This is a genomic window from Pseudomonas sp. TH08 (assembly GCF_016651275.1).
GTDB lineage: Bacteria > Pseudomonadota > Gammaproteobacteria > Pseudomonadales > Pseudomonadaceae > Aquipseudomonas.
Genome location: NZ_JAEKEE010000002.1, coordinates 235,896 through 463,285 on the forward strand (window position 1 = coordinate 235,896; position 227,390 = coordinate 463,285).

Sequence of the window (227,390 nt, forward strand, 5' to 3'; positions counted from 1 at the left end):
AGATCGCTGACCGAGACGCCGAGGGCCTTGCCCTTGATGTCCCACAGCGCCTGGTCGATACCGGCCAACGCGCTCATGTGAATCGCGCCGCCACGGTAGAAACCGCCGCGATAGAGCACGGTCCAGATGTCTTCGATGTTGCGTGGGTCTTTGCCGATCAGGTAGTCGGACAATTCTTCTACGGCAGCTGCAACAGTATGTGCGCGACCTTCAACCACGGGCTCGCCCCAACCGGTCACGCCCTCGTCGGTTTCGACCTTGAGGAAGCACCAGCGCGGCGGAACGATAAAGGTCGTGAGTTTGGTGATTTTCATCTCTGCTCTCTTTTGTAAATGCAGCTCTTATTAGATGCAGCGCACGCAGCGCCAAAAGTCTTAGCGAAGGGCCTTCCACGCGGCCACGTAGGCCTTGGCATTCACCGCCACTTGCTCCGGCGTCATGCCCGGTTTGAACAGACCGGAACCGAGGCCGAAACCTTTCACGCCGGCATCGATAAATGCCTGCATGTTGTCCGGCGTGATACCGCCGACCGGCGCCAGCACCGTCCCCGCCGGCAACACCGCAAGCCAGGCTTTGACGACCGCGGGCCCCATCTGCTCGGCCGGGAACAGCTTGAGAATGTCCGCGCCCTCCTCCAGCGCCGCGAACGCTTCGGTCGGCGTCGCGACACCCGGCGACAGAAACAGCCCCGCAGCTTTGGCTGCGCGCAACACCTTGGCATCGCTGTGCGGCATGACAATCACTTGGCCGCCGGCCTCTTTCACCAACTCGACCTGCTCTGGCGTCAGCACTGTGCCGGCACCGATCAGGCAATCGGCGGGCAAGGTCTTGCGCAGGATGCGGATACTTTCGTACGGCGAAGGGGAATTAAGCGGTACTTCAATGACACGAAATCCGGCGGCATACAGGACTTCTCCGACAGCGGCGGCTTCCTGCGGGTGCAGGCCACGCAGGATTGCTATCAGACCGTTTTGCGCCAGTGCTTGCTTGAGCATGTCAGGCCTCCAGTCAGGGTTAACGGGATGAGGAATCGATCAGTCCGGCGGCCAGCGCCAATTGCCACAGCCCACGCTCGGTGGCCTGCTCGGCCAGCGTCACGTTGGCGAAACCACAGGCGTCGAGGGCGCGGCTGTAGCGCGCGCAGAGTTGCGCGTTGCCGATGAGGATGATCGAAGGAAGATTCGGATTGTTGCGGCGACGCCGCTGAACCGTGGCGAGCGCCGCCAGTTCATGGCCGATCATCAGGCCGGACAGATAATCCGCCTGCGCGGTCGGGCTCAATTCACCGGTCAGCCCCAGCGTGCGAGCACTGAACAAGGTCGACAGCACGCCGAGTTCGCCATCTGTCGACTGCGCAACCTGCACGCCGCGGTCAAACGCCTGACCGTCGAATGTCGCACTGTGTTTTTGGGTGCGACCGAGGATGCTGTGTTCACTGAGCACGGCGAATACTTCGCCGGTCATGAACGTATCGAAATGGGTGATGCAGCCATCGACAACGTCGACCCATTTCGAGTGACTGCCCGGCAGACCGATCAACAGATCGGCACCTGCCTCAATCGGCAGATTCTGCAGCACGCCAAGGACCTGGGTTTCTTCGCCACGCATCACATTCGGCAGGCGCGAACGCTGAATCACGCCCGGCACGATATGCACCACGGTGCCGCGAATGCTGATAACTGTTTGTAGGGAGTTTCCGAGATTGGCGACGTTCGCCGGCGTCTCGCAGTACGCCGCTTCACGCCAGCCCTGTGCGCTGCCGACCATGCCGCAGGCAATCACTGGCAGATTCGGCTGCGCATCGAGCCAGTCGCCGCACGCATCGTCGAAGGCCAATTCAAAACCATCGGTGCATTCGCGACCGTTGATGATTCGCGGGGTCTTGGGCAACTGCATGATCCCGAACGACAGCGCGCGCTGCTCCAGCACCACACCATCCGCCGCGAGTTTGTAAGCACGTAAGGAGGTCGTCCCCCAGTCGAGCGCGATCAATTGCGCCTGCATCGCTTCACCTGTTTTGTTTTTGGCAGTGAGTGCGACGGACTATAGACCTCTCAAGCTGGAAATCTCAATATGTAATTTTACATCCCATATTATGGGATGGAATTAGTCCATGGATTCCAACGTTCAACGACGTCAAGATTCTTGTTGATGATCACCCTCAATGTTTCGTGCTCAGTGGATCCGACCTCATGCGTACGGCCTTTCTCGTCAGTTATTCCGGGTTCCAGACGTCCGTCACCGCGAATGATGGTGTACGCCGCAAAGGGTGCCGGGGTTTCCTCTGAACCTGAAATAATCCGCAACTTCGTCTTGCTCGGTGCGAACGAGGCCAGCATGCCGGCGTAGGGCACATCACTGCAGAGCCCGAGACTGTCGATCTGGTCATATCCCAGCGCCAGTTCATAGCGCCAGCGCACGATGCACACCGACGCAAGTGGCAGCAATGAACGCGGTTGGTCAGAGGGTTTAAGCGAGACACGCGACGGTGCCACACGAGGGTTTTCCAACTGGGCAATGAATCGCGACGTGGGGATGTACATGACTCTCGAATAATAGGCGACATACGGAAACGCGGTGATCACCACCGTGCATGGAATGTATTCCTTCGGTTTGAGGATCTGCACCAACTCAACGGGCCTGACCCACTCCCGGCCGTCGTTGAGGGCGTGATTCTTCAGGTTGATCCTTGCAAACATCTCATACCGGCGGTCGCCTTCGATCAAACGCATGCCGCTGACGATTCCCGACGCTTCCAAAACGATTTTGTGCTCAACGGAAAAATCCGTATCACCATTCAACGAGCAATGAATCCAGGTGCCGATCTGCCCTCGTCGGCCATGATCCTCATACAAATCAATCAGGTTTCGGTCTGAGGTGAAACGCAGGTCATAGTAGGAATAATTTTCGTGATTGATCGAGACAAACTCGAGCCTGGCGGGGGGACATTGAGGTGCAGGCATGATGAACACAATAAAAAACCCGCAACCAATAAAACCTTGTAGATACTTCGCTTCATTCGTTGTTCATCCTGAATCACGCACACGGTTCAAACTGCTGAAATGACTCTTCAAGATCACTCGCTAAATACACAGTCCGATCGCGACTCACTCAAATTCGACTTGTTTATCCAGAGAGCAAACAAGTCAGCTTTGTCACTCTGATCGAACGAGTTCTTTTAGAAAGTCTTTGGAAGGGATACGCATAAACTCCGAAAAGTAGGTTTTATATTTTGTTGTATTCACTCTGAAGGTACATACGACAAAATCGTTCGCCATTAAAGCTCCGCGCAGAGCATCACCATCAAGAATACGCTCCTTACCCTGCACTTCTCCGGTCTCTCGAAAAATAACCCGAGCGATATACTTTCCTTTCGAAGCGCTTTCACTCGTCTCAACGATACCGTTACCGTAGAGCTTCTGATAATGCCCAATGGAAAAATCCAGATCATCGCCCAAGGCACAAACCAGTCCCTCGCCAATTTTAGACTGAAACAACCCCAACAGATCCGTATTACTTGAGAAGCTTATGAAAAAAGAACTTCTGCTTGGGCTAATTGAAACACTCTTATAATCAAGCGCAGCAATTGGCCTGCCATGATTCGAGGAACATGAGCAACACAGTAATACGGCAAGCGCTAAAAAAATCTGTTCACAGTTTATTTTTCCCTGAGATAGCCGAGTATCGACTCTGCCAATAGTTGACGAGCGGACTTTCCTCCATCCAGTTTTTGATCGAACATGATATCCGCATCGGCGTGGTTGACATCAACACGACCACTGACATTGGGACCTGAAGTTATCTCCCATTGCTCACCAAAGTCCGCGACAGTATCAGATATGTCTCGATTGTTGATTTTCGCCGCACGGATATTTATCCAGAACTCTGCCTTTGGTTCCGGTTTTCGCCTGTAAATGGTTGAAATTCCGTAAACGATTTTTCCCTGCCCCACGGGGTCTATGGTGATCAGCATTTTTACTTTGTAACCCTTATCGGTCAAAACACTGGAGAGGTGTGCACCGTTCCAACCGCCCAAACTATGCCCGATGATATAAACAGGCGTAGTTTTATCAGGAACCTCAACCAATACGTTTTTAGCCAGATCTTCATCCGTCAAGAACTTATTATAGGCCAATGCTTTCATATCGCATTTCGACAAATAACATAACGCGTCAGCATCAGCCTCTACTTTGGTGCGAACATGACTCACGTTCCAGTTTGGCCCGCTGACGTAGTAACGCTCCTGATCTCCCGCACCACCGACAAACAAGATAAAGACTTTCTTCATGCTGATAGCAATGACTTTGGCGCACTTATCTTCTGGCTTGGTTAACTCAACGTTTCCCACGTCTCTTTTAGCCAAAGGCTCAACGCCTGGCGCATTTTCTCCTGCCATATCAATCACTCAACAAATAATTTAATAGTTTCAGGTAAATGCGAACTGACGGTATGCGTAAATCCCGAAGCATCCGTAACGCCATGTTCTTCACTGCCGTCACCTCGCTGGATCGCATAAGGATGATCGGGGATAGGTTCTCCCGTGGCTTCATTGATCACCTGCATCCGATCATTGAAATGCACCGGCATCGGCAGCAATCCGCTAAACGCCGCCCCGCCGCCACTCTGGCCAATAATCACCGTCCCTGAACCACCGACCACGACATTGCCGTGCCCGCCGGTGCTGTCGAGCATCGCGGCGTTCAGGCCGTTGATGAATACCGTGCCGGAAACAGCTCCGGTAATCGGACTGCCACACGCCGATTTATCGGTCATGCGCGCGGCGGCGAGGCCGTCGAAGAACACGTCGGGCGAGCCGGAAACAATCGGGTTGTTGCCGTGGCCTGGCAATGGGCAGTCGGTCGGGTCGGTGACGCGTGCAGCGGGTTTACCACTCAATTCAAAGCTCCTTGCTTTAGGGGTTCCGGGTGCGGCTGGTGGAGATCGACGTCGGTCGCGGCAAAGCGCCAGCGGTTGTCGACAGAATCAAACAGCGCGTGACAATGCTCGCGGCTGTTCGGGGGTGTGAGGGTTTGCAGTTGTTGCCAGGCTTCGTCGGCATGCCAGTTCAATTCGGCAGTTGTGGTGTCGTCGAGTTGGTTGAGCCAGGTGTTGTAACCGGTCAGTCGATGTTGGTCGTAGGTGGTTTGCAGCAGTTCGGCCATTTGCGGGCCGAAATCCAGATAGCGCTCGGCTGTCCAGCGGCCAGTTTCCGAGTAGACATACCAGCCCATCGGCGACAGCACGCCCTGGTGAAAAATCGATTGCCCGGCGGGTGCGATAAATCCGCAGCACACGTGCAGGGTCAGCCAACCTTGATGCGCATCGATGAATCCGTTGGGATCGAACGTACGCAGCGGTATCACGCGGTAGTCATCGTAGCCCGCACTGCGCGCCATCAACTCGGCATCGAGACGCGAGACAAACGCACGGATGGCCTTGCCGCCCAAGCGATTGACGGTGCAGAGAATATCCACTGGCTGACGGGTCGGGTTGTCGCTGGAGCCGAGGTTTTTGACCAGACCGTAGAGGCGGATCGACGCCCGTAGTCCGCTCATCGCCGGTCACTCGTTGACGCAGCGAAGACTCCACGGGCGTGGAGAAAGTTTGCCAGAGGCATTGCAGGTGTCATCCATGAGCGCGCAAAAATGGCGCGTAGAATGCCGGACTAGAGCGCTGGCGACAATCGAATTAGCACTAGATCGCCATCATTGTTGTTCAGCCTTCGGCAAACTCGCGCAAGACCTTGCCATCCATGCGATAACGCACCCACTCTTCCTGCGGCTGTGCACCGAGGGATTTGTAGAAATCGATGGCCGGGGTGTTCCAGTCGAGCACGCTCCATTCGAAGCGCCCGCAATCGTTGGCGCAGGCAATTTTCGCCAAGTGCCGCAGCAAGGTTTTGCCGGCGCCGCCGCCACGTTGTTCGGGGGTGATGTAGAGGTCTTCGAGGTACAGGCAGTTGCTGCCCAGCCAGGTTGAATAGCTGAAGAAGAACACCGCGAAGCCGATCGGCAAGCCGTCGCGCAGGCAGATCAGGCCGTGGGCGGTGGCGCCTTCGCTGAACAGGCTGCGTTCGATGTCAGCGACGCTGGCGATGACTTCGTGGCGGGCTTTTTCGAAATCGGCCAGTTCGGTGATGAAGGCGAGGATTTGCGGGGCATCGCTGGGGGTCGCCGGGCGGATTTCGATCGTCATGGACGGGCCTTGTCGGAAAAGGAAAACGCCATACTAAGGCCGCATTGCTTTTGTGGCGAGGGAGCTTGCTCCCGCTTGGCTGCGAAGCAGGCATAATCCAGGAAATGCGATCTGCCTGATCCTCTACATCGATGGGATTCGGGGCTGCTACGCAACCCAGCGGGAGCAAGCTCCCTCGCCACAGGGTTTCACTCAGACCATAAACAGGATGTCTATGTCAGCTACAGCTTTTGCGCCTTTGATCGATCTCGCCGCCAAGTTGCTGCCCCACGCTCTGGAGCCGTCAGACGACGGTGCGCATGACCTCGCGCACTTACAGCGTGTCTGGCACAACGTTCTTACGCTTCAGGCCGAAGAAGGTGGCGACCTGGAAGTTCTAGTCGCCGCCGTGCTGCTCCACGATGGCGTGGCCGTGGAAAAAAACTCGCCGCTGCGCTCACAAGCTTCGCGTCTGGCGGCGGAAAAAGCTTCGGCGGTATTGGCAGAAATGAACTGGCCGGAAGAAAAAATCGCCGCCGTGGCCCACGCCATCGAAGCGCACAGTTTCTCCGCCAACATCACCCCGCTCACTCTCGAAGCGAAAATCGTCCAGGACGCCGATCGTCTCGACTCGCTAGGCATGCTCGGCGTCGCACGCACCTTCTACGTCGCCGGGCGTATGGGCTCAGCGCTGTATGACCCGCAGGATCCCGAAGCGAAACATCGCGACTACGACGACAAACATTTTTGCCTCGATCATTTCCAGACCAAACTGCTGCACCTCGCCGACGGTTTCCAGACCGCCGCCGGCCAGCGTCTGGCGCAGATTCGCCATCAGCGCCTGAAAGGTTTCATGGAACAGTTCAAGGAAGAGATCGGCATCGCCTGAGCCCAATACTCCGGCCTGCAACGATGCTGAGTTCGCCAACCTCAGACGTAATCCGCAGGCACTGCGTGTTAAACAGATGACGCTCACTTTTCCGGTCAAGGAACCGCGTCATGTCTCACGCAACACCCGCAGTGTCAGGCAAGTTGTTCGGCCTGTTTTGCCTCGCCAGTTATCTGTTGTCGCTGTCGTATGGCTCGACGTTTTTGCTGTCGCTGTTGATCGGTTCGCGCGGCGGTAATGAACACGATGCAGGCAGTGTGATTTCGGCGGCGATGGTCAGCACGTTTGTCGCGGTGCTGGTGTCCGGGCATCTGTCGGATCTGCTCGGCGCGGCGCGTTCGATTGCCTTGTTCGGCCTGCTGTTGGTTGCCGCGAGTCTGGGTTTTGCGATGACGCCGGGGTTTGGTCATCTGCTGTTGTTTTTCGGTTTGTTGCTGGGATTGGGTTGGGGTGTTTTTTACACCCTCGGGCCGATCATCGTCGCCAGTCTGGTGACCCCGGCGCAGCGGGCGAAGTACTTTGCCCTACTCTCCGGCAGCATGATGACCGGAATCGGCAGCGGCCCCTTGCTCGGGCGTGCGGCGAGTGCGCTGGGCTGGCCGGTGACTTCGGCGTTTTATCTGGCGGCGTTGGCGAGCCTGATCGGTGTGCTGCTGTTCTGGCGTCTCGGCGCGCGATTGCAAAGCACGCAAGCCACGTCCGCCGCGAGAATCAGCTGGCAGGCGACCACCCAAGTGCTCGGCTCGCGCGCGGTGTTTGCGATCATCATGGTCGGCCTCGGTGGTTGCGTATTTGGCGGCCTGTCGAGTTTCCAGACCAGTTACGCCGCTGCGCGATCGCTGGACTACTCGTTGTTCTTTCTGGGCTTCATGAGTGCGGCGATCAGCAGTCGGATGTTGATTGCAGGCTATGTGGTCAAGCGCGATCCGCTGTGGGCGTCGTGCCTGCTGTCGGGGTTGATGCTGGGTTCGATTGTGATGTTCGCGTTTGGTGTGCACAGCGGATTCAGTTATCTGTTGGCGGCGATCATGCTCGGGGTCGGTTATGGCCTGACTTACTCGGTGATCAACGGACTGGCGGCTAATGAAGCACCGTCTGGCACCACCTCGCAGGCGCTGTTGCTGTTCAGTCTTTCTTACTTCATCGGCGTGTTCGGCTTTCCGTTGCTGGCCGGGAAAATCATCGTTGAACAGGGCATGGCGACGTTGCTGCTCACGGTATTGGCAGTCGCGCTTTTTAACTGGCTGATCACCGTGGGTCGTCTGCTCTGGCGTCGATTCAACGTCAAAACGGCGACGGCGATCTAGACCGTTCGTCGTTCCTCAGGCACCAATCCGATCATAGGGCAGACCAACGACAGGTAAGGATTCCAATCACTGGAGACGCCCTATGATCCCGTCAAGGTTGACTGCCCTCATCTTCACCGCCCTGCTCTGCCCCGCGGCGTTCGCCGCCACCGCTGCAGGAACCGGCCCGACCGACCCGGTCGAACGCCCCAAAGCCCCCGCCATCCAGAGTGCCCCCGGTATGAACACCGATGGCTCCGGCGTGGAAAACGCTCTGCCGCCGGCCACCGGCACCGACCCGCGCACCCAGGGCAGCGATCCCGGTCGCCAGGGCGGCATGAACACCCCTGACTCCCCTGCAGCGCCAGATAATGCCGGCCCCGGCATTGGCTCGAAAACCACCACCGGTGGCTCGGGCTCCGAAGGCTCCGGCCAGTAGTTCGCCGACGCGAGCGTCCTATTCACACCCATGAAGAGGTAACCATGAACGTCGATAAAAACCTGGAAAAAGAAGTCCTCACCCGCCTGCTGCACGCTCATCCAAGTGGACTGGGCAAGGAGGTGCTGGACAATTACCGGGGCGAGAAAGTCGTGGCCAGCGCACTCGCCGCCCTGCAGGATCGCGGACTGATTCACCACGGCCATGTGACCTGTAACGAGGCCGGCGAGCATTCGCTGAACCTGCCGATCAAGCTCAGCGCGGCCGGTGTCGAGGCTGCACGCAAGCTCGATAGCTGAGCAAAGTGATCGTGTGATCGTTAATCATGTAGGGGCTGCCGCAGGCTGCGATCTGTTGATTTTGAAGATCAACAGATCGCAGCCTGCGGCGGCTCCTACATTGAAAATCATCTGCTGATGCAAGGAGAAATCCCATGCCTCGTGGAAGCAAAGACAAATACACCGCCGAACAGAAGCGCAAGGCAGAACACATCGAAGACAGCTACGAGAAAAACGGTTTGTCGAAGGATGAAGCCGAGGCGCGGGCCTGGGCGACGGTGAACAAACAATCGGGCGGCGGCGAAAAGGCCGGTGGTTCCGGACGCAAGAAACCGGCGAGCGCCAAGTCCCAGGATCGCGAGGAGTCATCGCGGCGCGCAGTGGCCAGTCGTGAGGGGCATTCGCGAGACAGCAAGGCTTCCCGCGATACGCAAACGGTGGACAGTTTGATGAAGGAAGCCCGGGCGAAAAAGATTCCCGGGCGGTCTTCCATGCGCAAACAAGAGTTGATCAAAGCGTTGCGCGAGGCCGGCTGAGTTTTGTTGCGGGGCTGTTCGCCCCTTCGCGAGCAAGCTTTGCTCCCACAAGTCACCGCGTTCCTTGTAGGAGCAGAGCTTGCTCGCGAAGGCGGTAGATCAATCGCCGCCGGACTTACAGATAAACGCATCCACCTCATCCGTCCCCGGCGAAGTCGCCGGCCCCCAACGGGTCACTGCCAAAGCCGCCGCCGCATTCGCCCGTCGTGCCGCTTCATGGGCGGACAAGCCGCCAGCCAATCCGGCGACAAACACCCCCGCATGCGCATCACCTGCGCCATTGCTGTCCACAGCGGTCACGGCAAACCCCGGCACATGCCGACGCTCATCACCCTGATGAATCCAGCATCCTTGCGGGCCGTCACGCACGACCATCAGCACGTCTTCAGGCAGATGCTTAGCCAGACGATCCAGCGCCACAGCAATCTCTTCAGCGCCGGTAAACCGCAATGCTTCAACACTGTTGCTGGTCCACACATCGATGCGCGGCAACAGCGCCTGCATCAACGGCGAATCCGGTGATTCCACCAACGGCCCCGGATCGAACACCACATGGATTGTCTTCGGCAACGCCAGCGTCCAGTCGAGCAACGCCTGCGCCTTACCCTCGTGGAGCAGGCTGTAACCGCTGAGATACACGTAATCGCCGGGCTCGGCGGCGACGCTGTTCAAGTCCGCTTCAGTCACCTCACCTTCAGCGCCGATGTAGGAAATGAAACTGCGCTCCGCCGAAGCGTCAGTCAGCGCCACGCACAAGCCGGTGTCGCGCTGCGCAGGCTGGCGGATACCGATCTGAATGCCTTCAGCCGTCATCGCCTGTCGCGCCAGATCGCCGAAACGTCCGGTGCCGTGGCGACCGAGATAAACCACCGGCAGGCCATTACGCACCGCCGCCGCCATCACGTTGAAACCGCCGCCCGCCTCGAAACCCGCCGACTGCGCGAGGACGTCACCGCCAATTTGCGGCAGCTTATCCACTGCCATGACCAGGTCGATGATGACCTGGCCGGTGTGCAACATCTTAGGCATGAGCATTCTCGGTTTGCGCGGCGCGGCGATCTTTCGCCCCGCCGAGTACGAAGTAAATGCCACCGGCGACCACGAAGGTCACGATCCAGCCGAGGCCGTTGTGGCCCAGCCACGAGTCGGACAGGAAGCCCTTGAACCAGATGTTTTCCGCCGTGGTGCCAATGGTGGTGAAACTGAACCCGAGGACGATGGCAACGGCCCACGCGCCGAACGCGCGCCACTCGATGCCCCCGCGATACCAGTAAGCGCTACTCGGGCTGACGTCGAGCAGGTCTTGCGGGCTGTAGTAGTGACGGTGAATCAGGTCGACGATGAAAATCCCGACCCACGCGGTGATCGGCACCGCCAGCAGGGAAATGAAGGTGATGAACGGGCCGTAGAAGCTGTCCGCGATCAGCATGAAGTAGATCGAACCGGCGAAGATCGCAACGATATCGACCACCACCGCGTAAACGCGTTTGACCTTAAGGCCGAGGGTCAGCGTGGTCAAACCGGCGGAGTACACCGACAGGTTATTCGACAGCAGCAGGCCACCGAATGCGGTGATCAGGTACGGCACGGCCATCCACGTCGGCAGCATGTCGCGGATCGCCACGATCGGGTCAGTCGCCGAAGCGAGGTCATTGTTGCCTACCGAGAGTAGGCCGCCGAGGGTGATCAGCAGCACCAGCGGAATGCCCGCGCCGAATGCAGCGGACGCGACCAGACGCACGGCTTTGACGCTGCGATGCTGATAGCGCGACATGTCGGCGCCCGCATTGGCCCAACCGATCCCGGTGCCGGCGGCCATGGTGCCGATGCCGATGATCATCGCGCTCATCGGCGCAGGCGTTGCGTTGAACACCGCGCTCCAGTCGATGGTGGCGCAGAGGAAGCCGCCGACCAGCAGGTTCAGGGCACCGAACACGTAGGTCGCCCACTTCTGGATCACCAGCAAAGTGGCGTGGCCGAGGCCGGACACCGACAGGGTCAGCAAGACAAAAATCGCGATGAAGATCAGTGTCAGTACCGGCGCACTTTTCGCTTCGACCGGCGAGCCGAACAGGATCGAGCACAGCGACAGCAGCACGAATGCAGCGGTGGTGGTGTTGACGGTTTCCCAACCGAGACGCGACATCAGCGAGACCAGCGTCGGGCCGATATTGCCGCGCACGCCGAAGATCGCTCGCGACAAGGTCAGGCTTGGTGCGCGGCCACGACGACCGGCAATCGAGATGATCCCGACCACGGCAAACGAACCGGCGGCGCCGATGATCGCAACGATGATCGCCTGCCAGATCGCCAGCCCGCGAAAGGCGACCAGCGTGGCACCCAGCGGTAGGCCGAGGATAGAAATGTTGGCGGCGAACCAGACCCAGAACAGTTGCAGCGGATGACCGTTGCACTCGGCTTCCGGCACCGGTTCGATGCCGCGGGTTTCCAGTTGCCCGGCGCTTTGCCCGGCGTTTGATGAACTCATGAAGGTGCTCCTGTTTGCCTTTTTTGTGGTTGTGGCAATGACGCAAAACAACTTGCTTTTGTGGCGAGGGAGCTTGCTCCCGCTCGGCTGCGCAGCAGTCGTAAATCCAGACAATGCGGTTTTTCTGACACAGTGTGTCGGCAGGGTTTGGGGCCGCTTCGCAGCCCAGCGGGAGCAAGCTCCCTCGCCACAGTCATGTGGTCAGCGCAGGGTGAGGAGTCCTTCCACAAGGGGTTCCAGCTCCAGATGATTGACCGCTTTCACCGTTTCAATCATCGGCACCGGCCAACTCTCAAGACCCAGGCAGGCCCCGAGCATCGCGCCGAGAATCGCGGCGATGGTGTCAGTGTCGCCCCCCAGACTCGCCGCCATGCACAGCGCATCGAACGCGCTCATCTCACCGACGGCGACTTGCTGCGCCAGCGCAAACGAGACCACCACCGATTCCTGCGACGCCACCGACGTACCGATCACGTCGTAGAGCAAATCGGCGAGTAAGGCCTTGTCGCTGTCGACGCTGATAGTGCGTGCCCAACTGATGCGCGAGGCAATGCGTCCACCGGCCACCCAGTGACCGTGTGCTTCCGCCTGCTGAGCAATTTGCTGGCCGAGGTTCAACGCCTCACCGAGATCCATACCGTTGATCCCGGCGGAGACCACTGCCGCCACCGCTGCTGCGCTGGAAATACCCAGCGTGGTGTTGTGGGTCACCTGACAGGCCTGCACTACCGCCGCAATAAAGCGCTTGGGATCGGCCACATCGGCCGCGATGCCCACCGGGGTGATGCGCATTGCCGCGCCGTTGGTGGTGCCGTAGCGCCCGGCCTCCTCTGGCGAATGGCCGGCGAGGATCATCTCGATAGCGCGTTTGGTCGATGGCCCGAGCAAGTCCTGCGAGCCCTTGGCCTGCATCGCCGCTTCCCACTCGATCAGCCGTTGCGCAAGGATGGCAGGTTCGATGTGGCCCTTGCCTTCGACCAGCAATTCGCCGACCAGAATCGCCTGTTCGGTGTCATCGGTGATTGAGCCTTTGGGCATGTTCGCGGCGATCGGTTGCAGCGGGCCGGCGTCCTGCAGGTCAGTGATCTGGCCGAAGCGGGTTTTGATCGTTTCGCGGTTCAGCGATTGTGTCGGCATGCCCAGCGCATCACCGAGGGCCAGGCCATAAAACGCACCGAGGGCACGGTTGAGCGCAGTCATTTCGATTCTCCAAATTGCAGGTGCAGACGGAAATGCACCGGGTCGAGCAGGCTTTCGACCAATTCCATGAAACGGTTCTGCCGGTCGTAGGTGGTGCGCAGGGCTTTGAGGAACACCGTGCCTTCCGCGCGGCCCAGCAGTTCGGCGTCTTCGGCGTTCAATGGCTCCGCGCCGATCCACTGATCGCCGCGCTCGCCGACATAGCCGTAGGCAGCCAGCGTAATGGTCAGGGAATTGTCGATCAGACCGACGCGCGGCAAGCTTTCCAGGCCGCCGGTGGCCGGCATCAAAGAGCGTTCAAGGGACACCAGCGTGCCTTCGGTGGAACGGCGACGGCGGTCGAGGGTGATGAATTGGTCGGTGCCAAACCGCGACAGCAGGTCTGGCCGAGTCACGGCTTCAAGACGCAGCACTTCGGTGTTGATCAGCGCGCCGCTGTCGGCCAGCGCCTGCGCCCAGCCGCTGCGCTGATCGAGTGCAACACCGTCGAACGTGACGATGGAGCCAACCCCGCTTTGCGTGGCGATGTACTTGCGCCGCTTCAGTTCGGCCAGCGCTTCACGCAGCGTGCCACGGCTGACCTTGAATTCTTGAGCCAACTGATGCTCGCCGGGCAACAGAAAGCCGTCCTCCATGAGGCCGCTTTCGATGCGCCGGACGAGTTCGTCGACCACCCGTTGTTTCTTGTCAAATCGTACCTGTCTAATCATGTACAAAGTGATAACCGAAACGGGTTCGGGCGAGCAAGGGAAATTTAGGGGAAGTGACGGAAGGTGGGGAAACCGACGCGATCTAATGTAGGAGTGAGCCTGCTCGCGATGACGTCGGCACATTCAGCATCGATGTGACCGAAAGAACGCTATCGCGAGCAGGCTCACTCCTACAGGGGAATGCGGTTTACCTTTGTTTGAGGCGGTCGATGACCACGGCCAGCAGCAGAATCGACCCGCGAATCACGTACTGGTAGAAGGTATCAATATTCTTCAAGTTCATCGCATTCTCAATGATCGCCAAAATCAACACCCCGGCAATCACATGTCGAATCATGCCGATCCCGCCGCTCAACGACACCCCGCCCAACACGCAAGCCGAGATCACCGTCAGCTCGAAACCCTGGCCGATCATCGGCTGCCCCGACGTCATCCGCGACGCCAGGATCACCCCAGCGAGCGCACCGATCACACCGTGCACGGCGAAGATGATGATCTTGGTCCGATCAACGTTCACACCCGCCAGCAAAGCCGCTTCCTGGTTGCCGCCAATCGCCATGGTGTTGCGCCCGTAGGTGGTGTAATTCAGCAGCCAGCCGAAGAACAGGAAGCAAACAATCGTGATCAGGATCGGCACCGGCACGCCGAACAACTGGCCGTTACCAAACACGAAGAACGATTCCTGCGACACGCCCACCGCTTTGCCGTTGGCAAAAATGTAAGCCAGGCCACGGACGATCTGCATGGTCGCCAACGTGGTGATCAACGCATTGACCCGTAACTTGGCAATCACGATGCCGTTGATCAACCCGACTATCAGGCCCATCACCAGCGCCGCGCAAACACCGAGGAAGACGCTGTTGGTGTCACGCATGACCACCGCGGCCACCACACCGGCGCAGGCAATCACCGAACCCACCGACAGGTCGAAATGCCCCGACGCCAGGCAATACAACATCGTGCACGCCGCGATCCCGGTGGTGGAGATCGCCAGGCCCAGGCCGCGCATGTTCAGCGGCGAAAGGAAGTTATCGATCAACAGCGTGCAGGCGATAAAGATGCCGATCGCCGCCAGTAACATGACCCAATCATCGAGGAAGCGGCGCATGTCCAACGGTTTGCGCTCGGTCGGCAGGGTTTCTTTCTGGGTTGTCATCATAGTCACCTCTCAGTTCGCCACGCCGTCAGCGCGGTGGCGCGGCAAAGCCAGTTGCAGCAGGTTGGATTCATTGGCCTGGTCACGGCTGATTTCGCCGCGCAGGGCGCCTTCGCAGAGCACCAGAATGCGGTCGGAAATGCCCATCACTTCCATCAGATCGCTGGACACCACGATCACCGAAATACCCTCGGCGGCGAGGTTATGGATGATCTGGTAGATCTCCGCTTTGGCACCAATGTCGATGCCGCGAGTCGGTTCGTCGAGCAGCAAGACCTTCATCGGCATCGACAACCAGCGGCCGAGAATGGCCTTCTGCTGATTGCCGCCGGAGAGGAATTTGATCTGCTGGCCGGCATGCGGGGTTTTGACTTTCAGCGCCTTGATTTGCTTGTCGGCGTTGCCCTTTTCCCACAGCCCGCGAATCAGGCAGCCGAGGCCGGAGTTGGCGCCACGCGCACTGATGTTGATGTTCTCGGCAACGCTGGCCAGCGGGATGATGCCTTCCTTCTTGCGATCCTCCGGGCACAGCAGAATGCCGGCGGCAATCGCGTCGCGCGGTGAACGTAATTTCAGTTCATGGCCGCGCAGCTCAAGGCGTCCGGCAGTGTTGCGCTCCAGACCACTGAGCAGGCGAAACAGCTCGGTGCGCCCTGCCCCGACCAACCCGAACAAGCCAAGAATCTCGCCTTTGTGCGCTTCGAAACTGATCGGTTCGCGCAGGCCCGGGCCGAGCAGGCCATCGACTTTCAACGCCACGGCGCCACGCGGGCGATGGCGGTAATCGTAGATGTCCTGAATGTCACGACCGACCATGCAGGTCACCAGTTGATCGTGGGTCAGCTGGCTCATGTCGTCGAAGGTGCGCACGTAGCGACCGTCCTTGAACACGGTCACGGCGTCGCAGATGCGGAACACTTCTTCCATGCGATGGGACACGTAAAGCACGACTTTGCCCTCATCGCGCAAGCGGCCGATGATCGCCATCAAGCGGTCGATTTCACGGGCCGAAAGGCTGCTGGTCGGTTCGTCGAAGGCGATGACATGGGCACCACGCGACAGCGCTTTGGCGATTTCCACCAGTTGCCGCTGGCCGAGCGACAAGCGCCCGACCTTGGTCTGCGGATCGATTTCGTCGGCCAGGCCTTTGAGGCAATTCAACGCTTGCTGGCGCAATGTGCTGCGATTGATCAAACCGAAACTGGCCGGCAGATGACCGAGAAACAGGTTCTCGGCGACGGTCATTTCCGGCACCAGATGCAGTTCCTGGTGAATCACCGCGACGCCGCTGCCGATGCTGTCAGCCGTCGACTTGAACGCCATCGTCTGCTCGCCGATCTGCAACTCGCCACTGCTCGGAATGTAAGCGCCGCCGAGGATTTTCAGCAAAGTCGATTTGCCAGCCCCGTTCTCGCCCATCAAGGCGTGAACCTGGCCGGGATGGGCGACGAAGCTGATGCCGTCCAGCGCTTTCACGCCGGGAAAGGTTTTGCCGATCCCGTTGAAGCGCAGGCTGCCGCCGGAGCTGTGTTGTTGTGTCTGTACTTGCGCGTGCATAAAGCCACCTCTATCACACCGATCAAACGGCCCGGCTGACCGGGCCGCTGCTGCGTCAGTTCCACAAGCCGATTTTTTCCAGCTCTTGCTTGAAGTTCTCGCGAGTGATCAGGGTGACGTCGTCCATGGCGGTGTACTTCGGCGGTTCTTTGCCGGTGGTGACCCACTCGTACATCATTTCAGCAGTCTTGTAGCCCTCGATGTGCGGGCTTGGCAGCATCGAGCCGAAAAAGCCGCTGTTGGGCTTTTTCAGTTCGCCGATGGCGTCAGTGCCGTTGATGCCAATGCCGATCACATTGGCCGCGGCAAACCCGGCGGCTTCCGTGGCGCGCACGCCGCCGAGCACGGTGTTGTCGTTCATGCCGCCGATGATCAGGTTCTTCGCCGCACTCGGCAGTTTCACCAGCGCCGAGTTGGTAGCGTCCATGCTGCCGGGCACGTCGAGGGTTTTCAGCGCGGCAAAGAGGATGTGGTCTTTCGGCATACCGGCGTCTTCGAGTGACTTCACCGAGCCGTCGGTGCGTTTCTTGCCGGTGTCGAGTTCGTTGTAGGTGTTGACCACCGCGTAGGTGTCTTTCCAGTCCCAGTTACGCTTCTTCGCTTCGGCGGCCATGGCGGCGCCCTGCTTCTGACCGACTTCGAACGCAGCCATGCCGAGGTACGGCACGTCTTCCATGAATTTGCCATTGGCGTCGACGAAACGGTCGTCGACGGCAATTACTTTCAGGTCATTGAGTTTGGCTTTGGCCATGATTGCCGGGCCGAGCGAGACGTCCGGCGGGCAGATCACAAAGCCCTTGGCGCCGTTGGCAGCGAGGCTGTCGATGGCAGAGAGGGTTTTCTCGCCATCGGGCACGGCGATTTTGATCAGTTCAAAACCCTTGTCCTTGGCGGCCTTCTCGGCGAAGGCCCACTCGGTCTGGAACCACGGCTCTTCAGCCTGCTTGACCAGAAAACCGATTTTCACGGTGTCGGCAGCGAACAGCGAACTGCTCAGGCTGAACGCGGTGACCGCCAGGGCGGTACTGCACAGGGTACGAATCCCGAAACGACGTTTCATAAGCTGACTCCTTGTTATTTTTTTGAGCAAATTTTGAAAAGCGTTAAATCAAGGTCCTGCAAAGCCTGTTGAACATAGTCATATCGTATGATGATTGGATTTCAAGCGGATTTATCCGCATGAAAGCCGCAGTGCTCAGTCGTGGTACATCACCGAGCGACCACCATCGATGGTGATGCATGAAGCATTGATGAACGGCGCTTCATCACTGGCCAGCAACACTGCCGTCATCGCCACTTCCAGCGGCTGACCGATGCGTTTCGGCGGGTGCAGATCGAAGGCGCGTTGACGTTCGGCGTGCGGGTCGGCGAAACCGTTCCAGTAATCGACGTTCAGCTGGGTTTCAATGTAGCCCGGGGCGATGGCGTTGACGCGAATGCCTTTCGCCGCATATTCGATACCGAGCGCGCGGGTCAGGCCGAGCAAACCGTGTTTGGCCACCGGGTACGGGAAGCAGCCGGGAATGATGTGGCTGGAATGGGTCGAGGCAATGTTGATGATGCTGCCGACGCCCTGCTCGATCATCTGCGGCAACACCGCTTTGCAACCGAACCAGGCGCCATCGAGGTCGATGGCGAAGCAGCGATGCCAATCTTCGTCGGTCATTTCCAGCGGATCACGGAACACGTTGACCCCGGCGCAGTTGACCAGCACATCGATGCGCCCGTGCAGTTCAACGGCGCGTTTGGCCATGGCGTGCAGATCATGCTGGCGCGAGACATCCGCCTTGATCGCCTGTACATCAAAGCCCTGTTCACGCCAGTGCGCGGCAACCTGCTCGACCTTCTCGGCCTGGATATCGCTGATCAGCAGTTTCGCTTGCTGCGAGGCAAATGCCGCAACGATCGCTTCACCGATGCCCTGAGCGGCGCCGGTCAGCAACACGACCTTGTTTTTCAGACGCTCGCCCTTCGGCGGCGCGGGCACTGGCGGCAGGGAAAGAGGTTCAGCCATGGATCAGAACTCCTGTTTCGCAGCCCCAAAAAAACCGGGCATCTGGCGATGTCCGGTCTGGAAGGCGTGTTGAATGAAACAGGCAGGCGCGGCCGACGGCTGCGGGCCGTTGCCAGACGCGGACTCCACGTGGGAGTGCGATAGAGATTCGCTGCATCACTTCACCTGTTTTGTTCTTTTTAAGTGTGAGTGCGTGTTACTGCTGCAGCCGACTATAAACCCGACCGCCAAATAATCTCAATATATAATTTTGCATCCCATATTCTGGGATTAACCAGCAAAGCGCGTGCAGAGTTTTCCGGGTACGTCGACGCGCATCGACAGCACCGCGCCATCCAGTGGATGGTTGACCGGACTCTTGGCACTGGTGATGTACAGGGTTTTCAAATCGTCGCCGCCGAACACGCAACTGGTCGGACGGCTGACGGGCAGATCAATCTTGCGGTCAACGTAGCCATCGGGCGTCAGGCGCAACAGGCAACTGCCGTCCCAACGGGCATTCCACACATAGCCTTCGGCGTCCATCGCCGAACCGTCCGGGCCGCCCTGTTGATCGGGGCCGTACCAGACGTGGGCGATGTCGAGGTTACCGTCGGTGTGGATGAAATAGCGGTACAGCGTGCTGTCGAGGCTGTCGCCGAACAGCAGGGTGGTGCCGTCATCGCTCCACAGCAGCGTGTTGGGAATCCCCAGACCGCGCAGCAACGGTGTCACGCGTTTATCGGGATCGATGCGGAACAGGCCTCCGGAACGGCGGATCACCGGCAGATCCTCGCCTTGCTCGCCGATGTTGTTCTGCATGGTGCCGAGCCACAAGCGACCCTGGGCATCGCAGCGCGCTTCGTTGGGGCGATTGCCGGGTTGCGGGTCGGCGACGCAAAACAGGCTCAGGCGCGGTTCGAGGCCAGGAGAATCGAGATCGAGGCGGTAGACGCCGCTGCTCAGGGTCACCAGCGCATCGCCGCTGTTGCAGGGGATGAACGCCGAAATGTGTTCAGGCATCTGCCAGATCTGTACGTTCTGGCCGATCAGGCGCAGGGCCTGTTTGCCAGCGATATCGACCCAGTACAACGCCTGGGTCGGCGCATCCCAGAACGGGCCTTCACCGAGTTGGGCGCGGTGTTGGGTCAGGGCGGTCCACGGCATATAACGGTCTCCATTGTTGTTTTTACTGTAGGAGTGAGCCTGCTCGCGATCGCGGTGGATCAGTCGAAGCTGTTTTGCCTGATACGACGCTATCGCGAGCAGGCTCACTCCTACAGGGGGAATTCGTCTTAACCGGCTTTTTTGTCGGCCATGACTTTTGGATAAAAGCGTTTGATCGCCAGGTCGGCGTTGTCGATCAGGGTCATGCAGGCCCACACGCCGCGCGCCGAATCGCGGGCGGCGATGGCGTCGGCCATGTCTTTGTGGATCGGTAATGTGCGGCGCAGTTCATCGGGGTCGGCAGCAGACACTTCAAACGACACCGCCAGCAGCGCGCCAAGGGCCGGGACCATTTGTTCGATGAACTGATTGTGGCTCGCGGCCAGAATGCATTCGTGAAAGGCCTGATCGGCGCGGTTGTAATCAACGCCGCTGTCGACCGCGCGCTCAAGGGCGTTGTAGGCCAGTTGCACCGCATCAATCTGTGCCAGCGTCGCCCGCTCGCAAGCCCAGCGCACGGCCATCGGTTCGATGGTGCGGCGCAGGTCGAGCAGGTCATCGACGAAGTTTTCCGGCAAGCCATTGCGCGACAGCCAGCCGACCACTTGCGGATCGAATAGATTCCAGCGCCGCACCGGCAACACGCGGGTGCCGACTTTCGGCCCGACTTCGAGCATGCCTTTGGCGACAAGGGTTTTGATTGCTTCGCGGATGACGGTACGGCTGACCCCGAGCTGCTCGCCGAGATCGGCCTCGACCTTGATGGTCTGCCCCGGTTTGACCTGGCCGGCGGCTATCCAGCTGCCGAGCCAGTCGACCGTCGACGCGTGAAAGCTGCTGGACATGAACACCTCAAAGCGGGACGCGATGGATGCTCAAGCTAATGATCATATGATTGTCTGTCAATTCGATATTTCTGCCCATCTCCATCTGCTCGAGTCTATTTGAGTAAAGCCATTCCATGACCTACGGTTAAGGCGCGACAGATCAAGCAGTCAATAGCATCTGTTTCACTCAACTTCGCTATCGACAGGTATGAGCATGAACAAGGATGCGTCTACGCAATACCCAATTGTTTTGATCCACGGCCTCTTCGGCTTCGACAAAATCGCCGGTTATCCCTACTTCTTCGAAATCAAGGAAGCACTGGAGCGAGAGGGTGCCACCGTGTTTGCCGTGAATATTCCAGCAGTAAACGGCAATGAGGAACGCGGGGAAAAGCTGCTGGAACACGTTAATCGCATATTGCGCGAGACGGGCGCAGCCAAGGTCAACCTTATCGGCCACAGCCAGGGCCCGCTGGCGGCGCGCTATGTCGCCGCGCTGCACCCGGAAAAGGTCGCCTCGGTCACCTCGGTCAGTTGCCCCAACCATGGTTCCGAAATTGCCGATCAGCTGCATAAGGCATTAACCCCCGGCGAACTACCGGAAGCGCTGGTACTGGCGCTACTAGGCGCGGTCGGCACCTTTATCTCGCTGCTCAGCGGACATCCGCAAAACCCACAGGACCCTCAGGCTGCTTTCGAATCGCTGACCAGCGCCGGACTGGCGACGTTTAACAAAAAATACCCACAAGGGGTACCCAAACAATGGGGCGGTGAAGGTAACGAAGTCGAAAACGGCGTGTATTACTATTCCTGGAGCGGCATCGTGCAGAACTTCCAGAGCCTGCAACCCCTCGATCCGTCACATTTGAACTGCATCGTGCTGTCGAAGCTGTTTTACAAGGAAAAGAACGCCAACGATGGCTTGGTCGGGCAGTACAGCTCGCATCTGGGCAAGGTCATTCGTTCGGATTACCCGATGGACCACTTCGACGCCGTCAACCAGCTCGCCGGAATCACCAGTTGGAACGTCAGCCCGGTTCGTCTCTATCTTGAACACGCTGCACGGCTCAAGGACAAAGGCTTGTAAGGCGCAAAAAAATGGCCCGCTGCAATAGCGGGCCATTTGCAAAACATGCAGCGTGACTTATGGCTCAAGACCAATGCGGAAGAATTCGCCGCCGCTCCATACGCCTAGCCAGCGCTGACCGTCGATTTCACGGCTGACCGCCAACTCGACCAATTGATAGAACACGTTGCGGTGGATCAACGCTTCGAGATTAGTGCGCACATGCACATAAGGCGCTGGCTCTTGCGTCGCCGGATCGATCTCGACCCGGATCGGATGCTCAGTCCCCGCCTCGGCAGTCTCATCGACGTTGGTGGTGAAGCGCAAAACCTGCGCCTCCCCTTCCCCTTCAACCTCGACCGCAATCGCCACGAACGGCGCGTCGTCGACCTTGATCCCGACCTTCTCGACCGGGGTGATCAGAAAGTAATCGTCGCCGTCGCGGCGCATGATCGTCGAGAACAGCTTGACCATCGGCTTGCGCCCGATCGGCGTACCCAGGTAGTACCAGGTGCCGTCACGGGCAATGCGCATGTCGATGTCGCCGCAGAAGTCCGGGTTCCACAAGTGCACCGGCGGCAAGCCTTTGGTTTTGGGGATCTGTCCCAACAGGTCATTGGCTTTTTGCGGGCCACTCATGGCGTACTCCTTGAATTACTGGTCGCTGACACCTAACAGGCTGCGTGCGTATTGGGCAAGCGGCGGGCCGATCAGGTCTTCGGGTTTGTTGTCGTGGAACGTCAGTAAACCGCCACGACTCTTGATCCGTGCAGTATCAATCAAATACTGGGTGCTGGTCTCGATCAACATGATCTGAATCACGCCGCCGTCGATGCCGAGGCGATCCACAGCTTCCTGGTCAAGCCATTCATCGGAGTTGCCGATGCGGTCGTCAGCCTTGGCAAACCGCGTGTACAGCAGATAGTGCGCACCGGCATCACGGGCTTCGCCCATTGCCTGATCGAGGCCTTCCGGCGCACGGGCGCGGCGAACCATGGGGAAGTATTCGACAAAGCTCTTGAACGCTTCTTCGGCGACCACGTTCGGCCGTGGGTAGGAACCGCCCGGCGGCGCAAACGCCCCCTGAGCGATATAGACAAACGAATCCGGCTGAATGCGGAAGTTATTCACCCGACGGCTATCGCTGTGATCCAGCAAGCCAGCATCGCTCATCTGGTAGCGAGTGCCTTCGGCCATATCGCTGACAGTCATACAGCCGCCAAGCGCCAAAACGGCCAGCAGCAAAACCAGGCTACGCATCCTATTCCTCCAGAGGCCGGTGACGGAAAACCGGCGAATGGCCGTTGGATGCAGCTTTTGCGCCAGTCCTTGAAAATGTGCAGGTATCGAATTTGAAATGACGCCCCAAAGGCCAGAAATGAAGCCTTTGTGGCGAGGGAGCTTGCTCCCGCTCGGCGGCGCAGCCGTCGTAATTTCGGTATCTATGGTGAGCCAGGCAGAATCAGGAGGATGGTTTTGGGGTCGCTGCGCAACCCATCGGGATAAATCCCCTCACCACAATCAGCCGCCGATGATTTTCATGACTGTCGCGCCGCCGGAGAACGCCACCTCCTGCTTGTCGCCCAAGGCTTTCACCAAGAGACGTTGCAACGCAGGCAGCGCCTGGTGGCGCGGCTTGTCGAGCAGATCGCCGACATAGTGGCGGTTGCTCGACGACAGGCAACCATGCAGCCAACCGGTCGACGACAGGCGCAAGCGTGAGCAAGTCCTACAGAACGGTACGCTTTCGTTGGCAATCACGCCGAAGTTGCCCAGACCGGGGATCGCGTAGCGCACGGCCGTAGCGTCTACGGGTGCATCGGTTTGCGCGTACTCGTAGCGCTCGCCGATCAGCTCAAGCAATTGTTGCAGGCTGACAAACTGTTGCAGGAACGCATTGGAGTCTTTGGCCAGATGCCCCATGCGCATCAGCTCGATGAACCGCAATTCGAATCCGCGCGCGAGGCAGTAATCGAGCAACGGCATCACCTGATCGAGGTTCTGCCCGCGCAACGGCACCATGTTGACCTTGATCTTCATCCCCGCCGCCGCGGCCTTATCCATGCCGTCGAGGACGGTGGCCAGGTCGCCACCACGGGCGATGCTTCGGAATGCCGCAGCGTCGAGGGTATCGAGGGACACGTTGATCCGACGCAGACCGGCATCCACCAGCAGCGGGAGTTTTTTTGCGAGGAGTTGGCCGTTGGTGGTCAGACTGATGTCTTCGAGGCCCATCTTGCCGACGGCGGTCATGAACGATTCGAGTTTGGGGCTGACCAGCGGCTCACCGCCAGTGATGCGCAAACGCTCGATGCCGGCAGCTTCGATCAGATATTCGACGCCGCGCGCCATGGCTTCGGCCGACAGTTCATCCTGCGCAGCCACCAGCCGCTTGCCGTTGGGCACGCAGTAGGTACAAGCATAATTGCAGGCTGAGGTCAGGCTGATCCGCAAATTGCGAAAACGCCTGCCTTGACGGTCAACGATCATGATCACTCCGGCGAAAGAATTTCGAGCCGCTAAAACTTGACTCACAAATCAAGTTTTAGCAAGCCCTATGCCTGAGTATATTCCTGCGGTACTGCGTCATGTAGCGAAATAATGGCGCAATAAGGCAGCTGAATGGCTCAGCTGCTAGGCGTTTCCGGGTCGCGCTTGCGCTTGTTGCCCATCCGCACGCCAATGTCCATCAGGAATTGGAAGAAACCTTCCTGATCTTCCAGCACATTGCTCCAGAACGGCGAGTGATACAGCGCAACAGCGCCGTGCACCAGCGCCCAGGACGCGCAGTAATGGAAGTACGGCGGCACGTCTTCGAGCTTGCCTTCACTGATACGGCCCTTGATCAGCAGGGTCAGGCGTTCAAAGTTCGAGGCACGGATCTTGTGCAGCTCCTCGACCATTTCCGGCACCTGATTGCCCTTGACCACCTTCTCTTCGAGACGATCAAACAGGCGATAGCGCTGAGGGTCACGCATGCGGAATTCGAAGTAGGCGCGGGACAGCGCTTCCTTGTCCTTGTCGACATCGGCCGAATGCAGCAGCTCGTTCAAATCGCGCTCGTAATCGAGCATCAGCCGCAGGTAGATCTCGGCCTTGGACTTGAAGTGCTTGTAGATCGTGCCTTTGCCGATACCGACGGCATCAGCAATCATCTCGACGGTGACACTGTCTTCACCTTGGTCGAGGAACAGCTTGAGCGCGGTATCGAGAATTTCTTGCTCGCGGCGACGAAATTCACGGACCTTACGAGGTTCTTTGTGCATAAGAAAAGGTCTGAAGGGTCAAAATTCGAAGCCGCGTATTATGCCTAACTTGCGCAAAAATGCACGGATCATCCGACCATATCTGTGTTTCTTGCTCGTTTTGAGAACGTTTTGGGCGCAATGAGAACTCAACTGAAGCAAACGTATTCCAAATTTGTTTAAAAACCCCGACCGGCCAACTGGACTGCACGCCAGACTGATCAATACTTGAACTGTCGGTCGACATCTCCCCCAAGTGTCGCGCCGATAAAGGTACCAAAGGACCGCGTGCCTTTGTTTTACTCCTAATGGTCTTAACCCGGATTCACCCCCCAGAACCCGGGTTTTTTTTGCCTGCGATTTGGCCGCCCGTTACACGGCAGATTTAACACTGGCCAACGGAAACAGGCGCTTGAAGTTTTCGGTGGTCTGCTCGGCGAAGCGCTCGTAGCTTTCACCGCGCAACATCGCCAAAAATTCCGCCACTTCGCGCACGTACTGCGGCAGGTTGGGTTTGCCGCGATAAGGGATAGGCGCCAGATACGGCGAGTCGGTCTCTACCAACAGGCGATCAGCCGGGACCTTGCTCGCGACATCGCGCAGGGCATCGGCGTTGCGGAACGTGACAATCCCCGACAGAGAAATGTAATAACCCATGTCCAAAGCGGCTTTGGCCATGTCCCAGTCTTCGGTGAAGCAATGCAGCACACCGGCCTGGGGCAGCGCCGCTTCGCGCAGCAGTTCAAGGGTATCGGCACGCGCGCCGCGGGTATGGATGATCACCGGCTTACCGGTTTGCTGCGCCGCTTGCAGGTGCAGGCGGAATGACTCCTGCTGCAACTCGGCGGCTTCCGGTTCGTAGTGATAATCCAGACCGGTTTCACCGATCGCCACCACTTTCGGATGATTGAGTTCGTGCAGCAGCCAGTCCAGTGCCGGGGCTGCACCCGGTTGCACATCCAGTGGATGCACGCCAACCGAGCAATCGACGTCGTCATAACGCTCAGCCAGGGCTTTGACGTCGGCGGCGTTGTCGGCACTCACGCCGATGCACAGAAAGTGCCCTACGCCGCGCTGCCGGGCCGCATCGAGTGCAGCATCCAGCGAGCCGTCATGGGCGGCAAGGTCGAGGCGATCAAGGTGACAATGGGAATCTACGAGCATAAAAATACGGCTACTTACATCGTATGAGTAGGACGGTCGGACTTGAGGGCTCCGGCCAGATGGGTTTCGATGCGACTGCGAGCGGTGTTGTCGCCATCGTTGAACTGCACGCCGACACCGGCGGCGCGGTTGCCTTGCGCACCTTTGGGGGTGATCCAGGTGACCTTGCCGGCCACTGGAATCTTCTCCGCCTCGTCCATCAGGTTGAGCAGCATGAACACCTCATCGCCCAACTTGTAGCTCTTGTTGGTCGGGATGAACAGACCACCATTCCTGATGAACGGCATGTAGGCGGCGTATAGCACCGACTTGTCCTTGATGGTCAGGGACAAAATGCCGTTACGCGGCCCGGGGCTGACGGGTTCATTCATGATGACCTCCACTGCTGATGCTCAGAGTCTAGGTACACATTGTTATCTTTGGCCAGGCAATCCCGCCCATTGCACCAACAACGCTTCCAGCAACAAGGCCGGGTTGAGGTTGGCCTTGCTCATGACTTTCTGCCGCTGGGCGAGAATCCAGTCCTGAATCTCGAGGACTTTGCCCTGTGCCGTTTTCTGCGCGAGGTACTGCACGACCTTGCGCATATCAGTCAGCCCCAGGCCTGCCTCATCCTGAGTCAATTGATAGCGCAGGATCAGGCTCGACCAGTCGCAGAACCAGTCAAACAGACGCAGCATCGGGATGGTTTTCCATTCCTCGGCCAGTTGCGTCGGCGACTGCTGTTGCTTGAGCAACTTCTTCACACCCTCGACCACCTGCGCACGCTGTTCACGCACGCCTTGCGCTTGCAGACTGACCGCCATCAACGGCGAACCGGCGGCCAGCGTCAGCAACTCGACGCGCTCCTCAGCCGAACAGTCCGGCAGCGCCTGAGCCAGCCACTGCAGGCTCATCGCTTCACTCGGCAGCGGACAGGCCTGTTGCACGCAACGGCTCTTGATGGTCGGCAGCAAACGACTGGTCTGATGGCTGACCAGCAGCAAAACGGTATCGCCGGATGGCTCTTCAAGGCTTTTCAGCAAGGCGTTGGCGGCGTTGATGTTCATCGACTCGACCGGCTCGATCAACACCACTTTGCGCCCGCCCAATTGTGCGGTCTGCACCACGAAGCTGACGAGATCGCGCACCTGGTCGACCTTGATCGCCTTGTCGGCTTCCTCTGGTTCGAGGATGTAATTGTCCGGATGGCTGCCGGCCTTGAGCAGCAGACAGGATTTGCACTCGCCGCAGGCTTGCGGCGTCGGACGCTGACACAACAGGCTTGCCATCAAGCGCTCGGCCAGCGCCCGCTTGCCGATCCCGGCGGGGCCATGCAGCAGGTAGGCGTGCGCGTGCTGACTACGCCCGGCCAGTTGCTGCCAGAGGCTGTCCTGCCATGGATAGGCCTCAGCCACGGGCCAGCTCCAGCAAGTTCGGGAGCAAGGTATCCAGCGATTGTTGAACCTTGGCCAGTGGTTGACCGGCATCGATGCGCACATAGCGCGCAGGATCGGCTTCGGCACGCTTCAGGAACGCACTGCGCACAGCTTCGAAAAACGCCCGTCCTTCCAGTTCAAACCGATCCAGACGGCCACGGGCACTGGCGCGGGCCAGGCCGATTTCCACCGGCAGATCGAAAATCAGCGTCAGGTCCGGACGCAGGTCGCCCTGCACGAAGGTTTCCAGCGTGGCGATACGCTCCAGCGACAAACCACGACCGCCACCCTGATAGGCATAAGTCGAATCGGTGAAACGATCGCACAGCACCACCGCGCCACGGGCCAGCGCCGGGCGGATCACTTGCGCCAAGTGCTGAGCGCGGGCGGCGAAGACCAACAGCAGTTCAGTGTCCGGGTTCATCACTTCGTCGGCCGGAGCCAGCAGCACGTCGCGAATTCGCTCGGCCAGCGGCGTACCGCCGGGCTCACGGGTCAACAGCACTTCGATACCGGCGCTACGCAGACGCTCGGCGAGGTATTCACGATTGGTGCTCTTGCCGGCGCCTTCCGGGCCTTCCAGGGTAATAAACAAGCCAGTCACAGGCAGTCCTTAATCAAAGTCATTGCGTGTTTTGTGGGGCGGCGGTTTCCGGAGCGGCTGCAGGCTCCTGAGGCGCAACCTGTGGCAGCGATTCCGGCGCGGTGTCCGGGGATGCCGCAGGAATCGCTTGATCAGTCGCCGGAGCCGCTTCGGGCGTCGTGACCGGTGCCGGGCTGGAGCGATAATCAGCTCGCCGCTTGAGTTGGTACTCACGCACCGCACTGTTATGCGCATCGAGATCGTCGGAGAACACATGGCTGCCGTCGCCACGCGCGACGAAATACAGGCTGGTGCCTTCCACCGGATTCAGCGCCGCATGAATCGCTTCACGCCCGACCATTGCGATCGGCGTTGGCGGCAAGCCAGGAATCACGTAAGTGTTATACGCCGTTGGCTCTTTCAAATGCGCCCGGGTCAATTTGCCGGTGTAACGGTCACCCAAACCGTAGATCACTGTCGGATCGGTCTGCAACTGCATGCCCAAGGCCATCCGCCGCACGAAAACACCGGCAATCTGCCCACGCTCCTGGGGCACGCCGGTTTCCTTCTCGACCAGCGAGGCCATGATCAGCGCTTGATACGGCTCGCTGTAAGGCACATCAGCCGAACGTTTTTCCCATTCACTGGCCAGCACTTCATCGAGCCGATCGAAAGACTTTTTCAGTAATTCGGCATCGGACATGCCACGCACAAAGCGGTAGGTGTCGGGGAAGAAACGCCCTTCCGGAAACAGGCCCTTATGGCCAATCTTTGCCATGACATCGCTGTCGCTCAAACCTGTGAGGGTCTGCTCGATCTTTTCGTCCTTGGCCAACGCGGCGCGCACTTGATGGAAATTCCAGCCTTCGACCAGGGTCAGGCTGTACTGAACCACTTCGCCGCGTTTCCACAAGTCGATCAGACTGTTGACGGTCATGCCTGGCTGCATGCGGTATTCACCGCTGTGGATCGGCGTGCCGGCGAGGTTGAAACGCCAATAGACCCGAAGCCAGAACGCGTCCTTGATGACGCCATCGGTTTCCAGTCCAAGGAGAGTACGGGTTGGGGTCGAGCCTTTCGGCACATCCAGCAGTTCTTCCTGCGTGATGTTCAGGGGCTGTTCCAGCGCAGAATTAATCTTCCAGGCGCTGGCGCCCAGCAGCAGCCCTGCCAGAACCAATCCGGTTTCCAGCAGCAGCAAGAGTTTACGTCTCACGAATCAGGCATCCAGTAGGGCGCGGGAAATGGTTTGCAGTTTACGGGTGAGCGGGCCAACCGACCAGCTCAGTGCAGCGTAGGCGCGTACCGGCCAGACGCCATACACGCTGTTGCAGAGAAAGACTTCATCAGCCCATTGCAGTTGTTCGAGGTTGATGTCGGCAATTTGCGAGGGGATCGCCAATGACTCGGCCTGAAACAAAATTTCGGCGCGCATCACACCCGCGACACCGCAGCGTTTCAGATCCGGGGTGATCAACACACCGTCACGCACCAGGAACAGATTGCTGAACACCCCCTCAATGACGCGACCGGCCTGGTCGAGCATCAAGCCTTCGGCATGCTCGCTGTCCTGCCATTCGGCGCGGGCGAGGACCTGTTCCAGTCGGTTGAGGTGTTTCAGTCCGGCGAGCAAAGGCTGATGGCTCAAACGTGTGCTGCACGGAAACAGGCGTACACCTTGTTCGCCGTGAACGGCGGGATAGGCCGCAGGAGGATTGCTTTGCAGAATACGTCGCCCCGGCGCCGCAGGATCGGGCGCGTAACCACGCAAACCGTCGCCACGGCTGAGGATGAGCTTGAGCACGCCCTCGCCCATCGCTGCCGCGTAGCTCAGCAGCTCCTGGCGAATCAGTTCGATATCCGCCGCGATGGCCAGACGCAAACAGCCGTCGGCCAAACGCGCCAGATGGCGATCCAGCAACAGCGGCTGGCCGCCGCGCACGGCGATGGTCTCGAACAGACCATCGCCATAAGCCAGGCCGCGATCTTTCAGCGACAGAGCGTCAGCCGGTTGACCGTCGACCCAGCTGTCCATCAGCCGGCGAACCGACGGAACGCCAAGGTGCCGTTCGTGCCGCCAAAACCGAAGGAGTTGGACAGCACGACATCGATGTCCATGTTGCGCGCAGTGTGCGGCACGAAATCGAGATCGCAGCCTTCGTCCGGCTCTTCGAGGTTGATGGTTGGCGGTGCCACCTGGCTGTTGATTGCCAGCACACTGAAAATCGCCTCTACCGCGCCCGCCGCACCCAACAGGTGACCGGTCATGGACTTGGTGGAGCTGACCGCCAGTTTGTACGCGTGGTCGCCGAATACACTCTTCAGCGCATTGGCTTCAGCAAGGTCACCGGCTGGCGTCGAAGTACCGTGGGCGTTGATGTATTGCACTTGATCGGCGTTGATCTTCGCATCGCGTAGCGCATTGGTGATGCAGCGCGCTGCACCGGCGCCGTCGGCAGGTGGCGAGGTCATGTGGAACGCGTCGCCGCTGGTACCGAAACCGATCAACTCGGCGTAGATGGTCGCACCGCGAGCCTTGGCGTGTTCCAGCTCTTCGAGCACCAGAGCACCGGCACCGTCGGACAGCACAAAACCATCACGGCCCTTGTCCCACGGACGACTGGCACGGGTCGGCTCATCATTGCGAGTCGACAGTGCACGGGATGCGCCGAAGCCGCCCATACCGAGACCGCACGCGGCCATTTCGGCACCGCCGGCGATCATCACGTCGGCTTCGTCGTACATGATGTTGCGCGCCGCCATGCCAATACAGTGCGTACCGGTGGTACATGCAGTGGCGATAGCGTAGTTAGGCCCCTGTGCACCCAGATGGATGGACAGGAAGCCGGAAATCATATTGATGATCGAGCCTGGCACGAAGAATGGCGAAATTCGACGCGGACCCGTCTCATGCAGAGTACGGCTGGTTTCTTCGATGTTGGTCAGACCGCCGATACCCGAACCCATGGCCACGCCAATGCGCTCACGGTTGGCGTCGGTGACTTCCAGACCCGAGTTGCGAACCGCCTGAAAACCCGCTGCGAGACCGTACTGAATAAACAGGTCGAGCTTGCGTGCTTCCTTGACCGACAGGTATTCCTCGACATTGAAGCCCTTCACCGAGCCGCCAAAGCGGGTGGAATAGGCAGAAAGGTCGGTGTGTTCGATCAGACCAATGCCACTGCGGCCAGCCAGAATGCCCTGCCAACTGCTCGGCACATCCGTGCCCAGTGGCGACAACATACCCATACCGGTGACTACGACGCGTCTACGCGACACAGCACTCTCCTTTTTTCAAATGACGACGACTTTGCATCAGGCCTAAAGAAAAAACCGCACGCCATGATGGCAGTGCGGTTTTTCCATGACAGCAAACAACGATTACAAACTATTACGCCTGGTGGCTAGTAACGTAGTCGATTGCAGCTTGTACAGTAGTGATCTTTTCAGCTTCTTCGTCAGGGATTTCGGTCTCGAATTCCTCTTCCAGAGCCATCACCAGCTCAACGGTGTCAAGGGAGTCGGCACCCAGGTCTTCAACGAAGGAAGCAGTGTTAACCACTTCTTCTTCTTTAACGCCCAGTTGCTCGGCAACGATTTTCTTGACGCGCTCTTCGATGGTGCTCATACCTTGTTTTCACTCCTAATGGACAAATTCAGGCAGCTGGCCAGTGGGTAAGTGTATAGAAAGACTTTTCAGCTTTTCAACTGAAAGCTTCACTCCTCAAACCCTGCGGCCCTCTGCCTATAAATAGATTGCAGCTTTATAACGGATTTTAGACAGCTCGTATGACATTTTTTTGAAGCAATCCGTCACATTTTACTTACATGTACATCCCACCGTTCACCGGGATTGTAGCCCCAGTGACGTATGCCGCACCGTCGGATGCAAGAAAAGCGACCACAGAGGCGATCTCTTGAGCTTGTCCCAGACGACCCAGCGGAATCTGCGTCTGCAAGGCTTCACGCTGTGCTTCCGGCAGCTCGCGGGTCATATCGGTGTCGATGAACCCTGGGGTTACCGAGTTGACCGTAATCGAACGCGAACCGACTTCACGCGCCATTGCACGGCTGAAACCTTCCAGACCGGCCTTGGCGGCTGCATAGTTTACTTGGCCAGCGTTGCCCATTGCACCCACCACCGAGCCAATACTGATAATTCGGCCCCAACGCGCCTTGGTCATGCCGCGCAGAACGCCCTTGGACAGGCGGAATAGACTGTTCAGGTTGGTATCGATCACGTCGTACCACTCATCGTCTTTCATGCGCATCATCAGGTTATCGCGGGTGATACCGGCATTATTGACCAGGATCGCCACTGGCGCACCGAACTGTTCCTGAATGCTCGCCAACACCGCGCTGACCGATTCGTCGCTGGTGACATTGAGTTCCAGGCCAGTGCCTTGAATACCGTTTTCCTTCAGGGTCGCGGCAATGCGCTCAGCGCCCGAAGCGGAGGTCGCGGTGCCCACTACGATGGCGCCCTGACGACCCAGTTCCAATGCGATGGCCTGGCCGATACCGCGGCTTGCACCGGTGACCAGTGCAACCTTACCTTGCAGACTCATGCAAGTTTCTCCTGATTCAGGCTTGCGCTGCACGAGCGGCAGCGAAAGCGTCTGGGGTATTGAGGTTGGAAGTCGCAACGCCTTCGGCGCAACGTTTGTTCAGACCGGCCAGCACTTTGCCCGGGCCGCATTCGACCAGATTGGTCGCGCCCTTGGCGGCCAGCGTCTGTACCGACTCGACCCAGCGTACTGGCTTGTAGAGTTGCTCGAGCAGATCACGCTTGAGGGTTTCCAGATCGGCCGGCACTTGCGCGCTGACGTTCTGCACCAGCGGAATCTGCGGCGCCTGCCAGTCGATGGCGGCGATGGACTCGGCAAAACGCTCGGCGGCCGGGCGCATCAGCTCGCAGTGCGATGGCACGCTGACCGGCAGTGGCATGGCACGCTTGGCGCCACGCGCCTTGCAGCCTTCGATGGCGCGCTCTACAGCAGCCTTGGCACCTGCGATAACCACTTGGCCTGGAGAGTTGAAGTTCACCGCGCTGACCACTTCGCCTTGCGCTGCTTCAGCGCAGGCTGCCAGCACGTCTGCGTCTTCCAGACCGAGGATGGCAGCCATGCCGCCCTGCCCGGCCGGAACAGCTTCCTGCATTAACTGACCACGGCGCTCAACGAGCTTTACCGCATCAGCCAGCGTCAGGCTACCGGCAGCAACCAGTGCACTGTATTCACCCAGGCTGTGACCGGCAACGAATGCCGGACGCGCGCCACCTTCAGCCAGCCACAGACGCCACAGAGCGATCGAAGCGGTCAGAATGGCCGGTTGGGTTTTATCGGTTTGATTGAGCAGCTCTTCCGGGCCCTGCTGGGTCAACGCCCACAGGTCATAGCCCAGAGCATTGGATGCTTCTTTGAAAGTTTCGAGGATCAGCGGATGTTGCGCGCCCAACTCGGCCAGCATGCCGAGGGACTGCGAACCCTGTCCTGGAAAGACGAATGCGAGGGAAGCAGACATGTAACAAGCCCCTAATGATCTTGTCGCCGGAAAATGACGCCCCGCTTGGGGACGCAAGAAACTGACAGTTGGATGGCCCTTTGAACCGGGCGGTCACATTTAAGCATTGTCCGACGAAAACGCCTAAGACAACAAATCCCCCAGACGACCGTGGAGGCGCTCGGGCAAGTTCTCCTGAATCTCGATCAGCGCACGCTGAATCGCACTCTGAAAGCCCTGAACCCCGGCCGAACCGTGACTTTTCACCACAATGCCCTGCAGACCGAGGAAGCTTGCGCCGTTATGTCGCGCCGGTGCCAGATCAGCCTGCAAACGCTTCATCAATGGCAACGCCAAAGCGCCAACAACACGGGAGGCGAAGTTCTTTTTGAACAGCGCCTCAATGCGCGCAGCGATCATCGTCGCCAGCCCTTCGCTGGACTTGAGCAGGATGTTGCCGACGAAACCGTCACAAACCACCACGTCAGCCTCACCGCGATACAACCCATCACCTTCAATGAAGCCGATGTAGTTGATGCCTCGGGCGGCCTGCAGCAGCGTCGCCGCCAGCTTGACCTGCTGATTGCCTTTGATGTCTTCGGTGCCGATATTCAGCAGCGCTACACGCGGACGGGCGATACCCAGCGTCTGCGCCGCCACAGAGCCCATCACCGCGAACTGCAACAGATGTTCGGCACTGCAATCGACGTTGGCGCCCAGGTCGAGCAACTGGCAATAACCCTTCTGCGTCGGAATCGCCGCAACCATTGCCGGCCGGTCAATGCCTGGCAAGGTTTTCAGCACAAACCGCGACAGGGCCATCAACGCACCGGTATTGCCAGCGCTGACACAGGCCTGAGCTTTGCCATCACGCACCAGCTCAAGGGCGACACGCATTGACGAGTCCGGCTTGCCACGCAAGGCCTGGGTCGGTTTTTCGTCCATGGTGATGACTTCGCTTGCCGCAACAATCGTCAGGCGCGCGCGATCGGCAGCCGATTGGCCGTTGATCAGTTCTTCGAGAAGGGAGGGTTGACCGACGAGGGTCAGGTGCAGCGAGGGCGTAGCAGACAGGCAAGCGAGGCTGGCCTGAACAATGCTGCGGGGACCGAAGTCCCCGCCCATTGCGTCAATCGCGATGACTTGAGCAGACAAGTGATTACTCGTCAGCGCCCTTGTCGATCACTTTACGGCCACGGTATACGCCTTCTGGCGATACGTGGTGACGCAGGTGAATTTCACCGGTGGTTTTTTCTACAGACAGAGTGCTTGCCGTCAGGGCGTCGTGCGAACGACGCATGTCACGGGCAGAGCGGGATTTTTTGTTCTGCTGAACAGCCATAATTGATTAACTCCTAAACGTTTGGGTCACGCTTTAACTGCGCCAATACACTGAACGGGTTGGACCGCGTTGACTCGTCCTCGCTCGGTTCGGGCTCATCGAGACCCGCCGGCTGCTGGCATTCTTCCGGATGATGAGCAGGCACGATAGGCAAGGCGAGCAAAAGCTCCTCCTCGACCAGTGACTGCAGATCCAATGGATCTTCGCCCAGTTCCAGCACGTCATAACCTTTCGGTAACGACTGGGTATTCGCACCCTCCTTCACCACAGCGTAACTGCATTCGCTATGGATCGGCAGGGTGACCAGCTCAAGACAACGCTGGCAAACCATTTTGACCTCGGTGTCGATAAAGCTGTGGATTACCACAGATTTACGTTCATCTCGTTCAAAAACGAATTTCGCCTGCACCGTACCGACATTGTCGGAAAGCGGGTCGCAGAGTCTCTCCAAATCGGCCAGCAGCATTTCACCTTGAAGGGTGGTGCCACGGTCAGCCAATTTGCGCGGGTCAACGTGAGGTGGAATCGGGTCATTCAACATAGGCGCAGCATTATAGGGATGCACCCACCCATGTCAAAGGAAATTGTGCCCTGTCCGTCACTTGCGTGCCTCCGCTAGAATTCATACCTGCCTCAGGAGACGCGAATGTTGCCTTTATTACTCGCTTCAAGCTCGACCTATCGTCGCGAATTACTCGCCCGCCTGCACCTGCCGTTCGTCTGCAGCTCGCCGGACATCGATGAAAGCCACCGCCCGGGCGAGTCCGCCACCGAACTGGTCAAACGCCTCGCCGAACAAAAAGCTCGAGCCTTGGCTGCCAGCCACCCCGCTCATCTGATTATCGGCTCCGATCAGGTTGCCGTACTCGGCGAGCAGATCATCGGCAAGCCACACACCTTCGAGAAGGCCCGCGAGCAACTGCTGGCCGCCAGTGGCGCCAGCGTGACCTTCCTGACCGGCCTGGCACTGCTCAACAGCCACACCGGCCAATGCCAGGTCGACTGCGTGCCGTTTACCGTAAACATGCGCCAGCTCGATCAGGCGAGCATCGAACGTTATCTGCGCATCGAGCAGCCGTACGACTGCGCCGGCAGCTTCAAGGCTGAAGGGTTGGGGGTGAGTCTGTTCCAGTCCACCGAAGGCCCGGATGCCACCAGCCTGATCGGCCTGCCACTGATTCGCCTGATCGACATGCTGCTGGCTGAAGGCGTGCAGATTCCATAAAGCAAAAGATCGCAGCCTGCGGCGTTTCCTACGGGTTTTTACATTCCCATGTCGGAGCTGCCGCAGGCTGCGATCTTTTGATCTTTACAACGAATCAGCGCAACGAAGGCCCGTGGAAACCCATCCACATCGCCAACTGCTCAGCCACGCTGGCACCGAGCTTTTTCGAGAAGCGGTCGAACGGCGATTCCTGAACAGTGAAGTCCACCAGTTCTTTCTCGCCAATCACATCACGCGCTACCGAACTGGCGTTACCCAGGCCATCGATCAAACCCAGCGGCAGCGCCTGCTCACCCGACCAGACCAACCCGGAAAACAGCTCCGGATGCTCTTTGTCCTTCAGGCGATCGCCACGTCCCTGCTTGACGCTGTTGATGAACTGCTTGTGCGTGGTGTCGAGCACGCTCTGCCAGAACGCGGTTTCTTCAGGCTTCTGCGGCTGGAACGGATCGAGAAACGACTTGTGCTCGCCCGAAGTGTACGTACGACGTTCAACACCAAGCTTCTCCATGGTGCCGACAAAACCATAACCAGCCGCCGTCACACCGATGGAGCCGACCAGACTGGCCTTGTCGGCGTAGATCTGATCCGCCGCGCTGGCGATATAATAGGCACCGGACGCACCCAGATCGGAAATCACCGCATACACCTTGATATCCGGGTGCAGGCCGCGCAGACGTTTGATCTCGTCATAGACATAACCCGATTGCACCGGGCTGCCACCCGGGCTGTTGATCCGCAGGATCACACCCTTGACCTTCTTGTCCTCGAACGCCGCGCGCAGGCTGCCGACGATATTGTCGGCACTGGCCGACTCCTTGTCGGCAATCACACCAGTGACGTCGATCAGCGCGGTGTAGTTAGAACTACGAGTGGCGCTTTTCTCCATATCCATCAACGGCGTGAACAGGATCAGCGCAACAAACAGATAAACAAACGTCAGCAGCTTGAAAAAAATCCCCCAACGCCGCGAACGACGCTGCTCCTGCACACCGGCAAGCAGAGTTTTCTCCAACAGCTTCCAGCTCTTCTCGTCACCGCCGTCGGCACTTGCCTTGGCCGGTGCTTTCCATTCGTCGGTCATGCCATCCACCCCAGCAAAAACGTATTAAGCCTGCTGCGCCAGCCAGGCATGCAATTCAGAAAAACGGTCGATCGACAGGCGCGGTTCGAACTGCTGCAGCGACTCGATCGATTGCGCGCCATAACTGACCGCCACCGAATCCATCCCGGCATTACGCGCCATCAGCAGATCGAACGACGAGTCACCGACCATCAGCGCCTGCTCCGCACGCACACCACAATGCGCAAGGATCTGCTCCAGCATCAGAGGGTGCGGCTTGCTCGCAGTTTCATCGGCAGCACGGGTGATATCGAAATACTCTTCCCAGCCATTGGCCTTGAGCACGCGATCCAGCCCGCGACGATTCTTGCCGGTCGCCACAGCCAGGTGATAACCCTGCTCGCGAAAGGACGCCATCGACTCGACGACGCCCTCGAACAACGGCGAAGGCACGGCTTCGGCGGCGATGTAGTGATCGGCGTAATACTCGCGGAACAAGGTCATTTCGGCGTCGCTGATTTCCGGATACAAGGTGCGGATTGCCTCAGGCAGACCCAGACCGATGATGCCTTTGACAGCAAAATCATCGCGCAACTCGAAACCGGAGCGCCCGGATGCAGAATGCATCGCCTCGACGATCCGATGGATGGAATCGGCCAGCGTGCCGTCCCAATCGAAAATCAGCAGTTTGTAATCAGATGGGCGCACTCAATCGCTCCACGGTCTTGGCCCACATTTCATCGACCGGCGCCTGCAAGGTCAGCTTGCCGCCATCGGGCAGCGGCACGGTCAGCATGTAGGCGTGCAGGAACAGACGCTTGCCACCCAGATCGCGGATTTCCTTGGTGAAACCCTCGTCGCCATACTTGCTGTCGCCGGCAATGCAATGGCCGGCATGCAGAGTGTGGACGCGAATCTGGTGGGTACGACCGGTGACCGGCTTGGCCTCGACCATGGTGGCGAAATCACCGAAGCGGCGCAGCACCTTGAACATTGTCAGGGCTTCCTTGCCTTCTTCGTTGACCTCAACCATGCGCTCACCGGAACGCAAATTGCTCTTGAGCAATGGCGCACTGACCTTCTTGATCGAGGTCGCCCAGTTGCCGCGCACCAGCGCCATGTAGCGCTTGTCGATACCATCGCCGCGCAACTGCTCGTGCAAGTGGCGCAACATGCTGCGCTTCTTGGCGATCATCAGCAGACCGGAGGTGTCACGGTCGAGACGGTGCACCAGCTCCAGCTCTTTGGCGTCGGGACGCAACTGACGAAAGGCTTCGATCACGCCAAAATTCAAGCCGCTGCCGCCGTGAACCGCAATGCCGGCGGGCTTGTTGATCACGATCAGGGCTTTGTCTTCGAAGACGATCGAGGCTTCCAGGCGCTGCAACAGCCCCTGAGCCAATGGCACTGGTTCGTCGCGCTCAGGCACGCGAACCGGCGGCACGCGCACGATGTCACCTGCCTGCAGCTTGTATTCGGGCTTGATCCGACCCTTGTTCACACGCACTTCGCCTTTGCGCAAAATGCGGTAAATCAAAGTCTTGGGCACGCCTTTGAGCCGGGCGAGGAGAAAATTGTCGATTCGTTGGCCGGCATACTCCGGCGAGACTTCAAGCAGTTGAACGCCTGGAGTCGAAGGGGCAGTAGTTGTCATGCCGCGGATGATAACAATTTTTATGGAATTGAAGCACTTAATCATTGCTGCTATAGTCGCGAACGCCGCCAAAAGCGGCCTGGACAGCGGCACTACGGTCAAAAACCGGCCCTGACCAACGCAATTCACCAGGACGCGAGGCCGTCCTACGGGGCTTTCGCTACGTAACGGTGGAGTTTGCAGTTGTAACGAGCGCAGGTGACATGAGGCCTGAATTACACCGCCGAGCAGAGTTTTTACTCGCCTGGCAGGCAGATATTCACGGCCAGTTCACAAAGTGCAGTCAGCTGCAAATGACCCCGAGCGAAGGTTTCGGAAACACCGCCTGAATTAGCCATGATGCGTGACCTCCCCTTTCGGAGCTCACGGTAAATGCCAACCCGCTGCGGATTCTGCGCGCGGCAGCACCCGAATTATCAGGGATACGTGTAGGGTGGAGATGCACAACCGCCGGACTGTGTAGCAATAGGCTTTATCAAGACGCTTCATCTCGTCCACAGCCGCTGGTTGATTCCTCCTCCTGACTGAGTGCTTAAGTAGCCACAGCAAGCAGGACGCGTACGTCGCGACATCGGCCCAATTGGCCGCATATCGCTGGACACGGGAATGGCCAACCACTCCCGACGCACCTGACACCGACCGTGAGAAGTCGTGTGTGCCGAACGCCGTTTCCGGCAGCCCGGAAACCGACGGTACTACATGAAAAGAATGCTGATTAACGCAACTCAACCCGAAGAGTTGCGTGTTGCACTGGTAGATGGCCAACGCCTCTACGACCTGGATATCGAATCCGGTGCACGCGAGCAGAAAAAGGCCAACATCTATAAAGGCCGTATCACTCGCATCGAACCAAGCCTTGAGGCTGCCTTTGTCGATTTCGGCTCTGAGCGCCATGGCTTCCTGCCCCTCAAAGAAATCTCTCGCGAATACTTCAAGAAAGCCCCTGAAGGCCGCGTCAACATCAAGGACGTCCTGAGCGAAGGCCAGGAAGTCATCGTTCAGGTCGAAAAAGAAGAACGTGGCAACAAGGGCGCAGCCCTGACCACCTTCATCAGCCTGGCCGGTCGTTACCTCGTGCTGATGCCGAACAACCCACGTGCCGGCGGTATCTCCCGTCGCATCGAAGGCGAAGAGCGCAACGAACTGCGTGAAGCGCTGAACGGCCTGGTTGCACCAGCCGACATGGGTCTGATCGTGCGCACTGCCGGCCTGGGCCGCAGCAGCGAAGAAATGCAGTGGGACCTCGACTACCTGCTGCAACTGTGGACCGCTATCAAAGAAGCGTCGCTGGATCGTTCCGCGCCTTTCCTGATCTACCAGGAAAGCAACGTGATCATCCGCGCCATCCGCGATTACCTGCGCCAGGACATCGGCGAAGTGCTGATCGACAGCGTTGAAGCCCAGGACGAAGCCCTGACCTTCATCCGCCAGGTGATGCCGCAGTACGCCAGCAAGATCAAGCTGTACGAAGACAGCGTGCCGCTGTTCAACCGTTTTCAGATCGAAAGCCAGATCGAGACCGCTTTCCAGCGCGTCGTTGAACTGCCTTCCGGTGGTTCCATCGTCATCGATCCGACCGAAGCCCTGGTGTCCATCGACATCAACTCGGCGCGCGCCACCAAAGGCAGCGACATCGAAGAAACCGCTCTGCAGACCAACCTTGAAGCCGCCGAAGAAATCGCCCGTCAGTTGCGCCTGCGCGACATCGGCGGCCTGATCGTCATCGACTTCATCGACATGACTCCTGCCAAGAACCAGCGCGCCGTGGAAGAGAAAGTCCGCGAATGCCTGGAAGCCGACCGCGCTCGCGTGCAGATCGGCCGCATCTCGCGCTTCGGCCTGCTGGAAATGTCGCGTCAGCGCCTGCGTCCATCGCTGGGCGAAAGCAGCGGCATCGTCTGCCCGCGTTGCAACGGCACCGGCATCATCCGTGACGTTGAATCGCTGTCGCTGGCCATTCTGCGCCTGATCGAAGAAGAAGCCCTGAAAGACCGCACCGCCGAAGTCCGCGCTCAAGTGCCGATTCCGGTTGCCGCGTTCCTGCTCAACGAAAAACGCAACTCGATCACCAAGATCGAACTGCGTACCCGTGCGCGCATCGTCATTCTGCCGAACGATCACCTCGAAACCCCGCATTTCGAAGTTCAGCGTCTGCGTGACGACAGCCCGGAAGCCGCGACCAACCAGTCCAGCTACGAAATCGCTGCTGCCGCTGCCGAAGTCGAAGAAGTTCAGCCTGCCGCTGCGACCCGCACCCTGGTTCGCCAGGAAGCCGCGGTCAAGACTGCCCCGGCCCGTGCCAACGCTCCGGTTCCGACTGAAGCTGCCGCCCCTGCTGCACCGGCGCCTGCGCCAGTTGCCGCGCCAGAACCAAGCCTGTTCAAAGGTCTGGTGAAGTCGCTGGTCAGCCTGTTCGCTACCAAAGAAGAGCCAGTGGCTCCGGCCGTGGTTGAAAAACCGGCTGCCGAGCGTCCGGCCCGTAACGAAGAGCGTCGCAACGGTCGTCAGCAGAGCCGCAACCGTAATGGTCGCCGCGATGAAGAACGCAAACCGCGCGAAGAGCGTGCGCCACGTGAAGAACGCGCCCCACGCGAGCCGCGTGAAGAGCGTCAGCCACGCGAAGCCCGCGAAGTTCGCGAGCCGCGTGAAGCCCGTACCGAAGCTGCACCGGCCGCTCGTGAAGAACGCGCGCCACGTGCACCGCGTGAAGAACGTGCACCACGTGCTCCGCGTGAAGATCGCAAGCCACGTGGCGAGCGTGAAGAACGTGTACGTGAACTGCGCGAGCCTCTGGACGCCGCTCCTGCCGTGACCACCGAGGTGGCTGCTGAAGAGCGTCCGGTTCGTCAGCCACGCGAAGAGCGCGCTCCGCGTCCGCCGCGTGAAGAGCGTCAACCGCGCGCCGAACAGGCCGCTGCTGCCGTCGCTGAAGAAGAAGTGAACACCAACGAAGAGCAACTGCCGGAAGACGGTTCGGAGAGCGCCGAAGGCGATCGCCCACGTCGTCGTTCGCGCGGTCAGCGTCGTCGCAGCAACCGTCGTGAGCGTCAGCGTGATGCCAACGGCAACGTGATCGAAGGCTCGGAAGAATCCGAAGCCGGCGAAAACGCTGAAGCGCCAAGCGCCGCCGATCTGGCTGCTGGCCTGGCCGTAACCGCTGCTGTTGCCAGCACCGTGATCAGCGCTCCGGCCGAAGCACAAGCCTTTGAGCAAGCCGAACGCGCCACCGCCGCCACTCTGGAAACCGCTCCAGTTGAAGCGCCGGTTGTTGAAGCAACGACGCCAGTAGACGTAGTGGCTGCTCCGGAAGTCGAAGTGGCACCGGTTCGCGAAGCTCAGCCTCAGGTTGAAGTCGCTGCCGAGCCTGCCTTCGTCGCCCCGGCGCCAGTTGTGGTCGCCGAGCCGGCGGTTGAAACCGTCGCTGAAACCGTCACCGAGACCGTGCGTGAAGTTCGCGAAGAACAGACCGCTTTCAACTGGGTTGCCGAGCCGACTGTCGCTGAAACTCCAGCGCCTGCATTCGAAGCGCCAGTGGTTGAAGAAGCCAAGGTTGCCGAACCTGCTCCAGCGCCAGTCGCTGAAACACCGGTTGTCGAGGCACCCGTGGTTGCCGAAGCACCTGCCCCAGTGGTTGACGCCGCTCCGGTCAGCGCGCTGACGCCAAGCGGTCGTGCGCCAAACGATCCACGTGAAGTGCGTCGTCGCAAGCGTGAAGAAGAGCGTCTGCAGAAAGAAGCCGAACTGGCTGCCGCTGCTGCTCCGGTTGTTGCCGAACCAGCCGCTGCTGAAGTAATCGAGGCAACCCCTGCCCCGATCGCTGAAGAAGCCGTGGTTGAATCGGTGATCGCTGAAGCGCCACGCTCCGTTCAGGACGCGGCAGAGCATCACCAAGAAGCCCAGGAAAAAGAACACGAGCCTAAACCTCTCGTCTGATTCCAAAAGCTGTTAAAAAGCCCCGCCCGGTGAAAGCCTGGCGGGGCTTTTTTATCCATCCAATTCGAGCGTCACCGAAACCATTGTGGTAGCGAGCCTGCTCGCGAATACGGTGTTTCAGACAGTAATCATGTAACTGAACCACCGTATTCGCGAGCAGGCTCGCTCCCACAGGGGATTTCAGCAAGGCTCAGGATTGGGGGAATACCAGAGATTCAGGCACGTCGATATCCCACAAAACGCCTGGATCATCGACGGCAACCTCCACCACCCTGCCCTGCGCGAACAACGGTCTGGCCCCACGATCACCGCTCAACCCCTGCAACCCCGAACCGAACGACCGGCCAAACCCAACCGGATGGCCATACTCGCCATCCTGCACCGGCACACTCACCGCATCATCAGCAATGGCCGCGACCACCCGTTCAATACTCGACGGCAAGATAAACGGCATGTCCCCCAGCACAATCAGCCAGCCATCGACGTCCGGGCACGCCGCAATACCGGCGGCAATGCTGTCCCCCATTCCGGTCGATTGAATAGAAACGATATCGCAGCCATAAGCCTGCGCCATGCGCATCGCCTGCGGTCGTGCTTCAGTCGTCACCAGCACACGCTTGTCGAGACTCGTCGGCAGGTTCACCAGCACTTGCTCAATGACCGAGCGCAACGCACCGTCGCGACCAGTGCAGTCGGCCAGCAACTTATCCTTGTCGGCACCCGCCACTTCGCGAAAACGGCTGCCCTCGCCCGCCGCCAACACGATCACTGCGATGGATCGACTCATACGCTCTCCGCTGTTTTTTTCTGTTTCAGCTCGACGCCATTCTTGATCGCGACGATTTCCGCCAGCAGCGACAAAGCGATTTCGGCCGGCGAATGGCTGCCGATGTGCAAACCAATCGGGCCGTGCAATCGATCGATCGCTTGTACCGACAAGCCTAGCTGAGCCAGATTCTCTCGGCGCTTCTGGCTGTTAACCCGCGAACCGAGCGCGCCGACATAGAACGCAGGCGAATCGAGCGCCGTCAGCAACGCCATGTCATCGAGCCGTGGATCGTGGGTCAACGCGACAATCGCGGTACGTTCGTCGGTCTGGATGCTCAGTACCGCCTCATCCGGCATCCCGGCAACGAAACGCCCGTGATGCTCTTCCCATCCATAGACGAACTCGGTGCGCGGGTCGCAGATCAGCACTTCGAAATCCAGCAAGTGCGCCATATCCGCCACGTAGCGCGAAAGCTGCCCGGCACCGATCAACAACAGGCGCCAGCGTGGGCCATAAATCGCGCGCAGGGTTTTCCCGTCGAATGTCAGCGAATCCGACTTGCTGGCGCTCGATAACAGCACTTCGCCGGTTTCGATATTCATCTCACGGGCGACAATTTCATGGGCTTCGCAACGCGCCAACAACTCGGCAACCCACGATGGATCGCCAACACGCTCCTCGGTCAGACGCAGCGTGCCACCGCAAGGCAAACCAAAACGCGCGGCTTCCTCGCGCGTGACGCCGTAGGTGATCAATTGCACCGGTGGCCCGTCGGTGGCGATCCGGCCATCGTGCAGGCGCGCGATCAAGTCATCCTCGACGCAGCCGCCCGACACCGAGCCAATCACCACGCCGTCCTCGCGCAACGCCAGCATGGCACCGGGGGCCCGGGGCGCGGTGCCCCAGGTTTGCACGACACTGAACAGCACCACCCGCTGCCCGGCGCGGCGCCACTCAAGGACACTGCGCAGAACGTTGAGGTCGACGCTGTCCATTACGTTTGTGCCTTCTGCCAGCCCTGCAACTGATAACGCACCGGCAAGTTGCGAATGCGCTGACCGGTCGCGGCGAAAATCGCATTGCACAGCGCCGGCGCAATGGGCGGTACGCCCGGCTCACCGACACCACCCAACGGCACGTCGCCCGGCGGCGTCACCAGGTGCACGGCGACTTCCTTAGGTGCCAGCGACATGCGCGCCACTTCGTACATATGGAAGTTATCCTGTTGCACCTTGCCGTCCTTGAAGCTGATTTCACCCAGCACCGCGTTGCCCAGGCCCATCACGCAAGCGCCCTCGAACTGCGAGCGAATGCGCTCAGGATTGATCTGCGGCCCGCAATCGACGGCGATGTCGGCCTTGTGCACGATCAACGTGCCATCATCCTTGACCTCGACCTCGATCACCGCGGCCACGTAAGTCACGAAGCTGTAATGCACCGCCAGGCCCAGCCCACGACCCTTGGGCAGTTTGCGTCCCCAACCGGCGGCTTTCGCAGCGGTTTCCAGCACCGTTCGCATGCGCGCGGTGTCGATCGGATAACGCTCGGGGGATTCGCCATAGTTCCATTCTTCGCTCAAGGTGCGCGGATCGATCTGCCGATCCGCGCCGAGCAATTTGATCTGATACTTGAGCGGATCTTCACCGGCCTTGTGCGCCAGTTCATCGACAAAACTCTGGATCGCGAAACCGTGAGGAATGTTCGACACCGAGCGATACCAGCCGACTCGCGTATGCACGGTAGCCTCAGGGTTCTCCAGGCGTACATTGGGAATCGCGTAAGCCATGTTGGTGAAACCCATGCCCAACTCGAACGCCGCCTCGTGATTCATGCCCGGCGCAAACAACGCGGTGATGCTCGGCGCAACGGTGCGATGCAGCCAACCGGACGGCATGCCGTCCTTGCCGACACCGGCCTTGAGGTATTCAGCGGACACCGTATGGAAATACGAGTTATGGATGTCGTCTTCGCGCGTCCACTGCACGCGCACGGCTTTGCCCGGAAACTCCTTGGCGAGGATTGCCGCTTCGACGACAAAGTCGGGTTTCGACTTACGACCAAAACCGCCGCCGAGCAAAGTGACATTAAAGGTGACGTTGTCGAACGGCAGCCCCAGACGCTCGGCGATCCGCTCACGAGTCACCTGCGGCGCCTGACTCGGCGCCCAGGCCTCGCAAACGCCGTTGTTGTAACGGGCGATGGCGACCATCGGCTCCATCGGCGCCTGCGCCAGATGCGGCAAATAGTAAGACGCTTCGAGCGTGCTGGCAGCGCCATTCAAGGCTTTGTCGATATCGCCGGTATTGCGCACCACTTTGCCGGGTTTCAGCGAGGCGGCTTCCAATTCCTTGCGATAGGCGATCGAGTCGTAACTGGCGTTCGGGCCATCGTCCCATTCGATCTTCAGCGCCTCGCGCCCCTTGATCGCCGCCCAGGTATTGCTGGCCACTACGGCCACGCCACCCAAGGGCTGAAACTCCGAAGGCAGAGGGCGGCCTTCGATCTGCATGACTTTTAGCACACCGGGGACTTTCAGCGCGGCGCTGTCGTCCAGGGATTTGACCTTGCCACCGTACACCGCCGGACGCGCAATGGTCGCGTACAACATGCCGTCAAAATGCACGTCGGCGCCGTACACCGCGCGACCGTTGACGATGTCCTCACCGTCGATGGCCTTGGTGCCTTCCTTGCCGATGTAGCGAAATTCCGACGGCTGCTTGAGGCGCAGGCTGTCGCGAGCGGGCACCGCCAACGCACTGGCCGCGGCGGCGAGTTCGCCATAGCCCAGCTCACGGCCGGAGGTTTTGTGAATGACTTTGTGCAACTGCGCGTGGCACTCGGCCACTGGCACATTCCATTGCGCGGCCGCAGCCTGTTCAAGCATGGTGCGGGCCGCTGCGCCGCAACGGCGCATCGGTTCGTACCAATGACGCATGCTGCGCGAACCGTCGGTGTCCTGGTTGCCGAAACGCACTTCATCACCCGGCGCCTGCTGGACTTTGACGTGAGCCCAATCAGCGTCCAGTTCATCGGCAACGACCAGGGTCAGACTGGTGCGCACTCCCTGGCCCATCTCGGAACGGTTGCACACCACGGTGACAATGCCGTCAGCGGCGATGCTGATGTAAACCTTCGGATCGTCGATCCAGCCATTGGGCATGCCATCGGCGCCGAATTTCGTTGCTTTCTCGTCGGCCAATGCATCCTGCCAGCCCCAACTCGCGGCCAGCACCAACGCGCCAGTGGCACCGACGCCCTTGAGGAACCCACGGCGACTGAGGTTGCTCAGGGCGAAATCATTTGGAAGGCGGCTCATGCTTTCGCCTCCTTCAGATGGGTGGAGGCTTGGCGAATCGCGGTTTTGATCCGGTTGTAGGTGCCGCAACGGCAAATGTTGCCGACCATCGCTTCTTCGATCTGCTCGTCGCTCGGGTTCGGATGGGTCTTGAGCAATGCCGTGGCCGACATGATCTGCCCGCCCTGACAGAAACCGCATTGAGCCACCGCCGTGTCGAGCCAGGCTTGCTGAACCACTTGCCCGACCGGGTCGGCGTGCAGGTTGTCGATGGTGGTGACGTTCTGGCCGATTACCGAGCCGATCGGCGTGATGCAACTGCGCGCCGGCAAGCCGTCGATGTGAATGGTGCACGCGCCACACAGGCCCATGCCGCAACCGAATTTGGTGCCGTTGTAACCGGCGACATCACGGATCGCCCAGAGCAGCGGCATGTCTTCAGTGACGTCGAGGGAATAATCCTGGCCATTGAGTTTCAGGGTAATCATGGGCACGCCCGCATATTTTTTGGAGGTTATGGGGTCGAGCAATCTGCCGCCGAGGAGTGGCGGTGGTTCACGCAGATCGACTCAGGCTAATGAGGCTCTCTTGTGTCGACGCGAACGTCTGCACCGGGCCTTTGGTGGAGCAAATGACGGTTATCGTTAGCTCGCCAAGTTAACCCAGCGTTAACAAAAAAGCCCTGCACTTTTTCATCAGTGCAGGGCTCTGGATGGCGCTTTGAAAGCGTAGCCTCAATAGCGGTTGGGCTCCATTTCCAGTTCGACATTGAAACGTTCGGCAATATCTTTCTGGATGCGTTGCGCCAGTTCGAGCAGTTGCAGCCCGGTCGCCGTGCCGTAGTTGACCAGCACCAGCGCCTGCAATTTGTGCACGCCGGCATCAGCCTCACGGAAACCTTTCCAGCCTGCGCGCTCGATCAGCCAACCGGCGGCGAGTTTCATCTGCCCGTCCGGTTGCGCGTAAGCCACCAGATCCGGGTGCTGCTCTTTGATCTGCGCCACTAGCGCAGCCGATACCAGCGGATTCTTGAAGAAACTGCCGGCATTACCCAGCACTGCCGGATCCGGCAGCTTTTCACTGCGGATGCTGCAGATCGCGCGGCTGACGTCGGTGGGCGTCGGTTGCTCGATGCCCTGTTCGGTCAGGCGCTGACGCACCGGGCCGTATTCCAGATGCAGGTGCGCAATGCGGTCGAGCGTGAAGCGCACCCGCAAAATCAGCCAACGCCCCGGTTGCTGTTTGAACAGGCTGTCGCGGTAGGCGAAATTGCATTCTTCCAGAGAGAAGTCGCGCAGCTCGCCGGTCTGGCGATCCATTGCGGTAAGCCCGGCGAACACGTCCTTGATCTCGACACCGTAAGCGCCAATGTTCTGCATCGGTGCCGCGCCGACAGTGCCGGGGATCAGGCTGAGGTTCTCCAGCCCGGAAAAACCCAGCGCCAGCGTGTGCTGAACAAACGCGTGCCACGGCTCGCCCGCCTCGGCCTCGATCACCACACGGCTGCCATCATCGCTGATCACGCGGATCCCGCGCGTCGCCATGCGCAGTACCAGCGCCGGGATGTCTGCGGTCAGCAGCAGATTGCTGCCGCCGCCGATCACCAGCAGTGGCACATGGTGAGACACTGCATAGGCCAGCGCTTCACACACATCGGCATCGCTATGGGCCTCGGCAAACAGCTGCGCGCGAACGTCCACACCAAAACTGTTAAACGGTTTCAGGGAAACCCGCGATTGCACCTGCAAACTCATAACCGGCCCTTCACTTCGATCAACAATTGGTCACAGGCCGCTTCGATCAGATCCAGCACCTGCTCGAAACCCTGGTCGCCGTCGTAATACGGATCCGGCACTTCATCGACCAGCCCGGCATAACGACGCAGAAACAGATCCAGCTCGGCTTTGCCGGTGGACGGTTGCATCGCCTTGAGATTGCGCAGGTTGCTGTTGTCCATGGCCAGGATCAGGTCGTAACTGGCGAAGTCGGCGCGGCTGACCTGCTGCGCGCGTTGCGCCGAGAGGTCATAACCGCGCACTTTCGCCGCGGCCTGGCTGCGCTTGTCCGGCGGGTTGCCGACATGCCAGTCACCGGTGCCCGCGGAGGCTACTTCGACTTGATCAGCCAGCCCGGCTTCGCGCAGTTTGTAGCGCAACACGCCTTCAGCGGTGGGCGAACGGCAAATGTTGCCCAGGCACACAAACAGAACGCGCATCAGGCCTCCAGCAGGCGACGAACGCGCTCGAGGTCTTCGACGGTGTCGACACCGGTTGGCGGCGCGATCAGCGCATCAGCCACATGAATCCGCACGCCGTGCCACAGAGCACGCAGTTGCTCGAGCGATTCAGTGTTTTCCAGCCAGCACGGGCCCCAACTCACGAAGTCCTGGAGGAAACCGGCGCGATACGCATAAATGCCAATGTGGCGGCGGTAAGGCACGCCTTCTGGCAATTGCTCGCGGCTGTTGGCGAAGGCATCGCGCGCCCACGGCAAAGTGGCACGGCTAAACGTCAGCGCCAGACCGTTCATATCGCTGACGACCTTGACCACGTTCGGGTTGAACAGGGTTTCGACATCTTCGATCGGCTCGGCCAGAGTGGCCATGCGCGCTTCGGTATGTGCGGCCAGGTTAGCCGCCACCTGATCGATCACGCTCGGCGGAATCAACGGCTCGTCGCCTTGCACGTTGACCACGATCGCGTCGGGTTCAAGACCCAGTTTCTCCGCCACTTCAGCCAGACGATCAGTGCCGGAGTTGTGATCTTCACGGGTCAGCACCACTTCGGCGCCGAAACCCTTGCAGGCCTCGACAATGCGCGCATCGTCAGTCGCAACCACCACGCGGGTCGCACTGCTTTTGCTCGCCTGTTCCCATACGTGCTGGATCATCGGCTTGCCGGCGATCAACAGCAGCGGTTTGCCCGGCAGGCGGGTCGAGGCGTAACGCGACGGGATGACAACGGTGAAGGCGGTGGTCATTTATCCAGACGCTCGTCAGTGGTCAGGGTGCGGGCTTCGCTTTCGAGCATCACCGGGATGCCATCGCGAATCGGGTAAGCCAGGCCAGCACCCTTGCTGATCAGTTCGGTCTTGTCGGCGCTGAGCTTGAGCGGGCCTTTGCAGATCGGGCACGCGAGGATATCGAGCAGTTTGGTGTCCATGAACATTCCCTGGATAAAGAGTTAAGGCAAAAGGCGATCTGGCAACAGGCGCATCAGTTGTGTGTCAAACCACGCCACGAAGGCCGGCGACGGCACAGCATCGACCGCCAGATACCACCAGTCGGCAGCAGCGAAGGCACGGCACTTCACCGCGTCCTTTTCGGTCATCACCAGCGGCAATGACGGTGTGAAATTCAAGGCCTGCACGCTGTACTCGGCGTGGTCGGCAAACGCATGCGGGACGGGCTGCCAGTCTAGCGCTTCAAGGGTGTTGAAGAAACGCTGCGGATTGCCGATCCCGGCAACCGCGTGCACGCTCTGACCGGCCGGAAAATGATCGAGCGGCATGCGCTCGCCACTGCGCAGATTGACCAGCGCGGTGGGTTGCAGGCGAAACGCAAATCCGTCCTCGCGATCTTCGGTGGCGCCATTGAACAGCACACCGTCGACGCTTTGCAGACGCTCGATCGGCTCGCGCAACGGCCCTGCCGGCAGGCAACGTTTATTGCCCAGACCACGCGCAGCATCGATCAGTACCAGCTCCAGGTCACGGGCCAGACGGTAGTGCTGCATACCATCATCGGAAAGGATCAGATCCAGCGGTTCGCTGGCAATCAAGGCTTTGACCGCAGCGCTGCGATCAGGGTCGATCATCAGCGGCACACCCGTACGCTGCACAATCAGCAGCGGTTCGTCGCCGGCAATCTCTGCGCTTTGCTCGGCTTCAACACGCCAGGGCAGTTGCGGCGGCTTGGCGCCGTAACCACGGCTCACCACGCCGACGCGCAAACCGCTGCGTCGGCAGTGCTCGATCAGCCAGAGAATCATCGGGGTCTTGCCGGTGCCGCCAACGGTGATGTTACCCACCACGATCAATGGCACGGGCGGCTGATAGATCTCGCCCTCACCGTCGAGAAAACGCTGACGTTTTTTCACCACCACGCGGCGGTACACACTTTCCAGCGGCCGCAGCAGCGCCAGGGCCGGATGCCCCTGATACCACGCGGCGAGCAAACGATCGGACAGGCTCATCAGGACTTGGGCGCCGCCTCGACCGTGGTCATGCGCAAATGACTGAAACCGAGCTTGCCGGCCGCATCCATGGCGGTGATCACGGATTGGTGCTGCGTCTTGCCGTCCGCGCTGATCGACAACGGCATGTTCGTGTCGCCGTTGGACTCTTTCTGCATGGCTTCCATCAGGGTCGCCAGATCGTTCTTCGGCAAAATCCTGTTGTTCACCGAAAACACGCCTTCAGCGCTGATGGCCACGTCGATCTGCTTGAGTTGCTGATCTTCGGCCGGTGAACCGCTGACGGCTTCCGGTAAATCAACGCGCAACTGGGTTTCGCGGGTAAACGTGGTGGTCACGACGAAAAACAGCAACAGGATGAACACCACGTCGATCAGCGACGCGAGGTTGATATCGATGGTTTCCCGAGGCTTGCGACGGAATTTCACGCGCGGCCCTCGGCCAGATCGACGTCACGGTCGCCCTGCACCACTTCAACCAGTTTGATCGCTTCCTGCTCCATCCCGACCACCAGCTCATCGATACGACGTTGCAGGAAACGGTGGAAGAATACCGACGGAATACCGACCATCAGGCCCGCAGCAGTGGTAATCAGCGCTTTGGAAATACCACCGGCGAGCACCGAAGCATTAGTCGTCATGCCGGAACCCGTGAACGCACTGAAAATATCGATCATGCCCAGCACGGTGCCCAACAGACCAAGCAACGGCGACATGGCGGCGATGGTGCCCAGCGCATTGACGTAGCGTTCGAGCTCATGAATGACCCGGGCAGCGGCCTCTTCGATGCACTCTTTCATGATCTCGCGACCATGCTTGGAGTTGGCCAGACCGGCAGCGAGGATTTCCCCCAGCGGCGAATTGGCGCGCAATTCCTTGAGCTTTTCTTTATTGAGCTGTTTGTCTTTGATCCAGACCCAGACCTGGCCCAGCAGATGCTCGGGGGTGACGCGACTGGCGCGCAGGGTCCACAGGCGCTCGGCGACAATCGCCATGGCCGCGATGGAACTCAGAATGATCGGCAACATCATCCAGCCGCCGGATTTGACCAATTCCCACACAGTGACAGTCCCCTCGAAAAAGTGCGCCACTTTACCATACCGATCCGCGATCAGGACCCGCTGCCCCGACGACCGTGAAGGCGCATTCGCCCTTGCCCCGATCAGCGGCCCACAGCCGGCGGCTCACGCCAGAAACGCCGTTGTTGACGCATCGTCTGCGGCGCCTTGAAGGCGCCCAATTGCAGACGAATGGCGCCCTGTTCGGCGCTGTCGTAAATGCGCAGGCCTTGTTTGCGATAGCGGGCGAGCACCGTCGGGTGCGGATGACCGAAGGAATTGCCGCGGCCACGGGAAATCAGTACGGACTCGGGTTGCAATGCTTTGAGCAACGCCGTGGAAGATGAACTGCGACTGCCATGATGCGGTGATTGCAACCATTGCGTTGGCACCGCCAAAGGACTGTCGAGCAGAGCGCGCTCGGCCGACGTATCGATATCGCCGGTCAGCAACAGGCGCTCGCCGTTGGCCTCGATCTGCAATACGCAGGAGCGTTGATTGCTGTCTTGGGCATCCGACCATTGCCACAGTGTGAAATTGACACCGTCCCACTGCCATTGCCGACCGCTTGCGCAGGGTTCGGCGTTCAACTCGTCCGCCAGGCCCAATGGGTCGCCGCTGATGACTTGAACGACGGGCAAACCGCGCGTCACCGCCAGTGCGCCACCCGCGTGATCGGCGTCCGCATGGCTGAGCAGCAGCAAATCCAGTTTTTCCACATTCAGTTTGCGCAAGGCCGGCAGCACCACGCGCTCACCCAGATCGAAATCGCCGAAACGCGGTCCGGCGTCGTACAGCACCGTGTGATGGCGGGTGCGGATGAGGATCGCCAGCCCCTGGCCGACATCCACTTGCCAGATGTCCGCCAGCCCGTCGGCCACTCGCTCCCGGGGCGGCAGGAACAGTATCAGCAACAACGGCCAACCCAGCGCACGCATGGGTACGCCGCGCGGCAACAGTAACAACAGCACACCGAGACTGCCGAGCCACCAGACCCATCCAGCAATTGATGGCGCAATCCATGCCGGCCATTGCCGCGCAATCACTGCCAGAGCGCGAAACAGCCCATCGATCAAACCACCCGCCAGCCACAACAGCGCTTCACCGACGTACGGCACCGGCAACAGCAGGGTGCCGAGCAATGCCGGCGGCAGCACCACGAGGCTGACCCATGGCACCGCCAGCAGATTTGCCAAGGGTCCGCTCAGACTGATCGGCAGGTTCAACGCCAGCAGCACCGGACACAGACCGATTGCGATCAGCCACTGCGCCCGAGTCCAGGCCTGCCACCAACGCCAGGCGCCGAGGCGACCGCCAAAGGTGAAAATCAATACCGCCACTGCCGCGAACGACAACCAGAATCCGGGGCGCAAACTGGCCAGAGGGTCGAACAACAGCACACCATTGAACGCCAGCAACAACGGCCACCATGCACCGAGATGGCGAAAACGCAGACGCCACAACAGCACCAGGCCAACCATCACACAGGCGCGCTGCACCGGCACATCAAAACCGGCGAGCAACCCATAACCGAGGGCTGCCGCGAAGGCCAGACCACAGGCCCAAGGTAGCCACGGCCAGCGTAGCGGCCAAACGCCAAACCGGGCGAGTCCGGCGACCAACAGGTACATCACCGCCGCCAGCAACCCGATGTGCTGACCGGAAATCACCAGCAGATGCACGGTGCCGGTGTCTTGCAGAACCTGCCAGTCTTCACGACTGAGTCCCGAACCATCACCCAGCACCAGCGCCGCCAGTGCGCCTTCGCGACCTTGCGCGTCAACAGCCAGCAAACGCTGACGAATGCTGTCGCGCCACGCCCGCTGCGCTTCACCGAGACGTTGACCGTCCTTGATCGTGCCGGTTGCGCCGATACGCTGCGCCAGCAGCCACGCTTCGTAGTCGAAGGCGTCGGGATTGAGCAAACCGGCGGGGCGTTTCAATTTCACCGCCAGGCGCCAGCGCTCGCCGCTGCTGACCGCTGGCCCGGCGTACCACGCCAGACGCATCAGTGGCGGCAGTTGCTCGTGCCGCGAGCGCGCATCAGCCAACTCGAAACGCACCACACCGTCACTGTTTTGCGGCAAGCCGACGACCCGCCCTTCAAGCCAACGGGTTTCGCCGTCCAGATGATTTGAAAGTCGATCGTTCAACGCCCATTGCGCACTGATACAGGCCCAAGTGAAACCAAACAGCAACATTGCCAATGGATAAGTGCGAAACGGCAGCAGCATCAAAGCGACTACCGGCAGCAGCACCATCAACCCGACCGGTGGTAAAACCGGCAAAACAACCGGGGCCAGCAGACCGACCGCCAGCGCCATCATCCCTGTGCGCATACGCCCGTCCTTGAGAGTTCCCCCCTAGGCATAGCGGGTCTCAGGCACGACTGTCGTCAACAATTGTCACAAAGTCTGAATGGGCGACTCGTAGAATCCAGACATACTTGCCGCCTTAACCGACCGAGAAGCCTTATGCCCCGGCGCTTATTCAAACGCTACATGCCCGACCCGACGAGCATCAGGGAACACAAATCCTTACGCTTTCTCGGCAAGTTGCTGCATGACCCGAACCTCTGGCACCTCAATCGTCACTCGGTCGCGCGGGCAATGGCGGTTGGCCTGTTTGCCGCTTTCCTGCCCATTCCGGCGCAAATGCTGGTGGCTGCAGCGTTGGCCATCACCGTGCGCGGCAACATGCCGATCGCCGTGAGCCTGGTCTGGCTGACCAACCCGATCACCATGCCGGCGGTTTTTTTCTGCACCTATCAGGCCGGCGCATGGTTGATGGATGTGCCTGCGCGGCATCTGCCGGATGAACTGACGTGGGAATGGATCAGCGGCGAACTGTCGACGTTGTGGCAACCGTTTTTGCTGGGTTCGGTGGTATGCGGGCTGGTGCTCGGCGCCCTCGCCTACTTCGTGGTGATGATGTACTGGCGCTGGTGGGTCGCGCGGCAATGGGCGCGGCGCAAGAAGAAACGAATGCCTTGAATGCAAAACGGCCTCCGCAATGGGAGGCCGTTTTATTGTGTGGTGTCTGCATTCGCGAGCAGGCTCGCTCCCACATTGGATCTATGGTGTGCCGAAGATCCCCTGTGGGAGCGAGCCTGCTCGCGAACGAGTCGACGCGGTCTCGGATCAGGTCCGCATCCCGCGGCCACTCACCAGCAACCGCGCACAACCGAAATACAGCACCACGGTGGCAACGAGCATAAAGGTGATCGCGATGCCGATCTTGATATCCGACACACCCAAAATGCCGTAACGGAAGGCGTTGACCATGTGCAGCACCGGGTTGGCCAGCGAAACGGTTTGCCAGAACGGCGGCAGCAAGGTGATCGAATAGAACACGCCACCCAGGTAGGTCAGCGGCGTCAGCACGAACGTCGGGATGATGGAAATGTCATCAAAGTTGCGCGCAAACACGGCGTTGATGAAACCCAGCAGCGAGAAGATCGTCGCCGTCAGGACCACCACCAGAATCGTCACCCCCAGGTGATGCACCTGCAAATGGGTGAAGAACATCGACAGGATGGTCACGATGACACCAACCATCAGGCCGCGCAGCACACCACCGCAGGTGTAGCCGATCAGGATCGTGTGTGGCGACACCGGCGAGACCATCAGCTCTTCAATGGAACGCTGGAATTTACTGCCGAAGAAACTCGAGACCACGTTGCCGTAAGAGTTGGTGATCACCGACATCATGATCAACCCCGGCACGATGTACTCCATGTAGGTGAAGCCACCCATGTCGCCGATTTGCCGGCCGATCAGGTTACCGAAGATCACGAAGTACAGGACCATGGTGATCGCTGGTGGCAGCAGCGTCTGCGGCCAGATCCGCGTGAAGCGTTTGACCTCGCGATAAACGATGGTTTGGAGCGCGACGAGGTTGGGACCGAACTCGGAACTCATACCGCCACCTTCGACAGATTTTTCTCCACCAGGGACACGAACAGCTCCTCAAGGCGATTGGTTTTGTTGCGCAGGCTCAACACTTCAATGTTCTGCTGCGCCAACTGGGTGAACAACGCCGTGATGCCCATGGATTTGTCGACCTGGACCTCCAGGGTATGGCTATCGATCAACCGGGCCGGGTAGCCAAGCAATTGCGGTGCGGCGTTCAAGTCGTTTTTCAGGTCCAGGAGGAAGGTTTCCACATGCAACTGGCCCAGCAATTGTTTCATGCTGGTGTTCTCGACGATGGTGCCATGGTCGATGATGCCGATATTGCGGCACAGCTGCTCAGCCTCTTCCAGATAGTGCGTCGTGAGGATGATCGTGATGCCTTTCTGGTTCAGCTCGGTAAGGAACGTCCACATCGAGCGACGCAGTTCGATGTCGACCCCGGCGGTCGGTTCGTCGAGGATCAACAGGCGTGGTTCGTGCACCAACGCACGGGCGATCATCAGACGCCGCTTCATGCCGCCGGACAGCGAACGCGATGGCACATCGCGCTTGTCCCACAGGCCAAGCTGGGTCAGGTACTGTTCGGCGCGTTCCTTGGCGATCTTCGCCGGAATGCCGTAATAACCGGCCTGGGTCACGACGATGTCGAAAGTCTTCTCGAACTGGTTGAAGTTGAATTCCTGGGGCACCACGCCGATCGAACGCTTCAGCGCCGCGGGGTTCTTGTCCAGGTCATTGCCAAAGATGTTCACCGTGCCGCTGGTCTTGTTCACCAGGGTCGAAAGAATGCCAATGGTCGTGGATTTGCCGGCGCCGTTAGGGCCGAGCAAGGCGAAAAAGTCACCTTCGGCGACGTCCAGATCGATACCACTCAAGGCCTGGAACCCGTTGCCGTAGGTTTTGGTTAGCTGCCGGATGGACAGAGCGGAACTCATATCGGATTTACGCACCAAGAAGGGAAGAAAGGAATAAACAAGGGCGGGCGGCGAGGGATACAACCGCGGCGCATGAGCGCAATGGTGCTTGCCGCCGCCGCACAAGTACAGTCAAGTGTGTCGATAGTTATTATCAAGTCAACGCGGTCATGACCGCTTTCTGGTAGGCCGGGCGTTGTTTCAGGCGCTCATACCAGGCTTGCAGATGCACGTGCGGCGCGCGCTCGATGGGCATTTCAAACCAGGCGTAAATAAAGCTGCCGAGGGGAATATCGCCCATGCCGATGTCGCTTCCGGAGAGGTACGGCTGGCTGGCCAACGCATGATCGGCCATGCTCAGCAGCTCATTGCATTCCTTGATCGCTGCGTTGATCGCCGACCAGTCCTGCTTGTCGGCCGGCGTGCGCAAAACGCCCCAGAACACGGTGCGGAAGGGCCCGGCAAAACTCGAGGTGGTCCAGTCCATCCACTTGTCGGCGACGGCCCGTGCTTGCGGGTCTGCCGAATACCAAGCGCTGTCGGGCGCATGTCTGGCCAGCAGATAGCGCACGATGGCGTTGGATTCCCAGAGCACGAAACCGTCGTCTTCGATCACCGGCACCCGACCGTTCGGGTTCATCGCCCGGTACTCCGGCGTGTCGACCACACCGAACGCGCCACCGGCATCAATCGCTTCGTAGGCCAGGCCGAGCTCTTCGGCGGCCCACAATGGCTTCCTGACATTCGATGAGTTTTTCCGTCCCCAGATCTTCAGCATGACCGCCTCTTTTCCAATGCATGGACAGGCAGCATACGCCGGATCAGGCGCGGCTGACATCACGCGACAGGTCGCTCTGCATATCCCCCAGCAACAACGGCAGCTGATCGCCGAACAGGTGCGGGTAGCATTTCTCCAGGTGCTCGAAAAAGAATATTTCCGGCACATCGGTGAACTGGCCGTGATCGACCACATACTCCATCAGCTTCGCGCCGTCGCGGTTGAACGGGTGGAAAACACTGTCATTGATGCCGTCGAACTCCAACGGTGCGACGTTGAATACTTCGCAGAGTTTCTGGTTGAACGCCGGCGTCGCTTTGACCCAACGGCCATTGAGAAACAGCTCCGTGTAACCGTGCATGGCGAACACGTCGCTTTTCAACAATTCAAGCAAGCGCGGGGTCGACAGGTGATTGCGCACATCCGCCAGACCAATGCGCGCCGGGATCGCGCAATGCCGCGCGCATCCGGCGAGCAGCGTGGCTTTGGGCACGCAATAACTCTCCCCGGTTGCCAATGCATAGCTGCCGCGCAAGGTCTGCGGATCACGACTGAAGGTGTAGGGGTTGTAGCGCACCGTTTCGCGCACGGCGTAATAAAGATTGATCGCCTGCTCGAGCGGATCGCGGCTGGCACCTCGATGTTGTTCGGCGAACTCCACCACCGCCGGGTGGTCACTATCGATGAAGCGGCCGGGACTCAGATACTCGTGCATGACGACAATCTCCTGGATGAGTCTGGAGTCTAGCGACAGCTCAAGCACAGAGATAACGACGTTTCGGCCAAACTTGGACGCAAAGCTGCGGGGTGACCGAACGATTTCCCACACGTGTTGCCCACCGAACCTACGAAAACCATCCGGGGTTTCCCACGATTTCAATCACCTTGGTCTGACCGCCCGGTTTTGCAGATGCCGTCTAAGCTCTGGAGGGTCGATTTGCCTTGGTTCACGGAGGACTGAATATGCTGTTGTTGTGGATACTGGTTTTGATTGTCGGCGTGGCCTATCTCGCCCACCGACGTATCGCCCCGCTGCCTGCGTTGGGCATCGTTGCCGTCTACTTGCTGGCGATGGGGATTTTCAGTCACGCATCCGGGTGGCTGTTGCTGGTGTTCTGGGTCGTACTGGCTGCGGTGGCCGCGCCATTGCTGCTGCCTGACCTGCGTCGCAAGCATTTCACTGCGCCGCTGTTCAACTGGTTCCAGAAAACCCTGCCACCGATGTCGCAGACCGAACGCGACGCCATTGACGCCGGCACGGTCTGGTGGGACGGCGAGCTGTTCAGCGGCCGCCCGGACTGGGACAAATTGCTGTCCTACCCGAAGGCTCAATTGAGCGAAGAGGAACAAGCGTTCATTGATGGTCCGACTGAAGAACTCTGCGCGATGGTCACTGACTGGCAGATCGGCCAGTCGATGGACCTGCCGCCGGAAGCGTGGGCACACATCAAGGAACACGGCTTTTTTGCCCTGATCATTCCGAAAGAGTTTGGCGGTAAAGGCTTTTCGGCTTATGCCCACTCCCAAGTGGCAATGAAACTCGCCACCCGCAGCGGCGACCTCGCTTCAACCGTGATGGTGCCCAACTCCCTCGGCCCGGCCGAACTGCTGCTGCACTACGGCACCGACGAACAACGCAATCACTATCTGCCGCGACTGGCCCGTGGCGATGACATTCCCTGCTTCGCTCTCACCGGCCCACTCGCCGGTTCCGATGCAGGCGCGATGCCCGACACCGGGATCATCTGCAAAGGTCAGTGGGAAGGCGAAGAAGTCATCGGCCTGCGCCTGAACTGGGAGAAGCGTTACATCACCCTCGGCCCGGTCGCCACCCTGCTCGGCCTCGCCTTCAAGGCCTATGACCCCGAGCATCTGCTCGGCGACAAGGAAGACCTCGGCATCAGCCTGGCGCTGATCCCGACCGATACCGACGGCGTGGAAATCGGTCGTCGCCACCTGCCGCTGGGCGCGGCGTTCATGAACGGTCCCAACTCGGGCAAAGACGTGTTCATCCCGCTGGACTTCCTCATTGGCGGTCAGGAGATGCTCGGCAAAGGCTGGATGATGCTGATGAACTGCCTGTCGGTCGGCCGTTCGATCTCGCTGCCTGCCGTCGGTACCGGCGCGGCCAAGTTCACCAGCCTGGTGACCGGCCAATACGCGCAGATTCGTGAGCAGTTCAATGTGCCGCTGTCGGCCTTCGAAGGCATTCAGGAAGCCATGGCACGCATCGGCGGCAACGCGTGGATGATGGACGCGGCGCGGATGCTCACCGCCAACGCGGTGGATCTGGGCGAGAAACCGTCTGTGCTGTCGGCGATCCTCAAATACCACCTCACCGAACGTGGCCGCGAATGCATCAGCCACGCCATGGACGTGCATGGCGGCAAGGCAATCATCATGGGCCCGAACAACTATCTGGGCCGCAGCTGGAACGGTGCGCCGATCTTCATCACCGTGGAAGGCGCGAACATTCTCTCGCGCAACCTGATGATCTTCGGCCAGGGTGCGATTCGTTGCCATCCATTCGTACTCAAGGAAATGGCCCTGGCCGGTCGCGAGGACAAGGATCAGGCGCTGAAAGAGTTCGACGGCCTGCTGCTCAAACACATTGGCTTCGCCGTGAGCAACGCTGCCAGCACCCTGGTGCTGAACCTTGGTTTCGGTCACTTCGAGCACGCCCCGGGCGACAAGATCAGCCAAGGCTACTTCCGCGCCCTTAACCGTCAGGCAGCGGCCTTCGCAATGCTCGCCGACTTCAGCATGATGTTGCTGGGTGGCGAACTGAAACGTCGCGAGCGTCTGTCGGCGCGACTGGGCGATGTGTTGAGCAACCTGTATCTGGCCTCCGCCGCGCTCAAGCGTTATCACGATCTGGATTCGCCAGCGTACATGGAGCCATTGTTCCGCTGGGCGATGGAAGAAAGCCTTGGGCAATCGGAACGCGCGCTGGATGAGTTGCTGCGCAACTTCCCGAACAGAGTGTTCGGCTGCCTGCTGCGAGTCATCGTGTTCCCGTTCGGTCGTCGCCACAAAGGCCCGTCGGACAAACTCGGCGCCGAAGTCGCCGGTGTGATTGGCCGGGCCAAGGGCGATCCGGCGCTGGAAGAACTGCTTGCCGGTTGCTATCGCCCACAATCGACGGACGATGCGGTCGGTGCACTGCAACATGCCAGCGATCTGCTGAATGCCGCGCAGCCACTGCACAAAAAGCTGCATGCAGCATTGAAAAGCGGTCAGGTCAAACCCGTCGCGGGCGAACACGCCATCGATGCCGCGCTGGAGGCAGGCGTGCTGCAAGCGGTGGAAGCGCAGAGCTTGCGTGATGCCGAAGCGGCGCGACGCAAGGTGATCGATGTCGATGACTTCGACAAAGAGCAACTGACGTTGGCCGAGGGCAAAGTCCGCTGATCCTTTCTGCCGTATAGCTGTTTATTTATGAAAAACGGGCGCGGGAGCTTTATACTCCCGCGCCCGTTTTGCTGTTGAGGACTTATCTCGTGTCCAACGTCGTTGCCGATCATCTTGTTTTGCTCGACCACCTGCGCAGTATCCTGGTCGCCGTAGGTGAGGCCGAACAGGTTCCCGAAGAAAGCCATGCCCTGTTCCTGGAGCGCTTCGACGAACTGCTGGCATCGCTGCCCATCGATCCGATCGAAAGCCAATACCTGGGCCAGGACATCCTGACGCAAGTGATCAGTCGTTATCCGCAAATTGCCCACCTGATCCCGCGGGATCTGCTGTGGTTCTTCGCTGGCGACTGCCTGCATTACCTGTCCGATGAAGAAATCGACCTGTATCAGGCGCTGGAAGAACGTCGCTTCGAAGCAGAACAGAACGACGAACCGTTCGACTGGAACCAGGAAAAGCAGTTGCTGGCGATGTCCGCACAGGACAGCAAGCACTGATTTTTCAGGTTTGAAGATCAAAAGATCGCAGCCTTCGGCAGTTCCCACAGGTTTTGTATTCCCTGTAGGCGCTGCCGAAGGCTGCGATCTTTTGCTTTAAAGAAGTCCCTCACTTTCAGGCAACTCATACGCCAGCGCGGCGTTACTCGCGCTGCCCGACCTTCCCGGCTTGCTCAAGGTCGGCTCTCTCTCCAGACACTCCACCAGAAAATCGATAAACACCCGCAATTTCGGCGGCAAATACCGCGTCGGCGAATGCAGCAACCACAGCCCGCCATGGTAGGAAGCCAGGAACGTCCAGTCCGGCAGCACCTGCACAATCAACTTCTGCTCCAGGGCGTAGCGCGCCGTGAAGTACGGCAAACTGCCAATACCGATGTGCTGCAACACCGCGCCCAGCCTGACGCCGGTGTGGTTGGCGGCATAGCGACCGCGCACGCCGACGGTGACTGACTTACTGCCTTTTTTGAATTTCCAGCGCGCATCACTCGGGGTTTCACCCAGGTAAATACAGCTGTGATTGAGCAAGTCATGCGGGTGCGTGGGGGTGCCGTGTTCGGCGAGGTATTGCGGGGTGGCGCAAAGCAAATGATCGATGGTCAGCAATTGCCGCCCGACCAACCCGGCCGGGGGCCGATCGGTGATACGAATCGCCAGATCAACATGATCGTCAATCAGATCCACCTGGCGGTCTTCCAGTAGCAACTCGATGTCGACCTTGGGATAACGCCGCAAAAACTCCGGCATGTGCGGATGTATGACAAAGCGCCCAACCGCTTTCGGCACGCTGACCCGCACCAGGCCCTCGGCTTCGTGGGTGAACTGACCGCTGATCTCCATCACCGACTTGGCAGCGCTGACCATTTCCTGACAGCGCTTGAACACCTCTTCTCCTCCGTCGCTCAAGCGCAGCTTGCGTGTGGTGCGTTGCAACAGGCGTGTGGCCAGCGCCTTTTCCAGACGGGAAATGCTGCGACTGACCGCAGACGGTGACGAGCCCAGTTGACGGGCCGCTTCGGAAAAGCTTCCGGTCTCCACGACTTTGACAAAAATCGCCATTTCACCGAGAAGTGGCAGCGGGAGATTTATGCTCACAGCGCACAAGTCCTTTGATGTTTGAACGGATTATCACGTTATTACACGATTCATATAATAAAAACAGAAACTTTAATAAGGGCATGGAATATGACGCTTCGCCTCTTTTTCCATAGTGATGACCTCAAGGCCAATGTGGAAGTCCTCGACTGCACGCCCCACGAGAACGAATTCGCCGTGGTGCTGCGCGCCACACTGTTTCATCCGCAAGGTGGCGGTCAGCCTTGTGATACCGGCTGGATTGGCGACGCTCAGGTGTTGCGCGTAGTCCAGGAGCCGGAGCGGATCATCCACTTCGTTGACCGCGCCGTGCCTCTGGGCATGACCTGCATTCGAATCGACCCGGAGCGCCGCTGCTTCAACACGCGCATGCATTCGGCCGGGCATCTGATCGGTCATTGCGTGCAGGCCATGGGTTGGACGCCGATCAAGGCGCACCACTGGCCCGACGAAGGCCGGGTGCAATTCAAACCGGGCGACGTCGCTCAGGAAGTCGACGCGCAAACCGTTCAACAGGCTATCGGCCAGTGGATCGAAGACGATTTGCCGCGTTTGACCTCGTTGCGTGAAGGCGCGCGGGAAATCGGTTTTGGAGAACTGCCGGCCTATGGCTGCGGCGGCACCCACGTACGCAGCCTGAAGGATCTGGGCACAGTCACGATCGCGTCCCTTTCGCAGAAGAAAGGCACGCTGTCCGTCCACTACAGCGTGGATTGAGCATTTCGGACGCTGCCCTTGCGCAGCGTCCGACGCCGGGGAACCGCATTCGCAGGTTCCGTTGACTATCGATAGATGGACCTAAAAAAATGATGCTAGACGTCGAGCGTCTCGATGAGACGTGCATAAAAAAACTGGCCAACGAAGAAGTCCTCGCCATCCGCGTCAGAGGCTTTTTGCCGGTGCCGCTGGCGATCGAAATTGGCGACAAGATTCTCGCTCCAGGCTTTGAGGGCTACATCAACGCACCCAGCATCGGCCGGATCGGCATGGCGTTTTACGAGGCAGAAAACCAGCCCCTGCTGATCGAGGATTACTTCGAACGCGCCACCAGCAACATCGCCGAACTGCGCAATCGCTGCGCGCCCTACTCCTCCCCGATCGACACCCTGCGCTGCATGCTCGACGAATCCTGGCCGGCCGGCGCACACCTGGAAAACCTTTACGGCCGCAAGATGTATGTCGGCCTGTCACGGGTGGTCAAACCCGGTGTGTGCTTCCTCGCCCATCACGACATTTTCGCCAAGGACGCGCCGGACAGTTTCCAGGCCCGCAGCCTCGAAGCGCAGTTTGCCTGCAACGTCTATCTGAACATGCCGACCGAGGGTGGCGCGTTGCAGATGTGGGATGACGACATTACTCCTGATCAGTTCGACGAAATGCGTGGCGACAGTTACGGCATCGAACCGGCATTGCTCGGCCCGCCAGCCCTCGAGGTGAGGCCGGAACCGGGAGACTTCATCATGTTCAATTCGCGCTGCATGCACTCGGTGACCCCGGGCGTGGCTGATCCGCGCTTGAGCCTTTCCTTCTTTGTCGGCTATCGCGGCAATGCTTCACCCCTGACCTTCTGGAGCTGAGATGTATTCGAATTACCTGGGCGAGTTTCTGGCACTGGCAACTATTCACTTTCTCGCCGTGGTCGCACCCGGCCCGGACTTCGCCGTGACCATCCGCCAAAGCGTGCGCTTCGGCCGACTGGTGGGAATCTGCACGGCGCTGGGGATCGGCGCGGGGATTTCCGTGCACGTTTTGTACACGTTGCTCGGTGTCGGCGCGCTGATGCACACCACGCCGTGGCTGCTGACCGTGGCCAAAGTGGTGGGCGGTGCTTACATTCTGTACCTGGGTGTCAGCCTGATCCGCAGTAAACCGAAAACCACCCTTGAAGGCGAAAAAGCTGCGGAGGAGCCGCTGGTTGAGCAATCGTTGTTCAAGGCCTTCAGCACCGGCTTTCTGACCAATGCCACCAACCCCAAGGCGACGCTGTTTTTCCTGGCGATCTTCACCACGATCATCAGCGCCAGCACGCCGCTGCAAATCCAGGCGTTCTATGGCTTGTGGATGTGCTTTGTAAATGCATTGTGGTTCGTGATCGTTGCGTTGTTCTTCTCCAGCAACAAAGTACGCCTGCTGTTCATGCGCATGGGCCACTGGTTCGAGCGCTGCATGGGGGTAATCCTGATTCTCTTCGCCGGGCGCCTGATGCTGTCCTGGTAATTTGAGCCGCAACGCAAAAGGCCCGCCGACTTTCATCGGCGGGCCTTTTTCGTTTCAACTGCCGGTCGCCAGCCTGACTCGACTGCTATGGATAAACCGCGCGCCCATCAATACGGTTGCCAGCGTCAGCGCAGTGATCAGACCCGACCAGATGCCTTGCGGCCCCCATTCCAGGCCAAACGCCAATCCGACACCCAGGGGTACGCCCACTCCCCAATAGCAAAAGACCGCGATCCACATGGGGATGCGAGTGTCCTGCAAACCGCGCAACGCGCCGGCGGACAACATCTGCAAGCCATCGGGAAACTGCAACGCTGCGGCATACAACAACAGCGTCGAGGCCAATGCGGTCACGGCAAGGTCCGAACTGTACAAACCGGCGATCGCTTCATTGCCCAACAACAGAATCAGCACCGATGCACTTTGGGCCGCGAGGACGATGACACACCCCGCCCATGCGGCCTGCCGGACACCCTTGAAATCGCCGCGCCCCAGCGCATGTCCGACGCGTACGGTCGTCGCCTCCGCCACGGCCACCGGGATCATGAAACACAACTGAGCCAGGTTCACCGCAATCTGATGTGCCGCAAGAAAAGTCGATCCCAGCCGCCCAATCAACAACGAAGTAACAATAAACAGACTGCCCTGCATCAGAATGGCAATGCCAATCGGCATGCCAGTCCTCAACAAATCAGCGATTGCCGCACGACATGGCGGATCGAAGCGGGCAAACAGCTGCAAATGCGCGAGACGCTTGCCGTACCAGAGATACCCGGCAAACAGCAGTGCCTGAAGCCACATCATCACCGCTGATGCGATGCCCAAGCCTTGCGCGCCCAACTCGGGAAACCCCAGCTTGCCGTTGGTCAGCACATACCCCAGAGGCGCCAGAATCAACAGCCCGCCGAAGCTGAAAATCATCGTCGGGCGCATCCAGTGCATCCCTTCGCATAAATAGCGCATGCAGAAAAACAACGTCAGCGCCGGACTCCCCCAACGCACCGCGTGCAAAAGGCCTGCGCCCCGGGAATCATCTCCTCGGCGATCCCGGCGGGCGCCAGCAGCACGGGTGCGATACTCAAGAAGACAAACATCAGCAGGCCCATCAACAACGCCAGCCACAAAGCCTGGCGAAAAATCGGTCCAACCTCGGACAGACGATCAGCGCCAGACAAGCGCGCCACCGATGCAGTCAGGGCGATCAACGTACCGATCGGCACCAGCATCGGCAGCCACAACAGCGCTGTGCCCAGCGTCACCGCGGCCAAAGTGTCTGTGCCGTGATTGCCGGCGATGAGATTGTCGACGAAGGCAATCAATCCGGCACATACGTGCCCCACGACCAACGGCAGCGCCAGAAGCGCCGTTGCACGAACCTCGGGCAGCGCACCACGAGATGTAGATATCAATGACATTAAGAGGAGATCCTGAAAGGCGATAGACAGGGTCGACCAAGGGAGCCGACGACGGGATCGTTATCCCAGAATCAACCTTGCGCTGGCTGTCGGACGTTTCCGGATTTTTCGGTTTCGCTGTAGGAGATTTGTAACAGCGGGCAGAAACACAAAAAACGCACAAACAAAAACGCCGATCATCACTGATCGGCGTTTTTGTGAAAATGGAGCGGGAAACGAGACTCGAACTCGCGACCCCGACCTTGGCAAGGTCGTGCTCTACCAACTGAGCTATTCCCGCAATGGCGTCCCCTAGGGGACTCGAACCCCTGTTACCGCCGTGAAAGGGCGGTGTCCTAGGCCACTAGACGAAGGGGACACAGGCTACAACTTTCACTAATAAAAACGCCGCTCACTGAGCGGCGCTTTTAGAATTTGGAGCGGGAAACGAGACTCGAACTCGCGACCCCGACCTTGGCAAGGTCGTGCTCTACCAACTGAGCTATTCCCGCAAATGGCGTCCCCTAGGGGACTCGAACCCCTGTTACCGCCGTGAAAGGGCGGTGTCCTAGGCCACTAGACGAAGGGGACACGCTACCCGGAACACATGGTGTGTGTTTCGGTGTCCAGATCCTCATCCGAAGACTTGGTTCTGGTTTCACTCAGCACCGCCCGAAAGCGCTGCTGTTTAAAATTGGAGCGGGAAACGAGACTCGAACTCGCGACCCCGACCTTGGCAAGGTCGTGCTCTACCAACTGAGCTATTCCCGCAATGGCGTCCCCTAGGGGACTCGAACCCCTGTTACCGCCGTGAAAGGGCGGTGTCCTAGGCCACTAGACGAAGGGGACACGCTACAACATTCACTCCCTGCCGCGCTTCGCTGTGTGCTTTACGCTGCAAGTGGCGCGCATTCTATGGATGGATTGATAGGTCGTCAACCCCCAGATATAAATATATTTAAATCAATGACTTCGACCTGCTTTACGTGGCCAGGCAGGCTTTTCCGTCGCCCGACGATTGACGCCTATATTCCGGCAGTCGCCAAGGCGTTATAGTCGCGCGCAGTGATGGCATTCTGCACATCAAGCGCCAGCATTCATATAAGCAGCGCGTGGCCGATACAGATTGAACCAGCCGATCCAACTCGTCGAGCGGCGCTAGGCGCACAAATGCCCAGCCACTACACTCGCATGCGAACCCTATAAAGAGGTCTTACCGGTGACACCACTCATGATCACCCTGCTAGTCATAGCCGGGATCGCAATTCTGATCGCCATTGGCTACATGAACCATGTGGTGGAAAACAACAAGGTAGAGAAGATCCGTACCAAGGTCGAACTCAACGACCGCCTGCGCCGCTGCGGCGAATTGACCGAAACCTTCCCCGGCCAGTTCATGACACCGGGCCTGAAATTGTTGCTGACCCGCCTGGAACTGAACGTCTGCCAGCGCCTGCTGAACCTGGAAAAAACCAGCGCGACCACCAAAGCACGCATCAGCGAACTGAGCGCATTGGTCGCCCAGGGCGAATCGATCCCGGTCAACAATCCGCCGGCGCCGATCCTGACCGAAGCCAAAGCCAAAGACGTGCGCTTCCTCCTCGAAGCCCTGCACGGCCAGATCACCCGCGCCGCCCACGACGGCTTCCTGCCGCCGAACGAAGCCAAACAGTGGATCCGCGAAGTCCGCCACATTCTGGTCCTGCTGCACATCGAATTCTTCAACAACCTCGGTCAACAGTCCCTGCAACAAAACCAGCCCGGCCAGGCCCGCCTCGCCTTCGAACGCGGCGTGCAATACCTGCGTAAACAGCAGGATCCGCAGATCTACGCCGAACAACTGCAATACCTGGAGAAACTCCTGGCCCGCGCCAACGCCCAGGTCATGGACAAAATCGCCCCGGTTGAAGGCGAAGAAAACCAACTGACCGCCGGCCTCAAAGATGCAGAGACCGATGCAGACTGGAAAAAGAAAGTCATCTACGACTGATCGCAGATGCTAAGAGAGAAGCCACCGAGAGGTGGCTTTTTTGTATGCCGCGTCTTGCCAATCAAAAGTCAAAAGATCGCAGCCTTCGGCAGCTCCTGCTTGGGATGGGTACATCCGCCAAAGACTGGTCAGCTGTCAGGCTGCCATCGCTGGCAAACCAGCTCCCACAAAAAAAGCCCCCCCAAACGCGGCGCATGCCGCCCCACTCAACACAATGAGCGTTAGCTCGAGTACCGCTTTTGATCTAAAAGGCCCGTCGGCAGGCTGAGTGAAGGGATTGATCCGGGGGTGGGAGCGCAGCGACCGTTTGGCGCAGCCAAATGCATCGAGAGGAGGTGCAGCGAAGCAAACCGTAGGCGATGCGCCCGGATCAATCCCGGAACGAAGGAACCCGAGCCTAAGCGAGGGCCGTACGTCAGGGTAAAGCCCTTTTGGTTACTTTTGGGGCGTCTGCCAAAAGTGACCCGCCGTAAGGGCGGAACCCTAAGCCGCCATCACCCAAAAACGGATATACACCCCAACCCCCAAGAACATGGTCGGCCCAAAGGCCGCCAAGTCAAAAGCGTCAAAGCCGAAAATGCCCCACCATCCCGCGCAACTCACTGCCCAACTGCGCCAGCTCAATACTGGAGGCCGCATTCCCGCGCATCGCCAGCGACGACTGATCCGCACTGGCGCGGATACTGGTGACGCTGCGATTAATCTCCTCAGCCACCGAACTCTGCTCCTCGGCCGCCGCCGCAATCTGCTGATTCATCTGCTGAATCAACGATACCGCCGCCGCGATACTCCCCAACGCACTCTCGGTCTGCAACGCATCACTGACCGCAAGCTTCACCAACTCACCACTGCTCTGAATCTGCTGCACCGACGAATGCGCTGCCGCACGCAACGCACTGACCAGCCGCTCGATCTCCTCGGTCGATTGCTGCGTACGCCGAGCCAATGCGCGAACCTCATCGGCAACCACCGCAAAGCCCCTGCCCTGCTCCCCGGCCCGCGCTGCCTCGATTGCCGCGTTAAGTGCCAACAGATTGGTCTGTTCCGCCACGCTTTTGATCACCTCAAGCACCGTGCCGATGTTCTGAATTTCTGCACTCAGGCTTTCGATGCTGGAACTCGCCGACGTCGCCGATTCCGCCAACTGCTCGATCCGCGCCATGCTCTGGCGCACCACCTGCTGGCCATTCTCGACCTTGCCATCCGCGGTCTGCGCGGCCAACGCCGCCTCTTCGGCATTGCGTGCCACATCGTGCACGGTCGCAGTCATCTGATTCATGGCCGTGGCGACCTGCTCGGTTTCCTCTTTTTGACTGCTGACCTCAAGGTTGGTCTGCTCCGTCACCGTCGACAATGACTGCGCCGAGCTGGCCAGTTGCTCGATACCCGCCTGCAATCCGCTGACAATAGTGCTCAGCCCAGCGCCCATCTGCTGCATCGCCAGCATCAACTGGCCAATCTCGTCGCGGCGATTCACTTGCACCGTCGCACTCAGATCGCCGGCAGCAATCTGCTGCGCAACCACAATCACACTTCGCAGCGGCGCCACGATCAAACGCGTGATGACCCACGCTGCGATCAACCCGACCAACAGCGCCAAGGCTGAAGAGCCAAGAATCAACAGCGAGTTTTTCTTCAGTTCCACCTGCATTGCGCCGTCTTCGGCAACATAAGCCTGGTTCACCCGCTCGACCACTTGTGCCGCACGCTGGTGCAATTGCTCGTAGACGGTTTTTTCCTGCGCCAGCAAACCGGTGTATTCGGCCAGTTTGTCGTTGAAACCGGCGATGTGCCCGGACACCTCATTAAGAACTGTCAGATAGCCTTCGTCCTTGACCGTGGATTTCAACGCCTCGGCTTGCGCCTGAGCCTGTGCGGCCTGTTCGATATTGCCCTTGCCAGCGCTGTCGGCATCGCCCTTGCGGCTTTGATCCAGACGAATCCGTGCTTCGTTCATCGCTTGCAGCATCAACCGGGAAACCTGACTGACCTGGCTGGCCTGCTCGATAAACTGCGCACCGTCCTTGCCCTCGGTGTCTTTCAACGTATACGCGCCATCATCGGCCAACCCGGCCTGCAACACATCGAGATTATTGGCCACGCTGGAGACTGACCAACTGGCCATTTCCAGCGCCAGCTCCTTGGCTTGTGTCAGCGACACAAACTCATCGAACGCCTTGCGATAGGCGCCCAGCGACTGCTCTACATCACTCATCACCGGTATGTTGGCCGGCGATTGCGCCTTGAGTTCGTTGGCTTGGGCAACCAGCCGATCGACGCCTTCGCGCAAGGCATCGGCGGTTTTCGGATTACCGCGCAAGGCGTACTCCTGCTCGAGCAGGCGTACGTCGAGCAAGCCACTGTGGAGCGCAGACATCTGCTTGAGCCCGTCAAAGCGCTGACTGATGGTCTGCAGCGACCAGACACCAATGGCCGCGACCAATGCGGTCAACAGCAAAACCAGGACAAACCCGACGCCCAGTTTTTTCGCCATACCGAGGTTGGCAAAACGTCCTTGCACGGCCGAAATCATTGCGCGTAGTCCTGTGCCATAGTCTGTGCACGCAGATTCGCAACGGCCACCAACCAGCACAAGTCTCTGGACTTCAAATAATGGCAAAAAGCTACGCCTGCGTCGTTTTCAGAACACTCGAGGTCGATCCGCACAAGTACTGCGAAAAAACTGTCGAGCTCGCGGGTCGCAGGCATAGGCCACGTTGATCCGATGCCATTCGCTGGTTTCACCGCTGGGACTGAAGGCACCTGGCGATGACAACAACACATCGCTGTGCTGAGCGTACCTGCGCAAACGCGCATGATCGGTCATCGATGAACGCGCCCAGATGAACAAGCCGCCAGTCGGCTTGCCAAAAACTTCCCAGTCAGCATCTTCCAGCGCCTGCAACGCGGCCGTGCGATCGGTATTCAACCGTTGACACTGGCGCTGCACGAGTTTGCGATAAGCGCCACTGGCGATCAGACTCGCCAGTACCGCCTCATTGAAACCCGAAGCGCCCAGGCAACTGATCATCTTGACCTGCGCCAGCCGTGCAATCAGCTCAGTGTCAGCCAGGATGAAGCCGACCCGCAGCGAACTGCTCAGGGTTTTCGAAAAACTGCCCACATAAATTACCTGTTCATCGAGCGCAGCCAGTCGCGTGCCATTGCCACTGTGCAGATCGGCGTAGACATCGTCTTCGATCAGGCGCACCTGATGCAGCCTGCACAGTTGCAGGAGCTGCTGCGCCACCGCCGGCGTCAGGCTCGTGCCGGTCGGATTGTGGTGGTGACTGTTGATAAACATCGCGCTCGGCTGAAATTCGCGCAGCAGCGTTTCGAGCGCACCGATGTCCGGCCCTATCGGTGTGCGACGCACCTCGATCATGTGCACGCCATGCAAGCGCAACAGGTTGAACAGCGGTGCATAACCGGGGGTTTCAACCACCACGCAGTCCCCGGCCCGCAACAGGGTTCGCACGATCAGATCGAGTGCGTGGCTGGCCCCCGCCGTGGTCACCAGTTGGCTCTCGTGGGCCTCGATGCTGAGTATTTTCAGGCGTTTGACGATCTGTTCGCGCAGCGCAGGGAGGCCCAATGCCGAGCTGTAGCCAAACAGACTGGCCATGTCTGTCCGGGCAACCTGTCGAATCGCATAACTCAGGTCATCGGACTCACGCCAACTCTCGGGCAACCCACCGCTGCCCAGTTTCAATCCGCTGACCGCCGCACACGAGACACCGCAGCCAGCCTTACAAGCGGCCGATCTGTTGAGTGTTTTGGGTGACGCCGCGACCATGAACCCAGCCCCTTGGCGTGAGGCCAGAACGCCCTGCGCGACCAACCGCTCGCAGGCCTCGGCCACACTGGACTGACTGAGCAGATTGCCCCGGGCAATTTGTCGAACCGAGGGCAATCGCGTGGCAGGTGGCGCGCCACTTTGCATGATCCAGTCGATGAGTCCGTCAACAATCTGCTGTACAACAGGCACCAATGCCTGTCGGTCAATTCTCAATTCCATGAGCTCGCAAACTCCTGTCCGTTTTGCTGGCGGCAGTAAATCACAGCCGTGCCGGACAGGCTGTGCGACAACGCCGCCAAAAGCGACCGTTCTAACGCCTTGATACACATTGTTTAGCGGATACACAGCGCTGATCGCCGGCGAAAAAAAACCCGCGCGACGGCGGGTTGTTTTCCTGTGGCGCGGCTTTAGAACGCCGTTACACCACCGTCCACGGCCAACGAATGACCGGTGGTGAAGGCTGCGCCATCGCTGCACAGATACAGCACGGCGCTGGCGATTTCCTCGACCTTGCCGATACGACCGACAGGGTGCATGGCGTTGGCGAACTCGCCCTTCTTCGGATCGGCCTCATAGGCGCGACGAAACATGTCGGTATCGATCACCGCCGGGCACACCGCATTGACGCGAATTTTCTTCTTCGCGTATTCGATGGCCGCCGATTTGGTCAGACCGATCACCGCGTGTTTCGACGCCGCATAAATGCTCATCTTCGGTGCTGCACCGAGCCCGGCCACCGACGCGGTATTAACGATCGCCCCGCCGCCCTGGGCCAGTAACAGTGGCAACTGATACTTCATGCACAGCCAGACGCCTTTGACGTTGACCCCCATGATCGCATCGAACTCTTCCATCGAGCCCTCGGCCAGTTTGCCCTTCTCGATTTCGATACCGGCATTGTTGAAGGCATAGTCGAGACGGCCGTAAGTATTGATGACCTCGTCCATCAGATCTTTCACATCGCTTTCGACGGTAACGTTACAACGCACGAAGGTCGCTTCGCCGCCGCCTGTACGAATCAGCGCCACCGTCCCCTCGCCCCCAGCCGTGTCCAGATCAGCCACCACCACCTTCAGACCTTCGGCGGCGAAGGCCTGGGCGGTTGCGCGGCCGATGCCGTTGGCCGCTCCCGTGACTACGGCAACCTGGCCGGAAAACGTCATGCTCATGGTTATGTCCTCGAACGAAAATGCAGGGGGATTCTTCGAGTTGCAGCATAGCCACAGCACGTTACCGGGCGTCAGCACTATCAAAAGGCTGTTTAGGCAACCATGCGTTGCAGTGATAAAACCTGCAGGGTGACTATCACTGTTCTGGATCGGCATGCATTCGCCGCATCAGCCAACCTTGCGACATTGCCAGTGAGGGGCTATCAACAAGGCTTCAATCAGCCCGAGTGCCTGCCATGACCTCCCAGACCAATCGCCAATTCCTGCTCGCCAAACGCCCGGTGGGCGCCGCGACCCGCGAGACCTTTACCTATCAGGAAGTACCGGTCGGCGAACCGGCGGCGGGACAGATTCTGGTGAAGAATGAATTCCTCTCGCTCGACCCGGCCATGCGCGGCTGGATGAACGAAGGCAAATCCTACATCCCGCCGGTCGGCATCGGCGAAGTCATGCGAGCTCTCGGCGTAGGCAAAGTCATCGCCTCGAACAATCCGGGTTTTGCCGTCGGGGACTACGTCAACGGCGCCATTGGCGTGCAGGATTATTTCCTCGGCGAGCCACGAGGTTTCTACAAAGTCGATCCGAAACTGGCGCCGTTGCCGGTCTACTTGTCCGCGCTGGGCATGACCGGCATGACCGCTTACTTTGCCCTGCTTGATGTCGGCGCACCGAAGGCCGGCGACACCGTGGTGCTGTCCGGTGCGGCCGGCGCGGTGGGCAGCATTGCCGGGCAGATTGCCAAAATCAAAGGCTGCCGCGTGGTCGGGATTGCCGGCGGTGCCGACAAGTGCAAATTCCTCATTGAAGAATTGGGTTTTGACGGCGCCATCGACTACAAACACGAAGACGTGATCACCGGACTCAAGCGCGAATGCCCGAAAGGCGTCGACGTGTATTTCGACAACGTCGGCGGTGACATCCTCGACGCGGTGCTCAGCCGTCTGAACATGAAGGCACGGGTAGTGATTTGCGGCGCGATCAGTCAGTACAACAATAAGGAAGCGGTCAAAGGCCCGGCCAACTACTTGTCGCTGCTGGTCAATCGTGCGCGCATGGAAGGCTTTGTGGTGATGGACTATGCGGCGCAGTACGCCAGCGCTGCGCAGGAAATGGCCGGCTGGATGGCCAAAGGGCAACTCAAGAGCAAGGAAGACATCGTCGAAGGCCTGGAGACCTTCCCGGAGACACTGATGAAATTGTTCAACGGCGGGAATTTCGGCAAGTTGGTGCTCAAAGTCTGAAGGCACTGCAAAACAAATGTGGGAGCGAGCCTGCTCGCGAAGTGGGCGTGTCAGTCGATATCAATGTTGACTGATACACCCCATTCGCGAGCAGGCTCGCTCCCACATTTTGGATCTTCGCTGGCTGGTTAAGCGATTTCGGCGACTACGGAGGCCAGTGCCTTGGCTGGATCAGCCGCCTGGCTGATCGGGCGACCAATCACCAGGTAATCGGAACCGGCATCCAGCGCCTGACGCGGGGTCAGAATGCGGCGCTGATCGTCTTGTGCGCTGCCCGCCGGACGAATACCCGGAGTGACCAATTGCAGCGACGGGTGTGCAGTTTTCAGTGCGGTGGCTTCCAGCGCCGAACACACCAAGCCGTCCATGCCAGCCTTCTCGGCCAGTGCTGCCAGACGCAGAACCTGCTCTTGTGGCTCGATGTCCAGACCGATACCGGCCAGATCTTCGCGCTCCATGCTGGTCAGCACGGTCACGCCGATCAGCAGTGGCTGCGGGCCGCTGCGCTTGTCCAGCACTTCACGGCAAGCAGCCATCATGCGCAGACCGCCGGAGCAATGAACGTTGACCATCCACACGCCCATCTCGGCAGCAGCTTTTACAGCCATCGCGGTGGTGTTGGGAATGTCGTGGAATTTCAGGTCGAGGAATACTTCAAAACCCTTGTCACGCAGGGTGCCGACGATTTCCGCGGCGCAACTGGTGAACAGTTCCTTGCCCACTTTGACCCGGCACAGCTTCGGGTCCAACTGGTCGGCCAGCTTCAGTGCGGCGTCACGGGTGGGGAAATCCAGGGCGACGATGATAGGAGTCTGGCAGGCGGACATGAATGGGCTCTCAGGCAGGTCGAAATCGGCGCGCATTGTAGCGGAACCGGCGGCGGCGCGGCACCCGATGATCGGTAATTCGTCACACCAACGTGTGATCAGCATAGCGCTCGCTGCTATTGTGTCGACTCCGATACACAACCGACACGCCAGCAACAAGCACCGACGCTAGCCTCGCCAGCCGCAACACGTCCTTACATCAGCACTTCCCGCCTCACGGCCGGACGCCTATGCTGAAACCACAACCTCGCAGCCCATCTTTGTGGTTGGCGGCCTACTGGCAGATGAACAGCCCCATGCACAGCAACCAAACGACCGTGACTGATGAGCCCAAAGACGACAAGCGCTGGAGCATTCGCGCGCTGATCGTCGACGATGACGTGCCGATCCGCGAGCTGATGATCGATTACCTCGCCCGCTTCAATATCCACGCCAGCGGCGTCACCGACGGCGCGGCGATGCGCCTGGCGATGCAGGCCGAACATTTCGACGTGGTAGTACTCGACCTGATGCTGCCTGGCGAAGACGGTCTGTCGCTGTGCCGCTGGCTGCGCGCCGAATCGGACATCCCGATCCTGATGCTCACCGCCCGTTGCGAACCCACCGACCGCATCATCGGTCTGGAACTGGGCGCCGACGACTATATGGCCAAGCCGTTCGAACCGCGTGAACTGGTCGCACGCATCCAGACCATTCTGCGTCGCGTGCGCGATGACCGTACCGAACAACGGGCGAATATTCGCTTCGACAACTGGCGCTTGAACAGCGTCCTGCGCCAACTGATCGCCGACGACGGCCTCGTGGTGCCGCTGTCCAACGCCGAATTCCGCCTGCTCTGGGTCTTCATCGAACGCCCGCGCCGAGTCCTGAGCCGCGAACAATTGCTCGACGCTGCACGGGGGCGTTCGATCGAAGCGTTCGACCGCAGCATCGACTTGCTGGTCTCGCGCCTGCGGCAGAAACTCGGTGATGACCCAAAAGCGCCACAGCTGATCAAAACCGTACGCGGTGAGGGTTATCTGTTCGACGCCAGGGACATCGGCTGATGCGGTTGCGCTTCGATACGCTGTTCGGCCGTCTGTTTGGCGTGCTGTTTGTAGCGATTGTCCTGGCGCACCTGCTGGCTTTTGCCTGGTTTCATCACTACGGCCCGCCTCCGCCGCCCCCACCAGGCTTTTCCGCAATGTCCGACAGCCAACGGCCAGGGCAAAGTCCGCGCTTCCGCCCCGTCCGCCGCGCCCCTGGTTCGGCGGGCCGATTGTGCCGCTGACGTTTCAGTTCGTCTCGCTGATGATCGCTGCGTGGTACGGCGCCAAATTACTCAGCCGCCCGATCCAGCGCTTGAGTGACGCCGCGGAACGCCTCAGCGAAAATCTCGACAGCCCGCCCCTCGACGAGTCCGGCCCTCGCGAAGCGCGGCAAGCGGCGTACACCTTCAATCTGATGCAGCAACGCATTCGTGAACAGGTTCAGCAGCGCGCACGCATGCTCGGCGCCGTATCCCACGACCTGCGCACCCCGCTATCGCGACTGAAACTGCGCCTGGAAAACATCAGCGACGACAAGTTGCAGAACCAGATGCGTCAAGACCTGAACGACATGATCGGCATGCTCGACGCCACCCTCACCTACCTGCACGAACAGCGCACCAGCGAAGCGTTGCAATTGATGGACGTGCAGGCACTGGTCGAATCGCTGTGCGAGAACGCACAGGACCAAGGCGCGGACGTGCAGGTCAGCGGCCATTGCGCACCGTTGCCGGTGCAGCCGATGGCGCTGCGTTCATGCATCAACAATCTGCTCGACAACGCCTTGCGCTATGCCGGACAGGCGCGCATCGAACTGCATGATCAGCGCGAACAACTGCTGATCCGCGTGATCGATCACGGTCCGGGGATTGCCGAAGACAAGCGTGAAGCGGTGTTCGAACCGTTTTATCGCCTGGAAGGTTCGCGAAATCGCAATTCCGGTGGCGTGGGCCTGGGCATGACCATTGCTCGCGAGGCGGCTCAGCGATTGGGCGGCCAACTCAATCTGGAAGAAACCCCGGGCGGCGGCCTCACGGCCATCATTCGCCTGCCGCGCAGCTGAAAACACCACTCGGTGAATTCCGGTCTGTGTACCACTCGGTACAAACCTCACATACCGCCGACAACTTGCCCCCCGAGGCTGCATAAGCCGGTGCACCCACCGGTTTTCCATTCCAGGGAGTGAGTCCGATGATCGGTAGCGTCAGCAATTACACGAGCTATACAAGCACCAGCACCAGCAGCACCACCACACCAAACGCGCGCAACCAGCAACTGCAGAAAGAACTGTTCGCCAAACTCGACAGCAACGGCGACGGTGCGGTGGATCAGGATGAACTGAAAAGCGCCCTGTCGCAAAAGTCCGACGACGGCCTGCTGGTCAGCCTGAGCAAACAATTCGGTGACCTGGACAGCGACGGCAGCGGCGGCCTCAGCGCTGAAGAAATGACCGCCATGGCGCCCCCACCGCCACCGCATGGCGATCAAACGCCGAACACCGACCTCGCCGACGCTCTGATCAGCGCCCTCGACTCCGATGGCGACGGCGCCATCAGCAGCGATGAACTGAGCAGCGGCCTAACCAGCGCCGGCAGCACCGCCGACAGCCACGAAATCTTCTCGGCCCTGGACAAAAACAAGGACGGCACCGTCAGCCAGGACGAACTCACCGCCAGCCTGACGCCGCCACCGCCGCCTCCACCACAAGTCAACAGTGACGAGCTGTTCAGCCAGCTTGATGCCGACGGTGACGGTAGCGTCACTGCCACCGAATTGAGCAGTGCGTTGCAGGCGAGCGACAGCACCTCGGCGACCAGCACCGACACCAGTGCGGCGCTGCTCAAGGTTCTGGACAGCGATAGTAGTGGTGGCGTGAGCAGTGATGAATTGAAGGCCGCTTTGCAGGCTGGCCGTGAGCGTCCGTCGGATGAGGAGACGGCCAGCGCGCAGTCAACTGGTGAAGCGCTGAACCGCATGATTGCCAATCTGAGCAAACAATATTCGCTCACCAGCGCCGCGCCGGTGGGCAAATATCTCAACGTCGCGACATAAACGAACCTCGTGCAGGAGCTGCCGAAGGCTGCTCCTGCATGGGAATTGGTATGCATTTTGGTTTGGGGGCATATCCGTTGCTGCGGTTATGGCTGCTTAGGGTTTCGCTCTTACAGCGAGTCACCTTTTCCAGACGCCGAAAAGGTAACCCAAAGGCTTGGCCCCGGCGTACGGCACTTCGCTGAGGCTCAGTGTTCCCTCGCTACGGTGTCCATCCGGGGGCATCGCCTACGGTTGGCTGCGCTGCACCTCCTCTCGATGTGTTTGGCTTCGCCAAACGGCGCTGCGCGCCTAACCCCCGGATGAACACCTTCGCTCGGCCTGCCGAAGGGGCGGAAGGGCAAAAGCAAAGCAAGAGCCAGAGCCAGAGCCAGCGCCAGAGCAGATCAAAAGATCGCAGCCTTCGGCAGCTCCTACAGGGGATGCGTACATCCGCCAAAGACTGGTCAGCTGTCAGGCTGCCATCGCTGGCAAACCAGCTCCCACAAAAAAAGCCCCCCGCACACGGCGCATGCCGCCCCACTCAACACAATGAGCGTTAGCTCGAGTACCGCTTTTGATCTAAAAGGCCCGTCGGCAGGCTGAGTGAAGGGATTGATCCGGGGGTGGGAGCGCAGCGACCGTTTGGCGCAGCCAAATGCATCGAGAGGAGGTGCAGCGAAGCAAACCGTAGGCGATGCGCCCGGATCAATCCCGGAACGAAGGAACCCGAGCCTAAGCGAGGGCCGTACGTCAGGGTAAAGCCCTTTTGGTTACTTTTGGGGCGTCTGCCAAAAGTGACCCGCCGTAAGGGCGGAACCCTAAGCCGCCATCACCCAAAAAACGGATATACACCCCAAACCAAAACCCCAAAACCCCAAAACCCCAACCTAAACCCGAGCCTGACTCTTACTCCAATCCGTCAACAAACTGTAAGCCACCGCCAACAGGGTAGGCCCGATAAACAACCCGATGAACCCAAACGCAATCAACCCGCCAAACACCCCAAGCAACACAATCACCAACGGCAAATTGCCCCCGCGGCTGATCAGATACGGCTTGAGCACGTTGTCTACGCCACTGATGATGAACGTCCCCCATATCCCGAGAAACACCGCCATCCCATACTCGCCCTTCCAGGCCAGCCAGGCCGTGGCCGGTACCCACACCAACGGTGGCCCCATCGGAATCAGACTGAGCAGGAACGTCACAATCCCCAGCACCAGCGCCCCCGGCACCCCGGCAATAAGGAATCCGATCAACGCCAGAATCGCCTGCGCCGCCGCGGTACCAATCACCCCGTTGACCACCCGTTGTACCGTGCCGGCCACCAGTTCGATGTAATAACCCGCACGCTCCCCGATCAACCGCTCCAACAGGCTGTGCACGAACGCCGCCAGTCGTGGCCCGTCACGGTAGAAAAAGAACACAAAGACAATGCTCAGCGTCAGCTCGAGAATCCCGCCGCCGATCTGCGCGCTGCGCGCCAACAGCCAGTTACCGACCTGCCCCAGATAAGGCTTGATCGACACCATCAACGCTGCGCCCTGCTCATCGATGCTGTTCCAGAGCCCCACTAAGCGCTCACCGACAACCGGCAAAGTGCCCAGCCAGGCCGGTGCTTCCGGCAGACCATCAACCTGCACATCCTTGATAAACGCTGTGGCATCGCGCACATGATCGGCGAGATTGAATCCCAGCCAGACCAGCGGCGCCGCCACCAGCAGCATCCAGCCGAGGGTCAGAATGGCCGCCGCCAGCGATTCTCGGCCATTGAGCCAACGGGTCAGCAGGCGCATCAGTGGCCAACTGGCAAACGCCAGCACCGCGCCCCAGAACAGCGCCGACCAGAACGGCGCCATTACCCACAGGCTGGCGCCAAACAACACCAGCAGCAGGATCTGCACCAGCAGTCGATCGTTATTGAGCATGTAAGGTCTCGAAAAAGTCAGTCAGGCAAAGAGTAGGCGAACACGCCACGCGTGCTCGCCCGATAGAGCTTATCGCAACAGATCGATGCGCAAGCCTGCGCCGTCGACACTGCCGGTTTCCATCCGCGCGGCGCGTACGCCCTGATTGATCAGTGCCTGACGCCAGGCCTCGGCCTTCGGCCCGGATACCGTCACCCGCTGCGTGGTGTCGAGGTTCAGGCCACGGGAAATCAGGCGCAGCCAGGTGTCATCCGGGTCGTTCACCAGTTTGGGGAAGTCCAGTTCGCCGGTACTTTTGAGTTGACGCAAGAGGGTTGCCGAAGTCGGCAGCAGCTCGCCCAACGGCGCAACTGCCTCGAACTGCTCGACATGCAGGTAGGCTTTGCGATTGCCGCGAGTGATGCTGTAGAGCGCCACCAGCGTGTTGTCCCGTGGCGCGGCCAGCCTCAACAGCAAGTACGCCTGCTGCTCATCCGCGCCGTACAGTTTGGAATTGCCGAACACTTCGTTGGCCCACAGGCTGCTTTCGCCGCAATCGCGGGCCTGACACCAGAACAACAATTCGGCGTCCTGCTTTTGCAGGGCTTCGCGTGCAGCGGTGAAGGCTTCGGTGGCGGAGTGTTCGGGCGGTAACTCGTAAGTCACCGAAGTGGTTTGGCCACGGGCCGTGACCTGGCCGTCGAAGCGCAATTGGCCGCTGATCTTGCGGATCGAACCCAACGGATAGATCCGTTCAAGTTCCACCGGAGGGCGGAAATCGACGATTTGCGCATCGGCCAGTCGCGGCACGATCTGCAGATCCTGACTGCCCGGCACGTCGGCGGCAAAAGAAACGGAACTGAAACAGCTCAGCGCCAACAGACTGAGTGACCGCATAGTCAGGCTCATCGGATCGGCATGACTGTGTGATTCGGGGTCGCAGCGGTATAGAAATCCATCGTGGTTGTCTCCCATTTCAACCCGCCCAGCCTCGACAGTTGCCTGCGGCAAGTCAAGGAATGGCGAAGAAGCGATTGAAACAGTCTGCGACAAGATCCGCCCCGGCCTCGTCGTTCAGGTGCAAATGATGCCCACCTGGCAGCTGTTCCCGGCTAAAGGGTAGACGCTCCAGCAGCTCCGGATGTTTAGCCAGCATACCGTCGGCCGCGACTACCAGCTGCGCAGGACAGCCGATGCGCTGGACGAAAGCCATCGCCTGCTCCTGGGTCAGGCGCAGCGGCGATGGCAGAGTCAGTCGATTATCGGTGCGCCAGGTGTAACCGCCGGGCACCGGCATCAACCCGCGCTGAGCCAACAGCTCCGCCGCTTCACGACTGACCGCCACCAGACCTTTCATCCGCGCTTCGATGGCACGGTCGAGGGTGTGGTAGACCGGTTTGCGCTTCTCGCGCAGATCGAGTTGCGCTTGCAGGGCCATGCCCATGCGCTCGGCCGCATTTTCGCCTTTGTCTGTAGGAGGAATCACGCCGTCGATCAACGCCAGATGGCTGATGCGCTCTGGCATCGACCCCGCCAGCACCAGCGACACAATCGCGCCCATTGAATGCCCGAGCAGGCCGAATCGTTTCCAGCCCAATTGCTCGGCGACTTGCAACACGTCATGGGCGTAATCCCACAACGCGTAACCGGCACCATTGGGCCGATGCCCGGAATGACCGTGGCCGGCCATGTCCAGCGCAATGATGCGCAAGCCTTTGAGCTTCGGCGCCAGACGGGCAAAGCTGTTGGCGTTGTCGAGCCAACCGTGCAAGGCGATCACCGGCAAACCGTCTTCCGGGCCGAACAAATGCGCGGCCAACTCGATATGCGGCAGGCTCAGGCGCACTTCTTCGAAAGTCGGGCTCATGCGCAATCCCTGTCCTGGCGAGATTCCCAACGGGTGAAGAGGTTCTTCAGCAGCCGCGCGGTGTCTTGCGGGCGTTCAAGAGGGAACATGTGCCCGCCGGGCATGCTCAGCGCTTCGCCTTGCGGCAGGCGCGAGACGAAACGAGTGTGATGGCGCATCACCACGCGGCTGGTGTGCCCACGCACCACCGCCAGCGGCACCTGCAGTTGCCGAGTGCGGCCAGGGCTGGTGTGCGGCACGCCGCGATAAATGCTGATTTCAGTGGCAGGGTCGAAGCGTAAACGCAATTTATCGTCGACCCGATGCAGGCCGTGTTGCAGGTAGGCGTCGAAGCATTCCGGGTCGAAACCGCGAAACAGCGTCTTGCCGGCAAAATAGCGACGGGCGCTATCGAGGTCGGCGAACTCTTCGCGTCGGCCTAACGTACGCCCGGCTGGCGTCAGTCTGTCGATAAAACCAAAACGTTTGGCTGCACGAATCACCCATTGATCGGTACGCGTCAGCACTGGCGAATCGAGCATGACCACGCCGCGATACAACTCAGGACACCGCAGCGCCGCGTGCAGGTGCAGCACGCCGCCAAATGAATGTCCGACGCCCCACACGGGTTGATCCTGCTGTTGCAGGTGATGGATCAATTCATCGACCAGGTTGTACCAGTTGTCGTCGGCAGGGAAACGCGGGTCATGGGCATGCTGCTCCAGATGCGCAACCCGGTACTCGGGCGCCAGCGCCGCGAACAACTTGCCATAGGTGCCCGAGGGAAACCCGTTGGCGTGGGCGAAAAAGATTGGTTGCGACATGCAGGCTTAATCCATGAACGGGAAACGTGACGTTGATTGTCCGTAAGACCAGGATCCGCAGCAATGACCATAACTGCCAGAAATGATGACAGTCAGGTCAAAGCTATGGGCAAATCGACAATTACCGTGCCGGCGGCTGCTCACCCAGTGGCACCACCGCCATGGTCAACCGTGACACGCAACTGGCCTTGCCCTCATCACTGGTCAGACGGATGTCCCAGACGTGCGTGGTACGGCCGATATGAATCGGCTTGGCCACTGCCGTCACGCGTCCACTGCGCAACCCACGCAAATGGTTGGCGTTGATCTCAAGCCCGACGCAGTAAAACTTGCTGGCATCGATACACAGATAGCTGGCCATCGAACCGACGGTTTCCGCCAGCACCACCGAAGCGCCGCCATGCAGCAAGCCGTAAGGTTGGTGTGTGCGATGGTCGATGACCATGCTCGCGGTCAGCGACTCTTCGTCGAACGCTTCGAAGCGGATGTCCAGCACTTCGCCAATGGTGTTTTTCTGGATTGCGTTCAACTGCTCGATATTGGGAGTGGTACGCCACAAGCTCATCGCAGACTTCCTTGGTTGTTTTGGTTGTCGCTCAATCCTGCCACAGCACCGACTCGCTGCGCTCGCTCCATTCTTCGAAGCGGGCGCCGTAGGTGTCTTCGATGACGTTGCGCTTGATCTTCAGCGTCGGGGTGAGAAAGCCGTTTTCGACGCCCCAACTGTCCTTGACCACCACCAACCGACGCAGGCGTTCGTGCTTGTCGAGCGCGGCGTTGACCTCTTCCAGGAGTTTTTCCAGGCTCGAGTGCAGACTGGCGCGACCTTCTTCCTGACTGACGATGGAGAGCACACACAAACCCAACGGCGCGCTCAATCCATCGCCGACGACACAGACCTGCTCGATCCGTGAATGCACCGCCAGACGATTCTCGATCGGTGCCGGGGCGACGTATTTGCCTTTGCTGGTCTTGAAGATTTCCTTGAGCCGCCCGGTCAGGCACAGGCGTCCTTCGGCATCCTGCTCGCCCTTGTCGCCGGTGCGCAGGAAGCCGTCTTCGGTGATCGTTTCGGCGGTTTTCTGCGGTTCCTTGAAATAGCCGAGCATATTGGCCTGACTGCGCACCTGCACTTCGCCCGACTCATCGATGCGCACCTCGACATCCGGGCACGGTTTGCCGATCCAGCCCTGTTTATATTGTCCCGGCAGGCAGATGTGCGAGTAGCCACAGCTCTCGGTCATGCCATAGACCTCCAGCACGTCGAGGCCGAGTTTCCGATACCAGTTGAGCAAGGTCTGCGGCACCGGCGCCGCGCCGGACAGCGCCACACGCAAGGCGTCCAGCCCCAGCCCGGCGAGCACTTTGTGCCCGACCCGTTTACCCATAAACGGCAGACCGAGGAGCCAATCCAGACGCTTCGCCGGGACCTTGCTGTACACGCCCATCTGGAATTTGGTCCAGATCCGTGGCACGCCGAACATTGCGGTCGGCCGCGCACGCTTGAGATCGGTGATGAAGGTGTCGAGGCTTTCGGCAAAGAACACGGTTTGCCCGGTATAGATCGACGCCAGTTCAACGAACATCCGCTCGGCAACGTGACACAGCGGCAGATATGACAGCAGTCGATCGCTCTCGTTGAGCCCGAACAATTGCGTACCGCGCGTGGTGGCAAAGCCGAGATTGGCAAAGCTGTGCATCACGCCTTTGGGCAGGCCAGTGGTGCCGGAGGTGTAGATGATCGTTGCCAGTTGCTCGGCAGGCGGGCGCGGATCGTCCTGAATCGGCGAATAGCGCTGCAGGTCTGCCCAACTGAAATCGAATTTTCCGGGCGGATGCAGCGGCAAGCTGATGGTCGGCAGATCTGCCGGCACGCCTTGCGACATATTCGGCCAATCATCCAGCTTGCCAATAAACGCCAGCACACTTTCCGAGTGCTTGAGCACCTGGGCCACGGAATCCGCGGTGAGATTGGGATAGAGCGGTACCGAAACATGCCCGGCCATCCAGATCGCGAGATCGGCGATGATCCAGTGCGCGCAATTTTTCGAGATCAGGGCGATATGGCTGCCTTGCGGCAACTCGCGGGCGCGCAGCCAGTGCGCAGCGCAGCGGGCCTGATGGCCGACGTCGGCCCAACTGAGCGTCTCTACCTGCCCGCCGCCGGTGGGCTGTACCAGGAAGCGCTGGCGCGGGTGCCGGGCTTCACGTTCGTAGAACACGTCCAGCGGCAACCGGAAGGCGGCAGACATGCGACTCGCTCCTGTTTTTTTGGTCTGGAGCAAGCGTAGTCAACCAAGCAAGTGCTTGGTTGAAAAATTCAAACAAATAATTTCCGGTACACAGAGAACCTGTAGGAGTGAGCCTGCTCGCGATAGCGGGTGTATCAGCCTAAATTGATATTGACTGATATGGCCTCATCGCGAGCAGGCTCACTCCTACAGGGAGCGGTGTTAGGGATGCTTGAGGCTGTTAAGGGTCATCGAGCCAATCAACAGCTCAGGGCTTTCCAGCTCGGCCAACCCGGCGGTGCTGACCCGCTCCGGCGGATACCCGGCGCCGTGCTGCAGATAGCTGAGCAGATTGCCCACCAACGGGTTGTGGCTGACCAGCAGTACATTGCTCACAGAAACCAACTGATCGGCGACCCTGTCCGGATCGACTTCCGGCGTCAGCCATTCGACCGTGCGAATCTCCGGCTCGAACCCCAGCGCCTCGCGAACAATCTGCGCGGTCTGTTGCGCACGCAGATAAGGGCTGGCGTAGATCGCGGTCAGCGGCTGGCCGATCAAATGGGCCGCGCTGCTCAAGGCCTCTTTGCGACCGTGCTCGGTCAGTTCCCGCTCGGAGTCAGGGCACGAGCCATATGGTACGGCCTCGCCGTGACGCAACACCCAGAGTTTCATAGCTTGGGCTCCTCATCTCGGGCCGGGTGTGGGGCCGGCGGCACGGCATGCGGCGCTTCACCCTCCGACGCACGCGGGGTTGGCCAGTCGGCGAACGGCCAGGGTTTCTGGTCGCTGTGGAAACTGCCGAAACGGCCGATCTGCGCCAGAAACTGGCTCAGGCTGTCGCCGAAATTCATCAGGCTGGCGCTTGGCGCGCCATAGATCAAACGGTAGATCAGTTGCACCAGCACCACTGCGCCGAGGATGAACTGCGCCACTTGCCAGACCAGCACGTAGACGATCATCCACAACACGCGCAAGAGGATGGACTCGTACTTGGCTTCGATTTTCGGATCGTTCATGGCTTGCTCCCCTGTCCGTAGATAAACGCTGAATCAGTTGAAACCGCTGGTGGAAATAAAGTCGACGTCGGTTTTCGGTTCGGCACGCATCAGTAGACCGATCACCTGTTCCAGCGTGCGTCCTTCAAACAGGATTGCGTGCAGGCCGGCGACCAACGGCATGTACACGCCGACTTCCTGGGATTTGGCCTTGAGCACTTTCAGAGTGTTGACCCCTTCGGCGACCTCACCGAGGCGCGACACGGCTTCGTCGAGACTCAAACCTTGGCCGAGGGCGAAACCGACCTGATAGTTGCGGCTCTTCGGTGAGGAACACGTGACGATCAAATCGCCAACACCGGCAAGACCGAGGAAGGTCATCGGGTTCGCTCCTTGATTCACCGCAAATCGGGTCATTTCCGCCAAGGCGCGAGTGATCAGCATGCTCTTGGTGTTCTCACCCATTTCCAGCGCCACGGCCATGCCGGCGATGATCGCGTAAACGTTTTTCAGCGCCCCGCCGAGTTCGACGCCAAAACGGTCGGCACTGGCATAAACGCGGAAAGTGCGGCCATGCAGCGCGGCTTGCACTTGCTTGCAAAGTTCTTCGTCTTCACTGGCGACCACCGTGGCAGTCAGCGCATGCTCGGCGATTTCCCGCGCCAGGTTCGGCCCCGACAGCACGCCGATGCGCGCTTGCGGAGCGATCTCTTCGAGGATCTGGCTCATCAGTTTAAAGGTCTGGGCTTCGATGCCTTTGGTCAAGCTGACCAGCATCTTGCCGCTCAAGCGCTCGGCGTGCGCGGCGAGCACCGTGCGCAGTGCGCTCGACGGCAGCGCGACGAAGCACAAATCACAGGCGTCGAGAGTGGCTTGCAGGTCGGTGACAGCGGTCACGCCTGGCAGAATCTTGATGCCTTTGAGGTAACGCGGGTTTTCGCGATTGACCCGGATGGCCTCGGCCTGTTCGGGGTCACGCATCCACTGCAAGACTTGATGGCCGTTCTCGGCCAATAGATTGGCCACGGCGGTACCAAAACTTCCGCCTCCCAGGACCGCAATCGGGCGCTGTTCAGTCATATGCAATCCATTAATCCATACCAGTGGCGATGTCGGCATTATACGGGGCGACCCGATGGCGGCCAGCCCCCACGTCAATTACCGATACTTGTAGGAAGAAGACCAATAAAACCTAGGAAAATGCCTGCAACGTGACTGGAAAAGTCGCTGCCCTCGGTTAACATGCGCGCCAATTCTTTGCTTTCAAGGCTGCGTCGTGTCTGTCGGTTCTCCTCCCCCGCGTTCGTCCCTGTTACTGGCGCTGTTGTTCAGCCCGGTGTTGCAGGCGGACGACCTGTTCATGGACGGCGAAGCATTGCCGCAGGTGCTGACGGCCACGCGCCTGAAACAGACGCCGGCGGAAGTGCCGGGGAGCATGACCGTACTCGACAGCGAACTGATCAACGCCAGCGGCGCCCGCGACATCAGCGAACTGCTGCGCCTGGTGCCGGGAATGATGGTCGGCAACATCAGCGGCAACCAAGCGGCGGTCAATTACCACGGCACCAACGCCACCGAGGCGCGCCGCATGCAAGTGTTGATCGATGGTCGCTCGGTGTACCGCGCCGGACTGGCCACGGTCGACTGGAGCGATATTCCGGTGGCCATGGAAGACATCGAGCGCATCGAAGTCTTTCGCGGCCCGAACACTGTCAGCTATGGCGCCAACGCGCTGATGGCAGTGGTCAATATCATCACCCGTAACCCGGCGGACAGCCACGGTACTCGGCTGAAATACACCCGCGGTCAACGCGGCATCAATGACTTCTATGCCAGTCAGGGCACCGGCTGGAATGGCGGCGATCTGCGCCTGTCGTTGTCCGGGCAGGAGGACGACGGTTTCGACACCGACCGCACGGGTGCCGATTACCGCGACAGCCGCCGTTTGAACCGCTTCAGCCTCGCCGTCAGCCAAACCCTCAGCGACAACCAGAGCCTCGACTGGCAGGTCAACGCGAAAGATGGCACCAACCAGCGGCCGTACACCTACCATCCGGTGTTCTCGGGGATTACCGCCGCCGGCAACAATTCCGACGTGGTGGCTAAAGATTACGCCGGCTCGGTGCGCTGGAACCTCGACATCAATCCTGAGCACAGTCTTTATATCCAAGGCTCGGCGCAGCACTGGGATCGTCAGCAAACCTGGCGCGCGTGCGACGCCGAAGTGTCGTTCAGCCCCGAGCTGGCGCAACTGTGGCAGCTCGACCCGAACTACACCGAACGGCTGGCGCGCAACATCACCCGTTTCACCGGCCCTGGCGCTGCGCCCGGCACGCCGCAGGAAATGGCGCTGGCCAACCGGGCGCTCGATCAATGGCGCAACGGTGCCAGCCAGACTTTATGCGGCGACATCGATCAGAGCGCCCGCGAATCGCGCTACGATCTCGAATTGCAGGACACCCTCAGCCTGTCCGACAGCCTGCGTCTGGTCAGTGGCATGAACTATCGTTACGACCGCGCCGATTCCGAAACCTACTTCAACGGCACGCTGGACGACACCACCTGGCGCGCGTTCGGCCAACTGGAGTGGCGCGCCACTGAACACTGGCTGTTGCAAGGCGGGGCGATGTTCGAAGACACGCAACTGATCGGCAGTTCGCTGACCCCACGCTTCGCGATCAATTACCTGATCAACCCGCGCCATGGTCTGCGCGCGGTGTACTCGGAGGCCATCCGCTCGCCGGACATGTTCGAGAACAACGTCAACTGGAGCTATCAGGTCAGCAACCTGCGGCCCTCGGCGTACGGTCAGTCGTCGGCGCGCTACTTCGTCAAGACGCGCGGCCCCGGCGATCTCGATCAGGAGCACATGCGCTCGCGGGAGCTGGGCTACAACGGCTACTTCGCCGAGCTCGGCCTGGCGCTCGACATCAAGCTGTTCTACGACGAAATCACCGGGATGATCAGCGAGCCATTGCGCAACAATCAGTACATCGCCAGCAACGCCAACAGCTCACGGTTTCGCGGCACCGAAACGCAGCTCGACTGGCGGGTCAGCCGGGCCGACCGCTTGCGCTTCACTTACGCGTTCGTCGACGCCGAGGCGAGTAATCCTCTGGATCAGCAATTCACCTCACGCAACAGCGGTTCCGCCGGTTGGCTGCGTGACTGGGGCCACGGCTGGAACAGCGCCCTCTTCTATTACGGCGACAACGCACTCAATGGTTACCGTTTTGAACGGGTCGACACGCGCATCGCCAAACGCATCCCGCTGGGTAAAGCCCAACTGCAACTTGCGGGTGTGCTGCAACAGCGTCTCGATCATGAGCCGACCACCTTCGTCGATAACAACTACGACGAACGCCGGGTGATGTATTTCAGCGCCGAGCTGGAGTTCTAGGGTGCGCCTGGGCACGTCACGGAAGACGCCAACCCTTGGCCACTGGCTGGCCGGGCTCTGTCTGTTTTTGGTCGCCTGGCTGCACGGAGTGGCCGTGCAGGCCGCAGACATTCTGTTGACCGGCGCCGAGGAAAGCCCCGGTGTACAGGCGTTCGTGCAGGCGCTGAGCGAACTGCGCCCGACTGACACGGTGCGTTTCCAGCCACTGGCCAGCCTGCCGACGCCCGGCAAGTTGCCGTCGAGCCTGCGTCTGATTCTGCTCGATCTGCCGAGCCTCGACTGGCGCTTGCAGGAGCCTCAGGGCCCGGCGACGCTGGTGTTGCGCATCAGCCGTTTGCAAGCCCGGCAACGGCTGGGCACAGCGCAACCGCCACGTCTCAGCCTGCTGTGGAGCGATCCACCGCTGAGCCGACAATTGCAATTGATCCGGCGGATTCTGCCGCAGGCGCGGCGCGTCGGTGTGCTGTTCGATCAGCACAGCGAATTCCTGCTCAAGGAGCTGAACCTGGCGGCCCAACCCTTGAATCTGCAAATCGTCAGCCAGCGCTGGGACAACACTCACGACAGCCGCCCCTTGCAAGCCGTGTTGAAAAACAGCGACGTACTGCTCGGCCTCGACGACCCCGACCTGTACAACCCGAAAACCGCAAAAAATCTGCTGCTCAGCAGCTACTCGCGGCAAGTCGCGCTGGTCGGTCCCAATGTTGCTTTCGTGCGTGCCGGCAGCCTGGCCAGCAGCTACAGCGACCAGAACGATTGGCTGAGCCTGCTCGATCAATTACTCGACCAGCCACCGGCTGCTTGGCCACGAACGCTCTATCCCCGACATTTCAAAGTCTCAAGTAATGCGCAGGTCGCTCGTTCATTAGGCATCGAACCGCCTGATGACGCCGCCGTCGCCAGAGCATTGGCTGAAGGAGAACGCCGCCCATGAGTTTCCGTCGCCGTTGGGATATCAATACCCGCACCCAGTTGATCAGCCTCGGCCCGGCGCTGTTGTTGACCTTGTTGCTGATCAGCTTCTTCACCTTCGTGCGCATTCAGGATTTGCGTCAGGAGCTTACTCACACCGGCCAACTGATCGCCAACCAACTGGCGCCCGCCACCGAATACGGGGTGATTTCCGGTAACAACGAAGTGCTGGAAAGCCTGCTCAAAGCCACGCTCGCCACGCCCAACGTACGTTTTCTGGAAGTGCAGGACAGCGCCAACCGGATTCTGGTGTATGTCGAACAACCCGCGGCGGCCCACAGTCGCCCGCATCAGGTCGAGGTATTTCAGGCACCGGTGCGGCTGCAACGGATTGCCCTGCACAATGATTTTTTCCAGGATGGCAAAGTCAATAACGGCGCTGCCGGCGAGGATTACCTGGGACGGGTGATCGTCGGCCTGTCCAACGATGCCTTCAGTCAGCGCCAGCAGGAAATCCTGTTCAAGGCCGCGATCCTCGCGCTGTTCGCGCTGCTGTTCACTTTTGTCCTCGCGCGACGCCTGGCCGGCAGCCTGTCGCAGCCGATCCGCAATATCGGCAATGCGGTCAAGGCGATTCAGGACGGCGACTATAAAACCCCGCTACCGATTGTCGACGACACCGAGCTTGGCGCGCTGTCGCAACACATCAATAACCTTGCCCAGGCGCTGGAGCAGGCCAGCCGCGAACAGCATCAGGCGATGGCGCAACTGATCCAGACGCGCGAGGAGGCAGAAAAGGCCAATAACGCCAAATCCGATTTTCTGGCGATGATGAGCCATGAACTGCGCACACCGATGAATGGCGTGCTGGGCATGCTGCAACTGCTCGAAACCACCGAGATGACCGAGGAGCAGGTCGAATACGCTGCGCTCGCATCAGAGTCCACCGAGCATCTGCTGAAAGTCATCAACGACATTCTCGACTTCTCGCGGATCGAGCGCTCGGAACTGGAGCTGGAGCACATTCCGTTCAATCTGGCCGAACTGATCGGCGCCTGCGCCCAGTCGTTTCAGCACAGCGCCGTGCAACGGGGCCTGGCGCTGAACCTGCGGATCCCCGAGGACATGCGCGGCTTGCAAGTGCAGGGCGATCCGACGCGGATCCGGCAGATTCTGGTCAATCTGGTCGGCAATGCGCTGAAGTTCACCGAACAAGGGCGGGTCAGCATCGAAGCGCAATGGCAGTCGCTGGATCATGAACTGCTGTGGTTTACCTGCTCGGTGCGCGACAGCGGCATCGGTATTTCCACCGAGAGCCTGGAGTTGATGTTCAACGCCTTCCAGCAGGCCGACAGTTCGATTTCACGGCGCTACGGTGGCACGGGCCTGGGCCTGCCGATCGCCCGGACACTCGCCGAACGCATGGGCGGTACTCTGCGGGCGCAGAGTGAAGAAGGCCTCGGCTCGGTGTTCACCCTGGAAATCCCGCTGGCCCTCTATAAACAGGCGTTGCCGCCACTGCCAGCACCGCGCGCGCCGAATGGCGACGGCCAGGGTGAGGGGCGCAACGTGCTGCTGGTGGAAGACAATCCGGTCAATCAGACCGTGATCGAAGCGATGCTGCGTAGCCTCGGCTTTACGGTCAGCGTCGCCACCGACGGTGCGCAGGCGGTGCGCAGCGCCGAAGGCAATGATTACGAAGTGATTCTGATGGATTGCCGCTTGCCGATCATCGATGGCTACGAAGCCACCCGACAGATCCGTCGCCTGCCCGGACGCAGCGAGGTGCCGATCATCGCGCTGACCGCCAATGCCTTGCAGGGCGACCGCGAGACCTGCCTGTCGGCGGGCATGAACGATTATCTGGCGAAGCCGTTCAAACGTAATGATCTGCAGCAGATTCTGCAGCGCTGGGTGTCGTAGTGTGGGCCTTTCGACCATCTGCGACTGGCGTGAAAAGCGAAAGTGCGGCAGTCTTAGGCACCCGAACGAGCCTCAAAAGAGGCTTGATTAAAAATTTCAGTGCACAAGTGTACATTCATGTCCTTGGTGCTGTGACTTTCACCACAACGCAATAGTCTATGAGTAGGCTGCCGGTTCGAGGCATGAACGCTTCGAACGGTCGGGAAGATTTGCCCCACCTGCCGCATGGGATTATTGAGGAGCTCGCATGACCAAACAAAACGCCTTTACTCGGGAAGATCTGCTGCGCTGCAGTCGCGGTGAGCTGTTCGGCCCAGGTAACGCGCAACTGCCCGCCCCGAACATGCTGATGGTGGATCGCATCACCCTGATCAGCGAAGAAGGTGGCAAGTACGGCAAAGGTGAATTGGTCGCCGAACTGGATATCAACCCTGACCTGTGGTTCTTCGCGTGCCACTTCGAAGGCGATCCGGTAATGCCGGGCTGCCTGGGTCTGGACGCCATGTGGCAACTGGTCGGCTTCTTCCTGGGCTGGCAAGGCCTGCCGGGCCGCGGCCGTGCGCTGGGTTCGGGCGAAGTGAAATTCTTCGGTCAGGTACTGCCGACTGCCAAGAAAGTCACCTACAACATTCAAATCAAGCGCGTCCTCAAGGGCAAGCTGAACCTGGCCATTGCCGACGGTTCGGTGTCTGTTGACGGTCGCGAAATCTACACCGCCGAAGGCCTTCGCGTCGGCGTGTTCACCTCCACTGACAACTTCTAAGGGTTATTCGCATGCGCCGCGTCGTTATCACTGGTCTGGGCATTGTTTCGTGCCTGGGCAATGACAAAGAGACCGTCTCCGCTAACCTGCGTGCAAGCCGCCCTGGCATCCGGTTCAACCCGGAATATGCCGAAATGGGTCTGCGTAGCCAGGTTTCCGGCTCCATCGACCTCAACCTTGAAGAGCTGATCGATCGCAAGATCTATCGCTTCGTCGGCCACGCAGCGGCTTACGCCTACCTGGCCATGAAAGACGCGATCACTGACTCCGGTCTGACCGAAGAGCAAGTGTCCAACCCGCGTACCGGCCTGATTGCTGGTTCCGGCGGTGCTTCCACGCTGAACCAGATGGAAGCGCTGGACATCCTGCGCGAGAAAGGCGTGAAGCGTGTTGGCCCATACCGCGTAACGCGGACCATGAGCAGCACCGTTTCCGCTTGCCTGGCCACGCCGTTCAAGATCAAGGGCCTGAACTACTCCATCGCTTCTGCCTGCGCCACCAGTGCTCACTGCATCGGTACCGCCATGGAACAGATCCAGATGGGCAAGCAGGACATCGTCTTCGCCGGTGGCGGTGAAGAAGAGCACTGGAGCCAGTCGTTCCTGTTCGACGCGATGGGCGCTCTGTCCAGCAAGCGTAACGACACCCCGGAACAAGCTTCCCGTGCCTACGACAAAGACCGTGACGGTTTCGTTATCGCGGGTGGTGGCGGCATGGTTGTGGTTGAAGAGCTGGAGCACGCTCTGGCCCGTGGCGCGAAAATCTACGCCGAAATCGTTGGCTACGGTGCAACGTCCGACGGCTACGACATGGTTGCCCCAAGTGGCGAAGGCGCGATCCGTTGCATGCAGATGGCAATGTCCACCGTTGATACCCCGATCGACTACCTGAACACCCACGGCACTTCGACTCCGGTCGGCGACGTCGCGGAAATGAAAGGTGTGCGTGAAGTGTTCGGCGACAAGGCTCCAGCGATCAGCTCGACCAAGAGCCTGTCCGGTCACTCCCTGGGCGCAGCCGGCGTTCACGAAGCGATCTACTGCATGCTGATGATGGAAGGCAACTTCATTGCCGGTTCCGCCAACATCGACGAGCTGGACCCTGAAGTGGCTGATCTGCCGGTGCTGACCAAGACCCGCGAGAACGCCACCCTCAACACCGTGATGAGCAACAGCTTCGGCTTCGGCGGCACCAACGCCACGCTGGTACTGAAGCGCTGGGAAGGCAAGTAATTCCCCGAGCTTGAGCCACACATAAAAACGCCCCGACTGGTTCGGGGCGTTTTTTTGCCTGTAGTAAATGGCAGTTACACTGCAAAAACCTGTGGGAGCGAGCCTGCTCGCGAATGCGATATTGCAGTCACCCTATCATCGTCTGACCCACCGGATTCGCGAGCAGGCTCGCTCCCACAATGGTCTGGCGGTGCGTTTGAAAATGAAACTTCTGTCATGAAACTTTGCGTCCTGCGACCGAATGTCGCGGATTTAGCGGGCTGCAGCACTGTTGCGTTTTACGCAAGAATACGTTGCACGAATCAAGCGTTTACTTAGCAAGCTAACAAATCATATAAAAGAGTCCTGCACACGCCTTGCTGCAGATAACTTGAGATTTGGAGCTAGCAGATGACTGTAAAAGTAACTGAACGCGACGATTCACACATGTCCCACGAAGGCGTAGCCGCCGGTATCCGGATCTGGGACGTGCATCAACAAGACTTGCTGGTCGGCATGTTCCACAACGAGATCGATGCCCACAATTACAAGGCCGAACTGGAAGTGGAAGAACAGCAACGTGACTTACAATCCGCCTGATTCAACCACAGCATTGAAAACGAAAAACCCCGCCATCAGCGGGGTTTTTCGTTGTTACAGCTTTATCGATTTACCACATCAGATCATCAGGAATCTGATACGCCGCGTACGGATCATCCTCAGTACTGACCTCCTCGGTCTGTACGTTGAGCTGCACGATACGTTGCGGGTCGCGCTCCTGGATCTTCAGGGCGGCTTCACGCGGGATCACTTCGTAACCGCCGGCGTGGTGGACGATCGCCAGTGAGCCGCTGCTGAGCTTGTTGCGCATCAGCGTGTTGACCGAGAGGCGCTTGACCTTCTTGTCGTCGACGAAGTTGTAGTAATCCTCGGTGGTCAGCTTCGGCAGACGCGAGACTTCGATCAGTTGCTTGACCTGCGCCGCACGTGCCTTGGCTTCGACTTTTTCCTGCTGCTGACGATTCAGCTCCTGGTCGCGCTTGACCTTCTCGGCCATCGCATCCTGAGCGGCGCGCTGCTGCGAGTCGTCCAGTTCGATCTGACCTTTGTGGGCCAGACGCTGCTGCTTCTGTTTGTCTTTGCTGACCTGCTTGGCCTGCTTTTGGTTAACCAGACCTGCTTTGAGCAACTGGTCGCGAAGGGAAATACTCATGGGGCTTACTCACTTGGGCAGTTGCTCAGCCGCAGCTGGGCGCATTCTTTTCCTGACGTTTGGCTTCACCCCACAGGGCGTCCAACTCTTCGAGGGTGCAATCTTCTATGGGACGGTGGGTGTCGCGCAATGCCTGTTCGATAAAACGGAAACGTCTTTCGAACTTGCCGTTGGCGCCACGCAAGGCAGTTTCCGGGTCGACCTTCAGATGCCGGGCCAGATTGACCACGGAAAACAGCAGATCGCCGATCTCGTCAGCCACGGCGACGGGATCGTTTTCAGACATGGCTTCGAGGACTTCATCAAGCTCCTCACGAACCTTGTCCAGCACCGGCAAGGCATCTGGCCAGTCGAAACCGACCTGCCCTGCGCGCTTCTGCAACTTGGCTGAACGTGACAGGGCCGGGAGCGTGGCCGGCACGTCGTCGAGCAATGACAGCTGCTCTGGCGCGGCAGATTTCTCGGCACGTTCTTCGGCCTTGATCTCTTCCCAGCGCTGCTTGACCTGTTCTTCCGTCAAACGAGGAACATCCAGCGGCGCGTACAAATCCCCGGTCGGGAACACGTGGGGATGACGACGGATCAACTTGCGGCTGATGCTGTCGATGACACCTGCAAACTCGAAGCGCCCTTCTTCCCGGGCCAGTTGGCTGTAATAGACGACCTGAAACAACAGATCACCGAGCTCACCCTGTAAATGATCGAAATCGCCACGCTCGATGGCGTCGGCCACTTCGTAGGCTTCTTCGAGGGTGTGCGGAACGATGGTCGCGTAGGTTTGCTTGATGTCCCACGGGCAACCGTACTGCGGATCACGCAGACGGTTCATCAGATGGAGCAGGTCTTCAAGGCTGTACATCATTTATCTCTCACCACAAAACCTTGTGGGAGCGAGCCTGCTCGCGAAAGCGGTGTGTCTGCAACAATGATGTCGACTGACACTCCCTCTTCGCGAGCAGGCTCGCTCCCACAGTTGATCGGCGTCGTTCTTCACGGGGTACGGTTGCGCCGTGTTTCGATGATGTTCGGCAACTGGGATATGCGCCCCAGCAACCGCCCCAGCGCATCCAGCCCCGGAATCTCGATGGTCAGGGACATCAGCGCGGTGTTGTCCTCCTTGTTCGAGCGGGTGTTGACTGCCAGCACGTTGATGCGCTCGTTGAGCAACACCTGCGAGACGTCCCGCAACAGACCGGAACGGTCGTAGGCGCGGATGATGATGTCCACCGGATAGGTGAGCACCGGCACCGGCCCCCAGCTGACCTGAATGATCCGCTCTGGCTCGCGCCCCGACAGTTGCAGCACCGACGCACAGTCCTGACGGTGAATGCTCACGCCACGGCCCTGGGTGATGTAACCGACAATTGCATCGCCCGGCAGCGGCTGGCAGCAGCCAGCCATCTGCGTCATCAGGTTGCCGACGCCCTGAATCTGAATGTCGCCGCGCTTGCCCGGTTTGTAGCCGGTGGCTTTGCGCGGGATCAGTTCCAGCTGTTCGTTGCCGCGTTCCGGCTCGACCAGTTGTTGCGCCAGGTTGACCAACTGCGCGAGGCGCAAGTCGCCAGCACCGAGGGCGGCGAACATGTCTTCGGCGGTTTTCATGTTGGCCTTGTCGGCCAGCTTGTCGAAATCCACCGCCGGCAGACCGAGACGCGTGAGTTCGCGCTCGATCAGGGTTTTGCCGGCCGCGACGTTCTGATCACGCGCCTGCAATTTGAACCAGTGAACGATCTTCGCCCGCGCCCGCGAGGTGGTGACGTAACCGAGGTTGGAGTTCAGCCAGTCGCGGCTCGGCGTGCCGTGCTTGCTGGTGATGATCTCGACCTGCTCACCGGTCTGCAGGCTGTAGTTGAGCGGCACGATACGCCCGTTGATCTTCGCGCCACGGCAGTTGTGGCCGATTTCGGTGTGTACGCGGTAGGCGAAGTCCAGCGGTGTCGCGCCTTTGGGCAAGTCGATGGCGTGACCGTCGGGGGTGAAGATGTAGACCCGATCCGGCTCGATATCGACACGCAGCTGTTCGGCCAGACCGCCGATGTCGCCCAGTTCCTCGTGCCACTCGAGCACCTGACGCAGCCAGGAGATCTTCTCTTCGTAGTGGTTCGAACCGGATTTGACGTCGGTGCCTTTGTAGCGCCAATGCGCACAGACGCCGAGTTCGGCTTCTTCGTGCATCGAGTGCGTACGGATCTGCACCTCAAGCACTTTACCCTCAGGCCCGATCACTGCCGTGTGCAGCGAGCGGTAGCCGTTCTCTTTCGGGTTGGCGATGTAGTCGTCGAACTCTTTCGGGATATGCCGCCACAAGGTGTGGACGATACCGAGCGCGGTGTAGCAGTCGCGCATTTCCGGCACCAGCACACGCACGGCACGCACGTCGTAGATCTGGCTGAACTCCAGACCCTTGCGCTGCATTTTGCGCCAGATCGAATAGATGTGTTTGGCCCGGCCGCTGATGTCGGCGTCGACGCCGGTGGCCTGCAATTCGTCCTTGAGCTGGGTCATCACGTCAGCGATGAAACGCTCACGGTCGAGCCGCCGCTCATGGAGCAACTTGGCGATCTGTTTGTATTGATCAGGTTCCAGGTAACGGAAGGACAAGTCCTCCAGTTCCCATTTGATATGCCCGATGCCGAGCCGGTGCGCGAGCGGCGCATAGATGTCGAAGACTTCCCGGGCGACACGGTTACGCTTTTCGTCGTCGGCGGTTTTTACCGCGCGAATGGCGCAGGTACGCTCAGCCAGTTTGATCAGCGCGACGCGGACATCGTCGACCATGGCCACGAGCATCTTGCGCAGGTTTTCCACCTGCCCTTGCGTGCCCATCACCATCGACTGGCGCGGACTCAGGCTGGCACTGATGGCGGCCATGCGCTGCACGCCGTCGATCAGTTTGGTGACCACCGGGCCGAAGCGCTGGCTAACCGCCGCAAGCTCGATCTGGCCTTCACGGACGCCGCGGTACAGGACCGCGGCGACCAGCGAATCCTGATCGAGCTTGAGGTCGGCGAGAATCTCGGCGATCTCAAGGCCGGTACTGAAACTGCCGGAGCCTTCGGACCACAGATTTTTCTTGGCGTTGGACTGTTGTTCGGCCTCGCGAGCAAACTCGCAGGCTTCTTTCAAGGCTTCGCGATCCAGTGCCAGATCGACACTGACCGCGTGATCGAGCCAAGCCTCGAGATTGATACTGCCGTCAGTGTTGATCGGCTGGTGTGCTCTCACCTGTACCATGTTGCTTTACCTTCCCTACGACGCAGATTCAATGCGTCAAATCGCTGACCCTTGTTGCCCGTTTGCGCTCGCGGGGCTGGTGCGAGCGCTGACCGGACAGGTCAGACGGATTCAGACGAGCCATCCTGGCTCGCTTCAAATAACGCCATGGCCTCGACATGTGCCGTCTGAGGAAACATATCGAGAATCCCGGCACGTTTTAACCGGTAGCCCTGCTTGATCAATTCAACCGTATCGCGCGCCAGAGTTGCAGGGTTGCACGACACATACACCAACCGTTTGGCACCCAGGGTCGCGAGCTTGCGAACCACCTCGAAAGCACCGTCACGCGGTGGGTCCAAGAGTACCGCAGAAAAGCCCTTTCCGATCCACTGGGCATCGCTCAAAGGCTGGGATAAATCGGCTTGAAAAAACTTTGTGTTATGCAAATTGTTACTGGCGGCATTCGCTGCCGCACGCTCGACCATGGTCTGCACGCCTTCCACTGCCACCACTTCGCGCACGGCTTTGGCCAGCGGCAAGGCGAAGTTGCCCAGACCGCAGAACAGATCCAGCACGCGCTCGTCGCGCCCCGGTTTCAGCCAGTCCAGCGCCTGCGCCACCATTGCCTCGTTGACGCCGGCATTGACCTGGATAAAGTCGCCGGGCCGGTACGCCAAATTCAGATCCCACTGCTCCAGACGATAGCCCAGAGACTGGGTCGCATCGACCGGTTGCGGCTCGCCTTCGCCATGCAGCCACAGCTGCGCATCATGGAATAGGCAGAAGTCCTTGAGGATGCTCAGATCCGCTTCGGACAACGGCGCCATGTGCCGCAACAGCAGCGCCAATGACGAACCGCTGAACAGTTCGACATGGCCCAGAGCCTGCGGTTTGCTCAAACGACGGAGCATCTCCGGCAATCGGGTCATGATCGGTTGCAAGGGCTGTACCAGCACCGGGCATTCGCTGATCGCGACGATGTCCTGACTGCCGGCCGCGCGGAAACCCACTTCGAGTTTCTTTGCCTTCATGTCCCAGCGCACCGCAATCCGGGCGCGACGGCGATAGCCGAATTCGGGGCCGGTCAGCGGAGCTGCCCACTCTTCAGGTTCGACACCAGCAACGCGCGACAATTGCTCGGCGAGCATGCGCTGTTTCAGGGCAAGCTGTTCGCCGTGGGGCAAATGCTGAACGCTGCAACCGCCGCAACGCCCGGCATGCGGACACGGTGCCGGGCGCCGCAACTCACTGGCCTTGAACACGCGCTCGGTGCGCGCTTCGACCACTTTGCCGTGGGCGCCGATCACCCGTGCTTCGACTTCTTCACCGGCGAGGGCGCCGAGGACGAACCAGGTTTTGCCTTCGAAAAACGCGATGCCGCGACCGTCATTGGCCAGACGCTCGATGCTCAAGCGCTGCTTTTTGCCGGTCGGAATTTGCGCGGCCTTGCTGCCGCCGGTGGGCTGAAAGCGCAGGCCTCTCTCGTGCTTGGCCATCAGTTGGCCGCGTCGAAAATGCCGGTCGACAAGTAACGGTCGCCACGGTCGCAGATGATCGCGACGATCACCGCGTTTTCAACTTCTTTGGACAGGCGCAGCATCGCTGCCACCGCACCGCCCGAGGACACACCACAGAAAATGCCTTCTTCGCGGGCCAGACGACGGGTGACGTCCTCGGCCTCGCTTTGCGCCATGTCGACGATACGGTCGACGCGGTCGGCCTGATAGATCTTCGGCAGGTATTCCTGCGGCCAGCGGCGGATGCCCGGAATGGCCGAACCTTCCATCGGTTGCAGACCGACGATCTGCACGCTGTCGCTCTGCTCTTTCAAGTAGCGCGAGACGCCCATGATGGTACCGGTGGTGCCCATGGAGCTGACGAAATGGGTGATGCTGCCCTGGGTCTGACGCCAGATCTCCGGGCCAGTGGTGGTGTAGTGCGCTTCAGGGTTATCGCCATTGGCGAACTGATCGAGCACCTTGCCCCGACCTTCGGCTTCCATGCGTTGAGCGAGATCGCGAGCGCCTTCCATGCCCTCTTCCTGGCTGACCAGAATCAATTCCGCGCCGTAAGCGGTCATGGCCGCCTTACGTTCGGCGCTGGAGTTGTCCGGCATGATCAGGATCATTTTGTAACCCTTGATCGCGGCGGCCATGGCCAGCGCAATGCCGGTGTTGCCCGAAGTCGCTTCGATCAGCGTATCGCCGGCGTGAATCTGCCCGCGCAACTCGGCGCGAGTGATCATCGACAACGCCGGACGGTCCTTGACCGAACCCGCCGGGTTATTCCCTTCGAGCTTGAGCAACAGGGTATTGCTGGTGGCACCGGGCAGGCGCTGCAAACGCACCAGCGGAGTGTTGCCGACGCAATCGGCGATGGTTGGGTACTGCAGGGTCATGGCGTATTCGCAATCCAGACGTGCGGGGGCGCCTATCATACCGGCAAACCCGCGCAGGCCATATCACGCAAAGTGCGGTGCTTATGGTTTATGGGAATAAGCGGCTGGCTCGGTGCTTTCCGCTTGCGAAACATTCAAGGCGTAGAACTCATGCAACTTGGCTTGCAGGAGTTGCTTGTCTGGCAGTCGGGTCTGGTACTCAGCTATTAATGCAGGCGAAAGGCTGCGATTCAGGGAGTACTCGACGACCTCGTCTTCTTTGCTTGCGCACAGCAATACGCCGATGGCCGGATTTTCGTGGGGTTTGCGCTCACTGCGATCCAGAGCTTCCAGATAAAAGTCCAGCTTGCCCATGTACTCTGGCTCAAAACGTCCGACCTTGAGCTCAATGGCCACAAGACAGTTGAGCCCACGGTGAAAGAAGAGCAAATCGAGCGCGAAATCCCGACTGCCAACTTGCAGTGGATATTGAGAGCCGACAAAGCAGAAGTCGCGACCGAGCTCGATCAAAAACTCCTTGAGTCGACCAAGCAATCCTTGGTGCAGATCGGTTTCGGCATGGTCGCCAGGCAAGTCGAGAAACTCGACCATGTAGGAATCGCGGAATATCCCCAGTGCTGCAGGGTGAACCTGCTTTAAAGCAGCCGATGCCTTTGCCGGATCGGCGACACTTCGTTCGAACAGGGCAGCCTTGAATTGGCGTTCCAGTTCACGCTTCGACCATTTTTCCTGAACAGCCATTTTCAGGTAGAACTCCCGCTCTTCCGGGCGCTTGCTTTGTCCGAAAATGATCACGTTATGCGACCAGGATAATTGTCGCGCCAGTGGAGCGACTTTCTCCTCGCAGCGATAAATTTCATAAAACTGGCGCATGCGAAATAGATTCGACCGGGTAAAACCACGCAACCCAGGGTTTGTCTGAGCCAAATGATCAGCCAATTGACCAACCACTGAATCCCCCCACTCCGCCCGCTCAATCTTGCGACTGATATGCGCGCCTACCTGCCAATAAAGCTCAATCAGCTGTGTATTGACCGCTTGCATGGCCTTATGTCTGGAACTATGAATCAGTGCGAGCACTTCGTTGAAGCGTTCGCCATCCGGGCTGCCAGTAAGGCTGGATACAGTCATGTGCAATTCCTTGAGGATCAGGTGAGGCACGAGCCTAAACCGTTCAGAACACTAAAAATGACCGCTGATGCAGCTTGGGAAATGTCGTACAAAAGAAAGCGTGCGCTCCTGCATACTCGCAGGATTGGCCTCCACCAACGGACTACATCGCGAGCAAGCTCGCTCTTACAGGGTGCCGCAGTTCCTACACAGGTTGAGATTGAACGAGGGCTTGGGAAACGACGCTGGAATCTGTAGGAGTGAGCCTGCTCGCGATCGGTCCTGTCGGTGCAACGCCATCATCAGCCACCAACCGCAAATTCAGTCGCAACCCGGCCCCGCTGTTCTGCGCCCAAAGACGTCCACCCTGGCGCTGCACCGCATTCCTCGCAATGCTCAAGCCCAACCCGAACCCGCCATCCCCCGGTCGCGAACCGTCGAGTCGGGTAAACGGTGAAAAGATCCGCTCCAGATCCCCGTCAGCCACTCCGCCGCCCTGATCTTCGAGCCACAAATGCCAGTAATCGCCCTCGCGTCGTCCATCGAGCCGCACAATCCCGCCCGCCGGCGAATGCCGAATCGCATTACGCAAAATGTTCTCCAGCGCCTGCGCCAATGTATTCAGATTGCCGCGCACCCAGCACGAAGCCTCTACCGAACATTGCAATTGCAGACTCGGCCAGCCGCTTTCATAACATGCGTTATCCGTGAGCATTTCCCACAGTGCCTGAATCTGAATCGCCTCCTCCGGCAATGGCGTGCGGTCCGTGTCCAGCCAAGCCAATTGCAGGGTGTCTTCAACCAATCGCTGCATGCCATCGACCTCACGACCGATGCGTTCGCGCAACTGCGGCAGGCCTTGTTCACTTTCGCTGGCCACGCGCAGGCGGCTCAGCGGCGTACGCAATTCGTGGGAAAGATCTCGCAGCAGTTGCTGTTGCAGGCCGACCGTGGATTGCAGGCGCTCGGACATGGAATCAAACGCTCTGGCCAATTCACCCAGTTCATCCGGGCGCTGGGTCATGCCGCTCGACAGACGCACATTCAATTGATCGGCGCGCCAGGCATTGGCCTGCTCACGCAGGTTATTCAGTGGCACCACCAGCAAGCGATACAGCCCGACACACAGCAACAAGGTGAACAGCCCCGGAATCACGCCATTGGTGACCACTCGCCAGAACAGCCTGTATTTGCCCGGCAAAAAACGCTCGGGCAGCTCGATCACCAGACTGCCGGCGGATGGATCGTTGGGGAAAGGAATGCGCAGCCACGGCCGCCCTTGCTTGTGAATCGGCCAGTCGAGGCCGCGCAGAAAAGTCATGTGCTGAACTTCCTCCTCGTTCAACGGCGCACTGCTCAGCGACTGCAAATTACCGCTGATCACGCCGACCCAACCAGCCTCGCGCAACTCCATGCTCTGCAACCAGCTGTCGACCCCGTCACGCTCGGCGCGCTGCCAGGCGCGCTCGGCTTCGCTGGCATAACGGCTCAGCGTGCCGCGCGCCTCGTCGGAGAGAAACTGATTGCGCTCCTCCATATAGCGGCCCCACGACCAGCTCAGCCAGATCATCAGCAGACAGAATGCGACCAGCAGGCAGGCCAGTTTCCAGAACAGCGAATGCCGACCCGGCAGCTCAGACAGCTTCATCGGCGGCGCTCAATACATAACCCTTGCCCCACACCGTGCGCACTTCGCGCTCGGTATAACCGACGGCTTTGAGTTTGCGACGGATCTGGCTGATGTGCATGTCGAGGCTGCGATCGTGGGCGGCGTAGCCACGCTGCAACACGTGCTGATAAAGGAAGGCCTTGCTCAAGACTTCTTCATCATTGCGGTTGAGGGTTTCCAGCAGGCGGTATTCGCTGCGGGTCAGACCGGCCGCTTGCTCGCGGTAGAACACATCGCAGTGTTCTTCGTCGAAACGCAGCGCGCCCACCGGCACCGATGGCGCGAGCGCGGCCGGGCGACGATCAAGGGCGACCCGACGCAGGATGGCTTCGATGCGCACATGCAGCTCGGCCATGCTGAAGGGTTTGGGCAGATAATCATCGGCGCCCAAGCGGAAACCACTGATGCGGTCGGCTTCGGCGCCAAGGGCCGACATCAGCAGCACCGGCGTCGAATGGCTCTGGCGCAACTGGGTCAGCACGTTCAAGCCGTCCATACCCGGCAACAGAATATCCATCAGCACCACGTCGAACGGCTGGCGCCTGGCGATACTCAGACCTTCCTGACCGTTCTGGCACCAGGTCACCTGAAAGCCGCTGCGGCCCAGATGCTCGTGAACATAGGCACCGAGCACCGGATCGTCTTCGATGGAAAGAATGCGTGGCTGGCCAACGGAAACAGGAGTCATGAGTATCTGCAAGTAATTCTCAGTTGGGCGCGATTATTCAAGATTGCCGGGCATCGGGCAACCCAAGGTTGACCGCCCGGACAAACGCCAACCTTCGCGCAGACCGACGGCGACACTATTTTTCCGGAGATTGCCCGCGAGCAAATCGCTACACTGCGCCAATGTCGCGTGCCGGATGCACGCTTGAGTCAACAGATCAGCGGGATGCAGGAGACAGGTGTGCTCAAGAAACTGGGAATCAAAGGTCGCGTGTTATTGCTGACCTTGTTGCCAACCAGCCTGATGGCGCTGGTACTGGGTGGCTATTTCACCTGGATGCAGCAGTCCGACTTGCAGACCCAATTGATGCAGCGAGGCGAAATGATCGCCGAGCAACTGGCGCCGCTGGTGGCGCCCGCCATGGGTCATGGCAACAGTGACCTGCTCGAACGCATCGCCACTCAATCTCTCGAACAACCGGACGTGCGTGCGGTCACGTTCCTTGCGCCGGATCGCTCGCCGCTGGCCCACGCCGGGCCGACCATGCTCAATCAGGCTCCGAGCGGCGACAGCGCCCAACTGCAACGGCGCAGTGGTAATGACGCGACGCGCTACTTGATGCCGGTGTTCGGCAAGCACCGCAACCTTGCCGGCGAACTGATTCCGCAAGAGTCCGAGCGCCTGCTCGGCTGGGTCGAACTGGAGCTGTCACACAACGGCATGTTGCTGCGCGGCTATCGCAGCCTGTTTGCCAGCCTGTTGCTGATTGCCGCCGGACTGGCCGGCGCGGCACTGCTCGCGTTGCGCATGGGCCGGACGATCAACCGTCCGCTGAGCCAGATCAAACAAGCCGTCGCGCAACTCAAGGACGGCCACCTCGAAACGCGTTTGCCGCCGCTCGGCAGTCAGGAGCTGGATGAACTGGCGTCGGGCATCAACCGCATGGCCGGCACCCTGCAAAACGCCCGCGAAGAACTCCAGCACAGCGTCGATCAGGCCACCGAGGATGTGCGCCAGAACCTCGAAACCATTGAAATCCAGAACATCGAGCTCGATCTGGCGCGCAAAGAAGCGCTGGAGGCCAGCCGGATCAAATCCGAATTCCTCGCCAACATGAGCCACGAGATCCGCACGCCGCTAAACGGTATTCTCGGCTTCACGCACTTATTGCAGAAAAGCGAGCTGACCCCGCGCCAGCTCGACTACCTGGGCACTATCGAAAAATCCGCCGACAGCCTGCTAGGCATCATCAACGAGATTCTCGACTTCTCGAAGATCGAGGCCGGCAAACTGGTGCTCGACCACATTCCGTTCAACCTGCGCGATTTACTTCAAGACACCCTGACCATTCTCGCCCCTGCCGCGCACGCCAAGCAGCTTGAACTGGTCAGCCTGGTGTACCGCGACACGCCGCTGTCGCTGGTGGGTGACCCGCTGCGCCTGAAGCAGATCCTCACCAATCTGGTCAGCAACGCGATCAAGTTCACCCGCGAAGGCACCATCGTCGCCCGCGCCATGCTCGAAGAAGAAAACGACGACAGCGTGCAGTTGCGCATCAGCATTCAGGACACCGGCATCGGGCTGTCGAGTCAGGATGTGCGCGCGCTGTTCCAGGCTTTCAGCCAGGCCGACAACTCGCTGTCGCGCCAGCCCGGTGGTACCGGGTTGGGACTGGTGATTTCCAAGCGGCTGATCGAACAGATGGGCGGTGAAATCGGTGTCGACAGTACGCCGGGCGAAGGCTCGGAATTCTGGATCAGCCTGAGCCTGCCGAAAGCCCGCGACGACGCCGAGGACCTGCCGGCTGCGCCATTGCTCGGTCGCCGCGTGGCAGTGCTGGAAAACCATGAACTGGCGCGCCAGGCTCTGCAGCATCAACTGGAAGACTGTGGCCTCGACGTCACGCCGTTCAACACTCTGGAAAGCCTGAGTAACGGTGTCACTGGCGCTCATCAGACCGATCAGGCGATTGATCTGGCGGTCATCGGCATCACCAGCAACGACATGCTCCCGGAGCGTTTGAACCAGCACATCTGGGACCTCGAACACCTCGGCTGCAAAGTGCTGGTGCTGTGTCCGACCACCGAGCAGACGCTGTTTCATCTGTCGGTGCCCAACCCGCACAGTCAGCTGCAGGCCAAACCGGCCTGCACGCGCAAATTGCGTCGCGCGCTGGCCGATCTGGTCAACCCGCGTCAGCCGCGCACTGAACCGGGTGAGCCGCTGTCGAGTCGCGCGCCGCGTGTGTTGTGCGTCGATGACAACCCGGCCAACCTGTTGCTGGTGCAGACCCTGCTCGAAGACATGGGCGCCAAGGTACTTGCCGTCGAGAGCGGTTATGCAGCGGTCAAAGCGGTGCAGAGCGAATCCTTCGATCTGGTGCTGATGGATGTGCAGATGCCGGGCATGGACGGCCGCCAGAGCACCGAAACCATCCGCCAATGGGAAGGCGAACGGCATTGCACACCACTGCCGATCGTCGCCCTCACCGCCCACGCCATGGCCAACGAAAAACGTGCGCTACTGCAAAGCGGCATGGACGATTACCTGACCAAGCCGATCAGCGAACGGCAATTGGCGCAGGTCGTGCTCAAGTGGACCGGCCTGGCCCTGCGCAATCAAGGGCCGGAGCGAACCAGCGAAAGTGCGGCCGGCAATAACGAACTGCCGGTACTTGATCATGAGGAAGGCTTGCGCCTGGCCGCGGGCAAGGCTGATCTGGCGGCGGACATGCTGGCAATGCTGCTGGCGTCGCTGGAAGCCGACCGCGAAGCCATTCGCAGCGCGCGCGACAATCACGATCAGAATGCACTGCTTGAGCGGGTGCATCGTCTGCACGGCGCCACGCGTTACTGCGGCGTACCGCAATTGCGCGCGATCTGCCAACGCAGTGAGACCCTGCTCAAGCAGGACGACCCCAAAGCGGCGGCAGCACTGGACGAGCTCGAACGCTCGATCAATCGTCTCGCCACACAGGCACGGATCAGCGCCTGATCCACGGCAATACTGCTTCCGCTCAAGGGCGCTAAAGTTGTCGCGGGTGATTTCAGCCCGCGTCGATGTTCCAGGAGGGTTTCATGCGCACGATCGTTTTCAGCAGCCAGACCTACGACCGCGACAGCTTCCTCGCTGCCGACGGCCCGGCCGATATCGAACTGCACTTTCAAGCGGCCCGCCTCAGCCTCGACACCGCCGCATTGGCCGACGGGCACGAGGTCGTCTGCGCATTCATCAATGACGATCTCAGCGCGGCGGTACTGGAACGCCTGGCCGCTGGCGGCACACGTTTGATTGCCCTGCGCTCGGCGGGCTACAACCACGTTGACCTGATTGCCGCCAAACGCCTGGGAATGGCCGTCGTCCGCGTTCCGGCCTATTCGCCGCACGCAGTGGCCGAACACGCGGTGGCGTTGATCCTTGCCTTGAACCGTCGCCTGCACCGCGCCTATAACCGCACCCGCGAAGGCGATTTCAGCCTGCATGGCCTGACCGGTTTCGATCTGGTCGGCAAAACCGTCGGCATTGTCGGCACCGGGCAGATCGGCGCGACGTTTGCGAAGATCATGCACGGCTTCGGTTGTGAGTTACTGGCTTACGATCCGTATCCAAACCCGGATGTTCTGGCCTTGGGCGCGCGTTACCTGAGCCTGCCGGAGCTGCTCGCGCAATCACGGATCATCAGTCTGCACTGCCCGCTCAACGAGCAGAGCAAACACCTGATCAACCGCGACTCACTGGCACATATGCAAGCGGGCGCCATGCTGATCAACACCGGACGGGGTGGCCTGGTGGACACGCCGGCACTGATCGACGCGTTGAAAGAAGGTCAACTCGGCTATCTGGGTCTGGATGTGTATGAGGAAGAAGCCCAACTGTTTTTCGAGGACCGCTCCGACCTGCCTTTGCAGGACGATGTGCTGGCGCGCTTGCTGACCTTCCCGAACGTGATCATCACCGCGCATCAAGCCTTTCTGACGCATGAAGCGCTCGGCGCAATTGCCGCCACCACCTTGCACAACATTGCGACCTGGGCGGCCGGTACGCCGCAAAACCAGGTCGAGGGGTAAGGCGTCAGCGGCTTACAGCGAGGCCGCCAGAATCAACAGCGCCAGCCAGCCAAAACCGAAAAGACGCTGTTTCATCGAGTGCCCGCGGCGCAGCAGGAACCAGACGAACACCATCGGCAGCAGGAACACCATGATTTTCAGCCAGCCTTCCACGGGACGGCTGCCGTCTTCATTAATGTGCAGTTCAACCCCTTGCCCGACTTGCTGCTGACGTCGAGGTTGCGCCGTGGCGGACATGGCGCTCGGCAACGGTGGCGACGCTGGCGGCACAACCGCTTCCGGTACTGCCTTGTTGCGCGGCAGGCTGCCGAACGAAATCGTCGATGCCCGTGCAGGCGCCGCTACAGTCTGCGCGTGAGCGTGAGCTGCCTGCTGCGCCATCGGAGCGCCGCAGTGAATGCACGCGGCGGCTTGCGAACTGATGCTGCGCTTGCATTCATAACATTCGATCAGCGCCATGTTCCGTTCCTTCAGAGTCGAGGGCGGCAGTTTGCCATGGGGCCGAGTCGATTTGAACCTGATCGAAGGTCGCACGCGCACATCATTCTGCAACCGGGCCCGTGCTAGCATGTCGCGCATATTTGGAGGACCCATGGTCGAACACGATTTCCGCTACAACCTGATGAACCCGCAACACACCCTCACCGAATGCCGCGCCCTGGTTCCGGGCCGCTATCAAGTGACCGGCAACGGTGGCTCGATTCGCATCGGTGACGCGCTGTTGGTCACGCTCAAAGGCAGCAAGGATTTGTCCATGCGCCTGACCGTCGAAACCGTCCGCCACCTGATCAATCCGCCGGGTCAATGGACCGCAATGACCACTGGCCCGGTATTCGGCGAATTGGCGATCCACACCTGGCAGGTCAACTGCGACAGCTGCGCCAAAGAGCTGAGCTTTGAATTTGCCGTCGACGCCAAGCTGGGTAAAACCGCTGAAAAACCGGCAGCTACCGCCCGCATCGCCGAGCTGGGCTGGAAAGCCGTTGGCGACAAGCACCTGTGCCCGAAATGCCAGGAGCCTGCGTGATGAAACGCCTTGCCCTGACCGCTCTGGTCGGTGCCGGCCTTGTAGGCTGCGCCGCGGAGCCTGTGCAACTGCAACAGAACCGCAGCTACATTCTGGAGTGGATCGGCGAGCGGCCATTGATGGATTACAGCCACCTGACCGTCACCCTCGGCGATGACGGCCGCGCTTACGGCAACGGCGGCTGCAACCATTGGTTTGCGCCGTACACGCTGGACGGCGACAAGATCAGCTTCGGCAAGATCGGCAAGACCCGCAAACTCTGCGCACCGGCGTTGATGGAGCAGGAGCAACGCTTCCTGCAGGCGCTGGAACATGTCGAGCGCTGGGACATTTCGCCGATCGAGCAGATGCGGTTCTGGCCGGCGGAAGGCAAGCCGTTGCGGTGGTGGCTGGAAGAGGGTTAAGTCCTCTTCAATGCGCTGAGGTGTATTTGTGGCGAGGGGATTTATCCCCGTTGGGTCGCGAAGCGGCCCCCGCTGAGTGTCAGGCAAACGGCAAGCTCAGGTTTCAGGGCTGCTACGCAGCCCAACGGGGATAAATCCCCTCGCCACATCAAGCTCCTTCACCACAAAAAACTCGGCGGGCTCACTTGGTCGCCTGCAACGCTTCGAGTTTGGCCATCACTCCCGCCGCCGTCTGCTCACCCATCAACTGTTCACGCACTTTGCCCTTGTTGTCGATGATGTACGTCACCGGCAAGGCTTCACTGCGCGGCAGCTCGAACAGTTCCGCCGGATCCTGCGCCAGCACGGTGAACTTGATGCCGAGCTTCTCGCTGGCGTCCTTCAACTCGACACCCTGCACATTGTCGAAGTTGACCCCGAATACCCCGACATTCTTGCTCTTGAGTTCGTCAGCCAAATGGTTGAGCTCGGGAATTTCCGTGCGGCACGGACCACACCATTCGGCCCAGTAATTGAGTACGACCCATTGTTTGTCCAAACGCTCGGAGGCGACTTTCTGACCGTTCTGGTCGATACCGTAATCATTGCCGCAGCCCCCCAGCATCAACGCCCCGATTATCGTCAATGCCGCTGCCAATCGCCGTGTCATGTCGTGTTCCTTGTGAAAATTTGAAGGCGCCTGCGACCCATCGCCTCTGACGGTTCTGGATTGTGCGCTGCACAGTTAGAATAGCCGCCACTTTACGCCAGAAGCGACCCGCCATGACCGATCTGACGCTTTATCACAATCCGCGCTGCTCGAAATCCCGCGGCGCGCTGGAACTTCTTGAAGCTCGCGGCTTGACGCCAAACGTCGTGCGCTACCTCGAAACCCCGCTGAACGCGGCGCAAATCAAGGCCCTGCTCGGCAAGCTGGAGATCAGCGCACGGCAACTGCTGCGCACTGGGGAAGATGAATACAAAATGCTTCAGCTCGCTGACGAAAGCCTCAGCGAAGCGCAATTGATCGCTGCCATCGCCGAACATCCAAAGCTGATGGAGCGGCCGATTCTTGAAGTCGGCGACAAAGCCATCATCGGCCGTCCACCGGAAAACATTCTGGAGTTGTTGCCGTGAGCGCGCCGTACATTCTGGTGCTGTATTACAGCCGCAACGGCTCGACCAACGAGATGGCCCGACAGATTGCCCGTGGTGTCGAACAGGCCGGCCTCGAAGCCCGCCTGCGCACCGTGCCGGCGATCTCCACCGAGTGCGAAGCAGTCGCGCCGCAGATCCCGGATGAAGGCGCGCTCTACGCGACCCTCGATGACCTGAAGAATTGCGCCGGTCTGGCCCTCGGCAGTCCGACGCGTTTCGGCAACATGGCCGCGCCACTGAAGTACTTTCTCGATGGCACCAGCAACCTGTGGCTGACCGGCGCACTGGTCGGCAAGCCGGCCGGCGTGTTCACTTCTACCGCCAGCCTGCATGGCGGCCAGGAGACCACCCTGCTGTCGATGATGCTGCCGCTGCTGCACCACGGCATGCTGATCACCGGCCTGCCTTACAGCGAATCGGCATTGCTCGAAACCCAGGGGGGTGGCACGCCTTATGGCGCCAGCCACCACGCGGGGGCGGACGGCAAAAGTGGCCTCGATCAGCACGAAGTGGCGTTGTGTCGCGCGCTCGGTCTGCGTCTGGCCAAGACTGCGCAGAAACTGGAGGGCTGACGGTGGCGAAGAAGCCGAAAATCCTGCCCTCGGTCGCATGGCTGGAGCCGCGCGTGAAGGCCATGCGGGTGATCAGTCTGCTGAGCTTTTTCGCTCTGGCCGGATTACTCGCCGCTTATTACCTGGTGTTCGCTGACCTGCATGGCGCGCGGCCCTGGGTGATTCTGCTGGTCGAGTTGATCCCGTGGATCGTCCTTGCGCCAGCGATGATCATGGGGAGCGCGCGGGCTCACTCGTGGATGTGCTTTGTGGTGAATCTGTATTTCATCAAAGGCGCACTGGCGGCGTACGACCCGAACCGGCAGCTGTTTGGTGTGCTGGAGATGGCAGCGAGCCTGGCGGTGTTCTGCTCGGCGCTGCTGTATGTGCGCTGGCGGTATCAGTTGAATCGCAAACTGGCGGGTGAAGGCGAGATCAGCGTCACCTGACACTCCGCCATCGCGAGCAGGCTCACTCCTACAAGGGATAGGTGTTCACACCCCCTGTAGGAGTGAGCCTGCTCGCGATTGGGCCGACTCGGTCTCAATGGTTGACGGTATACGCGAGCATCATCGAAATCTGGCTCATCGCTCGCCCGCCACTCTGTTCGTGCCATTGATTGAACACGTCCTGCACCATCGCCAGATCGCGCTGACTGGTCGGCACCTTGTCGACGATCTTCTGCGCATTCAGCGCCGCGACCACGTCGTAGCTCGGCACGAACGTATCCTTGCCGACCATGCGCAAAAACCGTGGCGCCGACAGCCCGCCCAGTTGATGGCCGTGCTTTTTCAGGTACGTCCACAGACCGACGATATCCGTCACCGGCCAGTCAGCGATCAGCGCGCCGAAACTGCCCTTGTCTTTCTCGACATCGAGAATGAACTGCGCATTGCGTGGCACGCTTTTGAGCTTGCCCAGGTGGCGGATAATTCGCGCGTCCTGCATCAGGCGTTCAAGGTGTTCGGCACTCATCAGCACGACTTTTTCCGGGTCGAACTTGAAGAACACTTCTTCGAAAGCCGGCCACTTGGCGTCGACCAGACTGTGCTTGAGCCCGGCACGGAACACCCGCAGGGCCATGGTCGAAAGGTAGCGGTCGTCGCTGATTTTGCGCAGTTGCGCCGGGGTCTTGGGAACGGGCAGATGGGCTTCCAGTTCAGCTGCCGAACCGAAGCGGTTCAGACAGTATTCGTGCAGCCACTTGTAATCGCGCATGCCCTCTCCTGGTTAATTGAATAAAAAAACTGATGTCGGGCCCTGTGGCGAGGGGATTCATCCCCGTTGGAGCGCGAAGCGCTCCCAGAATAGACTGGGGCTGCTGCGCAGCCCAACGGGGCGGTGCGACGTTTCGCTAAATCCCCTCACCACAGGCCACTCCCACAGCTTTGATTAGAGGTTGACCACGTTGACGAAGCGCGAAGCCGCCGTCTCGTCGATCTTCAGGCTGGTGAAGTCGAACAGGTTGCGGTCGGCCAGTTGCGACGGGATCACGTTCTGCAGACTGCGGAAGATGCTTTCAGTTCGACCGGGCGTCTTGCGTTCCCAGTCCAGAAGCATTTCCTTGACCACCTGACGCTGCAGGTTTTCCTGCGAACCGCAGAGGTTGCACGGGATGATCGGGAATGCCTTCAAGTCCGAATAGGCCTGAATGTCTTTCTCGTTGCAGTAGGCCAGCGGGCGGATCACCACGTTGCGGCCGTCATCGGCGCGCAGCTTCGGTGGCATCGCCTTGAGGCTGCCGTTGAAGAACATGTTGAGGAAAAACGTCTCGACGATGTCGTCACGGTGATGACCGAGGGCCATTTTGGTCGCGCCGATTTCGTCGGCGAAGGTGTACAGCGTGCCGCGACGCAGGCGCGAGCACAGCGAGCACGTGGTCTTGCCTTCCGGGATCAGTTCCTTGACCACCGAGTACGTGTCTTTCTCGACGATGTGGTACTCGACACCCAACTCTTTCAGATAGGCCGGCAGCACGTGCTCGGGAAAGCCCGGCTGTTTCTGGTCCATGTTCACCGCGACGATCTCGAACTTGATCGGCGCAACCTTCTGCAGGTGCAGCAGCACATCAAGCATGGTGTAGCTGTCCTTGCCCCCGGACAGGCAGACCATGACCTTGTCGCCGTCTTCAATCATGTTGAAGTCAGCAACCGCTTCGCCGGCCTGACGGCGCAGACGCTTTTGCAGTTTGTTCTGGTTGACCGTAAGAGTGCCCATGACGCGAAATCCGTGAGGTGTGACGAAAGGCCGGCATTTTACGCAAAAAAACCGGCGGGGGCGAAGGGCCGTGGGTCTGTCCCTTCAAGTCATTTTCACTCAAACCTTGTGGCGAGGGGATTTATCCCCGTTGGGTTGCGAAGCAGCCCCAAAACCTGCGACCTCGGTTTGCCTGACACTGTGCGGTGTATTGCTTGGCGACTGCCGCGCAGCCGAACGGGGATAAATCCCCTCGCCACAAAAGTGTTTCAAGCTCAAAAATGCCTTCCCCGCAAGACCTCAAGGCGATTAAGCCATGTGTTTACAGCGCGATTTGCTCTAAGCCCCTATTACCTGTGCGGTTAAGTCCTTTCTATACTGCGACATAAGGTCGCACACATCTAAAGACCTGAATTTGCTCGGCCTCGTTGGCCCGTAGGCGCTCCGTTGGGGGGCGATGGCAATAACAAGAGGAGTGACTGGCATGATCCATCACGTAGTGGGACTTTTTACCCACCCCGATCAGGAATGGAAGGAAATCCGTGGCGACCAAGAGGAAAGCATCAGCCACATGTACCTGACGCACACGCTGATTCTGGCGGCGATCCCCGCTGTCTCGGCGTTTATCGGAACCACGCAGGTCGGCTGGGTGATCGGCAACCGCGCGCCGGTGATGCTCACCGTTGAAAGCGCTGTGTGGATGACCGTCATGTCGTACCTGGCAATGCTCGGCGGTGTCGCGGTGATGGGTGCCTTCGTGCACTGGATGGCCCGCACTTACGACGCCAACCCGAGCCTGGCCCGTTGCGTGGCCTTCGCCACTTACACCGCGACACCGTTGTTTGTCGGTGGGCTGGCGGCGCTGTACCCGCATATGTGGCTGGGGATGATCGTCGGCACAGCGGCCATCTGCTACACGGTTTACCTGTTGTATGTGGGGCTGCCGACCTTCATGAATATTCCGTCGGATGAAGGTTTTCTGTTCTCGAGCTCGGTACTGGCGGTGGGTCTGGTGGTACTGGTCGCCATCATGGCGTTCACCGTGATTGTCTGGGGACTGGGCGTTGGTCCCGTCTATACGAACTGACACGACAGACTAACCAGAGGCCGCCGCGAGGCGGCCTTGTCATTTGCAGGATGACCATTCGGCAGCTCGGCGATTCGCAAGTCCTCAGGGTTGCGGCATACTCGACGCCTCTGGAGATCCATCAAGCATGCCCGAGCAACTCAATACCCGCGTCGAAGACTGTTACCAACTCGCTGAATCCTTTTTCAAACGTCATTTCCCACGCCCCGTCGTCAGTCTCAAGCTGCGCGGGCAAAAAGCCGGTGTCGCGCATCTGCACGAGAATCTGCTGCGCTTCAATCCGCAGCTGTACCGGGAAAACACCGAGCACTTCCTCAAGCAGACCGTGGCCCACGAAGTCGCGCACTTGATCGCCCACCAATTGTTTGGCGACCGTATCCAGCCGCATGGCGAAGAGTGGCAATTGATCATGCGCGGCGTTTACGAACTGCCACCGGATCGTTGCCACACTTATGCGATCAAGCGCCGCAGTGTGACGCGCTATATCTACAAGTGCCCGTGTGTGGACAGTGATTTTCCATTCTCGGCGCAGCGCCATAGTTTGGTGCGGCAGGGCCGGCGGTACTTGTGTCGCCGATGCCGCAACACGTTGGTGTTCAGTGGTGAGATGCGGGTGGAATGATCACAATCTGTGTCGGTCACACTGACCTCTTCGCGAGCAGGCTCGCTCCCACCTTGAAATGCATTCACCTGTGGGAGTGAGCCTGCTCGCGAAAGAGCCGGTATAGGCGCTAGAGAATGACCTTGGCTGAACGCAATTCAGCAATCCGCTCAGCACTAAATCCCAACTCCGCCAACACCTGATCCGTATGCTGCCCCAACGCCGCGCCAACATGCCGCGGCGCCGGCAACGTTTCGGAGAACTTCAATGGACAGGCCATCTGCGCCTGCGCCGTGCCATCCCCACGCGGCACCTGCGTCACCAGTTCACGCGCCTGCAACTGCGGATGGCGCACGGCCTCACCGACACTCAACACCGGCTCGACACACGCATCGATCCCAGCGAATAGCTCGCACAGTTCAGTAAAATCATGCTTCTCGAACTCGACCTTCAACGCCTCTTTCAACGCTTGCTGCTGCTCGGGCCTGGGTGACAACCCCTGCGCCGCCAACTCCGGCCGCCCCAGTGCCGAACACAGTTGTTGCATGAACCCCGGTTCCAGACTGCCCACCGACATCCAGCGCCCATCCCGCGAACGGTAATAGTCGTAAAAGCTGCCGCCATTGAGCATCTGATCTTCCCACTCAGGCTCAACGCCACAAGCCAGATAACCCGCACCGGCCATGGCATTCAGGCTGAACGCGCAATCGGTCATGCTCACGTCCAGGTGCGTGCCCTGCCCGCTCTGTTGTCGGGCAATTACCGCCGCGAGCAGACCGATCACGCCATGCAGCGAGCCGCCGGCGATATCCGCCACCTGCATGCCCAGCGGCAACGGCCCGCTGTCGGCGCGGCCGGTGTAGCTGGAGAGCCCGGCCAGCGCCAGGTAATTGATGTCGTGCCCGGCGCGATCCTTGTACGGCCCGGTCTGGCCGTAACCGGTGATCGATACGTAAATCAGCTTCGGGTTGATCGCCTTCAACGCTTCGTAACCCAGGCCCAGACGCTCCATCACACCGGGGCGAAATTGCTCCAGGACGATGTCGTAATCGGCCAGCAACTGCTTGATCACGTCCAGCGCCTCGGGCTGCTTCAGGTCCAGCGCCAGGCTGCGTTTATTGCGGTTCAGATACGCATGACTGGCCGATACCCCACCATCATGCGGCGGCAAGACCCGCAGCAGATCCATGCGCGTCGGCGATTCGATACGCAGTACGTCGGCGCCCATGTCCGCCAGCAACAGCGAGGCGAAGGGGCCGGGCAACAACGTCGAGAAATCGAGAATCTTCAGTGAGGCCAGCGGTGCAGACATGGGCAAGCTCCTTGGACGATGCACTCAGCCTAGGCAGCCATTGCCGATGCAGCAATCACCGGATATGTCAGCGGGTGTGACCGTTACGCTCAAATCGCAGGCAATAAAAAACCCCTGTAGCGAGGGGATTTATCCCCGATGGGTCGCGAAGCGGCCCCCTCCTACAGCTAAAAAGAGGGGGACTGCTGCGCACTCCATCGGGGCGGTGCGACGTTTCGCTAAATCCCCTCACCACAAGGGCTCTTCATAACCCGGCATCGCAGGGATGCCGGTTTTTTACTTACTTGACGCTGCTCGGGGTTGGGCCTTCAGCCACACCCAGGTCATCTTCAGGGCGGGTATCAGCGATACCGCGACCACCCGAAGCCAGTTCGGCGTCGAGTACGTCGGTGTCCAGCTCTTTGACCCACTTGGCTACCACGATGGTCGCCACAGCGTTACCGACCAGGTTGGTCAGCGCACGTGCTTCGGACATGAAGCGGTCGATACCGAGGATCAGCGCCAGACCGGCCACCGGCAGATGACCTACCGCCGACAGGGTCGCTGCCAGCACGATGAAGCCCGAACCGGTCACACCGGCTGCGCCTTTGGAGGACAGCAGCAACACCACCAGCAGAGTGATCTGGTGAGTGATGTCCATGTGCGTGTCGGTTGCCTGAGCAATGAACACGGCGGCCATGGTCAGGTAGATCGCGGTACCGTCGAGGTTAAACGAGTAACCGGTCGGGATCACCAGACCCACTACCGATTTCTTCGCGCCCAGACGCTCCATCTTGATCAGCATGCGTGGCAGTACCGATTCCGACGACGAGGTGCCGAGGACGATCAGCAGCTCTTCACGGATGTAGCGGATCATCTTCAGTACGCTGAAGCCATGAGCGCGGGCGATACCGCCGAGCACGATCAGCACGAACAACAGGCAAGTGATGTAGAAGCAGATCATCAGTTGACCCAGTTGCACCAGCGAGCCGACACCGTAGGCACCGATGGTGAACGCCATCGCGCCGAAGGCACCGATTGGCGCGAGCTTCATGATCATGTTGATGATGTTGAACATCACGTGAGCGAAGCGATCGATGAAGTCGAGGATCGGCTTGCCGTAGGCACCCAGGCGGTGCAGGGCGAAACCGAAGATCACCGAGAACATCAGCACTTGCAGGATGTCGCCCGTAGCGAACGCGCCGACGATAGTGGTCGGGATCACGTTGAGCAGGAAGCCGACAACGCTCTGGTCAGCGCCAGCTGCGACGTAGGAGGCGACTTTCGAGGCATCGAGGGTAGCAACGTCGATGTGCATGCCGTTGCCCGGCTGCACGATGTTGACCACGACCAGACCGACCAGCAGAGCGATGGTCGAGACGATTTCGAAGTACAGGAGTGCGTAACCACCGGTCTTGCCGACAGACTTCATGCTCTGCATGCCGGCGATGCCGCTGACCACGGTGCAGAAGATGATTGGAGCGATGATCATTTTGATCAGTTTGATGAACCCGTCACCCAGCGGCTTTACGGCCACACCGAACTGCGGGTAGTAATGACCGAGCGCGATACCGATGATGATTGCGATGATCACCTGGAAATACAGGGATTTGTACAGTGGCTGACGAGTCGTCATTGCATGTTTCCTCAAGAGCCCCGCGTGGCAACATCCATCTGTTACGCCGCGAAACCTGAATTGCGAACCCTCCTGCACTGGAGGGATTTGTTGTTGGAGCGGCGTTTTCCGGACGGGATAAACGCACGCTTCTGTCGCTTTTAATCGCAAACGCCGTGCCACTTTGGTGCATTTCGCAGCAAGCCTTTTGACATCAAGGGCTGCAGGCCTTTTCAGTGTCACCGTTTGGTGACTTGTATGTGGCGGATTTCCGCCAACTCGCCGTTTCTCGTCCTACAATTTGGCGGAAATCCGCCTTGTTGCTCATACCGCCCCCGGCTACCATCCGGCGCCAGAGGAAGGATTTGCCGCTTATGCGCGAACGCACCATCGCCAGTCATTTCGCCCGTGCCGCCCTCGGTGGCGCACGCCGCCTGGGGGTCGACTATTCGGGCCTGCTGCTGCAATTGGGCATCAACCCGGAATTGCTCGACGAGCCTCGCGCACGCCTCGCGCCCGAACAGTTCACTCAGTTGATCCAAGGCCTGTGGCTGGCGCTGGACGATGAATACCTGGGTTTCGGCAACGCACCGAGCAAGCCCGGCAGCTTCGCGATGATGTGCCACGCCTCGATCCACTGCCGCAATCTGGAGAAGGCTCTGCAACGTGGTTTATTGTTTTATAGCTTATTCCCGCAGGGCCCGCGCCTGACCCTGAGCCGCGAAGACGAATGGGTGCGTTTGAGCCTCGATGATTCGCAATTGTGGGATCCGGATCACTTTCTCACCGAGAGTTTGCTGGTGATCTGGCATCGGCTTGGCAGTTGGCTGATTGGCCAGCGGATTCGCCTGGAACAGGTGACATTCAGCTATCCGCGCCCCGAGCACGGGGCTGAATACGATTTGCTGTTCCCTTGCCCGATGATGTTCGTCAGCGAGCAGAGCAGCCTGCTGTTTCACAGCCGTTATTTATACATGCCGTTGTTACAGGACGAACGCACGCTCAAGCATTTCCTCGAACGCTCCCCCGCCGACTTGCTGTCACGCCCGGACGATGGCGACAGCCTGACCAGCCGCTTGCGCCGTTTGCTCAGCCGCGACAGTGCGAGTTGGCCGGATCTTGAGGCTGTGGCGGCGCATATGCATATCAGCCCGCAGACGTTGCGTCGGCATTTGCGTGAGGAAGGCAGCAGTTTTCAGGAGTTGAAGGATCAGTTGCGGCGGGATATCGCCATTTATCATTTGGGGCGGGCGGATTTGTCGTTGCAGCAGATTGCCGAGCAGTTGGGGTTTTCCGAACCGTCGGCGTTTCATCGAGCTTTCAAGAAGTGGACGGGGGTGACGCCGGGGGCTTATCGGGCGCAGGAGCAGTGAGGCCTGACGTCAAAAGCCTAACAATGTGCACTGTTGCAAAGAAAGCAGAAATTGAACTGGGTATGTTTATCAAGACTGTATCTTCTACTCTCACCCCACACTTTTTATCCTACTGGACCTTAGGTAACGATCACGTTGCACGATGTCTGAGCTGAGCCGGCGCTGTTTTCTATTTGACAAACATAAGTTCCGGCATCTTCTGGAAAGGTGGCGCGTGAATCAAGATACACAAACCCAGATTCCGCCGACAAGCCGGCCAAAATACGACTTCCCACCTGAAGTGGTGCTCCATTTTTAAACCACGATACTTTTATGGAAACGTCTTGGAGTGGCGTGAATTTCGCTTCTAAGTGCAACTGTCTCCCTTCTGCTACTTGAGCACCAACCAATACTGTCGTGAACTTCGGCATTTGCGACATTTTGAGCTCCTTTTAACCCTGATCATTTTTCTGAGCAATCTCGTTTACTGTTGCAAAACCATATAAAAAATCCAAAGAATTGGCACCTGTAATAACTGACAGTTTTTTAGAACTTTTAGGTATTAGAAAAATGAACAGCGACTATCTTCCGTATATTAATGCTCATGCAACTACCACTTATCCAAGGCTAAAAAACCCAACAGAGTATTGATACTGGTTCATATACGAAACCATGTCACCCATCCGTGAACGGCGCCTGAAAAATTGCCCTGCCATAAGAACAGCCTCGCCAACTGCAATACCGGCAGCAGCGCTCCCTACTTGACCGACACATAAGAATGCTCCGGCAGATCAAGTATCATCTGGAGCGGGCGAATTTGTCGTTGCAACAGATTGCCGAGCAGTTGGGGTTTTCCGAGCCGTAGGCGTTTCATCGGGCTTTCAAGAAGTGGACGGGGGTGACGCCGGCGGCTTATCGGGCGCAGGAGCAGTGAGGTGTCTTCGAGATCTCGCCCTCTGAAGTGGTTTTGTTTGTCTGGTTTTTTTGGGTTCTTGGGGATTGGGGGCATATCCGTTGCTGCGGGTGATGTTTCTGGCGGTTTCGCTCTTACAGCGAGTCACCTTTTCCAGACGCCGAAAAGGTAACCCAAAAGGCTTGGCCCCGGCGTACGGCACTTCGCCTAGGCTCAGTGTTCCCTCGCTACGGTGTCCATCCGGGGGCATCGCCTACGGTTTGCTGCGCTGCACCTCCTCTCGATGTGTTTGGCTTCGCCAAACGGCGCTGCGCGCCTAACCCCCGGATGAACACCTCCGCTCGGCCTGCCGAAGGGGCTGAAGAGCAACAGCAAAGCCAAAGCAGATCAAAAGATCGCAGCCTTCGGCAGCTCCTACAGGGACTGGGTGCAGCGGCCAGAGCTTGATTGGCTGTAAGGCCGTCATCGCTGGCAAGCCAGCTCCCACAGGGGTGGAGTACAACCGGCAGAAACAGGTCGGATGTCAGGCCGTCATCGCGAGCAGGCTCACTCCTACAATGGGATCGTATGCAGTCTGCTAGAGACTGGTCGGCTATCAGGCCGCCATCGCTGCCACAAAAAACGAGTCCACCCCCAAACGCGGCGCATGCCGCCCCACTCAACACAATGAGCGTTAGCTCGAGTAAAGCTCTTGATCTAGAAGGCCCGTCGGCAGGCTGAGTGGAGGGATTGATCCGGGGGTGGGAGCGCAGCGACCGTTTGGCGCAGCCAAATGCATCGAGAGGAGGTGCAGCGCAGCAAACCGTAGGCGATGCCCCCGGATCAATCCCGGAGCGAAGGAACCCGAGCCCCAGCGAGGGCCGTACGTCAGGGTAAGCCTTTTGGGTTACCTTTTCGGCGTTTGGAAAAGGTGACCCGCCGTAAGGGCGGAACCCTGATCAGCAACACCCGCAGCAACGGATAAGCCCCCAAAACCCAGCCCCCCTCAAACCGCAGGAAAATGAATCCGAAACGCAGCCCCCCCATAGGCGAATCCCCCAACATCAACTTCGCGTTGTAACTCTCGATAATGTCCTTGACCACAGCCAACCCGATCCCCTGCCCCGGATGCTGCCGATCCAGCCGCTCCCCACGCTCCAGAATCCGCGCCCGCTGATCCGGCGGCACCCCCGGCCCATCATCCTCAACACACAACTCAATCCCGGCAAGGCTCTCACGCACACTGATCCGCACCTCACCCAGACATAGCCGATAAGCGTTCTCCAGCAAGTTACCCATCATCTCCAGCAACGCACCCTGCTCGATCGGCACGTAGCAATGCTCGGGCAGATCAAACGCCACGCGCACGCGTTTGTCGCGGTAGACCTTGTCCAGCGTGTCACAGAGGCTTTTCAGTACGGGTTGCAGGCGCACCTGATGACGCACCAGACCGCTTTTGCGCAAGCTCGCGCGTTGCAGTTGATAGCTGATCTGCTGGCTCATGCGCTCGATCTGACTTTGCAGCACCCAGGCCTGATCGCGATCTTCGGGGCGTTGAGCCATGTCCTCACTGACGCCTTGCAGCACCGCCAACGGGGTTTTCAGGCTGTGGGCGAGATCGTCGAGCGAGTCGCGATAACGACTGCGCTGCTGACGCTCACTGAGCAGCAAACGGTTGAGCGAGCCGGTCAGGCGCAACAGCTCACGCGGGTGTTGTTCGGTGAGACTTTCGCGGGTGCCGCCTTCGATTTCGTCGAGTTCCTGACTCAGTCGACGCAAGGCTTTGAGGCCCCAGGTCAGGCCGATCCATAGCAGCGCCAGCAAAACCAGCAAGGCCGCGCCGAAACCCAGGTAGAGATTCTCGCGCAGGCCTTCGAGGGTGCTTTCGTACTCGCGCACCGGTTGCAGGGCGACGATGCTGAAGGCCGCACTTTTACCGCCGAGCAGTTTGACTTCAACGTCATAGACGAAGAATTCCTGACCGTTGGCCTCGCGGATCCGCGCGAACTCGTTGCCAAGGCCGTCGTAGCGCGGCTTGTAATTGATCTGCTCTTCCTGGGTGGCTTTCGAACGCCAGACCAGATGCCCTTCGCGGTCGTAGATGTAACCAAGCAAGCGGAAGTCAGTGAGATTGAAGCGTTCATCCGGTAGCTGGTTGGGCATCACCAGTCGACCGTTTTCAATGCGCGCGGCAGAGATCAGCGTGGTGACGTCAGAGGCCAAACGCTGTTCGATCGAATCCTGCAACGCGAGGCTGAAAGCGCCCTGCATCGCCGGGAGCAAGGCGAGCATGAACAACACCGCCAACGTGGTGGCGGCGAGCATCAGCCGGACGCGAAGCGAACGAATCAAGTGCAGCGCTCATTGAACAGGTAGCCAAGGCCGCGCACGGTGTCGATCGGTTTGAAACCGGCAGGCCCTTCGAGTTTGCGGCGCAGGCGGCCGACCAACACTTCGATGACGTTCGGATCGCGCTCGTCGTCGTCCGGGTAGAGCTGCTCCATCAAACGATCCTTGGGCACCACTTGCTGGTGGTGACGCATGAGGTATTCGAGGATGCGGTATTCGTAAGCGGTCAGTGCCAGCGGTTGTTCGTCGAGGGTGGCCTGTTTGCGATTGAGGTCGAGCAGCAACGGGCCCGCGACGATAGTCGACTGGGTGAAACCGCTGGAGCGGCGCAGCAACGCATTCAGGCGCGCATCGAGTTCTTCGAACTGGAACGGTTTCACCACATAGTCGTCGGCGCCAGCCGCGAGGCCTTCAACCTTGTCCTGCCAGTTACCGCGCGCGGTGAGGATCAGGATCGGGAAGGTCTTGCCGCCGTTGCGCAACTCGCGGATCAGGTCGAGACCGCCCATGCCCGGCAGACCGAGATCGATCACCGCCAGATCAAAGTTGAACTGTCCGGTCTGATACAGCGCCTCTTCGGCATTGGCCACGGACTCGACCACGTGACCGCTCTCCGTGAGCCGGGTTTGCAGGTGATGACGCAACAGCGCTTCATCTTCGACGACCAACAGTTTCATAACACTCTCCCGGGTAAATCAGAATCTCCAAAAACACACCTGCAGCAGCAAAGCTTGCTCGCGAAAGCGGTGGATCAGTCAGTGGGATATCGACTGATCCGGCGCCTTCGCCAGCAAGCTCTGCTCCTACAATGATTTCGCTAAGGCGAACCGCTCCTTAGAAATTGTAGTTAGCCGACAGGTAAGTCTGCGCGCTGCTGTTCAAATCCAGCGAGCCTTGTTTGCTGCCGCCACTTTCTTTCATCTCGGTGCTGGCGTTGCTCATCAGGTAACGGTAACCGAGTTCCACCGAGGTGTTTTGCGAGACTTGCTGCAACACACCGAATTGACCACCGACCGCGTAACCGATGTCGCTGTCACGGCTGTAGCCTGGCGAGTCCTGGGTCAACTTGGTCAGACCGGCAGTCGCACCGCCGAACAGTTTGGTGCTGCCACCTACTGGATAGAACAGATCGTAGCTGCCCAGCAAGTTTTCCTGACGCAGTTTAATGCCATTGTGCGAACCGGACACGTTGTCGTAGGTGGCGTAGTAGCGACCTTGCGAGTTTTGCTGGCCGAGGCGCACACCGTAGGTGTTGTTGCCGTCAATCGCGCCAGTAGCGTTAGGGTGGTCGAGGTTGTCGTTCAGCGCGTTGGACTTTTTAACCTTGTCGCTGGTCTGGCCGAACGTCAGGCCGGCGAAGTTCGAAGTGGTGTCGGCGTGGGCCGCGATGCTGGAGCCCAACAGGGTAAAAGCCAGCAGCAGTTTGTTTAAACGAGTCATTGAGTTTCCTCTTTCACAGTGCTGTTTGGGTATGGCGCAAGGTTACTGACCCTCCCCTGTACCGCCCCTGAACACTCTCTGAACCTGACCTGAATCAAATGAACTAGGCTGTTTTGACCCTTTATTGTCAGGAGACCCCACCATGCGTTTGTTTCTCGCCCTCACCTTGCTGGCCGTCAGCGGCCTCACTCAAGCTGCGATCAAGACCCAGGAAATCCCGTACCAGAGCGCCGATGGCACGAAGCTGATCGGTTATTACGCCTATGACGACGCAATCAAGGGCAAGCGCCCGGGCATCGTCGTTGTGCATGAATGGTGGGGCCTGAACGATTACGCCAAGCGCCGTGCACGCGATCTCGCCGAACTCGGCTACAGCGCTCTGGCGATTGATATGTATGGCGAAGGCAAGAACACCGAGCACCCGAAAGATGCGATGGCGTTCATGCAAGCGGTGAACAAGGATGCCGACGCGGCCAGTAAACGCTTCGCGGCCGGGCTGGATCTGTTGAAGAAACAGCCGCAGACCGACGTGAATAAACTCGCGGCCATCGGTTATTGCTTTGGCGGTGGTGTGGTGCTGAATGCTGCGCGTCAGGGTGTGCCGCTGTTGGGCGTGGTGAGTTTCCATGGCGCGCTGGCGACCAACACGCCAGCCAAGCCTGGCAGTGTGAAGGCGAAAATCCTGGTCGAGCACGGTGCGCTGGACAGCATGGTGACGCCGGACAACGTCACCGCGTTCAAGAGTGAAATGGACAAAGCGGGTGCCGACTATAAGTTCGTCAGTCTGGATGGCGCCAAGCACGGCTTTACCAACCCGGACGCTGATCGCTTGAGCCATGGCGAACACGGTGGCCCGGACATCGGGTACAACAAGGCGGCGGATGAAAAGTCCTGGGCGGACATGAAAGCGTTCTTCGAGAAAATCTTCAGCTGATCAGAGACTGCATGACTTACCTGTGGCGAGGGAGCTTGCTCCCGCTCGACGGCGAAGCCGTCGCAAAACCGGCCGATCAGGTCTACCTGACAGACCTGAATCGCAGTTTTCGGGGCCGCTCCGCGCGCCAGCGGGAGCAAGCTCCCTCGCCACAAAAGCGGTATCTGCTCTACCCCTTCCCTGTGCTAACCGGCAAAATGCCCGCCATGAATCTCACCCCCGCCCTGCCCGCCTGCTGCACCGCGCTCGACAGCCATTGGCCGTTGCCGACGGTGTTGCCTGATACCGTGCTGTTCAGCACCCATTTCGATCCGTCCCGACTGCTCGGCGATGACTTTCAGCGCAGCGCCGTCGTTGCACCGCCAAGCATTCAGCGTTCAGTGGCCAAGCGTCAGGCAGAATTCCTCGCCGGGCGGATCTGCGCCCGCGCCGCGTTGCTGCAATTGGAAGGCTCGGACGTGGTGCCGGCGATTGGCGAAGATCGTGCGCCGGTATGGCCGGCGCATATCTGCGGTTCGATCACCCACAGCACCGGTCGGGCGGCGGCGATTGTTGCCAATAAGCAGCACTGGCGCGGCCTGGGTATGGATCTTGAGAACCTGCTCAACGCCGAACGTGCCGAGCGCCTGGCGGGGGAAATTCTTACACCGGCAGAAATGCAGCGCATGTCTGCGGGCTCGCGGGATCAACTGGCGTTGTGGGTCACGCTGACGTTTTCAGTGAAAGAGAGTTTGTTCAAGGCGCTGTACCCGATAGTGCAGAAGCGCTTTTATTTCGAGCATGCTGAAGTACTGGAGTGGACGGCGGCCGGAGAGGTGAGATTGCGCCTGTTGACGGACTTGTCTGCCGAATGGCGTAACGGCACAGAACTGGAGGCGCAGTTCGGGGTTCAGGACGGGCAGTTGTTGAGTCTGGTCAGCATCCACGCCTGAAATCATTCAGCGTCTGTTAAGACCGCTTCGCGAGCAGGCTCGCTCCCACATTGAAATACGTTCCCTTGTGGGAGCGAGCCTGCTCGCGAAGAGGCCAGCCCCGCCACCACATATCTCAACGGCGCTCCTGATTGCGCGGCCAGCTCAGACTGAAGCACGCCCCACCCAGGCTCTTGCTCTTGCCGATGATCGCCCGGCCGTCATGCCAATGGATGATCCGCCGCACAATCGACAACCCCAGGCCATGCCCGCCAGACGCCCGCGTACGACTGTCGTCCAGACGCAGAAACGGCGTAAAAATCCGCTCCCACGCCACTTCCGGCACACCCGGCCCGTCATCCTCGACGTCGACCCGACAGCGCAATTGGCCGACCTGATAACTCACCGTCACTTTCGAATGCGCATGGCGCATCGCGTTGCCCACCAGGTTCTGCAGCGCGCGGTGCAGATATCGCGGCTCGGCTTCGACCCAGGCATCGTCGTTATCGGCGGCGGACAAACACAGCCCTCGCTGCACGGTGACCTCGGCGCGCAACGGCGCCAGCTCCTCGATCACTTGATTGACCAGTGCATCAAGGTCGATGCGCTGGAACGTCAGCGCTGGCGAACCCTGTTCCAGCCGCGCATAAGTAAGCATTTCATCGACCAGCTTATCGAGGTCCTCGATGTCGTGATCCATGCCTTCACGGTACTTTTCCAGCGCTTGCGGGGTGGTCGCCGAGCCGATCATCTCCAGGCCGAAACGCAGACGCGCCACTGGCGTACGCAGTTCATGGGACACCGCCCGCACCAGTTCACGCTGGATCGCAAGCAACTGCTGCAAGTGCTCGGCCATGCCATTGAACGCCGACGCCAGGCGCCCGACCGAGTCGGCACCGCGCGCCGGCACGCGGGTTTCCAGGCTACCCTTGGCGATTCGTGTGGCCGCCGCTTCAAGACCGCGCAACCGCCGTTCGAGCTGACGCACCAGCAAATAAACGATGAGGCCGATCAAGCTCAGCCCCAGCGCGGCGATCAACACCAGCCACTCCGGCGGATACGGATTCATCTGATACAGCGGCCCGATTTCCAGGACCCACGGCGTACCGACCATGCCGGCAAACACCCGGATCGAATCACCGCCCTTGCCCAGCGCCATTACCGTATCGCCCTCGGACACGCGACGACTTTGATCTTCATCCATATCGGCGTCATTCACCGTGACCAGTCGCAGGTCGAAACCGAAGCCTTTGTCTTCCTTTAATTGCGCCAAGCGCTTGGGCTGCTCGCCAACCGGCACGCGCACCAGTTCGTCGGCCAACAGGTAAATCGTCGCACGGGCCAGTTGTTCACTGATCTGCTGCACCTCGCCGGTCAGCACCAGTTGCTCTTTGTCACTGACCAATCGATAAACCTTTGCCGCATGCGGCCCGGTCTGCTCGACCAGCGCCTGGCCGCGCTGCACACGGGTGCGCTGAGTCAGATCGAGATTGGTTTCGTTGAATTTGTTCAGCGCCAACGGGATCCCCAACAGACGCTCCCACACCAGCAACGCGCGATGACGTTCAGTGTCGTTCATCGGTTGCAGATTGTCGGCCATCAGCGAGAACGTGCCATGGGCCAGACGCTCGCGGTATTGCTCGCTGCGGACTTGGTTGAGCAGGTTCAGCGCCAGCACGCCGAGCACCGCCACCAGAATCAGCGCTGCGCACATGCCGCCGTAGATGCGCAGAAAGATCGAGTTCACAGCGCCAGGTCTGCGCAGGCTTCCGGCACGAACAGATAACCTTTGCTGCGGATAGTCTTGATCAGGCGCGGATGGTCGGGGTCGTCGCCAATTTTCGGGCGGATGCGCGAGATGCGTACGTCGATGGAGCGATCCTGACCGTCGTAGCCGATGCCGCGCAGTGCGGTGAAGATTTCCTCGCGGGACAAAATGCGCCCGGCGTTGGCAACCAGCAGCCAGAGCAGATCGAATTCGGCACTGGTCAGTTCGATGCTGTTGTCGCTCAGCCAGGCTTCGCGCAAAGCGTTGTCGACCAGCAGCGGGCCGAATTGCAGACGACGGGATTTTTCCACGACCGGCTCGGCTGTGTCACTGCGTCGCAGCAACGCTTGAATTCGCGCCAGCAACAGTCGTGGGCGCACCGGTTTGCAGACGTAATCGTCGGCACCAAGGTCGAGGCCCTGAATCTGGTCGGCATCATCCGTGCGCGCGGTGAGCATCAGAATCGGCCCGTCGTAGTGGTCGCGCACCTTGCGGCAGATGCTCAGGCCATCTTCGCCGGGCAACATTAGATCGAGGATCACCAGATCCGGCTGCTCCTTGATGATCCGCGCCGCCGCCAGCGCACCGTTGCCTTCGATTTCCACACGCAGTCCATTGGCTTGCAGGTAGTCGCGCGTGAGTTCGGCCAGTCGCTGGTCATCCTCGACGATCAATACCTGCCAGGCTTGTTGCTCCACCGGTGACCTCTGCTTTCTATTTTTTATTGATAAAGGAGACGATTGCCCGCCAGACACGGTATGCCTCCCGTCTTTTTGTCATGTTTCGGGAGGATAAAAATGCGTTCACATGGCCCGATTGTATAAACGGCGTACAGCCAGAACACAAGTCGGTAAATGCGTTCGGACAAGGCGCTTTTTTGTGATAGGGTTCGCGCCCTTAAAAATCCGCTGAAGCGTTTTTCCAGGCGAAAAAACAGTGACAAACGGTCTAGCTCAGCAGGTCCGCGGCCTACACGGGAATTCCCTGTTTCACCCACAATTTACGCACAGGGTTATCCACAGGCTGTCCGTTGCAATTCGCCCCCAAAACGCATTATCTTGTAGCCCGCGCTCTAAAAAACCCTACATGTAGGGTTTTGTGCAAAAAACCAAACACAAACCGGACAGTGAATTCAAGGCTTTTAATTGCCATTGTCGGGTTGAACCAAACGTATTTTCACAAGCCCAAACCGCGCCTGCGGATGGCTACCGTTTTTCCGTCGTACGCGACGATAACGGTACGGGTGTTGCAGTCCGAAACTGCTCCCCGAAAGGAATGCGGTTTCACGCGTATCGCGTGCACCGAAGACTTCGGCATGGAAGCGGCGCCCACAAGGCCCCTTCCTGAACTGTCCCGAAGTCGTTATACCCGGCGCGTGCCGGTTGTAGTGCTTCAGGACGGAACGGTGGGCACCGTGATGGTGCCCAAACAAACATAGAGAACGTGGAGACACCCATGCAAACCGACACAACTCGCGAGAACCCGCAGGGCACCTTGCCGCAGGCCGCCGATTCGAATTCGGATCTGGCAGCCACCGCGCCTGGTCAACTGCGCGTGATCAAGCGCAATGGCACTGTCGTTCCTTACACCGATGACAAGATCACCGTCGCTATCACCAAAGCGTTTCTCGCAGTTGAGGGCGGCACCGCTGCCGCTTCGTCGCGAATCCACGACACCGTTGCGCGCCTGACCGAACAAGTCACCGCGACCTTCAAGCGTCGCATGCCTTCGGGCGGCACCATCCACATCGAAGAAATCCAGGACCAGGTCGAACTGGCCCTGATGCGTGCCGGCGAGCAGAAAGTCGCTCGCGACTACGTGATCTATCGCGACGGTCGTTCGAAAGAACGCGCCGCTCACGCCCCGGCTGCCGAAGCGGTCAACGCTCACCCGTCGATCCGTATCACTCGTGCCGACGGTAGCCTGGCGCCGCTGGACATGGGCCGCCTGAACACCATCGTTACCGAAGCCTGCGAAGGTCTGGAAGAAGTCGACGGCGACCTGATCCAGCGCGAAACCCTGAAGAACCTGTACGACGGCGTGGCCCTGACCGACGTCAACACCGCGCTGGTGATGACCGCGCGCACTCTGGTTGAGCGTGAGCCGAACTACTCGTTCGTCACCGCCCGCCTGCTGATGGACACCCTGCGTGCCGAAGGCCTGGGCTTCCTTGGCGTGGCCGAGAGCGCCACTCACCACGAAATGGTCGACATGTACGCCAAGGCACTGCCGGCCTACATCGCCAAAGGTATCGAGTTCGAACTGCTGAACCCTGTGCTGGCCACCTTCGACCTGGAAAAACTGGGCAAGGCGATCAACCACGAGCGCGATCAGCAATTCACCTACCTGGGCCTGCAGACCCTGTACGACCGTTACTTCATCCACAAGGATGGTATTCGTTTCGAACTGCCGCAGATCTTCTTCATGCGCGTGGCCATGGGCCTGGCAATCGAAGAGAAGAACAAAGAAGATCGTGCGATCGAGTTCTACAACCTGCTGTCGTCCTTCGACTACATGTCGTCGACGCCGACCCTGTTCAACGCCGGTACCCTGCGTCCACAGCTGTCGAGCTGCTACCTGACCACCGTGCCGGATGACCTGTCGGGCATCTATCACGCGATCCACGACAACGCCATGTTGTCGAAATTCGCTGGTGGCCTGGGCAACGACTGGACGCCGGTGCGTGCACTGGGTTCGTACATCAAAGGCACCAACGGCAAGTCGCAAGGCGTGGTTCCGTTCCTCAAAGTAGTGAACGACACCGCTGTAGCCGTTAACCAGGGTGGCAAGCGCAAAGGCGCTGTCTGTGCCTACCTGGAAACCTGGCACATGGACATCGAAGAGTTCATCGAACTGCGCAAGAACACCGGTGATGATCGTCGTCGTACCCACGACATGAACACTGCCAACTGGATCCCTGACCTGTTCATGAAGCGTGTCTTCGATGACGGCAAATGGACCCTGTTCTCGCCATCCGAAGTACCGGACCTGCACGACCTGACCGGTAAAGCCTTCGAAGAGCGCTACGAGTACTACGAAGCCCTGTCCGAGTACCCGGGCAAGATCAAGCTGTTCAAGACCATCCAGGCCAAAGACCTGTGGCGCAAAATGCTTTCCATGCTGTTTGAAACCGGCCACCCATGGCTGACCTTCAAAGATCCGTGCAACCTGCGTAGCCCGCAGCAGCACGTCGGCGTGGTTCACAGCTCGAACCTGTGCACCGAGATCACCTTGAACACCAACAAGGACGAGATCGCCGTTTGCAACCTGGGCTCGATCAACCTGCCGAACCACATCGTCAACGGCAAGCTGGACACCGCCAAGCTGGAACGCACCGTGAACACCGCCGTTCGCATGCTCGATAACGTTATCGACATCAACTACTACTCGGTGCCACAAGCGAAGAATTCCAACTTCAAGCACCGTCCGGTCGGTCTGGGCATCATGGGCTTCCAGGACGCTTTGTACCTGCAGCACATCCCTTACGGTTCCGACGCTGCCGTCGAGTTCGCCGACAAGTCGATGGAAGCGGTCAGCTACTACGCGATCCAGGCCTCCTGCGACCTGGCCGACGAGCGCGGCGCGTACGAGACGTTCCAGGGTTCGCTGTGGTCCAAAGGCATCCTGCCACTGGATTCGCAACAGATCCTGATCGAGCAACGTGGCCAGAAGTACATCGACGTTGACCTGAACGAATCCCTGGACTGGGCACCGGTTCGCGCCCGTGTACAGAAAGGCATTCGTAACTCCAACATCATGGCCATCGCACCGACCGCGACCATCGCCAACATCACTGGCGTATCGCAGTCGATCGAACCGACCTACCAGAACCTGTATGTGAAATCGAACCTGTCGGGCGAATTCACCGTGATCAACCCGTACCTGGTTCGCGACCTCAAGGCTCGCGGTCTGTGGGACTCGGTCATGATCAACGACCTGAAGTACTACGACGGTTCGGTTCAGCAGATCGAGCGCATCCCGCAAGAACTCAAAGAGCTCTACGCGACTGCCTTCGAAGTGGACACCAAGTGGATCGTTGACGCGGCCAGCCGTCGTCAGAAGTGGATCGACCAGGCCCAGTCGCTGAACCTGTACATCGCCGGTGCATCGGGCAAGAAGCTCGACGTGACCTACCGCATGGCTTGGTACCGTGGTCTGAAAACCACTTACTACCTCCGTGCCCTGGCCGCGACCAGCACCGAGAAGTCGACCATCAACACCGGCAAGCTGAACGCTGTATCCAGCGGCGGCAACCACGGCGACGATTCGGTATTGGCTGCTCCAGCCGGTCCGGCACCAGTGCCAAAGGCTTGCGCGATCGACGAGCCGGATTGCGAAGCTTGCCAATAAGCTGAGCTGAGTCAGGCGTTGCAAGACGCTTGATGCTTTCCAGGCAAAAGAAACCCCCGACAGACTTGTGGTTTGTCGGGGGTTTTCTTTGGCCTGAGAAAAACCACAGACTTAAAAAACGGCGAAGCCCTGATTACGGGCCCCGCCGTTTTAATGTTGCAACCTGCGTCAGCCCATCAAGGACTCGGTCATTGCCTGCCCTACCACCGGAATGGTGAAGGAATCGCCGTTGTTGGTGTAGAAGGTTTCAATGGTGTTGGCGCCCTTGTTCCAATCCTTCAGGAACAGACCGGAGTCCAGGTTGCCATTCTGCACGTCTGCAGCATTGAAGATGTAGACGCCTTGGTCGTTTGTCATGATGCGGACATCATTGAAACTCTGGATGTTTTTCAGGGTGACGATATCGATGCCTGTGGTGCCGTCATCGGAAATCGCAACCATGGTTTTGGAAGACACGAAATAGGCATCGCTGCCCTCGCCACCATAAGCGTCACCGGAAGCATTCAGGTACAGCTTGTCCGCACCCGCCCCGCCATGCAGTTCATAGCCATGACCTGAGCCCGTCAACGTATCGTTACCGTCGCCCCCGTTGGCAATGCCTGAAAAGACCGTGATGTTGTCATTACCGGCTTCACCATAGAAGACCGACCCCACGTCGCGCACATATCCCATGATGTAATCATCGCCGTTGCCGCCATAAATGGTGTCGGCCTGGTTTTCCGTCGAGACAGATACGGCCAGAGCGCTGATATCCGTGAAGCCATGACCGTACAGAGTGTCGTTGCCATCACCGCCATACAGGATGTCGTTACCGTCTCCCCTTCCAACAGGTTGGCGTAGGCGTTACCGGTCAAGGTGTCATTGAACGCCGAACCGATCAGGTTATCGATATTGATGAGCACATCACCTTGGGCATCGCCGCCGGCGACGGAACCTGTCAAAAGATTGATCTGCACTGCATCGGAACTATTGAAGTACCAGGCGCCATCACCTCGACCCACACCGGTCAAGGTATCCGCACCGCCGCCGCCAATGAAGCTCTCGGCAGTTCTGGCACTGCCGGTAAAAGTGTCGGCATAACTTGTGCCCTGGAACGCCTCGATCGAGGTGTAGACGTCGCCCGCAGCAATACCGGTAAGCACTGTTGGACTCAAGTCCAGCGTGACCCCGGATGTCTCACTCGCAAAGCTGAGGATGTCGATGCCGCCACTCCCGTCGAAATTATCTGCACCCAGCCCACCGACGAAGATATCGCCGGAATTCGATCCCCGAATTTGCTCGATACCGACATACGTATCACCCAAGGCGATGCCGGAATTCACGCCAGTCTTGGCGTTGATCGTCACACCGATTGGGCTGTCGATATAGCTGGCGACGTCAAAACCATTGCCACCAATAAATTGGTCAGCACCCGCACCACCCGACAGCGTGTCGTTGTTGGCACCGCCAGTGATGATGTTGTCCAGGCCGTTGCCGAAACCGGTGAAAACGCTGTTGCCAACGTAAGTCAGGCGTTCGACATTGTCGGCCAGACGCAAATTAGTAAGCACGGTGCGTACTTCGTCATCGCCACCGCCAGCGGTTTCGATCACGTTGACTGCGTTACCGTTGACGAAATACACGTCGTTACCGGTGCCGCCGATCAGTTTGCTGCCCGCAAGGTTCGCGGTCAGCGAGTCATCGAAGGACGAGCCGATCACGGTTTCGATGTTGTACAGCCGATCGCCCTGCGCATCACCGCCAACACCGGCCAGACCACCGACCAGACTGACTGTCACACCGCTCGCCGAACCTGAGTAATCAACGGTGTCGTTGTTGCCCATCGAGCCATCGAACGTGTCGGCGGCGGCGCCACTGATAAAAATGTCGTCAGAGTTCGAACCTTGAATCACTTCAATGCCGACATACGTATCACCCTCGGCAATGCCGGTGTGGACGCCGGTTTTGGTGTTGATGGTGATCGAGCCAGGGCTGTCGATGTAGCTCACGGTATCGGAGCCAGCTCCGCCGATGAACTGGTCAGCACCCGCACCACCCGACAGCGTGTCGTTGTTGGCACCGCCAGTGATGACGTTGTCCAGGCCGTTGCCGAAACCGGTGAAAACGCTGTTGCCAACGTAAGTCAGGCGTTCGACATTGTCGGCCAGACGCAAATTAGTAAGCACGGTGCGTACTTCGTCATCGCCACCGCCAGCGGTTTCGATCACGTTGACTGCGTTACCGTTGACGAAATACACGTCGTTACCGGTGCCGCCGATCAGTTTGCTGCCCGCAAGGTTCGCGGTCAGCGAGTCATCGAAGGACGAGCCGATCACGGTTTCGATGTTGTACAGCCGATCGCCCTGCGCATCACCGCCAACACCGGCCAGACCACCGACCAGACTGACTGTCACACCGCTCGCTGAACCTGAGTAATCAACGGTGTCGTTGTTGCCCATCGAGCCATCGAACGTGTCGGCGGCTGCGCCACTGATGAAAATGTCGTCAGAGTTCGAACCTTGAATCACTTCAATGCCGACATACGTATCACCCTCGGCAATGCCGGTGTGGACGCCGGTTTTGGTGTTGATGGTGATCGAGCCAGGGCTGTCGATGTAGCTCACGGTATCGGAGCCAGCTCCGCCGATGAACTGGTCAGCGCCTGCGCCGCCCGACAGCGTGTCGTTGTTGGCACCGCCAGTGATGACGTTGTCCAGGCCGTTGCCGAAACCGGTGAAAACGCTGTTGCCAACGTAAGTCAGGCGTTCGACATTGTCGGCCAGACGCAAATTAGTAAGCACGGTGCGTACTTCGTCATCGCCACCGCCAGCGGTTTCGATCACGTTGACTGCGTTACCGTTGACGAAATACACGTCGTTACCGGTGCCGCCGATCAGTTTGCTGCCCGCAAGGTTCGCGGTCAGCGAGTCATCGAAGGACGAGCCGATCACGGTTTCGATGTTGTACAGCCGATCGCCCTGCGCATCACCGCCAACACCGGCCAGACCACCGACCAGACTGACTGTCACACCGCTCGCCGAACCTGAGTAATCAACGGTGTCGTTGTTGCCCATCGAGCCATCGAACGTGTCGGCGGCGGCGCCACTGATGAAAATGTCGTCAGAGTTCGAACCTTGAATCACTTCAATGCCGACATACGTATCACCCTCGGCAATGCCGGTGTGGACGCCGGTTTTGGTGTTGATGGTGATCGAGCCAAGGCTGTCGATGTAGCTCACGGTATCGGAGCCAGCTCCGCCGATGAACTGGTCAGCGCCTGCGCCGCCCGACAGCGTGTCGTTGTTGGCACCGCCAGTGATGATGTTGTCCAGACCGTTGCCGAAACCGGTGAAAACGCTGTTGCCAACGTAAGTCAGGCGTTCGACATTGTCGGCCAGACGCAAATTAGTAAGCACGGTGCGTACTTCGTCATCGCCACCGCCAGCGGTTTCGATCACGTTGACTGCGTTACCGTTGACGAAATACACGTCGTTACCGGTGCCGCCGATCAGTTTGCTGCCCGCAAGGTTCGCGGTCAGCGAGTCATCGAAGGACGAGCCGATCACGGTTTCGATGTTGTACAGCCGATCGCCCTGCGCATCACCGCCAACACCGGCCAGACCACCGACCAGACTGACTGTCACACCGCTCGCCGAACCTGAGTAATCAACGGTGTCGTTGTTGCCCATCGAGCCATCGAACGTGTCGGCGGCTGCGCCACTGATGAAAATGTCGTCAGAGTTCGAACCTTGAATCACTTCAATGCCGACATACGTATCACCCTCGGCAATGCCGGTGTGGACGCCGGTTTTGGTGTTGATGGTGATCGAGCCAAGGCTGTCGATGTAGCTCACGGTATCGGAGCCAGCTCCGCCGATGAACTGGTCAGCGCCTGCGCCGCCCGACAGCGTGTCGTTGTTGGCACCGCCAGTGATGACGTTGTCCAGACCGTTGCCGAAACCGGTGAAAACGCTGTTGCCAACGTAAGTCAGGCGTTCGACGTTGTCGGCCAGACGCAAATTAGTAAGCACGGTGCGTACTTCGTCATCGCCACCGCCAGCGGTTTCGATCACATTGACTGCGTTACCGTTGACGAAATACACGTCGTTGCCGGTGCCGCCGATCAGGTTGGTGCCTGCCGCATTAGCGGTCAGAGAGTCATTAAAGGCAGACCCGATAACGCTTTCAATCGAGGTTAAGGTATCGCCCTGAGCATCTCCGCCAACGCCTGTTCCAGCGGTCAGATTGACGGTTACTCCTGCCGTCGAACTGGCGTAGGACGCGGTATCGATACCGTTCCCGCCATTCAAGACATCAGCACCTGCTCCGCCATCCAGCAGGTCATTGCCCTCACCACCACTCAGCGAGTCATTTCCTGCAAACCCATACAACTCATCCGCACTAGACGTGCCTACCAGTGTGTCCGTACCCGACGTTCCGTTTATAACTGCCATTGTTTCTTCCTTGCCTTTTTGATAAATCGATAGTCAACGCAATACTTCAGAATCGCCTCGATAAGGCCGAGTACTTTTGAGCGTGGTCATTAATGAGACGTTTAACCGCCTTGCAACCAGAGGTCTCCATGACCTGCAGAAGTTTGACGCGCCCCCTCTTCTGCTCGGGGCATCTGCAATTACTGCACCACAGCTACCGACGAACGGTAGGTATCTGTGAAAAGCCTGACCCCGGGCAAAAAAACCGACGCCCTGGGGCGTCGGTTTTCAGTACAGCTATCAGATCACATCAGGTCATCTGAATGATGGTCTGCATGATGGTGCTCTGAGTCGAAATAGTCTTCGCGTTCGCCTGATAGTTGCTCTGGCCTTTGATCAGATCCACCAGCTCGTTGGTCAGGTTAACGTTCGACTCTTCCAGCGAGTTGGAAGCGATCGAACCCAAGGTACCGGTTTCCGGTGCATCGTAGCCAGGGATACCCGAAGCGAACGTCTCTTTCCAGCTGGTGCCACCGATTGCTTGCAGGCCTTGTTCGTTGGTGAAGCTGGCCAGTGCAACCTGGCCGATGGCCTTGCTCTGGTTGTTGCTGAAGTTGGCGAACAGCGTACCGGTGCCGTCGATGGTCAGGTTGGTGATCTGGCCAGTGGCGTAACCATCCTGAGTCGGGATCGAACGCGCGGTGTCAGCGTTGTACTGAGTGGTCTTGGCCATGGAGATGGTCACACCAGCCGTGTTGGCCGCTGCGCCGTTAGGCGTGAATTTGCCGTTGGTCACGGTGCCTGGCTTCCAGCCGGTCAGCGTCAAGTCGCTGCTGAGGATCGGCTTGAGGGGGTCCAGCGGGTTTGGCGTGCTGACCTGAGTCAAATTGCCAGAGCTGTCAAATGTCAGTGTCGAAGCAACCGGAGGAGTAGCAGGATCGCTTGGATCGCTACCGGTAGCGTCCGGATTGCGCCCATCTACCAGGGTGTAAACCTTCCAGGTATTGTCATCAGTCTTCACAAAGTACTGATCCATGACGTGCGAGTTGCCCTGAGTGTCATAGATCGGGGTACTGAACGACTTGGTGTACGTCGCCAGCTTGGTCGGATCGAACACAACAGCGTTGGTGCCCGTATCGAAGATTTTTGTTGCCGAGGAGTTCAAGTTGATACTCGAAGTCACCAGCGAAGTCGACTTAGGCGCCAGGTTCGAAGTATCGATTTTCAGGTCAGTCAACACGCCATTGATGATCTTGCCGTTGGCATCCACACCGTAGCCTTGCAGGCGCGAGGTGTAATCGGTGTTGGTGATGAAGCCCTGATCGTCAACCTTGAACGTACCGGCACGGGTGTAGGACACCGAGCCGTTGTTGCTCATGGTGAAGAAACCCGAACCGTTGATGCCCATGTCCAACACGTTACCGGTGTTGTTGATGTCACCCTGGGTGAACTGCTGGGAAACGTTGGCAAGGCGCACACCGTTGCCGATCACTTTGCTGCCGCTACCCAGACGAGTGGCCGAGTACACGTCTTCGAATTCTGCGCGGGACGATTTGAAACCGGCGGTTGCGACGTTGGCGATGTTGTTGCCGGTCACGTCCAGTTGTTTGTTGGCTGCATAGAGACCGCTAAGGCCGATATTGAAAGACATATTCCACTCCTTTGTGCCGGTTAGTCGGCTCTATATACCAATGGTTTGTACTTTGGACAGGGCAACGGTGCCCTTGCCGGACAGGTTGAGCATCAGCTCGCCGCCGGTCTGGCTGATCGTCACGCTGGTGACGGTGGCCGGCAGGTAGGTCGCCATATCGGTCGAGGTACCATTGATCGATGCGTTGGCCTTAACGGTATAAGTACCGGTCTTGACCACATTGCCGTCCTTGTCCTTGCCGTCCCAGGTGAAGCTCGCGCTGCCTGCGGCACGACTGCCCAGATCGATGGTGCGAACCACCGTGCCGCTGCTGTCGGTAATGCTGACGGTACCGCCGGCAATCGACGATGGAACGGTGACCGAACCGGTCATTCCTTTGCTCGGATCGTCGAGCTGAACCGAGTTGGTCTGCACAATCACGTTGCGACCGACCAGCGACGATGCCTGCAACGCTTGCGACGAGTTGTAGTTGCCGGCCAGCGAGCTGACAGTGCTGTTAAGCGTGGTGATGCCTTCCAGGCTGCTGAACTGCGCCAACTGCGCCACGAATGCGCTGTTGTCTTGCGGATCGAGCGGGTTCTGGTTTTTCAGCTGGGTAACCAGCAGTTGCAGGAACGCGTCCTTGCCCAGAGCCTGGCCGCCGGTGGAGCTGTTAGTGGCCGAAGCAATGCCATCGGCTGTCGAACTGGTCTTTTTCGACGAGTTCGCCAGGATGTCATTCATGCTCAGGGAGCTGGTGGTATCGGAAACACTCATGGCAATCGCCCCTTATTACTGACCGAGGGTCAGTACCTTCTGCATCATGGTTTTCGCGGTGTTCATCATTTCGGCGTTGGTCTGGAACGAACGGCTCGCGGAAATCATGTCAGCCATTTCTTCCACCACGTTGACGTTCGGGTAGTAGACGTAGCCTTTGGCATCGGCCGCCGGATGGTTCGGTTCGTAACGCGCTTCGAGGTTGCTCTGGTCTTCGACCACACCGAGCACCTGCACGCCTTGACCGGCGGCATCCTGGCTCTGGAACAGCGAGTTGCTGCCGCTGTTCTGGCCGCCCTGGAACATGGTGGCGAACACCGGGTGACGGGCGCGATAGGTCTGGTCGATGCTCGACGAGACGGTTTCGGCGTTGGCGATGTTCGAGGCCACGGTGTTCAGACGCGTGGTCTGTGCGCTCATGCCGCTGCCGGCAATGTTGAAAACGCTGGACAGGGACATGGATTACTCTCCGCGCAGGGCTGACACCAGCCCTTTGAATTTGCTGTTGAGCAGAGTGAAGCTGGCCTGGAAACCGACCGCGTTTTCCGCGTAATTCGATTGCTCAAGCTGGGCGTCCACGGTGTTCTGGTCAATCGACGGTTGCATCGGCGTGCGATACAGCAGCGATTCGTCGCCATTGCCCAGACCTTCTGCCTCGATGTGACGGCTATTGGTCATGTTCAAGGCGATAGTGCCGTTGGCGTTCTTCTGGGTCTGTGCTTCAAGCACTTTGGAGAAGTCCAGATCCCGAGCCTTGTAGTTCGGGGTATCGGCGTTGGCGATGTTGTTCGCCAGGACTTCGGCACGCTGGGCGCGAAAGCCAAGAGCCTTTTCGTGAATGCCGAGCGCTTTATCGAAGCTGATGCTCATGTCGGGAACCTTCGGGTGACCGGTTTTTCGTAACTGAGCTTTAGCAAGCCGCGTGCCAATGCGAGAAACACCCGGAAACCGGGGCTTTGCCGGGAGTCGGCAAAGCGGCAATGCCAGAAAAGCGGCAACTGGTTTCCGCCGAATGCCGCTTTTCTGCCGCTTGCCGTCCATCTCATACACACCACGGTCCCCTGTAGGAGTGAGCCTGCTCGCGATAGCGGTAGCACGTCCAACATCATCGGTGCCTGACAGGCCGCCTTCGCGAGCAGGCTCGCTCCCACAGGGGGATTTGTGCTGTTCGTGGGAAATTGTTCAGGCATAAAAAAACGGCAGACCTTTGCGGGCCTGCCGTTTTTTGTGTTGCCGATGCAATCATTTCGCCTGGTAGATGATCCCCGGGCTGCACTGAACCATCTGGTAATGATCCGGCAAACCGTTCAACGCTTCGGAAGCGCCAAGGAACAGATAACCGCCCGGCTTCAATGTACTGTGAATGCGCAACAGGATGTCTTTCTTCACTTCAGCAGAGAAGTAGATCAACACGTTGCGGCAGAACACGATGTCGAACTTGCCCAGGGCGGCGTAGCTGTCGAGCAAGTTGAACGAGCGGAACTCCACTCGGTTCTTGATCGGCGCCTTGATCACCCAACGCCCCGGTCCTTTCGGGTCGAAGTAACGCTGCAGGCGTTCCGGCGACAAACCGCGACCGATCGCCAGGCTGTCGTACTCGCCAGTCTTGCAGTTGGTCAGCATCAGGCCGGACAGATCAGTGGCAACGATCTGTACACCCATCTTCAACTGGCCCAGGTTGCTGCGTTCGAACTCGTCGATCGACATCGACAGCGAGTACGGCTCCTGACCCGACGAACAAGCCGCCGACCAGATCCGCAGACGCTGGTTCGGCGCAGCCTTGATCGCTTCAGGCAATACCTTGTTCTTCAAGACTTCAAACGGATAGGTGTCACGAAACCACAGGGTTTCGTTGGTCGTCATGGCATCGACCACCTGCTCGCGCAAACCACTGCGCGGCTGGGTCTGGATGCGCTGAACCAGCTCACCCAGGGACTTGATGCCTTGCTGCTCCATCAGTTTGTTGAGACGGCTCGAGACCAGGTACTGCTTGTTTTCACCGAGCAAAATGCCACAGGCTTTTTCCAGGAAGACCCGGAACTGTTCGAAATCCAAATTACCCGTAGACAATGATGCCGCCTCTTAAATCGTGTTGACCGCCAGGGGCAAAAGGCCCCTAGCTGATATCTGCTGCTTTGATCCGGTCGACTACCCGGGATGCCAGGTCATCAGGGCGGAATTTGGCCAGGAAGTCATCGGCACCGACTTTCTTGACCATCGCCTGATTGAATACCCCGGACAACGAAGTATGCAGGATGATATGAAGCTTTTGCATGCGCGGGTCGCCGCGGATCTCCGCCGTCAGGGTGTACCCGTCCATCTCCGGCATCTCGATGTCGGAGATCATCATCAGGAACTCTTCTTCCGGCTTCTTGCCTTCATCGACCAGCTTGCGCAGGTAATCCAGCGCCTGCTTGCCGTCGTTCAACGCCACGACTTCGACGCCGATCGTTTGCAGACAGCGCGTAACCTGTTTGCGTGCCACCGACGAGTCATCGACCGTCAGCACTCGCAGCGACAACGCTTTGGTCTGGGTCTCGACATCGACCACGCCCACCGAAATCGCTTCCGGCGTCGGCGCAACTTCCGCCAGCACCTTCTCGACGTCGATGATTTCGACTAACTGATTGTCCACCCGAGTCACAGCGGTCAGATAATGATCGCGCCCCGTGCCCTTGGGCGGCGGATGAATCTCTTCCCAGTTCATGTTGACGATGCGCTCCACCGAGCGGACCAGGAAACCCTGGGTCTTGGTGTTGTACTCCGTGATGATCACGAACGGATTGTTCTTGTCTTTCAACGCTCCGGAACCGGTCGCCATTGCCAGATCAAGGATCGGAATGGTCGCCCCCCGAATATTCGCCACCCCGCACACGACAGGACTGGACTTGGGCATCAACGTCAGCGACGGGCATTGCAGCACTTCCCGTACTTTGAACACGTTGATTCCATAGAGCTGCTGACCGTCGAGACGGAACAACAACAGCTCCAGGCGATTCTGCCCCACCAGTTGCGTGCGCTGGTTCACCGAATCCATTACACCAGCCATGCCCAGACTCCTACATCAACGCCAAGTGTTGTTGCGACGCACATTCATTGCTAAACGGCACGGCGCTTGCTTTTTAACTCGTATGAACGCTCAAACGACATTTTTCCGACGCCTGACATCACCCCTCCGCAGAGGGCTTTGTGTGGCGTCCGCCATTTGCTGCTTTTTCGCTGGCAGCCCTGCCATTGCTGATGCGGTTACCTTGCCTGACATGCTTATCGGCGTCACTCAGGGCTTTCTTGAGTTCACCGTAGAAGACTATCTGGCTACCAGTCAAACGGAAGGCCGCTACGAAATCGAAGTCAAACAGCTCGATCCACGTATGCGCATGCCTATGTGCGACAAGGAATTGACAGCCTCTTTGGAGAGTCCGGCACGTCCTTTGGGCCGCGTAACGGTGAAGGTTCGCTGTGAGGGAACCTCGCCCTGGACCGTGTTCGTGCCCGCTCAAGTCCGCCTGTTTCGCGAGATTGTCACCACCACCCGGCCCCTCAAGCGCGCCGGAATTATCGAGCCGCAGGACGTGACCTTGCGTGAACGCGACGTCAGCCTGATCAATCAAGGCTTTCTGACCTCGGTGGACGAAGCCATCGGGCAAAAATTAACCCGACCAACGGTCGCCGATCAGGTGATTACTCTGGTCCATCTGGAACAGGCAGAAGTCATTCGTAAAGGCGATCAAGTGGTCATCACCGCCCGCAGCGGCACGCTTGCCGTGCGGATGCCGGGCGAAGCGCTGTCCAACGGCGGCTTGAAAGAACAGATCCGGGTGAAAAACCTCAATTCGCAACGGGTCATCAAGGCGCAAGTCACCGCGCCCGGCCAAGTGGAAGTGGCGATGTAGAAAACTGGCGCTGATCCCGGCTGTTCCCTAAACTGTGCCGCAGCAGGACACGCGCCGGCGCATGCAAGGCTCATTGGTAAATGCGCCTAAAGTTTTCCAGGGGATGGCCGAAAACATGGCAAGCGTCCAAATTCCCAGAGGTTTTTATCATGGTCATCGATTTCAGCCGTTTGAACAGTTCCTCGTCACTTACAGGCAGTACACGTACCAGCGCGCCTAAGGAAACCGCCGAAAACGGCACTTCCGCACCGCTGAATACCCAGGCCGAACCGGCCAGTACCGCAAAAAGCGGGGAATCGGTACACCTCAGCAATGAGGCTCAACAGTTGCAGAAGGTCACTGACAAGCTGCGCGATCAGCCTGCTGTCGACAAAGCCCGTGTGGCCGAGTTGAAAGCCGCGATTGCCGATGGCAGCTATAAAGTCGACAGCAACCGTGTAGCCAGCAAACTGCTCAACTTCGAAGCCCAGCGCTAGGCTTTTGCCGGCGCCAGGCTTTTGGACGCTTAAAACCCAAGGCCAGCCATGCACGACACTAACTTACTGCAACTGATCAACGACGACTTTGCTCCAGCTCAAGATTTGCTGAAGTTACTGCAAACCGAGGCCCTCGCTTTGCACGGTCGTGACATGCCACTGCTGGAAGAAATTCTGGCGCGCAAACAGGCGTTGATCATTCTGCTTGAACAGCATGGCCGCAAGCGCAGCGAAATCCTCGCCAGCCTTGGCCTGTCGACTGATCGCCAGGGCCTCGAGCAACTGGCCGGCCAGTCGAGCATTGGCGCGCAGCTGCTGACGCAAGGTGACGCATTGACCGATCTCATCGCTCAGTGCCAGGCCGCCAACGTCAAGAATGGCCAGTCGATCCAGATCCAGCAGGCCACCACGGCCAATCAGCTGAAAATCCTCACGGGCGGCGAACCGCCAGCGCTTTATGACGCTAGCGGCACTTTCGCCAAACCTGCCAAGCCGCGTACGCTCAGCCAGGCGTGAGCCATTCGATGGCCCTGCACTATCAACACGTGAAACATGCTGGCAAAATGCTGGCTAGTCATCGTCAAATTTTGTCTGGAGATTGAGAAAACGTGCCAAACGCCCTAAGCGCGGATGATGCTCCGCAGCCACCAAAGGTGCTCACCACGCCACTGGAAATCTCCAGCAACCTGCGCCAACTGCAAGAAAGCCACGACCCGCTGATCATCACGTTCCACGAACGCAGCCAGCGCTTCCAGAGCTACCTGATCAAAGTCGACCGCGACAGCGCTTCGATTGCCCTCGACGAAATGATTCCGCGCGATGGCGAACGCTTTCTGCTCGCCGGCGAACCGTTCCGGGTCGAAGGTTTCCATGAAGGCGTGCGCATCGCCTGGGAATGCACCGGCACCCTGAACATCGAAGAATCCGAAGGCGACCGCTTTTACACAGGCGAAATGCCGACCGAAGTGGTTTACCACCAGCGCCGCAATGCATTTCGCGCCGCATTGAAACTGACCGATCTGGTCAGCGTTGAACTCGGCGGCGAAAAGCTCAAGGCGCCGATCAACGGCAAACTGCTGGATATTTCCGCCACCGGCTGCAAGTTGCGTTTTGAGGGCGACATCACTGATCGCCTGCAACTGGGTCAGGTCTACGACCGCATGATCGCCCCGCCGCTGTTCGGCAACCAGCCGACTTCGGTCGAACTGCGTTACCTGCACTTCGAAGAAAAACTCAACATCACCTTTGCCGGCCTGCGCTTCCACAACATCAGTGGCCAGGCAGCCCGCAACGTTGAACGTTTTGTTTATCAGTTGCAGCGTGAAGCACGGCGTTTCGACAAAGACGATATGTGATTCGTAGCGACAAATAAAAAGGGCAGTCCTTGGCGGGACTGCCCTTTTTTATTTCCAACCCGAATAGCAGCTTCTGTAATGGATACCTGTGGCGAGGGGATTCATCCCCGATAGGGCGCGAAGCGCCCTCAAAACCATTCAATGCGGTGTATCAGTAAAATCCGGTAGTCCGGGCTGGGGCCACTTCGTGTCCCATCGGGGATAAATCCCCTCGCCACAGGGGAATTCCATCGGTGCCTGTCAAGGTCTGGCACCACTGATATCCGGCGTTGGCTTGTCGCTGCCGTCATCCGGCCCCGCTTCTACCGCAGGCTCAGGCTGCACTTCTGGTTCCGCATCAGGTTGCGGCTCCGACTCTGGCGTCACCGGGGTCTGCATCTGCTCCTGAACCACCTGCTCATCCACCCGCGGATCCAGCGCCGCCACCAGCGGCGAACTCGACATGCTGTCCGGCATGGCCACGTGATGCAGCGGCGCATCGTCGACCTGATGCAGATTGGTCACCGCCTTCGGCCGAATCCGCCACACCAGCACCAACGCAAAAAAGCTGAAGAACGCATACAGACTCTGGCTGCCGAGAAACTTCATCAGCACGCCCGCAAGCAACGGCCCGATACTCGCACCAACGCCGTAGGTCACCAACAGCATGGCCGTCAGCGAGACTCGACGATCACCTTCGACGTGGTCATTGGAGAACGCCACCGCCAGCGGATACAGACAGAATTGCACCAGCGAACACAGGAAGCCGACCACGAACAGCACCTCCAGCGGAACCTGCGGCAATATCGCCAAGGGCAAGGCCGCCACCGCCAGAAACCCGGCAAAACAGCGAATCAACAGCGCTCGATCATAACGGTCAGATAACCAACCCAACGGCCACTGCACCAGCAATCCGGCAAAAATGCAGCTACCCATGAACAGACCGACCTGCTCGGTCGACAGTCCCTGCTGCGAGGCATACAGCGGCGCCAGGCCGTAGAACGAGCCGATGATCAGGCCCGCTCCGAGCACCGTACTCAGCGACTGTGGGACACGTTTGATAAAGAAGCGTGGCTCCATCGGCGCCGGGTGCAGTGGCGCCGGGTGAATCCGCCGGGTCAAGGTCACCGGCACCAGACACAGCGCGAAGCACAGGGCGACCAGCATCAGCAATTCCAGACCCAGCCCGGGGTGCATGACCAGAATCAGCTGGCCCAAGACCAGACCCAGATACGAGGCGATCATGTAGCCGCTGAACACCAGACCACGCTGGTTGGCCTCAGCCTGCTCGTTGAGCCAGCTCTCGATCACCATGTATTGGCACATCATGCCCAGCCCGACAATCGTCCGCAGCACCAGCCACGCCGGCAGCCAGTCGACCAGTCCGTGGCCGAGCACCGCCGCACCGACGATCCCGGCACACGCCGAGTAAGCGCGGATATGCCCAACCCGGGCAATCAGCCGGTGGCCAATCTTGCCGCCCAGCACCAGGCCAAAATAGTTGGCCGCCATCAGTGCACCGACCCACAGTCCGTCGACATGGTCAGCGGCCAGACGCAGCGCCAGATAAGTAGATAGAAGGCCCGAGCCGATCAACATCATCAGCGAGGCAAAATACAGCGCTCGAAAGGATTTCCAGATTTGGCGCATCGGCGTTCCGAGCGGCTCCTTGCAGTAAATACCGGACTCTCAAAACGATAGTCCGGTGGCGACGGTTCGTCAGGCCTGGGCTGCTAGAACACGCCTTTCCCAGGGAGTAATTTCATCAAAGAAGCTGGTCAACTCCATGGTCTTCGAAGCGATGTAGCCTTCGATGAACTCCTGTCCGAACAGTTCCCTCGCCAATTGGCTACGTTTCAGACGTTCAAGGGCGGCATGCAAGGTACAAGGCAACGAAAGGTTGTCCGGCACTTCAAACTCGCCTTGAATCGCTTCGGTCGGCTCCAGCTCATGCTCGATCCCATGCAAACCGGCGGCCAGACTGGCTGCAATCGCCAGATACGGATTGGCATCGGCACCCGGCAAACGGTTTTCAACCCGACGTGCAACCGGCGAACTGGCGGGGATACGCAAGCCAGCGGCGCGATTGTCGTGTGACCAGCACGCATTGTTTGGCGAAGCGTAGGGGTGGCATAGACGCTGATAGGAGTTCACGTTGGGAGCAAACAGTGCGGTGAAATCGGCCATGCCCGCTTGCTGCCCGCCGATGAAGTGACGGAACATCGCGGTCGGCTGACCATTCTCGTCGCTGAACACATTCTTGCCGCTGCCGATTTCAACGATGCTCTGGTGAATGTGCATCGAGCTGCCCGGCGTGTGCGCCAGGGGCTTGGCCATGCACACCACGGTCAAGCCGTGCTTGAGCGCAACTTCCTTGAGCAGGTGCTTGAACAGGAAAGTCTGGTCGGCCAGCAACAGTGGATCACCGTGCAGCAGATTGATCTCGAACTGGCTGACCCCCATTTCGTGCATGAAGGTATCGCGCGGCAAGCCGAGGGCCGCCATGCATTTATAGACTTCACTGAAGAAGGGGCGCAGACCGTTGTTGGAACTGACGCTGAACGCCGACAAGCCATCTTCGCGGCGACCGTCGAGGCCAACCGGCGGACGGAATGCCTGGGTCGGATCGGTGTTTGGCGCGAAGACAAAGAACTCCAGCTCAGTCGCTACCACCGGCGCCAGACCGCGCGCTGCGTATCGGGCAATGACCTTCTTGAGCTGGCCACGGGTCGACAGGTTTGAGCTTTCACCGGTCAGCTCATCAGCGTCGCAAATGGCCAGAGCACGCGGCTCGTCGCTCCACGGTAGCGGGTGAATCATGGTTGGCTCGGCCACCAGCGCCAGATCGCCGTCATCGCTGCCGTAAAACCGCGCCGCTGGATAACCGCCCATGATGCATTGCAGCAGCACTCCCCGCGCCATCTGCAAACGCCGCCCTTCGAGGAAACCCTTGGCAGTCATCACCTTGCCCCGTGGCACGCCATTCAAATCCGGCGTGACACATTCAATCTCATCAATGCCCGTCAGTCGCTGTGCGAGTGAAAGCTGGCCATCGGTTGTCATGACGCTATCCTTGTTATTGTGCGAGCCGCGAACGGCGACTCGTACAAAATAGGCTTCGCCTGTTCGGAATATCAAGCAGCGCCAAACAAAATCCTTTTCTCTGTAGGGGCTGCCGCAGGCTGCGATCTTTTGACTTTGCTTTTGAAGATCAAAAGATCGCAGCCTGCGGCAGCTCCTACAGGGGCCGGTGTTGTGTCAGGGCAGGTAGAGGCTGAAGAGGCCGCCGCCCAGTGGGCCGCCATTGCTGATTTCGGTTCGGCCCTCGACGCCGTTGCGCTGATGCAGCGCTGCGATGCGATTGGCGAAATACAAACCCAGCCCGGTGCTGCCGCTGCTGTGATTGATGCCCTGCACGTAATCGGCCTGACGCTCGAGCATCTCGGCCGGATAACCGTCGCCGTCATCATTGATGGTCAGCACCAACTGCCCCGCTTCGTCACTGACAGTAATCAGCAACGACTCGCGTGCGTAGCGGATTGCATTGTTGATGCAGTTGCCGAGCACCGAGGCAATCAGTTCACGATCAAAGAAGCCCAGCGGACTCAGCGGATCAACCTCGTACGTGGCGATGATCCCGCGGCTGGCGAACACTTCCTGATGCGCCGCCAGTTGCGCCTCGATGAAATCGTCGAGTTCATGATATGCCGGCTGCAGTGGTAGCTGATTGACGCCGAGCTTATACAGCCCAAGCAATTGCACCAGCATGCCGTTGAGGTGGGCGAACTCGAAATCGATCACGCCCTGCTCCGAACCCTGGCGCTGTGCTTCGGACAATCGCGCCAGCCACTGGCTGTGGGCCTGCATCAGCATGGCCAGGGAGTTCTTCATGTCGTGGACGGTGGAGGCAATCACCGTGGAAAAATCCAGCGCCTGCTGATCGTCGTTCATTCGCCAAACGCCTTGCTTTTCAGCTTCTGATAACGCGCATGACGCGCGTCGGTGTCGGGCATCAGGCCAACCAGTTTCAGGCAGGCCCGACATTCTTCCAGCTCCGCCGACGGCACACTGGTGTCAGTGCCATGGAGCAGCGACTGGGCCATGTTCAGGGCGATACTGATGTTTTTCGGTTGCATCTTCAGCGCCTTGCGGAACACCTCGCGGGCCTCGACCAGGTTGCCGGTCTTGTACACCCGCACGCCTTGACGGTTGAGGTCAGCGGCAGCGTTGCTGGAACTGAGGATAGTCGGGTCATCGGTGAGCTTGGCGATGTCTTTCATCACTGCCGGATCGTCGCCGTAGATCTCCGCGCAACTCTTGAGCATCGAGGTGCCCGCCTCAGCCTGACCCAGCATCTGCAACTGCTTGGCGACGAGCAGCGCCGCTTCCGGACTCATGAATTGCTCCATGCCATCAAGACGCATCAACGCTTGTTCGGTGAGCTTATCGGCAGTCTCGGCATCGTTGAGCAACAGGCTGGTGGCCTTCATCAGACGTGCACGGATCTGCAGGCCGGGATCGGTCGGGTTCTCTTTGGCGACCGCACTCAGGGTGGTGTTGATCTCCAGCCGCGTGCGCGTATCGAGACCACGCTCACTGCCTTTGCTGATTAGCGCGTGAGCCAGCCCCAGGTTGCTTTCCGGGTCCTTGAACCGCGACTGCGCGCCCTGCGCCACGGCTTGACGATAGGCGCGCGAAGCCGTGTCGAAATCCTCGTTGGCCATCGCCAGTTTGCCCAGCAACGCCTGCCGACGCACCGCCAGCGGCGATAACCGGATCGCTTCTTCGAGCACCTGCTGCGCGCCTTTGGTATCACCTTCGGAAACCAGGACTTCAGCCATGCCGTCGTACAGCGCCGGCATCATCGGGAACACCTTCAGCGCTTTCTCATAAATACCTTTGGCCTGCGCCACTTGCCCACGCTTGAAGAGCAATTTGCCCAACCCGGCAAACGCCCACGGCAACGGCCGGTCGGCAATGATGCTGTCATAAAGACGCTCCAGCGCTTCGTTCTGGTTCATGTCGCGCAGGGCATCGGCACGGTAACGCAGGCACAGCGGCGAATAGCGAATATCCTGCTTGCACAGAGCGATGCAGGCGTTGAGCACCTCGACCGGTTTACCACGGTCGAGAGCTTGCAGAATCGGTTTTAGCAGCGTCTTGCGCTGCTCCAGACGCTCAAGTCGCTGGGCCAGCCCGGAGCGGTTGAACGGCTTGGTCAGGTACGCGTCCGGCTCATGCTCCAGCGCGCTGAGCACCATCGCCTGACTGGTCTCGGCGGTGACCATGACGAACACCGCTTCGTGGCTGATGAGCTTCTCCAGCATCAGGTCTTCGAGTACCTGCTGGCCGTTCTTCTTGCCGTCGCCAAGATGGAAATCCTGCAAGATAAAATCGTAGGACTTCTGTGCACACATCTTCAGCGCCTGCTCACCGGTGTCGGCGGTGTCGACGTCCTTGACCCCAAGTTCCCGCAGCATCGAACGAACGGAACTGCGGAAATCCGAGAAATCATCGACGATCAGAAAACTCTTTTGGTGATACGACAGCATCGAAGATTTCCAGGCAATTGAAGAAAGTGGCAATTTCAGGCGCGCAGATGATAGCTGGCGGCCAAATGCTATCAAGCGATTTCGCTCGACTTTGAAGTCACCGAGTGGGTTATCGGCCAGAAGTAGCGTTCTCTGAAGCCAGCGCTTCAAGATTCCTCGCCCAACGATTACCCTGCGCGCCTGTATAACTACTCAAAACAAGGATGACTGCGTGTACATCAAGGGACGTTGCATTGTGTCCGCTTGCGCAGCGCTGTTTGTTCAGCAAGCGATGGCGGCCGGAATGGATTGCACAAAAGCGGCGAATGTCGTCGAAAACACTATCTGCGCAAGTAAAGAGTTGCATGAACTTGATGCGCAGATGGGCATGGTTTATCGGGGATTGATGAAGGCATCGGTACAGACGCAGCCTGAACTTAAACGTTCTCAACGGCAGTGGCTGGACACCCGGAATGAGTGTGCAGAGGATGTTTCTTGCCTGGATCAGCACTACCGCGAGCGCCTGCAATTGTTGCAAGCGGCGTGGAAGGCAGCGGTTGTCTTCAAACCGAATGACATCGATAAACAAGTAATGGACGACCTGCAACAGCGCATTCAAGCGATGAGCAAAAAAGATCCGGAGTTTGCCCTGGAACGGACACTTGCCTCATTGTCGATCAAAAGCCCCCTGACAACCTTTTACGCAGAGTCTGACGATGGTCAATATTCTGAAAAAACGCACTTCCCGAAGTCCTCTCCCAAGGGCGTTACCCAGAGCGAGTGGAAGGCTATGCAAGCCTCAAACCTGGATGCCGACACCGAACTTGGGCAGACTACGTTCAACTTGCTTGATCTGGACGGAGATGGACAGCGCGACCTGATCGTTCAGACCTACACTGGCGGCACCGGGCTGTTCAGCTTCTTCGAAACCTACCGCCGTGACGGTGACCGGCTCACCCGCAGAACCGCAGCGCTGGGCCAGGAATCAGGTATTGGCAGTTCGCTTTACTCCATCAGTGATCGCGGCGCCAATCAGTCCGTGAACTGGATCAGCATTCGCGGCAAGGTCTATGCCGCGTATCGCGACAGCTCGTATGGAGTCGATAACGTCTATTTGCTCAGTCCGTGGCAGGCGAACCACCTGGTGCCCAAACTGACGATTCATTATCGCTATCAACTCAGCATCCCTCGCATTCAGCCTGATGATGAGCACAAAACCACTTATAAGTTGAAACCGGATCTGCACCGGGCACTCGCCCAAGGCTTGGCTACAGTTGGGGAAGAAACCTCCGACAGCGGGCAAGAGCGAAAACCCATGTGCCCGATTCCTCCGTCCACCACCGACCGCGAGGAATATTACGGCTACGGCGCAGGCTATTACGCCATCGAGCAGGTAGCCGACTTCCCGGTGATCATCGGTAGCGAATGCTTTATTGCGCGACTGAATAACTGGTTCGGCACCTACAGCGCAAAGGATGGCCTGTATGCGCAAGTGACTCTGCGCAAGCCAGGCGCGATAGACCAAGAGCGCGACTACAAGGTCAATGGTCGTCGGCGCATGACCACGATCAGCACTTCGATCAGCAAACCTGGAGGTGGCGCCGAGGAATAATCCCGACGCCCGCCCATGAAAAAGCCCCGCCAGATGACTCTGTGCGGGGCTATTTTTTCATCCGAAAAATCATCGACTTTTTGCAATCACACCAGTCATATACTGATTCAAATCGCGAAAGTCCTGAATCGTCCAGACGTGCGGCGGAACCTTCACGCCGTTCTCGCGCAATGTTCTGGGAATCAAGTCGCCGTTTGGGCGAAGTATGACGGATGACACGATAACGCCCGGGTAATCCTTCAGGCGTTGTTTGAAAGCGGAAGTTGTCAGATCAGGCGTCGGAGGATTGCTTTTATTCGCCAAGGGGCCTGAAGCCTTGAGATCGGCGCCGTGGCACATGGCGCATCGCTGTGAATAGAGGTTTTTGCCGCTGACGTTATCCGCAACGGAAAGGGATGGTTGAATGAGCGATAAAAACCCTAGCGAAGCGATGAGTAATACTTTCAGGCCTTCCATTGGCATCATCCTTAAACCGTAAATACGAAAAAGCCCCTTTCCGGATTATCCTGAAAGGGGCTTTATTTGCTTCTTCTGCTGCCACGCTGCTGTTGCAGATAAACGTAGCGGTCAGAGGAAGGGCCTGAACAGGCCGAAATCATATGGTGTCCCAGGGCAGGTTCGAACTGCCAACCTTCCCCTTAGGAGGGGGATGCTCTATCCAATTGAGCTACTGAGACATACGAAGGTCGCGAGCAGACGCCGCGCGACGGACGGCCTGCATGTTAACGGCCAAGCCCTGATTTGTCATGTCATCCGTAGGCATTTTAAGTGTAGGCAAGCGGCTTGCAACGCTGAAGGAAGATTTTCCGTGCATTTTGCACTCCTTCAAAAAGCCATCATTGCAGATTGCAATCCTGCCAATCCCAAAAAACCTCCCAAATGCTTGTTTTTAAAGGACTTAACAGCAGTTAGACTGTTGGCACGACGGCTGCTTTGCCTGCTTTATATAAAGAGCACTCGGAGCGGCCTCACATGAACAGCACTCTCTGCATTGCAAACGCAATCGCCTTGGCGATTCTATTTGGCTTTCATTTTATTCCCGAGAGTGCTGCACCGGAACGGGTGGCTCAGCGCATGCCGCATTACCTACAGGTGCAGAAAGCGCCTCAATGGGCGGTATTGAACGACCAGAGCAGTACCGCACCTCAGGCAGTCAGCGACTCCGAGCAAGCGCTGCCGGGGAACGCTACCGAACGCCTGGTTTTTTGAAACAACTTCAGGAGCAACCGATGTCGAAGTCAGCAGCAGGATTTCTGATCCTCGCCTTTTTGAGTGGCACCTTGCATTTTTCGCTGTTCGAGGAAACCGAAATTACCCTTCCCCTGATTGGCTGCGGCATATTCGCGGTATTTTTTGTTCTCGCATTGGTAGCAGGACGCAAGTTCAAGTTTGACCCTGTGTTGCGTTGAGTTGTATCCATTCCAGGAGATGATTGACGGCGCTGACCAGGTCACCAGAATTGTCGATCAGATACGCGGGCGAATCACTTGACCTGCGATTCTGAAATTGAGCATTGCGGGCAAGCCGCTCATCAATTTGCTTCAGCGTTTCTCGACCACGCTGAAGGAGGCGCTCACGCAACACCTCATCCTTTACCGTCAACAGAACCGGTAATAGCGTTGGGTAACGTTCCTGCGCTTGGCGCAGGTTTGCACGAGAACCGTTAACCAGCACATTTCGTCCGGCCGATAGCAGTTGATCCATATCCACCGGGATTCCGTATGCGAGACCGTTCGCTCGCCATGCCAGCGAGAAATCCCCGGCGCGCTCATGGCGATCGAATTCCTCAGCCGTTACACCGATGGCGTCCTCCCCCACCGATTCAGCCGATCGAGTGATGACCCTGCGCATGATTTCGCAATTCATCGCGCGTAACGGCTGACGCGCAGCCTCAATCAGACTGTCCTTGCCTGAACCGGAAGGGCCCATTAGATAAATAAGCTTGCCATCCATCCTGAAATGTCCTCTGGCAGGTGCCCGCCCCTAGTAAATCGGCAAATTGCCACTATCCTGTAAAGGCAAGGAACAAGGATCGAAAGCGCCATAGCATGCACGTTCTGATGCCTTTGGGCATCTATTGATGTGCACTTGGAAGCGAACAGTGATGCGGGTTAAAGCGAAGTTTTCAAACCAGTCCGCATTTCTGATAATTGGTGCTGGCATTACGCCTTTACCCAGCTCAATATTTGTCACAGAATTGACGCCAATGATCTGGCAATTTTGAGGCATGATGCGGGCCTCTTAACAATTCAGGTTGAACCATTTGGCGCGGATGCTTGTCCTACCACACATCCTGCGGCCAATCCCGAGAACCGCTCCCCTGAACTAACCGGTTAAATATATGCGCCCATTGAAACAGGCAATTTATTCCAGCCGTACGGCTGACAAGTTCGTCGTACGTCTGCCAGACGGAATGCGTGAACGCATTGCCGAGGTGGCTCGCAATCATCATCGCAGCATGAACTCCGAGATCATTGCGCGCCTTGAGCAGAGTCTTATTCAGGAAGGTGCACTGGGCGAAGAGCTGAGCATGCGCCTGGACAGCCCCGAGCTTTCGCTGCATGAACGCGAGCTGTTGCAACGTTTCCGCCAGCTGTCTCACCGCCAGCAGAACGCCTTGGTATCTTTGATCGCCCACGACGCCGAAATGGCAGCAGACGCGTCCTGAGCCACACCGAACACCTCAAGCCAGCTTAGTTGCTGGCTTTTTTTGCCCTCGATTTGACGCGTCAGCCGCCTGGCATACATCCGTGGCGAGGGGATTTATCCCCGATGGGCTGCGAAGCGGCCCCAAAAGAGGGACTGCTGCGCAGCCCATCGGGGATAAATCCCCTCGCCACAGGTTACTGATCACCCATCAAACAGGCACAAAAAAGCCCGCCATTGAGCGGGCTGTTTCGATACAACAGGTCAGAGCAGGAAGATTGTCGCCAACCCGAGGAAGATGAAGAAGCCACCGCTGTCGGTCATGGCAGTGATCATCACACTCGCCCCCATCGCCGGGTCTCGACCCATTTTCGCCAGGGTCATCGGGATCAATACGCCCATCAAGGCTGCCAGCAACAGATTGAGCGTCATAGCCGCCGTCATGACCACTCCCAACGACCAACTGCCGTAAAGCAGATAAGCAACCACGCCAATCACACCGCCCCAAACCAGGCCATTGATCAGACCTACCGCCAGCTCCTTGCGCATGAGGCGCGAGGTGTTGCCTGTACTGACCTGATCGAGCGCCATGGCGCGAACGATCATGGTGATCGTCTGGTTACCGGAGTTACCACCGATACCTGCCACGATCGGCATCAGTGCCGCGAGTGCTACCAGCTTCTCGATCGAACCTTCAAACAGACCGATCACTCGGGAAGCGATGAACGCAGTGATCAGGTTGATTGCCAGCCACGCCCAACGGTTGCGCAGAGATTTCCACACCGAAGCGAAGATATCTTCCTCTTCGCGCAGACCTGCCATGTTGAGGACTTCGCTTTCACTCTCCTCACGGATCAAGTCGACCATTTCGTCGATGGTCAGACGGCCGATCAGCTTGCCGTTCTTGTCGACGACCGGAGCAGAAATCAGGTCATAACGCTCGAATGCCTGGGCGGCATCGTAGGCGTCTTCATCCGGGTGGAAACTCACCGGATCACTCGCCATCACCTCAGCAACTTGTTTGTCCGGATCATTAACCAGCAAACGCTTGATCGGCAGCACGCCCTTGAGCACGCCGTCGTAGTCCACCACAAACAGCTTGTCGGTATGACCCGGCAGCTCTTTAAGGCGACGCAGATAACGCAGAACCACTTCGAGACTGACATCCTCACGGATCGTCACCATCTCAAAGTCCATCAACGCACCGACTTGCTCATCGTCATAGGACAAGGCCGAACGGACACGCTCACGCTGCTGGTTATCGAGACTCTCCATGAGCTCATGGACGACGTCTCGCGGCAGCTCGGAAGCCAGGTCAGCGAGTTCGTCGGCGTCCATGTCCTTGGCGGCAGCCAGGAGCTCGTGATCGTCCATGTCGGCGATCAGCGTTTCACGAACGGAATCGGATACTTCTAGAAGAATGTCGCCGTCGCGATCAGCTTTGACCAATTGCCAAAGCGTCAGGCGATCGTCCAGCGGCAAGGCTTCGAGGATGTAGGCAACGTCGGCGGAGTGCAGGTCATCGAGCTTGCGTTGCAACTCGACGAGGTTCTGCCGGTGAACCAGGTTCTCGACCCGGTCGTGATGCGCGCCTTCCTGGCGATGAGTCAGGTCTTCGACGACCCGTTGACGCTGCAGCAGCTCGACGACTTGAGCCAGTCGATCCTGCAGGCTTTCCTGTGTTTTCTTTACTTCGATTTCAGACATAGGCGAACTCCACTCCCAGCAGCGGGGCACGCCGGAAGGATCAATCAGTCAATTCATGATTGGTGAAACGGGGTACTGAGTAACTACTGGGTAAGTCCATGGAGATTTTCCACAAGCCCCGGCGGGGCTGACGGGCGCAATGATACACCGCCTGACGGTTTTAAACGTTAAAAAATCGCGGTCGAAACAAGCGCTTGCGAAACAAACCTGAGCGTTGTCCTGACCCTTGCAAATGCGACGACTCATCCTGAAAAGAAAACACACCCGCATTGAAAAATGTAGCGACTACCCTTGAGCGTAGATCGTCATGGAGGACGTCGGATGCCAACAAAATCAATTCTTTTTGTACTGACCTGCCTGTTTTGCCTAGCGCGTAGTGGTGAAGCGACAACCCTGCATCGCTGCGAAGCGGCGGACGGCAGCATCACATTCACATCAATGAGTTGCTCGCATGGCGAACGACTCTCAAAACAGGAGGTTCACCCCTACTCGCCCGGATCCGTCGTAGCCGTGATGCCGGAAGCCAATCACGAAAAAACATCCGGCATGAATATCCAGGGGCGAGAGCCCGGCATTGTCGGCGTCGCAGAGCATCTGTGCGGCAACGTGATCGATGCCAGGCAACGCCGGGAAGCGATCATCAATCGACGAGTCATCGCGGGCATGAGCGCACAGGATGTCGAAAGCGCACTGGGCAAACCGGACAAAGTGAATATCAGGACATCGACAACGACTTACCGTTATGACCTCAAGCGAGGCCGAAGCGCACAAGTCGATTTTGATCAGAGGGGATGTGTGAAGGAAAAAGGTAAATCCCGGACAGCAAAAAGCCCGCGTTAAACGCGGGCTTTTCGGTGTATGGTGCACTCGACAGGATTCGAACCTGTGACCGCTCGGTTCGTAGCCGAGTACTCTATCCAGCTGAGCTACGAGTGCATTTGTGTTTTTAGCCCAGACCACAACTGGATGAAGCCAAGTTACCTGCATTGCTGCAACCAACTCTTAAATGGTGCACTCGACAGGATTCGAACCTGTGACCGCTCGGTTCGTAGCCGAGTACTCTATCCAGCTGAGCTACGAGTGCATTTGTGTTTTTAGACCAGACCACAACTGGATGAAGCCAAGTTACCTGCATTGCTGCAACTAACTCTTAAATGGTGCACTCGACAGGATTCGAACCTGTGACCGCTCGGTTCGTAGCCGAGTACTCTATCCAGCTGAGCTACGAGTGCATTTGTTGCGCCGCATTATAGCCCGTCTAATCTCTATTCCAACCACTTTTTCTATTAATTTCAACAACTTACAGAAAAAGCCAGATTACGACGTACTAAGCAAATAATGGCGGAGAACGGGGGATTCGAACCCCCGACACCCTTTTGAGGTGTACTCCCTTAGCAGGGGAGCGCCTTCGGCCACTCGGCCAGCTCTCCGCAACACGGGGCGTATCTTAACCAACCTTTTCCCCGTTTGCAAACATAAAAATCGATAAAAATTAATGGCTTGGTTCTTCGTCCTTCTCTTTCTTTATACGCAGGTAAATTTCCTCACGGTGCACAGCAACCTCTTTCGGGGCATTCACACCGATACGCACTTGATTTCCTTTAACGCCGAGCACGGTCACGGTGATTTCGCCATCACCGATAATCAGGCTTTCTGCGCACCGACGGGTCAGAATCAGCATACCTTTCTCCTTACGCAATTCAGTTCTGGGACAACAGTCTGCAAAAAAAAGGCACCCGACCTACAACCGGAGCGATCGTAGCCCTACATGCCTGAGTATTGACCAGCGCGAGCAAAAGAACAGTTCAGGGCTCGCGCCATTCAAAAAATAAAGGGCGCGGTCAGACCGCGCCCTTCAAGAAACGGAATTACTCGCCCTGACGGGCCGGAGCATCCAGTTCGAAAGCCGTGTGCAGGGCGCGCACAGCCAATTCCAGGTACTTCTCTTCAATTACCACGGAAACCTTGATTTCCGAGGTCGAGATCATCTGGATGTTGATGCTTTCTTTCGCCAGGGATTCGAACATGCGGCTGGCCACGCCTGCGTGGGAACGCATGCCGACGCCGACGATCGAGACCTTGGCAATCTTGGTGTCGCCAACCACTTCACGGGCACCGATCTCGCGAGCGGTGTTTTCCAGCACGGTCTGTGCGGCCTGATAGTCGTTGCGGTGCACGGTGAAGGTGAAGTCGGTGGTGTTATCGTGCGCAACGTTCTGCACGATCATGTCGACTTCGATGTTCGCGGCACTGATCGGGCCGAGAATCTTGAACGCCACACCCGGGGTGTCTGGCACGCCACGGATGGTCAGCTTGGCTTCATCGCGGTTGAAAGCGATGCCGGAAATGATCGGCTGTTCCATGGTTTCCTCTTCATCAATAGTAATGAGGGTGCCCGGACCCTCCTTGAAGCTGTGCAGTACGCGCAGCGGAACGTTGTACTTGCCGGCGAATTCCACCGCACGGATCTGCAGCACCTTGGAGCCGAGGCTGGCCATTTCCAGCATCTCTTCGAAGGTGATCTTGTCCAGGCGCTGAGCGACCGGAACAACACGCGGGTCGGTGGTGTAGACACCATCAACGTCGGTGTAGATCTGGCACTCGTCAGCCTTCAGCGCTGCAGCCAATGCGACGCCCGTGGTGTCGGAACCGCCACGACCGAGGGTAGTGATGTTGCCGTGCTCGTCGACGCCCTGGAAACCGGCGACAACCACTACGCGACCTGCTTTCAGATCACCACGAATCTTCTGGTCATCAATCTGCAAGATACGCGCTTTATTGTGCGCACTGTCCGTCAGGATCCGCACCTGATTACCGGTGTACGACACCGCCGGCACACCGCGCTTGATCAGCGCCATGGCCAATAGGGCAATCGTTACCTGCTCACCGGTGGAAACGATCACATCCAATTCACGCGGAACCGGTTGACTGTCGCCACTGATTTGCTTGGCCAGATCGATCAGACGGTTGGTTTCGCCGCTCATTGCAGACAGCACAACCACCAGGTCATCGCCGGCATCGCGGAACTTCTTAACCTTGTCGGCGACCTGCTCGATTCTCTCGACAGTACCGACCGAGGTGCCTCCAAATTTCTGTACGATCAAAGCCATTTCAAAGCCGCCTCTGCCCATGAAGGGCGCCCAATAATCAATCAAACAGCCGTCGGGCCCGCTACTAGACCGCGAACCCGACGGGCCGTCTTATAAACCCTGCTCGACGAATGGAACGGTCAGCGCCAGTGCGCCATCCAGCGCGCCGGCGTCGACACCGCCGCCCTGCGCCATGTCCGGACGACCACCGCCCTTCCCGCCCACTGCCGCAGCAGCCTGTTTCATCAAATCACCGGCTTTGAGTTGGCCAGTCAGGTCTTTGGTTACGCCTGCAACCAGAACGACCTTTTCCTCATGGACACTGCCGAGCAGGATCACTGCGCGGCCGAGTTTGTTTTTCAGCTGATCGACCAGCGCCAGCAGTGCTTTTGCATCCTGACCATCCAGACGTGCAGCCAGCACCTTGACGCCTTTGACGTCCAGTGCCGAGGACGACAGATCGTCGCCCGCAGCGCTGGCAGCCTTGGCTTGCAATTGCTCGAGCTGCTTCTCCAGTTGGCGATTGCGCTCCAGCACAGCCGACAGCTTGTCGATCAGGTTGTCGCGGCTGCCCTTGACCAGGCTCGCCGCTTCCTTGAGTTGTTCTTCTGCAGCATTCAAGTAGGCCAGCGCCGCGGCACCGGTAACTGCCTCGATACGACGCACACCCGAAGCCACACCGCCTTCGCTGATGATTTTCAGCAGGCCGATGTCGCCGGTACGGTTGGCGTGGATACCGCCGCACAGTTCGACGGAGAAATCGCCGCCCATGCTCAGCACGCGTACGTTGTCGCCGTACTTCTCACCGAATAGCGCCATGGCGCCTTTGTTCTTGGCGGTTTCAATGTCGGTTTCTTCGGTTTCAACGGCGGAGTTCTTGCGAATCTCGGCGTTGACGATGTCTTCCAGCGCCTTGATTTGTTCAGGCTTGATCGCTTCAAAGTGACTGAAGTCGAAACGCAGACGCTGGCTATCCACCAACGACCCTTTCTGCTGAACGTGTTCACCCAGAACCTGACGCAATGCGGCGTGCAGCAAGTGCGTCGCCGAGTGGTTCAATGCAGTGGCGTGACGCACTTCAGCATCAACGTGAGTTTCCACTGGCGCGCCGATGGTCAGGCTGCCCGAATCCAGCACGCCGTGGTGCAGGAAGGCGCCGCCGGTCTTGGTGGTGTCACGCACATCGAAACGTGCGCTGCCGGCCTGAAGGAAACCGCAATCGCCAATCTGGCCGCCGGATTCAGCGTAGAACGGCGTCTGGTTCAGAACGATCACCGCCTCTTCGCCTTCATTCAAGACGTCGACCGACTGGCCATCTTTATAGATGGCGACGATTTTCGCCGAACCGCTGGTGTCTTTGTAACCGGTGAACTCGGTGGCCACATCAACCTTGACCAGGGTGTTGTAGTCCAGACCGAACGAGCTGGCCGAGCGCGCGCGAACACGCTGCGCTTCCATCTCGCGCTCGAAACCGACTTCGTCGACAGTCAGGCTGCGCTCGCGGGCGATGTCGGCAGTCAGGTCCATCGGGAAACCGTAGGTGTCGTAGAGTTTGAACACCACGTCGCCCGGCACCACGGTGCCTTTGAGTTCCGCCAGATCCTGCTCGAGAATCTTCAGACCGTGCTCCAGAGTTTTGGAGAACTGCTCTTCTTCGGCCTTAAGCACGCGTTCGATGTTGCTCTGCTGCTTTTTCAGTTCCGGGAAGGCTTCGCCCATCTCGGCAACCAGCGCGGCGACGATTTTGTAGAAGAAGCTGCCAGTAGCGCCCAGCTTGTTACCGTGACGGCAGGCGCGACGAATGATCCGGCGCAGTACATAACCGCGACCTTCGTTGGACGGCAGCACGCCATCGGCGATCAGGAAACCGCAAGAACGGATGTGGTCGGATACTACTTTCAGCGAAGACTGGTCACCGTTTTCGCAGCCAATTGCTGCGGCCGAAGCGCTCAGCAGGTTCTTGAACAGGTCGATGTCGTAGTTCGAATTGACGTGCTGCATCACCGCACTGATCCGCTCCAGGCCCATGCCGGTATCGACCGACGGTGCTGGCAACGGATGCAACACGCCATCGGCGGTGCGGTTGAATTGCATGAACACGTTGTTCCAGATCTCGATGTAACGGTCGCCGTCTTCTTCCGGCGAGCCCGGTGGGCCGCCCCAGATGTGGTCGCCGTGATCGTAGAAAATCTCGGTGCATGGGCCGCACGGGCCGGTATCGCCCATGGTCCAGAAGTTGTCGGACGCGTATGGCGCGCCTTTGTTGTCGCCGATGCGGATCATGCGCTCGACCGGCACACCGACTTCTTTGGTCCAGATGTCATACGCTTCGTCGTCGGAGGCGTAGACAGTGACCCAGAGTTTTTCCTTCGGCAGTTTGAGAACGCCGGTCAGGAAGGTCCAGGCAAAGGTAATCGCGTCGTGCTTGAAATAGTCACCGAAGCTGAAGTTACCTAGCATTTCGAAGAACGTGTGGTGACGAGCGGTATAACCGACGTTTTCCAGGTCGCTGTTCTTGCCACCGGCACGCACGCATTTCTGGCTGCTGGTCGCACGGGTGTATGCACGTTTTTCCTGGCCCAGGAAGCAGTCCTTGAACTGGTTCATCCCCGCGTTAGTGAACAGCAGGGTTGGGTCGTTGCCCGGAATCAAAGAGCTGGAGGCTACACGGGTGTGGCCTTGCTCTTCGAAGAAGCGAAGGAAGGCTTCACGGATTTCTGCGCTTTTCATTAGGTTCTTCCACGGAGGCTGCGGCCAAAGGCCTGTTCGAAACGTCAACAGACGAAGCGACGGCAAAGGGCCGCATTATATCGGCCCTGCGCGCGGGGTACAGCGTGTTTATACGATAGAAACGGTCAATTGGACGGCTAACGCTGTCACTTGCGCGAAAACTCGACGAATGCCGCGATCCCTTGCTCGATTTGCGAGCGATTGACGTCCATGTGCGTGACCATGCGCAGACGGGCGGCAGCGCTCAATTTGATCCCGCGCTCGGCGGCAAATGCCTTGAACGCTTCGGCTTTGTCGCCCATTTGTACATAAACCATGTTGGTTTGCACCGGCTCAACACTGAAACCTGCTTCACGCAGACCTTCCGCCAGAAGTTGCGCATTGGCGTGGTCGTCTGCCAGCCGCTCGATATTGTGATCCAAGGCGTACAAGCCCGCCGCCGCCAGCAGTCCGGCCTGACGCATACCGCCACCGACCATCTTGCGCAGACGCTGCGCCTTGCCGATCAACTCGGCCGAACCGCAAAGCACCGAGCCCACTGGCGCACCGAGGCCTTTGGACAGGCACACCGACACCGAGTCGAAATGTTGGGTGATCTCGCGGGCATCAACACCGAGTTTGACCGCCGCGTTGTACAACCGCGCGCCATCCAGGTGCAATTGCAGGCCCTTGTCCTGAGTGAAGCGGCGGGCGCGGGCCAGATACTCCAGCGGCAGCACTTTGCCTTGCATGGTGTTTTCCAGCGCCAGCAGGCGAGTACGGGCGAAATGGAAGTCATCCGGTTTGATTGCGGCAGCAACCTGGTCCAGGTCCAGCGAACCGTCAGCCTGCACTTCCAGCGGCTGCGGCTGAATCGAACCGAGCACCGCCGCGCCTCCGCCCTCGTACTTGTAGGTATGCGCCTGCTGGCCAACGATGTATTCGTCGCCGCGCTCACAGTGCGCCATCAAACCGAGCAGGTTGCTCATGGTGCCGGTCGGGACAAACAGCGCGGCCGCGAAGCCAAGACGCTTGGCCAGTTCGGCTTCCAGACGATTGACGGTCGGATCTTCGCCATACACATCATCGCCGGTGTCGGCGGCGGTCATCGCGTCGAGCATGGCGGGAGTCGGTTGGGTGACAGTGTCGCTGCGAAGATCGATAACGCTCATGAACCTGGCCTCAAAGTCAGCAGGGGAAATCCCTTTACGAAGGTCAATTACTGCGGTCATCACGTCGATTAATCAACCCTTGGCGCAGGAAAACACCTTACCAGCGTTCAAAAATCTCGATAGCAATCATCAGAAAGGCGCAATGCACAGACACACAATATGTGTTAAAAACGCTCCGCCGCCCAACAAAGGGCGGCGAAAACGTTCTCAGGGCGGGGTGTAATTCCCCACCGGCGGTAATTGCGCGCAATGCGCATAGCCCGCGAGCGCTTGGCAACGAACACGGCTTTTAGCGGTGATCGACGACAAGGTCAGCAGACCCGGTGTGATTCCGGGGCCGACGGTCATAGTCCGGATGAAGAGAGAACGGGATTGACGCCAAAGGGCCGCCTGCGCACTTCTGTGCTCGCGCGTACCCTTGAATCCCTTTCGATTCATAACGCCCTGTTTTTCACACAAACAGGAGTCAGAACATGCAACCCACCGCTATCGACAGCAAAAACAAACACACTCATGGCGAGCGCGTCGCGTTCATCCAGGCCTGCTGGCACAAGGAAATCGTCGACCAGAGCCGTAAAGGCTTCGTCGCCGAAATGATTGCCTTGGGTTATCAGGAATCGGACATCGATATCTTCGAAGTCGGCGGCGCCTTTGAAATGCCCCTGCACGCCAAGTTGCTGGCCAAGACCGGTCGTTATGCCGGCATCGTCGCGGCCGCCCTGGTCGTGGACGGCGGCATCTACCGTCACGAGTTCGTCGCCCAATCGGTGGTCAGCGGCCTGATGCAGGTGCAGCTGGAAACCGAAGTGCCGGTGTTCTCGGTGTCCCTGACCCCGCATCACTTCCATGCGGGCGACGAACATCAGAAGTTCTTCTTCGAGCACTTTGTGCACAAGGGTCAGGAAGCGGCTCGGACTTGTGCCGATACGCTGCAGAAAATCCGCGCACTGCGCCGCACCGAGCCGCGCGCTGTCGCCGTCTGATCACGGAACCAAAACTGTAGGAGTGAGCCTGCTCGCGATAGCGCAGTGTCAGTCAACATCTGTAGTGACTGATGCATTGCAATCGCGAGCAGGCTCACTCCTACATTGGTTTTGCGGTGAGGTCAGGCGAGATTTTCGTCGGTGGCCGGCACGATCAGGATGCCTGCGCGCAAGCCGTTCTTGACCTTGGGATTAGGGAAGATGATTCGCGCGCCCTCTTCCTCAATGATCCAGCGGGTATTGGCCAGATCCTCGGCCAGCACATAGCCCATCTCCAACTCGGAAAAGTTTTCGACATCCTGTGGCAGGTTCAGGCGGAACGCATCACTGTGCTTGATGATTTCCCGCGCCACGCTGAACAACTGCAAACCGTCCAGGCCTTCTTCAGCCAGATCTGGCTCATTGCCTGAGATGATCTGCTGCAGACGAGTTTCCAGCAGCGACACATTGACCCCGTCGTTCTGCCCGAACGGCCGCGCCTTGCCCAGTTCCAGCGTGAAGGCTTCGGCATCGAGCTTGTCGTAGGTATAGGAACTAAAAACGATCGACGCCTTGTTCTGCAACAACACCGCCTCCATGCCCGCGGCGCGCAGCCGTGCCAGCTCCCGACGGGAATGCTGGCGACCTTCTTTCCACGGATACAACGCGAACTGCTCGATCCGCGAACCACGAATCGCCGTGTGCAGGTCGTAATGCAGGCGCTGGCGGTCTGGCAGGCTGAAGAAACTCGCCGCCAACCGTTCCAGCTCACAGGCTCGCAACGCTTCCGAACCACTGCTTTGTTCATGACGGCCGTTGAACAGCCGATTGACGTCCTGCTCGATGAAACGCTCGCCTTTGCGAATCGCTTCCGGGTTGCCGAACAGGAACAGAATGCGTGCACGCGGCTTCAGATCGCCGCGAGCGATGTCGTGCAGCAGCCGATCAAGCAACTCGATCGGTGCTGTTTCATTGCCATGGATACCTGCCGACAGCAGCAGATCCAGGCCATTGTCGCGAGCTTCAGGGGGCCGGACTTCCAGCGCCCCTTCGCTCAACCAGCGCATCCGCACGCCTTCGACAGTCAGTTGAGTCTTCTCCGCCGGTTCGCGGCCGGCGAGGGTCAGTTCAAGCAGTTTGCCGAGGGCGAGCATAGAGCGGTTTCCTTAGTGATCGTGGTTGCAATCCGGGCCGTGCACGTGGTCTTCGTCGTCGCCGACGTCAGCCGGTTCCATTTCCAGTTGCAGACTTACCAGATTAGTCGCCAATGGGCGCAGCAGCAGGTTGGCGTACTCGGCATCACCTTCTTCGACGTCCACGCCGATCAGCAGTTGGCCACGGCCGTCCTGCTGGATCCACAGCTCTTTGCCTTGCCACATGACCGCGACGCGGGTGCACGAGGTTTGCAGTTGCGTGCCGTCGGTGTCTTCAAGGATCAGCTGCAGGGAATCGCTCATGTTTTTACTCTCTTCGGGAGACAAGCCGCGCGCCGCGTTCGGGCGACGCGCCGGCCATCAATTGATCTGGAATGGATAAACCGCGCCCAGTTTAAGGATTTGCGTCAGTTCATCCAGTGCCGTCCGGCATTCAAGCAACAATTGCGGATCCGCCAGATCGGTTTCGCTCAGGCGGTCGCGGTAGTGCTTTTCAACCCATGCGGTCAAGGAACCGTACAACGGTGCGGTCATGATAACCCCTGGGTTGACCGCCGCCAGTTCGGTTTCGTTGAGTGCGACGCGAAGTCTCAGGCAAGCAGGGCCACCGCCGTTCTGCATGCTTTGCTTGAGGTCGAAGACTTTCACTTCACGAATCAGCCCGCCGGAGCTGGTCAAACCTTGCAGGTAAGTCCAGACGCGCTCGTTGGCCTGGCATTCTTGCGGAACAATCAACAGCATCGAGCCGTCAGGGCGTGACAGAAGCTGGCTATTGAACAAGTAGGAACGAACCGCGTCATCCACGGTGACGGCCGAACGCGGAACACACACAGACTGAAATTTCCCACCCGCTTTGGCGAGTTTGCCTTCCAGTTCGGCCAGCATCTGTTCAGTCTCGAGGAACGCGTCCTCGTGATAGAACAGGACTTCGCCATTACCTACGGCGATCACGTCGTTATGGAACACGCCCTGATCGATCACGTTCGGGTTCTGCTGAGCGTAAACCACGCCTTCGTCACGCAGACCGTGCAGACGTGCGACGGCTTGCGAAGCTTCAAGGGTCTGACGGGCCGGGTATTTCTGCGGCGCAGGATAACGATTGTCGAAGGCACTGCGACCGAACACGAAAAACTCGACACCTGCCTCGCCATATTCACGGCAGAAGCGTGTGTGGTTGGCCGCGCCTTCATCGCCGAACTGCGCCACCGCCGGCAAGGCGGCGTGATGGGCGAAGTGCTGCTGATTGGCGAACATCGCGCCAAGCACACGACTGGTGGTCGGGTGTTCGATGCTGCGGTGGTATTTGCAGTTGAGGTTGGCGGCGGTGAAATGCACGCGACCGTCAGCGGTGTCGGCACTCGGGCTGACCGTGGCGGCGTTGGCCACCCACATGCTCGACGCCGAGCAACTGGCGACCAGCAGCGGCATCGCTTCTTTGGCGGCGCGCTCGATCACCTGAGCATCGCTGCCGCTGAAACCCAAACGGCGCAGAGCGGCCACGTCCGGACGCTCCTGCGGCGCGAGGAAGCCTTGCTGAAAGCCCATTTCCATCAGCGCTTTCATCTTCGCCAGACCTTGCAGCGCCGCTTCCTTCGGATTCGAGGATTGCTGGCTGTTGCTCTGGGACGCAACGTTGCCGTAGGACAGACCACCGTAGTTATGGGTCGGCCCCACTAGACCGTCAAAATTGACTTCATAGGATTTCATCAGCGAGGCTCCACGAGAATCTGTTGTTATAGGCTTCAGTAACTGTTCAGTACGACCGAGGCGCGGCCTTCGCGAGCAGGCTCGCTCCCACAGGGGAATGCATTCCAATGTGGGAGCGAGCCTGCTCGCGAATGGGCATCACGCCATTTTCACGCCGGGTGTCAGAGAGGCTGGCAAAATCAGGCTCGGGGTTTCCAGCGACGCCACCGGGTACGCGCAGTAATCCGCCGCGTAGTAGGCGCTGGCGCGATGGTTGCCCGAAGCACCGACACCGCCGAACGGTGCGCTGCTCGCAGCGCCGGTCAGTTGCTTGTTCCAGTTGACGATGCCGGCACGGCTTTCCAGCCAGAACTGCTGATAACGCGCTTCGGAATCCGACAGCAGACCCGCGGCCAGACCATAAGCAGTGTCGTTCGCCTCAGCGATCGCCGCTTCAAAATCAACGTAGCGGATCACTTGCAGCAACGGGCCGAACAGTTCTTCGTCCGGACGCTCGGCAACAGCGCTCACATCGATAATGCCCGGCGTCAGCAACGCGGCTTGCGCCTGTGGCTGGGTCATTTCCAGCAGCGACACGGCGCCGTTGGCCAGTAGATGTTCTTGAGCATCCATCAGCGCTTTCGCCGCGCCGAGGGAAATCACCGAGCCCATGAACGGCGCCGGTTGCTGATCAAACGCACCGACCTCAATAGTCGCGCTGACTTCCACCAGACGCTTGAGCAGGCTATCGCCCCACGCACCTTGCGGCACCAACAGACGACGGGCGCAGGTGCAGCGTTGGCCAGCCGAGATGAACGCGGACTGAATGATCGTGTAAACCGCCGCATCCAGATCCGACACCTGATCGACCACCAACGGATTGTTGCCACCCATTTCCAGCGCGAGGATCTTGTCCGGGCGCCCGGCAAATTGCTGGTGAAGATGGTTGCCGGTGCGGCTCGAACCGGTGAAAAACAGACCGTCGATGCCAGGGTTCGCCGCCAGCGCAATGCCGGTTTCGCGAGCGCCTTGCAGCAGGTTCAACACGCCAGCCGGCAGACCGGCTTCAATCCAGCACTTGACCGTCAGTTCAGCGACTTTCGGCGTCAGCTCGCTTGGCTTGAACAACACGCTGTTACCGGCCAGCAAGGCCGGCACGATGTGGCCGTTCGGCAAGTGACCGGGGAAGTTGTAAGGGCCGAATACCGCGACCACGCCGTGCGGTTTGTGGCGCAGCACGGCAGTGGCGTCGCCCAACGGGCCGCTCTTCTCGCCGGTACGCTCGCGGTAGCTCTGTACCGAGATAGCGATCTTGTTGACCATGCTGGTCACTTCGGTCGCAGATTCCCACAGCGGCTTGCCGGTCTCTTCACCAATGGTCCGAGCGAGCTCGTCAGCGTGGTTTTTCAGCGAAGCCGCGAATGCCTCGAGTACGCCGATACGCTCTTCCAGCGAACGACGCGCCCAGTCCGGAAAAGCCTGACGTGCAGCCTGCACCGCCGATTCGACCTGAGCGCTGGTGGCGCCCTCCCCCGACCACAGCACTTGCTGGGTCACCGGGTTCAGCGATTGAAAGGCTTCGCCCTGACCGGCCAGCCACTCACCTGCGATGTATAGCGAATTCATTATTTCGACTCCCGTGCAGCGGACAACGCCACGGCGCGCACTTGATCGCCAGCGTTGAGTTGAAGACGTTTGGCGGTCTGTGGATCAACCACCAGGGTGCCGGCAGCGAGACGCGCCGGCGCAGCAGTGATGCGGCAGTCTTCGCGTTTACGGTTATGGATGATGAACGGCGTGGCGTCATCGCCCGGCGTACCGACAGCCAGCACCAGCGCTTCGCTGTCACGCACCGCGCGGATCTTGCCGGTTTCGCATTCGATGGCCGGGCCGGCATCGAAGATGTCGACGTAACCCTGATAGCTGAAACCTTCACCCTTGAGCATCGCCAGCGCGGGCTCGGTGTCCGGGTGAACCTGACCGATGACGTTGCGTGCGTCAGGCGACAGGAAGCAGGTGTACAGCGGGAATTTCGGCATCAGTTCAGCGATAAACGCCTTGTTGCCCACGCCGGTCAGGTAATCGGCCTGGCTGAATTCCATTTTGAAGAAATGACGGCCAAGGCTTTCCCAGAACGGCGAACGACCGGCGTCATCGGAGACACCGCGCATCTCGGCGATGATCTTGTTACCGAACAGCTCAGGGAATTCAGCGATGAACAGCATCCGCGCCTTCGACAGCATGCGACCGTTCAGACCGCTGCGGTAATCGGCATGCAGGAACAGCGAGCACAGCTCGGAATTACCGGTCAGGTCGTTGGCGAGGAACAGCGTCGGAATCTCGCGATAGATATTCAGCTCTTGCGAGGCGCTGACCGTCAGGCCGACACGGAAGTTGTACCAAGGCTCACGCATACCGACGGCGCCAGCAATGGCGGAAATCCCCACCACGCGACCATCATCGTCTTCGAGCACGAACAGGTAGTCCGCATCGCCACGGCCGGCTTCGCCGCGAAAGGTCTTCTCGGCCCAGCCGACCCGGTGGGCCAGACGCTCTTCGTTGGCTGGCAAAGTCGTAAGGCCGGTGCCGGTGCTGCGGGCCAGGTCGATCAGAGCGGATAAATCGCTGCTGCGTACGGGACGAACAATCATGCTATCTCCTCAAACGGGCCGCCGCGGCCACCCGTGAAATTCGCTAAGGCGTTAAACCGCCACCAGGCGCACGCTGGCACCTTCACCGACGCCCAGGGCTTCGGCCGCTTCCAGATCCAGAGTCACCGGTTTGCCTGGCGCGTAATCCAGCTCCAGCAACACCGCGCGGTAATCCTGCAACTGCGCGTTGGCCACCAGATACTGGCGCCCGACCCCCTTGACCGCTTCGCCGATTTTCACCGGCACAACACGGCTCTGGGCGATCGAACGGATCCCCGAAACACGTGCATGCAGGGTCGGGCCACCGTCGAAAATGTCGATGTAATGATCGGTCTCGAAACCTTCGCGCATCAGGATGTCGAAGGTGATCTGCGCACGCGGGTGCACCTGGCCCATCGCCTCTTGGGCGGAATCCGGCAGCAGCGGCACGTAGATCGGGTAATGCGGCATCAACTCGGCGAGGAACGTGCGGCTCTTCAGCCCGCACAAGCGCTCGGCAGCCGCGTAATTGAGGTCGAAGAAATTGCGACCGATAGCGTCCCAGAACGGCGAGTCGCCATTCTCGTCGCTGTAACCGACGATCTCGGTCACCACCGAATCAGCGAAACGCTCCGGGTGGCTGGCAACGAACAGCAGACGACCACGGGAGTTGAGCTCGGACCACGGCGAACCCACCAGCTCGCGCTGCACGTAGAAACTGGTCAGCAAGCTGTTGCCGGTCAGGTCGTGGCACTGCGAAAGCACGTGGATCTTGTTGTGGATCTTCAGCTCGCGGGAGGCGTGAACGAAGGTCTCGTTGCGGAAGCTGTAGAACGGCTCCGAATAACCGGCCGAAGCAACGATGGCCGAGCAGCCGACCAGTTTGCCGGTGGCGGAATCTTCGAGGACGAAGAAATAGCTTTCTTCACCGTTGAAGCTCACTTCGGCGGCAAACGAGGCTTCGCTCGCAGCGATCTTGTCGCTCAGACGTTCCACGTCATCCGGCAAGGAAGTGACACCAATCGGGCTGTCCGCAGCCAGACGCTGTACCTCGCCCAGATCAGCCATTTGCGCGGGGCGCATCACCAGCATGGTGTCACTCCTTTCTCTTATAAATTCACAGAAAAAAAACACCGGACTTTGTAGGAGCGAGCCCCGTGGTGAGGGGATTTATCCCCGATGGGTTGCGCAGCAGCCCCAAGATTTTGGGGGCCGCTTCGCTGCCCATCGGGGATAAATCCCCTCACCACAAAGGTTCAATCCGACAGTTGAATCTGTCCGGTGTCAAAAATTTTGATCGGCGCCCGAATCATCAGGCGCCGAAGGGTCTATCAGGCTTGTGTCAGTTTTGCAGCAGCGCGTTCGAAACGATCCAGACCCGCATCGATATCGGCGTCTTCCACCACCAGGCTCGGGGCGAAACGGATCACGTCCGGGCCGGCCTGCAGAATCATCAGGCCTTCTTTTTCAGCGGCGTTGAAGATGTCCTTGGCCTTGCCTTTCCAGGCATCGCTGAGCACGCAACCGATCAACAGTCCGAGGCCACGCACCTGAGTGAACAGGCCGTATTTCTCGCCGATCTGCTCAAGACGGGTCTTGAACTTGTCGTGCTTGGCGTTCACACCGTTCAGCACTTCTGGCGTGTTGATCACGTCGATTACCGCTTCAGCAACAGCGCACGCCAGCGGGTTGCCGCCGTAGGTGGTGCCGTGGGTGCCGACGACCAGATGTTTGGCCAATGCTTCGGTGGTCAGCATTGCCGCGATCGGGAAACCTCCGCCCAGGCTCTTGGCGCTGGTGAGGATGTCCGGGGTCACGCCGTAATGCTGGTAGGCGAACAGCTTGCCGCTGCGGCCCATGCCGGTCTGCACTTCGTCGAACACCAGCAGCGCGTTGTTCGCGTCGCAGAGTTCGCGGGCACCTTGCAGGTAGGCCAGTTCGGCCGGCAGTACGCCGCCCTCGCCCTGGATCGGTTCCAGCACGACCGCACAGGTCTTGTCGGAAACCGCAGCTTTCAGCGCCGCCAGATCGTTGTAAGGAACGTGGGTAATACCGGTGATTTTCGGGCCGAAACCGTCGGAGTACTTCGACTGGCCACCGACGTTGACGGTGAACAGGGTACGGCCGTGGAAGCTGTTCAGTGCGGCGATGATTTCGTACTTCTCGCTGCCGAAACGGTCGAACGCAACACGACGGGCCAGCTTGAATGCGGCCTCGTTGGCTTCAGCGCCGGAGTTGCAGAAGAACACGCGTTCAGCAAACGTGGCGTCGATCAGCTTGTGCGCCAGGCGCAGGGCCGGTTCGTTGGTGAACACGTTGGACACGTGCCACAGCTTGTTCGCCTGTTCGGTCAATGCACCGACCAGCGCCGGATGCGCATGGCCCAATACGTTAACGGCAATCCCGCCAGCGAAGTCGATCAGCTCGCGGCCAGCCTGATCCCAGACGCGGGAACCAGCGCCACGCACGGGAATGAAAGCGGCAGGCGCGTAGTTGGGAACCATTACCTGGTCGAAATCGGCGCGTTGTACCGCAGCGTGCTCAACGGACATCGGAGTCTCCTGAAGAGGAACACTCGCCTGAAACTGGCGAGCGATGGGGGGATTGTAAGGACAGTTTTCAGCCCGGCCTTGCCGCCAAGCGACAACTTCTTATAGCGCAAACCCCGGATTTTCCCGGGTTTACGGCAATGCGACATATAGCGTCGCAAAGGCGCAGTTTAAACCGGCATCACCGATTTGCGGCAGGCCGCGCAGGATATCAATTCAGCCGGTTGTCACCGGCATAAATATCTACCGCACGATGATCGTCACTGACTGGTTTGCTGTCGGCTCTTCCAACGCTAAAGGAATGGCACATGCAATTGCCTGAAGGACAGCAACCGGCAGCCCCGATCGATACGAGCGACGCGCAACATCCCGACGAACACTACCTGACCCTGAAAGAGTCGATTCCCGACTGGCTCGGCAGCGCCTCGCCGACCAAACGCCAGGCATTGCGCAGCATCCAGCCCGCACTCCCGGCCTCACTACAAGCTGCGTCAGCCGTGCAGCACCAGCAATTGCAGGCACTGAATGCCGCACACTGGCGCGCGCAAAGCGCGGTCGATCAACAACTCGAACACCTGCAAGACACCAACGCCTTCGCCGAACCGCTGCTCAAAGCAGCACTGAAAAACGCATGCGGTCTGGACCTGGACGTCAGGAAGACCTTCCTGCGCCTCTACGTTCCCGCGACGACGCCATGGTTTTCGATCAAAACCGGCGGCGCCCGCGCCTGGACGGTCTCGCTGCTCGACGCCGCACTGCACAATTTCGAAGACGCCGAAACCAAAGATGACGCCTATGAGCGTGCATCCACCTTCATCACCCAACCCACCGCCAGCGGGCAGTTCGAATCGCTGCCAGCAGTCAACAGCAAACTGAGCATTACCACCTTCATCAAGCTGTGCAGAACGCTGGATATCGGCGCCCAATACCAGACGTATCTGCGAGAACAACTCGGCTTCAACGACGCGACCGCTGCTGCCGCGCTACAACAGAAAGTGACCACGAGCCAGCAAGCAGCCCTTAACGCCGCCCTGCAATGGGCGCGCATGAGCGGCGACATCAGCGAGACCTGCTTTCGCCTGATCAACGGGTTGCTCGATGGCGTGCACGGCATGCGGCTCAACGGCCAGACGCTGCTGTGTCACGACATGTCGATGATGGCAGCGCCGCTGACCGGCATTCTGGTCTTCGCTCCGGATGCCTACACGCCCCGCCACATCAGTCGGATCGTCGCCTACGTCCCGGATGACCCGGAGCACCCGATCAAGGAATACGCGTCCTCGGCAGACATGGAAGCCGAACTCACCCGCCAGTTGCGGGCGACAGACTACCAGCGCTTCTTCAGCCGCTTTATCGATCAGGAACGCATCGGCTTCTTCTTTGCCGACCTGCAGCAGCGCCTGGTTCAAATCAAATGGCACAAGCCCGAACCGGGCAGTTCGCAACCCGCGTGGCGAGAAACGCCCGTCGACAAACCGGACTTGCAACTGGTCAGCGCACCACTCACCGCCGAGCTGTGGCGACACCTTTATCAGGCAAAACTGAACAAGATTCTCAACGACGCCAAAGTGATCGCCATTCCCACCGCAACGGTCGATAGCAGAGCCCGTTGGGCGCGCTGGGATTCCCTGGTGAACATCGTGACCTCGATCATCGAAACGGCTGCCTTCGTGATCGCGCCGTTCGTGCCGGGGCTGGGCGAGTTGATGATGAGCTACATGGCCTGGCAACTGCTCAACGAAGCCTTCGAAGGCATCATCGACTGGACGCAGGCGAAAACCCGCGAAGCGTTCGAACACCTGATGGGCACGGTCGAAACCCTGATTCAACTGGGTGCCTTTGCCGCTGGCGGCATGATCGGCATCGGCGAGTACCGCAAGGTCCTGCCCAAGGAAATCGTTGCATTCATTGATCGCTTCATACCGATGGAGCGGCCCGGGACCTCTGCCCGCTACTGGGACCCGGACCTGAGCCGCTACGAGCACAACGCCCCTCCTGCCAAAGACTCCCGTCCCGACGCGCGCGGCCTGCATGCGCATCAGGGCAAACAGCTGTTGGCGCTGGAAAACGCCCACTACGCGGTCAGCGAAGACGCGATCCCCGGTCAGTTCCGCATTGACCACCCGACGCGGCCCGAGGCTTACAAACCGCTGCTGCGGCACAACGGCGAAGGCGCCTGGCACAGCGAACTCGAACAGCCACTGGCGTGGGACCAGACCACAGCTTTGCGCCGGATCGGCCATTCGCTCGAATCCTTCGAACCGGCTCGGCAAGAACGCATTCTGCACGTCAGCGGCTACAACGAAGACGCCCTGCGCAAAATGCACGTTGATCAGGAAAGCGTTCCGCCGCTGCTGGCTGACACCATCAAACGCTTCAAAATCGACCAGGACCTGCAAGTCCTCATCGAACAACTGGACAGCGCCGAGCACTACCGCGATGCCGACCCTCTGACGCAACTGCAACTGCTGACAGAACACGGCGCATGGCCGAGCGAGAAACGGCTGTGCTACTTCGACAGCGAGGGTGAGTTGATCTGGCAATCATCCGGTGACGAAGCGTTGCCAGTGATCACGGTTCGGCAAAACAGCCTGCAAGAGACTGACGTGCTGAAAAGCTTGCTTGAGTCCCTCGATGAGCACGACATCAAAGCGCTGCTGGGAGAATCGTTCGGCGGCCCGACGCTTGCACTCGATGTGCGCACCCAGACATTGAGCCGGCAACTGAGCCAGCTCGCCCGACAACACCGCATCGCCCTGTTCGAGTCCCGCTATCAGCAACTGGAGACCACGACAGACCCGCTGGCCGCGCCGATCCGCGAGTATCAACCGCTGCTGCCGAGCAGCGTCACTCGCGAATTGCTCGACACCGCCAGCACCGCGGAGCTACTGAGCATCAGCGAAGGGCAACTGCCCGAACGTCAGCAGCAACTGGTGCAGCAGGCCAGTGAGCAAGTGCGCATCAGCCGTGCTTATGAAGGCCTGGAACTGGACTCAGTCAACAATGCGGATTCCGACACCCTCGCCCTGCACAGCCTGCAACGTTTGCCCGGATGGAGCGGACAACTGCGCATCGAAATCCGCGACGGCTTTTATGAAGGCTCGATACTCGACAGCACCGGCCCGGCCGAGGCTCGCGAGCAAAAAGTATTGGTGCGTAAAACCGATGGCCGCTATCAGCCCTATGACGATCGCGGCCAGGAACTGAGCGCCCCCGGCGACTTCTATTGCAGCCTCCTCCACGCCTTGCCGGATGCCGAGCGCCAGGCGCTGGACCTGCACATCGGCGACGCCGACAGGCTCAAACAGGCGATTCGGACAAACCCGCTGGAGCGTAGCGAACTGCGCGTGGCAATGGCCCAGCCGCCGCTGCCGGAACCGCTGATCGACACTTTGCGTCTGGTCGGCGTGGAAGGTTATCGCCCGTTGTTCCGCGAGCAGCCGCACACGCTGGAGGAGCGAGTACGCGAGATCTACCCCAGCGATTCACTGGCCGATGTACAGGCCTTTATTGAAGAACACCAAGGGCTTCCCGGCGGGGTACGCGGCGAACTCTCGCGCCTCAATCTTGAGTACCGAAAGCTCTGCGACGACCTGCGCGTCTGGCAGCTCGAAGTGCCGGCCAGCGATCCGCAGACCGGTCTGCCGCTGACGCCGATTCAGCGTCGTGCGGCGCTGCAAAGCCGTTCGGTATTGAGAACCCTGATTCAGCGTTGCTGGCGCAAACAGACCCGCGGACCTGCCGGGTACATGCTGCAGATCACCGACCCGATTATTGGCCACCTGCCCGTACTCGAGGCCGACTTCGGCCATATCACCACGCTGGCGATCAATGGCAGCAAAAGCACCCGAGGTCTCGAACCGTTTTTGCAGCGTTTTCCCAAACTGATGTATCTCGACGTGCAAACCGCCAACTTGCCACAGCTGCCGCCCGCGCTCACCACAATGCCGGTGCTGCGCCACCTGATTCTGCGCGATTGCAGCCTGCAACTCGGCGCTGCCGACCAGACATTACTGGCGTCATTGCCTGAGCTGTCGTTTCTCGACTTGCAGGACAACCCGCTGGGGACGGCCCCCGATATCCAGCCGATGACTTCACTGCGCTTCATCAATCTGAACAACACCGGCATCGCCGAGCCGCCAGCCAATCTGCTGCACCACCCGCGCCTGGTCACCGGCAAATTCGCCGGCAACCGTATCAGCGAAATGCCGGACGCGCTGTTCACGCTCAACAGCCTGCTCAGCGACGGCTTCGATTTCGCCGACAATCCGCTGAGCCCAACGTCGCGTGAGCGGGTGAAAGCCCACTACCAACGCACCTCAAAGCACTTTGGTGTGCTGCCCGAAGCAGCCGACATCAACCGCACCACGGCGCTGTTTCCGGAACTTGACCCTGCGCAGGCGACCGACGTGGTCTATCAACTGCCGGGAACACTGGAGCAGGGCCGGACGCAACTGAGCCGCTGGGAAGCCGAAATCAGTCAGATGAAAGCCGATCTGGCGCTATGGAGCCGCGACATCCCCAAACGCGATCCGTTGACCGGCCAACTGCTCAACCTCAACGAACAATCCAGCGAGCTGATGTTCCGCGAGCGATTCGCGCAGACGCTGGAACAGTTCTGGGGCAGGCGAACCGCGCACCAGCCCAGCGTCAGAAGCAAACTGCTGGAAGCAAACCTTGAGTTCATGGGCGACCTGCCAACGCTGGCCGCAGACTTCAGCCACGTCACCAGTCTGAGCCTGACCGGCAACAAAAGCGTTTCCGCCGTGACGCCATTCCTGCAACGTTTTCAGAACCTCGAAGCGCTGCATCTGCTGCATTTTGATCTGGAACCGGTATCCACTTCGCTCATTAACCTGCCGCGACTGGGCACGCTGGAACTGAAGGATTGCGGTGTAGTGATGACACCGGAAAATCAGGCTGCACTCTGCGCCTTGTCCCAACTGGAAACACTCGAACTGAGCAACAACCCGTTAGGCACGCTGCCCGACCTCAACCTGCTGCCGCAACTGAGCTATCTCGATGTGGCCAATACGGGCCTGTCCACCATGCCGAATGGCGTCATCGATCACCCGCATTTGCGCACCCTGATTTTCAGCGGCAACGCCTTCACCGAGTTACCCGCGGCCCTTTTCGAGCTGCCATCCAATCGCAGCGACGGCTTCGATTTTGCCGACAACCCGTTAACGCCAGACACCCGTGAACAGATAAAAACCTACTACCGCAAGACCGGCAACGACTTCGATGTACTGGCCGACGCGGCGGACATTGCCCTGGCCCGAGAGCTGTTCCCGTCGCTGGATGCGCAAGAGGCCAGCGACATGATTTATGACTTGCCCGGCACTCTGAGCGATGGCCATCTCCATCTCGGTCGCTGGCAAACCGAGCTCGATACCATGAGAAGCCAACTCGCCTCTTGGGCGTCTCAGGTGCCGATTCATCATCCCGTCACCGGTGAAGTGCTCACCGCCATTGAAGTGTTCGATCAGTACGCGGTGCGCTTGAGTTTCAAGCAAAAGCTGGAGGAGTTCTGGGCTCATCGCTCGGCCCTTACCGGAGCGCGCGACGTGGATTTTTCCACATCACTGCCGTTCCTGGGCGACATGCCCGTGCTCACCACGGACTTCGGCCACGTCTCGGATCTGGCCCTCAAGGGCAATCCTGCACTACGGGGCATCGAGTCGTTTCTCGAACTGTTTCCCAACGTGCAAACGCTCGAGATGCGTGACTTCGCCTTGGCCGAGTTACCCACGCCCATTGGTCGCATGTCGGAACTCAAGGACCTGACCCTGCACAATTGTCAGTTCACCCTGACCACCGACGGCCAAACCACGCTGACGGCACTGAACGCGCTTGAACGTCTGGATCTGAGTCAAAACCCGCTGACCCTGGCACCCGATCTGGCGGCGATGCCAAAACTCAATGACGTGCGCCTGTCCAACTGCGCCATAACCCAACTGCCAAAGGGTCTGGCTGATCATCCGAACCTGCGAACCGTCCTGCTCGACAACAACCGCATCACTGAATTACCCGCGGCACTTTTTCAGATGGACCTCGATCTGGCCGACGGAGTAGATCTGTACGGCAACCCGCTGTCGGCGGCCAGTCGTGAGCGGATCAAGGGGTTTTACCTCAAGCACGGCAGTGATCTGGGCATTGCAGCCGATCCCGCGGACGTGGCCCGGGCCCGCGCACTCTTTCCGGTACTGCAGGATGGCGACGCCAGCCACATGCTTTACTCTCTGCCGGGCACACTGGAGGCCGGTCGCGCCCAACTGCTGCGTTGGGAAAGCGAAATTGCCCGGATCAACCACGACCTCCGCGCCTGGACCGAAGCCATCGCCGAGACTGACCCGCAAACTGGCCAAGCGCTTAGTGCCGACGAGATCGCCAGCGAGCGTAGCGCCAGACAGGAATTCAGCAGCAAGTTGCAGCAGTTCTGGCGCCAGCGGCGCGCTGACAAACTGGATCTGCGCTCGAATACCTTTGTCGCCGATCTGACCTTCAGCGGTGATCTGCCGGCACTGTCGGCGGACTTCAGCCATGTCACGCAGTTGTCGTTGCAGGGCAAATCGACGCATAACGTCCCTGATGCTTTCCTCAACTGCTTTCCGGGTTTGTCAGGGCTGGAACTGCGCAATTTTGCCTTGGGTCGACTGCCGCAGGCGCTGACCCGGATGCCCCTGCTGCAGACCCTGGTGCTGAGCAAGTGCGGCGTAGTGTTTGACGCTCAGGCGCAAGTCGTACTGGCGGGTTTGCCCCGTCTGACGATGCTCGACCTGTACCGCAATCCACTCGACGTGGTGCCCGACCTCTCTCCCCTCAAGGCGCTGACTTACGTAGACCTCGCCGGCACGGGGATCAACAGTGTTCCGGTTGGCCTGACGCAGCTTGCCGACCTCGAAACCGCCTTGTTGAACGACAACCAAATAACGCTGCTGCCCGACGCGCTCTACAACCTGCCCAACACCATCAGCAAAGGCATTGATCTGGACAATAACCCGCTGTCATCGGCGACGCGTGAACAGATCAAAGTCTATTTCCAACGCACCGGGAGTGATCTTTGTGTATTGGCCGATCGGGCAGACATTAACCTTGCGCATGCGCTGTACCCGCAACTCTCCGAGACCCAAGCCAGCAATCTGGTCTACGGCCTGCCCGGCACATTTGCGGACGGCAGCCTTGAGCTGACACGTCGGCAAACCGAACTGGATACCCTCGGCAGAGACCTTGAAGCCTGGATGAACTCAGCGGTACTCGACCCTGTCACCCAACTGCCCCTGGAAGTCGAGCCGCTGCTGCAAGAGCAGTACAAAAGAATGCAATTGAAGGTCAGCCTGGAGGACGCCTGGCGTCGCAAGTCATCCGCGACCCAATCGGAATTTGCCTTGAACCTGGAGATGTCGTTCATCGGTGACCTGCCAACCTTGAGAGCGGACTTCGGGCACGTTCTTGAACTGGAACTGAACAGCACGGCTGCCATCGCCCCCGTGCCCAGGGCTGGCTCGCCCGGTTCCCCAATCTGCTGAGCCTGAAAATGGGCGGCATTCAACTGAACAGCATCCCCGTCGAAGTGTTCGGCCTGGAAAAACTCACGCGGCTGAATCTGCCCGAATGCAACATCAGCCTGACGGAAGAAGCCGCGACCGCGCTGGGTGCCCTCGAAGATCTGCAAAACCTGAACTTGCGCAACAACCCCTTGGGACGGGCGCCAGACATTGATCGCATGAAGCAACTGAGTCATCTGGACTTGAGCAATACCGGACTCACCGAGACGTGGCCGGCGCTGTTCGAAAGGATCAGCCTTAGCCACGTCGATCTTTCCGACAACGCGATCAGCGAGTTGCCGCTCGAGCTTTTACGCGGCGACCATCGGCTGAGCGCCGACTTCAACTTCAGTGGTAATCCGTTATCGGAACTGGCGCGCCAACGGCTTGCCGACTATGCCCAAGTGCGGGAAGCCAGGCTGGATGCACCGCGACTGTGGCGCCAGCAAATTGCCGAGCTGGACGACGACTTCGATTCCTCATCGTCCATAGCATCTGATGAAGCGTCGGAATCGCTGCCCTCACTGGATTAACCACAACGGCCAGCCCGACGCGCCTCAACCGCGCTCAGGCGGTACTGAAGACAACTCGAATGGACTGCTGCTGCGCCGCTGGTTGCGATCTTCCCGCGGCGTGGCACCGAAGAAGTTGCGATAGGCGCTGGAGAAATGCGGCCCCGAGGAGAAGCCGCAAGACAAGCCGATCTGGATGATCGACTTGCTGGTTTGCATCAACATCTGCCGGGCCTTGTTCAGGCGCAACTCCAGGTAGTACTGGCTCGGCACACGATTGAGGTATTGCTTGAAGATCCGCTCCAACTGGCGACGCGACACGCAGACGTGCTGGGCGATTTCGTCGGTGGTCAGCGGTTCTTCGATGTTGGCTTCCATCAGCAACACCGCCTGGGTGAGCTTCGGATGGCTGGAGCCGAGACGGTTCTGCAACGGGATGCGCTGACGCTCACCACCTTCGCGGATGCGTTCGACCACCAGTTCTTCCGACACCGCGCCGGCCAGTTCCGCACCGTGATCGCGGGCGAGTACCGCCAGCAACAGATCGAGAACGGACATGCCGCCACACGCGGTCAGGCGATCACGGTCCCAGTCGAACAGATGGCTGGTGGCGATGACTTTCGGGAAGCGTTCGGCAAAATCGTCCTGCCAACGCCAGTGCACGGCCGCGCGATAGCCATCGAGCAAACCGAGTTGCGCCAACGGGTAGACACCGGCAGACAAACCGCCGATCACGCAACCGGCACGCACCAATTGCTTGAGTGCGCTGCTCAGTGGCGAGGCCAATGCGGTGGGTGGCTCATCGGCGAGCAGGAACAGTTTCTGGAAGTTTTCCAGCTTGCCGGCCCACGGCTCACCCGGCAGTTGCCAGGCGCCCTCGCCCGGTGCTTCGGCTTGCAGAAACGACAGTTCGTAAACCACGTCCGGGTGCACACGCTGAGCAACACGCAAGGCCTCCTCCGCCAGCGCCAGCGTCAACGCTTTAGTGCTGGGCCAAATCAGGAAACCAATTCGATGGGCAGTCATGGGCGGGCAATCCGAAACGAAGAACGGTGATGAAGGCAAGGGCCAATGCTAGCCCGGAAATGAACACAAATCATGAAACCAACCGAGATCCAGGCAGGGATCTAAATGTGGGAGCGAGCCTGCTCGCGAAAGCGGTGGATCAGTCGACACCTATGTCGGCTGTCACACCGCATTCGCGAGCAGGCTCGCTCCCACAGAGATCGTGGGTCGGCCTTCAGGCTGCGAATCATGCACTATTCCGGTGCATATCGGCAGTTCTGATTACTTGAGGCTGCCCGACAGGAACTGCTGCAGACGCTCAGATTGCGGATTCACCAGCACTTCGCGCGGGTTGCCGCTCTCTTCAACAACACCTTTGTGCAGGAACACCAACTGGTTCGACACTTCACGGGCAAAGCCCATTTCGTGGGTCACCACGACCATGGTGCGACCTTCCTGAGCCAGCGCTTGCATGACCTTCAACACGTCGCCCACCAGCTCCGGGTCGAGCGCCGAGGTGGGTTCGTCGAACAGCATCACTTCCGGTTCCATCGCCAGCGCACGGGCGATCGCTACACGCTGCTGCTCGCCACCGGACATATGCCCAGGGAAAGCGTCTTTGCGATGCGCCACGCCAACCTTGTTCAGGTAATGCTCGGCTTTCTCGCGGGCTTCAGCCTTGGACACACCCAGCACGTGCACCGGCGCTTCCATGATGTTTTCCAGCGCGGTCATGTGCGACCACAGGTTGAAATGCTGGAACACCATCGACAGGCGCGAACGCATGCGTTGCAGCTGCTTCGGATCGGCGGCTTTCAGCGCGCCGTCCTTGTTCGCGACCAGTTTCAGCTCTTCGTTGTTGAGCAGAATCTTGCCCGCGTGCGGCTGCTCAAGCAGGTTGATGCAGCGCAGGAAAGTACTTTTGCCGGAGCCACTGGAGCCGATGATGCTGATCACATCGCCAGCTGCCGCTTTCAGGGAAACACCCTTGAGCACTTCGTGACTGCCATAGCGTTTATGCAGGTCTTGGACTTCAAGTTTGTACATGCGGTCGGTTCTCACAAAAACAGTCAGTCAGTCGTTGAGCAAGCGCCCGTGACGCAGCGCTTCGCGCCCCGCCACCTTGGCCAGCCAGAAACCGGGTTGGGCATAGCGCAGCCGTTCAATGGCAAACAGCACCCCGGACGTACCAGCACACACCGTGCTGACCCGATCGGATAAAGGATCGATCACTTCGAAAATCTCGTCACCGGCCTCGACCCACTCGCCGGGTTTACGCAGAAAACTCACCACGCCTGGGTGCGGCGCGAACAGCAATTCGGTACCTTCGAACGGCATGCCTTCGCAGGCTTCGTGCGCCGGGTTCGGCCACTCGCCAGTGATCAGTCCCTGCTCGGCAAGGAACGCGAGAATGCCTTCAGCATAAGCCTCGGCTTCTACGCGGCCGGTGTCAGCCTGACCGCCCAGCTCAATCGTCGTCGCCAGGCACGCCAGCGGAATCTGCGCGTCCGGGAATTGACGCGACAGACGCAGCCACGGCAGCGAACAGGCTTCATCGAACGAGCTGCCGCCGGAATCTTCCGCGAGCAAACCCACCTTCACATTCAGATGCGCGGCCAGCGAACGCCACTGCGGCCAATGCTGCGGCAATGCATACATGTGCAGCGCGGCTTCGGCATCGCAATGCAGATCCAGCACCACATCGGCGGTGCAGGCATGGCTGAGCAATACGCGCTGCATGCCTTGCAACTGGCTGCTCGCAGGCGGCAACGCGGCCAAGTGATCCGCCATTGCCTGACGAATCAAACGCACATTGGCGTGCGGATCATCACCCAGGCGATCAGCCAGCGTTGCCGCAACCGGCGCGCTCAGCTCGACGAAATCACGGTTGAAATTCTTGCCGCTGCCCGCCTCGAAACGGCCCTGGAAGTTGCCTTGCAGCAATTGCCCAAGACCCAACGGATTGGCCACCGGCACCAGCTCGACGACACCGTTGAGTTGACCTTTGGCTTCGAGTTCGCCGAGGCGCTTTTTCAGCTCCCAAGCGGTGCGCATGCCCGGCAATTCGTCAGCGTGCAGACTGGCCTGAATATAGGCTTTGCGCTCGCCGTGACCAAAACGCAATACAGATATCTTGCGCTCGCTGCCCAGATGGCTCCACGGCAATACGTGGTCGATGCGTTCCATATCAGTGCTTCCGCGGCGCGAGGTAGCTCAACCAGCGACGCTCGGCCAGCTTGAACAGCTTGACCAGAATGAAGGTCAGGCACAGGTAGAACACGCCAGCGGTGATATACGCCTCGAACGGCAGATAGAACTGCGCGTTGACGGTACGCGCCGCGCCGGTGATATCGATCAAGGTCACGATGGACGCCAGACTGGTGGTCTGCAGCATCATGATCACTTCGTTGCTGTACTGCGGCAGCGCCCGGCGCAGCGCCGATGGCAGCAGGATGCGCTTGTACAGTTTGAAGCGCGACATGCCCATGGCCTTGGCCGCTTCGATCTCACCATTGGGCGTTGCCTTAAGGCTGCCGGCGATGATTTCAGCGGTGTAGGCGCTGGTGTTGACCGCAAAGGCCAGGCACGCACAGAACGTTGCGCTGGACAGCCACGGCCAGAGGAAGCTTTCGCGTACCGCTTCGAACTGGGCCAGACCGTAGTAGATCAGGAACAATTGCACCAGCATCGGCGTGCCGCGAATCACGTAGGTGTAAAGCCACGCCGCACCGTTGACGACCGGGTTCTTCGAGACGCGCATCAGCCCCAGCGGCAGCGCCCCCAGCAGACCGAAAAACAGCGACAGCGCGAGCAGTTTGAGGGTGGTCAGCAGGCCGCCGAGGTACAGCGGCATCGCCTCCCAAATGACGTTGTAGTCGAAGATCATAGATCAGCCGCCCTTACGCCTACCGAGTAGCGCTTCTCAAGTTGACGCAGGATCAGCAACGAAACGCTGGTGATCACCAGGTACATCGCCGCCACTGCGAGGAAGAAGGTAAAAGGCTCGCGGGTGGCATCTGCCGCCTGCTTGGCCTTGAACATCATGTCTTGCAGACCGACCACGGAAATCAGCGCGGTGGCCTTGGTCAGTACCAGCCAATTGTTGGTGAAGCCCGGAATCGCCAGGCGAATCATCTGCGGCACCATCACCCGGAAGAACACCTGAAAGCTGCTCATGCCGTACGCCATGCCCGCTTCAGCCTGACCTTTAGGGATCGCCATGAACGCGCCACGGAAGGTTTCCGACAGGTACGCCCCGAAGATGAAACCGAGGGTGCCGATACCGGCGGCCAGCGGATTCAGGTCGATGTAATCATTGAAGCCGAGCAGCGGTGCAACGCGGTTGAGCAAGTCCTGGCCGCCGTAGAAGATCAGCAGGATCAGAACCAGATCGGGAATCCCGCGGATTACCGTGGAATACAGATCGCCCAGCCACGCCAGCCAACGCACCGGCGACAGGCGCAGTGCAACACCGATCAGCCCGAGAACGATGGCCAGAGCCATGGACGACAAGGCGAGCTGAAGCGTCAGCCATGCGCCATCGAGGATGACAGCCCCGTAGCCTTTCAACATGATTCAGGTCCTCGAAAGTTGGGATGAAAAAATGGCGCAAACCGCAGAGATCCTGTTGCTTGCGCCATTTCGGACTTGTCGCAGAGACGTCTTACTTGCCGTAGATATCGAAGGCGAAGTACTTGTCCTGGATTGCTTTGTATTTGCCGTTTTCGCGGATGGCCGCGATGGCTGCGTTGATCTTGTCTTTCAGGGCGTCGCCCTTACGCACAGCGATACCTACGCCGTCGCCGAAGTATTTGACGTCGGTGAACTGTGGACCCACGAAGGCGAAGCCTTTGCCGGAATCGGTGTTCAGGAAGCCATCTTGCAACAAGGTGGCGTCGGCCACGGTGCCGTCGAGGCGACCGGCGGCGACGTCGAGGTAGATTTCGTTCTGCGAGCCGTATGGCTTGATCTCGGCGCCCAGTGGAGCCAGAACTTCGCGGGCGAAACGCTCGTGGATCGAACCACGTTGTACGCCGATGTTTTTGCCCTTCAGCTCAGCCAGGTTTTCGCTGACCTGAGTGCCGGCCTTCATGACCAGACGCGCCGGGGTGTTGTAGTACTTGTTGGTGAAGTCGACAGACTTCTTGCGGTCTTCAGTGATCGACATGGACGAGAGGATCGCGTCGATCTTGCGCACTTTCAGTGCCGGGATCAGACCGTCGAACTCTTGCTCGACCCACACACACTTGACCTGCATCTGCTCGCACAGAGCGTTGCCGATGTCGTAGTCGAAACCAACGATGCTGCCGTCCGGCGCTTTCGAGGCGAACGGAGGGTAAGCCGCTTCGATACCGATCTTCAGAGGTTTTTCGTCAGCGAAGGCATTCAGCGACAGCACGGACAGTGCCAGGGCGCCAAGCAGCACAAGTTTCTTCATCTTGGGACTCCATCGGTAAAGGGCAAAAACGGCAGAGTGAGCGACAGCCCAATATGCGAATGGGTGAATCGGGAAATCGGTTGCTGCATCGGTGGGACATTTCCCGTTGAACCCGGTAGAGGTTTCAACGTCAGCGACGATGAGCGAGTGATCGGCATTCTAACGACAGGCCCGAAGCCGATATTTCTTCAATGCGACAACTAATTACAGATGCACAGAGAAAGCGACTTTGGCGCATTGACAGTCTTGCAATTTCATGCAAGAGCGAAAGACAGTGAACCGATCTATGCTGCAAATTGCGGGCCTATTATTCGCAAACCCTTCTAATCCGGCAAGCGCAGCGTTGTGTCTTATTTTTCAGCGGGGTTTTGAAGGCTCTAAAACGGGGCGATGCGTTTCCCTTCGCCCCGGTTTGGCGCGAGCGGTTACACATTCGGTTACATGGAAAGCACGGGGTAACAGCGGGAAATGTCTTACGACGCAGATCGATAATTATTGGTTGGGTGGTTTCGGTTTCTGACAGTCGGCTACATCGGCGCCTTACAGATTGCTATCGCTGGCAAGCCAGCTCCCACAGGGATCGCATTTCTTCAGGTGGAATGCGATCCCTGTAGGAGTGAGCCTGCTCGCGATGAGGCCCATCCAGCCACTACAAAACCAACAGACACAAAAAAGCCCCGTCCGGCCTACACCGAACGGGGCTTTCCAGCACTTCAACCTGCTACTTAAGCAACATTCATGGTCTTGTGCGTATCAATCAAATGCTGCACCACACCCGGATCCGCCAGCGTCGAGATATCCCCCAACCCGTCATATTCCGCCGTAGCAATCTTGCGCAGAATGCGGCGCATGATCTTGCCCGAACGGGTTTTCGGCAGCCCCGGCGCCCACTGGATCACATCCGGCGAAGCAATCGGCCCGATCTCCTTGCGCACCCAGTTCTTCAACTCCAGACGCAACTGCTCGGTCGGCTCCTCGCCATTCTTCAACGTGACATAGACATATATGCCCTGCCCCTTGATGTCATGCGGCACCCCAACCACCGCCGCCTCAGCGACTTTCGGGTGAGCAACCATCGCGCTTTCGATCTCGGCCGTGCCCATACGATGGCCGGACACATTGAGCACGTCATCGACACGCCCGGTGATCCAGTAATAACCATCAGCATCACGACGCGCACCGTCACCGGTGAAGTACATGCCACGGAAGGTCTTGAAGTAGGTATCCACGAAACGATCGTGATCGCCATACAAGGTACGCGCCTGACCCGGCCACGAATCGAGAATCACCAGATTGCCCTCAGCCTCGCCCTCGATGATGTTACCGAGGTTGTCGACCAGCGCCGGCACCACACCGAAGAACGGACGTGCCGCCGAACCCGGCTTCAGCGCGTGAGCACCCGGCAGCGGGCTCATCATGTTGCCGCCAGTCTCGGTCTGCCACCAGGTATCAACGATCGGGCAACGCGACTTGCCGACATTCTTGTAGTACCAATCCCACGCTTCCGGGTTGATCGGCTCACCCACTGAACCGAGCAGACGCAAGCTGCTGCCATCGGCGCCTTCAACAGCCGCCTGACCCGAGGCCATCATCGCGCGGATCGCGGTCGGTGCGGTGTAGAGGATGTTGACCTTGTGCTTGTCGACGATCTTCGCCACCCGGGTGATGTCCGGATAGTTCGGCACGCCTTCGAACAGCAGCGTGGTCGCGCCATTGGCCAGCGGGCCGTAGACGATATAACTGTGGCCGGTGACCCAGCCGACGTCGGCGGTGCACCAGTAGACTTCGCCCGGACGGTAGTCGAACACGCGCTCGTGGGTCATCGCCGCGTACAGCAAGTAGCCGCCAGTGGTGTGCTGCACGCCCTTAGGCTTACCGGTCGAGCCGGAGGTATAAAGGATGAACAGCGCTTCTTCCGCGCCCATCTCTTTCGGCGCGCAGACGGTGCCCGCCACTTTCATCAGGTCTTCGTACCAGATGTCGCGATGCTGGTTCCACTTGATGTCGCCACCGGTGCGCTTGCAGACGATGACTTTCTGGATGCTGCTGGTTTCCGGGTTGGTCAGCGCGTCGTCGACGTTGGCCTTGAGGGAAATCTTCTTGCCGGCACGGATGCCTTCGTCAGCAGTGATCACCACTTTCGATTTGCAGTCGATGATGCGACCGGCCAGGGCTTCCGGCGAGAAACCGCCGAACACCACCGAGTGAATCGCGCCGATCCGGGTGCAGGCCAGCATGGCGACCACGGCTTCGGGAATCATCGGCATATAAATGGTTACCACGTCGCCACGGTGCACGTCCTGACCACGCAGGGCGTTGGCCAGTTTGCACACTTGCTCGTGCAGTTCGCGGTAAGTGATGTTGCGGCTTTCGGAAGGATCGTCACCTTCCCAGATGATTGCGACTTGATCGCCGCGCTCGGCCAGATGGCGGTCGAGGCAGTTGTAGGAAACGTTCAGGGTGCCGTCGGCAAACCATTTGATATCGACATGGTGATCGTCGAACGACGTCTGTTTCACCGTGGTGAAAGGCTTGATCCAGTCGAGACGCTGAGCTTGCTCGCGCCAGAAGCCGTCAGGGTTGACGACCGACTGTTGGTACATGGCTTTGTAGGTCGCCTCGTCAGTCAGCGTGTTAGCCAGAACCTCGGGACGAACGGGATACAGAGAAGCCGCACTCATCTTTCCTACCTCGGTGTAATAGTTGTTTTTGTATGACCCCGTTGTAGCCGGGCCGGCCCCATAGAACCATTCGACGATGGTAGTAACAAGCCCCTCCCCCACCATAGTCCCCGTGTAGGAGCTGCCGAAGGCTGCGATCTTTTGATCTTGCTTCTAAACATCCAGATCAAAAGATCGCAGCCTCCGGCAGCTCCTACATTGGGATTGGGGTGATTTCGGGGATTGTTACCAAATCTGCCAAAGGTGTTTATCAAAACCCGCTCTGTTTACCCCCGCCCCACCTCCCTAGAATTCACCTCGCCGACAAGGCAAACGCGATTAACAACGTTACAGCCCCCACGAAGGCCGTTAATCCAGCTCTCAAGTAATAACTGCAAACGATGAAGTTCCACACGCAACCCTAAAAAGGTTGCGTGACCCCACTCGACCTCAAAAAGGTAAATCTGAAATGAAAGCTTTATTGGTTCTGGCCCTCAGCAGTCTGTGCGCAACCGCCATGGCAGACGAGGTCCCGACTGATGTCGCACAGCAACAACCGGTGATCGAGGAATACACTTACTCCACCCACCTGGACATCGCCAACGTTGTATCGATGAGCGAAGTTCCAAATGTCTGCGAAGTTGTTCCAATGAAAATGGAATACGACGACTCCACAGGCCAGCGTCACATCCTGCGCTACAGCGTCATGGGTAACGGCTGCACCAATTGATGATTTGAGACTGCACCGAATTGGACCTCTCAGCGCTTCATTGAGGGTCGATTCCAGCCCGGCTTCGGTCGGGCTCAGTTGTGTCTGGAGTCGTGCAAAAGGGTTGCAAAACACAAGATATAGTGAAAAACGCGGTTTTTTGCTCAAATCTTGAGCAACCAAAGCCCGGCGAAAAAATTAATCAAAAAAAATTCTCAGAGACCAACATCGGCGAAAGCCCTGTAAACCCTCGCTCCGACTCAAATCCCCCTCCCGCTCGACCGCCCTGCGCGCTTTCGCCCTCCCCCACGAGCGCATTTTTTTCCCTATAATGCCGCCCTAATCGGGTCAGCAATATTCCCTTACAGGGATCAAAAGCCATTCTGAAGCCCCGCAGACGCGTTCAACGCGAACTGCGCCCGTCAGAGGCTCTCGGAAACCCGTACAAAATTCTGTTTGATGCCTGCGTTTAGCTGCTGCAAAGAACGATTCCTTTAGATCCAACGCGGTCTGTACGACCGTGTGAAAAACCAACCAATCAGGTTTCACACGGGCGACAGGCCCTCACGCAGGAGACGACACGTCATGCTGAGCTGGGACGAATTCGACAAAGAAGACAGTGAAGTAGCAACAGTGAAAGGCGCCAACGCCGGCCACGCTACTGAAGCCAACATGGACCGCCTCGACAACGCCGGCGGCGCCGCTGCGCTGGAAGCCCGCGCCGTGACCGCCGACGACTCGGCCGCTGTCGCCCGCGCCAAGGCTGCACTGAACTCCCTCGACGTCGCCGAAGGCCTCGCCGAACTCGAAGGCGCCTCCGCCCGTGTCGCCGTTGACGAAAAGCGCATGATCAACTGCCGCGCCGACCTCAACCAACTCGTGCCATTCAAGTACGACTGGGCCTGGCAGAAGTATCTGGACGGTTGCGCAAACCACTGGATGCCGCAAGAAGTCAACATGACCGCCGACATCGCCCTCTGGAAAGACCCGGAAGGCCTGACCGACGACGAACGCCGCATCGTCATGCGCAACCTCGGCTTCTTCTCCACCGCCGACTCCTTGGTTGCCAACAACCTGGTCCTGGCCGTGTACCGCCTGATCACCAACCCGGAATGCCGCCAGTACATCCTGCGCCAGGCGTTCGAAGAGGCGATCCACACCCACGCCTACCAGTACTGCATTGAATCGCTGGCCATGGATGAAGGCGAAATCTTCAACATGTACCACGAGATCCCATCGGTCGCGAAAAAAGCCGCCTGGGGCCTGAAATACACCCGCTCGATCTCCGATCCGAAGTTCGAAACCGGCACCCCGGACACCGACAAAGAACTGCTGCGCAACCTGATCGCCTACTACTGCGTTCTGGAAGGCATCTTCTTCTACTGCGGCTTCACCCAGATCCTCTCCATGGGCCGTCGCAACAAAATGACCGGCGTCGCCGAGCAGTTCCAATACATCCTGCGCGACGAATCCATGCACCTGAACTTCGGCATCGACGTGATCAACCAGATCAAAATCGAAAACCCACACCTGTGGGATGCTGAGATGAAGGAAGAAGCGACCCAGATGATTCTGCAGGGCACGCAGTTGGAGATCGAATACGCACGTGACACCATGCCTCGCGGCGTTTTGGGCATGAACGCGGCGATGATGGAGGATTACCTGAAGTTCATCGCTAACCGTCGTTTGAGCCAGATTGGTTTGAAGGAAGAGTATCCAGGGACGACTAACCCGTTCCCTTGGATGAGCGAGATTATGGACTTGAAGAAAGAGAAGAATTTCTTTGAGACGAGAGTGATTGAGTATCAGACTGGTGGTGCACTTAGCTGGGATTGATTTCTCGACAGACTGAAATTAAAACCCTGAGTTTGCTCAGGGTTTTTTTGCAAAAAATTTATGATTTTCACCAAGATCAAATATTCAAAAAGTAGTCTTCACACAACTCTCCGCCGCCTTAAAAAACTCCTTCTCCTCTAAATCTACCTGATTGATGATGGCGCAAAGCCATGCTATAACAAGCATCCCTTATGGATATTAGGGACACCTACCCAGCCAGAGGGCGCTTTTTTTACAGGGAGTCTACAAGTGGCCGAATTATTAAAGTTAGCAAAAAAAAATCATTCCTAAAAAATTACAACTTAAATAGCGGAACTATTCAGAAGGCTAATAAACAAAAAGGAATACCAAAAATAAAGGATGGAACAGACAACGATGGAAACTATGTAATTATAAAAATATGGGAGCGGGATAAATCATCAGACGACTCCGACCTTAGAGAGATATGGAGGAATGAACTTAGACAGCTTCATCGCCTAGCAGGATTTCCTGGGGCATCAGATTATATATCAGAGCCAAAAGAAACATACGAAGATGAAAATGGATTTTATATAGTTATCAGTCCAGGCCAAAAATCCTTTCTAGCAACTCATTTTAATGAAACAAGCAAAACCACTCCAAATGAGCAGGAACGAGTTACCTTCTGGTCAAACATAAAACGAGCTGCTCTTGGAATTAACATACTTCACTCCCAAGGGATGCTTCACAGGAAAGTTGACGACTGGGCAATACTAACTGAAGGACATTTAGACCAAGACGATTTTGAATTAACCGGCTTCGAATGGTCAATGCGACTTAGCTCAAAACTTTCACAAACGAATGAATCTGGAGCCTCTTACTCTTTCATCGATGACTGGAAAGGATTAGGTAACATCGCAGCAAAAGCGCTCAATATAGATATTAAAAAACTTACTAGCCGCAACACCCCCACTCGGAAGTATCTAGCACTCTAATTACTGAGGAAGTCCTCTTAATTAGAGAATTATTACAAATAAAACCCTCACCAAAAATAAGCCATGAGGATATCGATAAAAGCATCGGCGAAATCGAAGGAAAATTACTAGCTCGCCAGAACAGTGGTAACCAAAGACTTAAATTAGCATTTTCCATTGGCGAAAATGGAAAACTATCAAACCAAATTAACAAAATATCTGGCGGCATAATTGAAATAGAGTCAACCGACGAGCAACTATTGTTTCTAAAAAATGATTTAACCTCACCAAAGCTAATAATCAACGAAAACAACAATATCTTTATAATTGGTGAGCAACTAACATACTTCCTAAAGGATTATACATCCCCGTCAGATAAGTCAAAATCAAATTGGTCTATAGCCTACTGTGAAAAGATAGATTCACAGCGCCCCATAATCAGGGAGAACACCCTCACTATACCTCTAGGTTCAAACAACTTAGACTTTCTAAGCTTAACAAGAGCGCACAAAGAGTATTCAAAACCAAGATCAAGAATTCATACATGGCGAGCACTGATAAAAAAAACGCCATCAAGAAATAAAAAAACTGAAAAAACAAACCACATTCAGGAATTTTGGTTAATTCAAATAATTGAATATTTATTCTCCTTAGTAGACTTTCACCCAATAGAAATATCCGATCAAAAACAGACCGACAATGGTACAAATTTAATTACGATAACCTCTAGGATCGACGACAGACAAGAGTCGATACTAAAGCTTTTAGGCATAAAAGACCTTGCAATTGCAAGACTTGCGAACGAGTTAAATAGTGAGGAAAGGAAAACCAACTCAAACTGGAGAATAACCGATTCGTTCTACTTAGGAAAAAATCGTCAAAGCGATACACAATGGCACTACACAGGAGAGCTTAAAAACAATGTATTTACACTAACTGGAGACTCCGAAATATCTAAAGAAGGAGATTATTATCTGGTCCCCTCAGACCAAAAGGGAACTTACGCGCAATTTCTGCGACGAGCAAAAGCGCTCAAAGCACTTGCAGAGCATAATGAACTGCTGGAAATGCTTATAAATCCCAGAGCAAAAATAAAAAACAGTCACGATGACATCACTGAAGATCCACATTACGAACACTTAGACAAATCGAAACAAGAGACATTAAAAAAATTAATATCAACAATCCCACTTTTTCTAGTACAAGGCCCGCCAGGAGTAGGGAAAACAAAGCTAATCAAAGAACTAGTTAGACGACGTTACACCGAGGAACCAACTGATCGTTATCTTTTAACAGCACAGAGCAACAGCGCTACAGATCATCTCTTCGAACAAGTCACAGAAATTTTTAACAGCACAGAGGCTAAGCCTCTGACAATCCGTTGTGGAAAAAACGATAGCGACGAAGGCACGCCTGACCTGAGAAAGCAATCGGCAAAAATCATCAACAATATAAGATCTAGTAATATATTCAGAACTGCATCATTACACATCCAAGAGAAAATCAACACACTGCACTCGCACTACACCCCAAGCCCTGGAAAGCCTAATATACTATCTAAAAGTACTTCCTCCACAAGAACCTTTGAAGGGCTTTTGTTGAGATCGGCGAACTTCATATTCGCCACAACAAACTCTCCAGAACTCGAGCGTGTAATTGAGGAGCGGGGTCAATTCGATTGGACAATTGTTGAAGAAGCAGGCAAGGCAACAGGTGGCGAGCTAATTTCTCCTCTTTTACTTTCCTACCGGCGCTTAATGATAGGAGACCATAAGCAACTACCGCCATTCAACTCTGACAAAGTCAAAGAAGCACTACTAAGTAGCGACTCACTAAGAGAAGCTCTATTCCTTTCACGTTCAGTGATAAGTTCAGAGCTTTTAGACAACACTGCAAACGACTTATTCAACATACCCGAAACAACTGAAGAGCTAGATATAACACCAGGCGAAAACACGACAGAAGACAACTTCGCGGAAACCTGCAGAAAAAGCATTAGTAAACTTTTTTATTCGAACAACTGATCGAAGACGAATTGGACTTCCAACAGTTACACCCCAAATCTAAAGTCATCGCATCTCCACTTAACATTCAACATCGAATGCACCCAGACATTGCAAACATCGTATCCAAATGCTTTTATGATGGTGAATTAGAAACCTCCGAAGAAAGAATCGAATATTGCAACAAAAACAACTCTAGTGTAGTACTGAACCCCCTTCCGGTTTTTTTCCAGCCAGCAATTATTTGGATTGATATGCCATGGATTCAAAACACTTTAGGCATGCAAACAGGGGAGGAAATGCCTAGATATACAAACAAAGACGAGATTGATGCAATTGAAATAATAATCAACAACCTTCAAAGAACTCAAGACACTAAATCTTCTTTAGCAATCCTTTCACCTTATCGCCGGCAAGTAAAAAAAATTAAAGAACATCTTGAATCAAAAGTTGAATTAATGTCACATCTTGAAGATACATTTTCAATCCAGGCCGACTCTGCGCCTTGCCACACGGTTGACTCTTTCCAGGGAAATGAAGCTGACACCGTGATAATCTCCCTAGTTCGAAACAATAACGCACCAAACATAAAATCTTCACTTGGCTTTCTGACGGATGCAAGAAGAACAAATGTATTACTAAGTAGAGCGCGAAGTAAATTAATCATCATAGGCAGTCTCGACTTTCTTGAGTCTAATTTCTCTCAAGCAAGAAATGAGGATGACAAAGAAAAAATCGAACCTATAAAGAAACTCGTAAATCTCATACGCGCATCCGACAATAAAACATCCGCAATAATAAATTACAAAACAATTCGAGGCTGGAGCAAATGAAAGCTATAAAAATCGCAATTCCAGCAATCAAAAACCGATCACGAATCCATTTTGACAAAGGACGTCAATGGAGTGAAATAGAACACTTAATGCTTGAAGCATTATCTCATCGAGAATATACCGTAGCTGAATTTGAAAATGATGCCCACATTCCAAAAAGCGTTATCATAGAATGCTTAGCCCGATTGATGAGAGCTGGTTGGATTGAGATTACAAAGTCACATCCAAACATAAAATTTTCCGCGACGGTAGTCGGTAGTGCGGCCGCTGACCGCGCCGACCTTCCTAGTTCAGTAAGAAGATTAAATAAAAATATTAATTTCGTCATTGATGAAATTTCAGGAACAACTTTTAAAAATCACGAAATCCAGTTTTATGATCATGGCCGAATGAAAAACAATGCTGGCATCATTCGATTAAAAAAACCAGAAGACACTCCTTTATACGATCAAGAAGAATTAGCCTCAATGTTTCTTCAAGACGATGAAAAGCTTATAGGCATAGATAGCATAATAAGCAGACCCTTTAGTGGCTACGCTGTATTTACAGTAATCAATGGAAAAATTGAAAATCAACCTTCCTCAATGCCGAAAGAACTTGAAACCTGCATTATTAACGCCGCAACAAGCTTTGCATCACGGACTGAAAGCTCCGATACGCCTCTAATCGCCGATAGTTCCTATGCCCCCCACCAGCTAACTCGCCAAAATCATACAACATCAGCTTTTCCAATTCAGATCTTTTGTCGGGAGCTGAAAGTCATCGAGACTATCTTACTTCTGTATTCAAAAAATCCTCATCGATCATTTTTATACATTCGACGTTTATTAGATACGAATGCGTAAAAATACTACTGCCTGAAATTAAAAATGCATCTGCCAGGGGGTAAAAACCTTCATTTACTGGGGACAGGAAGAGTCATCTGATTGCTCGACGTTAATGGCACTGGATGAAATCAGGAAATCATTAGAACTGGAAGATATAAGTGAGTCAGTATACATATCATCTAGATCGACAGGATCACACGCAAAAATAATAATTTCAGACTCTGGTCACGACGGTAGTTTTGTCTCAGCAATTGGTTCTTGCAACTGGCTATCCTCTCCATTCAGAAGCTTTGAAGCAACGGCACTTATTAAAGATGCAACCGCAAACAAATATGCCGTTAGCATTTTCATGAAGCTAATAAGAAATCTACACTGGGATGCCAACATCAATGAACTCCTAAGAATCTCAGCAAACCTTAGTGATAAAGAACCTCCCAAACACAGGCAACAAAATGCAAAACTATCTTTCATAACAGGCTCCCAACATGCCGCGCTTATATTGAAGATTCGCGACAGTCTAAAAACCGACTTGCTTATCACAAGCAACAAACTTAGCGCCGCTTCAAAACCAACAATCATAACCCCTATTACTGCCGCGCTACAAAAAAATCCAAATATATGTATAAACCTTCTATATGGAATGACTAGCGGTGGATTTTCCAAAAAGAAGGCCTCCAGATGGGAATGGACCTTTCCAACATCGGATTAAGCTTAACTCCTGTAAACAAACCAGGACTTCATGCAAAAATAATAAGCTGGGATTCTGACAACTTAGTTATTTCTAGCTTAAACTGGCTTTCCACAACCGAAATCCATGAAAACTCTCTTCACGAGATAGGTGTTCTCATCGAAAGTGAGAATATAGGAAAACATTTTAGTGACATAGTCCTGAATTACCAAGGCTCTTTGGTTTAGCAGGCCATTCAATCCAACGTATCGCTTCCGTTGCATTTATCCATGCATGAATACTCCAACTCATTCATGCATGGATTTCCCGCCCCTCATAGATCCGAATTACAACTCACCAACTGACTCTAAACTCTGTAACTCCAAATCCCTTCCGAAATAATCACCAAATGGCATGCCCCGAAGAAAAAAGTCTACTTCTAGCCTCGTCCCCCTTCAAAACCCATCGATGGCTTCGCTCTTCTCCTCAAAATGGAAATAACGCTCGCGGTATTTCACTACGGACTGTTCCGCGCGCCTCAACTAATCTCGATATCTAGCGCTTATGCTGATGTTTGCTTGAATAAACTCGCGGCACCACTCCTCGCGGCGTTTTTGGTATGAGTTCTGCAATATTTAAAGGCTACCTGAAGCTCAATAGCTTACCGTCTTTTTAGTTTGGTTTGAAACTACTTTTAACAGTGAAGCTAGGGACTTAGAAAACATAAATTCTCTCTAAGACTTGAGCCATTGAGTATCAGGCGGACAGGCCTTGAGTTCGGACTAATAGTCTCGCTCGGCACGATTTGACGATTGCTGTCTGAGTCGGCGAGTCGAGAAAGCAAAAAGCCCCGATCTGATCGGGGCTTTTTTATGGGCGATTGGTAATCCTTTTTACGCCTACGTCACAGCGTTCCATCTCCTACAGCACTTACAGTCGCTTCCCATTGAAGCCCGCTACGAGCACTACTAAGCTCCATCGCAGGTGCCTAAGAAACGCCCAACGTAGAAAGCTTGGTCAGTGACACAGACGTGTAATTCGTCGGTGGCAACTGCTCTGCTCGTTGGGATTTCTTAAATCCGCTCTACGTTGGGGTCAGGCCCTCCCAAAATCTATAACGTAGAGGTCATATATATGTCTGATCCATGCTCGGTAACCGTCTTCTCTCGCCACAATCTTTCTCTGCATGCCCTTCTACTCGAAAACCAGACATGGTTCTCCGCCCGCGATGTCGGCCGTTTGATGGGTTTCCATCTGAATGATCGGGTAGTCAACAAGCTAGATAGCGATCAGCGCCGCGTCATGTGGATTAAGCATTTTGGGGAACCAGAACAGCATTTGATGCTGAGTGAGTCCGGTGTGTATGCGCTGTTGGTGTATCACTATGTACCGGGGAATCGGGTGTTGCGTGAGTGGCTAACCAATGAGGTAGTACCGACCTTGCGCGATGCGGAGGATTCGGGAGACTCAAATCGGCCAATGTTGAGTTTGTTGGATTGGCCGGAGATGTCTTTGAGTTTGCTGCATTGGCAGGATGAGGGCTGGATTCGGCTAAGGGATATGCCTTATCTGTTGAGCGATCAGACACCACGAAAAGCGATGGCGGCGAAGCCTTGGTGGCGGAGGCTCGCTCACGCGTTTCAGTCGTCGAAGCATTCGATGGGGTAAGCGATGCGCTTGTAGGATCATATGCGAGATCCGTCGCTATTTTTTGTAGGAATTTTCGTAGACAGCAGTAATGGCCACTCAGTATCGTCCGAGGGTTTTCAACCCTCGGCGATTTTATGGATACGGAAAAGGAAAACAGTGGCTGGACGGATGAGGAGCTTGAAGCTTCGGTTGATGGCTATCTCGATATTCAGGCTCGCTACCCAAATGATCAAAAATTTAATAAGTCCTTGGAGCACAGGCGTCTGCTGAACGGCGTGCTCGCCGGGCGAAACACCAAGTCGATTGACTATCGACTGCAGAACATTACCGCTCTGTTCGAAGATCTTGGGCTGAAAACGATCTCTAGCTACAAACCAAAGGTGAATCTCGGTTCAGGGATCACTGCGCGCCTGATCAAAATCCTAGGATCGAAAGGCCTCATTACACTGGATTCCGGTACACCTTCCACGCAAGAAGAATCATCACTTCGAAATGTACAACGACAACGTGATTTCGTGAGTGAGCCAGAGGGTGTGCAGATACCTCAGCAAATCGTCAGGACAACCAAAACCTACGCCCGCATATCCAAAGTCAAAGATTGGATTCTGTTCAACGCCAAGGGTGTCTGTGAGGGATGTGGAGAACCAGGTCCGTTTGAAATGAATGGAGAACCTTACCTTGAGGTTCACCACGTAAAGCATTTGGCGGACAACGGGACGGACTTTAAAACCAACACCGTAGCGTTGTGCCCCAACTGTCACCAACGTTGCCACCATTCGGACGACAGAGCGGAATTCACTGCTTGGCTTTATGACAACGTTGGAAGACTCGAAAAGGAATAATTGCAGTTTGTCTGGCTAACCTCATTTGCTGGATTTGGGGCAGCTTCGCTGCCCAACGGGAGCAAGCTCCCTCGCCACAATTTTGTGTGCTGAACAACGCTTACGGTGCTCGAGAGCGCTCTCGAGCACACACATGGACGAACATCACATGCCACCAGCCAACTCCATCAAATCAGGTCCATCACGACTCTTAGTCGTCTCATTCCTCATCGTATTTTTCGGCCTGCTCATGATGACCCTGCGCATCGCCCAAAAAAACGAAATCATGGCCATCGGTGCCGTCTGGGTGGCCAACGCTTTGACGATGGTGCTGCATGTCTTTTACTGGAAGCGTTATGGCCTGGCCGTCGGCTTTAAAATTGCGGTTGTGATTCAAATCGTCATTACGATTCTGCCCTTCTTGTTTGGCAATCTCGGTTTTATGGCTGTTATGTTGATGCTGGGTGGCGAGATCCGTTACTGGTAACCCGCGCCACCTCCCGCTATTAATACCCCTCCCCCACTCAAGGATCCGAGCCCCGCCATGAAATTCGATCTCGCCTACTGCCTCAGCCTCGACGACAAGTTGTCGATCTATGATGTTCGCGATCTCAATTTCGATGAGACGGTGGCCTTCGACTCTGCGAAGGAACACTTCCAGTGCCCCAACGATGCCTGTCGTTCGGCGTTCGAGGCATCCAATGAGTTGGGCACGTTCAACGCCAAGAACGTGAATTACGTTCGCACGCCGCACTTCAAGAATCTGCCGACTACGCAGCATGTGGCGGGTTGTGCCTATGTGAGTTTGAAGGCTTCAGCGTCTGGCGTTGAGACGGCGGATGGCGAGGTTGATGACGGGAAAGAGGAACACTTCCCATCGGAGTTGCTACTGACCCGGCGTGAGTATGTGCGCAAGCCTGTCGCGCCAGCGGGGGCGGCGGATGTGTTGCGCGATGATCCGGTGCGGGTGGCGGCGGACAGTGGTAAGGAGTCGGCGAGTCGTGAGTCGGCGCCGGACAAGACCAGTGTGTTTGCGCATCCGGTGGAGTGTTTTGTGTCCAACTTCGCCGACAAGGAGTTGCTCAAGCGGATGCCGTTGAAGGTCGGTGAGCATTCGGCGCCGTACAGTTCGTTCTTCAAGAAGATCGAGTATCTGACGGACAACAAGGGGCTGATTTACTGGGGGCGGATCAAGAAGATCGAGGACTTCCACAGTGCCAGTTTTCGTATCGATTTCGAGGACAAGGTCTGGTTCAAGAAGCCGGAAGACAGCAAGAAGAAGCCGTATCCGGTCAGCGTTTATCTGAACAAGAAGCTGATCGACAACTACCGCAAGCGCAAGGCGTTTCTGGAAGAGATCAAGCACGCGGTGGATAGCGACAAGGCGTTGTTCTGTTTCTTCTATGGGGTGACGCCGGAGTTGAAGCAGGTGCCTGGCAAGAAGAACCCCGAAAAGCCTTTCGAGGTCTTCAATGCCAATATCGAGAACCTGGATCACTTCATTATTCGTGAAGCGCCGGGTCTGGAGTGACGGTTAGCCCTGGGGCAGTTGCAGTTTGACGGCGCCGGGGTGTTGTTTGACGAGTGAGTACGGCAGGATCGACCAGTCGGGCGAATCGCAGGCTCGCTCTACGCGGGCGAAATATGCGCCCAAGTACAAACCTTTTTCTGTGAAGTGCCAATTGGAATAGCTCCAGTTGTCTTCATTGGTGAAGTCACAACTGTCCTCGTCGCCCTCTGCCGGTTTCTTCATTTCATCCGGGTACAGCGCGGTGAGTTGTTTGATCAGCCACGGCATAAATACTTCACGTTGGTACTTGGAGCGTGCTGCATCTTCGGCCTCGGTCAACGGCTGGTCACCGCCTCTGTATCGGTCGGCGTGAAGGATTGGTTGGCCCTCGCCCACCCAAAGCACGTCTTCGAGCGACAACGGATGGCCGGTTTTCACATCGATGTTCAGCGGCGAATCGCCGAAGTCCGGGTGTGCGCCGCCGCAGTCGTAGCTGGTGGAAATGTTCAGGCTGATGACACTGGGCGAGATAAACGTCGGGGTGACGTCCTGGAGGAATTCGGCATAACCGCGGCCGCGCAACTGGCAACCGTAGTAACTGATAGCCTCGTCCCACAAGCGGCCGAGCAACTGCTGGTTAACACGTTGCAGATCTTCTTTTGGCATCCCTGATTCGATGCTGAACATGGTCATCTTGGTGTCAGGCTCTTCCCACCATTGCAGGGTGTAGCCCATGAAGTCCTGCTTTTTACCGGTTTTGAGTTTCAGGCCCTGAAGCCGCAGATATTCGTAAGGCTCGGTCTTGGGCAACTTGACGATGTACGGCAATGCATTCGTTGGCACTTCGGGAAGTGGCGTATCGGTGACCAGTACGGGCAGCTTTTTGCCTTTCGGATTTTGCCATTCGCCCTTCCAACCGCCATCTATCTGTTGCAGTTTCAGCGTCGGTAACGGTTTGCCCGGTTCCATACGATCGCTGCCCTCTGTGAGCAGCAAGACGTCATTTTTATAGGTGCCGTTAAGCTCTAGGTCGCGGTGAAATTTCTCATAGAAGTAGCGACCGGTAACTTGCTCCGGGTCGCTGGTATCGACTTCGAAGACGATCGGCATTTTGCCCAACGTGCCGGTGAACACCAGTCGGTTATCTTCGGCGTGCGCGGTGGACAGCATTGAGAACAGCACAGCGGCACACGGCGCCAGGCGCATCAGTCCCTTGACCATTGATCGTTCCTTGAAAGAGGCGGAGGCCACGCCGGCAGTTGAGGGTCAGCGCAGGTAAATTCGGTGCGGATTATGGCGGGGTTGTGCCCGCTAATCGAGAATCTGCCTTCGAAAGTTGAAGTCGTCTCACGGCAATTGCAGTGCAACACCGCCCGGATGTTGTTTGACGATGTTGTACGGCAGAACGCCCCAGTCTACGAATCCGCAGACCGCTGCGACATGCGCAAATGATGGCTCGATCTTGATGCCCTGTCCCGTGAAGTGCCAACCCGGATAATGCCAGGGATAATCCTCGTCGTAGCCGCAATCGTTTTCACCCTCGGCGGTGACGGTCATTTCGGTTGGGTAGAGTTTCAGCAACTGTGCGACCAACCAGGGTGCCAGTTCAGTGGTGCGGTAGTTCGACCACGCTGTCGAAGAGCCGGGGGATTCTGCGGCGAACTCTTCATATTCCTCGTAGTGCAATGGTTTGCCCTGCCCCACCCACATAACATCATCCAGGGTCAGAAGTTTGCCTGTCTTGGTATCGATGTTGAGCGCGTCGTGGCTTTGATCCGGATAGGCGCCACCGCAGTAATAGTCCGATGAAATCCGCACACTCATCACGGTGGACGACATCCACAGTGGCTGGCTCCACTGCGCGTAACTTCCGGAACAGCCATAAGAAGACAACACTTCGCCCCACAAACGCGCCATCAATTTTTGGTTGATACGACGACGTTCTTCGAGGGAGTAACCGGACACCACTTCAAACAGGGAAGTGTCTGTCTTCGGCTCGGTCCACCACTGCAGCGTGTAGCCCATGAAGGTGTCGGTCTTGCCTTTTTTAAGTGTGACGCCTTGCAGCCGCAGATATTCGTAAGGGTACTTATCGTGAAGTGTGGTGAAAAAGGGCAAGGCATCGGCGGGTACTTCGGGGATGACGGCTGGCTCTAACTCGATCTTCAGGGTTTTACCGGCAGTACTTGTCCACTCGCCACTCCAACCATTGGTTGTTGGCTGCAGACGAAGGGTCGGGCGCGAGTCTTCCATTCGCGAACCTTCTTCCAGCACCAGTGTTTCCCCGTCCAGGGCACCGTCGAGTGGCAGATCCTTGCGGTACTTCTTATAGAAGTAACGACCTTCTCCAGTGCGAGGATTTATTTCGAGGACGATAGCCGCTTTGCCCAAGGTGCCGGTGTACACCTGCGCGCCGTTATCGGCCCGAGTTGCCGTCGAGACAAACAACCCCGTCAGTAAGAGAGCAGCGAAAAGGCGTATCAGTCCTCGGAACATCACTTCATCCTTGAATAAACGAGCAACTGCCCGCGAAAAGTAGCCGTGGATTATGTCGACGTTGCGCGGGGGAATCGAGCGCCTTCGCTTTCAGCTTAAGCACATGCTGATCATCACCATCAGCAACAACCCGATGTACACACGCGCATGCACCCGATCCGGAATCCGACCGATCCACGGCGTGGCCAGTCGAATCCCCAGCATCGATCCCACCGTCAGCAGCGCAAACGCCAGCAAATCCACATACCCGACAAACCACGCGCCCAACTCGGCCTGACTGAACCTGGCAAGCGCCATGTACGTCAGCGTTCCAGCCAACGCCACTGGCACGCTCAGCGGATTGGCCATGGACGTCGCTTGCGACATGCTCAAGCCACAACGGCGCAACAGCGGCACGGTCATGACGCTTCCTCCTACGCCGAGAAACGTCGCGATGGCGCCAATGCCTACACCGCCGCCAGACGTTTCCACGGCGCCCAGTCGCCGAGGGATTACGCCTTCGACCTGGGTGAGAAACCCGCGTCTGAGCACGCAGTCGACAATGGTCACGCCGAGGTAGGCTATGAACGCGTAGCGAATCACCTCGCCACTGACCCACACCGCCGCTATCGCGCCGACCACTGAGCCCACTGCAATAAACCCACCCAACGGCCACAGGTACTGCCGGAGGAGATTGCCGGCGCGGCGATGTTTGTCGGTAGCGATCAGCGCGTTGACGATCATTACGCAGGTCGAGGTGGCGACAGCAATGTGCATCGCCGATTGGCCGATCGGGTCGTCGGCGCCGTGGCTGGCGGTGAGCAGGCGATAGAGCAGCGGCACGACGACGAAGCCGCCGCCGAAGCCGAACAGCACAGCGGTGATGCCGGTCAGGCAACCGAAGCATGTGAGCAAGAGGTACAACATTTCGCGGCGTCCTTAACGGGGAGGCTCACGAAGATAGTGCGGCATGGCTTGGCCTGCTTCAGCAAGTCAGCCAATAATGTTTGCGTTTACGCCAACCGTTGGAAATCGCTCGATGCGCAATGTTTCGATCAATCTACTGGATGACACGCCGCGCGCAGTGGTAGCGATCGGTACGGATTATTCCTACGGTCATCTGCTACCGCGTCATACGCATCGACGGGCGCAATTGCTTTACGGCGCGACCGGGGTGATGCAGGTCAGCACCCATGACGGCAACTGGGTGGTGCCGCCGCAGCGGGCGGTGTGGATTCCGCCGGGCGTCGCGCATGAGGTGTTGATGCTCGGGGTGAGCACGCGCAGCGTGTACATCGAACCGGGTGCGGTGGAGTTGGGCGAACGTTGCCAGGTGATCAATGTGTCGCCACTGCTGCGGCATTTGTTGCTGGAGGCGGTGGAGTTGCCGTTGGCTTACGACGAGGCGGGCCGCGATGGTGTGTTGATCGATTTGCTCCTGCATGAACTGGCGCGCAGTGCGCCCCTGCCTTTGCACATTCCACTGCCGGCTGACGGAAAACTGCTCGCGCTCTGTCAGAGTTTTCTGCATCAACCCAATGCGCATCAAACACCGCAAGAGTGGGCGGATCAGTTGCACGTAAGCTTGCGCACCTTCAATCGACTCTTCCGCCAACAGACCGGGCTGAATTTCAGCCAGTGGCGCCAGCGCGCCTGCGTGGTACTCGCGCTGGCACGGCTGGCAGCGGGCGAAGCCGTGACGCGGATCGCGCTGGACTTCGGTTATGAGAGCCCAGCGGCGTTCTCGACGATGTTTCGGCGAGTGTTGGGGCAGGCACCGTCCGTCTGGTTGGAGCCGCCAAATTAGGGCAAATCAAAAAATGCGTTTGATCCCGGTCGAAAACAACTGTACAAAAACACAGTACATTTTCCATCAGCACTCTTGAGCCCGGAGCACACCATGGCCTCTCTTGCGATGAATCACATCCTCGAACGCATTGCCCTTTTCCAGTTCACCCCGACGCACTGCCTCCAGGCCCGAGCAATGCTGGGGTGGAGCGTGGATCAGCTGTCGCGGGAGGCCGAGGTTTCGGCGGAAGACATTCAACGGTTTGAAGCGCAGCAAGAGGTGGCGGACGCGGCGCGTCTGGCGCTGGCGTATCGGTTTGAATCGCAGGGGTTGGTGTTCTTTCCCGGGTTTGCGCCGGGGCGAAGTGCGAGTCTGAACGCGATGGCTGCGGAAACGGCGGGGCGTGGGGATTATGCGATGGCTGATTGAACATTTGCTGAGTAAGCAGTTGTGGTGAGGGGATTTATCCCCGATGGGCCGCTACGCGGCCCCCAAACAAGGCCTGCTTCGCAGTCCATCGGGGATAAATCCCCTCACCACAAAATCAACATCAGCTCTTACTGATTGATATCAAGCGTTCTGCACAACCGCCCCACTCTCCCCTTCAACCGCCAGCCACCAGGCATCCCCGCGTTGTGGTTGAGCGATGTTGAACGCTTCCCCCATCTGCGGCGTGGTGATGGAAACGCTGCGTTCCCAAGCCAGCGCCAAAATCCGGTCAAACGGTTCATGCCAGGCATGCATCGCCAGGTCGAACGTGCCGTTGTGGATCGGAAACAACCACCGTCCTTTAAGGTCGATGTGCGCTTGCAGGGTTTCTTCGGGCTGCATGTGCACGTGCGGCCATTCGACGTTGTAGGCGCCGGTCTCCATCAGTGTCAGGTCGAAAGGCCCGTACTGTTCGCCGATGCGTTTGAAGCCGTCGAAGTAACCGCTGTCGCCGCTGAAGAAGATTCGCGTATCGCCGTCGATCATCACCCACGACGCCCACAACGTGCTGTTGCCGTCGAAAAGGCCGCGGCCGGAGAAGTGCTGCGACGGTGTGGCGACAAAGCGGATGCCGGCGATTTCGGTGCCCTGCCACCAGTCGTACTGGCGCACTTTGCTGGCGTCGATGCCCCATTTGATCAGCGTATCGCCAACCCCCAGTGGGGTCAGGAAGTAGTTGGTTTTGGCGGCCAACTGCAACACAGCTTGATAGTCGAGGTGATCGTAGTGGTTGTGCGACAGGATCACCGCTTCGATTGGCGGTAGTTGGTCGATGCTGATCGGCGGCTGGTGAAAGCGTTTCGGCCCAGCCCACTGCACCGGAGAGGCGCGCTCGGCGAAGACCGGGTCGGTGATGAAGAACTTGTCGCGCATTTTCAGCAGCAGGGTCGAATGACCGAGACGATAGATGCTGTGATTCGGGGCAGCCAGCAAGTCCTCACGGGTCAAAGCCTGTACCGGAATCGCTGCGGCTGGACGGGTATCGCGCGGTTTATGGAAGATCATGTTCCACATGATGCGCAGCATTTTGCGCAGACCTTCGCGCTGCACCGGCGCATGGTTACGGAACAGTCCTTGATCCTGCCGCGAGGCTTCAGGTGTGGAAGCGGAATTTGAGTTGGCCATGTCTGAGTGACTCCAGAAAAACCGCGCAATTCACGGCTTTCCACGCTGGGACGATGAATGGCCATGGCTGCACGCAGTGGCCGAACGTTCTGTTTTTTAAGTTGCGGGGATTAACGCAACATTACACTGCTCGGTGTAGTTTCTAGGTTGCATCAAAGTAGATGACAAGTAAACTGCCAAGTGTAATTTCCACTTTTCTCTGCCGAAGCGTACTTATGACAGCTCCACAGCGACTCACCGAGCGAAAACGCGAAGCGATCATTCAAGCGGCGATTGCCGAATTCCGTGCCAACGGTTTCGAAATCACCAGCATGGACAAGATCGCAGCCACTGCCGGCGTGTCGAAGCGCACGGTGTACAACCACTTCCCGAGCAAGGAGGAGTTGTTCGCCGAAATCCTCAATCAATTGTGGGCGCGGATCAGCGCAGAGATGACCGCGGTCTATTGCCCAGACCAGCCACTGCGCGAGCAGTTGCAGCAGATGTTGCTCGCCAAGTTGCAGATGATGGCCGACGACAACTTCATGGGCCTGGCACGCGTGGCAATTGCCGCGACTATCCATTCCCCGGAGCGCGCGCAGAACATGGTGGCGCGCATGGGCGAACGCGAGGAAGGTTTGACCGTGTGGATCAGAGCCGCGCAGGCAGACGGCCGACTCAAACCCGTGGATCCCGAGTTCGCCGCCCAGCAGGTGCAGGGGTTGCTGAAGTCCTTCGCGTTCTGGCCGCAGATCTCCATGGGCCAACCGCCGCTCGATGCCCAGACGCAAAGCACCGTCGTGGAGTCGGCGTTGGACATGTTCCTGAACTGCTACCAGCTCTAAATCACCGCTCTCCTGCGCGAACCCGCGATTAAATGGCTCGGAAGGACACTGATTATTCCCGTTGGAATAAATGACAATGTCCGACAATTGACCGACGAACGGTCAGCCTGAGAAAAATACTGCAAAGTGTTTCAGGATGAATTTCGCGCAGGGCATCATGGAAAACCAACGCGGCAAAGGCTTGTCATTCGCCAGACGCATTTACCTGCCACGGGTCATTGGTCTGGGCATCGGCTTTTTCAGCGTCGGCGCGGCGCTGTACCCACTGACCATGCCGAGCTGGATCTGGGCATTGCTGCTGTTCAACGGTTTCGCCTGGCCGCATCTGGCTTATCAGATCTCCACTCGCGCAGCGTTCCCTTATCAGGCCGAGCGCCGCAATCTGTTGTATGACTCGCTGTGCGGTGGCTTCTGGGCCGCGTGTTCTCAGTTCAATCCGCTGACCACCGTGACCATCCTGTCGATGATGACCATGAACAACGTCGCCGCCGGTGGCCATCGTTTGTTCGTGTTGGGCGCCCTCGCCCAGCTCGCCGGGGTGCTGTTGGGCTGGGCGATCTTCGGTTTCAAATTCACTCTGATCACCACGCAAGCGCAAGTCTGGGCCTGCCTGCCGATGCTGACGTTGTATCCGCTGGCGTTGGGCATGGTCTGTTATCGCTTGGCGATCAAACTCGCCCAACACAAACGCGCGCTCAGCACGCTCAGCCGGACCGACAGCCTGACCGGCCTGCTCAACCACGGTGCATGGAAAGACCTGCTGCACCTGAAATTTCAGCAGTGCCGCCAGCACAACAGCCAAGCCACACTGGCGTTGATCGACATCGATCATTTCAAGGTAATCAACGACAGCTACGGGCATATCGTCGGCGATGCCGCACTGCAGCAGTTGAGCAAAGAACTCAAAAGCCTGCTGGATGAATACGAACTGGCCGGGCGCTACGGTGGCGATGAGTTCTGCGTGATCCTGCCGACCCTGCCACTGAGCAAGGCCGAAATGCTGATGGAGCAACTGCGTGAGACCTTGCAACAATATCGCCATCCGCAGGTGCCCGAGTTGCGAGTGAGCCTGAGTATCGGTTTGGCGCGGTATCAAAATGCGTATAAGGATGCGCTCGACTGGCTGGACGATGCCGACAAAGCGCTCTACACCGCCAAACACACGGGTCGCAACACCGTCAGCGTGGCGTTGAGTCGCTCATCTCCGAGTGACGCCAGCCAGTTCAGCCACTGAAACACTTTTGTAACACTTTAAAAAAGCCGTTTCTTGTACAAACTTATAAGGCTTGTATAAGATCAGGCCGTCAGTCGGGATGCTGGCATTTAGCAGTCGTTGCCGAAAGTTTTTTCACACATTTGGCCTGACAACGCGGGAACAGGGGCACAAACCGAGTCTTTCCCTACTTCCAGAGTACTGCGAGCATGTTTTTCAACCGCCACAAGTCGGCTCTCGACGATCTGCAACACAAACTCACTGAACAATCCGGCCTGCTCGACGCGATCAATCGCTCGATGGCGGTGATTGAATTCGACCTTGAGGGCGTGGTGTTGCGCGCCAACGACAACTTCTTCAAGACCATGGGTTATGCGCCCGAACAGGTGATCGGTCAGCCGCACCGGCACTTCTGCACGCCGGAATTTGGCCGCAGCGCTCAGTACCGCGAGTTGTGGTCACGTCTGAAAAACGGTCAGTTCCAGTCCGGCACGTTTGAACGGGTCAACAGCAAGGGTCAGCCGATCTGGCTGGAAGCCAGTTACAACCCGATCAAGGATGACGCGGGACGTGTGGTGAAAGTGGTCAAGTACGCCATGGACGTAACCGCCAAGGTGCAGCAGGAAAGTGAGGCAAACGCCAAGTTGCAGGCTATCGACCGTGCGATGGCGGTGATCGAGTTCAACCTTGACGGCAGTATTCTCACAGCCAATCAGAATTTTCTGACACGCATGGGTTACACCCTCGCGGAACTCAAGGGTAAACATCACCGTTTGTTCTGCACGCAGGCGGTGGTCAACAGCAGCGCCTATGAGGACTTCTGGCGGCGCTTGAACCAGGGTGAATTCTTCCAGGGGCAATTTGAACGCGTGGATAAACACGGGCAAACAGTGTGGCTGGAGGCCAATTACAACCCGGTGTACGACGCCGCCGGCCGCTTGTGCAAAGTGGTGAAATTCGCATCTGACGTCACCGCCCGTGTCGTGCAGCATGAGCAGGATGCGCGCAGTGCCAGCGCGGCTTATCACATCTCGGTGGCGACCCGAAAAGTCGCCGAGCAAGGTACTGAGGTGATTCAGCAAGCTGCCAGCGAAATGCGCGAAATTGCTCAGGACATTGCCGAGTCTTCAACATTGATTGCGCAATTGGGTGAACGCTCCGAACAGATCACTGCCATCGTCAACACCATCCGCGCGATTGCCGATCAGACCAATCTGCTGGCACTGAATGCGGCGATTGAAGCGGCACGAGCCGGTGAACAAGGGCGCGGTTTTGCCGTGGTCGCCGATGAAGTACGGCAACTGGCGGCGCGCACCAGCGGTTCGACGGCGGAGATTTCCAACATGATCGGTTTGATTCAGAGCGAAACCCGTCAGGCGATCAAGAGCATGGACGTCACTCGAGACCGAGCGGCCGAGGGCGTGGAATTGGCGAATCAGGCCGGGACGGTGATTTTGCAGATTCGCGACGGCGCCAGTGAAGCGGTGCAGGCGGTGAGCATGTTTGCCAATGAGCGTGCTTCGGGGTAATCGATGCAGGGTCAGTAGACTGAGGCGCGGCCTTCGCGAGCGAGCCTGCTCGCGAAAGGGTCAGGCACCACAATGCAGGACTATAGTGAGCTTCAGTCCCAAGCCCCGCCGAGTGCATCATGACCACAGAAAAACCCGCAACACCTGAAACCACTCCCGTCGATCATCTGCGCTTCCATCGCCCCCACGCCCACCTCAACACAACCTTCGGCAACGACACCTTCGCGCTGCGTGCCGAGGCTTTTGCGCGATTCTTCGGCACGCCGACTTTTCTTGGCGCGCAGACCCTGATCGTGTTGCTGTGGGTTTGCCTCAACGTGTTTGGCGTGACGACGTTCGACGTTTACCCGTTCATTCTTTTAAACCTCGCCTTCAGCCTGCAATCGGCTTACGCCGCGCCGCTGATTCTGCTGGCGCAAACCCGTCAGGCTGCACGGGACAAGGCGCAATCGGATGCCGATGCGCAGCACCGTGAAGCCTTGGCCGTGGCCAACACTGAGCGGCAGGCGCAGGCCGCGAAGAACACCGCGCAACTGCTTGAGTTGCTGGAGCAGAACACCCGCCTCACTGAAATGACCAAGAGCCTGACCGAGCGCATCGAGAGCCTGACCAGCGAAATGCATCAGCACATGAACAAGAACCCGCGCGACTGATCACGGCAAACGCAATGCCCGGCCGAGCTCATCGAACAGCGTAACCACCGAGCGCAATGCCCGGCAATCCGGGCGCGTCAGCAGCCACAGCGCGGTGTCGTAACCCTGCAAAGGCTCGCTCAAGGCCCGCAGGTCGTCGGTGATGAGAAAATCCGGCAATGCCGCGACCCCCAGTCCGGCGCGCACCAGTTCGGTGACCGACAGCATGCTGTTGCAGCGATAACTCGGTGTGACACCCGGCAACTGCTGACGGCGCCAGGCGATGGTCGGGTGATCGGGCAGAAAGTCGTCCGGGGCGATCCAGGTCAGTGCTGACAAATCCGCCGCGTCGACGCCTTGCAGATAGCGCGCACTGGCGCAGACCCGGTAGGAAATCTTCGCCAATTGCCGTCCGACCAGATGTTCCGGGGGTGTACGCGTCAAGCGCAGGGCGATGTCGGCATCGCGACGGCTGAGGTTGGCGAAATCGTTGGAGGTGCTCAGCTCGATGTTCAGTGCCGGGTAGTTGGGCATGAACTGCGCCAGCGCCAGCAGCAACAAACCTTGCAGCACCGAATCGGTACAGGTCAGGCGCACTGTGCCGCTGACCACTTCCCCGCCCTGCTCCACACCGATTCGCGCAGCGTCGAGCGCCTGTTCAGCTCGTTCGGCCTGCTCGGCAAGGGTTTGTGCGAGTGTGGTCGGCAAGTATCCGGTGCGGCTTTTTTCGAACAACTGCTGGCCGAGAGCGGCTTCAAGACGACGCACCGCGCGAAACACCGTCGACACGTCTACTTTCAATAGCTGCGCAGCGCGGGCCAGAGACCCGCCGCGCACGAGGGCGAGGATCAGGGCCAGGTCCGGGAAGTCGAGCTGATAGTGCGCTGGTGCATTGATCAATTGGGGAAACGCCAATATTGAGTGCGTGAACGCCAATCTATAGTGAGCCCCGGCAACCGACAATCATGTTCTCTCTGAGCCAAACTCAAAATCTGTGGCGAGGGGATTTATCCCCGATGGTCTGCGAAGCAGCCCCATGATTTCAAAAGCGACGACTGCTTCGCAGCCGATCGGGGATAAATCCCCTCGCCACAGATAAGTTTCTACTCACCGAGTTTAGAAAAGGAAATCCCATGGACGCTGTTTCCATCGCCCTGATCGGCGACTACGACCCGCAAGTGACTGCCCACCAGGCCATCCCGATTGCCCTTGGCCTGGTGGCCGAACACCTTTGCCAGACGGTGCAGTTCGAATGGCTGGCCACTGAGCAGATCCACGCTGACACACCGTTACAACGCTTCGACGGTTTCTGGTGCGTGCCGGCCAGCCCTTACAAAAGCGAAGACGGTGCACTGCGCGCCATCCGCTTTGCCCGCGAACAACAGCGCCCTTTCCTAGGCACCTGCGGCGGCTTTCAACATGCGGTGCTGGAATATTCCCGCAACGTGCTGGGTTGGGCCGATGCCGAACACGGCGAAACATCGCCAGATTCAGATCGCGCCGTGTTGACGCCGCTGACCTGTTCACTGGTCGAAGCGGTGGACAGCATTGATTTGCTGCCCGGCTCGCTGATCGCCAAGGCGTACGAAACGTCGCAGATTCGTGAAGGCTATCGCTGCCGCTACGGTGTGAATCCGCAGTTCGAAGGTGATCTCTTCAACAATCGGCTACACGCCGTGGGTCACGATTCAGCGGGGGATTTGCGCGCAATCGAATTGAAGGATCACCGGTTTTTCGTCGCCACACTGTTCCAGCCGGAACGCGCAGCCCTCAAGGGGCAGATGCCGCCGCTGGTGCGGGCGTTTATCGAAGCCTGTGCGGAGTCGCGTTGATGAAAGCAACCACAGAGTGTTTCGCAGTGATTTTCACCTCGACCCGTACCGAGGGTGATAACGGATATGCCGCAGCGGCGGAACGCATGGGCGAACTGGTGCGCGAACAGCCTGGGTTTCTCGGTGTCGATTCGATTCGTGGGGCGGATGGCGTTGGCATCACCGTGTCGTATTGGCAGAGCGAGGCAGCGATTCTGGCGTGGCGGCAGAATCCTGAGCATCGGGTGATTCAGGCGCGCGGGCGCGAGATCTGGTATTCGGCGTTTCAGACGCGGGTGTGTCGGGTTGAGCGTGAGTATCGGTTTGGGCAGTGAGCAGGCTGTGTAATCAATGGCCTCATCGCTGGCAAGCCAGCTCCCACAGGGTATTGCGTAGCTCTGAAGATCACGCTGTACCTGTGGGAGCTGGCTTGCCAGCGATGGGGCCAGAAGCTTCACCGCAAAACCTTCAGCCCCGCACCAGACTCCGCACCGCGACAATCTCCGGCACTTCAACCTTGTGCAGGTAAACCCGCAACGGCTCGGTGATGTTGATGCGCTCATCAATGTGCTGGTCCAGCAGCAACTGAATCAGCTCGCGTTTCAACGTCATGGTCGTGTCCGATACCCGAGCCCAGACGAATTCACTGGCGGGAATAATGCCGTCGTCGGCCACGTCCATGCCGAACGAGTCTTCGCTGAAACGCACGATGTACTGACCGGTCTTGCGGTTGAGGCCGACAAAACCCTTGAGGTCGTCGGCCGCCTGGCAGATGAGTTGGGAGGTGATGCGCATGGTAAACCTCACGAAAAATGATCGATGGTTTACACGCAGGGCAACGGAACGGCGCGCCCTCTGCCGGGACGTCTGCCGAGGGCAAGCGTACTGCAAACGGCACCACAAAAGTGCAGGAAAAATCGCTTTTAATACGTTTATGTCGGTCTGGCGATAGCAAGCAATCGATTCAGTTGTTAAAAGGTACGTCTTTGAAAATGCCCTGCGAAAGGATCTCGAACATGCCCGCCACTTTCACCAAAAGCGCCCTCATGCTGAGCCTGTTGCTCGGTCTCGGTCAGGCTCACGCCGCCGATGTCGACGCGCTGGCCGCCGCTCACGGCATTCCGCACCCGGCGGTGATCGCCCACCGTGGCGCGTCGTTCGACGCACCGGAATCCACCGCCGCGTCCTACAAACTGGCCCGCGACCTCGGCGCCGACTACCTGGAAATGGATCTGCAACGCAGCAAGGACGGCGTGCTGTTCGCCCTGCACGATAACAACCTGCAACGCACCACCGACGTCGCGAGCAAGTTCCCGGATCGCAAGGACAGCCCGGCCAACGCTTTCACCATGGCCGAACTGAAAACCCTCGACGCCGGCAGTTGGTACAACAAGACCTATCCGGATCGCGCTCGCGCGTCCTACGCCGGGCTGAAAATCCTCACCCTCGATGAAATCATCGACATCGCCCAGGCCAATGCGCAGCACAAGCCAGGCTTGTACATCGAGACCAAGGAGCCGCAGTTGTTCCCCGGCATCGAGAAAGACCTCAAGGAAAAACTGCAGGATCGCGGCTGGCTGAGCCCGGCCGGCTCGAAACTGGCGAAAAGCGAGCTGGGTGTCGGTCAAGGCAAAGGCAAAGTGATCCTGCAGACGTTCGAGAAAAACAGCCTCGAACTGCTGCAAAAGGAAATGCCGCAAGTGCCGAAAATCCTCTTGCTGTGGGTCGGCGAAGGCAGCATCGAGCCGAAATCCAAGGTGACTTTTGCCGAGTCGGGCGAGAAGGACAAGAATGCGTTCTACGGCAAACAGGAGCCGAAGTCCGAAGCCGAATTCAAGCAGTGGATCGACTACGCCAAGGCGCAGGGTGCCATCGGTACCGGACCTTCGGCGAAGCTGAGCCATGGCGGCGATCAGAGCTATTCGGATCTGGTACAGCCGTGGATGAACAAGTACACCCACGATCAGGGCCTGCTGGTACACGTTTACACGGTCGATGAGCCGGTGGACTTCGAGAAGGTCATGGCGGCCGGCGTCGACGGCATCTTCACCAACCGCGCCAGCGAACTGTTGAAGTTCTATAAACGCCCGGCGGCCGCCAGTGTCGATCAGCTGTTGAAGAACAACGGTTACTGAGTGACCACACACACCGAGTGGACAGGCCGCCTCTGGCTGGGGCACGACTATGGCCTGATCCACGGCGTGTCGGGGCGCACGGCGCCCCATTCTCACTATGCTCACCAAATCATTCTTGCCCCCGAGCGACCGGTGACGGTGTTGCTCGATGGCGAAACCCTCAGCGCCTCGCAGCTGTTGATAGCCTCAAACGTGCGCCATGCAATCGTTGAAGCGCCGGATCCGCTGTTTACCGTTTATGCCGAACCGTTGCTGTTTGCCGCGCACACGTTGCGTGATGCGTTGTTCAACGCCGAACTGACGTTGCCTGCGCTTGATCGGGCGATACGCCAATGCCCGCGTCGCTCGCGCAGTGATCCGCGCATCGAACGTGCGTTGGTCGCGGTGGAGGCTTCGCTGACCGATAAAGTCGCCGCCCGCGCCGTCGCCGATACAGCGAGTTTATCCTTGAGCCAGTTGCAGCGACTGTTGGTCAGCCAGGTCGGTTTGCCAGTGCGCAGGCTGGTGTTGTGGCGACGTCTGCGCATGGCGATGGCCTCTATTCTGGCGGGCGACCCGGTGACATCCGCCGCGCACAACGCAGGTTTCGCCGATTCGGCGCACTTCTCACGCAGTCTGAAAAAACTCTTCGGCGTCACCGCGCGCCAAGCCTTGCAACACATCGACCTGAAACTGCTGGACTGAGTCAGCGGCGCAGCGCATCAGGCACTTTCGGCTCACGGCTCAACGCCACCGACTCGAACGGATCAAGCAATTGCGCCACATAGTCGCGGGGAAAATCCGGGCGGCTGCCAATCCCCAGATCGCCTTGGCCGATGCGGTAATCCTCGGTATAGAACGCTGTCCCCAGCAGCCAATCCCACACGGTGAAGAACAAACCGAAATTGACGTCACCGGCGCGCCCGTACTTCATGTGATGGAAGCGATGCAGCGGTGCCCAGGCGAAAATCCAGCGCAGAAAACCGGGGCGCATGTCGACATTGGAATGCTGCAACAGTAACTGGATGGCGATGGCGAACGCCAACAACGACGCGACCTGCAATGGAATGCCCAGCACCAGCAATGGCAGCAGCCCCGCCGATGCTTCCAGTAATTGATGCAACGGATGCTTCATCAAACCGTTGAAGCCGTACAGGCGTTCAACACTGTGATGCACCGCATGCAAACGCCACAGCCACGGCACGCGATGACTGGCGTAATGCATCAGGCTGATGCCCGCATCGGCAATCAACATCGCCAGCCCCAGTTGCAGCCATAACGGCCAGCCCGTTGGCCACACACCGTCAATCGCCAACAGAGCGACCAACCCCGGCAATGCGAGCAATCCCAATGCGCTCAACGCTTCGTTGATCAGCGCATGCAAGATGTCGCGCTGACGATCACCCGCCGCACGGTTCCAGCACACCTCGTAGGGCAATGCCCATTCAGCCGCGAATGACACGGCCAATGCCGCAAGAAACAACGGCAACAGCCACACGGTTGAAAGATTGGCCAGCCACACACCGCCGCCTATGAAACCGCCCCAGAACAGCGGCGCGTACAACGTGGCAAACATACGTTTCATCTGCACCTCCTTTGATCGAAGGCACAGCATGAGAGGTTGCGATGTGGGGCAATTGAACAAACGACGCAATCGACCAGGATGTTTTTAAGGGTGAGTTAAGTTGCGCTGATTAACCTGAACTCACTCAAACAGCACACCGCTTAGATAAACACCAAAAGGATTGAACCGATGAAAACCTTGACTGCCCTGTTTACCGCCGCTGCCCTGACCCTCACCGCTGGCCTGGCCCAAGCTGACGTACGCGTCGACCAGATCCCTGAGCTGGTCAAGTCCGGCAAGATCAAGCCGCTGGAATCAATGAACGCTGAAGCTCTGAAACTGCATCCGGGCGCGACCATCACTGACACGGATCTGGATAACCACTTCAATGGTTACGAGTACGAAGTTGAATTGAAAACTGCTGACGGCAAAGAATTCGACGTGGACTTCGACGCCACGACTGGCAAGGTGCTGACCAACAAGCAAGACACCTGATTCAACGCCCATCCAAAGCCGCACGATCCACCGATCGCGCGGCTTTTTCATGCCCGACACAAATTCCTTGTAGGAGTGAGCCTGCTCGCGATGGCGGTGGGTCAGCAACGGTGATGTCGACTGATCCACCGCCATCGCGAGCAGGCTCACTCCTACAGGTTTTTCTGCCTGCCGGAGGATTTATGGCCGATCGAGATTCTGTAGGAGCTGTCGAGTGAAACGAGGCTGCGATCTTTTGATCGTCAAGATCGCAGCGTGCCGCAGCAACAGGGTTTATGCCGAGGTGCTGACCAGCGAACCGGAGGTGCTGCTGTCGGAATCCTGCAACGCCTGCAGCAACGCCGCCGTCGCCGTTTGCAGCGAGGCCGAAGTGGCCGTTACCTGCGATTGCGCGGCAGCCACTTCGGTCGCCTTGGCGTCAGAACTTTCCTGTTTCGCCTGGGCCGCTTGCAACGCCTGCTGTTGTTCCTGCAATTGCTTTTGCAACTCGGCAATCTGCTTGCGCAGTTCTTTCACCGTGTCCGACTCGTCGCTGCTGCTGGAACTGCTGTCGCCAGCCGGCGCTGCGCCGCTGGCTGCTTTCGGTGCATCGGTGTTGGCGCCGGTGCCAGCGACTGCGCTGGTGGAGTTTTCTTCAGCGGTGTCGCTGACTGCGGCTTTGCTGGCCGATGTAGCGACGGGTTGAGTGATCGAAACAGAAGTGATGCTGACCATGGGAAGGCTCCAATGCCGGTTATAGATAACCGGTCATCGTCGAGGGTCAGCGCAACTTGAGATCGACTCTGTAGCGACTCGGTATCCGAATCGGTACACAGTCAAAGGGTCACGCGCTCAGGCGTGCAGTGACTTCGTTCAATTGTCCCGACAAGCCATGCAGGTTCTGGCTGGCGCTTTCGGTGCGCTGGACGTTATCGAGGTTAGTGCTGGCGATCGAAGTGATTTCGGTCAGGTTGCGCGAAATGTCCTCGGCCACCGACGTCTGCTCTTCAGCCGCCGTGGCGATCTGACGGTTCATGTCGCGAATCGCTTCAACCGCATGGGTGATGCGCTCCAGCATCGCCCCGGCCTGAGTCACTTGCTCGACGCTTTCGTCGCTACGGGTCTGGCCGCTGTCGATGGCCTGGGCCGCGTCCACCGCGCCGGTCTGCACGCTCTGGATGATCTGGTTGATCTCGATGATCGACTCAGCCGTGCGCTGTGCGAGGTTGCGGACTTCATCGGCAACCACCGCAAAACCACGTCCGGCCTCACCGGCCCGCGCCGCTTCAATCGCCGCGTTCAGCGCCAGCAGGTTGGTCTGCTCGGCGATGCCGCGAATCACTTCCAGCACTTTGCCGATGCGGCCGCTGTCGGCTTCCAGACGACGGATGACCGTGGCGGTGTTGGCGATCTCGCCGCGCATCTGGGTGATGCTGTGAATGGTGCTTTGCATGACCTTTTCACCCTGCTGGGCAGACTGGTCGGCGTCGTCGGCCGCACGCGCCGCATCGGCTGCGTGACGCGCCACCTCCTGAGCAGTGGCAGACATTTCGTTCATCGCCGTGGCCACTTGGTCGGTGCGGTTGAACTGCTCGTTGGTGCCGCCGGCCATGGTCGTGGCGATGGCATTCAACTCGCCACTGGCGCTGTCCAGATCGCTGGCGCTGCGTTGCAGTTGAGTGAAGGTGTCGGCAAGAAAATCGCGCAGTGTATTGGCCGCCGCAGCAAGATTGCCCAACTCATCCTGACGGTCGCTGACCACGCGTTCGGCGAGTTTGCCGCGGCTCAACCGGGTGACGTAATCGATCAGTTTACGAATCGGCTCGACCAGATTGCGGTTGACCAGCCACAGACTCAACAGGCCGATCAACAGACCCGACGCGAGCATCACCAGAATGCCCAGCAACACTGTGTGATCAGCTTCGGCACTGATCTGCGCCGATTGCTCGGTGCCCTGCTTGCGCAACTCGGCCACCAGTTCGCTCATCTGATCGCTGGTCGCCCGGTCGACGCCTTTGACAGCAACGTCGCCCGCCGTCGGATCAGATCCGGCTGCGACATAGGCATCTCGGCCCCTTTGGTAAGCAGCGCCGAGTTGGCGATGCTCGTCACGCAGACGCTCGATGCGGGTTTTCAGGCTCGGCTCGATGCCTTTCTGGCCGGCCAGTTCGCCGAGAATATTTTGCACATCACGCTGACGGTCTTCGAACTGGCCCCAATACTTGGCCAGGTCTGCCGGTTGCTTGCCGCGCAGCAGAACGTTTTTCCATTCCTGTACCTGCACCTTGAATTGCAGGTTGGCCTCATCGATCAGTTGCGAAGTGTGCAACGGGCCTGCGATCAACTGGCTGTAACTTTGCACACCGTTGGACAGGAAGTGGAAGCAGGCCAGCGCGATCAACAACATCGCCAGCAGACTGCCGCTCAGCAGGGCGAGAATTTGCGCTCTCAAGGATTTTTGCAGCATCGCAGGTACTCATGACAGGGATGAGGCACGCCCGATAAGGCGTGGAATTTTGCCGGACATCCATGTCGGCGAGCCTTGGCTCATGGCCAAAGGCGCGCAACGTAACCTAAGCGTGATCGGCGTACCAGAGCGCTTCTTGAAGAAAATCCGACTGTCGGTAAGCTGCTGATTTGACGTCATTTTGCTGTCACACAAACGTCATGTGACATTGCGAAGATGCGGCTCAGGTGAACCTGACAATCCCGCGCCAGACGCCCTCCTCGCAGCGAGCCTTCATGAACCACAGCCTCGACATCAGTCATCGCGATCCTGATCTGTTTGGCCTGCTTTACGGCTTTCGTTTCCTGCCCGGCGAACGCGGCCGCGAAGTCGATTCAGCGACTGCGTTGCGCTGCCTGCAAGACGACAGCGACAGCGGCGAATTCCTCTGGCTGCACCTGAACCTGGCTCACGCCGCGTGCGAACGCTGGATGAAAAGCCATCTGCAATTGCCTGAGGAGTTTTTCGAGGCGCTGCACGAAGGTTCGCGGTCGACGCGCATCGAGCACGTCGACTCGGCGTTGCTGGCGGTGGTCAACGACGTAGTGTTCAACCTCAGCAGCATGGTCTCGTCAGACGTGTCGACGCTGTGGGTCTGCGTGCGCAGCAAACTGATCGTTAGCGCGCGCCTGCAACCGTTGCACTCGGTGGACAAATTGCGCTCATCGGTGAAGGCTGGCGAATGCTTTCGCTCGCCCTCGGAACTGCTCGTGCACCTGCTGCGCGATCAGGGCGAAGTGCTCACGCAAATCGTGCGCAAGACCAGCCTGAGCGTCGATCAGGTCGAAGATGAATTGCTCTCCTCGCGGCTGTCGACCAACCGCGCCGAACTCGGTGCCAACCGCCGGGTGCTGGTGCGTTTGCAACGACTGTTGGCGTTGGAACCGGGTTCGTTGTTGCGCCTGCTCAACCGGCCGCCGCCATGGTTGCAGAAGGAGGACGTCAAGGAGCTGCGCAAATCCACTGAGGAGTTCGCGCTGATCATCAACGACCTGACGGCCCTCGGCGAGCGGATCAAACTGTTGCAGGAAGAGATCGCCGCCAACCTCAACGAACAGAGCAACCGCACGCTGTTCACCTTGACGGTGGTGACGGTGCTGGCGCTGCCGATCAACATCATTGCCGGTTTTTTCGGGATGAATGTCGGGGGCGTGCCGTTGTCGCAGGACCCGGAAGGCTTCTGGATATTGGTCGCGCTGGTGGCGACGTTCACCGTGATTGCCGGGCGCTGGGCGTTCCGCAAAAGAGGCGATTACTGACCCTTGCCCACCGCAGATCCATTGTGCTGACAGAAATTCTGTGGCGAGGGGATTTATCCCCGTTCGGCTGCGCAGCAGTCGTAAATCCGGTGAACGCGGTTGAGCAGATACACCGAGGTGAATGGTTTTGGGGCTGCTTCGCAACCCAGCGGGGATAAATCCCCTCGCCACACATTGCTCCCGTTCTTTCATTTCCCTTTAGGGATGGGGTCAACAGATCAGTGGTTGGGCTAATCCGCCAAACACTGATCTATCGCAGTCTCTCTGTAACATTCTGCAACGATCATGGGCGGCACTCCTTCCCTCGCTCAGGATTGTCCTCCCATGGCTACTCCCTCCCTGACCGCCAGCCCCGCGTCCGCCGCTAGCGGCAGGCCTGCCCTCGACAAGAAAACCGGCCCGTTCACCTACGTTATCTTTTTCGCCGTGCTGGCGATGGGGATGCTGTTCACCGCCTACAGCCTGATGCACGACATGCACGAACTCGGCACCGTGGTCACCACCTGGACGCCGTTTCTGCTGCTCGGCGTGGCGCTGTTGATTGCACTGGGTTTCGAGTTCGTCAACGGTTTCCACGACACCGCCAACGCCGTAGCAACGGTGATTTACACCCACTCGCTGCCGCCAAATGTCGCGGTGGTGTGGTCGGGGTTTTTCAACTTCCTCGGCGTGCTGCTGTCGAGCGGCGCGGTAGCGTTCGGCATCATCGCCTTGCTGCCCGTGGAGCTGATTCTGCAGGTGGGCTCGTCCGCCGGTTTCGCAATGATTTTCGCTTTGCTGATCGCCGCGATTCTGTGGAACCTCGGCACCTGGTGGCTGGGCTTGCCGGCCTCGTCATCGCACACTTTGATCGGCTCGATCATCGGTGTCGGCGTGGCCAATGCCTTGATGCACGGCCGCGACGGTACCAGCGGTGTCGACTGGGCGCAGGCGACCAAGATCGGTTATGCGTTGCTGTTGTCGCCGCTGGTGGGTTTCGGTTGCGCCGCGTTGCTGTTGCTGGCGTTGCGCGCGTTCGTGAAGAATCGCTCGCTGTACAAGGCCCCTGAAGGCAATGCCCCGCCGCCATGGTGGATTCGCGGTTTGCTGATCCTGACCTGCACCGGTGTATCGTTCGCCCACGGCTCCAACGACGGCCAGAAAGGCATGGGCCTGATCATGCTGATCCTGGTCGGTACCTTGCCGATGGCCTATGCGCTGAACCGGACCATGCCGGAAGAACAATCGCTGCAGTTCGCCGCCGTGGCGCAAGTCACTCAGCAAGCGCTAGTGAAAAACGCACCGCTGCCGGCGCCGGCCGACCCACGGGCGACCCTTTCCGATTACGTGCGTAGCAAGGAGGCCACGCCGCAATTGATTCCCGCCCTCGCCGCCCTCACCGGGCACATCGGCGAAGAAGTCAAAGGCTACGGCTCGTTGGCGAAAGTCCCGGCTGAAGCCATGGGCAACGTGCGTAACGACATGTACCTGGCCAGCGAAAGTATTCGCTTGATGGACAAGAACAAGGTCGGCAACTTCGATGCGGATACCGCTGGCAAGCTGCAACTGTTCAAGCAGCAGATCGACAACGCCACGCGGTTTATTCCGCTGTGGGTGAAGATCGCCGTGGCCATTGCGCTCGGGCTGGGCACCATGGTCGGCTGGAAGCGCATCGTGGTCACGGTCGGCGAAAAAATCGGCAAGACCCACCTGACTTACGCTCAGGGCGCGTCCGCAGAAACCGTGGCAATGCTGACCATTGGCGCCGCGGACATGTTTGGTTTGCCGGTGTCGACGACGCATGTGTTGTCCTCGGGTGTGGCCGGGACCATGGTCGCCAACGGTGGCGGGTTGCAGATGAAGACCATCCGCAATCTGTTGATGGCGTGGGTGCTGACACTGCCAGCCGCCATCCTCTTGTCAGGCAGCCTCTACTGGCTGTTCACACAAATCTTCTGACCCTTCACAACTCCCCTGTAGGAGTGAGCCTGCTCGCGATAGCGGTGTATCAGTCGACATTGATTAAACTGACACACCGCAATCGCGAGCAGGCTCACTCCTACAGTTTTGAACGGTGATCAGGTTTAGAGCGCGGAGCGGATGACATCGCCGAGCCAATCCATGAACACGCGCACTCGCAGCGGCAAATGTCGCTGCCGCGCATACAACAATGAAATGCCCATCGCCGGCGCGGTGAATTGCGGCAACACCGTTACCAGTTCGCCGTTGTCCAGATGCGGCTGCATGCCGGTGCGTGGCACCTGAGTCAGCCCGAAGCCGCCCAGACACGCCGATTCGTAGGCATCGGTGCTGTTGACCGTCACGCTGCCAGCCATCGGCAAGCGTTTGACCTGACCGCCCTCCTCGTACACAAACCCTTCCGAACGCGAACCCAGTACGCCGACGTAATGCACCAATCGATGCTGCGCCAGATCCTCCAGAGTCTGCGGCACTCCGTAGCGTTCGAGATACGCGGGGCTCGCGCAGTTGATCATCGAGAAGTCGCCGAGGTGCCGCGCGACCACCGATTGATCAGGCTGCGCGCCGATCCGCACTACGCAATCGAACCCCTCGCTGAGCAAATCGACGCGGCGGTCGGTGCTGCTGATTTCCAGCTCGAGATTCGGGTGACGATCCATGAACTGCGGCAGGCGCGGCAGGATCAGGCGCCGCGCGAGAATGTTTGGCAGGTCGACACGAATGCGCCCGGTCAGCGAGGCTTCGTCCTGGCGAAACAATCCTTCGATCTCGTCCATGTGCGACAGCAAATCCTTACTGCGTTCGTACAACACCAGACCATCCTGCGTCGCCTGCACCTTGCGCGTGGTGCGCTGCAACAGGCGCGTGCCGAGTAACGCTTCCAGCGCTTGCACATGCTCGGACACGGTCGAGCGCGGCAAGCCGAGGCTCTCACCGGCAAGGGTAAAACTCGACAATTCGCTGACCCGGACGAAGGTTCGCAGCAGCTCCAGTTTGTTCATGGCTCACCCTCGATTGTTCGCTTGATCCGACCAGTGATTCCGATTTCAGTCTGTTTATCACCTCCCGACGGATAAATAAACTGAGCCCATCACCACCACTCAGCGCAATCGAGGAAGCCTCATGAACCGAAAAATCGCATTGATCACCGGCGCCAGCCGTGGCCTGGGCAAAAACGCCGCCCTGCACCTCGCCGCGCAAGGCGTCGACATCATCGGCACCTACCACAGCCGCGCCGATGAAGCCCAGGCACTGGTAAGCGAAATCGAAGCACTCGGCGGTAAAGCCGTGATGCTGCAACTGGATGTCGGCCGCAGCGAAAGCTTTGCTGCGTTCGGCACACACGTCGAAAAGGCGCTGCAACACTTTGATCGTCAGCGCTTCGATTTTCTGATCAACAACGCCGGGGTCGGTTTGCACGTGAGTTTCGCCGAAACCACCGTGGAGCAATTCGACCTGCTGATGAACGTGCATTTCAAAGGGCCGTTCTTCCTGACTCAGCAACTGCTGCCGCTGATCAACGATGGCGGGCGCATCATCAATATCTCCAGCGGCCTCGCGCGTTTCACCCTCCCGGGCGCCAGTGCTTATGCGGCGATGAAAGGCGCGATTGAAGTACTCACTCGTTATCAGGCAAAAGAGCTGGGCGCGCGACAGATTGCCGTGAATACCCTGGCGCCGGGTGCGATCGAAACCGACTTTGGCGGCGGCACCGTTCGCGACAACGCGGCGGTGAATGCGATGGTCGCCGAAAACACCGCGCTGGGCCGTGCCGGGCAGCCGGATGACATTGGCGGAGCATTGGCGCTGCTGCTGTCACCGGGTGCGCAATGGATCAATGGCCAACGCGTCGAAGCCTCCGGCGGGATGTTTCTCTAAATCTGACACCGCCCCATTGTGGCGAGGGGATTTATCCCCGTTGGGGTGCGCAGCGCCCCCCTCTTTTGATCCAGAAAAGATGGGCCTGCTGCGCAGTCCAACGGGGATAAATCCCCTCGCCACAACTTGCATTCCAGCGTTAGATCGTACGGGCGATCAGCAAGCGTTCGCGCAGCACGTCATAGCCCCAGTGATACACGTAGGTGTACGGCAGGAAGAACAGCAGCACGCCGATATCCAGCAAAAATGCCTGCCACAGGCTGACCGACAGCCACCAGGCAATCAGCGGCACGCCCATCACGATCAAACCACCCTCAAACAGTAGCGCGTGGACCACCCGCACCCAGGCGTTGTGGCCGATATTCAGGCGTTTGAGCATGCGGTCAAAGAAGCCGTTGAACACGACGTTCCACGCCAGTGCCAACAACGCGATCAGCAGCGTCACCGCGCCCATGTCGAGCAGCGGCTTTTTCATGATCCACGCCAGCAACGGCGTGCAGATCAGGATCGCCAGCAGCTCGAAGCCGACGGCCTGGAAAATGCGTTCAGTGATGGATTTGTTAGCCGTCATGGCCTGACTCCTTGAGTGAAGATGGTTGCCATGTTCCGGCATCGCTCCGATACTTCATAACCAATAACCATCGATCAAGGCGATAGTTCATGGCCTCTCAAGAAGTGTTGCTGGCGTTCGTTCAAGCCGCGACTCAAGGTTCGTTTTCGGCAGCGGCGCGCAAACTCGGGCGCAGTCAGTCGACCATCAGCGCGGCGGTGGCAAGCCTTGAGATTGATCTGGACCTGGTGCTGTTCGATCGCAGCAGCCGCAAGCCGACGCTGACCCCGGCCGGCCACGTGATGCTGCAACGGGCCGAGGCGATTCTCGCGGCCAGCAGTCGACTGGAAATGACCGCGCGGCAACTGTCCCAAGGCGTCGAGCCGAAACTGACCGTGGCGATTTCCGACACTTATCAATCGGCGCGCTTCGAAGCGGCGCTGGTCGGGTTCGAGCAGCGTTATCCGGACCTGGAGCTGGAATGCCTGATCGCCGAATGCGATGACCTGATCGAGTTGGTGCAGCGCGGTCGCGCGCATCTGGCGTTCGCCGAAATGCAGGACACTTATCCGCCAGACCTGGTGACCTCGACCGTCGCCGAACGTACCGATATCGCGCTGTTCGTCAGCGCCGAACATCCGCTGACGAAACTGCAAAACATCGATCAAGCCAGCCTCGAACAGCATCGCGAATTGCGCCTGGCAACCATCGTCAATCCGTACGAGAGTCGCGCGAAGGGCCGAGTATGGTCGGCGCCGAGTTATCTGATGCTGATGGAAATGGCCGAAATGGGTTTCGGCTGGGCGCCGCTGCCGCGTTGGCTGGTGGGGCGTTTCGGCAATGGCACGCTGGTGGAACTGAACGTGCGCGGCTGGCCGAAACCGGTGTTTGTCGATGCCTTGTGGTCGCGCCTGTACCCGCCGGGGCCGGCGGGTAGCTGGTTGCTGAACAAGATGCTGGAATAGATCAAAAGATCGCAGCGTGCCGCAGCTCCTACAATTGGAATGCGTTCACCTGTAGGAGCTGCGGCACGCCGCGATCTTTTGATCTTCAAGCCGCGTCAATCGACTCTGGCTGGTTCACCTGAAAATACTCATGCAGCCCACGCATCGCCGGCAGTTCCAGCGCCTGCGCCGCATAACACAAGCCAACCCGTCGGGTCGGCGCCGGCAGGTGCAGTGCGCGCACGACCACTCGCTCATGGCCGTTCACCAGCGATTGCGGCAACATCGCCACGCCGACACCCGCCGCGACCATGTGCAACGCCTGCTGCAACGAACCGGCATGCCCGGCCACCGCCTCCGGCGAGCGTCCATATAACGCCATCAGACGTTGATGCGACGGATGCTGCGGACACGTAATCCAATCCGCAATCGGCGCCCAACCGGCCTGCGCCAACGCCATCGGGTGATCCAATGGCAACGCCATCACATACGGTTCTTCCCACAGCGGCAGGAATAACTCGTCCTCGCAGCACATCTCCTCGACCGCCAGGCGACCCTCGCCGCTGCACCCCTCCTCCAAGGTCAGTAACAAATTCGGCAACGCCAGATGCGCCATGCGCACGAACGCTTCGATATGGCTGGCAGCAATGTCGCCCTCGATGCCCAAGGTGAGCGCTGCACGATTTTCGCGCCCGCGAAACATCCGGCTCAGCACCTCCGCTTCCGCCACCATCCGCCGCGCCTGCGGGTACAGCAACCGCGCCTCATCGCTGACCTCGACACCGCGCGGCTGACGCACGAACAACGTCGCGCCGAGTTCTTCTTCCAACTGCTTGATCGTCACCGACAGCGTCGGTTGACTGATGAACAGTCGCTGCGCGGCAGCGGTAATGTTGCGCTCTTCGAATACCGCGAGGAAGGCTTTGAGGTGACGGATATCCATAGGAAATTCCGATAGCTGACAGAGGAATAAGGCATTTTTCAGCCCGTACACGGCTAAATATACTGCGCTCATCGTCCAGTCATTTGAAATTCTTATTTCAGGAGTTCCACCATGAGCAAGCCTTTGATCATCATCACCGGTGCCAGCTCGGGCATCGGTGAAGCCACCGCCCGTCGTCTCAGCGCGGCCGGCCATCCTTTGCTGTTGTTGGCGCGACGCATCGAACGCCTGCAAGCGCTGGAGCTGCCGAACACGCTCAGCCGCAAAGTCGACATCACGGATCGCGCCGCTTTGCTCGCCGCCGTGGCAGAAGCCGAAGCGCAATTCGGCCCGGCCGATGCGCTGATCAATAACGCTGGTGTGATGCTGCTGGGCGCGATGAGCGAGCAGGATCCGGCGCAGTGGGATCAGATGCTCGACGTCAATGTGAAGGGATTGCTCAATGGCGTGCACGCTGTAGTCGCCGGGATGATTGAGCGCAAGCACGGCACGATCATCAATGTCAGCTCGGTGGCCGGGCGCAAGACGTTCCCGAACCACGTCGCCTATGTCGGCACCAAGTTTGCCGTACATGGTTTGTCGGAAAACCTGCGTGAAGAACTGGCGCCGCACAACG

The 227,390-nt window shown here is 58.5% G+C and carries 209 protein-coding genes, 11 tRNA genes, 9 pseudogenes and 1 riboswitch (2 of these 230 cut by a window edge); of the genes and pseudogenes, 79 read left to right on the plus strand and 150 right to left on the minus strand.

What is annotated here, in order from left to right; all coding sequences use genetic code 11:
* The 9 genes from dgoD to JFT91_RS10720 form a co-directional block, all read right to left on the minus strand.
* Window positions 1-314 carry the 5' end (the start) of a galactonate dehydratase gene (gene dgoD / locus JFT91_RS10680; protein ID WP_007903915.1) on the minus strand. The gene continues 835 nt to the left of window position 1, outside the view, so only the first 314 of its 1,149 coding nucleotides appear in the window; it begins with the start codon at window positions 312-314; its stop codon lies beyond the left edge, outside the window.
* Window positions 315-374: 60 nt separating this feature from the next.
* Window positions 375-995 carry a 2-dehydro-3-deoxy-6-phosphogalactonate aldolase gene (locus JFT91_RS10685; RefSeq protein ID WP_150651138.1) on the minus strand — a complete coding sequence of 207 codons (621 nt, stop codon included), beginning with the start codon at window positions 993-995 and terminating at the stop codon, window positions 375-377.
* Between the two features lie 19 nt (window positions 996-1,014).
* Window positions 1,015-2,004, minus strand: a complete 990-nt coding sequence (locus JFT91_RS10690; RefSeq protein ID WP_201232367.1) for a 2-dehydro-3-deoxygalactonokinase — start codon at window positions 2,002-2,004, stop codon at window positions 1,015-1,017.
* An 89-nt stretch (window positions 2,005-2,093) separates the two neighbouring features.
* A complete protein-coding gene (locus tag JFT91_RS10695; RefSeq protein WP_201232368.1) occupies window positions 2,094-2,963 on the minus strand; it encodes a hypothetical protein in 870 nt (289 codons plus the stop codon).
* 192 nt (window positions 2,964-3,155) lie between these two features.
* The gene (locus JFT91_RS29540; RefSeq protein WP_242489255.1) at window positions 3,156-3,458 is read right to left on the minus strand and encodes a hypothetical protein; all 303 of its coding nucleotides are present in this window, start codon (window positions 3,456-3,458) and stop codon (window positions 3,156-3,158) included.
* A gap of 200 nt (window positions 3,459-3,658) precedes the next feature.
* The gene (locus JFT91_RS10705; protein ID WP_201232369.1) at window positions 3,659-4,396 is read right to left on the minus strand and encodes an alpha/beta hydrolase; all 738 of its coding nucleotides are present in this window, start codon (window positions 4,394-4,396) and stop codon (window positions 3,659-3,661) included.
* 5 nt (window positions 4,397-4,401) lie between these two features.
* The gene (locus tag JFT91_RS10710) at window positions 4,402-4,896 is read right to left on the minus strand and encodes a PAAR domain-containing protein (protein ID WP_242489256.1); all 495 of its coding nucleotides are present in this window, start codon (window positions 4,894-4,896) and stop codon (window positions 4,402-4,404) included.
* Window positions 4,893-5,555, minus strand: coding sequence for a hypothetical protein (locus JFT91_RS10715; RefSeq protein ID WP_201230991.1), 663 nt, complete (start codon window positions 5,553-5,555; stop codon window positions 4,893-4,895). Before JFT91_RS10715 ends, JFT91_RS10710 begins: the two co-directional genes overlap by 4 nt.
* A 160-nt stretch (window positions 5,556-5,715) precedes the next feature.
* Window positions 5,716-6,195, minus strand: coding sequence for a GNAT family N-acetyltransferase (locus JFT91_RS10720; RefSeq protein ID WP_008085506.1), 480 nt, complete (start codon window positions 6,193-6,195; stop codon window positions 5,716-5,718).
* 214 nt (window positions 6,196-6,409) lie between these two features.
* Here JFT91_RS10720 and JFT91_RS10725 point away from each other — a divergent pair, with 214 nt between their 5' ends.
* From JFT91_RS10725 to JFT91_RS10745, 5 genes are all read left to right on the plus strand, one after another.
* Window positions 6,410-7,063, plus strand: coding sequence for an HD domain-containing protein (locus tag JFT91_RS10725; protein ID WP_201232370.1), 654 nt, complete (start codon window positions 6,410-6,412; stop codon window positions 7,061-7,063).
* Window positions 7,064-7,173: 110 nt separating this feature from the next.
* On the plus strand, window positions 7,174-8,370 hold the full coding sequence (locus JFT91_RS10730) for an MFS transporter (RefSeq protein ID WP_201232371.1): 1,197 nt from the start codon (window positions 7,174-7,176) through the stop codon (window positions 8,368-8,370).
* Between the two features lie 82 nt (window positions 8,371-8,452).
* On the plus strand, window positions 8,453-8,788 hold the full coding sequence (locus JFT91_RS10735; RefSeq protein ID WP_201232372.1) for a hypothetical protein: 336 nt from the start codon (window positions 8,453-8,455) through the stop codon (window positions 8,786-8,788).
* A 44-nt stretch (window positions 8,789-8,832) separates the two neighbouring features.
* Window positions 8,833-9,087: a hypothetical protein gene (locus tag JFT91_RS10740; RefSeq protein ID WP_092279308.1), complete on the plus strand. Its 255-nt coding sequence runs from the start codon at window positions 8,833-8,835 to the stop codon at window positions 9,085-9,087.
* Window positions 9,088-9,221: 134 nt separating this feature from the next.
* A complete protein-coding gene (locus tag JFT91_RS10745; RefSeq protein WP_201230995.1) occupies window positions 9,222-9,602 on the plus strand; it encodes a Rho termination factor N-terminal domain-containing protein in 381 nt (126 codons plus the stop codon).
* Window positions 9,603-9,701: 99 nt separating this feature from the next.
* Here the strand turns inward: JFT91_RS10745 and JFT91_RS10750 are convergent, their stop codons facing one another.
* The 10 genes from JFT91_RS10750 to JFT91_RS10795 form a co-directional block, all read right to left on the minus strand.
* Window positions 9,702-10,631, minus strand: coding sequence for a PfkB family carbohydrate kinase (locus tag JFT91_RS10750; RefSeq protein WP_201232373.1), 930 nt, complete (start codon window positions 10,629-10,631; stop codon window positions 9,702-9,704).
* Window positions 10,624-12,090, minus strand: a complete 1,467-nt coding sequence (locus JFT91_RS10755) for a purine-cytosine permease family protein (RefSeq protein WP_201232374.1) — start codon at window positions 12,088-12,090, stop codon at window positions 10,624-10,626. The genes JFT91_RS10750 and JFT91_RS10755 overlap by 8 nt, the downstream gene beginning before the upstream one ends.
* Window positions 12,091-12,291: 201 nt before the next feature.
* Window positions 12,292-13,290, minus strand: a complete 999-nt coding sequence (locus JFT91_RS10760) for an ADP-ribosylglycohydrolase family protein (RefSeq protein WP_201232375.1) — start codon at window positions 13,288-13,290, stop codon at window positions 12,292-12,294.
* A complete protein-coding gene (locus tag JFT91_RS10765; RefSeq protein ID WP_201232376.1) occupies window positions 13,287-14,000 on the minus strand; it encodes a GntR family transcriptional regulator in 714 nt (237 codons plus the stop codon). Before JFT91_RS10765 ends, JFT91_RS10760 begins: the two co-directional genes overlap by 4 nt.
* 187 nt (window positions 14,001-14,187) lie before the next feature.
* Window positions 14,188-15,156 (minus strand): L-arabinose ABC transporter permease AraH, encoded by a 969-nt coding sequence (araH, locus tag JFT91_RS10770; protein ID WP_129395010.1) that lies wholly within the window; start codon window positions 15,154-15,156, stop codon window positions 14,188-14,190.
* Between the two features lie 12 nt (window positions 15,157-15,168).
* Window positions 15,169-16,713: an L-arabinose ABC transporter ATP-binding protein AraG gene (gene araG / locus JFT91_RS10775; protein WP_201231000.1), complete on the minus strand. Its 1,545-nt coding sequence runs from the start codon at window positions 16,711-16,713 to the stop codon at window positions 15,169-15,171.
* A gap of 55 nt (window positions 16,714-16,768) precedes the next feature.
* Window positions 16,769-17,773: a substrate-binding domain-containing protein gene (locus JFT91_RS10780; RefSeq protein WP_201232377.1), complete on the minus strand. Its 1,005-nt coding sequence runs from the start codon at window positions 17,771-17,773 to the stop codon at window positions 16,769-16,771.
* 135 nt (window positions 17,774-17,908) lie between these two features.
* The gene (locus JFT91_RS10785) at window positions 17,909-18,727 is read right to left on the minus strand and encodes an SDR family oxidoreductase (protein ID WP_201232378.1); all 819 of its coding nucleotides are present in this window, start codon (window positions 18,725-18,727) and stop codon (window positions 17,909-17,911) included.
* Window positions 18,728-18,997: 270 nt separating this feature from the next.
* Complete coding sequence (locus JFT91_RS10790; RefSeq protein WP_201232379.1) at window positions 18,998-19,873, minus strand: SMP-30/gluconolactonase/LRE family protein; 876 nt, start codon at window positions 19,871-19,873, stop codon at window positions 18,998-19,000.
* 128 nt (window positions 19,874-20,001) lie between these two features.
* Window positions 20,002-20,718 carry a FadR/GntR family transcriptional regulator gene (locus tag JFT91_RS10795; RefSeq protein ID WP_201231004.1) on the minus strand — a complete coding sequence of 239 codons (717 nt, stop codon included), beginning with the start codon at window positions 20,716-20,718 and terminating at the stop codon, window positions 20,002-20,004.
* Between the two features lie 196 nt (window positions 20,719-20,914).
* On the opposite strand from JFT91_RS10795, the gene JFT91_RS10800 reads away from it, so the two are divergent.
* Window positions 20,915-21,787, plus strand: coding sequence for a lipase family alpha/beta hydrolase (locus tag JFT91_RS10800; protein WP_201232380.1), 873 nt, complete (start codon window positions 20,915-20,917; stop codon window positions 21,785-21,787).
* A gap of 57 nt (window positions 21,788-21,844) precedes the next feature.
* Here JFT91_RS10800 and JFT91_RS10805 read toward each other — a convergent pair whose 3' ends face one another.
* The 17 genes from JFT91_RS10805 to JFT91_RS10885 form a co-directional block, all read right to left on the minus strand.
* Window positions 21,845-22,405, minus strand: a complete 561-nt coding sequence (locus JFT91_RS10805) for a DUF1285 domain-containing protein (protein WP_201231005.1) — start codon at window positions 22,403-22,405, stop codon at window positions 21,845-21,847.
* 15 nt (window positions 22,406-22,420) lie between these two features.
* Window positions 22,421-23,026 carry a DUF4823 domain-containing protein gene (locus JFT91_RS10810; RefSeq protein ID WP_201231006.1) on the minus strand — a complete coding sequence of 202 codons (606 nt, stop codon included), beginning with the start codon at window positions 23,024-23,026 and terminating at the stop codon, window positions 22,421-22,423.
* Between the two features lie 261 nt (window positions 23,027-23,287).
* Window positions 23,288-24,256: a GTP 3',8-cyclase MoaA gene (locus JFT91_RS10815; RefSeq protein ID WP_201232381.1), complete on the minus strand. Its 969-nt coding sequence runs from the start codon at window positions 24,254-24,256 to the stop codon at window positions 23,288-23,290.
* 137 nt (window positions 24,257-24,393) lie between these two features.
* Window positions 24,394-25,032 (minus strand): TetR/AcrR family transcriptional regulator, encoded by a 639-nt coding sequence (locus JFT91_RS10820; protein ID WP_007908276.1) that lies wholly within the window; start codon window positions 25,030-25,032, stop codon window positions 24,394-24,396.
* A 351-nt stretch (window positions 25,033-25,383) separates the two neighbouring features.
* Window positions 25,384-26,175 carry a TatD family hydrolase gene (locus tag JFT91_RS10825; protein WP_201232382.1) on the minus strand — a complete coding sequence of 264 codons (792 nt, stop codon included), beginning with the start codon at window positions 26,173-26,175 and terminating at the stop codon, window positions 25,384-25,386.
* A 14-nt stretch (window positions 26,176-26,189) separates the two neighbouring features.
* Window positions 26,190-26,546: a PilZ domain-containing protein gene (locus JFT91_RS10830; protein ID WP_201146507.1), complete on the minus strand. Its 357-nt coding sequence runs from the start codon at window positions 26,544-26,546 to the stop codon at window positions 26,190-26,192.
* A 42-nt stretch (window positions 26,547-26,588) separates the two neighbouring features.
* Entirely contained in the window at window positions 26,589-27,572 is a 984-nt protein-coding gene (locus JFT91_RS10835) for a DNA polymerase III subunit delta' (RefSeq protein WP_201232383.1), read from the minus strand.
* Window positions 27,565-28,197: a dTMP kinase gene (gene tmk / locus JFT91_RS10840; RefSeq protein ID WP_201232384.1), complete on the minus strand. Its 633-nt coding sequence runs from the start codon at window positions 28,195-28,197 to the stop codon at window positions 27,565-27,567. The genes JFT91_RS10835 and tmk overlap by 8 nt, the downstream gene beginning before the upstream one ends.
* Before the next feature lie 19 nt (window positions 28,198-28,216).
* Entirely contained in the window at window positions 28,217-29,392 is a 1,176-nt protein-coding gene (mltG, locus tag JFT91_RS10845) for an endolytic transglycosylase MltG (protein ID WP_201232385.1), read from the minus strand.
* A 3-nt stretch (window positions 29,393-29,395) separates the two neighbouring features.
* A complete protein-coding gene (gene pabC / locus JFT91_RS10850; protein ID WP_201232386.1) occupies window positions 29,396-30,211 on the minus strand; it encodes an aminodeoxychorismate lyase in 816 nt (271 codons plus the stop codon).
* Window positions 30,211-31,455 carry a beta-ketoacyl-ACP synthase II gene (gene fabF, locus JFT91_RS10855; protein ID WP_201231014.1) on the minus strand — a complete coding sequence of 415 codons (1,245 nt, stop codon included), beginning with the start codon at window positions 31,453-31,455 and terminating at the stop codon, window positions 30,211-30,213. Before fabF ends, pabC begins: the two co-directional genes overlap by 1 nt.
* 112 nt (window positions 31,456-31,567) lie before the next feature.
* Complete coding sequence (gene acpP / locus JFT91_RS10860) at window positions 31,568-31,804, minus strand: acyl carrier protein (RefSeq protein ID WP_003175607.1); 237 nt, start codon at window positions 31,802-31,804, stop codon at window positions 31,568-31,570.
* A gap of 196 nt (window positions 31,805-32,000) precedes the next feature.
* Window positions 32,001-32,744, minus strand: coding sequence for a 3-oxoacyl-ACP reductase FabG (gene fabG / locus JFT91_RS10865; protein ID WP_008086267.1), 744 nt, complete (start codon window positions 32,742-32,744; stop codon window positions 32,001-32,003).
* 16 nt (window positions 32,745-32,760) lie between these two features.
* Window positions 32,761-33,699, minus strand: a complete 939-nt coding sequence (fabD, locus tag JFT91_RS10870; RefSeq protein WP_201232387.1) for an ACP S-malonyltransferase — start codon at window positions 33,697-33,699, stop codon at window positions 32,761-32,763.
* A gap of 123 nt (window positions 33,700-33,822) precedes the next feature.
* A complete protein-coding gene (gene plsX, locus JFT91_RS10875; protein WP_201146500.1) occupies window positions 33,823-34,833 on the minus strand; it encodes a phosphate acyltransferase PlsX in 1,011 nt (336 codons plus the stop codon).
* A 4-nt stretch (window positions 34,834-34,837) separates the two neighbouring features.
* On the minus strand, window positions 34,838-35,020 hold the full coding sequence (gene rpmF / locus JFT91_RS10880; RefSeq protein WP_008152339.1) for a 50S ribosomal protein L32: 183 nt from the start codon (window positions 35,018-35,020) through the stop codon (window positions 34,838-34,840).
* 13 nt (window positions 35,021-35,033) lie between these two features.
* Window positions 35,034-35,561, minus strand: coding sequence for a YceD family protein (locus JFT91_RS10885; RefSeq protein ID WP_160059012.1), 528 nt, complete (start codon window positions 35,559-35,561; stop codon window positions 35,034-35,036).
* Window positions 35,562-35,666: 105 nt separating this feature from the next.
* Between JFT91_RS10885 and JFT91_RS10890 the strand changes: the two genes are divergently transcribed.
* The gene (locus tag JFT91_RS10890) at window positions 35,667-36,245 is read left to right on the plus strand and encodes a Maf family protein (RefSeq protein WP_201146499.1); all 579 of its coding nucleotides are present in this window, start codon (window positions 35,667-35,669) and stop codon (window positions 36,243-36,245) included.
* A 94-nt stretch (window positions 36,246-36,339) separates the two neighbouring features.
* On the opposite strand, the gene sppA is transcribed toward JFT91_RS10890, so the two are convergent.
* From sppA to rluC, 3 genes are read right to left on the minus strand one after another with little or no spacing between them, the layout of a single operon-like run.
* Entirely contained in the window at window positions 36,340-37,329 is a 990-nt protein-coding gene (sppA, locus tag JFT91_RS10895; protein ID WP_201231018.1) for a signal peptide peptidase SppA, read from the minus strand.
* Window positions 37,330-37,353: 24 nt separating this feature from the next.
* The gene (locus JFT91_RS10900) at window positions 37,354-38,016 is read right to left on the minus strand and encodes an HAD-IA family hydrolase (protein ID WP_201231019.1); all 663 of its coding nucleotides are present in this window, start codon (window positions 38,014-38,016) and stop codon (window positions 37,354-37,356) included.
* The gene (gene rluC / locus JFT91_RS10905) at window positions 38,003-38,962 is read right to left on the minus strand and encodes a 23S rRNA pseudouridine(955/2504/2580) synthase RluC (RefSeq protein ID WP_201232388.1); all 960 of its coding nucleotides are present in this window, start codon (window positions 38,960-38,962) and stop codon (window positions 38,003-38,005) included. Before rluC ends, JFT91_RS10900 begins: the two co-directional genes overlap by 14 nt.
* A gap of 699 nt (window positions 38,963-39,661) precedes the next feature.
* Between rluC and rne the strand changes: the two genes are divergently transcribed.
* Window positions 39,662-42,895 carry a ribonuclease E gene (rne, locus tag JFT91_RS10910; protein ID WP_201232389.1) on the plus strand — a complete coding sequence of 1,078 codons (3,234 nt, stop codon included), beginning with the start codon at window positions 39,662-39,664 and terminating at the stop codon, window positions 42,893-42,895.
* 190 nt (window positions 42,896-43,085) lie between these two features.
* Here rne and JFT91_RS10915 read toward each other — a convergent pair whose 3' ends face one another.
* The 12 genes from JFT91_RS10915 to JFT91_RS10970 all read right to left on the minus strand — a co-directional run bounded on the left by JFT91_RS10915 (window position 43,086) and on the right by JFT91_RS10970 (window position 54,548).
* Complete coding sequence (locus JFT91_RS10915; protein WP_201232390.1) at window positions 43,086-43,682, minus strand: nucleotidyltransferase family protein; 597 nt, start codon at window positions 43,680-43,682, stop codon at window positions 43,086-43,088.
* Window positions 43,679-44,659 carry an XdhC family protein gene (locus JFT91_RS10920; protein ID WP_201231023.1) on the minus strand — a complete coding sequence of 327 codons (981 nt, stop codon included), beginning with the start codon at window positions 44,657-44,659 and terminating at the stop codon, window positions 43,679-43,681. Before JFT91_RS10920 ends, JFT91_RS10915 begins: the two co-directional genes overlap by 4 nt.
* The gene (locus JFT91_RS10925) at window positions 44,659-46,980 is read right to left on the minus strand and encodes a xanthine dehydrogenase family protein molybdopterin-binding subunit (protein WP_201232391.1); all 2,322 of its coding nucleotides are present in this window, start codon (window positions 46,978-46,980) and stop codon (window positions 44,659-44,661) included. The genes JFT91_RS10920 and JFT91_RS10925 overlap by 1 nt, the downstream gene beginning before the upstream one ends.
* Complete coding sequence (locus JFT91_RS10930) at window positions 46,977-47,447, minus strand: (2Fe-2S)-binding protein (RefSeq protein WP_201232392.1); 471 nt, start codon at window positions 47,445-47,447, stop codon at window positions 46,977-46,979. Before JFT91_RS10930 ends, JFT91_RS10925 begins: the two co-directional genes overlap by 4 nt.
* Before the next feature lie 246 nt (window positions 47,448-47,693).
* Entirely contained in the window at window positions 47,694-48,713 is a 1,020-nt protein-coding gene (murB, locus tag JFT91_RS10935; RefSeq protein WP_201232393.1) for a UDP-N-acetylmuramate dehydrogenase, read from the minus strand.
* Entirely contained in the window at window positions 48,710-49,174 is a 465-nt protein-coding gene (locus tag JFT91_RS10940) for a low molecular weight protein-tyrosine-phosphatase (protein ID WP_201231027.1), read from the minus strand. Before JFT91_RS10940 ends, murB begins: the two co-directional genes overlap by 4 nt.
* Window positions 49,174-49,938 carry a 3-deoxy-manno-octulosonate cytidylyltransferase gene (kdsB, locus tag JFT91_RS10945; protein ID WP_201232394.1) on the minus strand — a complete coding sequence of 255 codons (765 nt, stop codon included), beginning with the start codon at window positions 49,936-49,938 and terminating at the stop codon, window positions 49,174-49,176. The genes JFT91_RS10940 and kdsB overlap by 1 nt, the downstream gene beginning before the upstream one ends.
* Complete coding sequence (locus JFT91_RS10950) at window positions 49,935-50,120, minus strand: Trm112 family protein (protein ID WP_003174668.1); 186 nt, start codon at window positions 50,118-50,120, stop codon at window positions 49,935-49,937. Before JFT91_RS10950 ends, kdsB begins: the two co-directional genes overlap by 4 nt.
* Before the next feature lie 21 nt (window positions 50,121-50,141).
* The gene (lpxK, locus tag JFT91_RS10955; protein ID WP_201232395.1) at window positions 50,142-51,152 is read right to left on the minus strand and encodes a tetraacyldisaccharide 4'-kinase; all 1,011 of its coding nucleotides are present in this window, start codon (window positions 51,150-51,152) and stop codon (window positions 50,142-50,144) included.
* The gene (pocB, locus tag JFT91_RS10960) at window positions 51,152-51,580 is read right to left on the minus strand and encodes a flagellar polar localization protein PocB (RefSeq protein WP_127929345.1); all 429 of its coding nucleotides are present in this window, start codon (window positions 51,578-51,580) and stop codon (window positions 51,152-51,154) included. Before pocB ends, lpxK begins: the two co-directional genes overlap by 1 nt.
* A complete protein-coding gene (gene pocA / locus JFT91_RS10965; RefSeq protein WP_201231030.1) occupies window positions 51,577-52,212 on the minus strand; it encodes a flagellar polar localization protein PocA in 636 nt (211 codons plus the stop codon). The genes pocB and pocA overlap by 4 nt, the downstream gene beginning before the upstream one ends.
* A 101-nt stretch (window positions 52,213-52,313) precedes the next feature.
* Window positions 52,314-54,548, minus strand: a complete 2,235-nt coding sequence (locus JFT91_RS10970; RefSeq protein WP_201232396.1) for a DNA internalization-related competence protein ComEC/Rec2 — start codon at window positions 54,546-54,548, stop codon at window positions 52,314-52,316.
* A 135-nt stretch (window positions 54,549-54,683) separates the two neighbouring features.
* Between JFT91_RS10970 and JFT91_RS10975 the strand changes: the two genes are divergently transcribed.
* Window positions 54,684-55,202 (plus strand): DUF2062 domain-containing protein, encoded by a 519-nt coding sequence (locus JFT91_RS10975; RefSeq protein ID WP_201231032.1) that lies wholly within the window; start codon window positions 54,684-54,686, stop codon window positions 55,200-55,202.
* A gap of 147 nt (window positions 55,203-55,349) precedes the next feature.
* Here the strand turns inward: JFT91_RS10975 and JFT91_RS10980 are convergent, their stop codons facing one another.
* The 4 genes from JFT91_RS10980 to JFT91_RS10995 all read right to left on the minus strand — a co-directional run bounded on the left by JFT91_RS10980 (window position 55,350) and on the right by JFT91_RS10995 (window position 58,530).
* Window positions 55,350-56,129, minus strand: coding sequence for an ABC transporter permease (locus JFT91_RS10980; protein WP_201231033.1), 780 nt, complete (start codon window positions 56,127-56,129; stop codon window positions 55,350-55,352).
* Window positions 56,126-57,058, minus strand: coding sequence for an ABC transporter ATP-binding protein (locus tag JFT91_RS10985; RefSeq protein ID WP_201231034.1), 933 nt, complete (start codon window positions 57,056-57,058; stop codon window positions 56,126-56,128). Before JFT91_RS10985 ends, JFT91_RS10980 begins: the two co-directional genes overlap by 4 nt.
* Window positions 57,059-57,191: 133 nt before the next feature.
* Window positions 57,192-57,815 carry a glutathione S-transferase family protein gene (locus JFT91_RS10990; RefSeq protein WP_201231035.1) on the minus strand — a complete coding sequence of 208 codons (624 nt, stop codon included), beginning with the start codon at window positions 57,813-57,815 and terminating at the stop codon, window positions 57,192-57,194.
* A 43-nt stretch (window positions 57,816-57,858) separates the two neighbouring features.
* The gene (locus JFT91_RS10995) at window positions 57,859-58,530 is read right to left on the minus strand and encodes a transglutaminase-like domain-containing protein (RefSeq protein ID WP_201232397.1); all 672 of its coding nucleotides are present in this window, start codon (window positions 58,528-58,530) and stop codon (window positions 57,859-57,861) included.
* 248 nt (window positions 58,531-58,778) lie between these two features.
* Here JFT91_RS10995 and JFT91_RS11000 point away from each other — a divergent pair, with 248 nt between their 5' ends.
* Complete coding sequence (locus tag JFT91_RS11000; RefSeq protein ID WP_201232398.1) at window positions 58,779-61,226, plus strand: acyl-CoA dehydrogenase; 2,448 nt, start codon at window positions 58,779-58,781, stop codon at window positions 61,224-61,226.
* Window positions 61,227-61,315: 89 nt separating this feature from the next.
* Window positions 61,316-61,723 (plus strand): PA2817 family protein, encoded by a 408-nt coding sequence (locus JFT91_RS11005; RefSeq protein WP_201231038.1) that lies wholly within the window; start codon window positions 61,316-61,318, stop codon window positions 61,721-61,723.
* 96 nt (window positions 61,724-61,819) lie between these two features.
* Here the strand turns inward: JFT91_RS11005 and JFT91_RS11010 are convergent, their stop codons facing one another.
* Window positions 61,820-62,818, minus strand: a complete 999-nt coding sequence (locus tag JFT91_RS11010; RefSeq protein ID WP_201232399.1) for a LysR substrate-binding domain-containing protein — start codon at window positions 62,816-62,818, stop codon at window positions 61,820-61,822.
* A gap of 90 nt (window positions 62,819-62,908) precedes the next feature.
* Between JFT91_RS11010 and JFT91_RS11015 the strand changes: the two genes are divergently transcribed.
* From JFT91_RS11015 to JFT91_RS11025, 3 genes are all read left to right on the plus strand, one after another.
* The gene (locus tag JFT91_RS11015; RefSeq protein ID WP_201232400.1) at window positions 62,909-63,535 is read left to right on the plus strand and encodes an alanyl-tRNA editing protein; all 627 of its coding nucleotides are present in this window, start codon (window positions 62,909-62,911) and stop codon (window positions 63,533-63,535) included.
* An 89-nt stretch (window positions 63,536-63,624) separates the two neighbouring features.
* Window positions 63,625-64,395 (plus strand): 2OG-Fe(II) oxygenase, encoded by a 771-nt coding sequence (locus JFT91_RS11020; protein ID WP_201231041.1) that lies wholly within the window; start codon window positions 63,625-63,627, stop codon window positions 64,393-64,395.
* 1 nt (window position 64,396) lies between these two features.
* The gene (locus JFT91_RS11025; RefSeq protein ID WP_201232401.1) at window positions 64,397-65,035 is read left to right on the plus strand and encodes a LysE family translocator; all 639 of its coding nucleotides are present in this window, start codon (window positions 64,397-64,399) and stop codon (window positions 65,033-65,035) included.
* A 54-nt stretch (window positions 65,036-65,089) separates the two neighbouring features.
* Here JFT91_RS11025 and JFT91_RS11030 read toward each other — a convergent pair whose 3' ends face one another.
* The 8 genes from JFT91_RS11030 to JFT91_RS11065 form a co-directional block, all read right to left on the minus strand.
* A complete protein-coding gene (locus JFT91_RS11030) occupies window positions 65,090-65,998 on the minus strand; it encodes an MATE family efflux transporter (RefSeq protein ID WP_242489257.1) in 909 nt (302 codons plus the stop codon).
* 14 nt (window positions 65,999-66,012) lie between these two features.
* A complete protein-coding gene (locus JFT91_RS11035) occupies window positions 66,013-66,450 on the minus strand; it encodes an MATE family efflux transporter (RefSeq protein ID WP_201232403.1) in 438 nt (145 codons plus the stop codon).
* A gap of 204 nt (window positions 66,451-66,654) precedes the next feature.
* Window positions 66,655-66,730, minus strand: a tRNA-Gly gene (locus JFT91_RS11040).
* A 2-nt stretch (window positions 66,731-66,732) separates the two neighbouring features.
* Window positions 66,733-66,808: transfer RNA gene (locus JFT91_RS11045), tRNA-Glu, on the minus strand.
* Between the two features lie 57 nt (window positions 66,809-66,865).
* A tRNA-Gly gene (locus tag JFT91_RS11050) sits at window positions 66,866-66,941 on the minus strand.
* Window positions 66,942-66,944: 3 nt separating this feature from the next.
* A tRNA-Glu gene (locus tag JFT91_RS11055) sits at window positions 66,945-67,020 on the minus strand.
* 104 nt (window positions 67,021-67,124) lie between these two features.
* Window positions 67,125-67,200, minus strand: a tRNA-Gly gene (locus JFT91_RS11060).
* 2 nt (window positions 67,201-67,202) lie between these two features.
* Window positions 67,203-67,278 (minus strand) — tRNA-Glu (locus tag JFT91_RS11065).
* A gap of 382 nt (window positions 67,279-67,660) precedes the next feature.
* On the opposite strand from JFT91_RS11065, the gene JFT91_RS11070 reads away from it, so the two are divergent.
* Entirely contained in the window at window positions 67,661-68,419 is a 759-nt protein-coding gene (locus tag JFT91_RS11070) for a hypothetical protein (protein WP_201231044.1), read from the plus strand.
* 565 nt (window positions 68,420-68,984) lie between these two features.
* Here JFT91_RS11070 and JFT91_RS30135 read toward each other — a convergent pair.
* The 4 genes and pseudogenes from JFT91_RS30135 to JFT91_RS11085 form a co-directional block, all read right to left on the minus strand.
* Window positions 68,985-69,866 carry a methyl-accepting chemotaxis protein gene (locus tag JFT91_RS30135; protein ID WP_518524867.1) on the minus strand — a complete coding sequence of 294 codons (882 nt, stop codon included), beginning with the start codon at window positions 69,864-69,866 and terminating at the stop codon, window positions 68,985-68,987.
* A pseudogene (locus JFT91_RS30140) lies at window positions 69,846-70,952 on the minus strand (HAMP domain-containing protein); the annotation flags it as partial. The gene JFT91_RS30135 and the pseudogene JFT91_RS30140, both read right to left, overlap by 21 nt.
* 108 nt (window positions 70,953-71,060) lie before the next feature.
* Entirely contained in the window at window positions 71,061-72,437 is a 1,377-nt protein-coding gene (locus tag JFT91_RS11080; protein WP_201232405.1) for an aminotransferase-like domain-containing protein, read from the minus strand.
* A gap of 188 nt (window positions 72,438-72,625) precedes the next feature.
* A complete protein-coding gene (locus tag JFT91_RS11085; RefSeq protein WP_201232406.1) occupies window positions 72,626-73,387 on the minus strand; it encodes an SDR family oxidoreductase in 762 nt (253 codons plus the stop codon).
* A 236-nt stretch (window positions 73,388-73,623) separates the two neighbouring features.
* Here JFT91_RS11085 and JFT91_RS11090 point away from each other — a divergent pair, with 236 nt between their 5' ends.
* Complete coding sequence (locus tag JFT91_RS11090; protein ID WP_201232407.1) at window positions 73,624-74,628, plus strand: NADP-dependent oxidoreductase; 1,005 nt, start codon at window positions 73,624-73,626, stop codon at window positions 74,626-74,628.
* 128 nt (window positions 74,629-74,756) lie between these two features.
* Here the strand turns inward: JFT91_RS11090 and pyrF are convergent, their stop codons facing one another.
* Complete coding sequence (gene pyrF, locus JFT91_RS11095; protein ID WP_201231104.1) at window positions 74,757-75,455, minus strand: orotidine-5'-phosphate decarboxylase; 699 nt, start codon at window positions 75,453-75,455, stop codon at window positions 74,757-74,759.
* 296 nt (window positions 75,456-75,751) lie between these two features.
* On the opposite strand from pyrF, the gene JFT91_RS11100 reads away from it, so the two are divergent.
* The 3 genes and pseudogenes from JFT91_RS11100 (at window position 75,752) to xopAW (ending at window position 78,535) form a co-directional block, all read left to right on the plus strand.
* Window positions 75,752-76,501, plus strand: coding sequence for a response regulator (locus JFT91_RS11100; RefSeq protein WP_518524864.1), 750 nt, complete (start codon window positions 75,752-75,754; stop codon window positions 76,499-76,501).
* Window positions 76,501-77,546, plus strand: a pseudogene (locus JFT91_RS11105) (sensor histidine kinase). Before JFT91_RS11100 ends, JFT91_RS11105 begins: the two are co-directional and overlap by 1 nt.
* A gap of 128 nt (window positions 77,547-77,674) precedes the next feature.
* A complete protein-coding gene (gene xopAW, locus JFT91_RS11110; RefSeq protein ID WP_201232408.1) occupies window positions 77,675-78,535 on the plus strand; it encodes an EF-hand domain-containing protein in 861 nt (286 codons plus the stop codon).
* A gap of 869 nt (window positions 78,536-79,404) precedes the next feature.
* Here the strand turns inward: xopAW and JFT91_RS11115 are convergent.
* From JFT91_RS11115 to JFT91_RS11155, 9 genes are all read right to left on the minus strand, one after another.
* Window positions 79,405-80,445, minus strand: coding sequence for an AI-2E family transporter (locus tag JFT91_RS11115; protein WP_201232409.1), 1,041 nt, complete (start codon window positions 80,443-80,445; stop codon window positions 79,405-79,407).
* 69 nt (window positions 80,446-80,514) lie between these two features.
* Window positions 80,515-81,321, minus strand: coding sequence for a DUF4892 domain-containing protein (locus JFT91_RS11120; RefSeq protein ID WP_201232410.1), 807 nt, complete (start codon window positions 81,319-81,321; stop codon window positions 80,515-80,517).
* Window positions 81,322-81,436: 115 nt separating this feature from the next.
* On the minus strand, window positions 81,437-82,291 hold the full coding sequence (locus JFT91_RS11125; RefSeq protein WP_201231053.1) for an alpha/beta hydrolase: 855 nt from the start codon (window positions 82,289-82,291) through the stop codon (window positions 81,437-81,439).
* Window positions 82,288-83,094 (minus strand): alpha/beta fold hydrolase, encoded by an 807-nt coding sequence (locus tag JFT91_RS11130; RefSeq protein ID WP_201231054.1) that lies wholly within the window; start codon window positions 83,092-83,094, stop codon window positions 82,288-82,290. Before JFT91_RS11130 ends, JFT91_RS11125 begins: the two co-directional genes overlap by 4 nt.
* 121 nt (window positions 83,095-83,215) lie before the next feature.
* Window positions 83,216-83,659, minus strand: coding sequence for a hotdog fold thioesterase (locus JFT91_RS11135; protein ID WP_042560476.1), 444 nt, complete (start codon window positions 83,657-83,659; stop codon window positions 83,216-83,218).
* Between the two features lie 31 nt (window positions 83,660-83,690).
* On the minus strand, window positions 83,691-85,346 hold the full coding sequence (locus JFT91_RS11140; protein ID WP_201232411.1) for an AMP-binding protein: 1,656 nt from the start codon (window positions 85,344-85,346) through the stop codon (window positions 83,691-83,693).
* Window positions 85,347-85,547: 201 nt separating this feature from the next.
* A complete protein-coding gene (gene sixA, locus JFT91_RS11145) occupies window positions 85,548-86,000 on the minus strand; it encodes a phosphohistidine phosphatase SixA (RefSeq protein ID WP_201232412.1) in 453 nt (150 codons plus the stop codon).
* On the minus strand, window positions 85,997-86,344 hold the full coding sequence (locus tag JFT91_RS11150; RefSeq protein WP_201232413.1) for a DUF4389 domain-containing protein: 348 nt from the start codon (window positions 86,342-86,344) through the stop codon (window positions 85,997-85,999). The genes sixA and JFT91_RS11150 overlap by 4 nt, the downstream gene beginning before the upstream one ends.
* A gap of 33 nt (window positions 86,345-86,377) precedes the next feature.
* The gene (locus JFT91_RS11155) at window positions 86,378-87,403 is read right to left on the minus strand and encodes an NAD(P)H-dependent glycerol-3-phosphate dehydrogenase (RefSeq protein WP_158829152.1); all 1,026 of its coding nucleotides are present in this window, start codon (window positions 87,401-87,403) and stop codon (window positions 86,378-86,380) included.
* A 196-nt stretch (window positions 87,404-87,599) separates the two neighbouring features.
* Between JFT91_RS11155 and JFT91_RS11160 the strand changes: the two genes are divergently transcribed.
* The 6 genes from JFT91_RS11160 to JFT91_RS11185 all read left to right on the plus strand — a co-directional run bounded on the left by JFT91_RS11160 (window position 87,600) and on the right by JFT91_RS11185 (window position 95,132).
* Window positions 87,600-89,723, plus strand: coding sequence for a TonB-dependent receptor domain-containing protein (locus tag JFT91_RS11160; protein WP_201231059.1), 2,124 nt, complete (start codon window positions 87,600-87,602; stop codon window positions 89,721-89,723).
* A gap of 1 nt (window position 89,724) precedes the next feature.
* Complete coding sequence (locus JFT91_RS11165) at window positions 89,725-90,657, plus strand: ABC transporter substrate-binding protein (RefSeq protein ID WP_201232414.1); 933 nt, start codon at window positions 89,725-89,727, stop codon at window positions 90,655-90,657.
* Window positions 90,654-92,558: a response regulator gene (locus JFT91_RS11170; protein ID WP_201231061.1), complete on the plus strand. Its 1,905-nt coding sequence runs from the start codon at window positions 90,654-90,656 to the stop codon at window positions 92,556-92,558. Before JFT91_RS11165 ends, JFT91_RS11170 begins: the two co-directional genes overlap by 4 nt.
* A gap of 247 nt (window positions 92,559-92,805) precedes the next feature.
* Window positions 92,806-93,321, plus strand: a complete 516-nt coding sequence (gene fabA, locus JFT91_RS11175; protein WP_064391590.1) for a 3-hydroxyacyl-[acyl-carrier-protein] dehydratase FabA — start codon at window positions 92,806-92,808, stop codon at window positions 93,319-93,321.
* Between the two features lie 11 nt (window positions 93,322-93,332).
* Window positions 93,333-94,553, plus strand: coding sequence for a beta-ketoacyl-ACP synthase I (gene fabB, locus JFT91_RS11180; RefSeq protein WP_201147690.1), 1,221 nt, complete (start codon window positions 93,333-93,335; stop codon window positions 94,551-94,553).
* Between the two features lie 390 nt (window positions 94,554-94,943).
* Window positions 94,944-95,132 (plus strand): hypothetical protein, encoded by a 189-nt coding sequence (locus JFT91_RS11185; RefSeq protein WP_201232415.1) that lies wholly within the window; start codon window positions 94,944-94,946, stop codon window positions 95,130-95,132.
* A 70-nt stretch (window positions 95,133-95,202) separates the two neighbouring features.
* On the opposite strand, the gene JFT91_RS11190 is transcribed toward JFT91_RS11185, so the two are convergent.
* The 8 genes from JFT91_RS11190 to JFT91_RS11225 form a co-directional block, all read right to left on the minus strand.
* Window positions 95,203-95,745, minus strand: coding sequence for a DUF2058 domain-containing protein (locus JFT91_RS11190; protein WP_201232416.1), 543 nt, complete (start codon window positions 95,743-95,745; stop codon window positions 95,203-95,205).
* Window positions 95,746-95,770: 25 nt separating this feature from the next.
* A complete protein-coding gene (gene mazG / locus JFT91_RS11195; protein ID WP_201232633.1) occupies window positions 95,771-96,604 on the minus strand; it encodes a nucleoside triphosphate pyrophosphohydrolase in 834 nt (277 codons plus the stop codon).
* Between the two features lie 131 nt (window positions 96,605-96,735).
* The gene (relA, locus tag JFT91_RS11200; RefSeq protein ID WP_201147687.1) at window positions 96,736-98,979 is read right to left on the minus strand and encodes a GTP diphosphokinase; all 2,244 of its coding nucleotides are present in this window, start codon (window positions 98,977-98,979) and stop codon (window positions 96,736-96,738) included.
* Window positions 98,980-99,080: 101 nt separating this feature from the next.
* Window positions 99,081-100,457: a 23S rRNA (uracil(1939)-C(5))-methyltransferase RlmD gene (rlmD, locus tag JFT91_RS11205; protein ID WP_201232417.1), complete on the minus strand. Its 1,377-nt coding sequence runs from the start codon at window positions 100,455-100,457 to the stop codon at window positions 99,081-99,083.
* On the minus strand, window positions 100,457-101,359 hold the full coding sequence (cysM, locus tag JFT91_RS11210; protein ID WP_201232634.1) for a cysteine synthase CysM: 903 nt from the start codon (window positions 101,357-101,359) through the stop codon (window positions 100,457-100,459). The genes rlmD and cysM overlap by 1 nt, the downstream gene beginning before the upstream one ends.
* A gap of 81 nt (window positions 101,360-101,440) precedes the next feature.
* The gene (locus JFT91_RS11215; RefSeq protein ID WP_201205855.1) at window positions 101,441-102,490 is read right to left on the minus strand and encodes a PDDEXK nuclease domain-containing protein; all 1,050 of its coding nucleotides are present in this window, start codon (window positions 102,488-102,490) and stop codon (window positions 101,441-101,443) included.
* A gap of 184 nt (window positions 102,491-102,674) precedes the next feature.
* The gene (locus JFT91_RS11220) at window positions 102,675-104,117 is read right to left on the minus strand and encodes a sensor histidine kinase (protein ID WP_201232418.1); all 1,443 of its coding nucleotides are present in this window, start codon (window positions 104,115-104,117) and stop codon (window positions 102,675-102,677) included.
* Complete coding sequence (locus tag JFT91_RS11225) at window positions 104,104-104,826, minus strand: response regulator transcription factor (protein ID WP_201231067.1); 723 nt, start codon at window positions 104,824-104,826, stop codon at window positions 104,104-104,106. Before JFT91_RS11225 ends, JFT91_RS11220 begins: the two co-directional genes overlap by 14 nt.
* A 219-nt stretch (window positions 104,827-105,045) precedes the next feature.
* On the opposite strand from JFT91_RS11225, the gene JFT91_RS11230 reads away from it, so the two are divergent.
* Complete coding sequence (locus tag JFT91_RS11230) at window positions 105,046-107,799, plus strand: response regulator (RefSeq protein WP_201231068.1); 2,754 nt, start codon at window positions 105,046-105,048, stop codon at window positions 107,797-107,799.
* Window positions 107,800-107,882: 83 nt separating this feature from the next.
* Window positions 107,883-108,872: a 2-hydroxyacid dehydrogenase gene (locus JFT91_RS11235; RefSeq protein WP_201231069.1), complete on the plus strand. Its 990-nt coding sequence runs from the start codon at window positions 107,883-107,885 to the stop codon at window positions 108,870-108,872.
* 12 nt (window positions 108,873-108,884) lie between these two features.
* Here JFT91_RS11235 and JFT91_RS11240 read toward each other — a convergent pair whose 3' ends face one another.
* Window positions 108,885-109,331 carry a hypothetical protein gene (locus tag JFT91_RS11240; RefSeq protein ID WP_201231070.1) on the minus strand — a complete coding sequence of 149 codons (447 nt, stop codon included), beginning with the start codon at window positions 109,329-109,331 and terminating at the stop codon, window positions 108,885-108,887.
* Window positions 109,332-109,464: 133 nt separating this feature from the next.
* Here JFT91_RS11240 and JFT91_RS11245 point away from each other — a divergent pair, with 133 nt between their 5' ends.
* Together JFT91_RS11245 and JFT91_RS11250 are read left to right on the plus strand one after the other, a co-directional pair.
* Window positions 109,465-109,899 (plus strand): hypothetical protein, encoded by a 435-nt coding sequence (locus JFT91_RS11245; RefSeq protein WP_008079168.1) that lies wholly within the window; start codon window positions 109,465-109,467, stop codon window positions 109,897-109,899.
* Window positions 109,899-110,303 carry an META domain-containing protein gene (locus JFT91_RS11250; RefSeq protein ID WP_201232419.1) on the plus strand — a complete coding sequence of 135 codons (405 nt, stop codon included), beginning with the start codon at window positions 109,899-109,901 and terminating at the stop codon, window positions 110,301-110,303. The genes JFT91_RS11245 and JFT91_RS11250 overlap by 1 nt, the downstream gene beginning before the upstream one ends.
* Window positions 110,304-110,484: 181 nt before the next feature.
* Here the strand turns inward: JFT91_RS11250 and JFT91_RS11255 are convergent, their stop codons facing one another.
* The gene (locus tag JFT91_RS11255; RefSeq protein WP_007917494.1) at window positions 110,485-110,952 is read right to left on the minus strand and encodes a TlpA disulfide reductase family protein; all 468 of its coding nucleotides are present in this window, start codon (window positions 110,950-110,952) and stop codon (window positions 110,485-110,487) included.
* A gap of 113 nt (window positions 110,953-111,065) precedes the next feature.
* Between JFT91_RS11255 and arsC the strand changes: the two genes are divergently transcribed.
* Genes arsC through JFT91_RS11270 form a run of 3 tightly spaced genes read left to right on the plus strand, consistent with a single transcriptional unit; the run spans window position 111,066 to window position 112,440 of the window.
* Window positions 111,066-111,419, plus strand: coding sequence for an arsenate reductase (glutaredoxin) (gene arsC, locus JFT91_RS11260; protein WP_201232420.1), 354 nt, complete (start codon window positions 111,066-111,068; stop codon window positions 111,417-111,419).
* A complete protein-coding gene (gene wrbA / locus JFT91_RS11265) occupies window positions 111,416-112,012 on the plus strand; it encodes an NAD(P)H:quinone oxidoreductase (RefSeq protein WP_201231073.1) in 597 nt (198 codons plus the stop codon). The genes arsC and wrbA overlap by 4 nt, the downstream gene beginning before the upstream one ends.
* A gap of 2 nt (window positions 112,013-112,014) precedes the next feature.
* Window positions 112,015-112,440, plus strand: a complete 426-nt coding sequence (locus JFT91_RS11270) for a DUF2069 domain-containing protein (protein ID WP_201231074.1) — start codon at window positions 112,015-112,017, stop codon at window positions 112,438-112,440.
* 94 nt (window positions 112,441-112,534) lie between these two features.
* On the opposite strand, the gene JFT91_RS11275 is transcribed toward JFT91_RS11270, so the two are convergent.
* Together JFT91_RS11275 and ttcA are read right to left on the minus strand one after the other, a co-directional pair.
* Window positions 112,535-113,209 carry a DNA-3-methyladenine glycosylase I gene (locus JFT91_RS11275; RefSeq protein ID WP_201232421.1) on the minus strand — a complete coding sequence of 225 codons (675 nt, stop codon included), beginning with the start codon at window positions 113,207-113,209 and terminating at the stop codon, window positions 112,535-112,537.
* A gap of 174 nt (window positions 113,210-113,383) precedes the next feature.
* Window positions 113,384-114,208, minus strand: coding sequence for a tRNA 2-thiocytidine(32) synthetase TtcA (gene ttcA / locus JFT91_RS11280; RefSeq protein WP_201232422.1), 825 nt, complete (start codon window positions 114,206-114,208; stop codon window positions 113,384-113,386).
* A gap of 463 nt (window positions 114,209-114,671) precedes the next feature.
* Between ttcA and JFT91_RS11285 the strand changes: the two genes are divergently transcribed.
* Window positions 114,672-115,274, plus strand: coding sequence for a Yip1 family protein (locus JFT91_RS11285; protein ID WP_201231077.1), 603 nt, complete (start codon window positions 114,672-114,674; stop codon window positions 115,272-115,274).
* A 127-nt stretch (window positions 115,275-115,401) separates the two neighbouring features.
* Entirely contained in the window at window positions 115,402-115,896 is a 495-nt protein-coding gene (locus tag JFT91_RS11290) for a SprT family zinc-dependent metalloprotease (protein WP_201231078.1), read from the plus strand.
* Between the two features lie 109 nt (window positions 115,897-116,005).
* Here the strand turns inward: JFT91_RS11290 and JFT91_RS11295 are convergent, their stop codons facing one another.
* Window positions 116,006-117,187 (minus strand): CaiB/BaiF CoA transferase family protein, encoded by a 1,182-nt coding sequence (locus tag JFT91_RS11295; RefSeq protein WP_201232423.1) that lies wholly within the window; start codon window positions 117,185-117,187, stop codon window positions 116,006-116,008.
* Window positions 117,188-117,467: 280 nt separating this feature from the next.
* On the minus strand, window positions 117,468-118,802 hold the full coding sequence (locus JFT91_RS11300) for a dicarboxylate/amino acid:cation symporter (protein WP_201231080.1): 1,335 nt from the start codon (window positions 118,800-118,802) through the stop codon (window positions 117,468-117,470).
* A 353-nt stretch (window positions 118,803-119,155) separates the two neighbouring features.
* On the opposite strand from JFT91_RS11300, the gene JFT91_RS30145 reads away from it, so the two are divergent.
* Window positions 119,156-120,154, plus strand: a complete 999-nt coding sequence (locus JFT91_RS30145) for an AraC family transcriptional regulator (RefSeq protein WP_201232424.1) — start codon at window positions 119,156-119,158, stop codon at window positions 120,152-120,154.
* Window positions 120,155-120,273: 119 nt separating this feature from the next.
* On the opposite strand, the gene JFT91_RS11310 is transcribed toward JFT91_RS30145, so the two are convergent.
* Window positions 120,274-120,573 (minus strand): immunoglobulin domain-containing protein, encoded by a 300-nt coding sequence (locus tag JFT91_RS11310; protein ID WP_201232425.1) that lies wholly within the window; start codon window positions 120,571-120,573, stop codon window positions 120,274-120,276.
* A gap of 356 nt (window positions 120,574-120,929) precedes the next feature.
* Between JFT91_RS11310 and JFT91_RS11315 the strand changes: the two are divergent.
* Window positions 120,930-121,067, plus strand: a pseudogene (locus JFT91_RS11315) (helix-turn-helix domain-containing protein); the annotation flags it as partial.
* Window positions 121,068-122,031: 964 nt separating this feature from the next.
* On the opposite strand, the pseudogene JFT91_RS11320 reads toward JFT91_RS11315, so the two are convergent.
* The 3 genes and pseudogenes from JFT91_RS11320 to JFT91_RS11330 all read right to left on the minus strand — a co-directional run bounded on the left by JFT91_RS11320 (window position 122,032) and on the right by JFT91_RS11330 (window position 124,814).
* Window positions 122,032-123,377, minus strand: a pseudogene (locus JFT91_RS11320) (ATP-binding protein).
* Window positions 123,374-124,051: a response regulator transcription factor gene (locus tag JFT91_RS11325; RefSeq protein ID WP_201231083.1), complete on the minus strand. Its 678-nt coding sequence runs from the start codon at window positions 124,049-124,051 to the stop codon at window positions 123,374-123,376. The pseudogene JFT91_RS11320 and the gene JFT91_RS11325 overlap by 4 nt, the downstream one beginning before the upstream one ends.
* A gap of 157 nt (window positions 124,052-124,208) precedes the next feature.
* Window positions 124,209-124,814: a hypothetical protein gene (locus tag JFT91_RS11330; RefSeq protein ID WP_201231084.1), complete on the minus strand. Its 606-nt coding sequence runs from the start codon at window positions 124,812-124,814 to the stop codon at window positions 124,209-124,211.
* A gap of 142 nt (window positions 124,815-124,956) precedes the next feature.
* Between JFT91_RS11330 and JFT91_RS11335 the strand changes: the two genes are divergently transcribed.
* Window positions 124,957-125,748: a dienelactone hydrolase family protein gene (locus JFT91_RS11335; protein WP_201232427.1), complete on the plus strand. Its 792-nt coding sequence runs from the start codon at window positions 124,957-124,959 to the stop codon at window positions 125,746-125,748.
* A 206-nt stretch (window positions 125,749-125,954) separates the two neighbouring features.
* Window positions 125,955-126,680, plus strand: a complete 726-nt coding sequence (locus JFT91_RS11340; RefSeq protein WP_201232428.1) for a 4'-phosphopantetheinyl transferase family protein — start codon at window positions 125,955-125,957, stop codon at window positions 126,678-126,680.
* Between the two features lie 115 nt (window positions 126,681-126,795).
* Here JFT91_RS11340 and JFT91_RS11345 read toward each other — a convergent pair whose 3' ends face one another.
* Together JFT91_RS11345 and JFT91_RS11350 are read right to left on the minus strand one after the other, a co-directional pair.
* Entirely contained in the window at window positions 126,796-128,406 is a 1,611-nt protein-coding gene (locus JFT91_RS11345; RefSeq protein ID WP_201232429.1) for an ATP-binding protein, read from the minus strand.
* On the minus strand, window positions 128,403-129,125 hold the full coding sequence (locus JFT91_RS11350) for a response regulator (protein ID WP_201232430.1): 723 nt from the start codon (window positions 129,123-129,125) through the stop codon (window positions 128,403-128,405). The genes JFT91_RS11345 and JFT91_RS11350 overlap by 4 nt, the downstream gene beginning before the upstream one ends.
* A 757-nt stretch (window positions 129,126-129,882) precedes the next feature.
* Here JFT91_RS11350 and JFT91_RS11355 point away from each other — a divergent pair.
* Window positions 129,883-132,777, plus strand: coding sequence for a ribonucleoside-diphosphate reductase subunit alpha (locus tag JFT91_RS11355; RefSeq protein WP_201231089.1), 2,895 nt, complete (start codon window positions 129,883-129,885; stop codon window positions 132,775-132,777).
* Between the two features lie 168 nt (window positions 132,778-132,945).
* Here the strand turns inward: JFT91_RS11355 and JFT91_RS30150 are convergent, their stop codons facing one another.
* The 9 genes and pseudogenes from JFT91_RS30150 to JFT91_RS11395 all read right to left on the minus strand — a co-directional run bounded on the left by JFT91_RS30150 (window position 132,946) and on the right by JFT91_RS11395 (window position 142,645).
* Window positions 132,946-133,344: a hypothetical protein gene (locus JFT91_RS30150; protein WP_242489258.1), complete on the minus strand. Its 399-nt coding sequence runs from the start codon at window positions 133,342-133,344 to the stop codon at window positions 132,946-132,948.
* Window positions 133,345-133,464: 120 nt separating this feature from the next.
* Window positions 133,465-133,581: pseudogene (locus tag JFT91_RS30155) on the minus strand (hypothetical protein); the annotation flags it as partial.
* A gap of 617 nt (window positions 133,582-134,198) precedes the next feature.
* Window positions 134,199-137,210: pseudogene (locus JFT91_RS29555) on the minus strand (beta strand repeat-containing protein); the annotation flags it as partial.
* 289 nt (window positions 137,211-137,499) lie between these two features.
* Complete coding sequence (flgE, locus tag JFT91_RS11370; RefSeq protein ID WP_201232431.1) at window positions 137,500-138,840, minus strand: flagellar hook protein FlgE; 1,341 nt, start codon at window positions 138,838-138,840, stop codon at window positions 137,500-137,502.
* 30 nt (window positions 138,841-138,870) lie between these two features.
* Entirely contained in the window at window positions 138,871-139,596 is a 726-nt protein-coding gene (gene flgD / locus JFT91_RS11375; protein WP_201147838.1) for a flagellar hook assembly protein FlgD, read from the minus strand.
* 15 nt (window positions 139,597-139,611) lie between these two features.
* Window positions 139,612-140,055, minus strand: a complete 444-nt coding sequence (flgC, locus tag JFT91_RS11380; RefSeq protein WP_003227217.1) for a flagellar basal body rod protein FlgC — start codon at window positions 140,053-140,055, stop codon at window positions 139,612-139,614.
* Window positions 140,056-140,058: 3 nt separating this feature from the next.
* A complete protein-coding gene (gene flgB, locus JFT91_RS11385) occupies window positions 140,059-140,466 on the minus strand; it encodes a flagellar basal body rod protein FlgB (protein ID WP_053122819.1) in 408 nt (135 codons plus the stop codon).
* A gap of 372 nt (window positions 140,467-140,838) precedes the next feature.
* Window positions 140,839-141,666, minus strand: coding sequence for a protein-glutamate O-methyltransferase CheR (gene cheR, locus JFT91_RS11390; RefSeq protein ID WP_201147836.1), 828 nt, complete (start codon window positions 141,664-141,666; stop codon window positions 140,839-140,841).
* 46 nt (window positions 141,667-141,712) lie between these two features.
* The gene (locus JFT91_RS11395; protein ID WP_201147835.1) at window positions 141,713-142,645 is read right to left on the minus strand and encodes a chemotaxis protein CheV; all 933 of its coding nucleotides are present in this window, start codon (window positions 142,643-142,645) and stop codon (window positions 141,713-141,715) included.
* Between the two features lie 82 nt (window positions 142,646-142,727).
* Between JFT91_RS11395 and flgA the strand changes: the two genes are divergently transcribed.
* The 4 genes from flgA to JFT91_RS11415 all read left to right on the plus strand — a co-directional run bounded on the left by flgA (window position 142,728) and on the right by JFT91_RS11415 (window position 145,320).
* On the plus strand, window positions 142,728-143,489 hold the full coding sequence (flgA, locus tag JFT91_RS11400; protein WP_201231091.1) for a flagellar basal body P-ring formation chaperone FlgA: 762 nt from the start codon (window positions 142,728-142,730) through the stop codon (window positions 143,487-143,489).
* Window positions 143,490-143,638: 149 nt separating this feature from the next.
* Window positions 143,639-143,965, plus strand: coding sequence for a flagellar biosynthesis anti-sigma factor FlgM (flgM, locus tag JFT91_RS11405; protein ID WP_201147833.1), 327 nt, complete (start codon window positions 143,639-143,641; stop codon window positions 143,963-143,965).
* Window positions 143,966-144,013: 48 nt separating this feature from the next.
* Window positions 144,014-144,481 carry a flagellar protein FlgN gene (locus JFT91_RS11410; protein WP_201232432.1) on the plus strand — a complete coding sequence of 156 codons (468 nt, stop codon included), beginning with the start codon at window positions 144,014-144,016 and terminating at the stop codon, window positions 144,479-144,481.
* 92 nt (window positions 144,482-144,573) lie between these two features.
* Window positions 144,574-145,320 carry a flagellar regulator YcgR PilZN domain-containing protein gene (locus JFT91_RS11415; RefSeq protein WP_201232433.1) on the plus strand — a complete coding sequence of 249 codons (747 nt, stop codon included), beginning with the start codon at window positions 144,574-144,576 and terminating at the stop codon, window positions 145,318-145,320.
* A 240-nt stretch (window positions 145,321-145,560) separates the two neighbouring features.
* On the opposite strand, the gene JFT91_RS11420 is transcribed toward JFT91_RS11415, so the two are convergent.
* The 4 genes from JFT91_RS11420 to JFT91_RS11435 form a co-directional block, all read right to left on the minus strand.
* A complete protein-coding gene (locus tag JFT91_RS11420; protein ID WP_201232434.1) occupies window positions 145,561-146,949 on the minus strand; it encodes an MFS transporter in 1,389 nt (462 codons plus the stop codon).
* Between the two features lie 69 nt (window positions 146,950-147,018).
* Window positions 147,019-148,260, minus strand: coding sequence for a glutamine synthetase family protein (locus JFT91_RS11425; protein WP_201232635.1), 1,242 nt, complete (start codon window positions 148,258-148,260; stop codon window positions 147,019-147,021).
* A 297-nt stretch (window positions 148,261-148,557) separates the two neighbouring features.
* Entirely contained in the window at window positions 148,558-149,250 is a 693-nt protein-coding gene (locus JFT91_RS11430) for a sensor histidine kinase (RefSeq protein WP_201231095.1), read from the minus strand.
* Complete coding sequence (locus JFT91_RS11435) at window positions 149,247-150,851, minus strand: tetratricopeptide repeat-containing response regulator (protein ID WP_201232435.1); 1,605 nt, start codon at window positions 150,849-150,851, stop codon at window positions 149,247-149,249. The genes JFT91_RS11430 and JFT91_RS11435 overlap by 4 nt, the downstream gene beginning before the upstream one ends.
* Before the next feature lie 211 nt (window positions 150,852-151,062).
* Between JFT91_RS11435 and JFT91_RS11440 the strand changes: the two genes are divergently transcribed.
* Window positions 151,063-152,442: a lysozyme inhibitor LprI family protein gene (locus tag JFT91_RS11440; RefSeq protein WP_201232436.1), complete on the plus strand. Its 1,380-nt coding sequence runs from the start codon at window positions 151,063-151,065 to the stop codon at window positions 152,440-152,442.
* Between the two features lie 69 nt (window positions 152,443-152,511).
* Here JFT91_RS11440 and JFT91_RS11445 read toward each other — a convergent pair whose 3' ends face one another.
* Together JFT91_RS11445 and JFT91_RS11450 are read right to left on the minus strand one after the other, a co-directional pair.
* Window positions 152,512-152,889: a c-type cytochrome gene (locus tag JFT91_RS11445; RefSeq protein ID WP_201232636.1), complete on the minus strand. Its 378-nt coding sequence runs from the start codon at window positions 152,887-152,889 to the stop codon at window positions 152,512-152,514.
* Between the two features lie 153 nt (window positions 152,890-153,042).
* Window positions 153,043-153,119 (minus strand) — tRNA-Arg (locus JFT91_RS11450).
* Between the two features lie 295 nt (window positions 153,120-153,414).
* Here JFT91_RS11450 and JFT91_RS11455 point away from each other — a divergent pair.
* Together JFT91_RS11455 and JFT91_RS11460 are read left to right on the plus strand one after the other, a co-directional pair.
* Window positions 153,415-153,651 (plus strand): hypothetical protein, encoded by a 237-nt coding sequence (locus JFT91_RS11455; protein WP_201205924.1) that lies wholly within the window; start codon window positions 153,415-153,417, stop codon window positions 153,649-153,651.
* A gap of 20 nt (window positions 153,652-153,671) precedes the next feature.
* A complete protein-coding gene (locus tag JFT91_RS11460; protein WP_201205926.1) occupies window positions 153,672-153,851 on the plus strand; it encodes a PA3371 family protein in 180 nt (59 codons plus the stop codon).
* Here JFT91_RS11460 and phnN read toward each other — a convergent pair.
* Window positions 153,826-154,395, minus strand: a complete 570-nt coding sequence (phnN, locus tag JFT91_RS11465; protein WP_201205928.1) for a phosphonate metabolism protein/1,5-bisphosphokinase (PRPP-forming) PhnN — start codon at window positions 154,393-154,395, stop codon at window positions 153,826-153,828. The genes JFT91_RS11460 and phnN overlap by 26 nt on opposite strands.
* Window positions 154,396-154,783: 388 nt before the next feature.
* On the opposite strand from phnN, the gene JFT91_RS11470 reads away from it, so the two are divergent.
* On the plus strand, window positions 154,784-155,110 hold the full coding sequence (locus JFT91_RS11470) for an Arc family DNA-binding protein (protein WP_003178899.1): 327 nt from the start codon (window positions 154,784-154,786) through the stop codon (window positions 155,108-155,110).
* Window positions 155,111-155,352: 242 nt separating this feature from the next.
* On the opposite strand, the gene mgtE is transcribed toward JFT91_RS11470, so the two are convergent.
* Window positions 155,353-156,795, minus strand: coding sequence for a magnesium transporter (gene mgtE, locus JFT91_RS11475; RefSeq protein WP_201146759.1), 1,443 nt, complete (start codon window positions 156,793-156,795; stop codon window positions 155,353-155,355).
* Between the two features lie 321 nt (window positions 156,796-157,116).
* On the opposite strand from mgtE, the gene JFT91_RS11480 reads away from it, so the two are divergent.
* Entirely contained in the window at window positions 157,117-157,635 is a 519-nt protein-coding gene (locus tag JFT91_RS11480) for a cell envelope protein SmpA (protein ID WP_201228153.1), read from the plus strand.
* A gap of 19 nt (window positions 157,636-157,654) precedes the next feature.
* Here JFT91_RS11480 and JFT91_RS11485 read toward each other — a convergent pair.
* The 8 genes from JFT91_RS11485 to ltaE all read right to left on the minus strand — a co-directional run bounded on the left by JFT91_RS11485 (window position 157,655) and on the right by ltaE (window position 163,765).
* Window positions 157,655-157,731, minus strand: a tRNA-Arg gene (locus JFT91_RS11485).
* A gap of 71 nt (window positions 157,732-157,802) precedes the next feature.
* Window positions 157,803-157,879 (minus strand) — tRNA-Arg (locus tag JFT91_RS11490).
* Between the two features lie 71 nt (window positions 157,880-157,950).
* Window positions 157,951-158,027, minus strand: a tRNA-Arg gene (locus JFT91_RS11495).
* A 107-nt stretch (window positions 158,028-158,134) separates the two neighbouring features.
* Window positions 158,135-158,225 (minus strand) — tRNA-Ser (locus JFT91_RS11500).
* Between the two features lie 62 nt (window positions 158,226-158,287).
* Window positions 158,288-158,476, minus strand: a complete 189-nt coding sequence (gene csrA, locus JFT91_RS11505) for a carbon storage regulator CsrA (RefSeq protein WP_002554426.1) — start codon at window positions 158,474-158,476, stop codon at window positions 158,288-158,290.
* A 187-nt stretch (window positions 158,477-158,663) separates the two neighbouring features.
* Window positions 158,664-159,905 carry an aspartate kinase gene (locus JFT91_RS11510; protein ID WP_201146760.1) on the minus strand — a complete coding sequence of 414 codons (1,242 nt, stop codon included), beginning with the start codon at window positions 159,903-159,905 and terminating at the stop codon, window positions 158,664-158,666.
* Between the two features lie 90 nt (window positions 159,906-159,995).
* Window positions 159,996-162,614 (minus strand): alanine--tRNA ligase, encoded by a 2,619-nt coding sequence (alaS, locus tag JFT91_RS11515; RefSeq protein ID WP_201232437.1) that lies wholly within the window; start codon window positions 162,612-162,614, stop codon window positions 159,996-159,998.
* Between the two features lie 146 nt (window positions 162,615-162,760).
* The gene (gene ltaE, locus JFT91_RS11520) at window positions 162,761-163,765 is read right to left on the minus strand and encodes a low-specificity L-threonine aldolase (RefSeq protein WP_201232438.1); all 1,005 of its coding nucleotides are present in this window, start codon (window positions 163,763-163,765) and stop codon (window positions 162,761-162,763) included.
* A 199-nt stretch (window positions 163,766-163,964) separates the two neighbouring features.
* A riboswitch (FMN riboswitch) is annotated at window positions 163,965-164,137 on the plus strand.
* 101 nt (window positions 164,138-164,238) lie between these two features.
* On the opposite strand from ltaE, the gene JFT91_RS11525 reads away from it, so the two are divergent.
* The gene (locus JFT91_RS11525) at window positions 164,239-164,748 is read left to right on the plus strand and encodes a 6,7-dimethyl-8-ribityllumazine synthase (RefSeq protein ID WP_201146763.1); all 510 of its coding nucleotides are present in this window, start codon (window positions 164,239-164,241) and stop codon (window positions 164,746-164,748) included.
* 122 nt (window positions 164,749-164,870) lie between these two features.
* Here the strand turns inward: JFT91_RS11525 and astE are convergent, their stop codons facing one another.
* From astE to JFT91_RS11560, 7 genes are all read right to left on the minus strand, one after another.
* Window positions 164,871-165,881, minus strand: a complete 1,011-nt coding sequence (gene astE / locus JFT91_RS11530; protein WP_201232439.1) for a succinylglutamate desuccinylase — start codon at window positions 165,879-165,881, stop codon at window positions 164,871-164,873.
* Window positions 165,882-165,893: 12 nt separating this feature from the next.
* On the minus strand, window positions 165,894-166,184 hold the full coding sequence (locus JFT91_RS11535; protein WP_016983958.1) for a hypothetical protein: 291 nt from the start codon (window positions 166,182-166,184) through the stop codon (window positions 165,894-165,896).
* Window positions 166,185-166,241: 57 nt separating this feature from the next.
* A complete protein-coding gene (astB, locus tag JFT91_RS11540; protein ID WP_201232440.1) occupies window positions 166,242-167,588 on the minus strand; it encodes an N-succinylarginine dihydrolase in 1,347 nt (448 codons plus the stop codon).
* 138 nt (window positions 167,589-167,726) lie between these two features.
* Window positions 167,727-169,196: a succinylglutamate-semialdehyde dehydrogenase gene (gene astD / locus JFT91_RS11545; RefSeq protein ID WP_201232637.1), complete on the minus strand. Its 1,470-nt coding sequence runs from the start codon at window positions 169,194-169,196 to the stop codon at window positions 167,727-167,729.
* Window positions 169,193-170,218 carry an arginine N-succinyltransferase subunit beta gene (gene aruG / locus JFT91_RS11550; protein WP_201146766.1) on the minus strand — a complete coding sequence of 342 codons (1,026 nt, stop codon included), beginning with the start codon at window positions 170,216-170,218 and terminating at the stop codon, window positions 169,193-169,195. The genes astD and aruG overlap by 4 nt, the downstream gene beginning before the upstream one ends.
* Window positions 170,219-170,269: 51 nt before the next feature.
* Window positions 170,270-171,289, minus strand: coding sequence for an arginine/ornithine succinyltransferase subunit alpha (gene aruF / locus JFT91_RS11555; RefSeq protein WP_201228158.1), 1,020 nt, complete (start codon window positions 171,287-171,289; stop codon window positions 170,270-170,272).
* A 239-nt stretch (window positions 171,290-171,528) separates the two neighbouring features.
* Window positions 171,529-172,749 (minus strand): aspartate aminotransferase family protein, encoded by a 1,221-nt coding sequence (locus JFT91_RS11560; RefSeq protein WP_201228159.1) that lies wholly within the window; start codon window positions 172,747-172,749, stop codon window positions 171,529-171,531.
* A 305-nt stretch (window positions 172,750-173,054) separates the two neighbouring features.
* On the opposite strand from JFT91_RS11560, the gene JFT91_RS11565 reads away from it, so the two are divergent.
* Both JFT91_RS11565 and JFT91_RS11570 read left to right on the plus strand, forming a co-directional pair.
* A complete protein-coding gene (locus JFT91_RS11565) occupies window positions 173,055-180,275 on the plus strand; it encodes a dermonecrotic toxin domain-containing protein (protein WP_201232441.1) in 7,221 nt (2,406 codons plus the stop codon).
* Between the two features lie 8 nt (window positions 180,276-180,283).
* Window positions 180,284-180,826 carry a leucine-rich repeat domain-containing protein gene (locus JFT91_RS11570; protein WP_201232442.1) on the plus strand — a complete coding sequence of 181 codons (543 nt, stop codon included), beginning with the start codon at window positions 180,284-180,286 and terminating at the stop codon, window positions 180,824-180,826.
* Between the two features lie 24 nt (window positions 180,827-180,850).
* Here the strand turns inward: JFT91_RS11570 and argR are convergent, their stop codons facing one another.
* The 7 genes from argR to acs form a co-directional block, all read right to left on the minus strand.
* Complete coding sequence (gene argR / locus JFT91_RS11575; RefSeq protein WP_201228160.1) at window positions 180,851-181,831, minus strand: transcriptional regulator ArgR; 981 nt, start codon at window positions 181,829-181,831, stop codon at window positions 180,851-180,853.
* A gap of 261 nt (window positions 181,832-182,092) precedes the next feature.
* A complete protein-coding gene (locus JFT91_RS11580; RefSeq protein WP_003227281.1) occupies window positions 182,093-182,857 on the minus strand; it encodes an ABC transporter ATP-binding protein in 765 nt (254 codons plus the stop codon).
* Between the two features lie 27 nt (window positions 182,858-182,884).
* Complete coding sequence (locus tag JFT91_RS11585) at window positions 182,885-183,997, minus strand: M14 family metallopeptidase (RefSeq protein ID WP_201232443.1); 1,113 nt, start codon at window positions 183,995-183,997, stop codon at window positions 182,885-182,887.
* 1 nt (window position 183,998) lies between these two features.
* The gene (locus JFT91_RS11590; protein WP_201228162.1) at window positions 183,999-184,697 is read right to left on the minus strand and encodes an ABC transporter permease; all 699 of its coding nucleotides are present in this window, start codon (window positions 184,695-184,697) and stop codon (window positions 183,999-184,001) included.
* Complete coding sequence (locus JFT91_RS11595) at window positions 184,694-185,383, minus strand: ABC transporter permease (RefSeq protein ID WP_201149067.1); 690 nt, start codon at window positions 185,381-185,383, stop codon at window positions 184,694-184,696. The genes JFT91_RS11590 and JFT91_RS11595 overlap by 4 nt, the downstream gene beginning before the upstream one ends.
* Before the next feature lie 91 nt (window positions 185,384-185,474).
* Complete coding sequence (aotJ, locus tag JFT91_RS11600) at window positions 185,475-186,248, minus strand: L-arginine-binding protein AotJ (protein ID WP_201149068.1); 774 nt, start codon at window positions 186,246-186,248, stop codon at window positions 185,475-185,477.
* A 725-nt stretch (window positions 186,249-186,973) separates the two neighbouring features.
* A complete protein-coding gene (gene acs / locus JFT91_RS11605; RefSeq protein ID WP_034153332.1) occupies window positions 186,974-188,929 on the minus strand; it encodes an acetate--CoA ligase in 1,956 nt (651 codons plus the stop codon).
* A gap of 448 nt (window positions 188,930-189,377) precedes the next feature.
* Between acs and JFT91_RS11610 the strand changes: the two genes are divergently transcribed.
* The 11 genes from JFT91_RS11610 (at window position 189,378) to JFT91_RS11660 (ending at window position 200,717) form a co-directional block, all read left to right on the plus strand.
* Entirely contained in the window at window positions 189,378-189,638 is a 261-nt protein-coding gene (locus JFT91_RS11610) for a DUF2790 domain-containing protein (protein WP_096818120.1), read from the plus strand.
* 564 nt (window positions 189,639-190,202) lie between these two features.
* Entirely contained in the window at window positions 190,203-191,453 is a 1,251-nt protein-coding gene (locus JFT91_RS11615; protein WP_122662771.1) for a ribonucleotide-diphosphate reductase subunit beta, read from the plus strand.
* Window positions 191,454-191,644: 191 nt separating this feature from the next.
* Entirely contained in the window at window positions 191,645-192,406 is a 762-nt protein-coding gene (locus tag JFT91_RS11620) for a protein kinase family protein (RefSeq protein WP_201232444.1), read from the plus strand.
* A 239-nt stretch (window positions 192,407-192,645) separates the two neighbouring features.
* Entirely contained in the window at window positions 192,646-194,409 is a 1,764-nt protein-coding gene (locus JFT91_RS11625) for an AAA domain-containing protein (protein ID WP_201232445.1), read from the plus strand.
* An 11-nt stretch (window positions 194,410-194,420) separates the two neighbouring features.
* Window positions 194,421-195,221, plus strand: a complete 801-nt coding sequence (locus tag JFT91_RS11630) for an AAA domain-containing protein (RefSeq protein ID WP_201232446.1) — start codon at window positions 194,421-194,423, stop codon at window positions 195,219-195,221.
* Window positions 195,218-196,066, plus strand: a complete 849-nt coding sequence (locus tag JFT91_RS11635; RefSeq protein WP_201232447.1) for a hypothetical protein — start codon at window positions 195,218-195,220, stop codon at window positions 196,064-196,066. Before JFT91_RS11630 ends, JFT91_RS11635 begins: the two co-directional genes overlap by 4 nt.
* 94 nt (window positions 196,067-196,160) lie before the next feature.
* A complete protein-coding gene (locus JFT91_RS11640; protein ID WP_201232448.1) occupies window positions 196,161-196,757 on the plus strand; it encodes a phospholipase D-like domain-containing protein in 597 nt (198 codons plus the stop codon).
* A 1,092-nt stretch (window positions 196,758-197,849) separates the two neighbouring features.
* A complete protein-coding gene (locus tag JFT91_RS11645; protein ID WP_201232449.1) occupies window positions 197,850-198,383 on the plus strand; it encodes a BRO-N domain-containing protein in 534 nt (177 codons plus the stop codon).
* A 116-nt stretch (window positions 198,384-198,499) separates the two neighbouring features.
* On the plus strand, window positions 198,500-199,207 hold the full coding sequence (locus JFT91_RS11650) for an HNH endonuclease (protein WP_201232450.1): 708 nt from the start codon (window positions 198,500-198,502) through the stop codon (window positions 199,205-199,207).
* Between the two features lie 133 nt (window positions 199,208-199,340).
* Window positions 199,341-199,673, plus strand: a complete 333-nt coding sequence (locus JFT91_RS11655; RefSeq protein ID WP_242489259.1) for a hypothetical protein — start codon at window positions 199,341-199,343, stop codon at window positions 199,671-199,673.
* A gap of 57 nt (window positions 199,674-199,730) precedes the next feature.
* Window positions 199,731-200,717, plus strand: coding sequence for a hypothetical protein (locus JFT91_RS11660; protein WP_201232451.1), 987 nt, complete (start codon window positions 199,731-199,733; stop codon window positions 200,715-200,717).
* Between the two features lie 3 nt (window positions 200,718-200,720).
* Here the strand turns inward: JFT91_RS11660 and JFT91_RS11665 are convergent, their stop codons facing one another.
* The 3 genes from JFT91_RS11665 to JFT91_RS11675 form a co-directional block, all read right to left on the minus strand.
* Complete coding sequence (locus JFT91_RS11665; RefSeq protein WP_201232452.1) at window positions 200,721-201,917, minus strand: hypothetical protein; 1,197 nt, start codon at window positions 201,915-201,917, stop codon at window positions 200,721-200,723.
* Between the two features lie 126 nt (window positions 201,918-202,043).
* Window positions 202,044-203,192, minus strand: coding sequence for a hypothetical protein (locus JFT91_RS11670; RefSeq protein ID WP_201232453.1), 1,149 nt, complete (start codon window positions 203,190-203,192; stop codon window positions 202,044-202,046).
* Window positions 203,193-203,282: 90 nt separating this feature from the next.
* Window positions 203,283-204,098 carry a sulfite exporter TauE/SafE family protein gene (locus tag JFT91_RS11675; protein ID WP_201232454.1) on the minus strand — a complete coding sequence of 272 codons (816 nt, stop codon included), beginning with the start codon at window positions 204,096-204,098 and terminating at the stop codon, window positions 203,283-203,285.
* 112 nt (window positions 204,099-204,210) lie between these two features.
* Between JFT91_RS11675 and JFT91_RS11680 the strand changes: the two genes are divergently transcribed.
* Window positions 204,211-204,978 carry an AraC family transcriptional regulator gene (locus JFT91_RS11680; protein WP_201228171.1) on the plus strand — a complete coding sequence of 256 codons (768 nt, stop codon included), beginning with the start codon at window positions 204,211-204,213 and terminating at the stop codon, window positions 204,976-204,978.
* 93 nt (window positions 204,979-205,071) lie between these two features.
* Complete coding sequence (locus tag JFT91_RS11685) at window positions 205,072-205,389, plus strand: helix-turn-helix domain-containing protein (protein WP_201228172.1); 318 nt, start codon at window positions 205,072-205,074, stop codon at window positions 205,387-205,389.
* 141 nt (window positions 205,390-205,530) lie between these two features.
* Here the strand turns inward: JFT91_RS11685 and JFT91_RS11690 are convergent, their stop codons facing one another.
* Window positions 205,531-206,574, minus strand: a complete 1,044-nt coding sequence (locus JFT91_RS11690; protein ID WP_201232455.1) for an MBL fold metallo-hydrolase — start codon at window positions 206,572-206,574, stop codon at window positions 205,531-205,533.
* A 215-nt stretch (window positions 206,575-206,789) separates the two neighbouring features.
* Here JFT91_RS11690 and JFT91_RS11695 point away from each other — a divergent pair, with 215 nt between their 5' ends.
* The 5 genes and pseudogenes from JFT91_RS11695 to JFT91_RS11710 all read left to right on the plus strand — a co-directional run bounded on the left by JFT91_RS11695 (window position 206,790) and on the right by JFT91_RS11710 (window position 210,793).
* Complete coding sequence (locus JFT91_RS11695; protein WP_201228174.1) at window positions 206,790-207,398, plus strand: TetR/AcrR family transcriptional regulator; 609 nt, start codon at window positions 206,790-206,792, stop codon at window positions 207,396-207,398.
* A 157-nt stretch (window positions 207,399-207,555) separates the two neighbouring features.
* The gene (locus tag JFT91_RS11700) at window positions 207,556-208,632 is read left to right on the plus strand and encodes a diguanylate cyclase (protein ID WP_201232639.1); all 1,077 of its coding nucleotides are present in this window, start codon (window positions 207,556-207,558) and stop codon (window positions 208,630-208,632) included.
* Between the two features lie 278 nt (window positions 208,633-208,910).
* Window positions 208,911-209,585, plus strand: a pseudogene (locus JFT91_RS30160) (PAS domain-containing protein); the annotation flags it as partial.
* Window positions 209,586-209,702: 117 nt separating this feature from the next.
* Window positions 209,703-210,140: pseudogene (locus JFT91_RS30165) on the plus strand (methyl-accepting chemotaxis protein); the annotation flags it as partial.
* Window positions 210,141-210,259: 119 nt separating this feature from the next.
* Complete coding sequence (locus JFT91_RS11710; RefSeq protein ID WP_201228176.1) at window positions 210,260-210,793, plus strand: DUF1003 domain-containing protein; 534 nt, start codon at window positions 210,260-210,262, stop codon at window positions 210,791-210,793.
* Here JFT91_RS11710 and JFT91_RS11715 read toward each other — a convergent pair whose 3' ends face one another.
* A complete protein-coding gene (locus JFT91_RS11715; protein WP_518524865.1) occupies window positions 210,794-211,672 on the minus strand; it encodes a LysR family transcriptional regulator in 879 nt (292 codons plus the stop codon).
* A 233-nt stretch (window positions 211,673-211,905) separates the two neighbouring features.
* Between JFT91_RS11715 and JFT91_RS11720 the strand changes: the two genes are divergently transcribed.
* Both JFT91_RS11720 and JFT91_RS11725 read left to right on the plus strand, forming a co-directional pair.
* Window positions 211,906-212,604, plus strand: coding sequence for a CTP synthase C-terminal region-related (seleno)protein (locus JFT91_RS11720; RefSeq protein WP_201232458.1), 699 nt, complete (start codon window positions 211,906-211,908; stop codon window positions 212,602-212,604).
* Complete coding sequence (locus JFT91_RS11725; protein WP_201232459.1) at window positions 212,604-212,918, plus strand: antibiotic biosynthesis monooxygenase family protein; 315 nt, start codon at window positions 212,604-212,606, stop codon at window positions 212,916-212,918. The genes JFT91_RS11720 and JFT91_RS11725 overlap by 1 nt, the downstream gene beginning before the upstream one ends.
* 133 nt (window positions 212,919-213,051) lie before the next feature.
* Here the strand turns inward: JFT91_RS11725 and JFT91_RS11730 are convergent, their stop codons facing one another.
* Complete coding sequence (locus JFT91_RS11730; protein WP_201149083.1) at window positions 213,052-213,378, minus strand: DUF2025 family protein; 327 nt, start codon at window positions 213,376-213,378, stop codon at window positions 213,052-213,054.
* A gap of 221 nt (window positions 213,379-213,599) precedes the next feature.
* Here JFT91_RS11730 and JFT91_RS11735 point away from each other — a divergent pair, with 221 nt between their 5' ends.
* On the plus strand, window positions 213,600-214,718 hold the full coding sequence (locus tag JFT91_RS11735; RefSeq protein WP_201232460.1) for a glycerophosphodiester phosphodiesterase: 1,119 nt from the start codon (window positions 213,600-213,602) through the stop codon (window positions 214,716-214,718).
* Window positions 214,719-215,402: a helix-turn-helix domain-containing protein gene (locus tag JFT91_RS11740; RefSeq protein ID WP_201206005.1), complete on the plus strand. Its 684-nt coding sequence runs from the start codon at window positions 214,719-214,721 to the stop codon at window positions 215,400-215,402.
* 1 nt (window position 215,403) lies between these two features.
* On the opposite strand, the gene JFT91_RS11745 is transcribed toward JFT91_RS11740, so the two are convergent.
* A complete protein-coding gene (locus tag JFT91_RS11745; RefSeq protein WP_201206007.1) occupies window positions 215,404-216,282 on the minus strand; it encodes a sterol desaturase family protein in 879 nt (292 codons plus the stop codon).
* Between the two features lie 168 nt (window positions 216,283-216,450).
* Here JFT91_RS11745 and JFT91_RS11750 point away from each other — a divergent pair, with 168 nt between their 5' ends.
* The gene (locus JFT91_RS11750) at window positions 216,451-216,756 is read left to right on the plus strand and encodes a PepSY domain-containing protein (protein WP_201232461.1); all 306 of its coding nucleotides are present in this window, start codon (window positions 216,451-216,453) and stop codon (window positions 216,754-216,756) included.
* Between the two features lie 273 nt (window positions 216,757-217,029).
* On the opposite strand, the gene JFT91_RS11755 is transcribed toward JFT91_RS11750, so the two are convergent.
* From JFT91_RS11755 to JFT91_RS30175, 3 genes and pseudogenes are all read right to left on the minus strand, one after another.
* Window positions 217,030-217,470: a hypothetical protein gene (locus tag JFT91_RS11755; protein ID WP_201232462.1), complete on the minus strand. Its 441-nt coding sequence runs from the start codon at window positions 217,468-217,470 to the stop codon at window positions 217,030-217,032.
* A gap of 109 nt (window positions 217,471-217,579) precedes the next feature.
* Window positions 217,580-218,347, minus strand: coding sequence for a methyl-accepting chemotaxis protein (locus tag JFT91_RS30170; protein WP_371920191.1), 768 nt, complete (start codon window positions 218,345-218,347; stop codon window positions 217,580-217,582).
* A gap of 165 nt (window positions 218,348-218,512) precedes the next feature.
* Window positions 218,513-219,202, minus strand: a pseudogene (locus tag JFT91_RS30175) (methyl-accepting chemotaxis protein); the annotation flags it as partial.
* A gap of 275 nt (window positions 219,203-219,477) precedes the next feature.
* Between JFT91_RS30175 and JFT91_RS11765 the strand changes: the two are divergent.
* Both JFT91_RS11765 and JFT91_RS11770 read left to right on the plus strand, forming a co-directional pair.
* A complete protein-coding gene (locus JFT91_RS11765) occupies window positions 219,478-220,500 on the plus strand; it encodes a transporter (protein ID WP_201232464.1) in 1,023 nt (340 codons plus the stop codon).
* A 324-nt stretch (window positions 220,501-220,824) separates the two neighbouring features.
* Window positions 220,825-222,438, plus strand: a complete 1,614-nt coding sequence (locus JFT91_RS11770) for an inorganic phosphate transporter (RefSeq protein ID WP_201232465.1) — start codon at window positions 220,825-220,827, stop codon at window positions 222,436-222,438.
* Window positions 222,439-222,563: 125 nt separating this feature from the next.
* Here the strand turns inward: JFT91_RS11770 and JFT91_RS11775 are convergent, their stop codons facing one another.
* The gene (locus JFT91_RS11775) at window positions 222,564-223,460 is read right to left on the minus strand and encodes a LysR family transcriptional regulator (RefSeq protein ID WP_201232466.1); all 897 of its coding nucleotides are present in this window, start codon (window positions 223,458-223,460) and stop codon (window positions 222,564-222,566) included.
* A 121-nt stretch (window positions 223,461-223,581) separates the two neighbouring features.
* Between JFT91_RS11775 and JFT91_RS11780 the strand changes: the two genes are divergently transcribed.
* Window positions 223,582-224,337, plus strand: a complete 756-nt coding sequence (locus JFT91_RS11780) for an SDR family NAD(P)-dependent oxidoreductase (RefSeq protein WP_201206021.1) — start codon at window positions 223,582-223,584, stop codon at window positions 224,335-224,337.
* Window positions 224,338-224,476: 139 nt separating this feature from the next.
* Here the strand turns inward: JFT91_RS11780 and JFT91_RS11785 are convergent, their stop codons facing one another.
* Complete coding sequence (locus tag JFT91_RS11785; RefSeq protein WP_201232467.1) at window positions 224,477-224,908, minus strand: multidrug/biocide efflux PACE transporter; 432 nt, start codon at window positions 224,906-224,908, stop codon at window positions 224,477-224,479.
* An 89-nt stretch (window positions 224,909-224,997) separates the two neighbouring features.
* Between JFT91_RS11785 and JFT91_RS11790 the strand changes: the two genes are divergently transcribed.
* Window positions 224,998-225,852: a LysR family transcriptional regulator gene (locus JFT91_RS11790; protein WP_201232468.1), complete on the plus strand. Its 855-nt coding sequence runs from the start codon at window positions 224,998-225,000 to the stop codon at window positions 225,850-225,852.
* Window positions 225,853-225,937: 85 nt separating this feature from the next.
* Here JFT91_RS11790 and JFT91_RS11795 read toward each other — a convergent pair whose 3' ends face one another.
* Window positions 225,938-226,774 carry a LysR family transcriptional regulator gene (locus JFT91_RS11795; protein ID WP_201232469.1) on the minus strand — a complete coding sequence of 279 codons (837 nt, stop codon included), beginning with the start codon at window positions 226,772-226,774 and terminating at the stop codon, window positions 225,938-225,940.
* Window positions 226,775-226,885: 111 nt separating this feature from the next.
* On the opposite strand from JFT91_RS11795, the gene JFT91_RS11800 reads away from it, so the two are divergent.
* Window positions 226,886-227,390, plus strand: partial view of an SDR family oxidoreductase gene (locus tag JFT91_RS11800; protein ID WP_201228190.1) — the 5' portion only. 221 nt of this gene lie beyond the right edge of the window; the window shows 505 of its 726 coding nt (coding positions 1-505); it begins with the start codon at window positions 226,886-226,888; the stop codon falls past the right edge of the window.

What these genes read in the sequence shown, in the direction of transcription:
- JFT91_RS10740 (WP_092279308.1), top strand. Translation starts at nt 8,833, where the DNA reads ATGAACGTCGATAAAAACCTGGAAAAAGAAGTCCTCACCCGCCTGCTG.
- JFT91_RS10780 (WP_201232377.1), bottom strand. Translation starts at nt 17,773, where the DNA reads ATGAAACGTCGTTTCGGGATTCGTACCCTGTGCAGTACCGCCCTGGCG.
- JFT91_RS10950 (WP_003174668.1), bottom strand. Translation starts at nt 50,120, where the DNA reads ATGGACACCAAACTGCTCGATATCCTCGCGTGCCCGATCTGCAAAGGC.
- JFT91_RS11615 (WP_122662771.1), top strand. Translation starts at nt 190,203, where the DNA reads ATGCTGAGCTGGGACGAATTCGACAAAGAAGACAGTGAAGTAGCAACA.
- JFT91_RS11120 (WP_201232410.1), bottom strand. Translation starts at nt 81,321, where the DNA reads ATGCGGTCACTCAGTCTGTTGGCGCTGAGCTGTTTCAGTTCCGTTTCT.
- rne (WP_201232389.1), top strand. Translation starts at nt 39,662, where the DNA reads ATGAAAAGAATGCTGATTAACGCAACTCAACCCGAAGAGTTGCGTGTT.
- pyrF (WP_201231104.1), bottom strand. Translation starts at nt 75,455, where the DNA reads ATGTCCGCCTGCCAGACTCCTATCATCGTCGCCCTGGATTTCCCCACC.
- JFT91_RS10695 (WP_201232368.1), bottom strand. Translation starts at nt 2,963, where the DNA reads ATGCCTGCACCTCAATGTCCCCCCGCCAGGCTCGAGTTTGTCTCGATC.
- JFT91_RS11155 (WP_158829152.1), bottom strand. Translation starts at nt 87,403, where the DNA reads ATGACTGAACAGCGCCCGATTGCGGTCCTGGGAGGCGGAAGTTTTGGT.
- araG (WP_201231000.1), bottom strand. Translation starts at nt 16,713, where the DNA reads ATGCACGCGCAAGTACAGACACAACAACACAGCTCCGGCGGCAGCCTG.
- JFT91_RS11330 (WP_201231084.1), bottom strand. Translation starts at nt 124,814, where the DNA reads ATGACTCGTTTAAACAAACTGCTGCTGGCTTTTACCCTGTTGGGCTCC.
- JFT91_RS11425 (WP_201232635.1), bottom strand. Translation starts at nt 148,260, where the DNA reads ATGACTGCCAAGGGTTTCCTCGAAGGGCGGCGTTTGCAGATGGCGCGG.
- JFT91_RS11035 (WP_201232403.1), bottom strand. Translation starts at nt 66,450, where the DNA reads ATGTCATTGATATCTACATCTCGTGGTGCGCTGCCCGAGGTTCGTGCA.
- argR (WP_201228160.1), bottom strand. Translation starts at nt 181,831, where the DNA reads ATGACTGCCCATCGAATTGGTTTCCTGATTTGGCCCAGCACTAAAGCG.
- JFT91_RS11480 (WP_201228153.1), top strand. Translation starts at nt 157,117, where the DNA reads ATGCCAACAAAATCAATTCTTTTTGTACTGACCTGCCTGTTTTGCCTA.
- alaS (WP_201232437.1), bottom strand. Translation starts at nt 162,614, where the DNA reads ATGAAAAGCGCAGAAATCCGTGAAGCCTTCCTTCGCTTCTTCGAAGAG.
- JFT91_RS11785 (WP_201232467.1), bottom strand. Translation starts at nt 224,908, where the DNA reads ATGACGGCTAACAAATCCATCACTGAACGCATTTTCCAGGCCGTCGGC.
- JFT91_RS11700 (WP_201232639.1), top strand. Translation starts at nt 207,556, where the DNA reads ATGGAAAACCAACGCGGCAAAGGCTTGTCATTCGCCAGACGCATTTAC.
- JFT91_RS11795 (WP_201232469.1), bottom strand. Translation starts at nt 226,774, where the DNA reads ATGGATATCCGTCACCTCAAAGCCTTCCTCGCGGTATTCGAAGAGCGC.
- JFT91_RS10925 (WP_201232391.1), bottom strand. Translation starts at nt 46,980, where the DNA reads ATGAGCCGCCTTCCAAATGATTTCGCCCTGAGCAACCTCAGTCGCCGT.
- JFT91_RS11395 (WP_201147835.1), bottom strand. Translation starts at nt 142,645, where the DNA reads ATGGCTGGTGTAATGGATTCGGTGAACCAGCGCACGCAACTGGTGGGG.
- kdsB (WP_201232394.1), bottom strand. Translation starts at nt 49,938, where the DNA reads ATGACCACCGCCTTCACCGTTGTCATCCCGTCGCGTTACGCCTCGACC.
- JFT91_RS11015 (WP_201232400.1), top strand. Translation starts at nt 62,909, where the DNA reads ATGACGCTTCGCCTCTTTTTCCATAGTGATGACCTCAAGGCCAATGTG.
- flgE (WP_201232431.1), bottom strand. Translation starts at nt 138,840, where the DNA reads ATGTCTTTCAATATCGGCCTTAGCGGTCTCTATGCAGCCAACAAACAA.
- JFT91_RS11085 (WP_201232406.1), bottom strand. Translation starts at nt 73,387, where the DNA reads ATGAGCATGACGTTTTCCGGCCAGGTTGCCGTAGTCACGGGAGCGGCC.
- fabD (WP_201232387.1), bottom strand. Translation starts at nt 33,699, where the DNA reads ATGTCTGCTTCCCTCGCATTCGTCTTTCCAGGACAGGGTTCGCAGTCC.
- JFT91_RS10970 (WP_201232396.1), bottom strand. Translation starts at nt 54,548, where the DNA reads ATGCGCACAGGGATGATGGCGCTGGCGGTCGGTCTGCTGGCCCCGGTT.
- JFT91_RS10975 (WP_201231032.1), top strand. Translation starts at nt 54,684, where the DNA reads ATGCCCCGGCGCTTATTCAAACGCTACATGCCCGACCCGACGAGCATC.
- JFT91_RS11290 (WP_201231078.1), top strand. Translation starts at nt 115,402, where the DNA reads ATGCCCGAGCAACTCAATACCCGCGTCGAAGACTGTTACCAACTCGCT.
- flgB (WP_053122819.1), bottom strand. Translation starts at nt 140,466, where the DNA reads ATGAGCATCAGCTTCGATAAAGCGCTCGGCATTCACGAAAAGGCTCTT.
- flgD (WP_201147838.1), bottom strand. Translation starts at nt 139,596, where the DNA reads ATGAGTGTTTCCGATACCACCAGCTCCCTGAGCATGAATGACATCCTG.
- JFT91_RS11695 (WP_201228174.1), top strand. Translation starts at nt 206,790, where the DNA reads ATGACAGCTCCACAGCGACTCACCGAGCGAAAACGCGAAGCGATCATT.
- JFT91_RS11755 (WP_201232462.1), bottom strand. Translation starts at nt 217,470, where the DNA reads ATGGTCAGCATCACTTCTGTTTCGATCACTCAACCCGTCGCTACATCG.
- rluC (WP_201232388.1), bottom strand. Translation starts at nt 38,962, where the DNA reads ATGACAACTACTGCCCCTTCGACTCCAGGCGTTCAACTGCTTGAAGTC.
- JFT91_RS10800 (WP_201232380.1), top strand. Translation starts at nt 20,915, where the DNA reads ATGAACAAGGATGCGTCTACGCAATACCCAATTGTTTTGATCCACGGC.
- JFT91_RS10790 (WP_201232379.1), bottom strand. Translation starts at nt 19,873, where the DNA reads ATGCCGTGGACCGCCCTGACCCAACACCGCGCCCAACTCGGTGAAGGC.
- JFT91_RS11335 (WP_201232427.1), top strand. Translation starts at nt 124,957, where the DNA reads ATGCGTTTGTTTCTCGCCCTCACCTTGCTGGCCGTCAGCGGCCTCACT.
- JFT91_RS10830 (WP_201146507.1), bottom strand. Translation starts at nt 26,546, where the DNA reads ATGAATGAACCCGTCAGCCCCGGGCCGCGTAACGGCATTTTGTCCCTG.
- JFT91_RS11670 (WP_201232453.1), bottom strand. Translation starts at nt 203,192, where the DNA reads ATGTTCCGAGGACTGATACGCCTTTTCGCTGCTCTCTTACTGACGGGG.
- JFT91_RS11680 (WP_201228171.1), top strand. Translation starts at nt 204,211, where the DNA reads ATGCGCAATGTTTCGATCAATCTACTGGATGACACGCCGCGCGCAGTG.
- JFT91_RS11245 (WP_008079168.1), top strand. Translation starts at nt 109,465, where the DNA reads ATGGTCGAACACGATTTCCGCTACAACCTGATGAACCCGCAACACACC.
- JFT91_RS11510 (WP_201146760.1), bottom strand. Translation starts at nt 159,905, where the DNA reads ATGGCTTTGATCGTACAGAAATTTGGAGGCACCTCGGTCGGTACTGTC.
- fabA (WP_064391590.1), top strand. Translation starts at nt 92,806, where the DNA reads ATGACCAAACAAAACGCCTTTACTCGGGAAGATCTGCTGCGCTGCAGT.
- JFT91_RS10795 (WP_201231004.1), bottom strand. Translation starts at nt 20,718, where the DNA reads ATGTCCAGCAGCTTTCACGCGTCGACGGTCGACTGGCTCGGCAGCTGG.
- JFT91_RS11220 (WP_201232418.1), bottom strand. Translation starts at nt 104,117, where the DNA reads ATGAAGCTGTCTGAGCTGCCGGGTCGGCATTCGCTGTTCTGGAAACTG.
- JFT91_RS10985 (WP_201231034.1), bottom strand. Translation starts at nt 57,058, where the DNA reads ATGAGTTCCGCTCTGTCCATCCGGCAGCTAACCAAAACCTACGGCAAC.
- JFT91_RS11255 (WP_007917494.1), bottom strand. Translation starts at nt 110,952, where the DNA reads ATGACACGGCGATTGGCAGCGGCATTGACGATAATCGGGGCGTTGATG.
- JFT91_RS11410 (WP_201232432.1), top strand. Translation starts at nt 144,014, where the DNA reads ATGCACGACACTAACTTACTGCAACTGATCAACGACGACTTTGCTCCA.
- rpmF (WP_008152339.1), bottom strand. Translation starts at nt 35,020, where the DNA reads ATGGCTGTTCAGCAGAACAAAAAATCCCGCTCTGCCCGTGACATGCGT.
- JFT91_RS11235 (WP_201231069.1), top strand. Translation starts at nt 107,883, where the DNA reads ATGCGCACGATCGTTTTCAGCAGCCAGACCTACGACCGCGACAGCTTC.
- JFT91_RS11135 (WP_042560476.1), bottom strand. Translation starts at nt 83,659, where the DNA reads ATGAGCTTGTGGCGTACCACTCCCAATATCGAGCAGTTGAACGCAATC.
- lpxK (WP_201232395.1), bottom strand. Translation starts at nt 51,152, where the DNA reads ATGAGCCTGTCCGATCGTTTGCTCGCCGCGTGGTATCAGGGGCATCCG.
- JFT91_RS10760 (WP_201232375.1), bottom strand. Translation starts at nt 13,290, where the DNA reads ATGACTGCGCTCAACCGTGCCCTCGGTGCGTTTTATGGCCTGGCCCTC.
- flgA (WP_201231091.1), top strand. Translation starts at nt 142,728, where the DNA reads ATGAACGCTCAAACGACATTTTTCCGACGCCTGACATCACCCCTCCGC.
- relA (WP_201147687.1), bottom strand. Translation starts at nt 98,979, where the DNA reads ATGGTACAGGTGAGAGCACACCAGCCGATCAACACTGACGGCAGTATC.
- JFT91_RS11525 (WP_201146763.1), top strand. Translation starts at nt 164,239, where the DNA reads ATGCAACCCACCGCTATCGACAGCAAAAACAAACACACTCATGGCGAG.
- JFT91_RS11250 (WP_201232419.1), top strand. Translation starts at nt 109,899, where the DNA reads ATGAAACGCCTTGCCCTGACCGCTCTGGTCGGTGCCGGCCTTGTAGGC.
- JFT91_RS11090 (WP_201232407.1), top strand. Translation starts at nt 73,624, where the DNA reads ATGACCTCCCAGACCAATCGCCAATTCCTGCTCGCCAAACGCCCGGTG.
- JFT91_RS10815 (WP_201232381.1), bottom strand. Translation starts at nt 24,256, where the DNA reads ATGATCGTTGACCGTCAAGGCAGGCGTTTTCGCAATTTGCGGATCAGC.
- JFT91_RS11190 (WP_201232416.1), bottom strand. Translation starts at nt 95,745, where the DNA reads ATGAGTATTTCCCTTCGCGACCAGTTGCTCAAAGCAGGTCTGGTTAAC.
- astB (WP_201232440.1), bottom strand. Translation starts at nt 167,588, where the DNA reads ATGAAATCCTATGAAGTCAATTTTGACGGTCTAGTGGGGCCGACCCAT.
- JFT91_RS11735 (WP_201232460.1), top strand. Translation starts at nt 213,600, where the DNA reads ATGCCCGCCACTTTCACCAAAAGCGCCCTCATGCTGAGCCTGTTGCTC.
- JFT91_RS11570 (WP_201232442.1), top strand. Translation starts at nt 180,284, where the DNA reads ATGGGCGGCATTCAACTGAACAGCATCCCCGTCGAAGTGTTCGGCCTG.
- JFT91_RS11070 (WP_201231044.1), top strand. Translation starts at nt 67,661, where the DNA reads ATGATCACCCTGCTAGTCATAGCCGGGATCGCAATTCTGATCGCCATT.
- JFT91_RS11025 (WP_201232401.1), top strand. Translation starts at nt 64,397, where the DNA reads ATGTATTCGAATTACCTGGGCGAGTTTCTGGCACTGGCAACTATTCAC.
- JFT91_RS11460 (WP_201205926.1), top strand. Translation starts at nt 153,672, where the DNA reads ATGTCGAAGTCAGCAGCAGGATTTCTGATCCTCGCCTTTTTGAGTGGC.
- JFT91_RS10785 (WP_201232378.1), bottom strand. Translation starts at nt 18,727, where the DNA reads ATGGCTGAACCTCTTTCCCTGCCGCCAGTGCCCGCGCCGCCGAAGGGC.
- cysM (WP_201232634.1), bottom strand. Translation starts at nt 101,359, where the DNA reads ATGACCCTGCAGTACCCAACCATCGCCGATTGCGTCGGCAACACTCCG.
- JFT91_RS11750 (WP_201232461.1), top strand. Translation starts at nt 216,451, where the DNA reads ATGAAAACCTTGACTGCCCTGTTTACCGCCGCTGCCCTGACCCTCACC.
- JFT91_RS11275 (WP_201232421.1), bottom strand. Translation starts at nt 113,209, where the DNA reads ATGCGCGATTACAAGTGGCTGCACGAATACTGTCTGAACCGCTTCGGT.
- JFT91_RS11780 (WP_201206021.1), top strand. Translation starts at nt 223,582, where the DNA reads ATGAACCGAAAAATCGCATTGATCACCGGCGCCAGCCGTGGCCTGGGC.
- JFT91_RS11325 (WP_201231083.1), bottom strand. Translation starts at nt 124,051, where the DNA reads ATGAAACTGTTGGTCGTCGAAGATGAAGCGCTGTTGCGTCATCACCTG.
- JFT91_RS11355 (WP_201231089.1), top strand. Translation starts at nt 129,883, where the DNA reads ATGCAAACCGACACAACTCGCGAGAACCCGCAGGGCACCTTGCCGCAG.
- JFT91_RS11730 (WP_201149083.1), bottom strand. Translation starts at nt 213,378, where the DNA reads ATGCGCATCACCTCCCAACTCATCTGCCAGGCGGCCGACGACCTCAAG.
- xopAW (WP_201232408.1), top strand. Translation starts at nt 77,675, where the DNA reads ATGATCGGTAGCGTCAGCAATTACACGAGCTATACAAGCACCAGCACC.
- mazG (WP_201232633.1), bottom strand. Translation starts at nt 96,604, where the DNA reads ATGTACAGCCTTGAAGACCTGCTCCATCTGATGAACCGTCTGCGTGAT.
- JFT91_RS11595 (WP_201149067.1), bottom strand. Translation starts at nt 185,383, where the DNA reads ATGTTGAAAGGCTACGGGGCTGTCATCCTCGATGGCGCATGGCTGACG.
- phnN (WP_201205928.1), bottom strand. Translation starts at nt 154,395, where the DNA reads ATGGATGGCAAGCTTATTTATCTAATGGGCCCTTCCGGTTCAGGCAAG.
- JFT91_RS11610 (WP_096818120.1), top strand. Translation starts at nt 189,378, where the DNA reads ATGAAAGCTTTATTGGTTCTGGCCCTCAGCAGTCTGTGCGCAACCGCC.
- JFT91_RS11435 (WP_201232435.1), bottom strand. Translation starts at nt 150,851, where the DNA reads ATGCTGTCGTATCACCAAAAGAGTTTTCTGATCGTCGATGATTTCTCG.
- JFT91_RS10730 (WP_201232371.1), top strand. Translation starts at nt 7,174, where the DNA reads ATGTCTCACGCAACACCCGCAGTGTCAGGCAAGTTGTTCGGCCTGTTT.
- astE (WP_201232439.1), bottom strand. Translation starts at nt 165,881, where the DNA reads ATGCTCGCCCTCGGCAAACTGCTTGAACTGACCCTCGCCGGCCGCGAA.
- JFT91_RS11665 (WP_201232452.1), bottom strand. Translation starts at nt 201,917, where the DNA reads ATGGTCAAGGGACTGATGCGCCTGGCGCCGTGTGCCGCTGTGCTGTTC.
- JFT91_RS10735 (WP_201232372.1), top strand. Translation starts at nt 8,453, where the DNA reads ATGATCCCGTCAAGGTTGACTGCCCTCATCTTCACCGCCCTGCTCTGC.
- JFT91_RS11535 (WP_016983958.1), bottom strand. Translation starts at nt 166,184, where the DNA reads ATGAGCGATTCCCTGCAGCTGATCCTTGAAGACACCGACGGCACGCAA.
- JFT91_RS11675 (WP_201232454.1), bottom strand. Translation starts at nt 204,098, where the DNA reads ATGTTGTACCTCTTGCTCACATGCTTCGGTTGCCTGACCGGCATCACC.
- sixA (WP_201232412.1), bottom strand. Translation starts at nt 86,000, where the DNA reads ATGAAACTCTGGGTGTTGCGTCACGGCGAGGCCGTACCATATGGCTCG.
- JFT91_RS10890 (WP_201146499.1), top strand. Translation starts at nt 35,667, where the DNA reads ATGTTGCCTTTATTACTCGCTTCAAGCTCGACCTATCGTCGCGAATTA.
- JFT91_RS11185 (WP_201232415.1), top strand. Translation starts at nt 94,944, where the DNA reads ATGACTGTAAAAGTAACTGAACGCGACGATTCACACATGTCCCACGAA.
- JFT91_RS30170 (WP_371920191.1), bottom strand. Translation starts at nt 218,347, where the DNA reads ATGGCCGGCGGCACCAACGAGCAGTTCAACCGCACCGACCAAGTGGCC.
- JFT91_RS11470 (WP_003178899.1), top strand. Translation starts at nt 154,784, where the DNA reads ATGCGCCCATTGAAACAGGCAATTTATTCCAGCCGTACGGCTGACAAG.
- JFT91_RS11080 (WP_201232405.1), bottom strand. Translation starts at nt 72,437, where the DNA reads ATGGAATTGAGAATTGACCGACAGGCATTGGTGCCTGTTGTACAGCAG.
- JFT91_RS11000 (WP_201232398.1), top strand. Translation starts at nt 58,779, where the DNA reads ATGCTGTTGTTGTGGATACTGGTTTTGATTGTCGGCGTGGCCTATCTC.
- JFT91_RS11300 (WP_201231080.1), bottom strand. Translation starts at nt 118,802, where the DNA reads ATGACGACTCGTCAGCCACTGTACAAATCCCTGTATTTCCAGGTGATC.
- pabC (WP_201232386.1), bottom strand. Translation starts at nt 30,211, where the DNA reads ATGGACAGCTGGGTCGACGGTCAACCGGCTGACGCTCTGTCGCTGAAA.
- JFT91_RS10745 (WP_201230995.1), top strand. Translation starts at nt 9,222, where the DNA reads ATGCCTCGTGGAAGCAAAGACAAATACACCGCCGAACAGAAGCGCAAG.
- aruF (WP_201228158.1), bottom strand. Translation starts at nt 171,289, where the DNA reads ATGCTGGTGATGCGCCCCGCGCAAATGGCTGATCTGGGCGAGGTACAG.
- ttcA (WP_201232422.1), bottom strand. Translation starts at nt 114,208, where the DNA reads ATGGGCACTCTTACGGTCAACCAGAACAAACTGCAAAAGCGTCTGCGC.
- JFT91_RS11620 (WP_201232444.1), top strand. Translation starts at nt 191,645, where the DNA reads ATGGATATTAGGGACACCTACCCAGCCAGAGGGCGCTTTTTTTACAGG.
- mgtE (WP_201146759.1), bottom strand. Translation starts at nt 156,795, where the DNA reads ATGTCTGAAATCGAAGTAAAGAAAACACAGGAAAGCCTGCAGGATCGA.
- JFT91_RS10715 (WP_201230991.1), bottom strand. Translation starts at nt 5,555, where the DNA reads ATGAGCGGACTACGGGCGTCGATCCGCCTCTACGGTCTGGTCAAAAAC.
- JFT91_RS10980 (WP_201231033.1), bottom strand. Translation starts at nt 56,129, where the DNA reads ATGAGTTCCGAGTTCGGTCCCAACCTCGTCGCGCTCCAAACCATCGTT.
- JFT91_RS10720 (WP_008085506.1), bottom strand. Translation starts at nt 6,195, where the DNA reads ATGACGATCGAAATCCGCCCGGCGACCCCCAGCGATGCCCCGCAAATC.
- JFT91_RS11340 (WP_201232428.1), top strand. Translation starts at nt 125,955, where the DNA reads ATGAATCTCACCCCCGCCCTGCCCGCCTGCTGCACCGCGCTCGACAGC.
- JFT91_RS11310 (WP_201232425.1), bottom strand. Translation starts at nt 120,573, where the DNA reads ATGTCGCAAATGCCGAAGTTCACGACAGTATTGGTTGGTGCTCAAGTA.
- JFT91_RS11640 (WP_201232448.1), top strand. Translation starts at nt 196,161, where the DNA reads ATGGCACTGGATGAAATCAGGAAATCATTAGAACTGGAAGATATAAGT.
- JFT91_RS11030 (WP_242489257.1), bottom strand. Translation starts at nt 65,998, where the DNA reads ATGCGCTATTTATGCGAAGGGATGCACTGGATGCGCCCGACGATGATT.
- JFT91_RS11650 (WP_201232450.1), top strand. Translation starts at nt 198,500, where the DNA reads ATGGATACGGAAAAGGAAAACAGTGGCTGGACGGATGAGGAGCTTGAA.
- rlmD (WP_201232417.1), bottom strand. Translation starts at nt 100,457, where the DNA reads ATGGCCAAGCACGAGAGAGGCCTGCGCTTTCAGCCCACCGGCGGCAGC.
- JFT91_RS10930 (WP_201232392.1), bottom strand. Translation starts at nt 47,447, where the DNA reads ATGATTACCCTGAAACTCAATGGCCAGGATTATTCCCTCGACGTCACT.
- JFT91_RS10810 (WP_201231006.1), bottom strand. Translation starts at nt 23,026, where the DNA reads ATGCGTAGCCTGGTTTTGCTGCTGGCCGTTTTGGCGCTTGGCGGCTGT.
- JFT91_RS11240 (WP_201231070.1), bottom strand. Translation starts at nt 109,331, where the DNA reads ATGGCGCTGATCGAATGTTATGAATGCAAGCGCAGCATCAGTTCGCAA.
- JFT91_RS10920 (WP_201231023.1), bottom strand. Translation starts at nt 44,659, where the DNA reads ATGGACAGCGTCGACCTCAACGTTCTGCGCAGTGTCCTTGAGTGGCGC.
- JFT91_RS10825 (WP_201232382.1), bottom strand. Translation starts at nt 26,175, where the DNA reads ATGCTCGTAGATTCCCATTGTCACCTTGATCGCCTCGACCTTGCCGCC.
- JFT91_RS10690 (WP_201232367.1), bottom strand. Translation starts at nt 2,004, where the DNA reads ATGCAGGCGCAATTGATCGCGCTCGACTGGGGGACGACCTCCTTACGT.
- JFT91_RS10820 (WP_007908276.1), bottom strand. Translation starts at nt 25,032, where the DNA reads ATGCACAAAGAACCTCGTAAGGTCCGTGAATTTCGTCGCCGCGAGCAA.
- JFT91_RS10805 (WP_201231005.1), bottom strand. Translation starts at nt 22,405, where the DNA reads ATGAGTGGCCCGCAAAAAGCCAATGACCTGTTGGGACAGATCCCCAAA.
- JFT91_RS11215 (WP_201205855.1), bottom strand. Translation starts at nt 102,490, where the DNA reads ATGACTGTATCCAGCCTTACTGGCAGCCCGGATGGCGAACGCTTCAAC.
- JFT91_RS10755 (WP_201232374.1), bottom strand. Translation starts at nt 12,090, where the DNA reads ATGAGTTCATCAAACGCCGGGCAAAGCGCCGGGCAACTGGAAACCCGC.
- JFT91_RS11635 (WP_201232447.1), top strand. Translation starts at nt 195,218, where the DNA reads ATGAAAGCTATAAAAATCGCAATTCCAGCAATCAAAAACCGATCACGA.
- ltaE (WP_201232438.1), bottom strand. Translation starts at nt 163,765, where the DNA reads ATGAGCGTTATCGATCTTCGCAGCGACACTGTCACCCAACCGACTCCC.
- JFT91_RS11170 (WP_201231061.1), top strand. Translation starts at nt 90,654, where the DNA reads ATGAGTTTCCGTCGCCGTTGGGATATCAATACCCGCACCCAGTTGATC.
- JFT91_RS11420 (WP_201232434.1), bottom strand. Translation starts at nt 146,949, where the DNA reads ATGCGCCAAATCTGGAAATCCTTTCGAGCGCTGTATTTTGCCTCGCTG.
- csrA (WP_002554426.1), bottom strand. Translation starts at nt 158,476, where the DNA reads ATGCTGATTCTGACCCGTCGGTGCGCAGAAAGCCTGATTATCGGTGAT.
- JFT91_RS11765 (WP_201232464.1), top strand. Translation starts at nt 219,478, where the DNA reads ATGAACCACAGCCTCGACATCAGTCATCGCGATCCTGATCTGTTTGGC.
- JFT91_RS11725 (WP_201232459.1), top strand. Translation starts at nt 212,604, where the DNA reads ATGAAAGCAACCACAGAGTGTTTCGCAGTGATTTTCACCTCGACCCGT.
- JFT91_RS11580 (WP_003227281.1), bottom strand. Translation starts at nt 182,857, where the DNA reads ATGTACAAACTTGAAGTCCAAGACCTGCATAAACGCTATGGCAGTCAC.
- acs (WP_034153332.1), bottom strand. Translation starts at nt 188,929, where the DNA reads ATGAGTGCGGCTTCTCTGTATCCCGTTCGTCCCGAGGTTCTGGCTAAC.
- JFT91_RS11285 (WP_201231077.1), top strand. Translation starts at nt 114,672, where the DNA reads ATGATCCATCACGTAGTGGGACTTTTTACCCACCCCGATCAGGAATGG.
- flgC (WP_003227217.1), bottom strand. Translation starts at nt 140,055, where the DNA reads ATGTCCCTGTCCAGCGTTTTCAACATTGCCGGCAGCGGCATGAGCGCA.
- JFT91_RS11125 (WP_201231053.1), bottom strand. Translation starts at nt 82,291, where the DNA reads ATGAGCCCGACTTTCGAAGAAGTGCGCCTGAGCCTGCCGCATATCGAG.
- JFT91_RS11685 (WP_201228172.1), top strand. Translation starts at nt 205,072, where the DNA reads ATGGCCTCTCTTGCGATGAATCACATCCTCGAACGCATTGCCCTTTTC.
- JFT91_RS11560 (WP_201228159.1), bottom strand. Translation starts at nt 172,749, where the DNA reads ATGTCCGTTGAGCACGCTGCGGTACAACGCGCCGATTTCGACCAGGTA.
- JFT91_RS11790 (WP_201232468.1), top strand. Translation starts at nt 224,998, where the DNA reads ATGGCCTCTCAAGAAGTGTTGCTGGCGTTCGTTCAAGCCGCGACTCAA.
- fabB (WP_201147690.1), top strand. Translation starts at nt 93,333, where the DNA reads ATGCGCCGCGTCGTTATCACTGGTCTGGGCATTGTTTCGTGCCTGGGC.
- JFT91_RS10685 (WP_150651138.1), bottom strand. Translation starts at nt 995, where the DNA reads ATGCTCAAGCAAGCACTGGCGCAAAACGGTCTGATAGCAATCCTGCGT.
- aotJ (WP_201149068.1), bottom strand. Translation starts at nt 186,248, where the DNA reads ATGAAGAAACTTGTGCTGCTTGGCGCCCTGGCACTGTCCGTGCTGTCG.
- JFT91_RS11140 (WP_201232411.1), bottom strand. Translation starts at nt 85,346, where the DNA reads ATGTCTGCCGCCTTCCGGTTGCCGCTGGACGTGTTCTACGAACGTGAA.
- arsC (WP_201232420.1), top strand. Translation starts at nt 111,066, where the DNA reads ATGACCGATCTGACGCTTTATCACAATCCGCGCTGCTCGAAATCCCGC.
- JFT91_RS10995 (WP_201232397.1), bottom strand. Translation starts at nt 58,530, where the DNA reads ATGCACGAGTATCTGAGTCCCGGCCGCTTCATCGATAGTGACCACCCG.
- JFT91_RS10765 (WP_201232376.1), bottom strand. Translation starts at nt 14,000, where the DNA reads ATGATTAGACAGGTACGATTTGACAAGAAACAACGGGTGGTCGACGAA.
- JFT91_RS10990 (WP_201231035.1), bottom strand. Translation starts at nt 57,815, where the DNA reads ATGCTGAAGATCTGGGGACGGAAAAACTCATCGAATGTCAGGAAGCCA.
- JFT91_RS10915 (WP_201232390.1), bottom strand. Translation starts at nt 43,682, where the DNA reads ATGAGTCGATCCATCGCAGTGATCGTGTTGGCGGCGGGCGAGGGCAGC.
- JFT91_RS10750 (WP_201232373.1), bottom strand. Translation starts at nt 10,631, where the DNA reads ATGCCTAAGATGTTGCACACCGGCCAGGTCATCATCGACCTGGTCATG.
- JFT91_RS11585 (WP_201232443.1), bottom strand. Translation starts at nt 183,997, where the DNA reads ATGGAACGCATCGACCACGTATTGCCGTGGAGCCATCTGGGCAGCGAG.
- sppA (WP_201231018.1), bottom strand. Translation starts at nt 37,329, where the DNA reads ATGACCGACGAATGGAAAGCACCGGCCAAGGCAAGTGCCGACGGCGGT.
- JFT91_RS10940 (WP_201231027.1), bottom strand. Translation starts at nt 49,174, where the DNA reads ATGCGCGTTCTGTTTGTGTGCCTGGGCAACATTTGCCGTTCGCCCACC.
- JFT91_RS11565 (WP_201232441.1), top strand. Translation starts at nt 173,055, where the DNA reads ATGCAATTGCCTGAAGGACAGCAACCGGCAGCCCCGATCGATACGAGC.
- JFT91_RS11745 (WP_201206007.1), bottom strand. Translation starts at nt 216,282, where the DNA reads ATGAAACGTATGTTTGCCACGTTGTACGCGCCGCTGTTCTGGGGCGGT.
- JFT91_RS11020 (WP_201231041.1), top strand. Translation starts at nt 63,625, where the DNA reads ATGATGCTAGACGTCGAGCGTCTCGATGAGACGTGCATAAAAAAACTG.
- JFT91_RS11455 (WP_201205924.1), top strand. Translation starts at nt 153,415, where the DNA reads ATGAACAGCACTCTCTGCATTGCAAACGCAATCGCCTTGGCGATTCTA.
- JFT91_RS11430 (WP_201231095.1), bottom strand. Translation starts at nt 149,250, where the DNA reads ATGAACGACGATCAGCAGGCGCTGGATTTTTCCACGGTGATTGCCTCC.
- JFT91_RS11645 (WP_201232449.1), top strand. Translation starts at nt 197,850, where the DNA reads ATGTCTGATCCATGCTCGGTAACCGTCTTCTCTCGCCACAATCTTTCT.
- JFT91_RS11775 (WP_201232466.1), bottom strand. Translation starts at nt 223,460, where the DNA reads ATGAACAAACTGGAGCTGCTGCGAACCTTCGTCCGGGTCAGCGAATTG.
- araH (WP_129395010.1), bottom strand. Translation starts at nt 15,156, where the DNA reads ATGACAACCCAGAAAGAAACCCTGCCGACCGAGCGCAAACCGTTGGAC.
- JFT91_RS11590 (WP_201228162.1), bottom strand. Translation starts at nt 184,697, where the DNA reads ATGATCTTCGACTACAACGTCATTTGGGAGGCGATGCCGCTGTACCTC.
- JFT91_RS11655 (WP_242489259.1), top strand. Translation starts at nt 199,341, where the DNA reads ATGGACGAACATCACATGCCACCAGCCAACTCCATCAAATCAGGTCCA.
- JFT91_RS11720 (WP_201232458.1), top strand. Translation starts at nt 211,906, where the DNA reads ATGGACGCTGTTTCCATCGCCCTGATCGGCGACTACGACCCGCAAGTG.
- JFT91_RS11100 (WP_518524864.1), top strand. Translation starts at nt 75,752, where the DNA reads ATGCACAGCAACCAAACGACCGTGACTGATGAGCCCAAAGACGACAAG.
- JFT91_RS11690 (WP_201232455.1), bottom strand. Translation starts at nt 206,574, where the DNA reads ATGGCCAACTCAAATTCCGCTTCCACACCTGAAGCCTCGCGGCAGGAT.
- aruG (WP_201146766.1), bottom strand. Translation starts at nt 170,218, where the DNA reads ATGATTGTTCGTCCCGTACGCAGCAGCGATTTATCCGCTCTGATCGAC.
- JFT91_RS11295 (WP_201232423.1), bottom strand. Translation starts at nt 117,187, where the DNA reads ATGTCTGCACCGCTGGCCTCACTGAAGATTCTCGATTTCTCGACGTTG.
- JFT91_RS11150 (WP_201232413.1), bottom strand. Translation starts at nt 86,344, where the DNA reads ATGAACGATCCGAAAATCGAAGCCAAGTACGAGTCCATCCTCTTGCGC.
- JFT91_RS30135 (WP_518524867.1), bottom strand. Translation starts at nt 69,866, where the DNA reads ATGCTGGCGATGCAGCAGATGGGCGCTGGGCTGAGCACTATTGTCAGC.
- JFT91_RS11770 (WP_201232465.1), top strand. Translation starts at nt 220,825, where the DNA reads ATGGCTACTCCCTCCCTGACCGCCAGCCCCGCGTCCGCCGCTAGCGGC.
- JFT91_RS10705 (WP_201232369.1), bottom strand. Translation starts at nt 4,396, where the DNA reads ATGGCAGGAGAAAATGCGCCAGGCGTTGAGCCTTTGGCTAAAAGAGAC.
- JFT91_RS30145 (WP_201232424.1), top strand. Translation starts at nt 119,156, where the DNA reads ATGCGCGAACGCACCATCGCCAGTCATTTCGCCCGTGCCGCCCTCGGT.
- JFT91_RS10885 (WP_160059012.1), bottom strand. Translation starts at nt 35,561, where the DNA reads ATGTTGAATGACCCGATTCCACCTCACGTTGACCCGCGCAAATTGGCT.
- acpP (WP_003175607.1), bottom strand. Translation starts at nt 31,804, where the DNA reads ATGAGCACCATCGAAGAGCGCGTCAAGAAAATCGTTGCCGAGCAACTG.
- JFT91_RS11115 (WP_201232409.1), bottom strand. Translation starts at nt 80,445, where the DNA reads ATGCTCAATAACGATCGACTGCTGGTGCAGATCCTGCTGCTGGTGTTG.
- JFT91_RS10725 (WP_201232370.1), top strand. Translation starts at nt 6,410, where the DNA reads ATGTCAGCTACAGCTTTTGCGCCTTTGATCGATCTCGCCGCCAAGTTG.
- JFT91_RS11225 (WP_201231067.1), bottom strand. Translation starts at nt 104,826, where the DNA reads ATGACTCCTGTTTCCGTTGGCCAGCCACGCATTCTTTCCATCGAAGAC.
- JFT91_RS11710 (WP_201228176.1), top strand. Translation starts at nt 210,260, where the DNA reads ATGACCACAGAAAAACCCGCAACACCTGAAACCACTCCCGTCGATCAT.
- fabG (WP_008086267.1), bottom strand. Translation starts at nt 32,744, where the DNA reads ATGAGTCTGCAAGGTAAGGTTGCACTGGTCACCGGTGCAAGCCGCGGT.
- JFT91_RS11130 (WP_201231054.1), bottom strand. Translation starts at nt 83,094, where the DNA reads ATGTCGCAACCAATCTTTTTCGCCCACGCCAACGGGTTTCCCTCGGGC.
- JFT91_RS11660 (WP_201232451.1), top strand. Translation starts at nt 199,731, where the DNA reads ATGAAATTCGATCTCGCCTACTGCCTCAGCCTCGACGACAAGTTGTCG.
- flgM (WP_201147833.1), top strand. Translation starts at nt 143,639, where the DNA reads ATGGTCATCGATTTCAGCCGTTTGAACAGTTCCTCGTCACTTACAGGC.
- murB (WP_201232393.1), bottom strand. Translation starts at nt 48,713, where the DNA reads ATGAGTTTGCAGGTGCAATCGCGGGTTTCCCTGAAACCGTTTAACAGT.